We start from the raw sequence: 230,686 nt of genomic DNA, 5'->3' as shown, positions 1-230,686 counted from the left end.
TTGGGGATATGGTAACGATGCCTTCTGGCAGAGTATTTAATTTTGCGGATAATGAAGGAAATTACTTTGCGGTTTTGGAAAGAAAGTGAGCTTCTGACTAATGAAAAAATAAGTGCAAAAACGACTTAGAACATACTTCTTAGTCGTTTTTGTATTGGAATACTTCCTTTTATATTTATTTAACCCTTGAGAGAATTATGTGGTGTCTCCTACTCGATAAAGTACGGGTTTATTTTTGATAACTCTCCATTAAGCCTTCTATACGCTGTTTTACTTCAGGCCAATCCTCTTCTATTACGCTATACATAACCGTATGTCGCACCGTTCCATTAGGTCTAATCATATGATTACGTAAAACCCCTTCTTTTTTAGCACCAATCCGTTCAATAGCTTTTTGAGATTGGCTATTTTCATGACCTGTTTTAAGTTGTACTCGTTGAAACTGTAGTTGATTAAAGCAGTAAGATAGCAGCAAGTATTTACACTCTGTATTGATGTTTGTGCGCCAAAATGACGGATGCAGCCAAGTATGACCGATTTCTAACCGTTTATGTGCAGTGGCAATATCGGAAAATCGCGTAGAGCCAATTATTTCATTTGTTGCTCGCAGCACGATGACAAAAGGGTATTCCGTTCCTGTTTCCCGATTAACTAATGCCTGTTCAATATAGGTCTGTACGTCTTCTTTCGTTTTTAATGTATCCAACATATGCGTCCAAATACGCTCGTCTTGGCAACATGCATATATGCCATCTACATCATTTTTGGTCATTGGTCTTAAAACAACAGCATCTCCGTATAATTGAATAGTTTCCATGAACCATCACTCCTTTATTTCATTACACCTTAACTTTGATATGATTAGAAGTACCAAATTGTATAAAAGCAACCATACCAGGGGAGTGATTTTTATGGAGTTGTCATTCAATGGAGATGACCCGTATTATCTTCAAATATATAGGCAAATTAGAGAAAAAATCATACAGCATCATCTTCTCCTACATACGAAGTTACCTTCAAAACGGCAACTTGCAAGGGATTTAGGTGTTAGTGTGCATACAATTCAGGAAGCATATGCTCAACTAATAGCTGAAGGCTATATCGAAAGTAAAGAGCGATCTGGTTACTTTGTTGCTGCTTATGATTATGAGCGTCTTGTTCCGAAACAACAGCAACTTTATAGTTCACCCCCCGAAATTGCTGAAATCGACATCGACTTTCACTCAGGCCATGTAGCGAAGGATGTTTTTCCTTTTAAGACTTGGAAAAAGCTATTGAGTCGACATATAGGAGATGCCTCATTTACCATAAGTCCTTGGCAAGGTGAATGGCGCCTACGCCAAGAAATTGCTGCCTATGTTCAACAATCTCGTGGTGTATCATGCGCGCCGAAGCAAGTCTTCGTTAGTAGTGGTACACAGACACAATTGCATATGATTTGTCAGTTTTTCCATGAAGCAGCGTCTGTTGCTATTGAAGACCCGGGATTTATTCGTGCTAAAGCGGTTTTTGAACAACAGCGAATACCTTATGAAGCGATTCCTGTAGATGAATTAGGAGTGACTGTTCCGAGGAAATCACATCAGTTTCTCTACACAACGCCAGCACATCAATTTCCACTGGGAATGATTTTACCGATACAACGAAGAATTGAGTTAATTAATTGGGCCCATCAAAACAATGCTTACATCATTGAGGATGATTATGACGGCGAATTTCGCTATAAAGGAAAACCTATACCCTCACTTGCTGAGCTTGATGAAATGAAGAGAGTCATTTATTTTGGTACATTTTCAAAGACACTTATTCCATCTCTTCGTATGAGTTACTTTGTTTTGCCTATCAAGCTTGTAGAGCCATTTGAGCAGAAGTTTGCACTTCAAAAGTCAACGGTTTCTCGAATGGACCAACTTACCCTTGCTGACTTTATGAAGGAAGATTATTGGAGACGACATCTCGATAAAATGCGGACGATTTATCGACAAAAACAGAGGACCATTTTAAAGGCAATTCATCACTATTTATCGCCTGAATATGAAGTCATCGGGGAGAGCTCTGGTCTGCATATCGTTTTAAAGTTACCTGCTGATTTAACGGAAGAAGATGCTATTGAATTAGCGAAAGTAATTCATATTCGTATTTATCCAGTTTCAAATTCTTACGTCAATGTAAAATCAACTAATTTAGTTTTACTCGGATATGGTGGGCTTTCTAATGAGGACATTACTCGTGGAATTCAATTACTTGCAAAGGTTTGGCAGGAAAGATAGTAAGGGGCTATTCTTGTCGTGCATTCGCAACTGTGAGCAAAATGTTTACCAAGCATTCTAGATAGGACAGGTTTAAATAAAGAGCTTCAAGGAAGGTTTGTCAATACGGGAAGACTGTGAGAGGATATAAGCATATAACGAATGGAGGAAATGAAATTATGCCTAATTTACCAAATTGTCCAAAATGTAATTCTGAATATACATACGAAGATGGTAATCTTTTTGTTTGCCCAGAATGTGCCCATGAATGGTCTTTAGGAGCAGAAGCTGAAAATAGTGAGGAAACAAAAGTTTATAAAGACTCAAATGGAAATGTCTTGAACGATGGTGATTCTGTAACAGTCATCAAAGACCTTAAAGTAAAGGGAAGTTCATTAGTCGTTAAAAAAGGTACAAAAGTAAAAGGAATACGGTTAATTGACGAGGACCATGACATTGATTGTAAAATTGATGGTATTGGAGCTATGAAATTAAAAACGGAATTTGTTAAAAAGTTATAAGTTACTTTTCACTTCAAAGTACTTGGCTGTACACATAGAAAAAGCTAGGCTTTCATTGCCTAGCTTTTTTTATCATTTATCACATCTGTTGATTGACTATTTTCTTGCACAAGATACTGGTGAGATAGGCGCAAAATCCTTAATTTGGACTAGTTCGTTTCCGGCTCGCTTTCGGATAAAATAATCACGACAGTTTTACCGAGTCACACCCTTGGGGAGGAATTGCAGTTCGTTCCTCCTAGGTCATCTTGTAGCGATTAGTTACCTGTCGCGTACCTACAACGTTCAAGTGAAAATTGCAGTTGCTTGGAAAATAAGAATAGATGATTTTTCACAGAAGTTATTAGTGCCCGAAGATACAATTTTGGGCACGTTTGCACGTTGTCCAATGCGTTCCTTAATTGCTTTTAGCAAACATCATATGATGCCCTATGGAAAGTGACACTTCTTTAAATTTTTTTTAAAAATCCTATAGAGAGGAATTGAGCAGCCCAAATTGTATCTTTGGCAGCCTTTATCCAGATAAGAAACCACTAATCTTCTGGTCCAAAAAGCTTTAGAACTTCGTGTGAAGCCAATGAAAAAGTTCTTTTTTATAGAAAGAACTAGTTGATTGTAGTGAAGAGCGGCGACTCCAGCGGGAACAGCGCGAGCTGAAGACCCCGCAGGAACGCAGTGACGAGGAGGCTGAAGCCGTGCCCGCGGAAAGCGTCCGCTCGAAACGGAAATCAACGGGATTGAAGGAAATCGTAATTTTTCAGTGCCCTCCTTCGTGTACCTTTGACTTTGGAGAGCGACTGATGAACGACCACCATACTGATTACCGAAAAAGCTCAATAGGGATGCGACGAAGTCGCATCCCTATTGAGCAAGATATCTCGGTACTGGTATAAGAGTCGTTCAATCCAAAGCGATCTAAAAGCAACTGTACTCAGGACGCTTAGTGTTTGAGTAATTTTTATGGCAATTTTTATTTTGTGAAGTTATCGAAATAGCCTTGGATAAAGACGATAGGTGTACCTTTATCTCCGCTTCCTGATGTTAAATCAGATAGAGAGCCAATAAGGTCGGTAAGTTTTCTTGGTGTAGTACCTTGTGCTTCCATTGCTCCTACAAGATCATCGTCTTTATCGGTAATGAATTGTGATATAGCTTTTTTAAGATCATCGCCTCTTAAATCGGCAAAGTTATTGTCGGCAAGATATTTTAATTTTATTTCATTAGGTGTACCGTCAAGCCCTGGTGTGTAAGCTGGTGATACGACTGGATCCGCAAGTTCCCATATTTTACCGACTGGATCTTTAAATGCTCCATCTCCGTAAATCATGACTTCAATATCTTTGCCAGTCTTTTCTTTGAGCATATGCTGTATATTATCAACGACAGGTTGGCAATTACGTGGGAAAAGTTTAACATCATCTTCAGTTGATTTATTTGACCCAAGCAGGCCATAATCTTCGTTATAACCGCTACCATCCATAGATTCAGCTAATATGTCATCGAGGCTATAAACGCTAATGCCACCATTTGCTTTTAATATTTTTTTAGTTCTAAATCTCGTGTGTATATCACAAGTAAGAACATGTTTTGTGTAATCTAAAATCGTTTTTGGACTGTTTGAGAATATAACTTCACATTCAATGCCGTATTCTTCAACTAATGATTTATAGTAATCAATATAATCAATGCCAGTAAAAGCATGTTTATTATAACCAAAATGGCCGCGGAACTGTTCTTCCGTTAAAACATCTGTCCAAGGATTAATTCCTTTTTCATCAAGCATGTCCAGGTCCACAAGGTGATTCCCAACTTCATCAGAAGGATAGCTAAGCATTAATACAACTTTTTTAACGCCTTTTGCAATACCTCGAAGGCAGATTGCAAAACGATTACGACTTAAAATAGGGAATATTACTCCAACAGTTTCTTCTCCAAACTTTGAACTAACATCTTTAGCAATATGATCAATCGTTGCATAATTCCCTTGAGCTCGAGCAACAATGGATTCTGTTATAGAAACAATATCTTTATCATTAAATGTAAAGCCTTCAACTTCGGAAGCTTTTAACACACTTTCTACTACTATATCCTCAATATTATCTCCACGATTTATTATTGGGCAACGGAGACCTCTTGCAACTGTTCCAACTATTCTTTCCAATTGAATCGCTCCTTAATATTACAAAGTATATTTATATTAACTAACTTTCTATCTGTACTATACAACGCATTAATGGTATAAGTAAAATTAATATAACAAATGGTCGGTATAAGGGGTGCTTATATGGTTAGTAAATTAGATTTATATAAAATATTTTGTCAAGTAGGAAAAAGTGAGAGTTTTTCCAAGGCTGCAAAAGATCTTTATATGACGCAACCAGCAGTTAGTCAGGCAATCATGCAGTTGGAAAGGGAATTAGATACACGTCTTTTTTATAGAAGTCCAAAAGGCGTATCTCTGACAAATGAAGGTAGCCTGCTATTTGAATACGCCAATTCGGCTATTAATTTAATTCATGTCGGAGAAGAAAAGATTTTAGAATTTAAAAACTTAACGACAGGTGAATTAAAGATAGGTGTAGGAGATACAATTTCAAGGTATTTTCTACTTCCCTATTTGGAGGCTTTTCACATTAGATATCCAAATATAAAGTTTACGATTGTAAATGGTACGACATTGGAACTCTGTTCGATTTTAAAATCAGGTGGAGTAGATGTTGCTGTTTGTAACTTCCCGATTGACGATCCTACATTAGAACTGAAGCCATGTATTGATATCCAGGATACATTTGTTTATGGGGAAAGGTTTAAGAAAATATTGGCTAAACCCTTAAGCCTACATGAATTAGTAAAGCTTCCATTAATTTTTCTTGAATCGAAATCAAACTCGAGAAAGTATGTAGAGGATTATATGATTTCTAAAGGTATAAAGATTTCACCGGAATTTGAATTAGGTTCACATGACTTATTATTAGAGTTTGCTAAAATAAATTTAGGTATAGCGTGTGTAACAAAAGAGTTTTCTCAAGAGTATTTAAATAAAGGATTGTTATATGAAGTACAACTAAATGAAAAGATACCGACGAGAAGTATAGGCGTATGCTTTTTAAAAAGTGTACCATTATCACGAGCCTCAACAAAATTCGTTGAGATTGTAGAAGGCAAACAGCTGTAAATTACTTTTCACCAATACCCGGTACCCACATTTATTAACGGTTAGATTGGAACTTCTGATATAACGGAAATAGTCCTAATCACGACATCACTCGCTTCTGTTGACCGAGATAATGCAAAAGCTCCATAAAAAGTGCAGTCAAAATCCCCATTAGCATGCCGTTCGAAAGGATTGGGCGTATAAGCTGTGGAATCGTTGTAAAGGCCGTTGCCGGCAATGTCATAATCGATAGTCCTAATAACACCGGTAAAGCGATGCGATAGACTGTAGTGGGTTCGAATGTCAGGCCTTCTATGTTGCGAATTGCTGAGCGGAACAGCTGTAAATAAGCAACAAACAGTACTGTGTTACCAACGCTATGCGGAATTGTTGAGAAAAAGGCACTTAACTGTGGAACCGATCCCAAGAGGATGAATAACATGGATCCTACAAAAAACGGTGCTCTTTCGCGAATTCCAGTTGACTGCAAAAATCCTAATGATGAAGCGTAGGGTGCATACGGGACGAGTCCAAGCACGCCTGAAGCTGTCGACAACATCCCTGTTAGGAAGAAGGAGGCACGGTACTGCTTGGGAGTTGTCTCCTGTTCAAAAACATCTTCTGCCCCTTTCAATGTGGCAATCGTATTCGTGGTGTTTAATAATCCAGTAATGACCACCGTAATGACGATGCCCCACTCAAAAGCCGGTTGCCCCCAAGGAAACCAGGTAAGGAAAGGGGTCGTTTTAATTGTCTCTGTTACTTCCGCAGGAAACAGCAGGGCGGCAGCAATCCATCCGACTGTCATTCCGATGAGCAAATTCAAGCTGCTAATAATTCCTTTTCCTTTTACATGGATAAGGATCGTCAGTGCGGCGAGAGTAAATGAAAAACAGGCGACTTTTACATCTATAGAATCACCTATATTGAGGCCAATCATTCCTTTTAGAAAAATAGTGATGAGCTGATTAGCTAGTAATAGGAGAAAAACAAACATTACGATGGGTGTAAACCATTTCTTTAACACTTCTCCCATACCCAAAATACCGAAAACTGCGACAAGAATGCCCGAAATTATAACCCCAACTGCAATGCTGCCACCAATCGTAGTTAGTTCGAGATTCATCGTACTGGCCGTAGCAGCCAAGCTTAGGATGACGCCCCACCACAGTCCAGATTGACCCTCCATTAATGCTAAACGATGCCCGATAAGCCCTTGCAGCATACAGGCCACTCCTGTGAAGATGAAGGAGCGTTGAATGGCGGATACAATTTCAATGGATTCCAACTGAAAAGCACTGCCGACAGAAATAGGAATGACGACTGTATTGGCAAACATAAAGAACAGCCACTGAAATCCCGCTAGTAAAGTGATAGACGCCCCTACTGACTTAGTTTTCATTCAATCCGCTCCTCTATAAGTAGCTCTTAATTCTTTTATATCTTCAACCAATTTACTGCCAATTGTAGTTGAAAGAATATCGTATACAGGGTACAGTTCCTTTATCCATTCCTGTTTTTCAACATCACTTAGTTCATGAATCTGAATAGATGAGTTACGTTTGATAAGTTCAAGTTGCTCTTCGTTCATTAGTATAGAATGTCGGTCGTTCCAGGCAGTTGTCTCATCCATAGCTTCAAGTAGGATTTGCTGCGTGTTTTTTGTTTGCTGATCCCAGACTTTTTGATCCATCATCACGACGTAACCTAGGTATCCATGATTACTGATCGTCAAATGTTTTTGAACGTTATAGAACTTTTTAGAATGGATATTTGAAATCGTATTCTCTTCGCCATCAACATGTCCGGCTTCGATTAAGTTATAGGTAGAATTAAATGATTCTTGTTGCGCCTTAGCGCCTAATAGATCATATTGAGCTTGAATGACATCACTTTTCATAATCCTGATTTTTTGCCCTTTTAGATCTTGTGGTGTAACAATAGGGCCTTTGTTTGATGTGATTTGTTTAAAACCATTGGACCAATGGGCGAGTCCAATAATGCCATTTTTTTGTAATGAGTTTAGCAGGTGTTCACCGATAGGCCCATGTATTCCTTTGTGAATAGCTTCATGATTAGGGAAGGCGAATGGTAGATCGAGAACACCCCATTCAGGAGAAAGTACTCCAAGTTTTGAGGTGGAGGTAGCTATTATATGTACTTGCCCTTCTTTTAAGGCATTAATATCATCTATATCAGAAAACAAACTTCCGTTTGGGAAGACGACGATCTTTATATGACCATTTGATTTCTCATTAACGAGCTCAGCAAACTTGTCTGCCGCACGTCCTTTCGGCGTATTTTCGGCAACGACATGGCTAAATTTAAAAATGATTTGATCACTGAGTCCTTCCTGATCATCGTCATAAACCAGTTCTTTCTGAGGAAATAGATTATAGTATCCTAAAACAATAGCAATACCAGTACCTAAAAGGAGCATATAAACAAATATGTTTTTCACCGTAAGCCTCCTATTACTTCGTTAGTGTAAGCATACTCAGAAAATTGCGATTCGTAAAGATGAATAGTAGGAAAGGGGAACTGAAAATGAGACAATTGCCTATACGTTGGAAAATTATGACTTTATCTTATGCAGTAGTTATCTTTTCATTGTTGATCGGCGGAATTGTCATCATTGCTAACATTCAACAAAAAGAGGAAAAAGAATTAAGAATCAGATCTATGAATACGGCACGAACTGTAGCTGAACTATCAGATATAAGAAAAGCAGTCCAAGAACCAATAGGGTGGAAAATAGTGAACCCCGTTGTCGATGAAATAAGACTCATTAATAATACGGATTATGTTGTTGTCATGAATATGGATGGAATTCGGTATTCTCATCCTGTAAAGGAAATGCTAGGAAAACCCTCGACAGGTGAGGATGAAAAGCCGGCATTTGCGGAGCATATCTATTTTTCAAAGGCAGAAGGAGAGATTGGTACCGTTATTCGGGCATTTGTACCGATTAAGGATTCAGACTTAAACCAAATCGGTGTTGTCGTCGTTGGCAATAAAATCCCGAGTTTTATTGAAATTATGGGTGATTTAACAAAAGACATTCTTATAATTGTTGTATTAACATTACTATTTGGCTTGATAGGTTCAGCAATGCTTGCTAATCATATTAAAAAACAGATGTTTCAGTTGGAGCCATATGAAATTAAGAGAATGCATGAAGAAAGAACAGCTACTTTTCATTCAATGAATGAAGGCGTTATTGCAATCGACAATAAAGAAATTATTACGATATTTAATGAGAAAGCAAAGATGATATTTAATGTAAAAGGAAATTTTATAGGTCAACCAATTCGCGATGTACTGAAGGACACAAGGCTTCCTGAAATCGTTGAAAGAAATAAGGCGGTATATAATGAGGAGATAAAGGTAAGCGGAAAAGTGATCGTAAGTAATCGTATACCGATTAAAAAGGATAACGAATTAATTGGAGCTGTAGCAATCTTTCAGGATCGTACAGAAGTGACTAAGCTTGCCGAAGAATTAACAGGTGTCAAAAACTTTGTAGAGGCATTGCGGGTTCAAAGCCATGAACATATGAACAAACTTCATACGATAGCTGGTTTAATTCAGCTTGGGAAACCTGAAAAAGCGTTGCAACTTGCTTTTAATACATCGGAAGAACAAGAAAATGTAACAAGTTTTCTGAATGAAAAAATTAAAAATGATGCAGTTGCAGGTCTCCTTTTAAGCAAGGTAAGAAGGGGAAAAGAATTAGGGATAACTGTTGAGGTTGATCAAAATAGTTATTTTGCCGCCTTTCCCAATCAACTAGACCAACATGACTTTGTTGTGTTATTAGGTAATCTACTAGAAAATGCTTTTGGGGCGTTCGAACAAATTGAGACTGAGGATAAAAGAATTGATATTAGTTTTGAACAGTCAGCTTACGTGTGTGCCGTATTGGTTGAGGATAATGGATCTGGCATGAGCGAAGAATACCTACCAAGACTTTATGAAAAAGGATTTACGATGAACAAATCTGAAGGTACCGGTTACGGACTTTTTTTGATAAAACAGATCGTTGATAAAGGGAGAGGCAAAATTGACCTTTCATCCCAACAGGGTGAAGGAACTTCAATCATTATTACCTTCCCAATGGAAGTGGAGGATGAGTTGTATGACGTGTAAAGAAGAAATAAAGGTACTGCTGATTGAAGACGATCCAATGGTTCAAGAAGTAAATAGAGAGTTTATTGAAAGTGTAAAAGGATTCCGAGTAGTGGCCGTCGCTAGTAATGGCGAAGAGGGAATTAGACTTTTGAAAGAATTAAGCCCAGATCTTGTAGTATTAGATATTTATATGCCAAAAAAAGACGGAATCAAGACATTACAAGAGTTCAGAAAACAAAAATTGGAGGCAGATGTGATTGTCGTATCTGCCGCTAAAGACAGCGAAACAATTAAGCTCATGCTTCAAAATGGTGCGATGGATTATATTATTAAGCCATTTAAAATTCAGCGAATCCAGCAGGCATTGGAGAAATATCGAAAATACAGGACAAGCTTGAATGCATCCGAAGTGATCTCACAAGAACAGCTTGATTTACTGATTTACTCCGAGCATTCAAAGAAAATAACAGGCAACAATTTACCAAAAGGTTTGAATGAATTCACCTTAAATGAAATTACGATGTATGTACAGAACCAAGACGGTCCGCGCTCTGCCGAAGAGGTGGCAGGTGCAATCGGAATAGCTAGAGTGACAGCTCGCCGCTATTTAGATTACCTGGAAAAAAGCGGTGGCATTACCCTCGATGTCCAATACGGAGGGGTTGGAAGACCAATAAATCGTTATGTATCCAATCAGCAAAAAAAGTAAGACCAAAAAGACCAAAATAGCCGTTATGACCATAAACTTCTCACACCCTACTGAAAGCGCTATCATTTGTATTAATTAGTAATGATGAAGTATTCAGTTTAAAGGGGGATTAAAGGTGAGAATATTTAAGAATTTAACCGTTCAAGTAGTAATCGCAATTGTGATTGGGGTAGTAGTAGGGCTCGTGTGGCCAAACGTCGGAAAAGAAATGAAGCCACTAGGAGATACTTTTATAAATGCTGTGAAAATGGTCATAGCCCCTATTATATTTTTAACGATTGTACTTGGGATCGCGAAAATGGGAGATATGAAAAAGGTTGGTAAAGTTGGTGGTAAGGCTCTTATTTACTTCGAGGTTGTTACAACATTAGCGCTTGTTATTGGGTTAATCGTTGTTAATCTTGTAAAACCGGGAGCAGGACTCAACTACAATGAACTTGAAAAAGGCGATGTATCAAAATATACTGCTGAAGGTGGACAAAGTATTAACTGGATTGAGTTTGTCACTCAGATTGTTCCTTCTAATATGGTCGATGCGTTTGCAAAAGGCGATATTCTACAAGTGTTATTCTTCTCCATTTTATTTGGTGTAGGCCTTGCCGCTCTTGGCGAGAAGGGCAAATTGGTTATAGAGTTCATGGATAAACTCTCGCTCGTCTTCTTTAAAATTATAGGTTATATCATGAGAGCAGCCCCGATTGGCGCATTTGCAGCGATGGCATATACAATTGGTCATTACGGGCTGACTTCACTGGTACCACTGGGTAAATTAATGATGTCAGTCTATATTACGATGTTTTTATTCATCTTTGTCATATTAAATATCATTTGTAAGATGAATGGATTTAGCTTATGGAATTACCTGAAATTCATCAAGGAAGAAATACTAATCGTCTTAGGTACAAGTTCTTCAGAATCTGTTCTGCCAAGAATGATGGATAAGATGGAGCGTTACGGAGCATCAAAATCTGTTGTTGGCCTCGTAATCCCGACAGGTTATTCCTTTAATCTTGATGGTACATCTATTTATCTTTCAATGGCGGTCGTCTTTTTGGCGCAAGTGTTTGGTGTCGACTTAACACTAGGACAACAAATTACAGTAATATTAATATTAATGTTAACCTCAAAGGGAGCTGCGGGCGTTACAGGCAGCGGATTCATCGTTTTAGCATCAACTTTAGCTGCATTACAAATTATTCCTCTTGAAGGGTTAGCATTGCTTCTTGGAGTGGATCGTTTTATGAGTGAAGGACGTGCGATTGTGAATTTAATCGGAAACGGAATCGCTACAATGGTAGTGGCGAAAAGTGTTAATGAATTTGATACAACGAAACATCTGGAAGCTATTTCCGAAATGAAAGCCACCAAGAAGGCTGGGCAAGTAGCTGTATTGAACTCGACGCTTAAGTAAGGATGGAAAGTGACATTGAGGCGTATAATGCCACAACAGCAAAGAGTATATATGCTGAACAATTGGATACCTAAATAAACTGAGCGAAGGTACCTTATAAGGAGTAGCCGATGCCCTAGGACAGGCGGCGAAGCTGCTTGGCTTAGGGGGAGCCACTGAAAAAGTTCTTTTTTATAGTAAAAACTAGTTGATTGTAGTGAAGAGCGGCGACTCCAGCGGGAACAGCGCGAGCTGAAGACCCCGGAGGAACGCAGTGACGAGGAGGCTGAAGCCGTGCCCGCGGAAAGCGTCCGCTCGGAACGGAAATCAACGGGATTGAAGGAAATCGTACTTTTTCAGTGCCCTCGCTTAGGGCGGGAGGCATCCCCAAGCGCTGTAGCGGATTTAAAGGGAATCTTTATTTCAACTTATCTAGAATAAAAAACTTGGGCATGTTTTCAAAATGTCCAAGTTTTTTTCGGGTGTTTTGATACAATGGGTATAAACAAGTTGGGAGAAATGGCTATGTATGATAAAGAATGCGATCGGTTACTGCGCATTAATACTGTTGGAGTGCGTGAATGGCTGCATCAGTCCTCTCATTATAACCGCTACGAAGCGACACCCTATAAGGCATTGGATGATTTTTTTGAGGTCTATGAATTAAAGAAAACCGACAGATTAGTGGATTTTGGGTGTGGCAAAGGCAGGCTGCCATTTTATATACATAATCGATGTGGTGTTTCGGTTACAGGCATTGAAATGAGCGGGCAACTGTATCAAGAAGCACTTGAAAACCAAGCAAGTTATATGCAAAAAGTCAAACGGTCAAACACGTACATCAGCTTTGAATGCTGTCTGGCAGAGGAATATGAAGTGGAGGCGGAGGATAACCGGTTTTATTTCTTCAATCCGTTTTCAATCCAGATTTTCATGACGGTTATTGCTAACGTTCTACGGTCAGTCGACCAGCACAAGCGATCTGTAGATATTATCCTTTATTATCCGACGAGTGATTATATTGAGTTCCTTGAAACAAGCACTCCTTTTGAGCTGATAAAGGGAGTAAAGGTGTCCAGCATGCATGAAAAAGATCCTAATGAACTTTTTTTGGTGTTTCGACTTGGAGATTAATTGGACAAAAAGTAAAGCCACGTTCCAGGCGGAACGTGGCTTTACTTTTCTCTTATAGATGAAGTATTTCGTTATCTTTAAAAAGCTTTAGGAGAATTCGTTGTTAGTAAGTTGCGAAGATCTTTTAAAGCAGAAACGCCCGATAATGAAATGGAAACTTTCATTTCTTGAAGGATATTCTCCAATACTTTTTCAACGCCTTTTTGTCCATCTACCGCTAATCCGTACACGAATGGCCTGCCAATTAAAACTGCATCAGCCCCTAGTGCAAGCGCTTTGACAACATCTGTGCCCCGACGAACTCCGCTATCTAATAGTACAGGAATTTTGCCTCCTACCGCTTCTACGATTGTTGGTAGGGCATCAATACTAGTAATAACCCCGTCAAGCTGACGTCCGCCGTGGTTTGAAACGATAATGCCATCAATGCCGTTTTGGATAGCAAGCTTTGCATCTTCTGGATGTAAAATCCCTTTTAAGAGGATTGGCAAGGACGTTCTTTTCTTTAACTCCATGACTTTGGCCCAACTTAGTGTAGGGTGGTAAACATTATCCAGTATCCCTTGAATGATGGAGTCAAAATCGTTAGTTGGAATGGAGGACAAAAATACCGGATCTGTTTCATAGTTCGCTTTGCCAAAGCCTAGCTTCAAAGGGGAATATTGATTGCGTACGTCCTCTTCACGCCATCCCATCATCACTGTGTCAACTGTTAAGACAATGGCCTCAAAACCAGCTTCCTCGGCTCTCTTAACCATGCTATAACCAATTTCATCGTTAGTGCTTGACCAGTAGAGCTGAAACCATTTTGGACTGTCGCCAGTAGCTTCTGCAATCTCCTCAATTGAAAAACCAGATACTGTACTTTGAATGAATGGAATGCCAAGCGTGGCTGCTGCTTTAGCGGTAGCAATCTCGCCCTCTTCATGTGCGATTTTTTGCATGCCCACAGGTGCAATTAATAGAGGAAAAGGATATGTATGGCCGAATAATTTTACAGACGTGTCCAATGTAGAAACATCATTTAGAAATCGAGGGACAATGGAAAAATTTGAAAAAGAGGAGACGTTTTTTCGTAGCGTCTCTTCGCCACCCGCCCCGGATTGGATATAGCCGAATGCACCAGCGGGCATCTTTTCTTTTGCAGCCGCTTCTAATTCTTTGAATGAAACCGGAAATGATTCATCAGGTGTGATGTTTTGTAATAGTAAGTCGTTGTTTCTAGTTAAAGTCAAATCGATTCATACCCTTCATAAGGAAATTGGTTTTCTTTTAATAAAAAACACTTGAATCTTTGAAATAAGTTTTACTAGCTGGCCGTTCTTCTAAGAAGTTTTTCATAGAATTAATAATAGTAGTAATCGTATATTCATTTGAAATTAAAGTCAATCGCGATTTATTTTAAATAGTCTAAAAGTACAGGTGGTCTGTGCTACATGAATAAAACAACAATGGGTCACGTCTGTTGATTAACCATTTATTCGAATAAAATACTGGTGAGCAGGGCTTGGAATAATCCATTTTCACTGGATCATTTCCGGTTCGCTTTTGGCGAATTAATCACGACATATTTACCGTGAGGCAAGTGTGGCTAGAAGTGACTCCGTCACTTCTAGCCACACTCTTTTCAGTAATCCTGTTGCGAATAGTTGCCTGTCGCATTCCTACATGTCTAGACGTCCCGGTAATCGTATAGAAGTCATTCTATCCAAAGCAGTCCAAAGTCAACTATACACATAGCGCCCAGTAGGTTATCACGTTACTCACTGGTTACTTTGGTTAATCAACAGACATGACAATGGGTTTTATTTATAAACAATGCATTGCCTTCTCGGCTTCATCCCACGGAACGGAATAGCCTTTTCCTTTGGTCAAGAAAATGGAAGTGGACGAGTATTCGGGATCCGCTTCTTTGTTATAACCGATTTCTTCAATGACTTGTTCCTGGTTATGACAACGGTCATAGCCCCCGAATAACAGGCTAAGCGTCCCTTTACCATGGGTGAATGAAGCAAAGACGGTGCTGTAATTCATAAATGTAGCAACTGGCACACGCCCTTTTACAATAACTTTTTCGCCAATTGTTTCTGGTGCGTCAAAGCTGCCATGTGCTTGTTGAATGTCTGACAGCACTCTTCCCATATTATCCAAGTCCACTTTTATTTTGAAATCGTAGTAGGGTTCGAGCAACGTATTGGGAACTTGTTCTAAACCTTGTCGCAGTGCCCGGAAAGTAGCCTCTCTAAAGTCGCCACCAGATGTGTACTCGTTATGACTTCGGCCTGTCAGTAACGTTACTTTGACATCTGTGAGAGCTGAGCCGGTTAATAACCCATGATGCTCTCGTTCGAATAAATGGCCGCGTACTACGTTTTGGTGACCAATAAGTAAATCGTTTGCATGGCAGACGTTGTCGAACTGTATGCCACTATTCCTTTCGGTTGGTTCAATTAAAAGATGTACTTCCGCGTAATGCCTTAAAGGCTCAAAATGACCATAACCCGTTACGGATGTTTCAATGGTTTCCTTATACAGGATTTTAGGTTCACCGAAGGAGACTTGAATCGAAAAACGCTCGTTAACAATTTGTTGGAGTACTTCGAGCTGGATGACGCCCATAACGTGAACATGAATTTCTTGAAAATGTTCATCCCAGAAGACGCGCAAAGAAGGATCCTCCGCATCGAGTAGGTTAAAACATCGAAGTACTTCTTTCACATGGATGGCAGCGTCAAAAATAACTTTTGACTTAAGGGTAGGCATCATGTCAAAGGTCGCTTTTTCTTTTAGCGCTCCGACACCGTCACCAATGGATGCTTGCGTTAACCCAGTAACGGCGAACAGTTCACCGGCATGAACATGGTCGATTGCTTTGAACTTACTACCGTTATAGACGCGTATCTGTGTCACTTTCTCCGTGAAATCTCCATAATTCACTCCATCCCTGACACTTAGCGTACCGCTTAGTGATTTAAGGAAAGTGACCCTATTCCCACTGTCATCATGGCGGATTTTATAGACCTGTGCAGCGAAATCACTATCATCATCGTAAGAAGTTGTTGTCAATAAATCGAGTTTCTCGAAAAACGCCATGACACCAATGTCCTTGAGTGCAGAACCGCTGGAGAGGGCGAAGATTTTATTGTCGCTAATCATTTTCTTTAATGTTGCAAGCCACAAATCGTTGTCGTAACCTGATTCCAAATAGGTCTCAAGAAGTGCTTCATCACGTTCTGCGATAAATTCAATGAGTTCATCTTCCATAATTCCTTCATTGAAAGAGGATGTAAGGTCACAGATGTCTTCCGATAGATTGGTGCGAATTTCATGGAGTACACTTGCAATGTCGGTTCCTTCACGATCCGTTTTATTGATGAAAAAGAATGTAGGTACCCGATGTTTGTGGAGCATTTGCCACACGGTTTCCGTATGACCTTCCACGCCATCGCTTGCGCTAATGATAATAATGGCATAATCCATTACTTGAATTGCGCGTTCCATTTCAGGAGAAAAATCGACGTGTCCAGGTGTGTCGATAATGTAGTAGGTAGATCCGTTATAGGAAATGGATGCCTGGTCTGCAAAAACCGTAATACCTCTTTCTTTCTCAATTGTATGGCTATCGAGGAAGGCGTCTTTATGGTCCACGCGCCCTCTCTGTTTAATGCTTTTTGTATGATAAAGCAGTTGTTCAGAAAAAGTTGTTTTTCCTGCATCTACATGTGCAAGTATGCCAATTGTTTTATACATGATGTCGCTCCTGTCCATTTCTTGCTACTACCAGTAGTATAGCAAATCTGAATTGGGCGAATCACCTTAAATAGGTGTTATACTGTAAAGACAAACTGAATGTGAAGGAGGAATCAGATTTTGAAATATTCAAGAACGAAAATGGAACAGCTTGTAAAGAATGATAAAGAGCTGTCAAAACGTCTGAAACAGATAATGGCAGAGCTTGACTTAGAGAAGAGTTTTGCGTTAAAAGCGTTGTATCATGCAGATGTAAAAGACGGTGGTACGCATCAGAGGAATTATCAGGAACTGTAAGTACATTAAAAGCGTGGAAAGTCTATTATGACTGCCACGCTTTTTTTGATGCCTTTTTCACTGGATCATTTCCAGTCCGCTTTCGGCGAACTATTCATAACATCTTTACCGATGGGCAAATGTGGCTAGGAATTGCAGTTCATTGCTCCTAGATAATCCTGTCGCATCCCTACACATCAAGACATCTCGGTAATCATATAGAGGTCGTTCAATTCAAAGCAATCCAAAGTAATTGTACAAGAAGCGGCTATATATGTTGAATTAAAGAATCCCATGGAATCTGCTGTGTTGCTCAATAATGAGAGAGCTGTTATTCGGGTTGTGGATTGTAGATCGCTTGGCACTTTGGGGATGCCTCTCGCCCTAAGCCTGGATTAGCGCTTCGCATCCAGTCTTACGGCTTCGGCGACCCCTTTGCCGCGCCTTCGCTAGGTTGTATATTTTCGAGAGAAATGTAATTTTGAGATGTATATGGCGAGATTGTAAGGTGATTACTATTTGAACCTATATAAATTGAAATAAAGAATTCCATTGAACCGCTACGGCGCTAGGAGATGCCTCCCGCCATAAGCCAGATGAGGTATTCTTTAACCTATCTGGAATAATATCTTGGAATTAACTGTATAATTTCTGCAAAGAACGCAGAAATTATACAAACCGAACTCTTCGTTGTTCGGTTGGCTACCCCTGTTAAGGCGCCTTCGCTCAGTATATATACCGGATTCAACATATATAATTATAGTCCAGAAATCCACAATCCAGGTTGCAGATTTCATCCCAGCTAATGAAATGCGCTATCTCAAATAGAACACCCAGCGCAGGCGCGTCTTCGTGGTAGCCGGAGCGATAAGACTGAAAGTGGTCTCCTTTCTGGCTTATCGCGGGAGGCATCCACAAAGCGTCGAAGCGGTATAGGCAGGAATTCTAATTTGCTCTAATTATTAGGGCTTTTTCAGTGGCCTCCCAAAAGCCCTTGTAAAGCGTAAACGCCGTGTTCATTTGTTCAACATATATAGTGTTGGATTCAGTTATTTACTGGTTGGTTTTTCAGCTTAATCTTCTGGTGAACCGATTACTTCGTGTTTGATTTCATCGAATGCTTTTTGGAGGTTATGTGAATAAAGTTTTTTTACCTCTTCGTTTATAGTCGTTGTTTTTCCAATCTGTTCTTCGTAATAAGAAAAGGTTGAAGACAGTGATTGTGATTCGCTTATGATGAGGTTTGTCATTAGGACATGTTTGAATGCATCCAGATAATATTCTTTTGTTCCAAGTTTCATTGGCTAAAATCCCTTTCTTTTATGGAAATAAAAAAGCATCTTCCTAGTTAAACGTAAGGAAGATGCTAGTATGCGTAAATTTGTATGGTCGCTTGTTGCCGTAACGAATGGTTCGTAAACAGAAGTACACTATTGACTGCACAGTGAAATAAGAGGTATTGAGTCCTCTTATGTTTCTTTTGTATTACGTTCTTTCGTACGGCGGCTTTTACAAGAAATTGCTCGATCATAGCCGCACTTAACACCTCCTATCCGCGTAGGGAATTGGTGTGTACTGAAATAGGCAGGTCTCCTGGCTCATGATCATCGCGTTCTTTTCCCTTCCCATTCGTAACGAACAGTGGATTTGAAAAGAGTACTCCCATTTACAGTTGCGGGACAGCGTCGGTTTTTCACCGAACTTCCCTTTTAAGCTTTTATACAAACGTAAAAAAGCACCTAATTTCTACACGTTATTCAGTTGTGCTTTTACTATAACATACATATTGTCTGACTTAACACGATTGCTAAACAAGGGGTTCATTAATGGCCCATTACCGCAAATTTGGACAAGAAAATGTCTATCCCTCTTACTATAATCAAGCTGGGGGGATAGAAAATGAATAAAATAAAAACAACAGATCCATATCGAGTTTATATTTCTACATGCTTCTTATCACAATTATTTTTCACATTTATATTTACGGTGAACTTGTTGTACCATGTGCAAACTGTGAAGCTTGATCCGCTTCAACTTGTGTTAATTGGGACCGTTTTGGAGCTTTCCGTTTTTCTTTTTGAGATTCCAACTGGGGTTGTTTCGGATTTAAAAAGTCGGAAGTTATCTTTAATAATTGGGTATATATTAATAGGAATCGGTTTTTTAATTGAAGGGGTATTTCCCTATTTTGTAACAGTGCTAGTGGCTCAAATTGCATGGGGGATTGGCTATACATTTACTAGCGGCTCTCAGCAAGCCTGGATTGCAGATGAAATAGGGGAGGAACGTGCTTCACTAGCGTTTATAAAAGGGGCAAAGGCAGGTAATCTTGGACAAATTATAGCTATTCCGCTCAGTATTTTAATGGGCTATTTTATGATTAACCTACCAATCATTATCGGCGGGCTATGTATGATTGGATTAGCCGTCTATTTAATGATTTTTATGAAAGAAGAAAACTTCAAACCGTTAGATAAAGAAGGAAGAATATCTACGCTTGGAAGTATGAAGGAGAATGTGGGCAATATTATTTCCTATTCCAAAGCGAGCTTCATCATAAGGATGCTATTTCTCATTTCTTTATTTATTGGGTTTTATAGTGAAGGTTTTGACCGATTATGGATCGCTCATTTTTTGGAGGTCTCAAATATATCTTCGTTAACGAATGAGAAGTTAGTTGTGATAATGGGGGGAATTCAGTTCATTGTCGTGCTTATTTCCTTTGCAGCACTCCATTTGATGAATCGAAGTGCTATCCACCAAAATCTAAGGCAGATTTATGTTGTTCTTTTGGTGGCCAGCTTCTTCATCGTCATTTCATTAATTGGCTTTGCATTCTCAACGTATATGATCAGCTTGCTAATTTTTTATATAATCATTCAAGTGACAAGGCAAGTCATGTATCCATTAGAGGATATTTGGCTTAATAAAATTATTCCTGATTCCTCTGTACGTGCAACATTCTTTTCGGTTAAGGGACAAGTGGACGCCATTGGTCAAATTGGAGGTGGTCCGGTAATTGGGATTGTAGCATCGAGCTTTACGATAAAAATTGCTATCATTGTTAGTGCAATTTTGTTAACTCCTGTATTACTTTTATATAAAGTTGTCTTAAACAAGTCTAGAGAGTGAATCGATCACTCTCTATTTCTTTCTTTGATCGGCAAGTAAATTTCCATATATATTTTTTCATAATCCCAGTCATGACAGTGTTCATCGTAATACTCAAAGTCATAGCATGTTTCATCGACTTCATAAAGAGATTGAGGTAGCCAATCTTCTAAAATATAGAGCCAAGTTCCCTTGATGGAAGAGACAAACTGTTCGACTTCAACAAGTGGAGTCCTAAAAACCGCATAAGTAGCATCTGGAATTTGCAGTTTTGTTAGTCCAGCAGGTAGTTGAACATCTCGATCATAATTTACCGCGAATAAATAAGTAAATCTATCTTCTAATTCGACGCTACTAAGATTGATACAATATTCTCCATGTTTTTTGGGAGACAATGCTTCGTACAGAGTGCTTTCGATTGATTCATCCGGGGAAATTCTTTGGTCCCAAAAGGCAGGTGCATCTCTTGTGTAAAAGACATTTTCGATAACACTCTCAAATGTTTTACCCGCAATAGTAAAAGCTGGTTTCTGAACAATTTTAGGTTGCATAACAATGCCACCTACTTTTTTTTGCCTAAGGCTCAAAAGGTCAATTTTTTGAGGCAATGATAGCGGACAGTGGAGCCTATATAAGCTTGGTGGACTGCCAAAAAATTTCTTGAAAGCCTTTGTAAAGCCAGAATGCGTCTCAAATCCATAATCTAATGCAATTTGAATTATTTTTTCGCCTTTTACTAATTCATATAACGCGTATTGCAGTTTTCTTTTTAAAACATAGTCCATAATTGTATAACCAACATGGTTATTAAAAATCCTATAAAAATGATAAGGAGAATAACCGACCAGTTTAGCTAGTTCCTCAGGTTTAATGTCCTCTTTAATATGGTCTTCCACATAATCGATTACTTGCTGCAATAAAATTAACTGTTGGATATCAATCGCCTGCCTCTTTGCTCTATAAATAGCTATATATGTTGAATTAAAGAATCCCATTGAATCTGTTGTGGTGCTCAATAATGAGAGAGTTTTAATTCGGAGTGTGGATTGTAGAATACTTGGCGCTTTGGGGATGCCTCTCGCCCTGAGCCAGGGCACTGAAAAAGAACAATTTCCTTCAATCCCGTTGATTTCCGTTCCGAGCGGACGCTTTCCGCGGGCACGGCTTCAGCCAATCGAACAGCAAAGAGTTCGATTTGCCGTATTTCTGTGTTCTTTGCAGAAATTAAGGCATTCTTGCCCCGTGCTCCCAACGCTAGCGCTTTTGCTCGCAAAAGCCGTTCTTCGTAACGGCTCTTCCTGCGGGGTCTTCAGCTCGCGCTGTACCCGCCGGAGTCGCCGCTCTTCACTACAATCAACTAGTTCTTACTATAAAAAAGAACTTTTTCAGTGGCTTACCCTGAGCCTGGATTGGCGTTTCGCATCCAGTCTCACGGCTTCGGCGACCCCTTTGCCGCGCCTGCGCTAGGTTGTTCATTATCGAGAGAAATGTCATTTTGAAATGTATATGGCGAGATTGTAAGGTGATTACTAGTTGATACTACTTATATTCAAGAAAGACGTACTCCGGTTTGCAGATTTCATCACAGATAATGTAATGATCTTTCTCACATAGACCATCTAGCGAAGGCGCGACTTCGTGGTAGCCGGAGCGATAAGACTGAAAGAGGTCTTCTTTCTGGCTTATCGCGGGAGGCATCCACAAAGCGTCGAAGCGGTATTAGCAGGATTTCTAATTCATACCAGGTATTAGGACTTTTTTTAGCGTCCTCCCAAAAACCTTTGTAAAGCGCATACGCCGTATTCATTTGTTCAACATATATAATCATCCCTAACAGAGGGAACTGTCCTATAGCAACTCTATCATTTAGAAGGGGAATGTGAATACAATTTTTGGGCTATAGGGACTCTTTTTTATTTTGGTAATACGTTATAAAAATAGGATAATCAAAGTTTGAGAAGTTATTTTACTATGATCCAAGATTTGAATGAAAGTACAACAGGCACATGATGCATCCTTCATTTCTTGTTAATGGTGTATTTGGTTAAGTTAAAAACTAACCAACAGTTACGTTTAGTGTTAAAATTTGGGTAATGGGAAATTGATTGAAAACATAAGAAATAAACTTACTCGATCTTTTATGCACTCTATATGTTGAACAAATGTATACCTGCATAAAGAAAGCGAGGGCATCTTAAAAGGATTTAAACGATGAAAGTGGAAAAGTTTAATTCAATAACTTTGAGGGAGGAAGTTACTTTGAAGAAAATAATCATGTTATTAATAGTAATATTGGTTTTAACAGCTTGTGCAAAAAGGGTTAGCAATGATTACAAATTTAAAGGAGAAAGTGAACACTGGGAAGCCGAATATGTATATAGGGGAACGGAAGTGTGGAAGAAAGATAACGGCGATAGAACGTATTCCAACGAAGATAGCTATCAATTTTTATTGAAATACAAAGGTTCTTTAGAAGAGTTGTCTTCAATAAGGAAACTTGAATACGCTCATAAAACGAATTCTAGTGGCGGGGAAACGACGAAAGAATTTGATGGGCCCCCTGAAGAGCTATTATTTACAGCTAGCGGGGCTTCAGAAGGCGGAACAAAAATAAACGAAGATGAAGTTATACAAGTAAATGTAAAATGGGGTGACCTTGAAGAGTCATTCGAATTGCATAATAAAAGTAAGTAACCTTGTTTGGGTACTTGGTAATTGCATAAAAAAGGGGAAATAGGAGGCTTTGGCGAAAAGAAGTTTTAGAAAGGTATTTGGGTGGAGATTGTGGACTCAAATACGTACATAAAATGAGGTGTGTATATGAAAGATCACGTGATTACGAACATTGTAGAATGTATGGCTTCCAGTGACGAGATTCAACGAATTCAGACGGAGCATCGCCTTAAGCTCGTTGAGTCCTGGGGAATAAAAGAAGGAAGTAGTGTTTTAGAAATCGGTTGTGGACAGGGGGATACGACGGCTGCGTTAGCTTATATCGTCGGAGAACAAGGATTTGTTCACGGGATAGATATTGCATCTCCAGATTACGGAGCCCCGATAACTGTAGGTGATTCTGCTCGTTATTTACAGCGGTCTAAGTTAGGAAAGCAACTTAAAATGGAGTTTAACGTTGATGTTTTATCAGCAGAGGTAGATTTTCCTGAAAAAAGTTTTGACTATATTGTTTTCTCACATTGTTCCTGGTACTTAAAATCATTTGAGGAACTTGAGGGGATTTTAAAGAAGGTTAGAAAATGGGGCAAGACCTTATGTTTTGCTGAATGGGATTCAAGAATTCAAATGATTGAGCAATACCCTCATTTCTTGGCCGTGCTTATTCAATCCCAGTATGAGTGCTTCAAAGAAAGCAGTCTTTCAAATATACGTACCTTATTTACACCAATGGATATAAAGCGTGTTGTCGAAAATGCAGGCTGGACAATTGTAAATGAGCAATCCGTACATTCTCCTAAGCTACAAGATGCGGAATGGGAAATTGCGATGACCGTAGCTGATTACAAAGAGGAGATTAATAACCTTGTTGATCTGCCTGGAAAACTAAAATCACTAATTCAATCTGAAGTGATTTTGTTAGAAGAAGCGCAAAAGAATCATGCGATTAAACCGATGTCAACCTACGTATTTATCGCAGAATAGTGAAGTTGTACGATTGTAAAGTTTTGATTTTTCATTATTTTTCAACACCCCTTATTGTAAACTGTAAGTAGGGAGTGAGAGGGGGAATGAGGGCGTGAAGAAGTACAGTAAAGAGGAGAACAGTTGGATTTTCTATGACTGGGCAAACTCGGCATATTCGATTATTATCACAACTGCGGTGTTTCCGCTTTATTATAAGGCGGTGGCGACGGATGCAGGCGTGAGTATGTCGAATTCAACTGCTTATTTGGGGTATACAGTTGCTATTGCAACGTTCATACTCGCGATGATTGGACCTCTTTTAGGAACGATTGCCGATTATGAAGGATTAAAGAAGAAGTTCTTTCTATTCTTTTTCCTGATGGGGACTGCGGCGACACTTTCATTGGCATTCGTACCGGGCGGTAACTGGTTATGGTTATTGATCATCTATACCATTACAGCCGTTGGTTTTCATGGGGCAAATATATTTTACGATGCATTTTTAGTGGACGTTACACCAGAGGAGCGAATGAACAAGATATCGGCAAGGGGCTTCGGGTTGGGCTATATCGGGAGCACGATTCCATTCATTATCAGTATTGCTATTATTCTTTTGGCTGGTAAAGAGATTATTCCACTTACGACGTCAACCGCAAGTAGGATAGCCTTTGTCATTACAGCGATTTGGTGGTTTGTGTTCACAATTCCGATGGTCAAAAATGTTCATCAAATCCATGGTATTAAGCGTGAACCAAATTTATTGGCAAGCAGTTTCAGACGTCTTGGCGGTACATTTAAAGAAATCCGCAAATACCGGACAGTTTTTTTATTTTTATTGGCTTATTTCTTTTATATAGACGGAGTTGGAACAATTATTTCAATGTCCACGGCTTACGGATCGGATTTAGGGATTAGCGCAGAAAACCTTCTTATTATCTTGTTTGTCACGCAGGTTGTGGCGGCGCCATTCGCAATTCTTTACGGCAAATTGGCGCAGAAGTTTTCCGGGAAAAAGATGTTATACGTGGGAATCTGTGTTTATATCATTGTGTGTATTTATGCGTTTTTCATGAAAACAACGATGGACTTCTGGGTCTTGGCGATGCTTGTTGCAACGTCACAAGGCGGCATTCAAGCATTGAGTCGTTCATATTTTGCAAGGCTTGTACCAAAAGAAAAGTCGAATGAGTTTTTCGGCTTCTATAATATTTTCGGTAAATTTGCGTCCGTCATGGGGCCTTTACTGGTAGCAGTGACTGCCCAAATGACTGGAAGCTCTGCATACGGAGTATTCAGCCTGATAATCCTTTTCATTATCGGAATCATTATTCTCTCACGTGTTCCTGAACCAGATGTGAAGATAACAACGACATAATAAAATTGAAAAGCGTTGCACACATTGTAGGATGTGTGCAACGCTTTTCGATTTATCTCGCATTAACGGGCAGTTAGACCCCCACTTTAAGTCTTCAAGGATGCGAGAAGAGTAAGTGGGGGGATGAAGAAAACCGCCTCTGATTGAAGTTTAACTTTATCTCTCAATCAACTTTATCGATTTTATCGACTTGCAGAATTCTGAAACCGCCTTTTTCAAGTTTTTCGGTTAGTTTATCGATTTCTGCATCAGTCTTTCCACTTTCAAGTGTGATAACTACTCTTCTAGCAAGAACGGAGCCATTATCCAGCGTAAACATGCCTTCAATATTTTCACCGCGTAACGTTTTCGTCAGTTTTTCAATCATACCTTTAGCTTCAGTTGAAGATAGCGTAAGATTGATGCCCCCCGTTTTTAATCCGAAGGCATCTTCCAACACACTTTCAACTCTATTATGCGTTAATATCCCAACGAGTTTCTCGTTTTCTACAACGCTTAAAAAAGGTAGTGACTTAATTTCGATGAGTGCACTTAAAAAAGAGGAACGTTCTGTTATGAATGTATCTTGATGCTTCAACAAATGGTCGATTTTTGAATTCTCATCCCCATTGTCTTCGTACAGATATTCTATCAAGTGAACTTTATAAATCATACCTTTATAGAAGTCTTCGCTGTCAACAACGGGAATACATCTATATCCACTCGCATTGATTTGATCCAGCACTTCTCTCACGGTTTGATCGATCTTCACTGTGGCAACGTCAAGTCGCTCTAAAAGTAGGTCTCTTACATGCATGCTTGTTCCTCCTCGTTATTTCATTTTTGTTATTATCACAATTTTTAGTCTATGATAGTATTTATTATAATCAAGATATAGGAAGTTGTACAATTAATTATACAACAAATCTTGTTAATCCCAGTATACATAGACTCCAAAGGGGTTCCATATTTTTTGCCAATCAATTGCACGAACTTCTAGTATAATAGAAAGAACGCAAAAGAATAAATCGTGAAATGAGTAAAAGGGGTAATAAAAATGGAGAATTTAAGTCTCAGTGCAATGTTAGATGTCATTGGGGAAGTGTTTTCAGATGAAATCTCTATAGTGGTGTCGAATACGGAGGAGTACCTCTATTATCTGCCCAGCAAGCGGGTTGATTTAAAAATTAGGCCGGGGGATCCCGTGAAGGAAGGCACGATCGCACAGAAGGCTATTTCCCAGAAACAAAAAGTGTCGGAGTTCATCAACCGCGATGTGTTTGGTGTCCCTTATCATGGGATGGCGGTTCCGTTTTATCATGACGGGGAACTAGAGGGGTGTGTAACTGCGATTTACCCCGTGTATACGGATGGGAAATCTGTCGTTACCGTAAAGACACATGATGGATGGATTCCTGTTCCTTTCGCAAGCGTAAAATATGTTGAGGTGAAGGATCGGAAAACATATGTGATGGCGGAGGGTTTTTCAGGAACTCATAAAAATACGTTACAAGAGTTTGAATATTTATTGCCGCGAGAGTCATTTGTACGATGCCATCGCTCCTTTATCGTTAATGTTCATCACATCAAGGGAATTTATCCTGATACGCACTCGACTTTTGTCTTGGAAATGGATAATGGAACAAGAATACCAGTTAGCCAATCCTATTCCAGTTACTTTCGTAAACTTTTAGGGTTTTAACTTGATCCGTGCTGCTTTAATCATGTATTTTAGTGCTTCACCGGATAATTCCTTGTCCAACGCCTAATTCCTCATTCATGTAAGTGCTTAAGTTAAAATTAACTAAAAGTTATGAATTGAGGCGTCTATGGATGGAAAATCATATGGATCGAATTAAAAATGTTCAATTGAGAGACGTTGTTGTCTCACCGACAGAGGCGGCGTCTTGGATTGAAGACGGTATGACGCTAGGGTTAAGTGGATTTACACGTGCGGGTGACGCAAAAGCGGTTCCACTGGCATTGGTGAAACGTGCGGAAACGGAAACGTTCAAAGTGAATGTGTTTACGGGCGCATCGTTAGGGTCTGATATCGATAGATTGTTTGCTGAAGCTGATATTATACATAAAAGATTACCATTCCAAGCAGATCCAACGATGCGGAAAAAGATTAATGACGGCGATCTTCTGTTTGTGGATCATCATTTGTCGCATACCGCAGAACTTATTCGTGCTGAAGTTGTCGAGCCAATTGACTTTGCAATTTTGGAAGCGGTTTCAATAACGGAAGACGGAATGATTATTCCAACGACCTCGGTTGGTAACTCATTGACGTTCGCACAACATGCAAAAGCAATTATTATAGAAATTAATATGGCGCAGTCTACGCAATTGGAAGGGCTGCATGATTTATACGATCCGGGTAAACAGGGTGAACGGTCGCCGATTCAGTTAATGAAAGTAGATGACCGGATTGGTACGATTGGCATTCCTATTGACATGAAAAAGGTAAAAGGAATCGTCTTCACTGATCAACTGGATTCTCCTTCTACGATTGTAGCGCCTGATCAAGAAACAGAAATTATGGCAGAGCATTTATTAACGTTCCTTCGTACTGAGATTCAAGCAGGTCGATTAACTGAACGTCTGGCACCATTACAGTCAGGAATTGGATCGGTAGCGAATGCAGTTCTTCACGGAATGATCAACTCAGAGTTCAAGGATTTAGAAGTGTATTCAGAAGTACTGCAGGATTCTGTGTTCGATTTGATTGATGCAGGAAAAGTACGTTTCGCATCTTGTGCTTCAATTACATTATCTGAAGAGAAGATGGATCAAGTCTTTAATAACTTTGAAAAGTATCGAGACAAGCTTATCATGCGTCCGCAGGAAATTTCGAACCATCCGGAGATTATCCGTCGTCTCGGCTTAATATCCATCAATACAGCACTTGAACTCGATATCTACGGCAACGTCAATTCGACGCATGTTTCAGGGGCGAAGATGATGAACGGTATCGGCGGATCAGGTGATTTCGCCCGCAATGCTCGCCTTGCTATTTTCGTTACGAAGTCAACGGCAAAAGGCGGTAACATTTCAAGTATCGTCCCCTTCGTTTCACATGTGGACCATACAGAGCATGACGTAGACATTATCGTGACAGAGCAAGGCTATGCAGATTTACGCGGACTTGCCCCAAGGGAACGTGTGGAACTCATAATCGAACGTTGCGCACACCCGATGTACCGCGAGCAACTTCGCGCGTATTACGAAGAGGCGCTTAAAAGAGGCGGTCATACGCCACATGTCTTGGAAAAAGCATTTTCATGGCATGCAAATTTGGCGAAGAACGGAACAATGCGAGAGCTTGTTGAAGAGTTGGTATAATAAACAAATAGAAAAAGGGTTACCTGATTGAGGTAACCCTTTTTCTGTTTGTATGGTGGGGGTTATTTGATAACATGAAGCTTGCCAATCAATCATATAGCGTACGACCCGAGCATATAAGCTTGCTAACCAATCAAATATCGTGCGACCCGAGCATATAAGTTACTACCCGATCAAATAGCATGCGACCCGAGCATATAAGCTTGCCAACCAATCAAATATCGTGCGACCCGAGCATATAAGCTTGCTAACCAATCATATATCGTGCGATCCGAGCATATAAGCTTGTCAGCCAATCAAATATCGTGCGACCCGAGCATATAGGTTTGCCAACCAATCATATAACGTGCGACCCGAGCATATAAGCTTGCTAACCAATCATATATCGTGCGATCCGAGCATAAAAGCAAGCTACCCAATCATATATCGTGCGACCCGAGCATATAAGCAAGCTAACCAATCATATAGCGTACGACCCGAGCATAATAGCATGAGAGACCGAACCATATCCCCCCCGCGAACGGATCAATTCATCACACTGCTGTTATGCTTTTGCTGCAAGTGCTCTTTCAAATTCCTCTTTCACGCGATGAAGAAGTTCGGCATCCGTTAGCAGCCTATACCCCGTAGACGCAAGTGCTTTCGCTCCTGTAATCAATGCTTGGTTGCCAAGCTCCGATTTTGCAGCTTCCCTGAATTCAACCGTATGGGCAATCAAGTCATCTGGCCCGATTTTAATGTATGGATGTGCAGTCGGAACTACATAGCTAATGTTGCCCGCATCCGTCGAACCTTTGCCTTTCCGTTTTTCGGTATGGACGACTTCGCCAAGTGTTTCAAGTTCCACGTGTAACGTTTCATCCAATACGGAGTTCAGTACGAGGTCTTTCACTTCGTTTTGGAAACGTTCAATTTTAACGGTTGCACCCGTTGCAAGGGCGGCGCCTTCAGCAATATTCCGGACTTTGTCAGAAGTCTCGACTGTTTTCTGCCAAGATTCCGCACGGATGTAAAAACGTGCAGAAGCGTATTCTGGAATAATGTTTGGTGCATCGCCGCCGTGCGTAATGATGCCGTGGATACGGACATCAGAAGGCAGCTGCTGACGTAGGGCGTTAATGCCGTTGAACAGTTGGATGACAGCGTCCAACGCATTGATACCTTGTTCAGGAGAACCTGATGCGTGAGCTGGTTTTCCGTAAAAATGAAAATCGAGTGGGTCCACAGCGAGTGATTCACCTGTTGTAGCTGTCTTTCCAGATGGATGGATCATGAGCGCAACATCTACGTCCTTTAAATAACCGTGTCTAACGAAGCTGCCTTTTGCGCTGCCATTCGGACCGCCTTCTTCAGCTGGTGTGCCTAAAACGACAACGCGGCCGCCCGTTTCAGGAAGCGCTTCGGCAAGTGCAATCCCCGCTGCAACACTTGTTGTTCCAATAATATTATGTCCGCATGCATGTCCTAACCCAGGAAGTGCATCATATTCAGCAAGGTAAGCGATTGTCGGACCTTCTTTTCCACTGTCTTTCACAGCATAAAACGATGTTTCATGACCAGCAACCGCTGTTTTTACTTCAAACCCTGCATCTTCCAACAGCGCAACATGTTTAGCACTTGCATACACTTCTTCGTTTCCGATTTCCGGGTTTGCATGAATTTCCTGACTCGTTTGAATATATAAGTCATGGTTCTGTTCAATTGAATGGAATAATATGTTCGTCTTTTCATTTACAATGCTCATTATGAATGCCCCCAGTTCAATTATTTTTTTAGGTCTTCAAAGACGGTATCAATCTCTTCCTGCGTTAACTTAATAAGATATGATCCGCCTTTTGTATCTTCTTCGATAGCTTTTTCAATATCTTCTTCTTGATATAACTCAACGATGCGTTTGAATGTTTTATTGTTTTTTTCTTTCTCGCTTGCTACGATTAAATTCACATATGGGTAAATACTCTCATCGTCACCTGATTCTCTAAAGAGTGGATCCTCTCCTGGTGAAAATCCTGCTTGTCCAGCAATTCCGTTGTTAATTATCGCGGCAGTCACATCTGGCAATATACGAGCTGTTTGTTGAGCAACCATTGGAATGATTTCTAGGTTCAATGGATTTTCAGTGATTTTTGTCGGATCACCAAACAATCCGAAGTCATCTGAAAGTGAAATTAAATCAGCACTTTCTAGTAGGCGTAGCGCACGTGCTTGGTTTGAAGGGTCATCTGGAATCGCAATTTTGTCGCCTTCTTTGATTTCAGAAATATCCTTGATTTTTTCAGAGTAAACGCCAAGTGGTGCAAACATCGTCGAGCCAATTGGAACAAGTTCATTTTTACTTTCTTTTACATATTGGGATAGGAACGAGAAATGTTGGAATGCATTTAAGTCGATATCGCCTTGTGCAAGTGCATTATTTGGCAATGTGTAATCTGCGAATTCGACAAGTTCGATTTCAATGCCTTCTTTTGCCGCTTTTTCTTTCAGCAATGGCCATTGGACACCATCTGCACCGTTGACACCAATTTTCACTTTGACTGTATCACTATTTCCGCTTTCTTTACCGCCGCAAGCAGCGAGTACAACAGCAGTTAATACTGCTAAACTTACTAACCATAATTTCCTCATTTAATTCGTCTCCTTTTAGTTGAATGATTGTATTTTTTGACCTAGAACAGTGTCTAGCTCGGCTTATGCCTGTCGCGTCTAAGCGGGCATCGTGCACTTTTCCCAGATTACCGACGCATGATTTTTTTAGAAAGTGTATTGCCAAGCCATTGTGCCAATTGCACCATGATGATTAAAATGACGACCGTAACGAGCATGACGCTGCCGTCGAACCGTTGGTAACCGTAAGTCATCGCGACATGTCCAAGACCTCCGCCGCCAACTGTTCCGGCAACTGCCGAGAAATCGATAAGACTGACGGAAACGAAGGTAAGTCCTAAAATAAGTGGACCCAATGCTTCTGGTATCAAAACCGTGAAGATAATCCGAAGAGGGCTTGCACCCATTGCCTGTGCTGCTTCAATAACGCCAGGATCAATGCTGACCAAGTTATTTTCAACAACTCGGGCAATGACGAATGTTGCAACAATTGTCATCGGAAAAATGGCTGCTGCGGTTCCGATGGTTGTCCCGACAACTAATCTTGTCAGTTGTGAAATGGCTACTAAGAAGATGATGAACGGAACAGGCCGAACGATGTTAATGACTATATTTAATATTTGAGAAACAAGTTTGTTTTCCAAGATATTATTTTGCCTAGTGACAAATAATAGCAGGCCAATTGCAATTCCAAAAATGGAACCAAAAACGAGAGTGGCAATTACCATGATCAGTGTTTCGCCGGTTGCTTCTACAATCCGGGGCCAAAATGTAAGCCAATCAACGTTCATCTTTTAGGACCTCCTCTATGTCTACAATTAATTCAAGTTCTTTTAATACACGGCTTACAGCATCCGTTTCTCCTTCAAATGAAACAAGTAGATTGCCAAAAAATCGTTCCTGTAATTCTCGAACTGAACCGTAAACGATGTTGAAATCAACATCATGTTTACGTGTAACTTTTGAAAGAACAGGATCACTTGCAATATCTCCTTTGAAAATAACTCGATATAATTTGGTGCCACCTTTTGATTGCCACTCATTAATCAGTTTTTCTGAAGGTAGATCCTGCTGTACGGATTGGATGAATCGTTGTGTTGTCGAATGTTGAGGATCAGTAAATGTTTCAAAAACATCACCCGTTTCGATTACTTCTCCATTTTCCATGACCGCTACTTTGTCGCAAATTGTTTGAATGACATGCATTTCATGTGTGATAAGGAGGATTGTAATACCCAAATCCTTATTCACCTTTTTCAACAACCGCAGTATATCGGCGGTCGTATCAGGATCTAGTGCAGATGTGGCTTCATCACAGATTAGGATATCTGGTGAAGTGGCGAGTGCTCTGGCTATACCTACGCGTTGTTTTTGCCCTCCTGATAGTTGGTCCGGATAATCTTTAGCTTTATCGGCCAGGCCAACGAAGTCCAATAATTCCTCGACGCGTTCCGCAATTGCTTTTTTTGGCATTCCGCCAAGTTTCAAAGGATACGCGATGTTTCCTGCAACTGTCCGTGAGTTCAGCAAGTTGAAGTTCTGAAAAATCATGCCGATGTTGCGACGTTGCGTCCGTAAATCTTTTGAGGATAATGTACTGACGTCGATGTCTCGTATGAAAACAGAGCCTGAAGTCGGGCGTTCAAGCATATTTACTAACCGTAGCAATGTGCTTTTTCCGGCGCCGCTAAAACCGATGATGCCGAAAATTTCACCTTTTTCAACGAAAAGAGAAACATCTTTTACCGCATGTACCTCACGCTTCCCAAGGGCGAACGTCTTGGATGCATTTTTAAATTCAATCATGTATTGACCCCCTAAGTACTTCGTTAATTCTGTGCGGACAATGGATGCAACTAGCAAAATGACTTGTGACCCCGAGCATCTGGCCGCTGAAGCTAGACAGTTGTAAGAACGAAAAAAATCCCTCTTTTTCTTAAAATAGATAAGAAAAAGAGGGATTCTAATAAAAGAAGCCATCTCGTTCTCATCTTCCAAACGCATACGCGTCTGTAGGAGTTGGCACAGTGTTCATTGGTCATGAACCTGTTGCCGAGATGTCATAGGGCCTGTCCCTCGATCTCTCTGGATAAGAAAGTGATGTAGTGCTATTCGATTGTTGCAAGAATTGAATCTAACTCTAGTGTGCAAATTAGGGAAAGTCAATGAATTTACTAAAGTAAAATAATTCAGACTACTAATAACCAAAAACAATTTAAGGATTCTGATACACTTAAAGTGATAGAGAAAGCGGTGTTAGAATGACAATTTTCATATTTATTAGCATTATACTTTTTGCGTCCATTTTACAGACAAGTACAGGATTTGGTTTTTCGATCATGGCGACACCTTTTCTACTCATGATTTTTAATCCGATGGAGGCCATTCAGATAAACCTAGTTTTGTCGCTTGTTATTTCAAGCGCACTTATTGCTAAAATACGTAAAGATGTGGATACAGATCTATTAAAAAAGTTGATAATCGGGAGCTTATCTGGACTGCCAATTGGTATCATTTTGTTCATTTCGGCGGATATCAACAAATTGAAAACGGGCATAGGCATTGTTCTTCTTTTGCTAACACTGCTACTTGTCCTGAACCTTCGAATTAAGAGAACTAAACGTGGGGACTTTGTTGTTGGCGGATTATCTGGTACATTGACGACAGGAATTGGCATGCCAGGTCCGCCGCTTTTGCTCTACTTTGCAGGAACGGCTATGCAAAAAGAAACATTACGTGCAACGACACTCGCGTTTTATTTATTCATCTATTCCGTTAGTCTACTCATTCAAGTGCTTTTTGTTGGTACAACTAAAGGTATTTGGACCTCAATCGGAATGGCACTACCGCTAGTATTTGCTGGATTGTATCTAGGACAACTACTATTCCGTCATATCAGTCAAAAGACCTTTCGGATCTTCACATATGGTATTTTACTATTTACAGGCGTTTATTTATTAATAAAATGAGAAAGTAATTTATAGAATGGAGATGTTTCTTATGAAAATCGCATTGTTTGGGGCAACGGGGCGTGTGGGTGGGGAAGTCCTAAAATTAGCATTGGTAGAAGGGCATGAAGTGACGGCACTCGTTCGTTCACCTGAGAAATTGGCGCCACATGATAGGTTGACGATTATCCAAGGTGATGTCCGTGATGTTGTAGAAGTTTCGTATGCCATTGCTGGAATGGATGTTGTATTCAGTTCGCTAGGCACAGACCAGACAACAACGTTGACTGAGGCAGTTCCTCATATGATAAGAGCGATGGAGGATACAGGAATTAATCGGCTAGTCACAATTGGGACAGCAGGCATCTTGCAAAGTAAGATTGATCCCGAAAAACTGCGTTATGAAGCTGGAGATACAAATCGCAGGCTAACTTTTGCGGCGGAGGAGCACCATAAAGTGTATGACATGCTGCGTCAATCGGGGCTTGAATGGACAATTGTCTGCCCTACTTATTTACCGGATGGTGTTGCAGTGGGGGACTACAGAACTGAGCGCGACTTGTTGCCAGAGGACGGTAAACAAATATCCGTGGGTGACACAGCTGCTTTTGCTTTCGATGAACTACTGCAAGGTGACAATATCGGTTTTCGTGTAGGAATTTCATATTAATAAACAGAGTAGTACTGTCGTTGACAGTGCTACTTTTGTACAGAAAATAGTTGAAAGAAATTTCAGCATCGGCAGGGACATTAACACCCCTAGCTGGAGACTTGCAGGATCAAATTGAATTTTCTAAAGTTTGATTAAACAAATGAAAGGTTGCCCCATCAGTTTTTCATAACTGACGGGGCAACCTTTTTTTATGGACAAAGAATGGCGACCAATCATAAAGCCATCCAAATCGGTATTTTGTTTCACGTGTAACACTTATAGTCCGACTTAAACTTCCACTTCGCTAGTTAGCGCATGCGTATTCCCCTCGGTATCATTGAAAAACGCCATCCATGTTTCTGTGGAGTCCATTTTTGCGACGACATGTGGTTTGTCGATAAATGAAACTCCTTTTTCTTTCATCTGACTATAGCTTTGTGTGAGGTCATCTACTTGGAAATAAAGGACGGAACTTGCGTTTGTGAATTGTTCCTTTTCGGGAAGACTAAGCATTAAGCGGATACCGTCGCAGTCGAAGAAAGCCATTGTGTCTGTGTTGAATAAAAGCGGCAGTTCGAGTAAATCTTTATAAAATAAAATAGCTCGATTAATATCTTTTGCAGGAATCCCAATTTGGCCGATACTTTTTAAACTTGTCACAAAAATAATCCCCCTATTCAGTAATCTTTTTATTTAGTATAGCATCCCAGTTTTTATCCAACGAAGCGGAGGCAAAAGAAGATGGATATTCTTTATAGTGGTTTGTTAAAAGATAATCATCCGTTTTATATTCGACGACTGCACCTGAAAGACCTTGATGAAATTATACATGTACAGAATGAGGTGGTTTATGTACTTGATAATCCAAGTTCGTTATCTTCATTATCCCAAAAAGAGTACGAATATATTTTGGCTGACGGCGGTAAGATGGTAGGGGTGTTTGCAGATGAACGGCTCGTCGCATTCCGTGCATTACTTGTCCCAGGAGCAGATGAAGAGCATCTTGGTTCAGACGTTGGGCTTGATTCGACGGAATTGGAATCTGTTATTTATCAGGAGATATCGACTGTTTCGCCACGCTATCGTGGCTACCGTCTGCAAAAGATTATGGCAGACGTCTTAATGGAGCAGTTGAAAGTGGCAGACTATAAGTACGTTTGCGCAACGGTTGCTCCGTTTAATATCGCAAGTCTCAAGGACAAGTTTTCACAGCAGATGGAAATTGCCGCGCTGAAAAAGAAATATAACGGGGTGTTGCGTTACGTTTTTGTGAAACATCTTCATAAAGAGGGGGACGAATGGGGAGTGGAGCAATTCATTCCGATGCAAGATACAAAAGCTCAGCAAAAACTGCTTGAAGAAGGATGGCGAGGGACTGGGATTTCAGGAAGTACGGATGGCTGGCTTGTACGGTATTGTAAATAGTTTATCGACTTTCATGACAAGTAGAAAAGGAGCGACTTCACCCAATCGAGTAAAGTCGCATCCTCTTTGATTCACATCAATTTTGAAATGAACATGGTCGCGATTCCGAAATAAATCAAAAGCGATAATATATCATTGATGGTGGTAATAAGCGGACCCGATGCAACTGCAGGATCCACATTGAATTTGTGCAAGACGAGCGGGATGATTGTACCCGCCAGCGTTCCGATAATAAGTGTGATAAGTAAAGAGACGCCAACAACAAGTCCGAGTACAAAACTACCTTGCCAAATATAAGCAATAATTGAAATGACGATGGAACATACAATACCGATAATAATCCCGACTAACAGCTCCCGAAAAATAAGTTTCAGCATTTTTTTCGTATCAAGATCCTCGGATACAAGACCGCGGACAACGACGGCGAGTGATTGTGTTCCAGTATTCCCGGTCATTCCGGCAATCATAGGCATGAAGAAGGCGAGCGCGACAACGGCTTCAAGCGTCGCTTCGAAACGGGATATGATACTTCCAGAAACAAGTCCAATGAACAGCAGTAAAATTAGCCATGGCAAACGTCTTCTGGCAGCAACTAACGGCTTCGTTCTGAAGTCAATCGCTTTTCCGGAGGCCAGTAGCATTTCAATATCTTCATTCGCTTCCCGGACGACAATATCAAGGACGTCATCCACCGTGATGATACCGAGCAGAACACCTTCGTCATCAGTGACAGGCATTGAAACGAAATCGTAACGGCCAATAATCTTAGCAACTTCTTCTTGTTTGGTCATCACACCTACCTTGACGATATTCCGTGACATGATGTCTTCTATTTGAGCTTCGGGTTCTGCGAGCAACAGGTCTCTGTACGATGCGACACCGATAACTTTTTTGTCATCATCTAGAACGTACAGATAGTTTAGATACTCCGCAAGTGCAGCGTAACTCTTTAGTTTCTTTACTGCCCGCTCGACAGAATATGATTTATGAATCCATACGAAGCGGTTCGTCATCGCTCTTCCGGCCGTTTTTGGCGGATAATTCATGATTTGCCGGATGATGTCCATTTCTTCTTGTTTCATTTCGGCAATTAATGCATCGGCTTCTTTTTGGGGAAGTCCCGATAACAGGAAAGCAAGGTCATCATTTTTCATAAGATCCAATATATCCGTGGAGCGGGCAGGACCGATTGTTCGCAAAGCACGGAGCTGATCATCCTGTGATAAATGACGTAATAACCCGGTTAATTCATCTAACGTAAGGAATTCTAAAAATAACGGCCGATGTTTCACTGGTAAATTTTCATATTGGTTTGCAATATCGAAAGGTTTCAATTCCTTCATGATTTCATGGAATGTCTCTCTTTTTCCTTCTTTTAATATATGGATTAGCGCAGTTGCGATTCCATTCTCAGGGTCTTTATGAACCAAAATATACACCTCTCTAAAAAAATGGTGAGAGATGGATCAGAGTGCTGCCGTTTCTCTCTCTATAGCTTTATCCCCTATTTCATTCATCGGAAAACCATATTGTTTGTTTATTCAAAGGAATAATTTACTTAACTGGGTGGGAGGCGAAGATCGATTGAAAAAGAGCCAGCAATTGAAATTGATAAGCGTACTACTAGTAATTGTAATGATTGTCTTGCTGATAAACGGATTAAACGGTAAGGATAACCATACCACCGCTCTGGACAATACGACAGTATCCGTTGCTAAAGTTGATGAACCAGTCGATAAACCAGTTGATAAACCGCAAAAAACGTATGCATTTCATGACATTGACGAAATTTTGAAAGACCCGAGATTACAAGGTGCGACGACTGTGGTAAGTATTCGTGAGGCAGCAACCGGCGAAGTTGTCTATTCCCATCTAGGAGATACGCGAGTCCACCCCGCATCCGTCATGAAATTACTGACAGGCGCTGCGGCACTTGAAACACTTGGAGAAGGGCATACGTTCAAGACTGAGTTGTATATGGATGGGCGAATAGAGAGCGGCGTGCTGCACGGCAATCTCTATTTAAGAGGAAGAGGCGATCCGACACTGACGAAGAACGACCTGAAGGCATTCGTATCCGAATTAAAAGCAAAGGGAATCAGCTCCATCGCAGGAAACGTCTACGGGGATGATACTTGGTACGATGACATTAGACTTTCCCAAGATCTAAACTGGTCTGATGAACCCTACTATACAGGTTCCCAGGTGTCCGCACTGACGTTATCTCCAAATGACGACTATGACGCAGGTACGGTCATTGTCGAAGTGAATCCTGCCAAGAAATCAGGACAGGCGGGACAAGTCGCCATGGTACCAGCAAATAATTACCTGACAGTCGTCAACAAGACTCAAACGGTAGCTAAAAAAGGCAAGAAAAGTATTACGGTTGAAAGGCAACACGGTACAAATACGTTTATCGTATCCGGGACGATTCCAGAAGGCTCAACAAAAACACGCACTTGGGCATCTGTCTGGGAACCGACAAACTACACGATTAGCATCTTCAAAAAAACAATTGAAGAACTAGGCATTACGTTTTCGACAGCTCCGAAAGTCGAGCGCAAAAAAGTGACTAAAGGGGCTACTTTACTGACGTCAAAAAATTCAATGCCACTACATGAATTGTTCATTCCCTTCATGAAATTAAGTAATAACGGACATGCTGAAGTACTAGTTAAAGAGATGGGGCGTACTGTAGGTGGCGAGGGCAGTTGGGATAAGGGGCTTTCAATTATAGAGACAACTCTCTCTACTCTAGGACTTGATACAAAAAATATGCTGCTTCGCGATGGATCAGGTATGTCCCATAAAAACCTTGTCACGGCGAATGAAGTGACAAAACTGCTTTACACAGCACAGACAAAACCATGGTATCCAGCATTTTTGAATGCGCTTCCTGTAGCAGGGAATGGAGAACGGTTTGTTGGAGGAACATTGCGCAATCGTATGACAGGGACTACGGCAGCAGGCAACGTCCAAGCGAAAACGGGCGCATTGAACGGAGTCACCGCGTTGTCTGGTTACGTTACAACGAAAGATGGAGAAATACTTACTTTTTCTATTATGATTAATAACTATTTGAATGACACGACGCCTGAAATACTAGACAAAATCGCTATTACACTTGCGAATTATCAGTCAAAGTGAACAATTTGATATGCAATAAAATGCATATTTCGTGCATATTTATGTTTAGCAGAAAAAGAATAGGGAACGAGATAGAGAGTAAGGTAAAAACCGGAAAAACATCCGGGATGATAAAAAGGGGAGAACTTTTACTATGGGGAAGTTGAAAGTACTATTTCTATTGTTAACTGTTTCGGTGTTCGTGTTATCGGCATGCGGGACAAAGAAGGATGCCGGAGCAGAAAAAAGTGACGGCGATGGAAGCTATGAACTTATGAAAAAAGGGAGTCTGACTTTTGCCGCGAGTGGTGTTTATAAGCCATTTAATTTTGAAGAAAAAGGGAAATTAACTGGTTTTGATATAGAGATTGGTGAGGCAATTGCTGACAAGATGGGGCTAGAGGCGAACCCAGTGACAAATCCCTTTGAAACAATTATGCAGGGGCTAATCGGTAAGAAGTTCGATGCAATCATTGGATCAATGGCCTATACGAAAGAGCGTGCAAAGCAGGTGAACTTTACTGAGCCTTACTATTACTCGGGCGGAATGATTTTTGTATCCGAAGATAATAAGGATATTAAGTCTGAGGATGATTTGAAAGGTAAAAAAATCGGTGTCGTGGCCCAATCTACATATGAAAAACCCGCACAAACCCTTTCGGACAATATCCAGTATTATAGCAGTGATGTAGTTGCACTAAAAGATTTGACAATAGAAGGTCGTCTCGATGCTGTTATCACAGCTGATATCGTAGGCTATGAAGCGATTGATAATGATTTTAAAATTAAGGAAGTCGGAAAGCCGTTATGGGTAGAGCAGCCATCCATCGCTGTACGACCTGACAATGATGCATTAAGGGAAGACATTGACAAAGCGCTGAAAGAAATAATTGAAGATGGTACGTATGATGAAATTTCAAAGAAATGGTTTGATCGAAATCTACTAGACCTTGATCTGGAAGGTGTGGAGCTTTTAGAATGAATGACTCCACAGACTTGACTACAGAAAGAGGGTATAACTAGTGCCAGAGATATTTATAACACTTTATGAGGTATTCATACGAACGTACCCAGGATTTTTAAAAGCTGCACTTATCACGTTGGAAATTACAGCAATTGCACTCGTGTTAGGTACTGCACTAGGTATAGTTTTTGCATTAATGAAGATATCCAAATCAAAAATTTTACAGACAATCGCAAACCTGTATATTACTTTAATCCGGGGGACTCCGCTGATTGTCCAAATCATGTTTCTCTATTACGGAATTACGAATATCGTCGTCCTATCGAATTTCTGGGCCGGTGCAATCGCGCTAGGTATTCATAATGGTGCTTATATCGCGGAAATTTTCCGGGGCGCCATACAGGGAATCGATCGCGGGCAAGAAGAAGCAAGTCTTGCGGTTGGTATGAACCGCCGGCAAGCAATGCGGAGAATTATTTTCCCACAAGCGCTTCGCCGTGCGATTCCACCACTTGGAAACCAGTTCATAATTACCATGAAAGATTCATCACTTGTGTACGTTATTGGTGTTTCAGAAATGTTCGGACTGGCAAACAGGGAAGCCGCAGCATCATTCCAACCATTCGAAACATTCCTAGTCGTCGGGGTTTATTATCTCGTACTTGTACTAATCTTCTCGGCACTGCTGAAATGGTATGAGAAAAAGCTGGATGTTGACAGTATATGAGGAGGAAATTAAATGATTAAAACAAAAAACCTCCACAAGTCATTCGGCGATCTTGACGTGCTGAAAGGAATCGATCTAGATGTGGAGACCGGAGAAGTTGTTGTGCTTATCGGAGTCAGCGGCTCGGGTAAAAGTACGTTGCTTCGCTGTTTGAACTTCCTTGAAATGCCCAATGAAGGTGAAATTATAATTGATGGACGACAAGTCGATCTGAAGAAAGATGACTTGTCGAATGTGCGGGCGGAAGTAGGAATGGTGTTCCAGCATTTTAACCTTTTCCCACATAAGACAGTGCTTGAAAACATCACGGAGGCACCAATCATTGTCAAAAAGATGAAAAAGGAACGCGCAGAGAAAGAGGCGCGTGTAATCTTGGAAAAAGTCGGCTTATCTGATAAAGCAGACGTCTATCCAGGTAAACTATCAGGCGGACAAAAACAGCGTGTCGCTATTGCTCGGGCACTCGCAATGGAACCCAAAGCGCTCTTGTTCGACGAACCGACATCAGCGCTTGACCCGGAACTTGTCGGGGAAGTACTTCAAGTAATGCAGGATCTCGCCAATGAGGGTATGACGATGGTCGTTGTCACCCATGAAATGAAGTTTGCAAAAGAAGTTGCCGACCGAATTGTTATGCTGGACGAAGGCTGTATCATTGAAAATACAGATCCGCACACATTTTTCAACCATTCGACCAACGAACGGACACGCCAATTTTTAGAGATGGTTGACGTATAAGGCAGTGAATAAAAAAGATATCCAACACCGGTGTTAGTAGGTGCGGGATATCTTTTTTATATTAGCGTTTCGGTTCATAATTCAACATCTTGAACATTTCCGACAGTTCCTCGTCGGTCAAGTCACGCCACTGACCATTCGGCAAGTCACCAAGATGGATGTTCATAATGCGCGTACGTTGTAATTTCCGAACATTATAACCAAGTGCGGAACACATGCGACGGATTTGGCGGTTTAAGCCTTGCGTCAATGTCATGTTGAATTTACGCGGTCCTAGTTGTTTTACTTTACATGGTTTTGTTACCGTATCTAAAATCGGGACGCCTGACTCCATCTGTCTGATGAATTCCTTCGTGATTGGTTGGTCGACAGTGACGATATATTCTTTTTCGTGGCCATTTTCTTCGCGCAAGATTTCATTGACGATATCGCCATCGTTTGTCAGAAGAAGAAGTCCATCTGAGTCTTTGTCGAGTCTGCCGATATGGAAAACACGTAGCGGATGATTGACGAAGTCGACGACATTACCTTTAATATGGCGTTCCGTCGTGCTAGTAATGCCAACGGGTTTATTGAGCGCAAGATAAACGAGTTGCTCTTCCGTCTTCACTAGTTTTCCATCAGCATGGACTTCGTCGCCATCTTCGACTTTACTGCCGAGCTCGGCAAGTTGCCCATTAATCGTAATGCGTCCATCTTCTATCCATTTATCCGCGCCACGACGTGAAACAATTCCTGCTTCGCTTAAATACTTATTGATTCTCATGTATGTCATCCTATCTAAGAAAGTTCTTTCTTCTATTGTAGCGCGTCTACGGAAAATGTTCAAAACCATGGAGTTGATATTAGAAGTGCGGAGTTGCCATTAGAATCAAGAGGTTGACATTAGAAGTTCGAAGTTGCCATTAAAACCGAAAAGTTGCAATTAGAATTCGAAATTTGCAATCGGCGCAAAAGAAGATGCCCCGATTTTAAATCAGACGCGAATGAAACAGAAAAGATTGACAACTAACGCGCCTTGTAATACGATGGGAATAACATTTTACCAAAGACGGGCAGAAGGTACCGAGAGCGGTGTCGCCCACGATAGACGAGTTGAGAAGAGCATAGCTGAGAAATTGATGAATAAGAAGAGTAGCACAGGAGCGCGATTGTAGAGAGTCAGTGGGTGGTGAAAACTGATTCGCGGCCGGTGTGAATGGACTTATGAGAGTCTACTTGAATCGTTTTTCAAGTAGGACGTGAGATCCCACGTTACGGGATGTGTCTTATGGGCACGCTAAGTGGAAGCAGCAATGCTTCAATTAGAGGTGGCAACGCGGTCTATTCCGTCCTCTGCAATCGGACTCCTATGTCCTTTTGCAGGGGACTTTTTTCATTGTCTAGACTACAGACACCAGCCCCTCGAGTCGCTTCAGCCCTGTTGATAAAGGCAAAGAACACCTTTATCCTCAGGTCTTCCAGCGCTTGTCGGGGCTAAACGGAGCCTGTAGCTTTTCTAATTCATACCCAAAAAGAGGAGAGTTGAGCTGAGATGAGTAGAGAACAGACGAGTTTACGGACGACAATGAAGAAGTTAAATGGGGATTCATTAACACCCATATTGATTTTCAGAAGAATGCAGGGGCAGCGAAAGTTTTTATTAGAAAGTTCTTCGAAGCATGAGGGATCTGGTCGCTACTCCTTCCTTGGGATGGATCCACTGAAATCTTATAGCGGGCGCGATGGAAAACTTGAAGAACATGTTTATGCTACTGGCAAAAAATATGTACACGAGGGCGATTTGTTTGTGCTGTTGAAACGATTGATGCCGCGAATTACGGATGATATCGATTTTCCTTTCACAGGCGGAGCGGTCGGCTACGTTGGTTACGGAGCGGGTTCCGACAGTGTGACGCGTTCCCATGACGATATGGGATTTCCGGATGTTAATTTTAATATTTACGAAACCATTATTATTTTCGACCATGTGTTGAATGAAGTGACATTGCTGCATACGGAAATTAATCCGGAACAAAGTGCTCCTGATTTGGATGCACTAGCTGAAAGTATGTTGTCCGGACCGGAAAAAGAAGAGTTGGCTTTTGCGCTCTCGGATTATAGCTGTTCTGTCACACAACAACAATTTGAAAATTTGGTACGCGAAGCAAAAGGGTATATCGAGCAAGGAGAGGCTGAGCAAATCGTACTGTCTAGACGTTTAGTGGCAGACTTTAACGGCGATCCATTTTCATTATACCGAAAGCTAAGAAAGCGTAATCCTTCACCTTATATGTATTATATGGAATTCGATGATCACGTCGTTTTAGGTACGTCCCCAGAAAGTATCGTAAGTGTAGCGAATGGCAAAGTGATGACGAATCCAATTGCAGGGACACGCCGACGTGGTGTAGATAAAGCAGAAGATCTAGCACTAGAAAAAGAGTTGTTGGCGGATCCAAAAGAACTAGCGGAGCACGATATGTTGGTTGAGCTTGGACGGAATGATTTGAAGAAAGTATGCCTTCCAGATTCGGTGCAAGTCACAAGTTATATGGAAGTCGTCCGTTACGAGCATGTTATGCACATTGTATCGGAAGCAGAGGGAACATTGTCGCCAGTGCTACATTCATTGGACGCGTTAACGGCATGCCTTCCGGCGGGTACGGTAACAGGTACACCGAAAAAACGAGCAATGGAATTGATTGATGAATTGGAGAAAATGGACCGGGGTATTTACGGCGGGGCAATCGGGTATATCGGTTTCAACGGGAATATGGATTTTGCGTTGACGATTCGCACGATGGTTGTGAAAGGCGGTAAAGCATACGTCCAGGCAGGAGCAGGAATTGTGCAAGCGTCAGATCCGACAGCAGAATTTATGGAAACGGCCAATAAAGCCAAGTCCTTGTTGGAAGTCATTAACTAAATCGATGATGAATTGATTATGAGAAAGAGCAGAGCAGAGGAGAGATTGAGATGAGAAGTTTTGTTAGAAGAGTAGAGTTGGGCGAGCATTTGATGTATGAAGAAATGGTGGAAGCTTCTAAGTTGATGTTTAATGAACAAACCGAGTCGCAGGACATAGTCGATTTCCTTGTGGCATTGTCACGAAAAGAAGAAACGGCCCATGAAGTAGCGGCTCTTGCTTCGGTAATGAAATCGTTCGCACTTCGGGTAAATGTTCCACGGGAAACATTTATGGATAACTGCGGAACAGGCGGAGACGGCTCAAATACGTTCAATATTAGTACGGCATCCGCGTTCGTATTGGCGGGAGCCGGCGCATCTATCGCTAAGCATGGTAATCGGAAAGTTTCGAGTGCCGCGGGAAGTTCCGATGTATTGGAAGCCCTTGGCATTCATATAGACTTCAGCTTAGATGAAACCATCGAACTTCTTCAACAGGAAGGAATCACCTTCTTATATGCGCCAAATGTTCATCCGAAAATGAAACGAATTGGTGCAATCCGGCAGCAAATTGGCAAGTCGACTATCTTTAATCTAGTAGGTCCTTTGACAAATCCAATCCCTTTGAAAACACAGTTCACGGGTATTAACAGACCGGACTTCACGATGGAATACGCATCCGTATTGCGCATGCTTGGCAGAGAGCGGGCAATTGTCGTATCGGGCGCGGGGGGGATGGACGAAGCGTCACTTGCGGGACAAAATGCATTTGTCCTTCTTGATAAAGGCGATTTGATCCCATTTTCGCTGACTGCAGATGATGTGGGGCTTGCATACGCTCCGATTTCAGCCATACGTGGAGGCGACGCAAAGGAAAATGCAGCAACAATTCGGGCAATTTTCAATGGACGACGCGGTCCTCATTTCGATACAGTCGTTTTCAATGCAGGCATCGGATTATTTGCAAATGGGCGAGCAGGGACAATTCAAGAGGGCGTCAAACAGGCGACTGAAAGTATTTTATCTGGCAAAGCATTGCAAAAGCTTAACGCTGTCGTAGCATTCAGTCAGAAAATCGGTGCAAAGGCGGTGGCAAGATGACGATTTTAGACAAGATTTTACACGAGAAACGGCGTGAAGTACAAGACATGTTGGCAGAGCAGGATGTACGACAAGAAGCACGGGCGTCGCGTCCGTCTTTATTCAACAAGCTATATAAAACAGAGCATTTGCAAGTCATCGCGGAAATGAAGCGCGCATCTCCTTCGAAGGGACTTATCGCGGAAGGCGCTGATCCCGTTGCACAGGCAATTTCTTACTATCATGCAGGTGCAGCATGCATCTCTGTATTGACGGATAGTCACTTTTTCAAGGGGTCATTCGAAGACCTAGCAGCTGTAGCGGACAATGTTCCTATCCCGTTGCTATGCAAGGATTTTATCATCCATCCTGTACAGATTGACCGAGCAAAAAGGGCCGGAGCCTCTGTCATCCTGTTGATTGTTGCTGCACTTACTGATGATGAACTCGCTGAATTTCATGCCTACGCGCTGCAATCTGGCTTGGAAGTATTGGTAGAAGTACATGATGAGGCTGAACTGAAACGCGCTATCGCCATCAACGCAAAAATAATTGGTGTAAATAATCGTGATCTCCGCACATTTAAAGTGGATTTAAAGAGAACAGAAGAGATTGCAGCCATTTTTCCGTTCGATGAAGAACGTGTCCTCATCAGCGAAAGTGGTATCTGGGAATCGGAAGATGCGTTATTTGTAGCAGATGCTGGTGCAAGTGCAGTGCTCGTCGGCGAATCGTTGATGCGAAGTGGTGAAGTCGCTACAGCTATCCAATCACTGCAAGTCGCATTACCGAGGGTAGTCCGATGACGAAGGTGAAAATTTGTGGACTAATGGAATCACAACACGTGAAAACGGCAGTCGATGCTGGAGTAGATGCAATCGGCTTTGTCTTTGCTCCAAGCCGACGACAAGTGACAATTGCCAAAGCGCAAGAGTTGGCAAAGAATATTCCACCTGGAGTGCTGAAGATTGGGGTATTTGTTGATGCATCACAAGATGAAATTGAGCAAACCTACCGAGAAGTACCGCTAGATTTTGTTCAATTTCATGGTGATGAAAGTTCAGATTTCATCGAAAAAGTCGGACTTCCTTCCATTAAAGTGTTATCAGTTTACAGTGATGAAGATGCAAAGCGATTTGCTCACTATGAAACAGACTACTTTTTGTTTGATACACCTGGAACGGACTTTAAAGGTGGAAGTGGAAAAACTTTTGATTGGCAACTAATGAAAGATGCTGGTGTACAATCGGACAAAGTTATTCTGGCGGGTGGACTGAACGCGGATAATGTTGCACAAGCAATCAGGATGGTACATCCATATATGGTGGACGTTTCAAGCGGAGTAGAAGTTATGAGAAGAAAAGATGACAAGTTGATTCGCGCATTCATTAAAGCAGTCAAAGATGAGGAGAGATAAGCGATGGTACAAGAATTGGGTGTAACTCAAACTACACAGGCAGGACGATATGGACGATTTGGTGGGCAGTTTGTTCCTGAAACATTAATGACAGCACTTATCGAACTGGAGGCTGCTTATGATAATGCGATTGCCGATCCGGCTTTCACGGACAAAGTAAATTATTACTTAAAGGATTTTGTCGGACGGGAGACGCCGCTGTACTTTGCAGAAAGACTTACTAAAGAAGCGGGCGGTGCGAAGATTTATCTCAAACGGGAAGATTTAAACCATACCGGCGCACATAAAATCAATAATACGGTTGGGCAGGCACTCCTTGCGATGCGTATGGGAAAAAAGAAAATCGTTGCGGAAACCGGAGCAGGTCAACACGGAGTAGCGACAGCAACAGTATGTGCTTTGTTTAATCTCGAATGCGTTATTTACATGGGGAAAGAAGATATTCGCAGGCAGGAATTGAATGTTTTCCGCATGGAGTTACTTGGAGCAAAAGTCGTTTCAGTCGATAAAGGATCAGGTACACTGAAAGATGCAGTCAATGAGGCGCTGCGTTACTGGGTGGCAAATGTGGAAGACACGCATTATATATTAGGATCTGCGCTTGGTCCGCATCCATTCCCGAGAATTGTTCGTGATTTCCAACGTGTAATCGGTGTGGAAACGAGAGGACAAATTATGGAGAAAGAAGGGCGTCTGCCGGATGCAATTGTGGCGTGCATCGGCGGTGGAAGTAATGCAATCGGCATGTTCCATCCTTTTATTGATGATGAAGACGTTGCTTTGTATGGTGTTGAGGCGGCGGGAAGCGGTATTGAAACAGGACTTCATGCAGCTGCAATTGCGGATGGCAAAGAAGGCGTTCTGCATGGGGCGTATATGTATGTATTGCAAGACGATGATGGATTTATCCAGGAGGCGCATTCCATTTCAGCGGGTCTCGATTACCCCGCAGTTGGTCCGGAACATAGCCATTTACATGATATCGGGCGCGTTACATACACGTCTGTCACGGATGCGGGTGCATTGGAAGGATTGCAGTTATTGGCGAAAGTGGAAGGAATCATCCCTGCACTTGAAAGTGCACATGCGGTTCACTATGCAGTCGAACTGGCAGGTACGATGGGTGAGGAAGAAATTCTCGTTATTTGCCTTTCAGGACGTGGCGATAAAGATGTCCAAACCGTACGCGATGCTTTAGGAGGTGGCTTGAATGACTAAGCAAGACTTAAATAACGCGATTACTGATTGTATAACCCGGGGCGATAAAGCATTTGTGCCCTATATAATGGCGGGCGACGGCGGTCTTGAAACGATTAAGAAAAACATATTATTTCTCCAACAAACAGGTGTGACCGCAATCGAACTGGGTATTCCTTTTTCAGATCCGGTCGCAGACGGCCCGGTGATTGAACAAGCGGGAGAACGAGCACTTGCTAAAGGGGTAACACTTCGTAAGGTATTGAAAGAACTCACTTTATTCAAGGATGAAGTCACTGTTCCGCTTGTAATCATGACTTATTTGAATCCGATTTTGAGCTATGGCATTGATCAATTTGCGAAGGATTGCCAGAACAGCGGTATCAGTGGACTTATTGTGCCTGACTTGCCACACGAAGAAAGTGGACTATTGCAGAATTCTCTTGCAAAATCCGAGATTGCACTCATTCCACTAGTCTCGCTAACGAGCCCACCAGAACGGATTAAGAAAATAACAGCGGCAGCTGAAGGCTTTGTGTACGCAGTGACGGTAAACGGTATTACAGGGGTGCGGGATGGATTTGGCGATGATCTTGCTGCCCATTTGGAGCAGCTAAAAGCGGTAAGTCCTGTCCCTGTACTAGCAGGGTTCGGGATTTCAACACCTGAACAAGTCCGGTCAATTGGTGCGCTTGCAGACGGAGTCATTGTTGGAAGTGCGATTGTTGCTGCTTTTCATAGAAATGATTTGACGTCAGTCGAGGCATTAGTAAAAATGTCGAAAAAAGAAATATATATGTTGAACAAATGAATACGGCGTATGCGCTTTATAGGGGCTTTTGGGAGACCACTGAAAAGCCCTAATACTTGGAGTGAATTGGAGTTCCTGCTAATACCGCTTCGACGCTTTGTGGATGCCTCCCGCGATAAGCCAGAAAGAAGACCATTTTCAGTCTTATCGCTCCGGCTACCACGAAGTCGCGCCTTCGCTGGATGGTTTATTTGAGAAAGCACATTTCGTTATCTGTGACGAAACCCGCAACCTGGATTGCGGATTTCTTGACTATAATTATATATGTTGAATCCGGTATATATACTGAGCGAAGGCGCCTTAACAGGGGTAGCCAACCGAACAACGAAGAGTTAGGTTTGTATAATATCTGCGTTCTCTGCAGAAATTATAAAGTTAATGCCAAGAGGTTATTCCAGATTGGTTAAAGAATACCTCATCTGACTTATAGCGGGAGGCATCCCCTAGCGCCGTAGCAGTTCAATGGGATTCATTTATATAGTATCAACTAGTAATCACCTTACAATCTCGCCATATACATCTCAAAATTACATTTTTCTCGAAAATATACAACCTAGCGAAGGCGCGGCAAAGGGGTCGCCGAAGCCGTAAGACTGGATGCGAAGCGCTAATCCAGGCTTACGGTGAAAGGCATCCCCAAAGCGCCAAGCGTTCTACAATCCACATCCCGAATTACAACTCTCTCATTATTGAGTACCACAGCAGATTCAATGGGATTCTTTAATTCAACATTTATAGTTAAGAAAAACGCCCTTCCTTGCGTGAGAAATCACACGAGGAGGGGCGTTTCTTATACAGTGACGTTGCTTTGTCGTATAGTGCTAGAATAGGGTTGTGCAGTTTCTATTTTTAGTCAGCGACTACTTCTGACATTCTTTTTTCAGTTATCCATACAGTCCCAAACTCAACGAGCGGTTTCATCGGAACGACTTTGCAAAGGGCTTGTCCTAACTTGCCGTCGATAGCAATGCCGGGGTTCATTTCCTCGAACGCGGTACCCAATTCGGGGAAAATATCCGAATCGACATCGACCATATCAAAAGTGGCCCAAATTCGTTCACCGTCTTGCATGAGGGCTGCACCTTGAGGAGAGACTGTATATTCAGGAGCTAGGTATTCAGCTAAATGAAGTGCGGTGCATGATTCATAACTGACTCCAATCATAATGACCTTCACATCCGCATTCAACATTTTTCCGAGTGGAGAACTCGTTCCGAATGAATCATCGAGCGGATGTTCACTCATCCAGTCATCTGCGTGTAGTCCCCACGCCATGAACGAATGGGCGGGGTGAGAACTTCGAATTGTTTTTGGATGGCGATGGAAGCAGTCAGCGATTTTCCCCATTCCACGTAGATGGGTTAAGTTCGGGTCATAAGCGGGAATAGATTGACGTATAGGTTCATGCCACGCTTCTGGGACAGGGGGAAGCATCCAGTAAGATGGTTCCGAATTGTCGGCAGACTGCGCGGGCATGATGATTGTCCCGTTTAACGTCACTGTTTCCATCAGCGCTTCGACGACGGCTTGTGCACCACCTGCAATCCATCCCATCAATTTAAGGGATGAATGGACAATAATATGATCACCCGATTTAACACCAAGTAAGTTAAGCTGCTCTTTTAGTGTCTCTTTCGATTGGAATGAATGGGTATCGAGAATCGTTTCAAATTCGGTCATGTGGATCACTCAATTCTATAGATATTTTCGAAAAGCATAGCAAGCAAGAAAGGTTTTGCCAAGTTTTATGAAACCTTTCTTGCGGACGAGCGTACATATATAAAAGGAGATGTGTTCAATGGATGCGAATGTGATTAGACAGGAAGTTGAAACGACATATGAAAAAGTGAAGTCGTTGGCAGGTTGGACGGTGGATAAAAACGTCGTGCTGACAATTACATCGTACTATGTCACATCTGAAAGGGAGTTTGACGCGGAAAGTTTGAGTCGAGTAATGGATGCACTAAAAAGTAAATCCAGCTGGCTTTCTCCGCTACGCGGCAATCTACTTCCGATGATGGCTGCATTTCTAGATAAGCCTGGGACAGATATCGACAAAGAGGTGAATCGTTTATTCGCGAAGCAACAAGTCTTAAAAGGTATAGGCTTCCGCAATACAATCCATTCATATTTGGCTGCCCTCCTGTTGACCAACGATACAGAGCTCTATGAAAACGAGGCGCGTCAAGCTAAAAAACTATATGATGCGATTAAGAAACGGCATTTTTTCCTGACGTCAGACGATGATTACGCATATGCAGTATTGTTAGGGAAAAGGGGCGCTGATCCAATGGAGCATGCGAAGTCGATGCGTGCGTATTATGACTCATTGCGAACCGAGGGATTCCGTTCGGGAAATGAACTACAATGGCTGTCACAAGTGATGACTTACATACAGATCAAGTTTGATCCAAGTCTCATAACCAGGGCTGTGGAAGTACTAAATCATTTCAAGCGCAATACGAAAGTAAGACCTGTGCATTATCCGATGATTGGATTTCTCACAGTATTTGGAATAGATGATATAGAACTGCAGAATATTGTCGAACTTACGCATTCATTGGAGGAATCTAAACCTTTTAAATGGAATCGGGAAATGGCGTTGTCTATTGCGATTGGGTACATTATGCATAAATTGACTGAAAGTGCAGAAGCAGAAAGTGTTAGTCTTGCGACGTCTGTGGAATTGATTATACAAGCACAGCAAGCGGTGATGGCTGCGACGATTGCAGCGATGGTTGCGTCTACGTCAGCAAATTCAGCAAATAATTGATTGTGATTCGCTTAATTCCCATCCAGTTTCGAAGGGCTTTTACATTATGGGGAAAGTGGACTTCTAAAACTCGATTTCAACTCCGTGTACCTCGTCGAAGAACTGGTAACACCTAAAAAGTTTTTAATGATGAACACGTCCTGTTGAATACAAAAAAAGATTTCATTCCAAATCGGAAATGGAATCTTTTTTGCGTTTTATAAATAAAATGACAAATTTTTATTTTTAAAAAGCTAAAAGTATTTCGGGTCAGGAAATGCTTTCAGGTCAACGTTTGTAACCTATTTGTAACCTAATTGTCACACGCGGAGTTTTTTATGTATTTGGTATTCTGGAAAAATAGTGTTGTCATCCATAAATTTGTATAGTATATTGGTGCAAGTGAATCAATATCAGAAAATTTACTATTAATAGTTTGGGAGTTTAAGTAATGTAGGGAGGAAGTTTTCTTGGGAAACCCGGTATTGGAAATTAAAAATCTCCGCACATCGTTTCGAATTAAAGATAACTACTATGCAGCAGTTGATGATGTATCATTGACTGTTGAAAAAAATGAACTGCTAGCCATCGTAGGAGAATCGGGTTGTGGGAAGAGTGCATTTGCTTTTTCAATAATGGGTCTGCATAGTCAAGCAAAAGTGGAAGGGAATATTTACTTTAAGGATCAGAATATAGTGAATATGTCTCCAGCTAAGCTAAATGAATTGCGTGGGAATAAAATGGGGATGATTTTTCAAGACTCGCTTTCCGCATTGAATCCATTAATGACTATTGGCGATCAAATTGATGAGATTATATATATCCATAACAATAAGCTACCGAAAAAGGAACGGAAAGAGAGAGTCATTGATTTGCTGAATAAGGTTGGAATTGTCAATCCAGCATTTACGTACGATCAATACCCCCATGAATTATCAGGTGGAATGAGGCAGCGGGTAGTGATCGCGATGGCGATTGCCAATGAGCCGGAGCTATTGATCGCCGACGAGCCGACGACTGCCCTGGATGTGACCATTCAATCTCAAATACTTGATTTAATAAAAAAGCTCAAAGAAGAGATTCATGCGGGGATTATTTTGATTACCCATGATTTAGCGGTTGTTGCTGAAATGGCGGACCGAGTTGCTGTCATGTACGCAGGTCAAATTGTTGAGATTGCAGATGTTTATACGTTATTCGAAAACCCTTTGCATCCTTATACAAGGTCGTTACTGAACTCAGTTCCGAATTCAAATGAAGAGCAATCTGAACTTCATGTAATTGAGGGAATTGTCCCGTCCTTGCAGAAGTTGGTACGTGACGGTTGTCGGTTTAGTCCTAGAATTCCTTGGGTGGATGAGTCAGCTCATGAGGAGAATCCGGTATTGCACGAAGTAACTCCGGGTCACTTCGTACGCTGTACTTGTTATCGACAGTTTAGCTTCCCTGATAAAAGCAAGGAGGATCAGTACCATGGCGTTTCTTGAAGTAGAAGATTTAAAAGTCCATTTTCCGATTCAAGGTGGCGTATTTGGTAGGACTATTGACCATGTCAGAGCAGTTGATGGTGTCTCATTTTCGATTGAAAAAGGGAAAACATATGGGCTTGTTGGTGAATCTGGGTCCGGTAAAACAACAACTGGACGGGCAATCATCGGTTTAAATAAAATTGCTTCTGGAAAAGTTACTTTTGACGGACAGGACATAACTGATATGAGCCGTTCAAAAGTGGATGCACGTAGGGATATACAGATGATTTTTCAAGATCCCTATTCCACATTGAATCCAAAAAAACGAGTACTTGATATTGTATCCGAACCGCTTCGTAATTACGAAAATCTTTCAAGAAGTGAAGAAAAGAAGCGTGTCGGGGAACTATTAGAGCTTGTCGGTTTAAGTCCAGAAAGTATACATAAATACCCGCATGAATTCTCAGGTGGACAACGCCAACGGATTGGGATTGCTCGGGCAATTGCTCTAAAGCCAAAGCTAATTATTGCCGATGAACCTGTGTCAGCGCTTGATGTTTCCGTTCAAGCACAAGTCTTGAACTTTATGCAGGAGATTCAGAAAGAGTTAGGTCTTACTTATCTTTTTATCAGCCACGATCTTGGAATTATCAAGCATATGTGTGATCGAATTGGGATTATGTATAAAGGACGTTATGTGGAGGAAGGTACTCCGGAAGATATCTTTAAAAATCCACAGCATATTTACTCAAAACGACTGGTTGCTGCAATCCCTGATATTGATCCTAGAAAACGTGAACAACAGGTACAATTCCGCCAAGCGGTAAAAGAAGAATATGAGCAGTCGTACGACAATTATTTCGATGACTTGGGCTTGGCCTATAAATTACAGCCTGTATCGGACACACATTTAGTGGCTTTGCCTGGGAAAGGGTGAATGGTATGTGGAAATTCACTGTACGTCGAATTGGAATAATGATTCCACAAATTGCATTACTCAGTATTTTGATATTTATCATGGCGAAAATGATGCCTGGTGATGCATTAAGTGGTTTGGTCGATCCGAATATTGATCTAGCTACGATGGAAGCGATGAGACAAAGACTAGGCCTAGATAATCCTTGGTATATTCAATACATGGATTGGGTTAAAGCATTGTTTCAAGGAGATTTAGGACAATCCTTCCGCTTTAAAATGCCAGTCACCGAATTAATTTCTCAACGACTTGTTAATACATTTTGGCTGTCTCTAGTTACGTTAATTTTGACTTATTTAATCGCGATTCCTCTTGGCATAACAAGTGGACGGTATAACGATTCATGGGCCGACCGATTAATAACTGGTTATACGTACGTAGGATTCGCGGCTCCTTTATTTATCTTTGCTCTTGTTATGGTTTGGATCTTTGGTTTCCAATTGGGTTGGTTCCCTACTGGTGGTAGTGTAACTCCGGGGCTTAGTCCAGGTTCGTTCGAATATGTACTAAGTAAAATAAATCATTTATTGCTCCCTTCATTATCAATGGCGCTCATCGCAACGGTTTCGACCGTTCAGTATTTGCGAAGTGAGATTATTGATACAAAACAGAAGGAATTTGTGGTGACAGCACGGGCGAAGGGTGCATCTGAGTCAAGGGTCTATAACCGCCATATTTTAAGGAATTCATTGTTGCCAATTGCTGCATTTTTCGGGTATGAAATTACGGGATTAATCGGAGGAACTATTTTTATTGAAAGCATCTTTGGGTATCCAGGAATGGGTCAGCTGTTCCTAGAATCAATTTCACTACGTGACTTCAGTGTGGTGACATCAGTTGTTCTAATATTTGGGATTGCAGCGATTTTAGGTGCATTGCTTTCAGATATTATATTAAGTATTGTTGACCCACGTATTCGTATAAAATAAGAACTCGATAGACTTTGAGGTGGTTTAGGTTGGAAATGAAAAATGTCCATTTACCCGACAGTACACTGGATGCAGATAGAAGCCCATCCGGTTGGAGTATTATCTGGCGCGAAATTGTTCGAGATAAACTAGCTTTTATTTCATTAGTTTTTCTTACACTCATTATGGTATTTGTATATGGTGTATCCCTGTTTTTAGATCAGAAAGAAATTGTGACAGTAGACTTGTTTTCTATTCATAAACCTCCGTCCGCGGAGTTTTGGTTAGGCACAGATTATGGGGGACGAGATGTTTTTGGGCAGCTGATTATCGGGACACGGAATTCACTTTCGATTGGGATTCTTGTAACAGTAATGACAGGCGTCATTGGAATTACTGTTGGCTTAGTTTCAGGTTATTTTGGTGGGAAAATTGATAATATAGCCATGCGGATTGTTGACTTTTTCATGATTTTACCGTTTCTGATGATTGTCATTGTGTTTGTATCAGTTTCGCCTAAATATACCATTTTGACATTTTCCTTGATTATGACAGCCTTTTTGTGGATGGGAAAAGCACGGTTAATCCGGTCGAAAACATTGCAAGAAACAGAACTAGATTATGTGCAGGCTTCGAAGACGCTCGGCTCCTCTAATCTGAAAATTATGTTTACGCAGGTGTTACCGAATTTAAGTTCAATTATTATCGTTTCGATGACATTGAGCTTAGCTGCAAACATTGGTTTGGAATCCGGGCTGTCATTTTTAGGCTTTGGTTTTCCGGAAAGTACGCCAAGCCTTGGGACACTTGTCAGTTATGCAAGAAACCCACAAACTTTGGAGTATAGATGGTGGATCTGGTTACCTGCATCACTGCTGATTTTAGTGCTGATGTTGAGTATAAATAATGTCGGTCAAGCGTTAAAACGTGCGACTGATGCACGGCAAAGAAGAGGATAAGAAGGGGGAGAAATTTATATGGTAGGGAAGAAAAGTCTAAGTAAAGTTCTATTCGCAATGATGCTTGTTCTATTACTTGCGTTAGCCGCTTGTAATAAAGCAGATGACGCGGAACCAGCAGATTCTGGAACTAAGAAAGAAGAAGGTAAGAAGGAAGAGACCAAGAAAGAGGAAGTCGCAGATGATGGACTCTATTCGATCGATGATTTTAGTAAGATTAAAACAAATGAAGGTGAGGCAATCGAAGGGGGTTCATTTACATTCGGACTCGTTTCGGATACAGCCTTTGAAGGAACGTTGAACTGGAACTTCTATTCAGGTGACCCTGATTCACAAGTGCTTGAATGGTTTGACGAACCCTTGTTAACATGGGATTCAAGTTATGTCTATACACAGGATGGTGCTGCAACATATGAATCATCTGAAGATGGAAGAACATTCACGTTTAAGATTCGTGACAATGTAAATTGGCATGATGGTAAGCCAGTTACAGCTGAAGACTGGGCATTTGCACATGAAGTCCTTGGTCATGCTGACTATGATGGTCCGCGTGCAGGAGATGTACTTAACATTGTAGGTATGGATGAATTCCAAGCAGGTACATCGGAAACAATTTCCGGTATTGAAATAGTAAGTGATAAAGAATTAAAAATCACATATAAAGAGGCAACACCATCACTTATTACAGGTGGTATTTGGACATACCCACTTGCTAAGCATATCTTTGGCGATATGCCTGTTAAAGATATCTCATCTTCACCGGAAGTACGTCAGAAACCAATCGGTTTTGGTCCGTTTAAAGTTGACACAATCGTACCTGGTGAATCAGTTACGTTTACTAAAAACGAAGATTATTGGCGCGGGGCACCAAAGCTCGACACAGTTACTTTAAAAGTAATCAATCCAAACGTCGTTGTTCAATCACTTGAAAAAGGTGATGTAGATACAGTAAGTGCTTTCCCAGTACCTCAGTACCCTGATAATGCTGAGATGTCAAACGTCGAATTTTTAGGCGATGTAGATCGCGCGTATTCGTATGTTGGCTTTAAACTTGGTACTTGGGATAAAGAAAAGAAAGTAGTGAAACCTAATCCCGATGCGAAGATGGGGGATGTGAATTTACGTAAAGCTATGTGGCATGCGGTTGATAATAATACGGTAGGTGAGAAGTTCTATCACGGCCTACGTTGGGCTGCAACAACATTGATTCCACCATCACACCCAGAATATCATGATGCTACAAATCCTGGTACACCGTATGACCCTGAAAAAGCGAAACAATTGCTTGAAGAAGCTGGATTTAAAGACGTTGATGGTGATGGTATCCGTGAAGACAAAGAAGGAAAACCATTGGTTATCAATTATGCTTCTATGTCAGGCGATGAGATCGCTGAACCATTGGCACAATATTATATTCAAGCATGGGAAGCTGTTGGCTTGAAAGTAGCACTGTTAGATGGTCGCTTACAAGAATTTAATACATTTTATGAAGGCGTTGGCCAAAATGGAGATGACAATCCTGAAATTGATATTTATTCAGCTGCTTGGGGTGTAGGTATCGACGTAGATCCTAGTGGTCTATACGCTAAAAACGTATTATACAACTTCGCGCGTTGGGAAAATGCAGACAATGAGCGCCTGTTAGCTGAAGGTATCTCTGAAGATGCATTCGACGTTGATAAGCGTAAAGAAATATACAATGAGTGGCAACAACTAATGACAGATGAAGTTCCTGTATTCCCAACATTGTACCGCGCAGCACTAGTTCCAGTTAACAACCGTGTGTTAAACTATTCAATTGGTGATGGAACGGAAATGTATAAGAGTGATATCGCAGTAACGCAAGATAAGCCTATCTCTGCGAAAAAGTAAGTTAAGACGTATATCTGTAACTTGTAGAGGAAAAGAGTCATTTTTCTTCTACAAGTTTTTTTATTGTTAAAAGAAAGTGTGAATACACTTGAAAGTAACCTGAATCTGAACAGGAAAACATGATTGGGTAGCGGAATATGATAAGCTTATAAGGACATTAAAAATAGGTGTATCAGCTTCTTAATGAAAGGAAGTTAGCAATATGAAAATAAGACCACAGCGTCTCCAAAAAGGGGACACAATTGGCATTATTGCACCGTCGAGTCCGCCTAATCAGGAAAACTTAGAGCGCTCACTCGCGTTTCTCGAACAGCTGGGATTGAAATGGAAGTTTGGGAAACATGTCTTGAATGTTCACGGATATCTAGCGGGGACGGACGAAGAACGACTGCAAGATTTGCATGACATGTTTGCGGATCCTACTATTAAAGGAATCATCTGTGCGGGCGGAGGATACGGCTCAGCTCGCTATACGGATAAAATCGATCTGCAGCTTATGAAAGAGAATCCGAAAGTCCTTTGGGGATTCAGTGATATCACATTCCTTCATACAGCGATGGGTCTGTATTCCAACCTTGTCACATTCCATGGCCCGATGCTTGGATCATGTGTTGGGAAAGACACGTTCCACGAATTGTCTGCGAAAATGTTTCAGCAGTTATTTGAGCCCATGGAACTTCATTACACGGAAGCGATTTCACCCCTTGAAACCATTACAGCGGGCGTCGCACAAGGTGAACTTGTTGGTGGGAATCTGTCGTTGCTCGCCAGTGGAATCGGCACTAAGTTTGAAGTGGACACGAAAGGTAAGCTTCTCTTTATAGAAGATGTCGGAGAAGAGCCATACAAAGTCGATGGTCTTCTCAATCAATTGCGCATGGCTGGAAAGCTTAAAGAGGCAGTGGGAATTGTCATAGGCGACTTCTCGGAAGCGGAACCCAAAAAACGAAAAGAAACACTAACTCTTGATGAAGTATTCGCAGATTACACGGCTAATCTTGGAATACCGGTTGTCAAAGGATTCAAAATTGGCCATTGTCAGCCGCACTTTGCCATACCACTTGGTGTCGGTGCAAAGCTCGATGCTGATAACAAGACGCTGACGATATTACCTGGCGTCGAGTGAAACTAGGTACGAAAGCGATTCAATCACATGGAGATTTGCCGCTAAATTGAGGCGGCTCTATGTGTTTGGGCAATAATGCTTTTGGGTATCATATAGGAGAGCGCAACCAAGTAATGAAGCTGAAAATACAAGTATTTATTTGTGATAGTTAAAAGTAAAATTTCCAGTAGAATTGTAAAAAAACAATTCGATTTTCCTATGCCTTTTTAAGTCATTAAGTTGAAAAAAAAGCCATAAACCATTATAATAGTTTAGTCATCGACATTCTTCGACACATTCCGCAAAAGCCCGATTTAGAAGGGCCCCAATCCACTGGACGGTTGTCCAAAATGGCATATTCATGCAAACTAAGTTTAAAAAATTAACAGAGAACATTAATTCAATTAATTTTCTGAATCGTACAAGATTTAGTTTTTTTATTAATTAAAAAAAGAGGTGCTTTGAAATGAAATTATCACCGGTCGAACAGGAAAAATTGCTGCTGCATGTTGCAGGAGAACTGGCAATTAAGCGTAAGGAACGCGGAGTAAAGTTGAATTATCCGGAAGCTATCGCACTAATTTGTCACTACATTATGGAAGGCGCGCGTGACGGAAAGACTGTTGCACAACTGATGAGCGAAGGGAAACAAGTGCTTACGGTTGAGGATGTAATGGAAGGCGTCGGCGATATGATTAGTGATGTGCAGATTGAATGTACATTCCCAGACGGAACAAAACTCGTGACGGTCCACCGTCCAATTCAATAATAGGAGGCTTTAACAATGATTCCAGGAGAAATTAGAACAGCTGAAGGCTTGATTGAAATAAATGCCGGACGCCCCGTGAAAGCGGTACGCGTTGCAAACACTGGCGATCGTCCGATACAAGTCGGATCTCATTTCCATTTCATTGAGGTTAATAAATTTCTTGAATTTGACCGTGAACAGGCGGTAGGAATGCATTTGAATATCCCATCTGGTACTGCTGTACGTTTTGAACCCGGCGAAGAGAAGGAAGTTGAATTAGTTGAGTTCGGTGGAAAACGCCACGTATTCGGACTGAATAATTTGACGGAAGGTTCGACGCATAATAAGCACGAGATTTTAGATAAAGCAGCAGAAGCAGGATTTAAAGGAGCCGAGGATAAATGAAAGTAACACACGAACAATATGCGAAAATGTTCGGCCCGACAGTAGGCGATAAAGTGCGTCTTGCTGATACGGATCTTTGGATTGAAATTGAAAAAGATTATACATCATACGGTGACGAAGGCGTTTTTGGTGGAGGGAAATCACTTCGTGTATCGATGGGGCAAAATGGTAAAAATGTTCGCGCTGAAGGCGTTCTCGATACAGTCATTACCAACGTTATGATTATTGACCATACAGGTATTGTAAAAGCAGATATTGGTATTAAAGATGGCCGTATCATCGGAGTCGGAAAAGCAGGAAATCCGCTTACGATGGATGGTGTAGATCAGGATATGATTATCGGTGTAGGAACGGAAGTCTATGCAGGTGAAGGACTCATCGCAACAGCAGGTGCTGTCGACACGCATATTCATTTCATTAGTCCTCAGCAAGTCGAAACTGCACTTAACGCTGGTACGACTACATTCATCGGTGGTGGGACAGGCCCGGCCGCAGGTTCGAAAGCGACGAGTTTGACGGCGGGCGAGTGGCATCTTCATAGAATGTTACAAGCAGTTGAAGATTTACCAATCAACGTTGGGTTACTTGGAAAAGGGAGCGCATCTACAACGGAACCAATTATTGAACAAGTCCGTGCAGGTGCAATCGGTATGAAAATTCATGAAGACTGGGGTGCGACTCCAGATGCTCTTAATCAGAGTCTTATCGTTGCAGATGAATTCGATATCCAAGTCGCGCTTCACTCCGATACGCTCAATGAAGCTGGATTTGTTGAAAATACGATTGAGGCAATTGACGGGCGTGTTATCCATATTTTCCATACAGAAGGAGCAGGTGGCGGACACGCGCCAGACCAACTGAAATTGGCTGCATACCCAAATATTTTGCCGGCATCGACGAATCCGACAAAACCATTTACGACAAATACAATCGATGAACATTTAGACATGCTAATGGTATGTCACCATTTGAAACACGATGTACCTGAAGATGTAGCATTCGCAGATTCACGTATTCGTCCTGAAACAATCGCTGCAGAAGACATTATGCAAGATCTAGGTATTCTTAGTATTATGTCATCCGATTCACAAGCAATGGGACGTGTAGGTGAAGTTACAATGCGTACGTTCCAAACAGCAAACAAAATGAAAATGCAACGTGGTCCACTTCCGCAAGACGAAGGAAAAGACAATGATAACTTCCGTGTAAAACGTTACATTTCAAAACTAAATATTAACCCAGCGATTGCACACGGAATTAGCCATGAAGTCGGTTCACTCGAAGAAGGGAAACTGGCGGATATTGTCCTTTGGGAGCCTGCATTTTTCGGTGTGAAAGCAGAAGTTGTTATTAAAGGCGGAATTGCTGTTTACGCAATGACTGGTGATCCAAACGCATCTATTCCAACTCCGCAACCGATGATGGGACGCCGTATGTTTGGTTTCCACGGTCAAGCACCACAACACGCGGCAATGACGTTCCTTCCTAAAATTGCAGTAGAAGAAGGCCTACCTGAAAAACTGGGTCTTAAGAAAATGATTGGTACTGTTAAAAACTGCCGTAACATTGGTAAAGCAGACATGAAACATAACAGTGAAACACCAGAAATTGACGTCAATCCAGAAACATATGAAGTGAAAATTGACGGCGTACTTGCTACGTGTGAACCAGTAAGCGTTCTCCCGATGGCACAACGTTACTTCCTGTTTTAATTACTAACTAAATATGTTGAATAAAAGAATCCCGTTGAATCTGTTGTGTCGCTCGATGATAAGGGAGTATTAATTCAGAATGTGGATTGTAGATCGCTTGGCGCTTTGGGGATGCCTTTGCCGCGCTTGCGCTAGAGTGTACATTATTGAGAGAGAGTTGTAATTCGGTAATAGGATGAATTCTAATTCTATCCATTGTATAGGGATTTTTATTACTCACCTTCGCACTGATAGATAATGAAATGCTCATTCTCACATAGATCATCTAGCGCAGGCGCGCCTTCGTGGTAGCCGGAGCGATAAGACTGAAAGTGGTCTTCTTTCCGGCTTATCGCGGGAGGCATCCACAAAGCGTCGAAGCGGTATTAGGAAGAATTCTAAATCTATCCATAGTATAGGAATTCATCATAGGAGGATGCCAAATGCTTATAACTAAAGTCATTGGTAACATTGGAACGGAAGAAGAAATTGCTGGTAAACAGACAGAGTGGATTGAACTTGACTGGGAAGAGTTGAGTAAACGCATTCTACGCAAAGAAACAGATCAAGGTACAGATGTCGCGTTGTCTCTTGAACAACAAGAGCACCACGATGACCACGACCATCATGACCATGACGACCATCATCATCATCATGAACACCAGCCGTTACAATATGGCGATATCTTATTCGAGGATGACTCACGTCGTATTGCCGTTCGCACAAAAATGGAGCCGGTTATCGTGATTAGCCCAAAAAACATGACGGAAATGGGTAAAACGGCTTTCGAACTGGGAAACCGCCACACACCGGCATTAATCGAGGAGAATGAAGTTATCGTGCGTGCAGATCATACGTTGAATAAATTGCTAGATGAAGTGGGTGTCGCATATGAAACAACTGAAAGACGATTCAAACAACCATTCAAATACCGAGGACACTCTCACTGATCTTGCCCTTTTACGATTAATTCAAATTCATGATTCCGCGTTTCCGATTGGGTCCTTTACGCAGACGTATGGCATGGAGACGTATATTCAGGAAGATGTGATCCGGACGAAAGAGGATTTGGTCGCTTATTGTACGTCGTTTCTTTTTCAAAACCTGGTGCGTGGGGATGCGATTTTAATTCAAGAAGCGTATGCTGCGGCTCAGGAACAGGATATCGAGCGACTTCTCTATTTGGAGCAATTATGTGGGGCAATCAAACTTGCGAAGGAATCACGTGAGGCAAGTGTGAAACTTGGAAGGCAGTTTATTAAAACTGTGTCTCCACTCGGAACAGATGATTTCCTTGCGGACTGGAAAGCCCGTATTGATGCAAAAGAGATTAAAGGTCATTACGCCATTCTTTATGGTATTTACAGTGCGACGACAGGCGTCAGTGCGCATCATGCGGTCATGACGTATTTGTTTGCATCGCTTAACGGACTCGTCCAAAATGCGGTCCGTGCTGTGCCATTCGGTCAAACAACTGGTGTCCAAGTAACGTATGAATTGATTGGACATGTGACGGAAGCGGCTAAATTAGTTGCTACGTTGACAGAAGCCGATATTAGTAATAACGCGTTAGGTATTGAACTTGCTTCTATGAAGCATGAGTATTTGTTCTCAAGATTATTTATTTCATGATGGATTGAAAGGAGTTTTTATAAATGAAACCAGTACGTATTGGCATAGGTGGACCGGTTGGATCGGGCAAAACATCGCTCGTCGACCAACTTACACGTGCAATGCACAAAGAATATAATGTAGCGGTCATTACGAACGATATTTACACGCGTGAAGACGCTCAATTTTTAATAAATAGCGGTGTACTTGAAGCGGATCGCATTTTAGGCGTTGAAACGGGAGGTTGCCCACATACGGCTATCCGCGAAGATGCATCTATGAACTTCGCAGCAATTGATGAACTGAAAAGTCGTTTTGAAGACCTCGATATTATCTTCGTGGAAAGCGGCGGAGACAACTTGTCCGCTACATTTAGCCCAGAGCTTGTCGACGGCTATATTTATGTTATCGACGTTGCAGAAGGTCAGGATATTCCGAGAAAAGGCGGACCTGCTTTGACGCGTTCTGATCTTTTATTGATCAATAAAACGGATCTTGCTCCATACGTTGGCGTTGATCTTGAACTAATGGATAGCGACGCAAAAAAAATGCGTAACGGACGTCCATACATTTTTACAGATGTAAGAACACAGAAAAATGTTGACCAAGTCGTTGCTTGGATCAAGCACAATATGCTATTAGAAGGTGCGGGATCCGCTGGTTCAAATGCTTAAGCCGTCTCGCGCCATCCACCACGGAAAACTTGACTTGGAATTTGAGCCAAGAAGAGGCTACACACGGATGCCCCATGTTTTCCAACAGCCTCCATTGAAGGCGAGTCGTGAACTGTACGAAGGGAAAAACCCGACAGCGACTGTCTACATAATGGAGTCCTCTGGAGGCATGGTCGCCGGGGATCGAAATGACATTACAGTGAAGCTTGCTCCAGATAGTAGCGTAAGGTTGGTTCAGCAGTCTGCTTTAAAAATCTATCCATCGTATACCGGAGACACTTGTGTACAGACCATTAACATCGAACTCGGAGAAGGGGCACGCCTTGAATGGATGCCAGAAGTAATTATTCCGTTTGTAGATGCAAAATTCCGAGGTGACACGACACTTCGAATCGCACGCGATGCAACCATATTATGGGGTGAAATCGTTGCCCCAGGACGTGAAAAGCGCGGTGAGATATTTGATTATCAATCGTTCCATACGAATTTCAAAATTTTTGTCGAGGATGAATTAATTGCTTTCGACTCTCTGCATTTCTCACCAAAAGAAACGGCACTTGGTGATATCGGTGTACTAGAAACTGCAATGTATATCGGTTCAATCTGGCTCGTATCGCCGAAAGCCACAGATGTCGACGTCCGCGCAATACAAGAAACATTGCGGGTCGAAGAAGGTTTAAAAGCTGGTATGACAAGGCTTGAAGGAAATGCAATCCATTGTAGATGGCTTGCCGTTGATCAGTGGACGATGCAGGAAGAGATGAAGCGTGTATACGCGTTGTTGGCAGAAATAGTTTAAGAGGACACTCCAATGAGGGGTGTCCTCTTTGGGTTTGAAGTTTTACATCACTTCGATACCCTTTTTTTACTCCATTTTTTTATTAAAAAATCCATCAACCAGGTATAGAGAAACATCGAACCGACTAGGACAACAGCGATGTAAATGTATTGCAAGAAAACTGGAATGTTATACTTCTTTATGAAATCCCCTGAATAAAGCATGATGAAAACCAGCGCTATAAGAAGTACAATCATACCGAGCACATAAATAACCATAGTACTCAGAGGCGTTGTCCGAAGTGTCTTACGGATGGAATCCCTAGATTTTAAAGCTCTTATAAGTAGATATAAAAATAAAACGAGTGATAGATAGTCATTTGCTACAAAGAATAAAATAAGTCCAAGTAATATAATCGACCAGGTGATTTTTTCATAGTATTTATCAATAAATTTCAGCATTAATCTTCCCCCAGTATGTGTATACTATATATACGGAATGATTGATGGAAAAGTTTCCTTTTATCACAAATTGAATATGTTCTACTACAAAGGAGTTTGTCGTATGCAAGAAAAAAGACCAATGGGCCAATCACGAACAATCCAGACGAAGCTAGTACTGCCGCCCGATACCAATCATCTGCAGACAATTTTCGGTGGAAAAGTTCTCGCGTATATAGATGAAATCGCTGATATCACGGCAATGAAACATTCAAAAACAGCGGTTGTAACTGCTTCAATCGATTCAGTCGATTTTGTATCGTCGGCGCGTGTTGGAGATGTACTTGAACTTGAGGCAATTGTCACGTCAACTGGCCGTACATCGATGGAAGTATTTGTATCGGTCCATTCAATGAACCTGCTTACAGGCGAAACAAAACTAACAACCGAATCCTTCCTAACGATGGTTGCCATGGATGAAAATAATAAGCCTACTCCTGTGCCGGGTATTTATCCGGAAACAGAAGCTGAAAAGAGTCTATTTGAAACAGGCCCCGCACGCCGTGAACATCGGAAATTGCGGAGTGAGATGAAACATTAAATAATTTGTTATGGAAAAGCCCACGCAAGTTGTGGGTTTTTTACATTGTGTCGTGTATCATTTCAATGCCATTTCTACTTTTTACATAAAATGTTTCATTGTAAAAACTAGTATAATCTAAATAATTCATGTTTTGTGTATTGACAATCTATTCGGAAGACTGTATTGTACTAATTAACAACTAAATACGTAACTTTCTTATCCAGAGAGGTGTAGGGACTGGCCCGATGATACCTCAGCAACAGACTTGTAAAAGTACTGTGCTAATTCCAGAAGCGTAAGTGTAATGCTTACTGCTTGGAGATGAGAAGAGCAAATAGCGAATTCGCCAAAACCTCTTCTTGAAATTTAGAAGAGGTTTTTTATTTCGTCTAGGCTCCGACCGCCCTTTGATTTTGTTCTTTCTGGAGATTAAAGTTACCTTCAAAAAATGAAGGGAGACTTATTGTGTCAAATGAATTAATCAATGCAATTGCTTTATTAAAAAAGAAAGAATGGGTCGATTTAACACATACTTTCGGGCCTGACTCACCCCGTTTTTCAGCATTTGATGCAGCAGAGTTTACAACATTATTTGATCACGATGATGGATTTTTCGCACAGAGCTTTAAATTTGCGGGACAGTACGGCACACATATTGATGCACCAATTCACTTCGTTCGTGATACAAGATACTTGGATGAATTGGGTTTGAAAGAATTGGTATTACCGCTGGTGGTCATCGATAAATCGAAAGAATCTGATGCAAACCATGATTTTACATTAACTGTCGAAGACATTCTGAAGTTTGAAGCTCAGCACGGGCAAATTGAGGCTGGTACATTTGTGGCATTACGCACAGATTGGGGCAAACGCTGGCCGGATAATGAGGCATTTTGCAATAAAGATGCCGATGGGAATAATCGTATACCGGGTTGGGGCCTTGCTGCTTTGAAGTTTTTATTTGATGAAAGAAAAGTAAAGGCTGTCGGTCATGAAACTTTCGATACGGATTCAGCCATTGATTTTCAAAAGAACCAATCTCTGTTAGGCGAATATTATGTTCTTGAACAAGATACCTACCAAATCGAGCTATTAACAAACTTAGATAAAGTGCCCTCAAAAGGCGCGGTCATTTTTAACATCGTTCCGAAGCCGGAAAAAGCATCGGGATTCCCAGTACGCTCATTCGCGATCCTACCGTAAGAAAAGAAAAAGGGCCCGCTCATTTGCGTTCCTATCGTAAGAAAACAAGAGAATCCGCTCATTCGCGTACTAGCCATAAGAAAAGAAAGAGGATCTGCTCATTTGCACTCCTGACCTAATAAAACCGTAATTTACTCCTAAAACAGAAAGAAGGAATATACCATGACAAATCAATCGACAACACTAACGCAAGCACCATTCAGAGCAGATCATGTTGGAAGTTTACTACGACCAGATAATTTGCATAAAGCGCGCAAAGACTTCAAAGAAGGCGTAGTTACTGCACAACAATTACGAGAAGTAGAAACACAGGAAATTAAACGGGTTGTTGATAAGCAAATTGAAGTTGGTTTGGAACTTGTAACAGACGGTGAATTTAGACGTACGTGGTGGCATTTAGACTTCTTGGAGCATTTGAACGGAATTGAAGGATATGTGCCAGAGACTGGCTACGTATTTGATGGTATTGAAACAGAACGATATAACGTTCGAAACACAGGCAAGATTTCGTTTGACCCTAATCATCCATTCATTCAAGACTTTGTTGAGTTTAATGAAATCGTAGGCGGCCGTGCCGTTGCGAAACAAACGATTCCAAGTCCGAATCAGCTCTTTAATATCGGAATTCGTGATGAAACGATTTACCCTGACATTGAAGAATTTGCCAATGATGTTATTCAAGCATACAAAGATGCTTTGAAAGCATTTTACGAAGCTGGTGTACGCTACTTGCAGTTGGATGATGTTTATATTGCGGGGCTTTCTGCACCGAATATCCCATTTAACGACGGAGCCTATTCAAGAGAACAACTAATCGACTTGGCACTACGCGTCATTAATGGTGTTTTGGAAGATAAACCTGAAGATCTTTTCGTAACAACACACCTATGTCGCGGAAATTACCAATCGACGTGGGCGTTTGAGGGAAGCTACGCACTGATTGCACCCACACTTCTTGCAAAAGAAAAAGTGGATGGCTTCTTCCTTGAATATGATGACGAGCGTTCAGGAGACTTTAAACCGTTGGATCATGTGCCAAACGGCGGAGCGAAGGTTGTCCTTGGTGTTGTTACTTCGAAAAATGGCGAAGTGGAAGACAAGGATGCGGTCATTGCGCGTATTCAAGAAGCTGCACAATACGTGCCACTTGAACAACTATGCTTAAGTCCGCAATGCGGATTCGCTTCAACGCATCACGGCAATAAGCTAACAGAAGAGCAGCAATGGGAAAAGTTGAAATTCATTGTGGACGTGGCAAAGGAAGTTTGGGGTTAAACTGATAAACCGGAACAAGGCTCATATGCTTTGTTCCGGTTTATTTCTTATTCCACTGTAAATGGCACAGCAACGGATAATTCATGCATGGGCTCGCCTGTTGAAATAAATGTTTTCACAAGACGGTATTCACCTGGAATCAGTGTCACGCCGAGCGCGTCGACCGAAAAGGTCTGGCGTGCTTTATTGCCGGCTGACAACACATTTCCAAAGTCTTTGAAGGATGGGTTCTTTAAGAATACGGCATCTGAATACGTAATAATATACCACTTGCCATCTTTATTTACTTCAATATGATAAAATTCGCCCAACTGGTAATCGGATGAGCTGTTATTTCGTACAAGCGTCTTAATGATGGGTGGCGAACCGACGAATGAATCTTCGTCCAATACAAGTGATAAACCTTCTTCTGATGAAAACATTTCCTGGTCAGGCACGGGATCAGGTAGTGTAGAAACTGCGGGTTCTTTTCCGCAGGCGGAGAGGGGGAGTATAAGAACGATTGCAATTAACAGCAGTTTATTCATGATGGAAACACCTCCACTTCTAGCATATACCTTTAAGGGTGGGTAAACCTTGATTGATAGCAATAAATAGCTGTGGATAAGTTAATTCCCATGAAAATTCATTGAGTGTTATCCACATGTGGGTAAAATATAGTGTATAAATGAAACTTCATCCACTTATTTTCGTATAACAGAGAAAGGGGTGGAGTCAATGAGACAGGATATACAAGAACGACAAATGGAATTGACGATGATACGTACTGAGCGCAACCGAGTGAAAAGGCATCTTGAGGGCGCGGAGGTAAAACTTAAAGATGCGATTATACAACGTGATAACTTGCATGAAAAACTGACAAAAGAACAACAGGATGTAGTGAAGCTTGGCAAGTTTTCTTTTATGAATAAGATAAGTGAGTGGACAGGCAAGTGGGATGAAAAAATGGAGAAGGAGATTTCAGAAGCAGCGGATGCGGAGCTCCATTATAATGAAGTAGAAAAAGTAGTGACGGACTTGGAAGCAGAAGCGGTCCGATTACGTGAAGAGATTAAAAATCCAGACTTCGACTATATCGAGGAAGAGTGGGCGGATTTTCTGAAGGAAAAAGAGACGTGGATTCGATTCAATGACACAATTGCGAATGGGACGTTACAAAAAATAGCAGATGATAGAGTAAGACTGCGTTCAATGCTGCGTGAAATTGACGAAGCCTGCGATGCAGGTAACAAGGCAAATCGGGCACTCGATGCGGCGCTGGAGAAGCTTGGGGCGGCAGAAGGATTGTCGGTATGGGATACATTCCTTGGCGGTGGCTTGCTAGTATCGGCTCTTAAATACTCCGAAATTAATAGCTCCGATGATCTTGTCCATCGCGCGCAACGTGCCCTCCGCCATTTTGAGACTGAACTGATGGATGTCCAAAATGCCGCGACTGAATCATTCACGGTGAACAAAAATGACATCTTTACATTTACGGATCTGTTTTTCGATAATATTTTTTCAGACTGGATGGTTCATTCTCGCATTACAGACGCAAAAAGTAAGTTGAACGATGTGCTTCAAGATGTGCGCAAGGTTCAAGACCGACTTGCGAGAAAGCGTGATGAATTGCTGCACGAATTAGAGAGGCTAGATGTACAGGAGCAAGGAATTATTGAAGCGTAATGGATTGTAAAGGTAATAAGGATGATTGGCATGGCAATCGAAGAAACTGTGAGGGCAACGCGTCAAACTGTCATGGCAACCGCAAACTGTGAGGACAACCCGTCAAACTGTCATGGCAACCGCAAACTGTGAGGGCAAAGCGTCAAACTGTCATGGCAAGCGAAGAAACTGTGAGGACAATCCATGGAACAGTCATGGCAAGCGCTAACTGTGAGGGCAAAGCGTCAAACTGTCATGGCAACAGCTAAGCTATAAGTGAAAATCGAAAAGCCACCTCATTCTTGAAACAGCAGGACGCAGCTTATCCATCCTGCTGCGCCATGAAACGAATTTTGAGCAACTTCCGTATTGCTTCATTCAAATTCCAAAAACTCAATCCGGTTGCCAAAAGGATCATGTGTAAAAAAGCGTGATCGCCCTTCGATTGGAAGTTCTTCACTAAACGGATAATTAGCTTCTTCCAACCGTAATTTCAACTGCTCCAGTGCATTCACTGTAAAACCGGGATGCGCTTTTTTCGCAGGCATGAAATCCTGCTGAATACCGATATGCACTTCTTGTGAGCCACAAAGAAACCAGCAACCCCCGCGCCCCTTCAAGTTTTCTGGTTTTGGAATCTCCTCCATACCGAGCAATTCCCCGTAAAACTTCCGTGCTTTATCTTCAGACTCGGGCGGCGCTGCAATTTGGATATGATCAATTCCTGTTAGAAACTTGCTCATTGCTCAACACTCCTCTGAACGTAATACCTTCAGTATAATCTCCATTCAGCTGTTTCACTAATACCATTTTCCGAGACTAGTACATAAGCAATCCTTATCAGCTTGAATGAAAGTGATTGATTTTCCCAATTGGTTAAATAATCGTATACTATAAATGAAGGAAGTGTGGGGAATGGATTACATACTTATATTTTTCATTGGAATGGCTGCGATGACACTTGGAACGCTTGCAGGTGGGGGTGGCCTGATTACGGTCCCGGCTATGTTGCTCATGGGTATCCCAATTCACTCTGTCCTTGGGGCTGGGAAGATTTCAACAACAGTTAGTTCGTTTTCTACTTTTATAACAGTCCTACTGAAAAAGCAGGTTACATTTAAGGAATCATTTTGGATTATACCTATATCACTTTTCGGTGGATTTACAGGTGGTTTCATAGCAACACGCTTGACGGAAAATACAATGTACATTATAGCGGTTATTCTTCTTATCGTTGCTTTTCTTACATCATTCCTTTCTAAAGTAGACTTCTCAGGGGAAGAAAGCTTAAGGCCGACGAAAGTAGCGATTCCGGGTTTACTTGGCATTGGAATGTATGATGGGATGTTTGGACCGGGGCAAGGCACTCTACTACTGTATTTATTCGGTCACTTACGAATTGCGTACATTCGGGCAATTGGCTTTGGTCGTCTTGCAACGTTTTCAAGTGGATTTGGTGCAGCCATCAGCTATATTGCCATGGGTAAGATTATTTGGCCAATTGCCTTTGTACTCATGGCCGGTTCCTTATCGGGCGCACAAATCGGTGTGCGACTTGCTGAAAGGTTGAATCCGGATCACGTTAAAATATTATTGCGCATTATTACGATAGCATTGATCATCCAGCTTATCGTCAATAGTTTTCTTTAACAAAAACACCTCATCCACTAAAAGGAAGAGGTGTTTTTTGAATGGGAGAATTTATCCCAACAAATCCCTTTACAACATCCTTGCATATAGTGTACTATTTAACTAATACACTGGAATGTAGAGGAGGAACGCTGATGAAGCAGTGGAATGGATTGTTGAAAAAAGAATGGATAACGCTGAAGTGGCCGTTACTCGTTAGTGCATTGCTTGGGATTATTGTAATGTCGTTTGTTCCACATCTAATAGCCAACATTTTTGGTCTTGAAGTACATGTTTTTGAAGTGGTGCTTGTTATCTGTTTTATTTGGGCGGGTGCAAGTGTATTAGCACCGGTTATTGCATTGTTTATTATGTTGGAAAGGGAAATAAAACGTCCGGATGTGTGGTTTCATTCGACGGCGTCCATTTTTAAATTGGTTGGAGCGAAAGCATTTTTTGCATCCCTTATTGGTGCTGTGGGATTGTTAATTCCAACACTGGTTCTTGCGGTTCAACACGTATTATTCAGCTCGACAATGGCTACATTTGATGATTTGTTTTTCTTTGGAAGTATTTTTATAGTCATGATTTTTGCAGTTTCGATAATATTCATGAGTATCGGGTTTTTCTTCTGGGTCATAGACCGACTGATGAAACCATATTTAAAGGGATTTTCAATTGTAGCTACGATTATTTTATTCCTTGTTGCTTCTCGGCTATATAGTTTATTTGTCCTCTCCGAACTATATGAGAAACTAATTCTAATAGGCCCTATTGATTTAATGAAAATCAAAAATCCGAAAATTAATGTGGATTTTATTTACCTCGAGCATGCTGAAACTTTTTTTTACACGGGTGAAATTGTATTCGATATTTTCTTCACGTTCATAATGTTCGTCATTGCAGCTGTCCTTTTTGAGAAGAAAGTGAGGTTGTAGACCATATGAAAAAATGGTTAGGATTATTGCGAAAAGAATGGGCGCAAATGAAATGGAGACTTGTTATCTTTGTATTAATCACTAGTGTGATTCAATACTTGGGAGTAAATCGCATAGCTTATGGGTTGCCGGAAGACTTTTACGCTTCAATTCAACCGATGATTGCCCTTTGTTTCATGCTCCATTTGATTATGGCGGTATCGTTATTTTTCGATAGCCTTGGAAAGGAAATGGGGCGTCTAGACATTTGGCTTCATTCCCCAGCATCAATACGGCAGCTTGTTTACGCAAAGTTCTCACTCATTGTCCTAACTGTTGGCTGTTCGCTTTTGTTGTGCGGGACGATTGCAGCTATCTCCAATTACGCGCGCGATGGGGCGGTTCCTCTTGTAGATGATCTGTTTTTATATCTTAGTGTAGGTGTTGTCATTTTGTTGAACGCTATTTATGTAATGGCAATCGTTTTTTTCTTCTGGTCGATATACCAAGTGTTTCGTTCCCATATTGGCTTGTTCTCAATCATCGTGATTATTGCCTTGGTCAACATATGGATCATTGGATGGGGATATGTCTGGTTTACGGAAACACTCCAACTAGTAATGGAAATGGGGCCAATGCATGGCCCGATTAAAACGGTAGATTTCTTAATGTTTAACAATTATATTGTCCCGAGCGGATCGATTTTAACAATCGGCAGTCTTATCCTCTACGGTTTGTTGACGGCACTCTATTTCGTTGCTGGAGCAATGTTGTTTGAAAAGAAAGTGAGGTTGTAATGATGGGCATAGATTTTCTTCCAGACAAACCAATTTATCAGCAGCTCATTGACCTGATTACGGGCGATATTATTCGTGGAACGCTGAATCCTGGGGAGAAATTGCCATCTGTTCGTGATTATGCTGTTGAAGCCGGTGTGAATGCCAATACGATGCAACGCGTCTATAAGGAGCTGGAGCAGATGGAAATCACCGAAACGAAGAGGGGCCAGGGATCTTTTGTGACGGAAGATGAATTGAAGATCGCTATGCTTCGTAATGAAATGAAGGAACAGCTTGTGACGTCATTCATTCAAAGTGTTGAAGCACTGGGTTTTACGACGACTGAAATGCTGCAGCACCTACAAGAACGGGGTGGAAAAGATGATTGAACTGAAGAATATAACGAAAAAGTACGGCCGGAGGAAAGCGCTTGAAGACCTTACGCTTTCCTTGCCGCAAGGAAAAATCATCGGCCTTGTCGGAGAGAATGGTAGTGGAAAAACGACGCTGTTGAAACTGATTTCTGGGTTAGTGACGCCGGATTCGGGAAGGGCAACGTTCAGCGGAAGTCGCATTACGCGCAAAGTGGCAAGCAATATTGCTTATATGCCAGACGCGGATCTATTCTATCCGTATTTTACGGTAGGTCAGCTTATTGAGTTTTATGAATCTCAGTTCGTTGATTTTAATACGGCGAAAGCTAAAGAAATTGCGCAGTTTTTGAATATATCTCTTGATTCGAAAATAAAAAATTTGTCAAAAGGGAACCGCGGACGTGTCAAAATTGCAGTGACTCTTGGGCGTGAAGCTGATTACTATTTGCTAGATGAACCGTTCTCCGGCCTGGATCCGATGGTGCGTGATGATATCGCGAAAGGGCTTATCCGTTTTACTGATCCGGAGCGACAAACCGTCCTTTTGTCGACGCATGAATTAAAAGAAGTGGAACCATTGCTCGATGAAATCGTAGTACTAAGAGGGGGACGAATAATCGCGCACGAAGCGGTTGACGTAATCCGCGATACGTACGGGAAAGATGCCACCTCATGGATGGTGTCACTGTTTAGGGAGGGAAGTTGACATGGAAATGAAACCGATAGTGGAATTGAAGAATTTATCGAAAACGATTGGCAAAAAAAAGATTATCGACAATTTGAGTTTGTCACTGTATCCGGGACAAATTACAGGATTCCTCGGTCCGAACGGGGCTGGGAAAACGACGACGATTCGGATGATGGTTGGGCTAATGGAGGCGACGGGCGGAGATATCATCATCGACGGAAAATTACTTGCTGATGATTTTGAAGAGGGGCTTTCCAAGGTCGGCGTTATCGTTGAAAACCCAGAAATGTATAAGTTCATGTCCGGCTATAAAAACTTATTGCATTTTGCACGTATGCACGATGGCGTTACGAAGGCACGAATCGAAGAAGTTATTAACCAAGTGGGCATGCAGAACCGTATCCATGAAAAGGTCTCGACGTATTCACTCGGGATGAGGCAACGACTGGGGCTTGCGCAGGCACTTTTGCACCGTCCGAAGTTTCTGATCCTGGATGAGCCGACGAACGGACTGGATCCAGCGGGAATTCGCGAGTTCCGGACGTATCTCAAGATGATTGCGGAAGAAGAAGGTGTTTCGGTTTTCGTTTCAAGCCATATGCTGTCGGAAATTGAGCTTATGTGTGACCGGATTGCGGTCATTCAGAATGGCAAACTAATTGATATTCGTGATATGACAGAGGAACAGGAATCGCATTATTACATTGAAGCATTCCCAACGGAAACGGCGGAAAGTATGCTAAAAGCTGAAGGGTTCAATGTGGAAGCGCACAAAGAAGGATTTATCATCAATGCAGAGAAAACACAAATTCCAGGGCTCATCCAGCAGATTGCGGCACATGAGATGCAATTGTTTGCAGTTCAGCCGCACCGCAAGACGCTCGAAGATCAATTCCTAGAAATGACTGGAGGTGGCCAGATTGCTGAAGCTCATACAAAATGAATGGATGAAACTATGGAGTAAAAAAGCAACTTGGATTATGACCGCTCTACTCGTTGTTGCGATTTTAGGAATGTTAGGTCTGACGAAATGGATCGATACGATGTCTAATTACGATGAACCAGATTGGAAAACATCTGTGCAAGGCGAATTGACCATTACAAAAGAGCAGCTCGGAACCACAACACTTGTGGACAGCGAACGGGAACGTCTAGAAGACAAAGAGAAAGTTCTGGAATACCGCCTTGCGAATTCAATAGAACCGCTGACCGGCAATAGTCGGGAAAGTATGATTATGAATTCAGGTGGTATCGGCTCCATCGCTGTTTTACTGACGGTTATTGTTGCTGCGGGCATTGTCGCTTCTGAATTTACGCAAGGAACGATTAAGATGTTATTATCCCGTCCTGTAAAGAGATGGAAAATATTAACGTCGAAGTATGTGACAGTCATCTTGTTCGGTATTCTACTTATGCTCATCGGGTTTATTGTATCTATATTTGGCGCATATCTCTTCTTCCAATCCGGCCAAGGGCAAGAACTTGTTTGGAATGGTAAAGAAGTTGTTGAAGTATCTGTTTGGGGGAAAGGGCTCTATATACTGCTCCTGTCATTCGGAAATGTTTTTGTGACAGCAACGTTTGCATTCATGATTGGTAGCGTCTTCCGTTCCAGCTCACTTGCAATCGGGTTGTCATTATTCATCTACTTTATGGGCTCGACGTTGGTTATGCTGCTGGCAAAATATGAAGTCGTGAAATACATTGTCTTTACGCATATGGATTTGACAATCTATGAAACGGACTTTCGGATTGTAGAAGGCATTACGATGTCGTTTTCACTCGCCGTTCTTGCAGTTTATATCGTGATCTTCCTCATTATCAGTTATACAACATTCATCAAACGCGATATAACCGCGTAACATGCAAAAAAAGCCCTCCGATAATGGAGGGCTTTTTTCATGTACTTATTTATGACTGCTGAATGTACGAATTAGACCTGCGATATTACCAACGAGTACGAATGCAAACAGTGCGAACATGATGTATATGAACCACATTGACTATCACTCCTTTTAGACAATAAATCCTGTTTCCATTATACCACCACTGAGATTGACAGGCAATGTTATCTAGGGCCTAGTGTTGCCAATTGTGGCGGATTGGTTATTGGATTAAATCTGTTCCTGCATGGTGAGTGATCATATTATCTACCTTGACCGAGCATAAAGCGTGGCCTACCGATCATATCCATGCTAAACCAATCATATATTTAGCCAATCGATCATATCTGACTCCAACCGAGCATATCCATGCTAGACCAATCATATATTTATCCAATTGATCATATCCGGCTCCCGCCGAGCATATCCATTGCTAAACCAATCATATATTTAACCAATCGATCATATCTGACTCCAACCGAGCATATCCATGCTAAACCAATCATATATTTAACGAATCGATCATATCCGACTCTAACCGATCATATCCATGCTAGACCAATCATATATTTAACCAATCGATCATATCCGGCTCCAACCGAGCATATCCATGCTAGACCAATCATATATTTAACCAATCGATCATATCCTGCTCCCACCGAGCATATCCATGCTAGACCAATCATATATTTAGCCAATTGATCATATCCGGCTTTAACCGAGCATATCCATCTGCCAACCGATCATAAATAACCTCAAACCGATCAAATGCCTGACAATCTGTTGTTTGGAGGAAGATTTTTTGGCTTTTGATAATTGGAATCGAATAACACTATAATCAAAAAAGGACAATCCCAACGTTGGGATTGTCCTTCTTTTAAATAAATCTTAAAGTGTTTTTCCTTCTTTCAGCAAGTCGCGGATTTCTATGAGTAGCGCTTCTTTAGGGTCCACTTCAGGTAATGCTTCTTCAACTACTGGGTCTTCTTTTCGTTTAAATTTCATCATTAATCGGATTGCCATAAAGATTGCAAATGCGACGATGATAAAGTCGAAAACAGATTGGATGAATACGCCGTACTTGATTTCAGCTTTAAGAAAAGTATAACTGAGTCCGGAGAAATCGACGCCCCCTGAAAGTAGTCCAATTAAAGGTGTAATAATATTTTCTACCAGGGATGACACGATCTTTCCGAATGCTGCCCCGATTACAACTGCAACGGCAAGGTCGATAACATTGCCTTTGAGTGCAAATTCTTTAAAGTCTTTCAACATATGTCTCACTCCTAATCCATTAAACTTTTTCATAGAACGGGCAAGCTGTAAAACGTTAATACCCCCTATGGAAACAGTATAAGTTAGTTCCATAGAACTTTAATATAGATTAACGAAAGTTCCCTAACACATCCTATCATATCGATTACAGATTTACAAAAAGGGATGCTGAGAATGTACCAATCCCTCTTTAACCCTCTTCGCCGTCAAGAGGAAACCAGCGATATACAGTTAAATCTACCTTTCCATCCTCATTAAATTTAATTCCTTCCATCTCGAGTAATCCCCGTTGGTCATACCCTTTGCTTTCCGCATTGGCGGGAGCTGAAATACCGCCTTGCACATTGATGATCCGATGCCAAGGTAACTCATATTTTTTACTCATTGAATGCAATACCCGCACGACTTGTCTAGCACCGCGTGGACTTCCAGCTGCAGCTGCAACTTGGCCGTACGTCATGACATGGCCAGCAGGTATACCTTGGATGATCCTGATGACACGTTCTGTAAATAAATTCATAAACAACAGCCTCCTCGCGTTATTTCATTGTACCAAAATCCGAATGAAACTAATTCCATTAACGTACGTATAGTTACAATAGAAGAGTTCGAAAATGGAAGGGATTGACTTGGATGGACGAATTATTCGCAAAGCGCACAGGTATTGGGTTTGCGTTAAAAGTTGTCGGGCTGGCTGTGATTGCATGGGGCATTATTCAGGGATTTATATTTATCATGACGTTCGGTGGGGTATTTTCGAATGGAATCGGGATAGGTAGTTTTCTATATCCCATTTTCATATATTCTATTTGTGGAATTCTAATCATCGGTTTCGGGGAGGTCATTGATTTATTGCAAAAGATTCATGACCAGAATGACCCGAAAGCGCAGGCGTTACAGTCTAAGGAAGATAACTCGCTCATTGTTGCTAACGCGTCAATCCCTTTATCCATCGCGCAGGAAATAAAAGATTATTATTCGACTAAAAACATCTGGGCCGATTCGATATCGCCTACGAAAACCAGTAATGTTTTCATTATAAAAATAAATGGGCGCACAGAGTACATTGAACTTGGAGGACTTACGCCAAAAATACTTACAGAGGAAGAAACAATCAGGTATTTTGGGTAGATTGTAGTTTGGTTCCTTAAAATATATTGGAATGGGAATTATTTCGCTAATTGTCATAGTTGGCGTTGGTGGTTTTGTAGCATAGTACCGCCTTATGGGGATTTCCCAGGAAATGAATTAAAAAAGGCCAGTCTCTTCAACTGACTAGTCGTGCAGCTTAAATAGACAGCTTCACGTCATTCATCGACGTGAAACGGTCTTCTTAAGTTTGTTCTGAAAATACGCGTACGCTGAAATGGCAATCGTTACCCAAAGTGCACTTACTGCGTATCCTCCAACAATATCGCTTGGATAGTGGACGCCAAGGTAAATACGACTCGTGCCGATCATGATGATCATAATGGCAGTGAATAAAACAAGAACAACACGGCTCGTTGTTGTTTTTACATTACGCCAAGCGATATACGCAATAATTGCGTAAAGAGCGAATGCCATCATCGAATGACCACTCGGAAAACTAAAGCCATTCGCGTCCATTATACGATGGATTTCCGGTCGTTCTCGCTTGAAATAAATTTTGAGCGCGCCGTTTAACAAGACGGTTCCGGCAATCACAGCAATCAGTAGAAACGCCTGATGACGGTAGCGCAGTACAAAGTATAAGACGATAAATCCGATCAAGGCAATTGGAGCAACGACGTAACCTGAACCAATCCACGTAAACACTTTCATAATAGATGTCAGCCATGGTGCTTCCAGTCCTTGGACAAATCCAATAACAGCAGTATCGAAATGTACTATCGATTCATTCCCTACAGCGTCAGCGATATATCCAAAAGCTATACCGAAGAAGATGCAAAGAACAAATGCTACTAGAAGACGAAATGATAGTTCACGCACTGAATGCACTCCTTTCGATTAACTATAATTGTATACTACTTCTAAGTGAAAACGACAAAGAATAATCATGACGGACAAGTTGAAAAGTTTTTATAAAAGTTCAAGAAAGATGCTACACTAGAAAGAACCTATCATTTACCATAAAGGATCGATTATGACACTCATACTTTTAGTAGTTGGCTCGTACATATTGGGAAATGTGCTGACAGGCTCGATTATTAGTAATTTCTTTTTTAAGAAAAATATACGAATAGAAGGAAGCGGAAATCCTGGAGCACGTAATGCCGGGAGGGTGCTTGGCAAAAAAGCATTCGTTGCGACATTCATCGGAGACGCATTGAAGGGGGCACTGGCTATTTTCGTTGCCAAGTGGCTTGGATTCGAAGTGGCCGTAGAACTTTGTGCGCTATTCGCTGTGACTTTAGGACATGTGTATCCACTATTCTTGAAGTTTCGTGGCGGGATGGGAGTATCCACTTTCATAGGCGGTATGCTTGCATTCAATCCACTACTGTTTGCTGTGTTTGTGGGCTTATTCTTCGTATTCTATCCGTTCCTAAAAAGCTTCACATTAGCCGGACTAACTGCGGTCCTATTGATGCCGATTTTAGTACTAGCATTTTCATATGGAATTCCTGTATTCATAGCAGCCTGCTTATTATCGCTACTTCTTTTATTTACACATCGAGCTGACTTGAAGCAGAAACTTATGCCAGAAAAGGGTTGATAGAATGAGTTTTATTTATAAAATTGCAGAAACGGCTTTGGAATTCGAACAGATTCATGAGTTGAATTACCGTACGTTTGCCGAGGAGATTCCGCAGCATGACCAAAACGAATCAAGAAAGCTTGTCGACAAATTTCATGATGAAAATACATATATAATTTGCAAGAAAGATAATCGGGTCGTCGGAATGATCGCGATACGAAGTGAACGTCCATTCTCGCTCGATGGAAAAATTGGTCCAGTCGAACATCACTTACCGTTTCAATCCAAAAACCCTGTAGAAATCAGGCTTCTTGCGATTGAACAGGACTATCGAAATGGCAGGGCATTTCTTGGCCTTACCCAGGCGTTAGTCCAATATTGCCTTAAAGCGGGCTATGATGCTGCGCTCATCTCGGGAACGGTTCGAGAACAGAAATTATATGGACAACTAGGGTTTTTACCATTTGCACAATTGACGGGGACAGCGGAAGCTGCCTTCCAGCCGATGTATTTGACGAAAGAAACATTTAAAGCGGGCGTTGCGGGCAGGATTTCAAAACCACTCGTCAATTTCCTACCAGGTCCTGCAACAATTTCTGAAGACGTAAGAAAGGCTGTGATGGCAGAACCATTCTCACATCGTTCATCTGAATTTGAAAGTGTTTTGCAACGCGTGAAAGATAAGCTGACCGCGCTGACTGGTGCAAAGTACGTTCAACTCCTTCAAGGGACAGGTACGCTTGCGAATGACGTTGTTGCGGCTCAGTTAAGTATGCACAGTGGTAAAGGTCTTATACTTGTGAACGGGGAATTTGGCTTTAGACTCACTGATCATGCCCAGCGTTTTGGAATGGGGTTTGACACAATGGAAATCGAGTGGGGGACCCCTTTCGATGCCGACGAAATTGAAGCTGCATTATGCTCGGGTCGCTACAGTTGGTTATGGGTTGTCCATTGCGAAACGTCGACGGGTGTGCTGAACGATTTGAATTCATTCAAAAAGTTCTGTTCACAATTCGGTATTACACTCGCTGTGGATTGTGTGAGTGCGATTGGGACAACAGCGGTTGATCTCACTGGAGTTGCTTATGCAACAGGTGTCAGTGGCAAAGGACTATTAAGTTATACAGGTCTATCTTTCGTATTTCATAATGAAGAAATCCCCGCAAATGATAACTTGCCGCGCTATTTGGACCTAGGTACTTATGCAGCAGCACGAGGGATTCCGTATACCCAGTCATCCAACTTGGTATCTGCGCTCGACACGGCTTTACTGACATTTGAGCAGCCGGCAGAAGTCTTTGCGGCTATTTCAAACCGTGCGCGTAAAGTCAGGAACGCCGTTGAACAGGCAGGTTTGACAATCTTGGCGTCGGAGAAATATGCTGCAGATGCAATTGTTACGATTGCTTTACCGAAAGGTTTATCCGCAATGCAGCTGGGGGATAACCTGTTTTTGAATGGTTTCAATGTTCATTACGAGAGCGCTTATTTACGCGAAAGAAATTGGCTTCAAATTTCATGTATGAACAATGTAGCGGAAAAAGAGTTAAACAGAATGCTTGAACTGCTCTCTTGGTTAACATCCGTAGATGAGCAAGTGTTTACGACTAACTCTAACGGGAAAACATATTAAATAGAAGGAGCTGAAGATCATGAAAGAATTACGCACTGTTAATGAGTGGTATGACGTATTGGAACAATCGAAAGAGAATCCTTTGTTCGTTTTAAAACATAGTACGACGTGTCCAGTTAGTGCAGCAGCCTACAATGCATTTGAGACATCCGCAGAAGAGGTACCGAAATACTTTCTTAAAGTACAGGAAAGTCGGCCCGTTTCCAATGAAATCGAAAGTAATCTGCACGTTGAACACCAATCGCCCCAACTGTTTTTATTGAAAGATGGACAAGCAGTCTGGCAGGCGACTCATTACTCGATTAGCGGCCCCCAGATTAAAAAAGCAGTGGAGAACTACGGAAATTAATAAGGTGGAACAGGTACTCCATTCGAGGGGTATCTGTTTTTTATTGTCTAGGAAATTATACAATCTCGTCCTGTATGAGGCTTTCCGGGAGAGATTGAGCTGCATCCTTACTATTTGATAGGGTTGAACAAACGCTTGCGCTTATGTTCTTGGAAATTTCCTTATGGCGTGCTAATAAATATGGTAATATAAGAGTTATTAAAATAGTCTATTAAATCATAAGCGAAAGTAGGTTCTTTACATGCGTTTACAATATAAAACAGTGGTCATAACAGGTGGAGCAAATGGAATTGGTGCAGTCGCTGCCAAGCTTTTTGGGAAAAATGGAGCACAGATTGCTATCGTTGATTTTGATAAAAAGGCTGGAGAGGCGAAAGCGCAACAACTGCATGAATTGGGAATCGAGGCCGCTTTCTTCCAGGCGGATGTGTCCGATAGTGAAAATGTCAAAGAGATGGCCACAAAAGTGATTGAACAGTTTGGCAAAGTGGATATCCTCATTAACAATGCTGGTATTACAAAAGATGCGATGATGCTGAAGCTTGAAGTGGATGACTTTAAGCGAGTGATTGACGTGAATTTGACGGGTGTTTTTAATTGTACGCAAGCGTTCCTTCCGACAATGCTTAGCCAAGGGAAAGGGAAAATCATTAATACGTCTTCGATCGCGGGAACGGGTGGCAACGTCGGTCAAACGAATTATGCCGCGGCAAAAGCGGGCGTCATTGGTATGACAAGAACATGGGCGAAGGAGTTCGGTCGACAGGGCATCAATGTAAACGCTGTCGCTCCCGGTTTCATCGAAACAGATATGATTGATACGATTCCAGAAAAGATCTTAGGGCAAATTAAGATGATGACGCCGTATACTCGACTTGGTACGCCAGAAGACGTAGCGAATGCTTATCTGTTTTTAGCTTCCGATGAATCTGATTTTATTAACGGGACCGTCCTAGAAGTAGATGGTGGTATGTTGAAATGAGGGTAAAGAAAAAGAGGTGGGGTGTGAAACCGAACGCTATTTTCAACCTCTCCCTTTTTCTAGCTGCAGCTGCTTTGTCTCTCACCGCAGAAAAAGTGGAGATTGAAGCGCAGCATTTCTACTTCGGCCTTTTCTTATTTTGGTTATTTTCAATATTGTATAATCATTTACAAACCTGGACGAAAACAGGGAAACTAAATATTGAATATGGCATCAGTTATGGCTTGGCATTCGTTCTTTTTGCCGGTCCATATGGTGTATTTCTCTATCAGATCGTATACAGGTCGTCTGTCTATCTACTAAGGAAAATAAAGAATGAAAAACGCTCAGATTCAGTCATTGATACACTGTACAATATTGGGGCGTTCACGTTGTCGAATGTGGCAGGGTATTATTTGTTTTACGCATTCATCCCTTATTTTACCCCGTTCCCATTTGGCTTCTGGTTGCTCATCCTTTTACTCAATGGCATAACGATGTATATATCGGATTTGACGTTATTAACTTTGCTGTACTTGGAAAAAAGTATTCAAACCCGTCAAGCTGCATGGGCGTTCCTAAAGGATCGGAGTATACTTGATCTTTGGAAAACGGGTTTTACAAATGCCTTGCTATTCGTTTTTCTGATAGAAGGACGATGGGAATCACTCATTGCACTGTTCATGCTGAATTACATTGTCAGTCGTTCGTTTGTATTGAAGTCGCAAAATATGCAAGACAAATTGGAGCGCAATCAATTTGAAGAAATGGCATACACAGATTTCCTGACAGGGGCTAGAAATCGGGCGTTCATGGATAAACAAATGGGACAGCCTAAATTGTACGATGCACCATTCGGGGTAGTCGTATGCGATATCGACCAGTTTAAAAAGGTGAATGATACCTTCAATCACGCGGTCGGTGATACCGTAATCATCCATTTTGCAAAGCTGCTGCAGAATCATCTAGAAAAAGATGATTGCCTGTTTCGGACGGGTGGTGAAGAATTCACGCTCTTTATACGCAATCGTAACTATGACGGGGTAAAGGAACTTGTCGAAAGTTTGCGTCTAGAAGTGGAAAGAAGTTTTGTAAAAGCTGAGTTCAAAGGCGAGCCACAACATATCTCATATACTGCTTCGTTCGGCCTTTTCTACAAGCGTTTTACAGATCATACAAGCATCGAAAAGGGCCATACATATGCAGATGACTTATTGTTCGACTCAAAACGGACAGGACGTAATCGTGTGACTGCTGAAGATGGTAGTTAAATAAGGACAATATAAGAAGGGCTTAACCCGGAAATCTAGGTTAAGCCCTTTTTGTATCGAAAACCTATCCTTGTGAATTAATTCACAATAAGTGACACCTGTCATATCGAAAATCATGACAGTTATGTCTTCTGTGAAGTCCGAAAGTTCTTTATCATTAGATTCAAGATAGCGAATCAGAAAAAGAACATAAGATTGAAGGAGGATAATACAACATGTCTAAAGAAAAAACAAAACAGCTACACAAAGACGTTGCCCCTTTTGCTAAGTCAGATAAAAAGAAAAGTATTATGCAGCTTATCAATACTGTTATACCGTTTATAGTCCTATGGTTCTTGGCGTACCAAAGTTTGTCGGTGTCAATTTGGTTAACGCTTGGACTTTGTGTTATTGCAGCAGGATTTGTCATTCGGACATTCATCATCTTCCATGATTGCACGCACGGTTCATTCTTTAAAAACAAAAAAACAAATGATATCGTCGGTACCATTACTGGTGTTCTTACACTGTTTGCTTATGAAAAATGGAAACGTGAACACTCGATTCACCATGCAACAAGCTCGAATCTCGACAAGCGCGGTACAGGTGACATTTGGGTCATGACGGTTGAAGAGTACGTTGAAGCATCAAAATGGCAGCGTTTTGCTTACCGTTTATACCGTAACCCAATCGTAATGTTTGGTTTCGGCCCGCTTTTCCTTGTACTTATCTCAAGCCGTTTCAACCGTAAAGATGCACGTAAGAAAGAGCGTAACAATACGTATTTGACGAACGCAATACTTGTTGCCCTTTACACAGGTATGATTTTACTTATCGGCTGGCAGGCATTCGTTCTTATACAAGGAACAACCATGTTCGTTGCAGGAGCACTAGGTATCTGGTTATTCTACATTCAACATACATTTGAAGACTCGTATTTTGAAGAGGAATCTGAGTGGGATTATGTGAAAGCTGCTATTGATGGCAGTTCATACTACAAGTTACCGCGTGTGTTGCAGTGGGCGACAGGAAACATCGGTTTCCATCATGTCCATCACTTGTCACCACGTGTTCCGAATTACAACTTGGAAATAGCACATGAATCGACACCACCTCTTCACCAAGCAACAACGATTACGATTAAAGAAAGTTTGTCGTCAATCCGTTACCGTTTATATGATCCTGAGAAAAAAAGGTTTATCGCGTTTAAAGACGTGAAGCATATGCTGAAATCAGCAAGTTCTTCAATCGATTTGAAACCGAAACGCACAAGTTTAGACGCAGAATAATACTTGAAACAGCCATCTCTTCAGAGGATGGCTGTTTTTTTCGTCTCACTATTTGGTACAATGGAAAGTATAGACAGGACGGTGAAACAAAGATATGCAAAGTTGGTATAGTATTTTCCCGAAAAACCCTTGGCTTAGTATTTATGCGTGGGCAGTATTTTGTTTTCTGCCATTCTTTTTCATATTCAGATCATCGTCGCCCATTGAAATTTCCATTGGGATTTCATTGTTATTCTTATTTTTCCTGTCGTATCGATTTTCATTCAAATCGAAAAGCGGACTTGTTTATATGTGGATCAGTTTTGAAATTGTGATTAACGTCGTTATGACACTGTTATTCGGCTATGTGTATTTATCCATATTCACTGCGTTTTTCATAGGTAATATTCGCAATCAAGTTGGATTCTTCATAATATACGGGCTACATATTGCCATTACAATCATTGCGATTGTCGCAGGTTTTTTCATCGAACTCGAGTTATTTCTTCCGCAAGTTCATTTCATCCTCATCTCGGTGATTGGTATCGTATTATTGCCATTCAATTTATACAACCGAAATAAGCGTGAAAACTTGGTAGGTCAATTGGAACATGCCAACGAACGGATTTCGGAGTTAATTATAGTGGAGGAGCGGGAACGGATTTCTCGTGATTTACATGATACACTTGGCCAAAAGCTATCATTGATTGGCTTAAAGAGTGATTTAGCTGGCAAGCTCGTGTCTCGTGATCCTAGAGCTGCCGAAAGAGAGTTACAGGATATAAGGCAGACAGCCAGCACAGCGCTGAAGGAAGTTCGGGAGTTAGTGGCGGGCATGCGGGCAACGAAATTGGAAGATGAAGTGATTCGCATTAAGCAGATGTTGAAGGCAGCTGAAATGGAGTACACCATTAAGGGGAATCCATCGTTCACCAACATCCCGGCCATCGTTGAAAGCGTGCTAAGTATGTGTTTGAAAGAAGCCGTGACAAACGTTGTGAAGCATAGTTTTGGCAAAACTTGCTGCGTGTCGTTTGAACAACTACCGAATGAATTTGTCATCAATGTGATAGACGACGGAATCGGCATTACTAGGGGCGGAGAAACGTCACCTGGCAATGGCTTGACTGGCATGCGCGAGCGACTTGAATTTGTTAATGGAAGCCTTCGAGTCGAAGGTGGCGAAGGAACAAAATTATCGATTCGTGTTCCTGCGGTCATACAACATATTATGGAGAGTGATTGATGTGATACGTATTGTCATAGCGGAAGACCAAGGGATGATGCTTGGAGCACTTGGATCATTATTGAATATGGAAGATGATATGGAAGTCGTCGGAAAAGCAAAAAACGGGGAAGAAGCGGTTGCGCTGGTGAAAGAACATCAGCCGGATGTCTGCATCATGGACATTGAAATGCCGGTGATGACAGGGCTTGACGCAGCAGAAGCGCTGCATGATGAACCTTGTAAGATCATTATCCTGACGACATTTGCCAGAACAGGTTACTTCGAACGTGCGAGGAAAGCAGGCGTACGCGGTTATTTATTGAAAGACAGTCCGATTGAAGAGCTTGTCAGTTCAATCCGAACGATAATGGACGGCAGACGGATTTACGCACCAGAACTCGTTGACATTGCCTACGGGGACGGGGATGAGACGGTAAATCCGCTAACGGAGCGTGAAAGCCAAGTGCTCGGACTTATTGCTGAAGGGAAGACCACGAAAGAAATCGCTGGCGAGTTGTATTTGACGCCTGGTACAGTGCGAAATTACATCTCCACGATTTTAGATAAGCTTGGCGTTGGAAACCGGATTGAAGCGATATCCCGGTTTAAGGAGAAGGGCTGGTTTAAGTGAATTGAGTATATAAGAAGACGGTGAGCCGACAGTGATGTCGGTTTTTTGTCGTCTGAAATTGGCGTGGCGGTGATAACGCGCCCCAAGACGGTGATAAACAAGGGCATGGCGGTGATAACACGCCCAAAGACGGTGATAAACCGGGGCGCACCAGCAATAAACCCCATTACGAGTACAACCCAAATATGTTACACTTTTACTAAAGACGGAAAGTTCAAACAAGGGGGAACCGAACATGTTTGGCATTGATTATGCAAGAAAACTCGACGAGAAAGACAGTCTCGCAAAATATAAAGACGAGTTTTATCTACTCGAAAACATCATCTATATGGATGGTAATTCACTCGGATTACTGTCAAAACGAGCGGAGCGAACGCTGCATAATTTACTCGATTCATGGAAAAAACTGGGCATAGACGGCTGGACAGAAGGTGATAATCCGTGGTTCTACCTATCTGAGTCGGTCGGCGAAAAGATGGCGCCACTTGTTGGGGGAACAAAAAGTGAGGTTATTGCAACGGGCTCGACAACGACGAACCTGCATCAGCTTGCCGCGACATTCTACAAACCATCAGGGACTAAAACAAAGATTCTTGCCGATGAACTCAATTTCCCTTCGGACATTTATGCACTAAAAAGCCAGTTAGCACTGAAAGGTTTTAATCCAGACGAACATCTTGACCAGGTGAAAAGCAGGGATGGTCGATTTTTAAATGAAGACGATATCATCGAAGCAATGACAGAAGACATCGCACTCATCGTTCTTCCAGCCGTTTTATACAGAAGTGGGCAAATACTCGATATGGAGAAACTCTCGAAAGCTGCGAATGAAAAAGGTATCCCGATTGGCTTTGATTTATGTCATTCGATTGGTGCGGTTGAACACGCCTTGCATGATTGGGGCGCGGATTTCGCTTTCTGGTGTACATATAAGCATTTGAATGGGGGGCCAGGGTCCGTCGCAGGACTGTTCGTCCATGACAAGCATTTCGGCACAACGCCAGGTTTGGCAGGGTGGTTTGGTTCGAAAAAGGAATCGCAATTCGATATGGATCATACAATGGATCCGGCACTGGACGTCGCTGCCTATCAAATTGGGACGCCTCACGTACTCAGTTTAGCGCCGGTCATTGGTGCGCTGGAATTGTTTGAAGAAGTAGGCATAAAAAAAGTACGTGAAAAGTCACTTCAGCTGACAGACTATATGCTGGCGTTAATTCAACAGGAACTGTCTGACCACGACTTCACAATTGGCAACCCAGTAGACGAATCACGTGGGGGCCATATCTTGCTTGAACATGTCGAGGCTGCACGTATTTGCAAAGCGTTGAAAGAAGATGGTGTCATCCCGGACTTCCGTGCGCCAAATGGTGTTCGACTTGCGCCGGTTGCGTTATACAATTCCTTCGAAGACGTCTGGCATACTGTGCAGAAACTAAAACGGATTATGGATGAAAAACGCTATGAAAAATTTGAGAATAAAAGAGGTGTCGTCGCATGACGGGGAAATGGATTGATATTTCACAACCGCTGCAAAATAATATCGCCGAATGGCCAGGTGACACACCATTTTCATATGAAGTTGCCTACACCAAAGCAGAAACAGGTTCAGTCAATATTGGTAAGTTAACGACAAGTACGCATATGGGAACGCATATCGATGCACCGTTTCACTTCGATAATAACGGATTAAAAGTACTCGATTTACCAATTGATTTATACATCGGACGGGCGCGTGTACTCGATGTTTCAGGAAAAGAGAGTATTGGAAGGGATGATCTAGAGGACCTTGATTTCGGTGGGGCAGAACGGATTTTATTGAAAACTGGCAGCCGTCCTGATCCGAATGTATTTCCGGAAAACTTTACGTATTTGCGTGAAGATATCGGTCCTTTATTGAAAGAGAGAGGGGTTCGGCTCATCGGTATTGACGCGCCATCTGTTGACCCTGAAACAAGCAAAACAGTCAGTAGCCATCATTCCCTCAATGAAAACGGCGTGATGATTTTAGAAAACATCGTCCTCAGCGCAGTGGAACCAGGCGATTATGAACTAATTGCATTACCGCTTCCGCTAAAAGACGGCGACGGTAGCCCAGTTCGTGCCGTATTGCGATCAATGGCAGAGGGGCACACCAATCATGACTGAAAAAGGAATTCACACGGATTTTAGAGATAATATGACCTACAGCGAGTATTTGAATCTCGACAAATTGCTGTCGAGCCAGCAGCGCTTGTCCGGACATCATGATGAGATGCTGTTCATCGTCATTCATCAAGTGAGTGAGTTATGGATGAAACTCATTTTACATGAGCTCAATACAGCCATCGACTTAATCGAAAAAGATGAATTGCCGGAAGCATTCAAAATGCTGGCACGCGTGTCAAAAACACAGACGCAAATTATCCAGGCGTGGGATGTGCTGTCGACATTGACGCCTGCTGAATATATGGAGTTCCGGGACAGTTTAGGCCGTGCATCAGGCTTTCAATCCTACCAAAACAGGCTTATTGAGTTCGCACTTGGTTACAAGCAACCGCATATTTTGAAGATTTACGAGAAAGATCCCGAGCTCGCAAGTGATTTAGAGGCCGCATTCCGTTCACCGGGGATTTACGATGTGGCAATACGTGCGCTGTCACGTGCCGGCTTCGCGATAAACCCAGAACTGCTCGAACGCGATTTCTCAGTTACATACAAAGGGGATACGACAGTTGCGGATGCGTGGCTGGAAGTATACCGCAACGTCGATGATCACTGGAATTTATATCAGCTGGCGGAGAAGCTTGTCGATATCGAAGACAGTCATCAGCAGTGGCGCTTCCGTCATATGAAAACTGTTGAACGGATTATCGGCTTTAAAATGGGGACGGGCGGTTCGTCAGGTGTGAATTATTTGAAGTCTGTCCTTGATCATCAGTTCTTTCCGGAGTTATGGGATGTTCGGACGAAGTTATAATCAAGCAAAGAATGATGATCAAAAAAATAGCCCTAGAAACTCCGCCAACAAATATAGTTGGCGGAGTTTTAGTATTGTATTTATAACAACTTCAAATCAATTTTTCTTGTTCACTAGTTGGAGGCAAGTGTGCCAGCAATAAACCTGTCGAACTGATTGCCCGTCGACAGTAGTTCCCCTCCGCGAACCGCTGTGGTTCATTGCCACAACCTTGAAATATCCAGTAAGCGAACTATGTGCTTGAATTTATGTTTTCCTATCGATGTTTGTGCATGAAATTACCAATCATCGATAGGTGGACTCATTGTTAATTCCATTAATAAGCACCACCATTACTGAGTTGTTATAGTAGCATATTCCGGAAGGACGGGGGTTGTGTGTGCGTTCCAAATTATGGGCAGACGCCTGCAATCAATGATAGAATTAGCGCATTGGATTTAATAATCGGGGATCATGATTACAGTAGAAATGGGGGAATAAACATGCGTTGGATACTAATTATTATCTTGGCAATTGCGGTAGAATTATTTGTACGTTTTCTGACGAGAAATATGGAAGATAAGCAGAAGAGGGAAAAGTTGCTTGCACGTATTTGGTTTGTGTTCGGTGCAGTTTTAATAGTAGTTTGGTTAATTAATCGTTTTTATAAGTAACCCGTGTACTAAAACTTAAGAAATTCTTCATGTTTATACTAGGCGATTCTTCATTATTATCATTCATAATTAAGGTAATGAACTCTTATTACTGCAAAGGTGTGGAAAACATGAAGAAATTAATCTTTATACTAGTGATCATTATATTGAGCGTTACAGTTGTGATGAATAACAAAGAAAAAACCTTGGAGACAGTAGATTTAGCTACTGCTGCAAAAGCGATCATTCTTATCGATGCGGATACGGGTAAAGTAATTTACGAAGAAAATAGTGCAGAACCATTACCAATCGCAAGTATGTCCAAATTAATGACGCAGTATCTCGTGCTGAATGCCGTCAACAGCGGTAATTTAGCATGGGAAAACACATACAAGCCAAGTAAGGCGCTACAACAAATTGCAGGACAATCAGCTGCCGTCAAACTAGGAATAACAGCGGGAAACGTTTATACATTGAAAGAATTGTTTACTGCGATGACGGTCAACTCTGCAAATGACGCGGCGATGGCGCTTGCCGAAATGGTTAGCGGAACGGAAGAAGCGTTTGTGGAATTGATGAATAAACAGGCGAAAAGTTTCGGTCTGAAAGAGACGACTTTCTTCAATGCCAGCGGACTTGACGGCGATTATATTGGCAAAGGGTATGAGCAAACGAATCATGCCTCTGCACGTGACGTGTCAGTAATTGCACAAAAGCTAATTGCCAAGCATCCCGAAGTGCTCGACTATACAAAGTTGCCGAGCTTCAAAACGGGTAATGGCACTACGTTGTGGAGCACCAACTTGATGTTGGCGGGTATGCCTCAAGCATTGGCGGGAATCGATGGATTGAAAACCGGCTTCACAGATCAGGCGGGTTCCTGCTTTGCTAGTACTGGAGTCTTTGATGGACGACGCATTATTTCAGTTGTCATAGATGTTGCAGCAGAGGGCGGAGATACCGCAACTCCTCGATTTGATTTGACGAGAGAGCTGATTGAACGATTTGTGCTGAATTAATAGATATGTGCTTAAAGTGGAATATAAAATAACTAAATATTTGAACACATATAACCTACGTTCTATAATGAAGTGAATACTAAAACAGGAGGCGCTCAAATGGTCGCACTTGTAAGGGAAGAGCCGGAGAAGTATTCAGGTAGGTTATTAGACGTAAGGAATGATCTTGTGTTTAAAGCAATTTTTGCTGAATGCAATATTGACTGAAGAAGTAGAAGAGATTATGTTCCTAAATTCATACCTCGGGGCAGAATATGTGGACGAGAAATATTCGATTTTGGATATTCGGGTTCGAACAACTGAAAATGTAGAAATTGATATCGAGATGCAATTGGAGTATCATAGCGGTTTTGAAAATCGTATGCTGTTGTATTGGGCAAGAATGTATCTTGGACAATTAAAGTCTGGTGAGGCTTATGAAAAACTTAACAAAACAATTCAAATATCTATTACAAATTTCAAGTTCTTGCAAAATGACCATTTTCATAGTACGTTTCATTTAATGGAAAAAGAAAAGCTTATCAAATTTACAGACCACTTAGAAATTCACGTTTTGGAGCTGCCCAAAGTACAGATGACTGAAGAATTGACTGATGAAGATCTATTAACCAAGTGGATGTTATTTCTGTCTGGAGATGATAAAACAAAGGGGGAGGTTGCGATGACTGACATGGGAATCGAAAAGGCCTATGATGAATTGCATCGGATTAGTGAAGATGAAGTAATGCGTGAACGTGCAATAGCACGTGATAAATGGCTATCGGACCAAGCGACGAGAAGGGAGCAAGCTAGGAGGGAAGGTAAAAAGGAAGGTAAAGAGGAAGGTAAAGAGGAAGGTGAAAAAGAAACTGTTCTCAGCATGCATGCAGAAGGGTTTTCAGTTGAAATGATTACGAGGGTTATGAAAATGCCCGAAGAAAAAGTACATGCTATCATCAACCAAATACAATGAAAAAAGTGTAGCCTTACCGATACTCTTGGTAGGGCTGTATTTAATTATTAGAGGTATTCATGAAGGGATACGACGAGGAATATGATTCTAAATCACCTCACATGTTATACTATTCATACAACATTCAAAAAAATGAGGCGATAAAATGATGGAAAAAGCACAAGTAAATGAATGGAAAGAGAAGCTTCCGCTCATCGGACAGATGACAGCACGTGAAGAAGTGCTCTGGCTCAATCCCTTAGTAGAGTCGACATCAACTGGTCTTCAAAAAACAGGCGTGACTGCAGAAAATGTCAAAGACGCATCAGACCGTCTGAAACGTTTCGCGCCATATATCGAGCGTGTCTTCCCGGAAACAAAAGTGTCGAACGGTATTATCGAATCACCGATTACCGCTATTCCAAACATGAAAGAAGCGCTTTCCAATCAATACAAAGCAGCTATTTCAGGTGAACTTCTCCTGAAAGAAGACAACGCACTGCCAATTTCAGGTTCAATCAAAGCGCGCGGTGGCATTTACGAAATCCTAAAACATGCCGAAACACTTGCGATTGAGCACGGATTGATCACAACTGCTGACAACTATACTAAATTTGCAGAGCAGGAATTCCACAACCTGTTCTCGAAACATAAAATCGCTGTCGGATCGACAGGAAACCTGGGCCTAAGCATCGGCATCATGAGCGCCAAGCTCGGTTTCGATGTCACTGTCCATATGTCCGCAGATGCGAAACAATGGAAAAAGGATATGCTGCGCGAAAAAGGCGTCACAGTTGTTGAATACGCCGATGACTACAGTAAAGCTGTTGAAGAAGGGCGTCGCCAAGCGGATGCAGATCCTTCTTGTCATTTTGTTGATGATGAAAACTCACTCGACTTATTTTTAGGCTATGCAGTGGCGGGGGAACGTGTTGCGGCGCAGTTGAAAGCGCGTGGCACAATCGTTAACAAAGACAACCCGCTGTTCGTTTATCTGCCTTGCGGTGTCGGTGGCGGCCCTGGAGGTGTAGCATTTGGAATGAAGCTCGTGTTCGGCGATGCAGTCAGCTGTTTCTTCGCAGAGCCGACGCATTCCCCGTGCATGATGCTTGGTATGATGACTGGTCTTCACGACAAGATTTCAGTTCAAGACTTCGGTCTCGACAATAAAACCGTTGCAGATGGACTCGCAGTTGGTACAGCATCTGGTTTCGTTGGCAAGACAATGGAACCGTTATTATCTGGCTGTTATACGATTGCGGACGAAACGATGTTCAAGTTATTGAAACTGATCGCAGACACAGAAAATATTCGACTCGAGCCGTCCGCACTCGCGGGGATGACTGGTCCAGTACAAGCTATCCATGGAAATGTGAGGGATGCTAATTCAGCAAATGCTACCCATCTTGTCTGGGCAACAGGTGGCAGTATGGTCCCTGAAGCAGAGATGAATTCGTATTATGATATGGGCGGGAAATAATCCCGTTATTTCCCGGGAAATCGACATTAAGTTGGGAAATAATTGCGAATAATAAAAAACCTCACACTTGTGTGAGGTTTTTTGTCTTTATTGGGTACCAACTAGCTCATCTTCTCTTTATGTGAAAATGGACATTGTCCTTGAATCGGTTCAACATCATCCCCAATGAAAAACTGTTTCCATTCGTTGTGCTCTGGATCTCCGAAATGGCTAATATCCGGATGCTTTGGTAACTGATCCCACACTTCCACGCGTTCACGAACTTTTTCCCGCGACATGACCCCGCCTTTTTCCGTCCCTTTCAATCCCTCGAATATGCGACGAGGCTGAAAACCGAGTACCATTGCATTGCCAAGATTCCGCGTCTTCCGTTGCTTGTAGGCCGGTGCATTGCCAAACACAAAAATCGGCTCGCCATGAAAACGGAAATCCCATAGATGATGAGCAGGATCGTGGGGACTATCGGCAGGCCATTCAATTTCATCTACTCCGTGCAAGTACTGCAACATTTCCCAGAACTGCTGCCGATACTCATCCAAAGAACCTTCTGTTTCAAATGGCTCAACAAACACGAATAATCCATGCCGTTTATGTGCGGGGTTGTCGAAAAGCGCCAAAAACGACTTCAACGTTTCGGGCAAATTGGACCAGTCATTCTGTGTCACATACCCATAGCGCAATTCGCCCTTGAGCTCTCCTCCCATACCGAAATAGCAAGGAAACGTCTTATCCGTCACAGTCTCATGGAACGTCCGATATTCCTTTAACAGCCAATTAGGCAGATCACTACGCTCCGTAAAATCCTCTTTTGTCAATAAAAACTTATCTTTCAGAATCATTATTTTCCCTCCATTTATCTCAATCTCTATATATACCCATTCCCCTTAGGCGGGGGACAAAACCACTAAAATGTTTAAATAGAATTTGATGGGGAAGTGTAAAGAAGACAAAAAATAATTGGAGGATCCAGCATGAATTCCCCTATAGAAAATTCAGACACTACAAAATGCAATACAGAGTATGATACGCTACGCCGTGTAATCCTATGCCAGCCTAGGTTTATGGCTATTGAAGAAGTGATTAACGACGTACAGAAAGAATACGAAGATGAAAATATAAATGTTGAATTGGCAATGAAACAACATAAACAATTTGAAGAACTCCTCAAAGAACACGGAGTTGAAGTCATCAAGCTGCCATCATCCAAAAAATTTCCGGAACAAGTCTTCACAAGGGATATCGGATTTACTGTAGGAGATGACATTTTTGTCTCCGAAATGGCAAGCGATATTCGTAAAGGGGAAGAAGAAGCACTCGAGGAATGGCTTGAAGACGAGGATATTTCATTCCAAACCACAACTGATCATGTAGAGGGTGGAGACGTCATCGTCGATCGCGGCACATTGTTTGTTGGCATTAGTAGCCGGACATCCATAGAAGCAGCTGAAAAGTTAAAAGATGATCTTCCAGATTACACGATTATTCCTGTTCCTTTCGATGAAAAATACCTGCATCTAGACTGCGTATTTAACATCCTATCACCTGAAGTAGGACTGATTTTCTCGAAAGCATTTGATCCAAGCATTGTCGATATGCTGACGGCAACATACAAGCTCATTGAGGTTTCCGAAGAAGAACAATTCACAATGGGTACCAATGTCTTGTCAATCGGCGATAAAAAAGTATTCAGCCTGCCTCAAAACAAACAAGTCAATGCACAAATACGTGCGCACGGATTCGAAGTTATTGAAGTCGAATTCGATGAAATCATTAAATCCGGTGGCTCTTTTAGGTGTTGTTCAATGCCAGTCAATAGGGAATAGAACGATTGTGAACCTCGCTGTGAAGTGGGGTTTTTTATTGTTAGGGAATATAAAGGTATTCCTACATAGCCATTGTCTTAATATCAAAAAGAAAGCACCCATCGAGGGTGCTTTCTTGTGCATCAGCTATCAAGCAAATTCCCTTGTGCCGGAATTGGATGTTCTTTCAGCATTCTAGCAAGATGGATCGTATTATAAGCAAGCAATTCAACATGCTTTTTTGTGAAATCATTTGTTTGACCTGCAGCGATATAAGATGGTCCTGGTCCTGCTTCTCCAACCCAATATGTATCGACATTCGGAGGAATGACAAACCCAATATGCGATAACCCATAAAGAATGGAAGCGGCGGCATGCTTTGCTCCGTCTTCGTTACCTGTTACAACAACACCGCCTACTTTATTATAATAAATGGCTTGTCCTTTATCATTTGTCTCTCCGCTACTTCCATACAATCTTTCAATGGCAAGCGTTGCTATACTACTTTTTTCTCCAAGCCAAAGCGGTGTACCAATAATAAGAATATCGGCTTCTTTGACCTTTTCAAATACTTGTGGCCACTCATCGCCATCTCCCATATCAGGACTCATTCCGTAGGAGATCGCGTAATCTGCCAGTCTAACGACCTCTGCCACGATATTTTCATTGTCATAAATTTGGCAGACCTTCTTCGCAAGTGCCTCCGTATTCGATTCCTCCTCCGAACTTTTCAACGACGCATTCAAAATTAGTGCTTTCAACGGGCGCATCAAAATCCTCCTCTGTAATTTTGTCTTCTACTCTATGAGTACCCTGTAGGGCCAATCAAAAACGTCTTGAAGAACAATTCAGAATGGACATGAACGTCCTACCGATTGGGAACAAAAAGGATCATAAACCCACAGCTAAGGGGGATTTTAAATTTTGAGCGACAATAAAAATAGTATGTCAAAGTAGCCAATAATAATTGTCTGTCGAACAGGGCGAAACGGTCAGTCGGCTAACTACCTATCATCATATAGTATGGTAGGGGGGCAATAAGATCATGGAGAGACATAAAAAGTGTAAAAAAGTAGTAAGAATGATTGATTACAAAAACTATAGCCAAAAGATTGTATGCCAGACACCTATAGAAGTTATCCCAACAAATAACTCTGAATTTAGTATCATACCGACTGTGAAAAGATATTTTTATATTCCCGTAGCTAACATTAATGTGACTAACGGGGTAACTATTCCAGCAAATCTATTTTATAACGATGATGGGAGTCCAACGATTGAATTTATGAATTTCAGCCCAAATGGCTATGCTAATTTATACATTAATGCATTAATGCAAGAAGGTGGAATGTATGAAGTGAGTACGAATAGCCTAACGATTAGCCCGGCTAATGCCATAATTTATGCGCGTACGCCCATTATTGTTGAATTGCTGTCATTTTCGACTAAACTAATTTAGTGAAATTAGTTTAGCTTTTTAGATGGACAGCCCTGTCATCTTATCGAATTCTGCATTTACTATACTAAAGACGAAAGGAGGTGAATTAAATGGCGCTTACCCTTATTAATATTAACGTGAACGTTTCAGGTACTTCGACGAGGTTTTTTAATGTATTGGCAGCACCTTTAGTTGTCGAAGATGGTACTACTGTCGCTGCAACTACTTTTTTGGATGACAGTGGAACGGCTGCAACGGCTTTTCCTGTAGTAACAAATGGCTACTATAATTTTTATTTAAATGGTGTGTTACAAGAGGGCGATTCGTATACAATTTCTGCAACAGAATTGACCTTTAATACTGTCACCGGCAGTATTTCTGCTGGAACTCCATTGGTTATAGAAGCAGTAGAGTTAGTAACAGTAACTTAACTGGAATTTTTGGCTATGTGGGACAAGCTTATCGATGGATATGGATACCAATCTATACCCGATTTAAATTCCTCACAGGAAGAAATTCCAATCCTCAAAAAGTAATTTTCCCCGCGAATCTGCCAATTTCAGCTATCAAAAAGAGAAGATATCCGTGATGGGTATCTTCTCTTTTTCTCATGCTATTCCACTTTAGAAAACAAATCATTCAGCGCCTCACTCATCGACGGATGTGTGAAAATGGCATCCCGCAAAAATGTATACGGCAATTTTGCTTCCATCGCAATCCGTACTGTATTGATCATCTCACTGGATTCAGCACAAAATAGCGTGCAACCTAAAATCTCTTTGGTGTCTGGATCTACAAGGGCTTTCAATAATCCGTCCGTTTGTTTCACGATACGGGCACGAGGAATCGCGGCTGCCGGAAGTGTGACCACTTTGTAGGCAATCCCTTTTTCTTTAGCCGTTTTTTCATTCAACCCTACCTGCGATAAAACCGGATCGATGAAAACGGAGTATGGTACGTTGCTTCGGGCTTTCCTCGTGTAGTCACCATCGCCAACTAATTGGTCTTTGATAATACGGAAATCATCTAGTGAAATATAAGTAAACTGTGGTCCACCATTCACATCACCCAATGCCCAAATGTTTTTAGCGTTTGTTTTCAATGAATCGTCAACCATGATTGCCTCTCTATCATTTACTTCTACAGAAGTATTTTCGAGACCTAATCCTGCAATGTTTGGTTTTCTGCCTGTAGCCAGTAAAACTGCATTTCCGTAAGCTTCTGCATGATCAGCGTCACCCGTCTTATAAGAAACAACCACACCACCGTCAAGATTTTCAATTGACTCGACGCTACTGTCTACTACAAAAGTAATATTTTTTGCCTCAAGCACTTTTTTCACTTCTTCTGCGATATCACGATCATCATTCCGTAAAAACTCAGGTGAATGGTCAATAATCGTCACCTCTGAACCAAAGCTCGCATAAATCGAAGCAAACTCCAGACCAATATAACCTCCACCAATGATGACCAACTTTTCAGGAAGTGTATCTAATTGTTGAAGAGTAGTCGAATTATAAATGAAATCAGCCCCCTCTAATCCCTCAATTGGCGGAGTGATAGGGGAAGAACCTGTGTTAATAAAGAACTTATCCGCTGTTAACTCGAATTGTTCATTGGCAGTTTTCACTTGGATCTTATCATCGTCTAAAAAGGAAGCGACTCCTGTAAAGACCGTCACCTTTTCAAGGTCATCTAGCATATGAAAATTCTTATCGCGCAGAAATGAAGTTAAATGATCTTTTTCTTCAATCGCTTCTTTATAAAATTTCATTTTAGGTACTTCTGAGTATTTACTATTATTAGATTGAAAAACGAGTGATTTCGTTGGAATACAAGCAATGTTGATGCACGTTCCACCATACATTTCTGCCGACTTTTCAATCATTGCAACGTTCTGACCCTCTTTCGCCAGCATTGCCGCCAATGTCTTTCCACCTTTACCAAACCCAATAATGACTGCATCAAATTTCTTCATTTTTCACCCTCCTTGTCTATCTATTACCTTGTTAGTGGAAGTGTAAACGGAAGGTTTTTAAGAACTATGAAGAGGATGACTAATGGATGTGCTACTAACAACGGTCCATACACTCGTAGCACCATGGTTGTAATGTAGCTCGGTGTAGGGAAACTAGGACTAAATGGGCTAATTAAATCCCCTAATTGTTAGGTGCTCATTTCTAGAATGTTAATATGAAAGTGGTAATGTATTTCAGACTATATGTTAAAAAAACTTTACTTTAGGAATGAAATATATTACACTCGGTTTATAAGAGGTGATGAAATGTCTTTAACTAATGAAAGAAAGATACGAAACAGAATTGTTGTACTAAGGGCTGAAAGAGGCTTATCACAAAGAGAAGTGGCTGATAAATTGGGGGTGAGCAGGCAAACAATTATTTCTCTAGAAAAAAACAGGTACAATCCATCTTTAAAATTAGCATATGACATCTCACTGATGTTCGGGGTAGATTTACACGAAGTTTTTCAATATGAAGTCGAGGAGGAGTAAGAAATTATGGATATTTTATTTGCTGTGTTTAATCTTGTCTATGTAGTAATTTTCTTTATTGCAATATTTATTTCTTTGAAATTTGAATGGGGTGAAGAATACAAAGACGAACGTGGAAAAAGTATTTCTAATAAATCATACAGTATAGTATTTCCACTATTGCCTCTTGGGTGGCTTTTCCTCGAATTGTATAATCGATTCATCAGCACCCTGGATTACGATGCGTATAAATTGGCAATTTGGTTTTTAGTAACAGGATTATTAATTCTTCAAGCAACTATCCTATCGGTATTAAAAAGAAAGTATTAAGTTAGCTATTTGCTCACACATAATGTATGTGAAAAACTAAGATTTTAAGAAAGGGAGTTGTTGTTTGAATACTCTTGCGTGGATTGGGATGGTAGGAATCGTGATTCTTACACTCTTGCCATTAGTCAAAAAAGAGAACAGAACAAAAGAGGAAATGCGGAAAGCAATAGTAACGGTAGCAATTGTACTCGGCATCATTATCACCGTATTAGTTTTCGGCGTTAATTATTTACTTGCATTGATAGTCGGTTTCTTTGCAATGATTGTGTTCGATAAAAAAACGTATACGAAAAAGCGATTGATTATCTATGGATCAATTATTTTAGTCATAGGAATCGCGGGCTTCGCCATATTGAGAGACAATCCGGAGTATGTCTTAAACCATCTGAAGGACAATCCACGAACGACATCACTGTACTTAGCGGAAAACGGTGTGGCATTAACCACCTACCAATCGGATGTAGTACGGCCGCTGGCAAGTACCGTGAAGATACTGATCGCTGCGGAATACGCTATGCAAATCGATGCAGGCCAGCTGAACAAAGACAGTTCCGTACCGCTTGCGGATTTAAACCGCTACTACTTAAAAAACTCGGATGGTGGGGCTCATGAAGAGTGGTTAAAAGCGATGCAAAGTGAAGACAAAATCAAAAATAACGAAGTGACATTGCATGATGTTGCAAAAGGGATGGCCACCTATAGCTCCAACGCCAACACGGACTACCTAATCGACCTGCTCGGAATATCTGCCATCAATGAGCGGGCAAAAACCCTCGGACTAGCACAGCATGAGGACGTCTATCCGATTGTTAGCGCGCTCTTAATTCCAGATCATATAAAAAGCGAATCGATGGATAAGAAGCAATTGATCAAAAAGCTCGAGGCCATGTCGATGGAAGAGTATCGAACATTAGCTGAAGAACTGAGTGAACAAATGAAAGAGGGAACCATTAAAGTTGGAGATGTAACATATGGTCCGTCTACGGACGTACAAAAAGTGTGGTCAGATCGCTTAATTGGTGCATCCGCGAATGATTACGGGAAATTACTGGCCGCAATTTCGAATGATCAACTCCCGACAACTGCCTCTGAAACCATGAGAGACCTACTCGAATGGCCAATGCAGCTAAACGAGAGCAATCATGACCGTTTTGTCCATCTAGGCTCAAAGGGCGGATCGACTGCATTCATACTGACCGACGCATTGTATGCAGAAGATCACAATGGGGATAAAATCGAAATCGTCCTTATGACAGACGACCTGAACTTCTGGCAAAGTATGCTCATCAAAAAAAACGCAACTTCGTTTGAAACGAAGTTACTTGGAAGTGAAGAATATCGATTGGAAGTTCAAAGGGAACTTATGGGGTTGTAATACAACTGAAAAAGCCATTGTCGTACAAAATGACCCTGAATTCATAAGGGTTGCAGTGAAGTTTCATGCTAGAAATTCAGGGGATGACTTGCAGTTTGGTGTGGATGCTGCGGTCTATCAGTACGTTGGGGAGGTTTTGCAGGGGAATTGAATAGTTAAAGGAAGCATAAAGAGGATGAGCTTTTTAGTTCATCCTTTTTTGAATGAATAAAGTCAAGATAGTCGATACCAAAACAATGTGGTTTAGTATCGACTATTGTAGGGGTTCGAATATGTAGGTAGAAAAGGAGGCATCATTTATGAAACCAAAATCCAGAATAGTAATAAGGAAACGCCAGTCCAAGTGACTCATGATTATGGAGAAGTTGTCGTTAAGAATAGGGTTTTTAATAGAATTGGAGTAGCTTTGTGCAATTTATGCATTAGAATAAGAGAGGTTTTCGTTTGTCTCTACCCTAGAACATGATTTAAATCATATGCTTTCGACTAAAGGTCTGTTGATGGAACTAGGTAATTGGGAAGACGGAATTGAAATTAAGGGATACGAAATTCATGACAGGGAATGTGAAAAAAATGCTCTATGTCTGCAACGAGTATCATGAAATGCATGCAGATGAAACGTGCATATGCCAAGTCTTATATTATTTATTTTTGCTAATGTCCCCAAAATAATAATTGATTATAAAGGGTCCTTTAAAGAAATAATTGACTGGAAAATTTTGAACCCTAGCTGCCGCGCGTGGGGTGTACATGCATATTACAATCAAATTTCATATGTGAAGTCATTGTTTTACAAAGTTCGTCATATATGAGCTTATAATACTTATCTTTGCAAGTATCGTTTCTACTGTGATCGGTTATTATATTCACAATTCTTCACAACAAAACTTAAATGACTTTCTCCCGCCCTTTTTCACGGTTACCGTGTTTGCAGATTGCCAGCGCGATGCTTGTAATAGATAAAAACATTCGCATAGCCAGTCCTTGATTGTTCCTTGCTATCTGGAGTGAATTATTCCTAGTGAGGCCATTCGCTTCATTGTAAAAAATCCCGAGGACACAATCAATAGTAAAGCTATATAATAACAGGTTTGGCTCTTTAAACATTTAGGTAGCGACATACCGAAAAAAGTTTATTGAACCAATAATTCTATACTTATTCATTGCGAGGTTAGTTGGAGTGAATAAGTGGTTTTATGTTTTACGGGAGTCATGTATCCATCAATATTAAAAATGTGTTTTTAGCCTGGATTTATACTCTTTGAACCTCTCGGGGGAAAATGAATAATCTTTGGGACAAAGGTGGTGAATTGTGTATTGAACAGTATTATTAGAAGTTTATGAATTAGCCTGGTATACTCAAATTATAAGGGGTGACTGAAGATGAATGTGATTGATCTATTTGCAGGGGCAGGTGGATTATCAGAAGGATTTCGACAAGAGGGCTATAAAGTTCTAGCTCACGTTGAGATGGATAAGAACGCATGTAATACCTTGAGAACACGCGAAGCATTTTTTTACTTGAAAGAGCAAGATCAGTTAGAGATATATAAGCAATATCTTTTAAAGGAAATTGGAAGAAGTGAATTATACAAAAGTATTCCTAGTAATATATTAAATAAAGTTATAGAGTCAGAAATTAGTAATAAAAGCATTAAAGGTATTTTCGCTAAAATTGATGGATTGTTGGGAAATGAAAAGGTAGATATAATTATAGGTGGCCCTCCATGTCAAGCATATTCAACGGCTGGTATATCAAGGGATCCTAATAAAATGAAGGATGACCCAAGAAATTACTTTTATCGTTACTATATTAGGTTCCTAAAGGAATATAACCCTAAACTTTTTATATTTGAAAATGTAAAAGGTATTCTTACGGCTAAAGGAGGTACTATTTTTGAAAGCTTAAAGAAAAGTTTGAGTAATGCCGGTTATGAAATGGATTATAGGGTTCTGAACGCTAAAAATTTTGGGGTTGCTCAGTCTAGAGAAAGGGTAATAATTATTGGCTGGAGAAGCGATTTTCATTTTAATTATCCGGATTTTTCGAATAGCGTTAAATCGATAAACATAAGAGAACTTTTTAAGGATCTTCCCAAGCTACACGCAGGACAAAAAAAAGAAGGACAAGGACAGTATCTGTCAGTAGCAAAGGGTAATTTAAAAGAAATTAGGGATACAAATTGGGACATCCTTACGTATCATATTGCCAGACCTAATAATCAGAACGACTTGCAAATATACGAGTTAGTTGTTGACACTTGGGATAAAGAGGATAGGGGATTGAAATACAACGAATTACCTAAAGATTTAATAACACACAAAAATAGCGAATCATTTTTGGATCGATATAAAATGGTTCAATATGATTCATGTTCACATACAATTGTCGCTCATATTTCAAAAGATGGTCATTATTACATACATCCAGATAAAAAACAAAATAGATCATTGTCTGTGAGAGAAGCGGCTCGAATTCAATCATTTCCAGACGACTTTTATTTCGAAGATTCTCGTACTGCTGCTTTTAAACAGATAGGAAATGCTGTACCACCACTAATGGCGAAGAAAATTGCAAGGCATTTAAAAGCCCAGATTTTTAATTAATCTGGGCTTTTAATAATTATATTTAGGGTTATATTTCGGTGCATAAGTATTCTAAAAAGAAAACCGAATTACTCCAATTTGTTTGTAGGTCATTTGTGCTTATCTTTTTATCTGACCAGTGAATTGCTAAGTTGATATCATCAATAAATAACCCTAGATCAGTAAGATGTTTTAAAGATCTCTTGTCATGTTTGGTGTGGTTAGATAAATAGAGCTTAAAGTCATCGATTTTCTTCTTGATTGGAATATCTGAGTGACTAGTTTGACTAGTTTTAGAATTGTGGAATTCTCGTTTTATATTATCGTTTTCATCAACTATATAATCTTTGAAATCCTTACTAACTTCAATGAATTTTACTTTAATGAATTCATTCATAGTGACTTCAATAAGACTTCTGTATAAAAATGCTGTGGCGAGGGGGTATTTAATAACGTCAATTGTTATTATTTCATTTATCAAATCAGCCACCTTGGATGATTTTATTTCTTTTTGTATATCGGAATTAAATGATCCAATTCTTTTACTGAACCGATATGTAATATTGCCGCCGGCCCCAGTTGAACCGCCGGCCCCAGTTGAACCACCGGCCCCAGTTGAACCACCGGCCCCAGTTGAACCACCGGCCCCAGTTGAACCACCGGCCCCAGTTGAACCACCGGCCCCAGTTGAACCACCGGTCCCAGTTGAACCACCGGCCCCAGTTGAACCACCGGTCCCAGTTGAACCACCGGCCCCAGTTGAACCACCGGCCCCAGTTGAACCACCGGCCCCAGTTGAACCACCGGTCCCAGTTGAACCACCGGCCCCAGTTGAACCACCGGTCCCAGTTGAACCAACAGCCCCTGATTGTCCACTAGTCTCATTGGATTTGTTGTGTTCTTTAATTTTGTTTATTGACATTTTTCTATCCTGTCCGAATTGGTCGACTATCAATTCGATTAATTCTTTAAAGTATTTCGAAGTATTATTTTTTATGAATCCTTCACGATTGGTTTTTTCTTCTAGATTTACAGAACCCTCTGAATCGAGAATAACATACCCAAAAGTTTGTTTGTTGTCGATGTTATCTCCAGGCTTGGCTAATCTTTTTTGGGCAAGTTTCAACCAATCTTCTTCTCCATGGCCATAAATTTTAAAGTTATTTCGATACACAGATATACCTTGATATGCTTTAAGAAATTCTTCTGTTATTTGCTTTTGTTCGAAGCTATTTACATTTTTATGTTTAGGGTCAAAGTAAAAGTTATATAAAACTATCTTTGTTTTCCCGATATCATTTTGTATTACATGCCCACCGATTTTTTTTTGGATATTTAATTTGTCAGTATTGGAATATAAATTTGCTTCTTTATAAGTGCAGCTAAACTTATATGATAATATCTTACTGCCTATAAACTCTACCTCAGCCCAGAAAGGAGCATTATGTATAACTTTTATCGGCTTAATAAAATCTACTAACTCAATAGTACTTGGGTATATTATATTGAATACACTTTTTTTAAATGGCATGTTTAGGTTTTCTATTTCTTTATTAAATTCTTCAAAGTCGATTGTATTCTTTAATTCTCGAAGTGTAATAGTGGTGCCTGACGATCTTTCGGCAATATTAGTCTGGACTATTTCAATATTAATATTGGTAGTATCAAATTCTTTTTCTAATTTATTTTTGTCTATTACGAATTTATTTTGTAGACCATTTGCATACGTTTCAATTTCAATAATGTCTGCCAATCTAAAGAGACTAAAGCGGCCGATTCCTTTCCCCCCAAGTTGTGCTAAATCTTCAGCTTTATTTTTATTTGCAACAAAAAACCAATATTCCTTGATTTCATTAATGGTCATTCCTTTTCCATTGTCGGAAATAGTGATTTTATTATTACTAACTTCAGAGAAGTCAACTACTATTTTATTAGCTCCGGCATCACTTGCATTTTTTATTTGTTCTGCAATCGCTATACTATCTGTTTCAATAATCTTGCTCCCAAGCGCTTCATAAATGATGCTAGGGTTAAAATTAATGTTAGAAGAAAAAACTTTATTTTGAATAACCATAAAATGCAACCCCCTTTTGTTTAGTTAACTCGAGTATACAAAAATTAATCAGCGAACATAATCATCATCTGAGTTGTTCGTGTTTTTAAATAATAGTCATGGTTATTATAAAGTTAGAACGTAATGCATAAACTCGAAAAGTAAATATGTTCGTTTATTATAGGGCATAAACCTTTGTGATTAACTTCCAGTCGGAAGGAAATTAGTTCATGGATAATGAAAATAGATAAATGATACTAAATTTTTATATTACTGGGAATTAATGAACAACCTTATTATATCAATAGTCGTGCCCGTAGTAAAACGGATGGTAGTTATAAATAGAATTAAGCTTTGTGCTGAGAAGAATTAAGGTGAATTAGGCGTTAAATATAGTGTCGAAGGGGTGAGAGGTGATAGTTGTTATGAGAGATTGTAATAATAAACCTACTCAAACAGACATTGATAAAATCATAGAAAGGTTAAATAAGTTTCTAAAGCTTATGTATAGAGAAAAGGCTAGAACAATATAAAAAACACTAAGAAAATAACCTCATGTAGCTATATTACGGGGAAACGTATCATAAGTAAGCGAGGTTTCCTTATTTGAGAAAAATACTAATGCTGAAAGGACATTAATTTAAATAAAAGACTTGTGGAAAAATTAAGTGTTTGGTTCTAAAAAAATCAGATTTTTTTAGAACCAGCCACCTTACATTTTGAGCTATTCAACGATCCAGGATTTCGCAAGGAAGCATGTTGAAATTATTGAAGAATATGCTGAAGGCGGTATGGATATTTAAATCGGAGAAGTATTTAAGGGGAAATGGAATGGTATTAAGCTTGATGAAAAACACAATAATTATGACATAGATATTATGAAGTATTTAATAGCTAATTTAAATAAAGTACCATTTTAATAAGAGAGTACTAGGGGCTGTTAGATAAGTCCATAAGATAGAAAACAGTCAGAAAAAACTAGTACCTGCGTTATTTGAATTTCAGGTATCTATGCAAGAAATATTCATGAATGAGTAATTTTCACGTTTGTTCATCAAATAGATTCATTTTGTTGACATAAATATCATAATAATTTTTTGTTTTCTACATGGTCATTAACCATCCTTTGAAATCCTTATATTATAAATCCGTTATAACATTTACCGATAGTTTTAGCAAAGAATTAGTCTATTCAAAAGTATTAACTTAGCGAAATATCTAAGATGAAGCCGATTAAATGAACCAATGAACCAATGGATCAACGAACCACGGGGGCTTTATGCAAGTAAGAGACCAGCATACAATTCCAAAACTATTATAAACAGCCATGACTGAACAAACATATAATTATAATAACAGTTAGTTCCCACAAGTACATTTGTGATAAGGAACCGCCTTTTTTGTATAAGCATTGATTAACGTATATGCATGGTATATAAATCAATTTTGCAGGAAAGGAGGATATTCTTATGAAAAATAAAAGCAAAATCATGAGGATCATTCAGCAATTGGATCATCATATTACAGATGATTTTGAGGCGCAGGACCTAGACTAGACTTTACGCAATGGAATTATAGTGCTATGGAGGAAAATATCAATAAAATGATTAAATACGCGTTATGCATGGCAAATGGCGGTGGGGGTAGCGTTGTTTTCGGCGTGGCTGACAAAGTGCGGGGAATGGACAATGTTTTATTTGGGATTCCATTTGAAGTGGATATCGAAGAATTATAAAAAAGGGTATTTGAAAATACGGAACCACACATAATCCCTTCATTTGATGAACTATTTTATAAAGATCATTCGATTCGGCACTTGGTCATGAACGTTTTGCCGGATACACCGTCTTATACAATAACGGGAGGAACAGCAAGCATTCGGCAAGGAATAGAGTGTCTGCCGTACAGGAACAATTCATTGGGATAGTCTTATTTCGGGCTCCATATTTTTTGTTTTTCAGCACTTATAAAAATGAATCTTGGTTCCCTTAACCAAAAGAAAGTTACAAATGATCTTAGACGTTACACAGTACCCGCAAGAGAGTCGAAGAAATGGGCTGAAATCTATTAGGAACAAAGTGCCCTTGAGCGTGTAAATGCCTAACTCAAAGGCTATTTTCTTTTGAATCAGATTTACCATTGTACTGGGAAGAAAGCTAAAGTGCATTTCGACTTGGTTCATATCGCTTACAACGCAAAAATTTCAGGTACCTGTGCAAGGAACTATCGTGAAAGTTTAAACAATCATGAATTTGCATTACAAAGGAACACAACATTATTTAAATTTATTGATATTCCAAAAATCACTGAAAATCCATTGACAGAACATCGAGGAATTCCTGTATTTTTTAGATATTAAATAAGGGGGGGAGTTTTAATAATAAAAAAGACCTAAAAAAAATAGAATCTTCCCGAAAATTAAAGGGAAATCCTATCTCTTTCTTATCAACCAGACATGTATTCTTTTACAACACCTTGAATTTTTGAGATACGATAATCTTGAATGTACCGCATACGTATTTCTTCTTCTGTGGCATCATATAGTTCTCCAATATTAAAAAATTTAGTAGATAATCTAGTTATTATTGCTTCTGAAAGCTTAAGATAGTTGATTTCATGACTTCGTAAAATTTTATATAAAGGAGTTGACTCTCTGATTTCCATTTTAGAACCACAATTTTTACAGAAAGTAAATGACAAATCGTCAGTTACAAAATCACATTTACTATTAGAACATGAGTTTTCATCACTAATTTGTGAAACTCTTGAGAGCAACTGTTTTATGCCGTCAGTATTGTCGGAATAGTTTTGATTATTATCTATGTTAGTGGAGGTGTTATACATTTCTGATGAGTCTCTTAGAACTAAGTCAGCAAATAAAAGAGCAGGGTTTATAGAAATGTAGTATCCGTATTTTCCATGACCAATACTTTTTTTACTTTCATCTACATAAATAAAATTTGAATAAGAAAGAATGTCTAATACATCAAGCAGTTTTTCATATGTTGAGGTTTCTAAATAGAATCCAGAAGAAAGTTTTTTAGATATATTTCTCTTATTGTTATTCCAAATTCTTAGGTTAGGAATAATTATATTTTTTAACACAGATTCTGCTTCACTTATAATAGCTTTATATTTAACCAGTCTATTACTGAGGGTGATAAACTCGTCCCATTTTGAAGTTACTACACGTCTGATTGCATTAACTAAGTCATTTCTCACAATGTTTTTCTTTGAAAAAAGTTTGCTGTTTTCAAGTTCGTCAATAATATGAAAAGCAAATCGTGGATTTCCATTGCTACACATACATATAGTATCAATAATGTCTTTTTGAACACTCAATTTTTCCCAATAGCCTTGATTAAAACTTTGTATTCGTTTTTTTAACACATTTTTTATGAAGTTTAAGTCTTCAGTATTTTGGGGACTCCAAACCATTCGAATTTCTTTTGCATCTTGATTTCTTTCGAAACTTTTTCCATATGTTGTTATTCCAGGATAAACTGCGGCTTTACATGCGATTTTATCTGAACGTAAGGATTTAAAAAATGTGAAAAATTTCTCCTGTTGGCTCGGAGAAAATACGTGGGCGGCCTCATCGAATAGCAAGATTATTCTACTCAAATTGAAATTATCTACTATTTCTAAAATAAATGACTTAAAACTATGCGGATTATCTAAAATACGCACTAATTCATTAGAAGGTGCCTGCCTATTTAAATCTGTATTGCTTTCGATTTCAGCTGTTTCAAGTAAATCTAAGTAGTCATGTAGAATACCTGTATAATAATCGAGAGATAAAATAGTCATTTCTGAGTTCGGGAAAATTCTGGATAATCTAGTGGATAAAAAGTCCATATTTTCAGGCTTTAATTCTATTATTTTTTTGAGAACCTCTATTAGAATTTTTCCCATCGTCCATTGTAAAAAAGGATCTACATCTATACTTGAATCAGAAATTTTAATTCGCTCAATACGAATAGATTCCTCAAAACTAATCCATACTGCCAAAATACTATGTTCTTCGAAAGACTCAGTAGCTTCAATCTCTGCTTTTTTCATAAGCATTGTTTTACCAATACCACGACTACCCAGAAGTAAGTATTGTTCTGTATCTAATAATCGGGCAAGTTTTTTATCATTTGAATCTATGAAATATTCTTTTATCATTGTTTCATTTAAACTTTCTGTGCGGTCAACTATATAGCTACCTAATGAGTCTTTCATTCTTTAACAACTCCAGTCATTTTAGCTAGTGCATTAATTGCATCAACTGAATCGTCATTATATCTATATATATACATTACGCAAATTATCCCAATAGTTTTAGTTAATAAATCTTCATAAACTTTATAAGATTTTTTTTCGTAAGTAATGGCAATATTATTTACTTTTAATAAGCTATTATATCTGCCATGAACGACATCGGACAAAGAAGAATATATACTTTTTAAATATAAGCTTATAGCATCTGTCTTAGTTTCATTAAACTTAATTGTTGAATTGAAACTATTTATATACTTAGTTGTAAAAAAACTATAATCCCTTACTAGAGTGTTAACATATTTATCAGCTTTTGCATTTTCAAATTCAAATAAATAATGTTCAATTTTATGATCAAGATAAAAAAATGTGTTACAGCTTAATTCTAAGATACTTCGTAAATTAACGATGGCGGATCTATAAAATCCAGAGCAAGCTGAACTTATAGATGCGATTAAATCAGAAACAATATCATTCCACATTTTACCTACATTTGGATCCTTCTCTGCAAAAGTTTCCGAAATTTCTAAGATGTTATTTAAGCTATTCAAAATTTTTGATAAGTCATTTCCGGCTATTGTTTGTTTCTGGATATCTAGCTGGGGTGATAATATATGCTTTTCAAATTGAATTTTTGTATATGACAAAACGACACCTACTTTTCAATCTATTATATCTAAACATTCCGTAATAATAACATAGATTGAAATAGTTAAGTAGGAAAACTATTTCAATTATTATAAAAAGAACATTTACATGGATTACGGGGATTCATATCATAAGTAATTGAGGGGAATTTAGTAGCAGGGGAATAAATTTAGAAAGATGTTTTCTATCTAAATGAAGATTATGATATTAGGAGGATAAGATGGGGAATGGGAATCATCGAAATAACATATATAGTTGTGGAAGTAACAAAAAGTATTGAAAATATTGTATGAAGAAATTGAAAAAATTCACTGAATTTTTTCGGAAAAGTAGAGGATTTTAATTTTTATTACTCAACTTTCGCAGGACGAAATCGGCAAATAAGCCTCGGAGTAACTGGGTAAACTAGCGAGCCATTTTATAAGGCGTGGATTAGATATTTGCTTCAATATCTAATATTATTCGAACTTTTATACAGTCCTGTGAATTGCTCGTTGTTGTTTGTTGCACAGGGAGGGATTTTCAATCTTGCAGAAAATTGCCGGCTTGCTTTCGATTTCTACATTTAATTTAAAAGGCAATCCCTACAATACACGACAGCTCGGAGCGTTCATTATTCGAGAATTGTTTCAACCATAAAACAAATAAGGTGCCTGATTCTCAACAAGTAAATATTGTTGGAAACCAGGCACCTTATTTTATTTCACGTAATCTCCAGTGGTATGAACGCCAGATCCATATAGACGGTACTAGACATTATTGATAGTATTAGAAAAGTGAGACTATTATTAAATAATGCTGAATAATGCAGATATGGAGAATATCATGAAGAAATTTGTATGGATTGCTTCCCTAATTTATTGTTTGAATGGGTTTGGTCATATTATTATTGGGACCGTTTTAGAACCTATGGTGGATTCGTATGGGATTCATTACAAGGATGGCGGACAGTTGATTATGAATCAATTTTTAGGTTTTTTAGGTGGAGTAATGATCGCGCCGCTTATCGTCAATCGAATTGGTCGGAGAATGACGATTTTTCTTGCCTTACTCATTTTTGCCCTTTCACAGTTTGTGTTTAGCGTCTTACCCAATTGGAATGTGATGTTAGCTATTGCTCCATTTGGTGGGGCGGGAATAGGGATTGCTGAAACAATTGTTGCTTCCCTTATTATTGGCCATTTAAAGGAAAAGAAAGCTACGACACTTGTTATCGTTGAAATCTTTTTTGGGGTAGGCGCATTGGCGATTCCAGTCATTTCTGCGTTTTTGATTATGACAGGTGTATGGAATTTTTCGTTTACATTTGTAGCCGTGTTTGCTTCGGTCATTATGCTACTCTGGTTATTTCTTTCGTTTGGAGAATTGGATCCGATTTTAAAAAGACAGGTGAAAGCTTTACCTGAAGACGGGAATAAACCTGAGAGAAAGCGTTACTCTAAAAGGCAATTGCCGATTATTGCGACGGGTGCGTTGTTTTTCTTTATGTATGTGGGAACGGAAATGGTTTTGCCAAACTACTTGCCAACAATCTTGAGCAAAACAACGAATTTAGATGCTTCCACGCTGGCTTTAAGCATTACGGTCTTTTGGGCAGCGATGACACTTGGGCGTATCAGTATGACCGGCATTATAGATAGAATAGGCTATAGCAAGCTCTTTATTATTTGCTGTATGGGTCAGTTTTTTACCATATTGATGTTTGCTTATTCAACTTCTGTCATGTTTAGCTTTATCTCGATATTTTTAACGGGTTTATTAATGGGGGGAGTTTTTTCAATTGGTCTCTTGATTATTAATGAAACGTCTAAAGGATTGGAGGAATGGACAACAAGCATACTGATGGCAATGGGGGGATTAGGCGGTGCATTTCTGCCAAGAATTGTTGGCGAACTGATAGATCGTTACCCAATCAGTGTTACCCTATGGTCACTTGTATTATGTACCTTTATTCTAGCGTGTTTAATGGCCGTCATTTTTTACTTTAGAAAAAAGGCAATGGACTTTAAAGGATTGCAACCGATAAAAGCGAGTAATGTTGTATAAACTACAGTGAAGCCTAGGTGCAAGGAAGCACTTGAAGAGATCAGCTCATGATAGTGAAAGTACGCTTAGTAAGCAGGCGACTTTTAAAACTATATGCTGACAAATGCATGATGAAGCCGATTGAATGGATCAATGAACCACGGAGGGCTTTCTGCAAGTATGGAGCCAGCGTGCAATTTTAAAAGGTTTTATAAACAGCAATGACGGAACAAACATATAAATACAATAAGGGGTAGTTCCCACAAGTACATTTGTGATAAGGGACTGCCTTTTTTGTATAAGCATTGGTTAATGTAATTACATGTGATATAGATTAATTTTGCTGGAAAGGAGGATATTCGAGTGAAGAATAAAAGCGAAATCATGAGGATCATTCAGCAATTGGATTATCATATTGCAGATGATTTTGAGGCACAGGACCTAGACTTTAAACAGTGGAATTATAGTGCTGAGGAGGAAAATGTCAATAAAATGATTAAGTATGCCGTTTGTATGGCGAATGGCGGCGGGGGTAGCGTTGTTTTCGGCGTGGCCGACAAAGTGCGGGGAATAGACAATGTTTTAATAGGGATTCCATTTGATGTAGACATAAAGGAATTAGAAAAAAGGGTATTTGAAAATACAGAACCACATATTATTCCTTCATTTGAAGAACTATTTTATAAAGATCATTCGATTCGGCTCCTGGTCATGAACGTTTTGCCGGAAACCCCACCTTATACAACAATGAATGGTACAGCAACCATTCGGCAAGGAAAAGAGTGTCTGCCGTACAGGAACAATTCGTAGGGATAGTCTGATTTTATGAGTAGGTAAAGGGATCCTTATAAATAGTGACGGGGATGAATTGTGTTCCGTTTTAATCACTAATAATACGATAAAAAGAATATAACCCACTATGGTGAGGGGGATTTCATGTTCCTAGATCAACTAAAAAACCAGTTAAATGAAAATCAGCCCCTGTTTATAGGGGAGGAAACAGCTCTTCGTTCAGCGGTTTTAATCCCACTTGTTCAAGTGGATGAAGAATGGCATATCCTTTTCGAAGTACGTTCACTCACCATGAGAAAACACCCAGGTGATATTAGTTTTCCCGGTGGTCGCATCGACTCCACAGACCCATCCAGAGTGGCAGCCGCTTTACGAGAAACGCATGAAGAATTAGGTGTCGACCCAAAAACGGTTACGATTGTAGGGACATTAAGTCCTTATATTGCTTCCTCTTCATTTGTTATCTATCCATTTGTAGCAACCATTGATTACAATCAAATTATTCATTCGTATAACAAAGAAGAAGTTGAAGAGGTATTTACAATACCCGTTAAATGGCTATTGAATTATGAGCCTTATATGCATGTAGTATCCGTTGAACCAGTGCCTTTGCCAAGCTTTCCCTATGAAAAAATAATGAATGGCACACAGTATCAATGGAGAGCCCGTTCAATGGAAGAATGGTTTTTTGATTATGAAAAGTATACAATTTGGGGTTTAACGGCTAGGATTTTGAAACATTTTATAGAAATCATAAAATGAGTGAAACTTGTAATCTTGAAGAAGCGCCGATTATGAAAATTAATAAACCTCACTTAGTACCATAAGTAAATGAGGTTTTATATGACTTGCCTTTGCCCGATAGCTTACTTAAAAGTAAAAGGCTGTTCCACTCAAAAGTGTTGAGTGGAGCAGCCTTTTCATATTAACTTTCATTCTTTGTCGTAAAATCAGGGACGAGCCAATAAATGAGCAATCCAGCGATCGTCGCGTAGGCGATACCATGAGCATATCCAACTCCGATGATAAAGATAACTGCGACAATGACCAAGTTTTTCATATTCGCCAGATTAACTTTTTCCTCAATGATGTGACGGATCCCCATGCCTGCAATCATACCGAATAACAAGATACAGATGCCGCCCATCACGGCAACTGGAATGGATTGGATAGCAGCTCCAACTTTACCGAACAGACCTAGAATAATCGCAATAACAGCAGCACCTTGAATGATTCTACTGGAAAATTGGCGTGTGATGGCTAAAACGCCGAGGTTTTCCGCATAAGTCGTTTGTGCAGGCCCGCCGATGAAACCGGAGACTAATGTTGCAAGACCATTCCCCCATAGGATTCTTGAAAACCCAGGATCCTTTGTTACGTCTTTACCTGTAATCTCTTTTAGTACCATCATATGTCCAAGGTCTTCGATGATGGTAACCAAGGCAATCGGCGCCATCCCCAAGATTACGACCCATGTGAATTCTGGCATTACGAACTGTGGAAGGGCAAACACTGGTGCATTGGCAATGGTACCAAAATCAACTAATCCACGCACCGCAGCATAGACATAACCTACTCCAAGACCAATGAGGAGCGGGAAAAGGCGGATCATCTTAGTACCTGCAAGCGTAGCAAAGATTGCTGCAAGAAGGCTGACGATAGCTACATCCCAATTGACAGCAGCCATGTTGTTCACCGCCGTGCTTGCTAGTGCAAGACCGATGATACTGACTACTGGTCCAACAACAACTGGAGGAATTGCTCTTCGAACTTTTTCAAAACCGACATATGAAATGATAATAGATACAATGGCATAAACAATGGAAACACCGATAAGACCTGCAACGGCCTGACCGGGTGAATTTAACTCTCCTACATACAATGCTAGAGGAGCAATGAAAGCGAAAGATGAACCTAAATAAGTAGGAACTTTTCCTCGTGTAATAAGATGGAAAATTAACGTTCCTACACCACTGGCAACAAGTGCACTCCCTGGATCAAGACCAGTTAGTGCTGGAACTAAAACTGTCGCACCAAACATTGCAAACAAATGCTGTAAGGATAATGGTATAGCTTTCAAAAAACCTTTCAAATGTGTCCCCCCTTTACTAGTGTTAATACATGATATTTCTCCTATTTAATATTTAGAATAAGAATTAAAGAGTAATACTGAATAATATTTTACGCTTACATGGAAAAGTAATTTTCACATCACAAGAACTATCATAAGAAAGAAAAGGATATCACTTATAATTTTATTCAGGAGTGAGACAAATGAATGAGTATATACAGCTTATGATAGATTGGGTTGAAGAACATTTAAACAAAGAGTTTTCACTAGATGAATTGGCTAATTACATGGGTTATTCCCCTTATTACTGTTCTTTTAAATTTCATCAGGCAACAGGGATCAGTATTAGGCGCTATGTTCTTTTAAGAAGGCTATATTTATCTACAGCAGATTTGTCGAGCAATCAGAAGGTAATTGAAATAGCTTTTGAATATGGCTATTCATCTCAAGAGGCTTATAGTAGAGCCTTTAAAAAAGTTTTTGGTGTAACTCCAAGAGAATTTCAACTAAATAAGTTGCCTGTACAGTCATTTGTTAAACTTACTGTCGATCAAAGCGAGGATGGGGATAGCGTGTATATGTCTAGAAAAAGTGAGGTTGAACAGTTACAAAATATGAAGAGAGAACTGTTTGACAAAGACGTACTTAACGTATTGAATGGTCAAGTTATGTATGAAGAGTTTAAAGCAGAAAAACTGATGGGGGATTCTGATTATGTACCATTCAATGAGGCGATGTGTGTACATGCGACGACGGCACAAGTTTTTGACGACGAGTTTATTCAAACAAGAGCATTAGGACATCATGTGTCAGTAGAAAACTACATCAGGAAGGTTATTTACCCCTTCAATACTATTTTTAAGGAGGAGTATAAATATATCGTTCTATGGTTTGGTGAAGACATGTTTTGTCAGATGAATCTTCTTACAATTCTTACTTACTTTGAACAGTACGGATACAAAGGAAAAGTATTCTTAAATAGCTTTAGAGAGGATGAATTTAAAGTCAGCCAAACTGAGCTTCAATTAGGAGATTATGAATCTGTATACAAAGAAGTATTGATAAACCATAGAAAGCCATCGAATGAATTACTCCCAGTAATGTATCAGGCAATAGATATATTTTTAGATATGTTAAAAGAAAATAATGAAGTAGTAAAATATATTTCCAAAAATAAAGATCTTTCAACAGCGGAATTAGTTAATAGGTTATTTGATCTTTTTCCCACAATAGGATACGGAGATTCGCAATATATAGAGCTTATTAATAAAGCTAAGTGAACTTAACTAATTTTTATACAAAAAACATCACTTGGTTACATCACGGAGAACCGTATCAGAAGTAAATGCGGTTTTTTCAGAAAAATAAAAAGCCAAAAATGAACAAGTTATGAATAGAACCTTGCTCATTTTTGGCATTTATAAGGAAGAACAGCATTCGTTACAATAGTAAAGCCTTTCTAATTAAAAATTAAAGGAAAAGTAAATGTAACGAAAGCGGCCCAAAGTACGTAGACCGGCAAATACTTAGTAACCGCATCTTGGATGGTTGAAGGCCCGGTTTTGTTTTGTAGAAAACGCATATAGGAGACCATGATCCAGATTAGATTTCCCCAGATAAGTATGTTTACGCCTAAAACAGCAATTCTGTTGGGTGTAATCCCATAAGAAGAAAGTCTGAACACTATGGCTGACAAAGCCACACTGTCAATGATAAGAGCAAGAATAATTAGGGCGAAGCTTATATAATCAGAAATGGTCTTTTTCTTGTCTGTACCGCTTTCGGTAATGGAAAATATGGTAACGGCCAATACACTAAAGAGTATTCCGTTGAAGACTAGCAGGAAATTGCGATCCAAGAATGGATTTTTTCCGACCCAAATAACCGTTATAAGATAGACCAACAATGTGGCCAGAACAAGAGGACTAAAAATTTTAGCGATATAAGGTGTAATATTCTTAGCAAGTTTAAGATTCATCGATACCAGGTATGTAGCCACAATAGCGAGAGCGGCAGCACCGAATAAAACGATATTTCTAAAATAGAAGTCTTCTATATCCAAACCGACAAAACTAAATAACTGCATGGTTAATGCTGCTAGCAACATTCCGCTAATTGCCATGCTGGCGTAGAGTATGCAAAACCCCAAATTAAATTTAAGATAGGCTAATCTTGTGCTGCCTATACCATATTCATTTCCTATAAATGCAAGCCCAATCAATCCCCATAAGAATATGGGAAGGTGTAAATAAGCAAGGATAATACTGTCATTATGATTTGATGGCAGCATATTAAGATACAACCCAGAGAGTAGGAACATCAATGCAAGGGTGTAAAGAACCTTTTTTGGGGGATTATTTTTGTATACAAAATAAGCTGCAATGAAGGGAAGAACCCCAAAAGCAAGGTTAATTGGGGCAATTGCTTCCTGTTCGACAAAATGGAAAATGATCCTGGTGCTTACCCCCGCCAGAATGGATAAAATGCCCATGAACAAGAAACCTTTCTGAAGCAAGGAAGTTTTTTCTGTATGTGCCGCCTCCTTGAAATTCAATCTTTCATACCAAGCAGCAAGAACCGGCGAATCAGGGTTTTGTTCCCAGGCGTGTGAAAATGACTTTTTAAAAGCTTTGGGGTCTTCTCTAAACATTCTCTCTAGCTCACGGGGATTGGCAATATTTTTACTAATCGAATTGTCGATTTCCACGGTTATACCTCCTCTAATAATTGTCATACTAAGTCCTACTTTCCTCCACAATGCATTTAACCAAACATTAAATGTCTTCGTCACTTTTGTATTCTGAAATATCTCCAGGTGACATTCTAAAGCCTTACGAATCGCCTCTAGAGTTGACAATCGAATGGGTTTTGCCTTTCCGTTTTTCAATATAGCAAGGTTAGCCATTGAATACACCGCATATCGATAAATCATTTTCTGGTTTCATGAAAAGCAATTCACATATATATTGTATGTTTCATTTTAACTCATCATTTATTGTTTATCAATAAATATTTATTAACTTTAGCGATATTATTGTTGTTATAGTATGAATTAGACAAAATGCTAAACATTCCTCATTACAAATAAAACGTATGCAACTATCCTGTCTGTGACTTCCATAATGAATAAGGGCTAAACTGGAATTAAACTTTTGAGGCATAAAAGATGGATTCAAGATAAAATTGAAGGCTATAAAGAAAGTTAGAATAAACGTAAGTATGTAGGTGCACACGGGGAACCGTATCATAAGTAAATGAGGTTATTTATTAACGGAAAAACAAAGGTCGATTTTCTACGTTAATAGAAAATCGACCTTTACAAACCTTATATGGATTTTTCATGTACTATATTATTGTGCTGTTAATCCACCATCGATAATGAATTCTGAACCTGTTGAATAGCTAGACTCATCAGAAGCCAAGAATAGTACCATGTTAGATACTTCTTCTGGTTGTGCTACGCGTTTTAATGGAATATGTTTAGAGAATGCTTCTACAGCTGCTTTTGTATCTTCCTGAACCACCATTGGTGTAGCGATTACGCCTGGGTGTACAGAGTTTACACGAATACCCATTGGCGCTAAGTTGATGGCAGCTGCTTTCGTCATACCACGTACTGCAAATTTTGTATCAGTGTAACCTACAGCACCAGCAACCAAGCCGTTCATAGAAGAAATATTGACGATTGAACCACCGCCAGCTTTTATCATTGAAGCCGCTACAGTCTTCATACCCAAGAATACTGACACTTGGTTAATGTCCACGATACGACGGTATTCTTCTACTGTAATATCAAGCATATTTTTCGCCATTGTAATACCGGCGTTATTTACTAATACGTTTACTGGACCGAAAGTTTCTTCTGTTTTCGCAATAACTGTCGCCCAATCTTCTTCAGATGCTACATTTTGTTTAATGAAAAGTGCATTTTCGCCTAATTCAGCTGCGAATGCATTTCCTTTTTCCTCATTTAAATCTGTTAAAACAACCTTTGCACCGTGCTCAATGAATAATTTTGCATGTGATGCACCCATACCTTGTGCTGCGCCTGTAATAATCGCTACTTTACCTGATAACCGACTCATATAAAATTCCTCCTAGAATAGATTCGCAAAAGGTGATAGTCGACTATCACTTTTATACTTACTAGTAAACAGCTTTCTCATGCGAATGTCAATTCATATGGCCCTAATTTTATGGCTGAATATAGCGTAAAAATACATCCTTCATCATCGCCAGCTGCTTGTCCGAAGTAAGCAATGTCGAAAGATTGGTATCATGCTTTGTTAGGCTTGATTTATAAGTGAATAAGCTGAAATTTTGTACCATTGTCATGATAAATAGATCCAAATCAACATCCGATCTTAACGAACCTTCTCGCTTGCCCTGTTCACTTACTGTTAATAAAATACGAGCTAATTTGCTCCGTACAGCTAAGTATTCAGCATAGTCTTCAGGCGATTCTTCTGCTATTTTTTCATATAAATTAAAGGACTCGAAGTATTTTGCTAAACGCAGTTGTAGATCCTTCGTTATGCCTATATAATACTCCAAAATTTGCTCGGTTTTTTCATATGCCGTCACCGGCTGCTCGACAATCTGCCCAATATCCGTGGCCATTTCATCTGTAATCGCATTCGTCGCCGCAATCATTAAATACTCTTTTTTAGGGAAATAGCGGAATAACGTTGCAATCCCAATGCCAGCAGTAGTCGCAACATCTTGCATTTGTATAGTTTGCACACCTTCTTCCAAAAATAAATCCTTTGCAATTAGGATGATGTTTTGACGACGTTGCTGTTTTTGTTGTTCTCGTTTACTCATTTTCGTCACTCCAACTGTTTTTCATGCATTGATTGTAACATGTTTATTTGGTATCAACTTGTATTCGCATCGGGGTAAATACTAAAATTTAAGAATGATATTTTAAAGAAGTTGATAGGGTAGTGGTTCGATTATTCCCCAATATATTCAATTGAAAATATGTGAGTTTTCGTTAACGCAATAACTTCTTCGATAAATTCTTCTTGAGATTCTTTGAAGTCACTGTTAATCCAATTCAGAATAAGTCCGTAAAATCCAAAGGCAGTATAACGTTTAAAATAATCCAGGGATATTGTAAATGAATTGTTCTTGATAAATTTTTAAAATTGTTTGTGGGAATCTAGTATGCAATCCTGGTAAAGGCTCATCATATTTGATCAGCTCAAAAAAAATCCGGTTTTCATATATGTAAGAATTGATATTAAAAGATGGTGTATTTAGCTTTGTTGTATAAAATTTTTGACCAGGTATATATGGCTTTCCTACTGAATTTTCTAAGCCTTTCAGCATCGATTCAAGTAAGTCTTCTGCCAATTGAATTTTATCTTGATAATGCACATAAAACGTACTGCGATTATATGAGGCTTGATTGAGGCATCTCCAAAGCGCCAAACGTTCTACAATCCACACCCCGAATTACAACTCTCTCATTATCGAGAACCACAGCAGAATCATTTGGATTCTTTAATTGTCAATCTTTACATGGTACGATAAAAAGAATATAACCAACTATGGTGAGGGGGATTTCATGTTCTTAGATAAACTAAAAAACCAGTTAAATGAAAATCAGCCCCTGTTTATAGGGGAGGAAACAGCTCTTCGTTCAGCGGTTTTAATCCCACTAGTTCAAGTGGATGAAGAGTGGCATATCCTTTTCGAAGTACGTTCATTGACCATGAGAAAACAGCCAGGTGATATTAGTTTTCCTGGTGGTCGCATCGACTCCGCAGACCCATCCAGAGTGGCAGCCGCTTTACGAGAAACGCATGAAGAATTAGGTATCGACCCAAAAACGGTTACGATTGTAGGGACGTTAAGCCCTTATATTGCTTCCTCTTCATTTGTTATCTACCCATTTGTAGCAACCATTGATTACAACCAAATTATCCATTCTTATAATAAAGAAGAAGTTGAAGAGGTATTTACAATACCTATCAAATGGCTTTTGAATTATGAGCCTTATATGCATGTAGTATCCGTTGAACCAGTGCCTTTGCCAAGCTTTCCCTATGAAAAAATAATGAATGGTACACAGTATCAATGGAGAGCTCGTTCAATGGAAGAATGGTTTTTCGATTATGAAAAGTATACAATTTGGGGTTTAACGGCTAGGATATTGAAACACTTTATAGGAATTATGAAATAGAGAGGTAATTATCTAGCCTGTATGGATAAAGTGTTTGCCGTTTTTCCTTGCACAGGCACCGACAGCTTAGGTATCCTTCATTTAGGATGAGTTTCAGGTGCCTGGTTCTGATATAATTCGGGATTGCGTTAGTACCTTTCATAACTTTATAAATATAGAATTGCAAAAAGGAATCGGAAACGAGTACAAATTATACTGTATTTCATTCCTACTTCAAGGAGGACTTTATGGGCTTTAAAGACGATTTTAAACGTGAGATGCGTAACATAAAGAAAGACGTAGAAAAAGAAGTACATAAAACCTGGGAGATGGATTATAAAGGGCATCGGATTGAAGTTATAAACCAGATGAAAGAAGAGTTACTTATCATTGATGGTGTAACAGTTGATAGAAATAAACGAAAATCTTTACTTGCTCATATTATCCCGTATTCCAAGTTATCAGGCATACTTGATCTGCAAGATGGCACAAAGCATGTCATTTCCGTTAAACTCGGTGGTTATGTAAAACTTAATTGTATTGTGAAAATAGATAATGAAACGGTTTTAGACGACTCCCTGAAGTTAGACTTTCTTCCGTGGGATAATAAAGAAAAAATTGTTCCCTTTATTCAACAACAAATTCAAACGCACAACAAAATAGTAAATGATCATTTACCAGATGAAGAATATTTGTATGATGAAAATCATCCACGAATGGCTTCAGGTATGTTCGATAATGTTGCAGATGATATACCTACACCATTTTACGTAAAAAAACTACTGAAGCTCTTTGAAGAGCAGCTAAATCACCCTTCTACCAAAACACGAAAAGGTACATATGAAAAAATCATTTTTGACAATATGACCAACTACAGTGATGAATTCATTGAACGATTCAAGCAAGCCCATTTTGACGAATCCCGTGTACAACAAGAGGCATTATGGCTTCTAGAGCATGCAGCACATAGGGAGGTTGTAAAATTTTCAATCACCGTACTTGGATGTACGGATTGTGAAAAATATAAAGAGCTATTATTCACATTGGGTATGCATGAAGAGTTTACACCCTATGTCCTATTTGCATTGAAAAATGGCACAATGCGGGCAAATAACCAGGTTTGGCAACTTGCTCAGTCCGTTTATGGTTGGGGGAAGATTGCGGCTGTTGAACAACTGGAAGCAACGACGCCAGAAATAAAACAATGGTTATTGACAAAGGGCTGCAGAAATAAAATTATGGATGAATATTTAGCCTATAGTTGTGCCGTAAAAGGAGAGCTTGACGTAGCTCTATATGAAGAAACGATTTCGAAAGAGCTATATGATGGAGCAGGTCTTATCATCCAAGCCCTACTTAATGAGCGTGCTCCAGAAAGTATCGAAGATTATCCATATGCAAGCGCAGTTCTTTCACGCTTCGTTTACCATTCACGTACACACTGTAAAACACTTGAGGATTTTTATCCGTTAATGAAAATAAGTGAATTTTTAAATGCCGGTAGTGAAGTTTGGGAAGAACGTTTTAACGATCAGTGGAAACAACAAGAGTACGCTTCCATTCAGCAAGCGATTCAACCTATTATAAATGAACCTAGATGGTCACAGTTTGTAAAAGAAGCACTACAGCAAGAAAACAATATGAAAGTACTTAAAATCGCTCTCTTTTATCAAGTAGACGTTACTCAGAATTTGTTTGATATGCTAGAGAAAGATCCCGAAAACAGTGAACTATATGTAGTGGTTATGGATACAAAAAATCGTAAGTATATCGAAGACATCTGCATATTTGTAGAAACGCATTTATCATTATCAAGTCTCTCAAATGAAGAACAACATTGTCTGCAATGCATTGTTCAAGATTTGTATGGGTATGAAGGAGTGGGATTACCCCTGATTCAAGCTGCTCTTGCATCAGATAATGGGAGTTTGCAATACCATGCACTCAGTGTGCTAGAAAGGTGGTCTCCATCGATTTCCCAACAGCCTGCTTTGCAGAAAAGCATTAAAAATATTGCAATTACGACAAAAGATAAAGAAGACCGCCAGCTAGCAAATAGATTATTGGTAAAATAATAAAATAGATTTATTCAGTATTCCTCGATTTCCTTGACGCTTCTTGCAATTGGTGAATTACTTTCATTCACTGTAATTTAAGGTACCTGGTTCAGATGCAATTCCGAATTGTATTAGTATCGGGTACCTTTTTGAAATTAAGTCCATTTTCATAATTCCTCACTTTTAAGACAAGCTGTATAAAAGGAGAAAGGTGATCAAATGGATATTAATTATGGATTAGGTAGTTCGCAGTATGAATAAACCCTTCGCACCGCAGCTTGTCTATTTTGAGCCTAATGTACTTGAATATCCGCAAAAAGAGCAATTGAACATATAGAAACTGCCCATTCCAACTTTGTATTCCTGTAATACGGTTTCTGAATAAGTAATTTCATCCATTTAGTACCATTCTATTCGTATTAGCGAGACGGAGGAAGGCATGCATTGTTTTTAGGATAAATAAATTCCTTACTTTTATATTGATATAGCCTCTGCCGTGCATACTTTTAGAATATTTCACAATACTAAGTGCGCTGTAACTTATTTTATTTGTAGGAAGGGAAGAGGTATAAATGGCTAAGCGTTCTGAAATAAGTTGGAAGAAGGATAATCCAAACACATTTTTAAGCAACTCTGTTCAAAAGGCGGATCGTGCAGTGAAGCAAGCTATGACGAATCCAGAAGAGATTGCAGTTGAGCATGCTTTCAATTCGATAGCACGCGCTGACAAGGCACGCTTACATGCGGAACAGCAGGATGAGCCGGCAAACTCAGTCCAGCAAAACAAAGAACAGCTAGATTTGATAAAGGGGCAACTAAACGAAGCCGATGGGATTGTGAAAGATCATTAAAATGAGGCAATCACCCCACAGGTTCCGTAAAGCTTTTTGGGGAGAAACATTCCTCGTTTTACGTACCTAGTTTAGTGTATCCCTTCAAATAGGATGAAAAACAGCATGGGATAAATTACGAAAGAAACACTACAGTGACTTGCTGTAGTGTTTCTTTCGTATGAACGGAAATACCTGGCGAATAATTAGGAGTAAGTAGGGGGAGATGGGGTAATTCAGATAATAGAGTAGCTACCGAAACGCTCCATTGTTTCGGAAACAGCTAACCTTTGAAAAACGCAAAGGAGGAATAGACTAAAATGGATAAAATGCAACAGCCGATACCAACACACCCGCCCACACTCGGGCAGTATCTTTTCGACAGTCTAAAAGCGGAGGGTATTACCGAAGTTTTTGGCGTTCCAGGCGATTATAATTTTAGCCTTCTGGATACGTTGGAGCAATATGATGGAATTCGTTTCATAAATGCACGCAACGAGCTGGGGGCGGGATATGCAACTGATGGCTACGGACGACTTCGTGGCTTGTCAGCGTTCATTACAACTTTTGGTGTTGGCGAGATGAGTGCCTGCAATCCTATCGCGGGTGCGAACAGTGAATATGTGCCACTCATACATATCGTCGGAGCTCCCAAATCAATGGATCAGCAGGCGCATAAATTAGCGCACCATTCCCTACTGGACGGCGATTTTGACGTATTCCGGCAAGTGTCTACGCATCTGTGCACCTATACAGCAATCGTGACTCCGGAAAATGCCGAACAGGAGATTTCAGCAGCAATCCGCATAGCTAAACAAAAACGCAAGCCGGTCTATTTGATGGTAGCTATGGATTTGGTCACGAAGCCCATCGTTCAGCGGGGTGTTCCGGAAGTCACTAAAGTCACGACATACAAACCAGCGCTTGAGGCTGCGATTCAGCATATAACGAGATTGTTGAACGGTACGAACAATGTAGTTCTTTTATCGGATATGCTGTCGCTCCGTTATGGACTTAGAGATTCCGTTCACCAGCTGGCGTCGGATTTAAACGTACCGGCTGCTTCGCTTATGATGGGCAAGAGTAGCTTCGACGAACAGCACCCGAATTATATCGGCGTGTATGGCGGAGCATTAGGAAGTGAACAGGTCAGAACAATCGTTGAAAGTGCGGACTGTGTGATTGCGATTGGCATGATTTGGAACGACACGAATTCCGCGAAGGAAACGGCAATGCTTCATCGTCTTCGTCTCATCGACATTCAGCCTGAGTTTGTACGGGTCGGAGAATCCATGTACGAACAGGTGATGGTGGCAGATCTCGTCGCTGCCTTAAACACGTGCGGGTGGACCCAAAGCGGGGCTTTACCTCGAGTTTCCTTCCCTTATGATGAACTATCTGGTGAGCCGGAGCAGCCAATTCGAGCAGCATCTTATTATCCACGCTTCCAGCGGATGTTGAAGGACAAAGACATTGTTGTGGTTGAGACTGGAACCTTTGGGTATGGGATGTCACAAGTGCGACTGCCGGCAGGAGCCGAATATATTAGCCAGCAAGGTTGGCAGAGCATCGGTTATGCAACGCCGGCTGCATTCGGGGCATGCATCGCGGAACCGGACAGACGTGTGCTGCTGTTTACTGGGGAAGGTTCGCTGCAGGTGACGGTTCAAGAAGTCAGTACGATGTTGAATAATGGCTGCCGACCCATTCTGTTCATCCTCAATAACAGCGGCTACACAATTGAAAAATACTTAAATATCAAGACGTCTAACCAGCAGTACAACGAGATTCCAAACTGGCATTATACGCAGCTGGCTGAAGCCTTTGGCGGAAAGGCGTTCACGGTTGAAGTGCGCACAAACCAAGAGTTGGATGAGGCGATTTCCGCAGCGGAGCAAGCGCAAACGAGCCAGCTGTGCATGATTGAAATGATTGTCACTGACTCGATGGATGCACCGGATTATTTAATCCGGCTTCGCAAACATTTAGAAGAACAGGAACGTCTGAAAGAGTAGCTGTATGCTGGTACTTCAAATAAGGAATTGCATTGAGCGCACTTCTCGGAGTGCGCTTTTATGTTTATTAGACTACGAGAACGATACCCGTAACACAACAATGCATAAACCTAAGTAAAAACATGAGGAAATAAGTAATCCCAATTATTTTTCCAATCGATTTACAACTACCGGCAGAAAAACCCCTCAACTGGCACGTCATAATCCATGAAAGCCTCGCTGAATAAAGCCTTGCCGATGAGTTCGCGCAAAACACCTGAATAATAGCCGGGCAGATTCCGAACTTTTTTCCGTTTCGTTGTTTGAACCGAAATACGAAGGGCATGCATGGCTAATTGCTCGAACAGTTCTCCTTTGTCTTCGTGAATGCTGAACTTTAGCATTTGCAGGGACTGTTTCCGGTAGACGCCGTAAAAATTACGTGCTAATTTACTTTCTCCGATTGTTGAAGAAAGAAGAGATTTCATTTTACCGAAAAGTGTAGTTGGCACAATTTCCGAAGGAGACGTTCTTTTAAGGTCTTTAGGTTTTATCGCTTTAGAAAGAGAAGCTTCGGTTTGTAGATTAGCGGGTTCAACCTTACCGCTAGAAGGCTTTTCGTCATTCTCTGGGGTGTTCAATTTCGACTGGTCATTAGTAGGTTTAATGACGTAAATGTTTGCGCCTAGACCGCTCATGACAGGGCGAATATAGTGAATCCTTTCGATGATTTCTAGCTTTTCTAATTTGCGGATGGCGCGTCGTACAGTTGCGTTGGATTTCTTGATAGCCTTTTCGATTGTTTCATGTTTCAAGTGTGCAGCGCCATATTTAACAGAGTAGCGACGAATCATATCAAGAACAGCCCGCTCTGTTTGATTCATGTCATTCCAGTTCGTGAGTACGTGTTGCCTAGTCGCCACGTCTAAATCGTGTTTGTTTGTGAAGTGTGCGTATTCCGTTAGGTAAGTTGTCATAAAGAATATCCCCTTTATTCTTTATATAGAAGGGAATTGAGGTTTAGGGGACAATGTTGTGAAAAAAGTTTTTGTGATTTTATCAGAAGAGCGCAAGCAAATTTAAACTTGTTTGCCTGGACTCATCTATTCAGTCAAAATAGTGAGATCTGGATGTAAATCGTTTTTTACTAAATTGGATTAAAGTCTGCCATCATTGTTGAGCCTTCTACAATCGTAGTGATGTTCATTTGAAAATTATATTCTGAATAGAAAAAAGGACTAAATGGCACATTGGCCATTTAGTCCTTTTATAAGCTCAGCGCTTAGTGGTTTTGCTATTAACCATCTGTGCCGGCATCAGTATCCGTACCTTCGTCAGTATCTACGTCCACATCCGTATCTGCATCGGTATCTGTGCCCTCGTCAGTGTCTACATCCGCATCCGCATCTGTACCATCATCAGTATCTACATCCACATTTGTATCTGTACCGTCATTAGGATCGACATCTTCTACAGGGTTATTAACATCCACGTCGACGTCGTCTTCACCGTCGCCGCACGCTGCAAGCATCCCGACAGACAGGATTGTTGCTGCACCAAGTTTCAACCATTTCTTTTCTCCTGCGAGTTTCAAAGCCATTATAATCTCCTCCAAAATTTTGTCTAGTTGTATAAGTGAAGCATGTCCTTGTTATACCCCTATTTTAATCTCTTAATCATGTGGAAGACGTCGCCGTATCATTCGAAGTTGATTGTGGTTCTACCATCATCAAAAACATTGCTATAATAAGGGAGTGTCAAATGCTGAATCAATGCATTGACGCTCTTTTTAAGTTTATAATGTGAGTTTTACATTCGACATGACAGATTATACTAGTTGGGGAGTTGAAATAGAGATGAATAAGAAGGACATTGCAGCGATTCGCAAGCAATTTAAGTTGGATACGGATTTACTGAAAATCACTGACATTTACAAAGTGTATATTAAGCAGGAGAGCAGTGATTTCTATCATGAGGAAAGTCAGCCATTTGCCCTATTGGACAGAGAGCAACAGGAGTTGTTTCTGACTAACTTTAAAAAAGTGTTAGGTGGAAAACTGGGTTTAAAATTATTTGAGGTGAAGTTTCAAGAGCAAGCGGAGGAGCAAACGGACCATACGCAACGGCTTTTATATGAGGGTCTCCATACGAATGAAGTAGAAGAGTGGAAAACGAATATGGAAAGCATCGCCCGAAAGATGGTGCAAGACGCTCAATATGAAAAGGACGTCGTAGTGACTTTTATTCGCGGTAATTATTATAAACCGACGAAAAGGAATCATGATGAAGAGGAAGTCGCAAAGCAGGATGAAGTGTACAAGAACCCATTCATTCTTTGCAGCATGAATCAGACTGAACTGCCGAAACGGTCACTTATATTTGATTTCAATGAGAAGGAATTTAAGTCGCGTGACATGCTTGATCCGATTATCAATTTAACTTCTCCAATTGGTGGATTTGTGTTCCCTTGCTTTACTGACAATGCGGCAGACGTCAATCACATCTTGTATGCTGCTGGCAAAGCGAATAAGCCAGATTACCACTTCATCGAGAATGTGCTGGACGGCGAAGAGATTATGACTGCAGAGGATGATAAAGCCGTCTTTGAAGAAATCGTAAAAGAAGTGGCTGGTAATGAGATGAATACAAAAACCCTTGCCAGTGTATACGATGAATTAAACAGTATGTTGCTTGTGGAAAACGAGGAAGAAGATGAAAGCCTTTCTACTTTGGATACTAAAGAAGTGGAGCGTGTGCTGAAGGCAAGTGGAGTGAAAGATGTGAGCACGGAAAAAGTGGAAAGGGCATTTCAGAAAGTAATCGAAGACAAAACATATGAAATGAAGGCAAGCCACATCCTTCCAAGTTACGCATCCAAGTCCATCAAGATTGAAACGAAAGTAGCAAATATTGCTATCAGCCCGCAAGACTTGAGATATGTGAGGCAGGTCACTGTTAATGGAAAACGTTGCATATTGATTGAGGTAGAAGAAGACACAATAATTGAAGGGTTTACGCTACTTGAAGAAGAATTGTTGGAGTAGACAAGATAATAACCTCATTTTGATGCGCTATGGTAGCCTTATTATAAGTAGGTGAGGTCTCTTATTTGAGAAAAATACTAATACTACTAGATTTCAGATACCCCTCATTCAAAGGAGTTGTCAATTATGCATATCCGTTGTACGAAGAAACTTTTAGTTGAACTCAAAGTCGAACCTGAATCAGTTACCGAGGACAATCCACTTTTCTCTTGGCATGCAAATTTAATCACGGTTAATCGTAGGAAAGCGGTTGTGTTAGTGAATGATCATAATCGTTATGCCGTTGTGTTGTACGGACTGAAAGCAAAAGACTTTAAAAGGTTCAACGAGATTGCCTTGCGAGGAATCCGCGAAACATTTCAGGCAGAAGGGATATCGGACAAGGTGATTGACCAGTATTTACTTCATACTGGTGAAGTTTCCATGACGAAGACAAAGGATCGGACTTCTGTGGCAAGGATGAATAAGGCTTGTGATAATGTATACTTTTTTGATGAGTTATGGGATGTAGATTCTATTTTCCAGCCGGACATGGGTATCAAGATTAGCCGCATGTTAGTCGGAGACGGAAAGAACAGTTATTTTCTACCGCATGAAGAGATGTATAAGGATCTCAACCTTTTTGCTGGCCAATCAACTTTTGAAGCGAAAGCCGCAGTCCTGAAAGTTACACTTAGGTTCGAAAATCGTCAAGTATGGCGGCGACTTGTGGTCCCTGTAAATAAAACATTTAACCAATTACACCAAATTATACAGACGGCCTTTGGATGGCAAGATTACCATCTTCATGACTTTTTTGTTTATGGTAAGGCGGACAATACCGGGAATCACATCACTGAAGGGCATAATGAAAAAATCCAAAAACCAATCATCAATCTTGTTTGCACCGAAGAGGCTTTTGATTATCCAGGGCAAGTAAACATGAAGCTTGAAAAAGACGTGAAGCTATCGGAATATATTCCTGCATACGAGAAGCTGACATACAATTATGATTTTGGTGATGACTGGAACCATGATATCGAAGTAGAAAGCATTATAGAGAACTATGAGTCCAACTATTCTGTTTGCTTGGAAGGTGAAGGGAATACACCACCAGAAGATGTAGGCGGTGAGTATGGTTATGAAGAATTTCTCAAGATTCTTGCTGATCCCGACCACCCTGAGTACGAGCATATGGTTAAGTGGGGACGGATGCAGCGTTATCAGGAATTTGCTATTGACTCTATAAATAGAGGGTTGAAGGGACTTTAATCGACTAAGGCAGAAGTCTCCTTCCTCAACGCAAAGCGTAGGTGGGAGATGAATGCTTGCCGAATTTATGGAAATGTTGCTTTATAAATTAGAAGTCTGAATGATTTTATCCACTCGATTTACTATCCTATCGCCAATAAAACCCCTCCACTGGCACATGAACCTCCTGAAAAACATCACTAAACAAAACCTTTTCAATAAGTTCATGAAGCACAAGGTACGCTTTTTCTTTGTTATTTTAGCTTCGCGATTCCGTGTCATTGAACGAGTTTTGATGGAGAATTGCGAGTAATTGTTCGGCCATATAATCCGGTGAATATAAGAATTCGCTGTCTATCCAAACAGTAATCATCCCCCAAATTGCGTATGCCTGGTAATTGGCTAACATTTTGATGTTGATATTTGTCTGTAGGGTTCTATTGGATATGTCTTGAAGGACAAGTTGTGATAATTCGTTGCAGACACGGGCTTGTAAACCTGCTAATATATTTGATTTTCCTAGTAATGTGTAAAAATTGGCGTTAGTAGCCACGTGTTCGAATATTTTAATGGCTGAAGCGGTAAGCTTGCTGACTTCGAAAACAGTCAGACTTTCATAAGGTGCACGGTATGATGTGATTAAATCCTTCATGACTTCATCGATTATTTCTTCCAACAGTTCTTCTTTGTCTGGGTAGTGTTTGTAAAATGTTCCCCGATTAAGATCGGCAAGTTGGACAATATCTGTAATTGAAATATGTTTGAAGTCTTTTGTTTGCATTAAGCTTAAAAGCGCGTTTTTTAGTGCTACTTTTGATTTTCGAATTCTTCTATCCACGCTTGGTGGTGTAGTGGACATTAGTAAACCTCCTCATTTTTTTTGATAAACGAACAAAATTCGGATAGATTGTCTAGTAGTCAACAAGTCGATGTTGATTTGCTGATTGAATGGAGTAGCTTGAATTGATTATACTATAATTGAAAGATATTAAACATCTGTTCATTATCGTAATTGTGAAAGCACATTCAGTTAAAAATAGGAGGGAATAAAATGAAACTTCAAGACAAAGTAGCAGTTGTAACAGGAGCCGGTTCAGGCATGGGGAAAGCAATAGCTATGCTCTATGCGCAAGAAGGGGCAAAAGTGGTTGTGTCCGATATTAACGGTGATTCTGCTAATACGGTGGTAGAAGAAATTAAATCAAATGGTGGGGAAGCCATTGGTGTCGTTGCGAATGTTGCTAAAGAAGAGGACATTCAAAATTTAATAGACACAGCTGTCAGCACGTATGGCACGGTTGATGTGTTGGTGAATAATGCGGGTATCATGGACAATTTTGAAGCCGCGGGTGATATTGAAGATGACAAATGGGATCGAATTTTTGCGATAAATACGACGAGTGTTATGCGTTCAACTCGTAAAGTATTGCCAATCTTTTTGGCGAAAGAGCAAGGCGTGATTATTAATATAGCTTCAGCAGGAGGATTATACGGTGCTCGTGCGGGTGCAGCATACACGGCTTCTAAGCATGCCGTTGTTGGCTTTACAAAAAATACGGGCTTTATGTACGCTAAGCAAGGCATTCGTTGTAACGCCATTGCACCGGGGGGAGTAGAAACGAACATCGGAGCTTCGATGACATCCATCAATGCGTTTGGGATGGGACGTATTCAACCGGGACTAGCAATCAATCCACGTACGGGCAAATCTGAAGAGATTGCGAAGGTGGCATTGTTCCTAGCTTCAGACGATTCGAGCTTCGTCAATGGTACGGTCTTAACGGCAGATGCAGGATGGACCGCTTATTAAATAAAATATAGATACCTGGATCTGAAACGACTCTAAACCGTTTCGGATCCAGGTATTTTTATGTCATAAAAATAATATTTAAAAGTAACTATCTATATCACCTGTGAATCCTTTTATTATCAATTAAAAATAGCAACTTGCTTTCAGCAAAACACAAACTGGAGTGGACCGTATTGATCCCCCAAATGTTTTGAAGCATATTGTTGGTTGGTATAATCCAACTACCAAATAGAACTAAATTGAAGGCACCAACGTTCATGAACAACTCCAATTAAAGAACGTTGTTGTAATCTGAATTTTAAGTTATAAACTATTGACAATAGTTGTAATTTTTAATATACTATGGATAAGTTAATGAAAAGTGGTTGAGCCTAGGTGTCCACATTTATTCATTCCGCACAAAGCGGGTGGTTAAATGTGGGCTTTTTTATGCTTCAATCGCAACTACTTACAAAAAAGGGGGATGGAGAAATGACACCATTTTTAGGGGAATTGATTGGTACCATGATTTTAATTATTTTTGGGGCGGGCGTTGTCGGTGGTGTACTTATGAAAAAATCGAAAGCGGAAGGCTCCGGCTGGATTGTCATTACGATTGGATGGGGATTAGCGGTTGCAATGGGTGTCTATGCAGTGGGGAACTTTAGTGGTGCACATCTAAATCCAGCAGTAACGATTGGATTGGCGTCTATCGGAGCGTTTCCGTGGGCGGAAGTGCCAGGCTATATACTTGCACAGATGATTGGGGCTATCATCGGGTCAGTGGTGATTTACTTCCAATACTTACCGCACTGGAAGGAAACGAAAGATCAAGGTGCAAAACTAGCTGTGTTTGCGACGTCACCTGCTATTCGGCATCCGCTGTCAAATTTGACTAGCGAAATGATCGGTACGTTTGTATTACTTTTAGGGCTTCTAATGATTGGAGCGAACGAGTTTACAGAAGGATTGAATCCGTTAATTGTGGGGGCACTTATTGTTGCAATTGGTATGTCACTTGGTGGAACGACTGGTTATGCTATTAACCCAGCACGTGATTTAGGTCCGAGAATTGCACATTTCCTATTACCGATTGCAGGTAAAGGTTCATCTGACTGGGGTTACGCATGGGTACCAATCGTTGGGCCAATCCTTGGAGGTACGTTTGGTGCGCTGTTTTATCAGCAATTTTTTACAGGTGTCAATAGTGTTGCATTTTGGGTTGTTGGAGCAATTGCGTTGGCGGTTCTCTTAGGGGCGCAATTTACACTCCAAAAAGACGTAAAGGTAGTTTTGAAGCAAGAAGTTGCTAAGGGAGCATAAGGATAAAACATAAATTGGGGGAGAACAATTTGACGGGAAAATATATTTTAGCGTTGGATCAAGGGACGACGAGTTCACGTGCCATTTTATTTGATAAAGAAGGCAAGATTTTTCATACATCTCAACAAGAATTCCCGCAGTATTTTCCGAAGTCAGGATGGGTTGAACATAAAGCAGATGAAATATGGAGTTCTATTTTAGCTGTTATCGCTGGTGTGCTGTCTGAGAAAAATATCAGTGTTGATCAAATTGAAGGGATTGGTATCACGAATCAGCGTGAAACGACGGTCGTGTGGGATAGACATACGGGCGAACCGATTTACAATGCAATTGTTTGGCAATCGCGACAAACCGCTGATATATGTGAGGAATTAAAATCACAAGGCCATAGTGACATGTTCCGTGATAAGACTGGCTTGCTCATTGACGCTTATTTTTCTGGAACAAAAGTCAAATGGATTTTGGACAATGTTGAAGGTGCGAGAGAGAAGGCCGAGCTTGGCGATCTGTTATTCGGAACGATTGATACATGGCTTGTTTGGAAGCTATCAGGCGGAAAAGCCCATGTAACTGATTATACGAATGCTTCAAGAACGCTTATGTACAATATTTATAAGCTGGAGTGGGATAAAGAATTGCTTGATATCTTGGGAGTGCCAACATCGATGCTTCCTGAAGTTCGACCTTCTTCCGAAATTTACGCACATACGGACGGGGATCTTTTCTTTGGCCACGAAGCTCCAATTGCGGGCATCGCAGGAGATCAGCAGGCAGCACTGTTTGGTCAGGCATGTTTTGAAAGTGGTATGGTTAAAAACACATACGGCACAGGTTGCTTCATGTTAATGAATACAGGTGAAAAAGCCGTTAAATCTAAACATGGATTACTCACTACCATTGCATGGGGAATTGATGGGAAAGTTGAATACGCACTTGAAGGCAGTATCTTTGTTGCAGGTTCAGCAGTCCAATGGTTACGAGACGGGCTTAGGATGTTTAGGAATTCATCTGAAAGTGAGCAATATGCGAAACGCATAGATTCAACGGAGGGTGTTTATGTTGTTCCTGCGTTTGTTGGACTAGGTGCACCTTACTGGGACAGCGATGTAAGAGGAGCCGTTTTTGGACTGACAAGGGGTACATCGAAAGAACACTTTGTTCGGGCTACTTTGGAATCGCTTGCTTATCAGACGAAAGATGTTTTGGATGCAATGGAAGCGGATTCAGGGATTTCATTGAAAACATTGCGTGTCGACGGCGGCGCAGTAGAAAATGATTTCTTAATGCAATTTCAAAGCGATCTCTTAAATGTCCCAGTTGAACGTCCGGTAATCAACGAAACAACAGCATTGGGCGCAGCTTATTTAGCAGGCTTGGCAGTCGGGTTCTGGAAGGATCGTTCCGAAATTGCGGCACATTGGCAGCTCGATCGTTCATTCCAACCCGAAATGGAGCAAGAAAACCGCGATGAGCTCTATACAGGATGGCAAAAAGCAGTTCAAGCAACAATGGCTTTTAAATGAGTTAAGTAAATAAAAAAGGCTACCGAAGCATCGCATATAGGCGTGCGGCGGTAGCCTTTTTCTTGAATTATATTGGAACTAGGTGCCATACACTGAGAAAAGAAAAAGAAAGTCTCATATTAAACTGCGCTATATATAGTAGACAGTTTAATAAAAAGGAAGTACCGCTTTTATGCAAACTAAGTTATCTTTTAAAAGTCCTATTTAAAAAAGGAACTTTTTTGAGTGCAACGCAAACCGGAATGGCTACACAGATACCTACAATATTTTGAATGAGGTTTCCGGGAATTGAGGCTACCGGTATAATCCAACTACCAAATAGGACGCGTTCACAAATATAATAGACGCCTAACATAACGGGAATCGAACTGATGGTAGCTAGTAGATTGAATGTGAAACTGTTTCCTTCACGACCATTCGACCAGGCAATTTTTCCGACGATATATCCTTGTAAGCCTCGGGCTACAATCGTAAATGGTGCCCATAATGTCCAACCAGATACTAAATCAAATAACCCCATACCAACAGCACCAGCAATTGCTCCTTTTTTAGGACCAAATATGATGGAAATAATGAAAAGCATGCCTGTTCCAAGATGAACCAAACCGCCATTTGGTGATAGAGGTAGTTTGATATTTATTAAGAGAGTTGCAATGAATACGAGTGCAATTAACATTGCCGTTTGAATTAAATCAAAAGTGCTTGATTTTGTGCTCGAATAACTTTTTGTTGTATTCATAGATATGATGTTCTGGTTCTTAGTCTTTTTGTCGGTTTGAACCAAATCAGATGTCTGTGAGTCTGTGTCGGAATAACCTTTTGTTGCGTTCATAGATCATTCCCCTTTTTTAGTAGTACTCTTATTTGTTCATAACCTTATCAAAGTTTTGGTACTTCTAAAAGTATCAATTTACACTAAAGTTTAGGGGTCAGTTTGTGGAAGAGGGATAAATTTTAGCAGGAATAAATAAGGTATATATGTTGAATTAAAGAATCCCATTGAATTTGCTTTGGTGCTCAATAAGGAGAGGGGTTTTAATTCGGGGTGTGGATTGTAGAATGCTTGGCGCTTTGGGGATTCCTTTGCCGCGCCTGCGCTAGGGTGTTCATTATCGAGAGAAATATGATTTCGGGATGTATATGGCGAGATTGTAAGGTGATTACTAGTTGATACTATATAAATTGAAATAAAGAATTCCATTGAACCGCTACGGCGCTAGGGGATGCCTTCGCTCAGTATATATACCGGATTCAACATATATATTTATAGTCAAGAAATCCGCACTCTAGGTTGCAGATTTCATCACAGATAATGAAGTGCGCTATCTCAAATAGACCATCCAGCGAAGACGCGACTTCGTGGTAGCCGGAGCGATAAGACTGAAAGCGGCCTCCTTTCTGGCTTATCGCGGGAGGCATCCACAAAGCGTCGAAGCGGTATTAGTGGGAATCCTAATTCATTTCAAGTACAAGAACTTTTTCAGTGGGCTCCTAAAAGCCCTTGTAAAGCGCATACGCTATTTTCATTTGTTCAACATATAGTTTCAAAATCAATCAACTAAAAACCGTATTTAGATATATCAGGGTGGACCCTGCCGCAAGGGGGAAGTTTCGCTATTTGAGAAAACAGTAATATCCGAAAAAAGCACATCAACGTATAAAGCTGATGTGCTTTTTCGGATATCTTTCATTGATGTAATTGATTGTTACTCTATCTCCATTTGGTCAATGTCCTTTTTTACAACAAACCCCAAATGCCTCCCACATTGTCTATCCTCTCGATAAGAAAAACCATCTGGATCTACATACGTGCAAGTTCGATCAATCACAATCCGCTCAGCTGGAATACCCGCCAACTCACATTGCCTTTTCACGACGAGCTGATTATCGATATGATACTTGTGAGTGTCGTCATTGTAATACATAAAATCATCCGCATAGCCAAGCGCTTTAAATTTTAAATAGACATCTTCGTCGACTTCAAACTTTTCCTGACTTAGCGCCGCACCAATCTGGACGTGAAAATCGCTCGGATTACAGCGTTCAACTTGTGTTAAATGTTCGAACAGTTTCGAAGTGATTTCTTTGACTGTGCCTTGCCATCCAGAATGGATCACGCCGACGAGGCCGTTCACTTCATTGTAAAAAATCACGGGTACACAATCAGCAGTAAAGTTGCACAATACAAGATTGGGCTCATAGGTATACAGGGCGTCTGTGTCCGCAATGGCGGTGTCCGTTCGCTCGGCACCTTGTCCTTTGTCGTTGAGCGTCACACGATAGAAATTGGCGCTGTGTGTTTGAGTGGCACAAACGAAGTCACTCAGTTCGAGTTGTAAGGAAGCGGCTAATCTTTTTCGGTTTTCAATTATATTATCGGTTTTTTTGCAGGCATGGAGCGCCATGTTGTTGTGTTCAAGTTCGGCCCCATCTTTCATGGTCATCCCTGCTATAAATTTGTCATTGTTTACGTAAATCTTTGTTTTCATATCATCACCTAGCTTTACTATACCTTACTATCTATTCAAAAAAAATCATGGCTTTCGATAATGTTGATGAAGAAATTCACGAGAATGTGGTTAGCCATTAACGCACGTCTGTTAATTAATAATATGATCATCTACTGTGCGCTACTTGTATGGTGGTCCTTCATCCGCCCTGCTCCAAATGTAAAAGTACGCGTAGTGCTGAACCTTTTTTTGACGAAAGAATAGCTGGCTTCTTACCTGGGAAAAAGCCGCCAAAGATGCAATTTTGGCGGCTGATGTTTTCTATATGGTTTTTTCTTTTTTTAAGTAAAGAAGTGTCGTTTTCTATAAGGTGTTACATAATTAGGAGCATAATCTTCACTAAAAGTAAGCAAGGAACGCATTTTACAACGTGCAAGAGTGCCCGAAATTGCATCTTCGGGCACTTACACTCCCTATAGAAAGTCATCTATTCTTTTCTTCCCAAGCAACTGTATTATTCACTTAAATAGTGTAGGAACGCGACAGGCGACTATTCGCAATAGTATTACTGAAAAGAGTGTGGCTAGAAATGACGGAGTCACTTCTAGCCACACCAGGACTCCTCAGTAAATCTAACATGAATAGTCAGTCGAAAGCGGGCCGAAAATAGTGCAGTGAAATGAAGGTCTGTTTCCCTTGCACTATCTGGTTATTTCTAAAGGTGAATCTCAGTTAAACCACCTATAAGGGTGACGAGTTCTCATTTAACTCCAAACTGTTCCAGAACCCCTACATTACCGAAAGCTTGTTTGGTATACTCAAGGTAATAAGCTAGAACCCGGAATCCGAAATGAGGGAGGAGGCAGACCAATGAATATAAAATTAAACCGAGAGTTAATTAAAGACAAGTGCGGTACAGTCTCCTTCAAAAGAGGTGAAGCTTTTTATCGGGCTAATAAAGTAACAGTTGAAAATTACGGTCCCGATGGTTGTGAAGCAACGGTTGCAGGAATGGAAGATTTCCATGTCACCATTAAAAAGGATGAAAAAGGTGGTTTACTTACGAAATGTAGCTGTCCTGCACTAGCTTCCTTTCAAATGGATTGTCAGCATATTGCAGCCGTTTTACTATCGATTAATGCACTTCAGCGTCAGGAAATCCCCAATAGACTAAGTGGATTCCAGTCTGATTCATTAACAAATCAAGAACTAACGGAAGGCTTACTGACACTTTTCAATGCCCAACCTAAACGCTCTAGCGGTCATCAGCTTCACTTTGAAAACAGACAAGTGCTTGATGTGGAGTTTACGTGTAAACCCGTTACCTTAGGAGAGGGGCGGCATATGTTTGGAATAAAGGTGAAGATTGGTCCGACTAATGTGCAGAATATCAGGGACTTTCTGAAGCATGTGAAAGACGGACATACTAGCTTACTTTCTACTTCATTCACGTTTGACCCTACTCTTCATTGCTTTCAAAAAGAAACAAATGCTTTGATCCAGCAGCTAATCCAAGTAATTCATGATGAAGATGTATATGTTGATGAATTGCTGGGGAAATCAAGTTATGTCAGCGATCATCATACATTACTGATTCCCCCATCTTCTTGGGACAGGCTATTTCCCATACTTGAGAGAGTCCCGTCGATTAAATTGGAATATGGCGGGAATATGTATACCGGTCTTCGTGTATCGAACGAACCGCTTTCTTTACAGTTTGACTTTGCTGAAGCTGAGGGCAAAGGCTATCAACTGAAGATCAAAGGGTTGAATCAAATGGTTGTGATGAATTCATACAGCTCTGTCTTATCTGAAGGGAAACTAATCCAGCTGAAAAGTGAGGATTGTAAACGTCTCATGGATCTAAAGGAGTTGCTTGATGGTTCAGGAACGAATCAAATTTCGATTCCTCAAGAGCAGGTTAGTTTTTTTCTAGAAAAAGTGGTACCTGGTTTGAAGAAACTAGGCAATGTACAACTATCGGACAGTATGTATCAGCAACTTGTTAAAACACCGCTAATTGCCAAAGTGTACTTGGATCGTGTGAAAAACCGCTTGCTCGTTGGGTTGGAGTTTCATTATGAAAATATTATGATCAATCCATTGGAACCTACTGGGGATATCCCGGCAAGCTCCACTTTTGTGAGGGATATGGATAAGGAAGAAGAGATCTTGCAGTTAATAGAAAAAAGCTTGTTTTCCAAGACAGACGGCGGTTATTTTTTGCACAATGAAGAATTGGAATATGAATTTTTGTATCATGTCGTTCCGAAGCTTAAAACGTTTGCGCAAATATATGCAACTACGGCTGTGAAAAATCGGATATTTAGAGGCAAAGCTCACCCGAAGATTACTGTAAAGATGAAAAAAGAGAGAACCAATTGGCTAGAATTCAAATTTGAGCTCGATGGTATCCCTGAAAAGCATATACGTGAAGTTCTATTGGCTCTAGAAGAAAAACGGAAGTACTATCGATTGGGTAATGGATCCATACTCTCATTGGAGACGAGGGAGTTTGAAGAAATGAACCGCTTCTTGAATGCACTTCCTGAACAGCATGAAGAATTGGAAAGCGGTTTGATATTACCATTCGCTCAAGGTCTTCAGCTTCTTGATTCAGTCGATAATCGTGATGTGTTCACGTTAGAGAAATCGTTCCTGCAATTTTTGGAGAACGTCCAAAATCCAGACAGTTTGGGGTTTGAAGTTCCAAAAAGTTTGGATCCAATATTACGGGACTACCAAAAAGATGGCTACAAATGGATGAAAACACTTGCTCATTACGGATTCGGTGGGATTCTTGCAGATGATATGGGGCTGGGTAAAACAGTGCAAAGCATCACGTTTATTTTATCCGAGCTTCCTAACATCCGTAAAAAGAAGCTCCCGGTTCTTATTGTCTGCCCATCATCTTTGACGTATAACTGGCTAAGTGAAATCATGAAGTTTTCTCCAGAGATTCAAGCTGTTGTGGTAGATGGTAATAAGACAGAGCGGAGCAATTTACAGAAGGATGTAATAGATATGGACGTTCTTATCACTTCCTATCCGTTGTTGCGTAGTGACATCATGTGGTACGAAAAACAGTTCTTCCATACCGTTTATTTTGATGAGGCACAGGCATTTAAAAATCCTGTGACACAAACAGCAAAAGCAGCGCGGAAGATACAGGCAGATAACCGCTTCGCCCTCACTGGTACACCGATAGAGAATTCATTAGAAGAGCTATGGTCCATTTACCGGGTTGTCTTTCCTGAATTATTTCAGGGTCTTAAGGAATTCAGTAATCTGCCAAGGAAAACGATTGCCCGGAGGATTCGTCCATTTTTGCTTCGTAGGTTGAAAAAGGATGTCCTTGCGGAGCTTCCTGAAAAAGTCGAGTGGCTGGAATCGGTGGAGTTGCTACCTGAACAGAAAAAGCTATATGCTGCCTTTTTGGCTAAGCTCAGACATGACACACTGAAACATCTCGACAAGGATACACTCCGAAAAAACCGCATCAAAATTCTGGCTGGTTTGACTCGGTTAAGACAGATTTGCTGTCACCCAGCCTTATTTGTGGATGGCTATAAAGGGAGTTCGGGGAAATTTGAACAGCTAATGCAGATTATAGAGGAATCCAAGCTGTCGGGAAGAAGAGTGTTGATTTTTTCCCAATTCACGAAAATGCTTGGACTTATAGGTAGAGAGTTAGCGAATCAAGAACTGCCTTATTTCTACCTTGATGGACAAACGCCATCAGAGAAACGAGTGGAAATTTGTAATCGATTCAATGCAGGAGATCGTGATTTATTTCTCATTTCCTTGAAAGCAGGCGGTACAGGTCTCAATCTGACGGGAGCAGATACCGTTATTCTATATGATATTTGGTGGAATCCAGCAGTTGAGGAGCAAGCAGCTGACCGTGCACATCGTATTGGCCAGACGAATGTTGTACAAGTCATCAAGCTTGTTGCCCGCGGTACAATCGAAGAAAAAATAAATGAATTGCAAGATAAAAAAAGGCATCTGATCGAAGAAATCATCGATTCTGAGGAGAAAGCGTCGTCTACTTTAACCGAAGAAGACATTCGGGAAATATTGATGTTATAAAGCAAGTTAAGAACAGTGTGAACTGGAAGATTGCGAGGTAGCAATTAGTAGTGTTTACAAGGGGAAAGTCAAGGCCAGTGAAAAAGTACGATTCCCTTCAATCCCGTTGATTTCCGTTCCGAGCGGACGCTTTCCGCGGGCACGGCTTCAGCCTCCTCGTCACTGCGTTCCTGCGGGGTCTTCAGCTCGCGCTGTTCCCGCTGGAGTCGCCGCTCTTCACTACAATCAACTAGTTCTTACTATAAAAAAGAACTTTATCAGTGGCCTTTAGGATATTAAAGAAAAGTAATGGTCGCAAACCCGTTTACTACAAATTAAAAAAGGTATCTGGTTCTGAAACAATTCTAAATCGCTTCAGGACTAGGTACCATTGTTTATACTTCCATTATCTGAAGAACATGGCCAACGGTTACTGAAAATAGTGTGGGTATAAATTCTTGTGTGTCCAAATCCATTGTTTCATCTCTATGATCATATGTTCATAACTTGGTACTTTGAATGAAAAATCCTGTCGGTTATTTATCAATGTTTTATCGGCATTGACGGAATCGCTTGGCAAAATCGTTAACTCATCCGCTTTAAAATTCGCATTGAATTGTTTTAATAAATCAAACTTACTTATACTCTGATTATTAACAAGGTGATATAACCCTGTTAAATCTTCGATTGCAGCCTTTTCCATAGCTTTTGCTAAAGTTAAAGTAGTGACGCCAGTCCAGATGGCTCCTGTAAATCCATTAATGGTTCCTTGTTGTTTCATAAACCAATCAAATAAACCAATTCCATTCCTTTTCATATCCGGACCAATAATTGAATTTCTAAAGGTTAAATTTTTATTATCATTAACTTCGCCCAAAGCTTTCGTTCGATCATAAAAAGTTTCACCATCACGAATGCTATCTTCGGAATAGGGTCCTGATTTACCTGAGAAAACACAATCTGTACTCATATGAATTAATTTAGTGTTGGTGTTTTTTAATTTATCGGCTATAAGGTGTGGTAAGTAACTATTTAGATAGACAGCTCTTGACGGTACTAACTCGCACGCTTCGTTTAAAATACCTATGCAATTGATCACTACGTCATAGTTTTCTTTTACTAGAATTGAATTCAACAAAGAATGATCCATAATATCCCCATTTATGTTCTTACAATAAGGAAATGCTGTTCTTGAAAAGGTAGTAACTTCATGCCCTTTCTCACTTAAAAATAATGAGATGGTGTGACCTGCCATTCCTGTTGCCCCAAGAACTAGGAATTTCATGTTATCCTCCATTCCATTTACGCAGTTCGTCTTTAACGAAATCTAGTTTTAACAACTTTTCTTTTATTTCATCTACTGAAAGGGTCTTTGTATTATTAGAGTTATATTCATCGGTTAACGTAATTTTAGGGGAACCTTCTTCGAGGTATTTCCCATAATTTAGATCTCGGTTATCAGCAGGAATTCTATAGAAGTCTCCCATATCAATTGCTTTGGCTGCTTCTTCTTTCGTAAGAAGTACCTCGTAAATTTTTTCTCCGTGACGAGTACCAATAATATTAACTTCATTTTTAGCATTAAATAATTCAATCAATGCTTGTGCTAAATCTTTTATATAACAAGCGGGTGATTTTTGAACTACGATGTCGCCATTCACTGCATTTGTAAAGGCATATAACACCAATTCGACTGCTTCTTCAAGGCTCATCATAAAACGAGTCATTTTGGAATCAGTAACCGTTAATGGCTTTCCGTTCTTAATTTGTTCTATGAACAATGGTATGACTGATCCACGGGATGCCATCACGTTACCGTAGCGAGTTCCACAAATTAAGGTTTTGTCAGGAGTAACCATTCTAGATTTTGCAATGAATGTTTTCTCCATCATCGCTTTTGAAATCCCCATTGCATTGACAGGGTATGCCGCTTTATCTGTAGAGAGACAAATGATTTTTTTCACACCCGCGTTTATCGCTGCAGTTAATACATTTTCTGTTCCAAGGATATTTGTTTTTACGGCTTCTAAGGGGAAAAATTCGCAAGAGGGAACTTGTTTAAGGGCTGCTGCATGAAAAACGAAGTCTACATTGTACATAGCGTTATTTAAACTGCTACTATCGCGTACATCTCCTATGAAAAATTTAATTTTGTTATTCTGATATAAAATGCGCATATCATCTTGTTTTTTTTCGTCTCTTGAAAATATCCTAATTTCCTTGATATCAGTAGTTAAGAATCTCTCTAATACAGCGTTACCAAATGAACCAGTTCCACCTGTTATTAGTAATATTTTATCTTTAAACATATAGTTATAGGTCAACTCCTTTCATTGGAGAGGCTGTTCCAGAAATAGAACGACATTCATTTCCTTATTTCAGCCCTCTAAGATGCAAATCAGATTCGGAAGTTTCTCTAGGATAGTTATACCAATAGGCAAATAGTCCAGTATATTTACATTTGGGGTTATTATCCATTAACACTCTATTAAAATCCCAATCTCCGGCAAAATCTTTTCTTGTTGTGAACACTGCATCACCTATAAACCTTCTTCGAATAATCTTAAATTGTCCACACCATGTATAAGCGTCGTTTTCGCTTTTCACAAATTGGAGTCCATGTTTCGTTAACATATTGTAGTAATAAATGTCATATTCACCGTCAACTTGTGCTAGTACATCCCGAATCGGAGGTAAATATTGATCATCGCTATCAATGATTGCTACATAATCCCCGGTTGCTTCAGCGATGCATCGATTATACGATTCACTAGCACCTCTATTTTCTTCATGCGTTATTATTTTTAATTGTGGACAAGTTTTTTCATATTCCTTTAGTAGTTCTACTGTTTTATCAGTGGAACCATCGTCGCAAACAATAATTTCATAAGCATATTCTTTCGGAATACTATCCAACATTATCTTAATCCATTCTTCACTATTGTAAGCTGGAGTTAGAAAACTAATTTTCATTCAAAGACCTCATTCCTTTATTGATCAATTAATTAATAACAAGGTAGTAGAAAGCATGCATCATCTACCGTTAAATTTTCCAATTAGCGCAACTCGTAACGAGTTATTGTTGATACCTTGTAAAAAAGAAATCTCATACCTTATGCTTATTAAAAATACGTCTGTCCTCGATTAATATATGCGTGTGATTATTTTAACTTTAGGCCGATGCGTTTTCTGTAGCTAGAAATCGATTATGTATGAGGATGAGTAGCTGTGTTAATAACGTTTTAAGTCGAAATATCCAAAACAAATTCCCCTAGCCAGATGCTCATCTGACTTGGGGAATTTATGTTAGATGCGATAAGTAGAATTCAGTGCATCAGTTAACAGTTCTCTATGGGGAAACTGACAGGCACTGTTTTCAACGCTTTCTTTTGTTTTTCTTACCATCTAAATTTAAAAATTCGCTTTCACGTGCAAACTCAACATCGTCTTTCGGCTTTGTATCGTATTTGAGGGCATTCCGCTGTTTACCTTTGTCTTTGTTTTTGTTTTTATTTTCTTCCGACATGACTTGAACCTCCTTTTGTAGAATGATTTCATCCTAGCTATTGTGTCCAAGGTGCAGAGTTCTATGTAGGAGAATGCAAAATAGGTACCATTCCTTTTTGGATGAATTGCTTGGGTGATGCGATAGACTATCAGAAACTCTATTGGTATTTCCTGTAATCGTATTGATTTCTTTCATTTTTCTCAGTTTCTCTACTATACTAATCATAGGCGTCATGAATGCTAAGAGACAGCATAGTAAAGGGGAATGAGTAAGATTCGAATCAAATGGAAGAGGCTACTTGTTCTTTTTGCTACAGTTTTCTTGCTGATCCAAATCATCGGCAGTTTCTTTTTTTATGAGCTAGCAGTTAAGCGGGGACAGAAAGATTTCTTGCAGAAGAATGCAGATTTGGAAGTGTCCGATAAGGCCATGAACCTCTTTTTGAATGGAGATTGGATAGGTTGGGTCGCGGATCAAAATTTTGAACGACTCACTTTAACGTCACGTGACGGACTGAAACTGTCAGGCTACTATTTGCCGGCATCCAAGCCAACGGATAAATTGGTCATTTTAACGCATGGCTATTTAGGAAACGCGAAGCAAATGGGGCTATTCGGACAGCATTATCATAACGATTTGGATTATAATATTTTCATGCCTGATGCACGAGGGCATGGAAAGAGCGAGGGTAATTATTATGGGTTTGGTTGGCCAGATCGGCTTGATTTGATTGATTGGACACAACTTTTGGTGGAGAAGCTTGGAACTGATATTAAAGTGGCCTATCATGGTTTATCGATGGGGGCGGCGACGGTCTTGATGGCTAGTGGAGAAGAAGAACTTCCAAGCCAGGTCAAAGCCATCATAGCGGACAGTCCCTATGCGTCCGTCTATCAATTATTCCAGTATCAAATGAATCGGATGTTTCATCTGCCGGCATTTCCATTGTTAGATAGCACCAGTGTGTTAACCAAAATCAGGGCAGGTTATTCATTCAGAGAAGCGAGTGCACTAAAAGAGGTGGAGAAGACGAGTGTCCCGATTCTGTATATTCATGGGGAAAGCGATACATTTGTTCCAACAGAATTGACAAAGGATTTGTATCGACATACTTCAAGTGACGCAGAACTCTATCTTGTCCCGAATGCAAACCACGGTGAATCCATTGCATTGGACGAAGACAAATACAATATGAAAATAGATCAGTTTCTTAACCGTTATATTGAATTTAAATAGGTGCCACTGGTTCTAAAACAATTTGAGTTGTTTTCAGAACCGGGCACCTATTTTTTACTAACTACTAGTTAACTGAAAACTTACCATCAACTTCAACCGTCTCATAAATATTAATAAATGCGTCTTCATCATGCTTTCGGACAATCTTTTTAACATGCAGCGTTTCATAACGCGTGACGACCATCATTAAAATGTCTTTCTTCTCTTGAGTATAGCCCCCGTAACCTTCCGTAATCGTAATCCCACGATAGATGGATCCCAGTAACTCATTGCGTATTAAATCACCTTTTGTCGTGACAATCTGCATCGTCAGTTTGACGTGATCTGTGAAGATTGTATCGATCATTTTACCAGTGATATAGATAGACAACAGGGTATATAACGCGATTTCCCAGTCAAAGACAAATCCTGAAAGTAGCACGATTACGCCATTCATCCCCGTGAGGAGAAGGCCGATACTGAAAGAACTTGTACGGGAAACGATAATCGCAATAATATCCAAACCGCCAGAAGTTCCTGAGTATTTGAGGATAAGACCAACGCCCATACCACCAATGCCGCCACCGAAAACCGTTGATAACAGGATATTGTCTGTCACAGCAACGACTGGTATCACGTATAAGAATGCCGAGAGCGACACGACGCAAACGAGTGTGTTAATGGTAATTGTTTTTCCGAGTTTGTAGTAGCCTAAAACAATCAAAGGCAAGTTAAGGACTAGATTTAATAGACCGGTGTTAAATGGGCTGATTAGGCCGAGTAAAATTGCGATTCCGCTAATACCACTACTTAAGATCCCGAAAGGAACGAGAAAGCAGTTAAAAGCAAATGCAATAATGAGTGAACCTAAGACGACAATTAAATTTTTCATAACTAGTAAATCTCCTTCCAGCTTTGGCAAATAAAAAAACTCGACCCTAAATAAGGGACGAGTTTGTGCTCGCGATTATACCCATAACTCCGCAAGTTTCTAAAAACAAACGGCTTTCAGTCAACGTATTCTCATACGTGCTCCAGATAACGGTGGAAAACCGTCAAAGCTTACTAACTTTTCAGCCTTGTATCTCAGAGATGAATTTCGGATAAGGGCTGTTCGTCGACTTTCACTAAGCGCCAACTTAATAGGGAACAGGGACCTTTTCGTACTTTTTCTCGTCATAGACTTTTAGTGTTAGATGTTAATTTAGCAGAGAAAAATTGACGTGTCAATACGTGTTTACCTGCCTTACTATGAATTGAATACCTTTTGCTATCAAACGGTCATGATTATTTAGTGTGCAAAGCCTAACGTGTTGGAGAAGGACTTCACATATCGACAAGAAAACCCAGTTTCGTTCACAGGCAGCCGTATACTAAGTCGGATTTTGTTAATTAATCATACATATAACCCTGCTAGAAAAATCCCTAACGTCTCTTGATAAATTTCATCGAACTGGTCCAAGGGAAGCGGGTTTTTTCCTGAACCCAGTTCAACTGTGAATCCAGGTCTCCGCCATTCCTGAATAAACCAATCCTTATATCCAGCATAGCTTTCAATTGTTTGAACTGATTCGTATCCGCTGACCCTACTGAACTCGTTAACAAGAACTTCAGACTCAGGAGGTTCAAGGTTCTCGTACCCCCAATAAATAACTTCTCCCTGTGTATGAAGAGCGAGTACTCTTGCAAAATCCCGCCTTCTTGTCAGGTCCGCAATTGCAATTGCCTCAGGTTCGGACAAAGGACGCTCACCTCCATAATCTCTTGGACCCGGATTCTTAGGATTACGAGCTCTTTCCCAATCCCAATTGGCAGGAAATTGATCATTCAGATCCACACCCCTTATATTGGCTTTCCAGTCCGAAAAGTCCAAGCTACCATTATTCAATTCAACAACTCTGCTTCGCCATGGCTCATTTGCAGGCGGACCATTTAACACCAAATTAACTCCGTCCGGATTGACCATCGGAACAATGGATAATGTCGTTTGTTGGTAAAGGGGGAATGTGAAAAGACCGCGGATAGTAGTATGGTTCGTTAAGGAAAGCAAATAATCATTTAAAAAGGTCAAAATGATAGGGGTAGTAATCCATTCATTCGCATGAAATGAAGCATTATAATGAACTCGTTTAGTTCCACTACCAACCAAGATTTCTGGTATTTCTCGTTTTAAAACGGAATTTCCGATAGGAGCGGTTTGCAAAAATGGATAAACGGCTAGTAACCTTCTGATATCATTCATCATAATGTCGTAATCAAAATTTTGTTTCCCGTTTATAAGCCTCCAGGTAATCCTCTGAGGAATTTTAATCATCTGTCCAACTTGCAGGCGGTTCGGTGCAAGATTAGGGTTGACAAGAAGAAGTGAATACAAAGGAAGATGTAGTCTTTGTGCGATCAAACATAAAGAATCTCCTGTTTGAATTTTATAATTGGTAGCAACAAATCCAGGGATTTGAATTCGCTGACCTGTCGTAAGTATTTGTGGGTTGATGTTTCGGTTGGAATCGATAATCAGGTGAAGAGGCATCTTGAATACCTGGCTGAAATTCCAAAACGAATCTCCAGGTCTAGCAAATATGTCCATGCATTTCCTCCTCTTAGTTGGAAATACTCAGTAATAAGAGTATGTGAAGTATTGCAATACAATTACATGAAATTACAAAGGGAAATTAAAAATACTATATATGTTGAACAAATGAATATGGCGTATACGCTTTATAAGGGTTTTTGGGAGGTAGTTGAAAAGTCCTGATACTTGGAACAAATTGGAGTTCCCGCTTATACCGCTTCGGCGCTTTGTGGATGCCTCCCGCGATAAGCCAGAAAGGAGACCGCTTTCAGTCTTATCGCTCCGGCTACCACGAAGACGCGCCTACGCTGGATTGTCTATGTGAGAAAGAGCATTTCTTGACTATAATTATATATATTGAATCCGGTATATATACTGAGCGAAGGCGCCTTAACAGGGATAGCAGAAGCCATCCCCTAGCGCTGTAGCGGTTCAATGGGATTCATAAATCTACGTGGAAATGAAAACGATAAACAGGCACTAGGAAAGGTTCCCTAATGCCTGTTTATTTTCTTTAAGCTTTACAGATTTTCATATGAAGTCATCTTATCCATATTACTCGCTACCAGAGCAATGAGTGTGCTCGCCTCTTCTTTTGAAAAGACGAAGCTGCTTTCCTCTTTGTGAAGCTCGTTGCCTTCTGACCAAAAGCGCTTGACCCTTCGAAGAACGCCATCTCCAGTAGCATTGACTACCCCGAATTGATGCGTTATTTCTATTGCATCTTCGATTTGGAAAGCAGTGACTTCAGGTGTTTCCCATTCGACGCTCAGTTCCTCAAACTCTGTATCAGCAATTTCACCAACGTAGTATTCTCCGCTATTGACGGCGTCTAAAACGAACTCCTCGTCAAGATCATCTAGTTCATCATCACTGATGAAATCATGGAAGATATCATGAATAGCGTCAATTATATCCTCAATGTCAGTAAGAATGATTCTGGTTTGCTGTTCGAATTCAAAGTCAAAAGTTTCCACGTAAAACTCTGCGTTATGTGGATCAAAATGAAGGGTACAGAAGTAATCCCTTTCGTCGTCCTCCGTTTCGACAAAAAATTCGATACGAGGATGTTTTGCGCTTTGGTCAATCGACATATGACCGACTTGATCATATTGATCGCAAATTGAATTCAGATGATCATGAAGCTCAGTGGTTACTCTGTTAAACCATTCCATTGACATGCTTTTAACCGCCCCTTTACTTTAATTCTTCATTCAGTTGTATCTTTTCCTAATTCGTGTATTTTATCTAAAGAAAATAAATAAAAAGTGTAAAATGTTCAAATGAAGCAAAAATCATGAAATGGTGCAAATCATATCAACAAAATCACAAGAAATCGTTAGTAATTGGTCGGTCATATAATCAGATGAATACTTGAATTCACGATCGATTCGTTCGATAGTATCGCCCCAGATTGCGCAGGCTTGGTAATTGGCAAACATCATAGAAAGTTTCAGCCGCCAAAATTGCATCTTTGGCGGCTTTTCTCCAGTTAATAAGCCAGCTATTCTTTCATACCAAAGAGCTTCAGCACTCTGTGTACTTATACATTCAGACATCTCGGTAATCGTAATAGAAGTCATTCAATCCGAAGTAATCCAAAAACGCGACTATACAAGTAGTGCTAAGGGGGGAATCAAGTTATTTACTGGTTGATTTGGTTAATCAGCACGTGTGGTAGGTGTTTTTTTATGAAACAATGCATTAGAGTTGCTTAACATATAGATGCAGAATAAAGTAAATAGGTAAGTTGTTGCTGAATAAAAGGAGGAGTTGGGATGCTTTATCTGAATTCAGATCATTTTATGTTGAAACCATTTTTGGCCACTATTCATTGTGAACCGAGCTGGCAATGGAAAAAACGTGATAAACCAATTCCCAACTATGATTTATTTTATGTTTGGGCTGGGGAAGGGACAGTAGTGCTCAATGGTAAGCCCTATAATGTAGAAAAAGGGCATTGCTTTCTTTTTAAACCCGGCGATGAGACAACAGCCACACATAATCCGCAAAATCCCCTCGTGTTAACTTACATTCATTTTGATATAACTGAACCGTTCCAATTGGTACCTTCAGGTCACCGGGTCTTCAAAAATTCCATTACCTTTGAATCGCTTTTAACTCAATATGTTCGATTATTTCTAGTGCAGGCATTTGGTGCAAAAATTGAGGCCCAGCTAATCTTGAAGCAATTGATGATCCATTTATTAAGAGAAGAACGAGGACAAGAAAAACAAATGACTAATACGAGCAATAAATTACTAGAAACGATTCGAGAAATTGCCAATTATATTCAACAAAATCCTGGGTCGCCGCATACGATCAATAGTTTGGCTGAACGTGCAAATCTATCTCAACGGTATTTTTCACAGAATTTTAAACAAGTCATCGGCCATACCGTCAAGTCTTATATTGTCTATTCTCGTATAAAGCGAGCTGAGCATTTATTGCTTTCTACAGGACTCACAGTGACAGAAGTTGCTGATGCTCTAGGATATAACAACATCCATTTTTTCAGTAGACAATTTAAAAAGTACACTGGTAAAAACCCCTCAGAGATACGATAAGCATATTCGGAAATCTACCCATACGTTCAAGAGCCAGGCATTTAGTTGCCTGGCTTTTATGTATTTCATGAACTTTATCTATGAACATAAAAGTGTAAATGTTTGATCAGATAATCTAAATATCTTGGATCCTCTGGCTGATAGTATTGAAAGAGAAAAGGAGTTGAGGAAGATAGCCAATGAGCCAGTAAGTTTTTTTACGAATGTTTATTCAGAGTTGTTGCTTGAGGATTTGCAATACTGGCGAACATAAAAGGGGGAGTATCCAGTACAGTCATGGCGCAAGCATGAACCGCTCTTGAAAGACTTAAGTGCTATTTATTGAGCACGTACGATTATCATTCGTTTCTTATCAAAGTTTCTGGGTTCGGCCTGCTCATGATAGGATCATAGCTCATTGCCTGCCTAAAGCAAATCAACATGTGGCTAAAACATTAACATAGTAACGGTATTGAAAACTGAAAGTGTCCTGGTGCTAGTTCCGCGTCACAAATAAATTAGAAGTATTAAAAAATAGGAGGAGGGAATTTTAGATGGATAACTTATTCTTATTAAATAGTGTCTGGATTATGTTGGGCGCTATTTTAGTCATTTTGATGCAAGGTGGATTTATATTATTGGAAGCGGGCTCGACAAGGATGAAAAATGCCGGTCACATTGCCGGTAAAACTATATTTACATTTGGAATTGCCTCACTTGTTTTTTGGGCAGTTGGTTACGGATTTATATTTGGTGAAAATGGGAACTTTTTTGTAGGGTGGTCTGACTTCTTCTATTCAGGCTATGAAATAGAGGGAAGTACCTATTCGACTGCCGTATTCTTTGTATTTCAGCTTGCATTTGCGGGCATTTCATTAGCAATTGCATTCGGAGGCTTTGCAGAGCGGGCTAAACTTTCCACCTATCTTGTCTTTGCCTTACTGTTCTCAATTATCGTTTATCCGGTAGTAGCCCACTGGATCTGGGGCGATGGATGGTTGGCAGAGCATGGAAAACAGGATTTTGCAGGGTCAACAGTCGTCCATTTAACAGGAGCAATGGCAGCATTGGCAGCTACGATTCTATTGAAGCCAAGAGCTGGAAAGTACAACGTCGATGGGACTGCTAACAACTTGAGCGGACATAACCAGGTTTACACTACTTTAGGTGTCTTGATCTTATGGGTAGGTTGGTTCGGTTTTAACGCTGGAAGTACACTTGGAGTAGAGAATGGATTCTTCGGATTTATTGCCTTAAATACTAGTTTGGCAGCATCAGCGGGAGCGATAAGTGCGTTGCTTATCTCATGGGTTGCTTTAGGGAAATCTGATGTTCCGACAATGTTGAATGGGACATTGGCCGGACTTGTTGCGATTACTGCTTCATGTGCTTTTGTGGAGACATGGGCGTCGGTAATCATTGGCCTTGTTGCCGGAATACTGGTGTTTTATAGTGCTAGATTTTTTGAAAGACGAAAAATAGACGATCCAATTTATGTGCTTTCAGTTCATGGTATTGCAGGCGTATGGGGGACCTTATCAACTGGGTTTTTTGCCTCACCCAGATTGGCAACTGTTGGGCATGAGGGGTTATTCTATGGTGGAGGATTCACTCAACTTGGGGTCCAGTTCATGGGCGTGACCGTATCGGCTGCCTATGCGTTTTGCGTATCCTTCGCAATTTTGTTTGTCATGAAAAAGGTGATGACGGGATTGAGGGTGACGGCAGAACAAGAAACAGTCGGTTTGGACTATAGTGAACATGGAAGCTTCGGATATCCTGAAGCATTATCGATTACAGGGAAACTTGACGAAATGAACACGGTATCTCCGTACGGAATTGAAACGCCTGTTCCTCAACCGATAACATCAAGTTCACTAAAAAAACCACCGAAAAAGGCACTATCAGTCAGTCCTCTTAGCACGCTAAATAAGTAGCCAGGTGATAGTTAAACTGCTTTCTCTTTTGGGAGTTGAACAGGATTACGTAATACCTAGCGTGCAAAGTTTCTTAAATTGCATATTCACAGAGTAGAGGTTAGATATGTAAGTTATATCTAATCTCTATTTCTTTTCTTATTTTAGGAAGTGTTACTTTCTATAGGGGCTTACATGATGTGGAGTATAGGTCTTACTAAAGAACACATTGTACAATCTCCCTCGTTCGTACAAGATCCTATCAACGAAAAAATCAACATTATAAAAGTAGGCAATATAACAGTTTTAAATTTAATAGCAATCACCACCTTATTGTAATAGGAAACAAAATTTCCAGTAAAATGAAAGGGGGAAGAAGGATTTTTCAGTGTTTATCTAATTTTACAGTAACAGAAGAAAGAAATGAATGAATAATTTATTCTTGAATTATGGTAACTTGGTTAGAAAAACAGAATAGTATGCTATAATACATATAACTTTAAAAGAGGAAGGAATGACGTGTGGACAATGAAGTACTAATCTTTTGATTCCGGAAACTGAATTTTTTATTCGAACGGAAAATAGGATTAGTCTGTCCACATTTAAATAAGTTCCTTCCTCTTTGTACGAACAAGAGGCTTTTTAGAGAACTTTGAATTTGGATGAATAATGACTAATCCTTCCGATTTTATGTCGGAGGGATTTTTGTATTCCCTCCGAACTTGGAGGAATGAATATGCTTATTGGAACATTAAATCAAGTATCAGTAGTACATGGTGAAACGGTAATCTTTGATGGAGTGTCTGCGGATATTCCGGAAGGAGCGTGCATTGCGATTGTTGGAGCGAATGGTGCGGGGAAAACGACGCTACTGTCATTACTAGCAGGGGAGAGAGTGCCAACGTCAGGTTCAGTTAATTGGAATGGCAAGTCGCCGTCCATCACCTATTTTAGGCAGGAACAGGAAGACGAAGGGACAATCGATTGGGAACGGGCAGAAACCCATACGTACCGGCGGAAGTGGAAAGTACCGGAGCGTGCTGAATATAGTTCTGCAAGCGGCGGGGAGCGGATGAAGATACGGCTGTCGTCTGCGCTCGCTGAGAAGAGCAGGCTGAACCTTTTGGATGAACCGACGAATCACTTGGACAGTGACAGTCTGGAAGAATTGATCCGGATCATCAATGAGGATGTTGGTACGTATCTGATTGTCTCCCATGATCGGCATTTCATCGACAGGACGGCGGATTTCGTATTCGAAATTGAGCACGGCAAACTGACGGTCTACAAAGGAAACTATACGCAATACCGGAATCTGAAGGACACGAATCGGGAAGTCCAGTTGAAGCATTATGGACAGCAACAGCGAAAGATTGAGCAAGTGGAAGAACAAATCGCCGAGTTGGAAAATTGGTCTGCGAAGGCACATGCGGAATCGACGAAAAAGGGCGGAAGAATGATGGGGGCAAAGGAATACTTCCGGATGAAGGCGAAAAAACGCGATGTCCAAATCCGCTCGAAGCATAAACGGCTAGAAGGGGAATTGGAAAAAGATCGTATTGAGAAGCCTAAAGATGAAATTGGCGTGTCTTTTGACGTCAAAGGTGGGAAGAAAAAAGGGAAGCGAGTCATGGAGTTAAAAGATGTCCGAAAGTTATTCAGCGGGCATGAACTTTTTGCAGACGTCTCGTTTACTGTACAAGCGGGTGAGCGGATTGGTCTTATCGGTCCAAATGGTGCAGGGAAATCGACGCTTTTCCGAATGATACTTGGAGAAGAGAATTATAAAGGAGATCTCTGGAAAACGAACGGCATGACGATTGGTTATTTGAGTCAGACAGCAACGGACTTTCCAAAAGACATGACGATGGCGAATTATTTTCATGTGGATACGTTCCGCGAACAGGGCGTAATCCGTACACATTTGACAAACCTTGGATTTTCAAAGCAACAGTGGGACCTGCCGTTGTCGGACCTCAGTGTGGGAGAGCGGGTGAAGGTTAAATTGATGCAGTTCATTGTTGAAGAAACGGACGTATTGCTGCTGGACGAACCGACGAATCATCTTGATTTACCTTCTAGAGAAGAGCTTGAAAAGACACTGGAGACGTTTCCAGGAACGTTGCTTTTCGCCTCACATGACCGTTATTTCACAGAGCGGATGGCAGACGGGCTGCTTCTATTCGAGCAAGGAACAGTGCGGAAAATACCGCTGACATATGCCGAATGGCAAGAGCGCAGTGCCATAGTGCAACCTGAAAAGACTGCTGATGAACGTTTGCGGCTTGAAACTGAGCTGCAGGCGGTGCTGGGACAGTTGAGTATGATGAAACAAGGGGATAAAAGGTATGCTGACCTCGATAAGGTTTTTAATGAGTTAAGTAGAAAATTAAGGGCATTGAAGTGAATGGAGAACTATAGATGTTGAACAAGTGAATAGGGCGTATACGCTTTACAGGGGCTTTTGGGAGGCCGCTGTAAAGTTCTATTACTTGGAGTGAATTGGAGTTCCTGCTAATACCGCTTCGACGCTTTGTGGATGCCTCCCGCGATAAGCCAGAAAGGAGGCCGCTTTCAGTCTTATCGCTCCGGCTACCACGAAGTCGCGTCTTCGCTGGATGGTCTATGTAGAAAGTGCATTTCATTATCTGGGATGAAATCTGCAAGCTGGAGTATGTCTTTCTTGAATTTAAGTATATACGTTGAATCCGGTATATATATACTGAGCGAAGGCGCCTTAGCAGGGGTAGCCAACCGAACAACGAAGAGTTCGGTTTGTATAATTTCTGCGTTCTTTGCAGAAATTATACAGTTAATACCAAGAGGTTATTCCAGATAGGTTAAAGAATACCTCATCTGGCTTATGGCGGGAGGCATCCCCTAGCGCCGGAGCGGTTCAATGGGATTCATTTATATAGTATCAACTAGTAATCACCTTACAATCTCGCCATATACATCTCGAAATTACATTTCTCTCGATAATGAACACCCTAGCGTAGGCGCGGCGAGAGGCATCCCCAAAGCGCCAAGCGTTCTACAATCCACACCCCGAATTACACCTCTCTCATTATTGAGCGCCACAGCAGGTTCAATGGAATTCTTTAATTCAACATATAATGAAAGTAGTCATTCAAAACAGCGTCTGCCAAAAAGGGACGCTGTTTTTCATTCCATAAAAAAGTTTCAGCATCTAAAGTCGAATACACAAGTTTCTGTAGATAAAACTTTCCGCTAACAAGTAAGAAAAGGTGGTGTCCATTTGGTATAATTTGAGTATAAGTAAAAATGAACGGGGTATGGAAGACCAGTCTTGTCAAAGGGGGAGTAAATTGTGGAACGGTTTCCGGATAGCATTCAATTCTCTTATGAGTGGCGTTCATATCAGAGACGCATACTGAACGAACTGGAAAGTCATCTTGTGAATGGGCATCTTCATCTCGTGGCGCCACCGGGATCTGGAAAAACGGTCCTCGGTCTTGAAGTTATGCTTCGGCTTGATCGACCGACCTTAATTGTTGCGCCGACTGTGGCTATTCGGGCGCAGTGGATGGAGCGGTTCACCGAGCTTTTCCTTGGAGATGAACTACCTACCTGGATGTCGACTAATTTAAAGGAACCTGCATTTGTCACGGTGACGACCTATCAATCGCTACATAGTCTATTCAATAAACGAGAAGAAAAAATAACCGATGACAGTGAAGATCACACTGACGATGAAACGGTAGAAGAATTCATGACGGGAAATGCTGACGATTTGATGCGTAAATTTGATCAGATTGGTTTTGGCACACTAATATTGGATGAAGCCCACCATCTTCGCACATCTTGGTGGAGGACGATGATGGATGTGAAGGAGAGGCTTGGTGAACCTGTTGTCGTTGCGCTAACTGCCACACCGCCTTTCGATGTGAGTGCTGCAGAGTGGCAGCGTTATGTCGCGTTGTGCGGACCGATTGATCTGGAAATATCGGTACCTGAGCTTGTGAAAGCGTCGGAACTTTGTCCACACCAGGATTTTATTCACTATTCAATTCTTGAAGCGGATGAAATGATGCAAATTCTAGAGTTTCGTGACGAAGTGGATAGGTTCATCGAGCAACTGATCGAGGATAAAGAATTTGTGGTGTATCTCGAAAAGCATCCATGGATAGCAGAACCAGAAGCACATGTAGAGCAGATTTTGTCTAGTCCAAGTGTTTTTTCCAGTATGCTTTTGTTCTTGAAAAATAACGGTTCACAAGCATACGCCCATGCCCTGCCTATCATCGGAATGAAAGATGACCAAATGCCGGAGTTGTCGCTTTCTTGGCTTGAAGAGTTGCTTACAGGCTTGCTATTTCAGGTGGATGATAAAGATGTCATTTTAAAGGACATACGAAAACGTTTAACACGAATCGGGGCAGTGGAGCGTCGGAAAGTCGTACTTCTTTCAAATGCGTCCATAAAGAGGGGACTCATACATAGTGCTTCAAAATTAAAGAGTATAGAAGAAATTGTGAAAGCGGAAAAAGCGCTTCTCGGTGAACAGCTCCGCATGGTTATTTTGACAGATTACATTCGAGCTGCGGATATGCCATTAAAAAAGGGGGATGAGCTTCCATTTGCTCGCCTTGGTGTCGTCCCCATATTTGAAGTGCTGCGTAGAAACCTCGGTCCGTACGTTAAACCGGGGATCCTAACTGGATCGATTGTCGTCCTGCCAGTGAGTGCTTGGCCTATATTTGAAGAGGAAGCAAATAACCGCGGGTTGACAGTCGTTGCATCGCCGCTTGAAGTTGATGCGTCCTTTATCCGAATTGAGGTGAGCTCGGCTGATCGGCAACAGATGGTCGCAATAATGACCGAAGTTCTCAAAAGGGGCGGCGTGGATGTACTAACCGGGACGGCCGCGCTCCTTGGTGAAGGATGGGATGCACCTTGCATAAATTCACTTATTTTGGCGTCTAATGTCGGTTCCTTTATGCTGTCAAATCAAATGCGCGGACGTGCGATTCGGACAGATCGAAATGATCAGGCTAAAACATCTTCCATCTGGCATCTGGTCTGTGTGGATCGAAGTGATGCAGGTGGAGGAGCGGACTATGATAATCTAACACGGAGATTTCAATCGCTAATTGGCATAGGAGCAAAGCGAGATATCATTGAAACGGGGATAGCTCGACTGGAGACTGGGGCTCCCCCAGGCACGGTGGAGCGCGTTAATATGTTAAATCATGAAATGGTACAACGTGCGGGCAAACGGGACACTTTTTTCGTCCGTTGGCAAAGAGCCATTGATGGAGGCCGTGAAATGACCGAGGAAATCGTGGCGGATAAACGCTCCTTGCCGCGTCCATATTATTTAGATAACACATTGAGAGGTCTTTTGTGGATCACGGGGTTTATCGCTTTAGAAGCAGTAGTCGATTTCAGCAATCTTTTCCGAAAACTTGGTGCGTTTTCATTCGGAGAAGGAATGGCGATTGCGACAGTGCTCGGCCTCCTTTTTGCAGCACCTTCTTGCTATAAAACGGTGAAGTTGTATAGCAAGCATCCTTCCATTGAAGCGAGTATGAAAGAGATTGCGGAAACTGTCTATGCATCCATGCTTCATGCAGGTGCTGTTACAACACCACTCCATAACAAGATGATCCGAGTGACGCGAGACGGCGGAGGGACATATACATGCTGGCTTGAAGAAGGGACGACGCATGAGAAGACGATCTTCATGACCGCATTGAAGGAATTTCTAGATCCAATTGAAAATCCGCGATACATACTAATACGCAAGGCAGGGAAACTTTGGAAGAGATCTGATTATCACGCTATCCCGCAAGTAATCGGACAAAAGAAAGAATATGTGAGCTTTTTCTTGGAAGAGTGGAAACGCCGGGTTGGAAAGTCAGATTTCATCTACACAAGAACTGTCGAGGGACGTCTTAAACTGCTAGAAGCGCGGATGAAGGCATTATCCAGTTCGTTCGTACCAACAGTAGAACGGACCAGTGGATGGCGGTAAGAAGGCATGTATATGTTGAATTAAAGAATCCCATTGAATCTGTTGTGGTACTCAATGTTGAGAGAGTTGTAATTCGGGGGTCACTGAAAAAGTGCGATTTTCTTCAATGCCGTTGATTTCCGTTCCGAGCGGACGCTTTCCGCGGGCACGGCTTCAGCCTCCTCGTCACTGCGTTCCTGCGGGGTCTTCAGCTCGTGCTGTTCCCGCTGGAGTCGCCGCTCTTCACTACAATCAACTAGTTCTTACTTTAAAAAAGAACTTTTTCAGTTTCCTCTTAATTCGGGGTGTGGATTGTAGAACGCTTGGCGCTGTGGGGATGTCTTTGCCTCGCGAGCGCTAGGGTGTTAATTATCGAGAGAAATGTAATTTTGAGATGTCTATACCGAGATTATAATGTGATTACTAGTTGATACTATTCATAGTCAAGAAAGATGCACTCTAAGTTGCAGATTCCATCACAGATAACGAAATGCGCTTTCTCAAATAGGCCATCCAGCGAAGGCGCGACTTCGTGGTAGCCGGAGCGATAAGACTGAAAGTGATTTCCTTTCTGGCTTATCGCGGGAGGCATTCACAAAGCGTCGAAGCGGTATTGGTAGGAGATCTATTTCATTCCAGTACAAGGGCTTTTTCAATGGCCTCCCAAAAGCCCTTGTAAAGCGCATACGCCATATTCATTTGTTGAACATATTTAGTGTAGTTTTAAGTCGGAGATAGTCGCTAAGAATTAGCTCCAATTGGTGGTAAAGTAAACGAAGAGGTCATGTAAGAAGACTGCAGAATGGAGGCTGTTCATGAAAACGATTACGATTGAAGAGATAGTCAATACGTTTTCCTTGGAAGTGTTAAGCGGACACGACCAATTGCATCGTATTATAAAAAAATCCAAAGTACGTCGTCCAGGATTAGAGTTTATGGATATATTTGATTTTATTGCAAAAGAACATATTCAAATTTTGGGGAAAAACGAAGTTAATTACCTTCATACGCTGACGTTTGAGGAATGTAAGCTTCGGATTGCAAATATTGTTCAATATGCGCCCCCATGTATCATCATTACATCCCAGCAGGAAGAGCCACTGGGCCTGATTCAATACTGTACGGAAGAGAAAATCCCGGTGTTACGTACTCGTGATTCCACGAGTGAATTGAGTGCGAAATTAGATGCGTATGTTGTGAAAGCAATGGCTCCAGAAATTGCAATACACGGCGTTTGCGTCAATGTTTCGGGAATGGGTATTCTACTCCGCGGCAAGTCTGGCGTAGGGAAAAGCGAGACGGCTCATACACTGATTGGTCGGGGACATCGGCTTGTAGCAGATGATGTCGTGGTGTTGAAAAAGCTTAGCCCACAAACCTTGCTCGGCACGCACGACGAAAACAGCAAAGAATTTCTTGCGTTGCGTAGTATTGGTTTGTTAAATGTGGTGCGCCTTTATGGAAGAGCCGCTTTCCAGGATGAAACGCGGATTGCACTGGACATCGAATTAACTAAGTGGAAAGAAAATGACTTGAATAATGAATTAGAGCAGGAAACGAAGTTTGTGGAATACATGGACGTCCAGATTCCGCATATCCAAATTCAACTTCAGCCGGGGCGTGATATCGCAGGTTTGATTGAAGCCGCGGCGAATAACTGGTATTTAAAGCAGCAAGGTTATAGCGCAGTAGAGGAATTCATGAAACGGATTGAGTCAGATACGCCTTAGTATTGAGTAGCAACGTTTGATGGGTTTGGAATAATTAGTAGGAGTACGTAAAAACGTGAAAATGAGTAGAAATTCAAATAGTAACGGGTTCTCTTTTTGGGGGACAAAACAAGTAAATCGCAATCAAAACCACAGACCTATTCGCATTAATGAATAGGTCTTTTTCATTGTCAATAAAGCATGCATTCATATTCAGCATTTGAAATCGCATGATTTTTAGCGCACATATTATCTTTTGAAACAGTTATTGTACAGTAGGTTTACTGTACTGTTTTAATGGCGATGCATTCCTCTCATTATGGATAATAAAGGAATACAGTTCACTTACTTAACTTACAAGATGAAATAGTTGGAAAATGAAACTTTTCTTATGTCTACTATGTATAAGAAGTAGATCCAAAAAAAATAAAAATGGGGGAAATATTATGTATCATAAATCACTAAGGAATTATATTTCAATCATTAGAAAGAAGAACATTAAATTGAAAACTGGAGTCGCCCTATTTATTGTTCTTATTTGTCTTTTAGTTACAGGATGCTCTAAAGCCGAACCACAGGATAAAAATAAAGAGCTCATTCAAGGCTTCCTAGAGTATGAGCTGAATGCTCCTAATGAAGAAGCAATACGTACAATTAACGATCTGGATAAGTGGGTGGAAGAACAGAAAGAGGGTGGACCATTACCATTAGATAGCGAGTATAACACTTATTTAAAGGATACCTATGGACCTTATTTCACGGATAGCGGTTACGATAGATTCGTTTCGACGGGTCATGCATTACTATTTCACGAAGCAGCCAACAAATATGACTATCAAATAACCGTAACTAAAATTGAAGTGGAGCAAAATAAAGACACTCCAACGAATTATAACTTTACGGCTTATATTGATTATGAAAAAAAAGGGAATGAGAAAATTAATGCAGAAATCACGGGTATAGCTATTATACGTGATGAGGGGATAGAGAAAATTACTTACCTTGGTGACAAGGAGATGTTGAGAACACTAACGAAAGGTGATTAAACTACAAAGTCATTTAATGAAATTTCAAAAGGGATTGCCTGACTAACGGATGCACTTAGTTGGAGTAGATAAGTTGTTGTGAAATGTCGCTTACAATTTACCTTTTGGAGTGGGTGCGATTTACGATGTTATTTGTGTGCTTTGTCTCAAAAAGAGAACCCGTTAATTCAAATAGATGTCTACTTTTTTTCGTGTTTTTTATTTTGGTGTATGAAATGGTTGTCATTTTGTCTTATTCGGCCACCTATTATTAGTCAGGTTACTCCTAGATGCAGCTGGGGGCCTGGAGTGTGGCGTAAGCTAATTGGTGATTAATGATACTATTTAACCTGTAAAGGCATGTTAGAGGTGAAACTGAGAAGTCGAAATTGCTTGGTCAACAGCTCGCACGCTTGTAATGAAGGTGGGAACAGATCGAATAACAACTTATAATCACTGGCACTTTCGAAAAGTAAGGGAATGGCTAATGGGTTTTATTTATTAAATATCCATTTTATTGAATGTCAAGCAAGCTCTGCTTCAGCTTGAAGTTTGGAAGGGAAGGGGAAGGAGGGTTTATATTGAACTTAAATAAACGTCCATCTCGACTATTTTTGTGGATGTATACATTACAGTGTACTTGTATACGTTAATGTATACATTTGTAAACATTAATGTGTACAAGTATACAAACGCGTACACAACCAGTAGTGGCGCGTGTATACGTTAATGTGTACAAGTTTACAGCTGGGTACACAATATTACATTTGTGTGTTAAATAGTTGAATTGGATTGACCTGCCAACAAAATTCCAGTACCATTTCAATAGAAAGATAGAATAATTGGGGAGGATGATTTTTATGACAGAAACACGTATTGCAGCAATTGACGTAGGAAACGATTCATTAAAAGCCATTTTCGGTAAATTGGAAGCAGAACTCAATATACCCAATGTAATTGCACAAGATATTGCAGATCGTCCGATTATCGGCATTGAAGAACTAGACAACCAAGAGCCTACTGATGGCATTCATATTCGTTTGCACTCTCCAACATTAAAAGATAACAACGCTATTTACCGTGTTGGGAATCTTGCTACGAAAAGTGGTAATTCAACTGAACTAGATCCAGGTAGCAACAAATCTGAGGAAGATCAAACTTTGGTGATGTTGTTCGCGGCACTTGCAATAGATGCAGCTCGTGATGAGAATAAAGGTATTTTTAAACGTAATAATAATGTAATTGAAGCTACGTATACACTAGGTACAGGACTTCCACTTAGAGAAGTTAAGGAAGGGAAAGACGTTGGTTATCGTTCCCAATTGCTTAGCTCTGTTCACCAAGTAGAATTTTTAGTTACACCTAAATATCAAGGTATAAAAGTAAATATTAAATTTGATGAAGTAAAGGTTTATCCAGAAGGTTTTGCTGCGTTTATCAACCTTGTAATGGATAATAATTTAAACATCATTAATAAAGAATTAATCGATAAACAAATCTTGATACAAGACATCGGTGGATTATCAACGGATGTTGCGGTCATTAGGAATCGTAAAGTTGATGATGATAAGGCGCAAGGCTTTAACTTGGGTGTTTCAGAGTCTCTGGATGCTATTCGAGAAGAAATTTATGTTAGGCATGGCGTAGAGTTGGACAGTCGTCTAGATGTTGTGGACATTATAACGAAGAAAAATAACCGTAATCATATTATGGTAAAAGGAAGCCGGACAAGTGTTCATGACATTGTAGATCGGATTCTCTTGGAGTTAGCGAAAAAGCAATATCGCCATTTACGGAATGTATGGGCAAGAAACTCGCAATCTGAGATCTGCTATTTCATCGGCGGAGGCTCTATTGTCCTTAAAGACTATCTTAAAACGTTAAATAATAGCTTAGATGGTTATAATATCGATTTCTTTGAGGATGAAAAAGAAAGTGTCTGGATGATGGCCAACGCTTATTACAAGTTAATTTCAGACTTTGCGAAAAAAAATCAACAAGTCAAAATTAAAGAAGAAGAAAAGTTAGTTAAAACAAAGTAAGGTGACTATGCATGAATGACGCGGGATTAAAAAGGGGACAGCCCATTACATTTCGTCTCCCATCAGATACATCTGACCACACACTAAAGCAACTGCAAAAGTTAAAAGAAGTCGAAAGAAGAAACTTTTCCAGTAAAATTGCGGAGTTCGTGATAGATGGGGTGAATGACTCACTTTTAAAGCATAGAGAGGCCATAACAATTCCGCTCCCAAAAGGGTTAACTAAAGCGCAACGTGATTGGTTAAAGCACGAACATTCCGAGGCGCTACTAGGGAGTATCGTCTATCAGTTAATGTCCGATCCAATCCGCACAGCTTCTCTCTTTGCATCATTGAACAGCAATGCAATAGATGTAAATGCAGCATTATATTTGCAGGAAGAAACGAGCGCTGCCGTTGAGGTGGAAACAGAACATCAATTGATTAACATAGAGGATGATCTGGATAATTTTGATTGGGAACAGTTAAAGGAGCCAGAAGAAACCTCTGTTGTAGAAGAGGAAGACCCTCTAGCTGACTTCCTTGCCCAGATGAATAAATAATAGTGAGTGCCTGCATAAGAAACCACCATGAATGTTTAAATTTTCATGATGGTCTATTGTACAGGCACTTTTTGTTGTGATTTCTAAGGAATCTAAAACATTGAGATGTTTTCTTTGGAGCATACAAGGGAAAAAGAGTAATAGGGAAGACTACAGCTAGTTTACGAATGGGCTGTATGTCTATTTAGTAAGAAGAATGGGGTGAAGCGGTTATGGAAAAAGTTATTTACATCGTGCGTCATTGCTCCGCAGAAGGACAGGCACCACACGCGGAATTGACTGCTGAAGGGATTTTGCAGGCGGATCAGCTTGTAGCGTTTTTCGAAGATATCGAAGTGGATCGGATTATTACGAGTCCGTTTTCTCGTGCACGTCAGACGGGCTGGCCTATAGCTGAGCGGAAGAAGTTGCATGTAGAGGTGGATAGTCGGCTTATGGAGCGCGTGCTAAGTTCAATGGATTTCGAGGATTGGTTGATAAAGCTGGAAGATACGTTTTTTGACCTTCATCTAAAATATGAGGGTGGGGAATCTTCGAGTGAAGCGATGTCGAGGGTTTGTGATGTTGTGGATGAGCTGGGTGACGGTTCGCGGACAGTGCTTGTGACACACGGGAACTTAATGGCGCTATTATTAAGGTGTTATGATGAGCGATTCGATTTTGGGCAGTGGCAGGCACTGACGAATCCAGACGTGTATGTTATACGGATTAAGGATGGGGACTCAGAAGTGGAAAGAATTTGGGGTTCTGAATAAAAAAACAGGCCGCTGTGATGTCGGCCTATCTAGGTTTTAGTGAATGTTAACCCATTGTAAGATTAGTAATAATGACCACTGCAATAATAACGAGTGCCCCGAAAAGACTGATCCACATGGATTTGTCGGGATTATTCGGTCTGCTGTCTGCTTTATGCATAAACTGCGCCTTCTTTCTGTTTATGTCATTAACTATACTCTTATCGACGATAGAATGGAATAAACTGTTACCACGTGAAACGAGTTTATTATATATATTGAACCTATTTGATGGGGTTTTTTATTTCCATTACTCTATGCTTCTATTGAAAATGGACCAAACATTCCCACAATCTCACACTAGATATGTTACACTTGCTACAAAGCTGAATAGTTTAACAACCACTAGGGGAGCCTTTTTTAGGCTGAGACGTGCATGAATGCGCGGACCCTTGGAACCTGATCCGGATTATACCGGCGTAGGAAAGTGGGTACGCCTTTTACGAATAGTTAAATGGCTAGCCGCTTTCTTACGCCACCGGGAAGCGGCTTTTTAGTATAAATAAAAGGGTGGCGAATCGAATGGTACGTGTGGCATTGACAATTGCGGGGTCGGATAGTGGTGGTGGTGCGGGTATTCAGGCAGACTTGAAGACGTTCCAAGAATTGGGTGTTTTCGGTACGTCGGCACTGACAGCGGTGACAGCGCAAAATACATTTGGAGTGACGGCGATACAGCCGGTTGACACCGCTATTATTAAAGCGCAAATACAGGCAGTTATTGAAGATTTTGATGTTAAAGCGATTAAGACGGGGATGCTCTTTTCGACAGAAATTATCTATGCAGTGGGAGAGGCGTTTCATTGGAGCGGAATTCCACTTGTCATTGATCCGGTAATGATTGCGAAAGGGGGTGCTTCATTGCTAGAAAGACAGGCGGTTGAAGCGTTGAAGACTGTACTTGTACCTCTTGCAGCTATTGTTACACCTAATATTCCAGAAGCAGAAGTGCTTGCAGGAATGGAAATAAAGACGAATGAAGACATAGAACGAGCGGCGAAACATATAATAGCGTTGGGCGCGGGGGCGGTTCTTATTAAAGGGGGCCACCGGAAAGAAGCGCCTTATGCGGAAGATCTGTTCATGGGGGCTGACGGGGAACGGTTCTCGGTTCGCGCACCATGGATTGATACGAAAGATACGCATGGAACAGGGTGTACGTATTCGGCGGCACTGACAGCGTTTTTGGCAAATGGGGAAACGGCAGCGAATGCAGTTGTTTCTGCAAAATGTTTTATACACGCAGCAATTGAAGATGGACTAAAAATTGGTGGCGGCCATGGTCCGACGAATCACTGGGCATATGGACGCCGCGGCAACAAGACAATGGAAGGGGTTGTAGTTTATGGATAAGCAAACAGTTAACTTATATTTCATCATGGGCACAGTGAATTTGGCGGGACGCGACCCGTTACATGTCTTAGAAGAGGCGCTAAAGGGTGGTATAACGAGCTTTCAATTACGTGAAAAAGGGCCTGGTGCATTAACGGGTGAAGAGTTGAAGGCTTTTGCACAGGCGTGTCAGCAATTATGTGAACAATATAGTGTACCTTTCATTGTCAATGATGATATAGGTCTTGCGATTGAAATTGGTGCAGACGGTATTCATATCGGGCAGGAAGACGGATATATTTCGGCAGTGCGTGACAAGGTTGGTCCAGACATGCTAATAGGTGTTTCTACGCATAATGTAACAGAAGCGATTGCGGCAGCTGATGCTGGGGCTGATTATATCGGTCTAGGTCCAGTTTATGAGACACAGACGAAAATGGATACGCAACCGGTTATTGGCATCGAGACAATTAGGGAAGTGGCATCGTTGTTACCTGGTTTACCTATTGTTGCGATTGGTGGAATTTCAGAACGCAGAGCCGGTGCTATCATTAAAGCGGGTGCGTCAGGGGTAGCGGTTATTTCTGCGATTTCTGGAGAAGAAGATCCTGGAGAAGCAGCAAGTCGTTTAAAAGGTGCGGTCCTTCTTTCATTAACAGGTATTGAAATGTAATGTTTAACTGCTCGCGAAATATACCACACTTCCAAGTAAGGGGCGTGGTGTGCGGATGAAAAAGAAACTGTTTGAAATACAAACCGTTTTGCATAAGGCAGATCTAATCTATTTCACATGGAATGATGTCGGCGGAACCTACAAAGTCTATAGAGACGGGCATCATTTGTATGAAGGAACGGTCTCTGAATTTAGTGACGGTGATTTCAAGCATGCGAAACTATATAATTACGTAATCGAACGTGTTGAAGATGGTATTGTAATTGACGTTATTGCATTGCAAACGTCAGCATTTGCTGAACAGAAAAACAAAGAAAGTCCGCTTCAGTCACTTGTCATGACAACGATTGTCGCAAAGACGCAAATTGCATTGTCTTGGGAGGAAATTAAAGATGTCGCTGAATATGATGTCTACCGAAATGGTAAGCATATGACAACGGCGGTCGATAATTCTTACATCGACAGGGATTTTTCGTTGGATGAAATCTATACGTATACGATCGAATCTAAGCGTTCACTTGCGAAGTCGGAAGAACGATTCAACGTCTTTCAGTCGATTGTCTCCACTCTTTTTGGGTTGTTGAATCCAGTTTCGTCGAAGGCAGAAGCGGCGATTGAACGATTTTCGGTGACAAAATCCATTGCCAAACCGAGGGAATTGCTGATACCTGTTCAAGACAGAGTTCGTCTCCCGAATGTAGATAGGTGGGAATTCCGCTACATGACGTTTTTGCAGGATGACTGGGTGTTGAATCCGAATCTATTGTCGCGAAATCGTTATTTTAAAGGGGATGACAGGGGATTCGATTCAAATGGAGCCAGTTATCGGACCCGAGTGGACGTCGAACTGGCATATGACCTTGAACGTTCTCCATTGACGTTTACAAGGGATGTTGGGCCATCGATTGTCTATGATGCTTTTAAGCGCTTTAGGAAACAGGCAACCGCTTCACACGATGGGATTACATTGAAACGGACAAATCACGGGGAAGACGAAGCAGGATTTCATCTCCTGCATGCTGTCGGCAATCCCCTTACAACGGCCCCTGACATTAACTATGAAGTGCGAGCAGTTATGAGGCGGGACGGAACGTTTGATATGACGGGTTACCACGATCAGGCGCCCCATCATGAGATTTACCTGATGCGTGGTGAAGAGAATGAATGGAAACCAATTCACCAAGCGGAAAGTAAGGGGCTCGCGTGGATGTCTGAGGTAATTGCATGGCAGTACTGGCGAATCTCTAATTTTGAATAGTAAACAATGAACTCCTTCCGTTGTCATAAATGGAAGGAGTTCGTTGTTTATCCGGAAAGGAAAAATATGAGTTGCGTAGATAACGAATTATGCATCCCTACTATTCGATAGGATGAACCTTGGTAATAATGAATGTACTGTGACAAGAGGTTATCTCGGATAGCCTCTTTATTTACTTTTAGTGTCTATTATTGAACAAGACAGGCGGTGACTCGTTTCTTACATCTGATTTATACGCTTCAAGCCAACTCGTTGACAAAGAAAACTCTGCTTGATATGATTATCTTGAATTCAAGATAAATAACTTTCTACTAATTCGAGGAGAGAATTGATATGACGAAAAAATCAATGGGCATTCATCACATAACTGCAATCGTCGGACATCCGCAAGAAAACGTCGACTTTTACGCGGGTGTTCTTGGGTTGCGTCTTGTCAAGAAAACCGTCAATTTCGATGATCCGGGGACGTATCATCTTTACTTTGGTAATGGAAACGGTGCACCGGGTACGATCATTACATTTTTCACATGGGCTAATGCTCGCCAAGGAACAATTGGGGATGGCCAAGTCGGTGTTACGTCGTACGTAGTACCGGTCGGGGCAATGACTTTCTGGGAAAACCGTCTTGAGAAATTTAAGATTGCGTTTAGCAGATCAAACCGCTTTGGCGAAACGTATGTATCATTTGATGATCCACACGGTTTGAGAATTGAGATTGTCGAGCGAGAAGATGGGGTAAAGAATGAATGGATGGTTGGTGAAATAACAGCGGATGTCGCTATAAAAGGGTTTGGCGGCGCAACGCTATTATCTACACAACCTGAAAAAACGGCTCATCTTCTTGAACAAGTTATGGGGCTTGAAAAAATCGGTGAAGAAGGCGAATACATCCGGTTTCGCTCAACAGCGGACATCGGCAATATCGTCGATTTGAAAACGACATCATCAGGTCGTGCACAAATGGGTGTCGGCACAGTTCACCATATCGCTTGGCGTGCTGAAGATGATGCGGATCAACTGGACTGGAAATCACTTGTTGAAGAAAACGGTTATGGTGTGACACCAGTGAAAGACAGAAATTATTTCAATGCGATTTACTTCCGAGAACACGGGAATATTTTGTTTGAAATTGCAACGGATGCACCAGGCTTTGCACATGACGAGTCCGTGGAGACGATGGGAGAAAATCTTATGCTTCCAACGCAATATGAGCACAGTCGCGAACAGCTGGAATCTTCTTTGATCCCTTTTGAAGTGCGCGAAATTGATTGATACGAGGAGAGATATGCTATGAAACATATTTATAAACCAGGAAAAGATGCTTCAAAACCGGTGTTACTTTTGCTTCACGGCACAGGAGGCACAGAACAGGATTTACTGGGACTTGCCGACTTAATTGATCCCGATGCTGGCGTACTAAGTGTTCGAGGAAATGTCCTTGAAAACGGCATGCCACGTTTCTTCCGTAGATTGGCGGAAGGGGTATTCGATGAGGAGGATTTAATCTTCCGTACGAAGGAATTGAATGCGTTTCTGGATGAAGCTGCAAAAGAAAATAGTTTTGACAGGTTGAATGTCATTGCGGTTGGTTATTCTAATGGAGCGAACATCGCAGCAAGCCTGCTGTTCCATTATGCAGAGGCTTTGAAAGGCGCCATTCTTCATCACCCGATGGTACCAAGGCGCGGAATCGACTTGCCAGATTTAGCTGGCATTCCGGTGTTCATCACCGCAGGAAAAAATGATCCGATTTGCCCTGCGAAGGAGTCAGAAGATCTCAAGGAATTATTGGCAGGCGCGGGCGCAGCGACGGAAGTTCACTGGGAAATGAATGGTCATTCGCTAACACGTACGGAAGTGGACGCAGCGGCAGAGTGGTACAAAACAACATTTGTGAAATGATAAAAGAAGCGGAGATAAAAAAATGAGTTTTTTAGACAGGTTATTCGGCAAAACAACTACAACAAGTAAAGAGGAGACAGTAAACATGACAAAAACAAAAACAGCAATCGTCTATTACAGTTCAGGAGGTACGAACTACCAATTGGCACAGTGGGCTGCTGAGGCGGCTGAAGCAGCGGGTTCTGAAGTACGACTAATGAAAGTGGCTGAAACAGCTCCCCAAGCTGCAATCGATTCATCTCCGGGCTGGAAAGCGCATGCTGAAGCAACGAAAGATGTTCCTGTTGCAACGGGAGAAGATCTTGAGTGGGCGGACGCGATTATCTTTAGTGTACCGACACGTTTCGGTAACGTACCTGGGCAAATCCAGAGTTTCATCGATACATTAGGTGGTCTTTGGTTCCAAGGCAAGCTCGCTAATAAAGCTGTAAGCGCAATGTCTTCTGCACAAAACCCACATGGCGGTCAGGAAGCAACAATCCTTTCCTTGTACACAACGATGTACCACTGGGGAGCAATTGTTGCGGCACCAGGTTTCACCGACGCAGTTACATTTGCAGCTGGCGGTAACCCGTACGGTACAAGCGTAACTGTCGGACAAGATGGGAAAATAGCGGATGACGAAGCGGCAATTAAAGCGGCAGTTGCTCATCAGGCGGGACGTACAGTAAAAGTTGGAACAGCATTGAAAAGTATGAACGCATAACACGTAATACGAAGAAAGCCGACCTTATGATGGGTCGGCTTTTTCGATTTTTATACATAAGTAGAACGTAGATGACAGGCTAGGTGTATTTTCAAAGAGTCTTCATTGTCGTTTAAGTCGAGTTGCAGTACGTGTTCAATTTTTCGAATGCGCTGGTATAGTGTGTTGATGTGAATATGTAGTTTTTTAGCTGTTTTTGTAGCGGAACGGTTTGATTCAAAATAGGTCAGCAAGGTTTCTTCCAACTCGGACTTTTTTTCATGAGGGTAGGATAGGGGAAGAAAGACCTCATCGATAAATTGTTGGATTTCCCTGGGCGACTGATTTAAAAAGAGCTTGTTTAACCCAATGTTTTCGTAACGAATGATATCCAGTCGATTACGTGAAGTTAGGTAGGTCAGTGTTTTGTTCGCTTCTTCGTAAATCTTTTTAATGGCGTGTAATCCTTTATAAGTCGAGCTAATGCCAGCGCGGAAAGATTGTTGATCCTTCGCATCCCACTCTTCTTTGACGACGTCGAACTTTTGTTGGAAGATCTTAAAGTGGCTGGATTCTGTTATAGAGGCGAAGAAGATGACTCGATTTTGTAACCCATAAATCATTGTTTCAGTCTTGGGTAGTTCGTTTTTTAATTTCAGTACTAGATGGTGAATCTTGATTTCCAGTAGCTGCAAATCTGTGTAATTTGGTATTTCAAAAATCGCCATAAACCAATGAGTGGAGGCGTTTAGGCCGAACTCCTTTGCGAGTGTTTCAAGATGTTCATCGTTCTTTGCGTTTAACAGCGCAAGGAATTGTTCGTGCGTCTTTTTATAAAAGTATTCAGTGACGGTTTGATTTTTGATTAATTCCAAAGCTAATATGGAACTGCCTTGTTCGAGTGCAATTCGGTCTGACTCGGAAATTTCTTCTGTCACGTGAATCAGGAAACACCCAAGAAAAACAGGGCCATTATAAACAGGGTAGATATAATAGGTTTTTACGGAAGGGTGATTCGCTTTGAGGTGGACAGGTTTCCTTCTTGTTAAAAAGATCTTTTTCAGTTCAAATTGATCGAAATTAGGTATTTCATTAGGGTCATGTAAATAGAATTTGTCTTCAATGACGTTGAAAAAGGTAACGGGTGAATTGAGCATTAGGTTGAATTCATGGACGATTGCCTCGAGACCTTTATTCTCCAACGAAATAGTGGTCAATGTTTCATGCACTTTATGCCTTTTTTGAAGTTGAATATTTCGTTCTTCCAGCTGCGCACTTAACTGCGTAATTTTTTCGATTCGATTATTTGCTTCTGTAAAGTACTGTGCATTTTGAATGGCGATAGCGGCTTGTTCAGCAAACGCCTGCAGTAGGAGAAGATCATGTTCATCCAACACTTTTTTTCGATGCCATTGATGGGTAATCATGATGCCAATCCTTTTATCTTCAATGGAAATGGGTACGCAAATAAGTGCTTCTGGGATGTTTGCGGATGAAATAATATGATGAAAGTTCGATTTTGAAACATGGTGATAATCCATTGCCTTGAGTATTTCTTCTTTGGAGTTGAATATCAGTCCTAGCCCATCCTCGAATACAGTCCCTGTAATAGATTCTCCTGGTTTCACTTTGAAATTGTAAATGTTGTCATTAAACCCAAGTGGTGCTTTTACTAGTAGCCGCTCTGTCCCCACGTCGTAAAGCATTAAATACCCTGCATCTGTAGCTGGAATCACTTTGAGTGCATTCCGCATAATTTCCCCCAAAACTTCGTCAAGGTCCAAACTGGAAGTGATTGAACGAATGCTGTCGACTAAAACTGTCAGTTCAACATCTCTTAACTTCCCTTGTAATAAAGGATTAGTTGTCTTATCTGTTTTCATCTCTTTTCTCCTTCCGGTGGTGTAGAGATATCTATATAATTCACTAAAACAGTGTATGAATGCACATTGTTATCACACTAATTCCAGTGTATAGTAATGAACATAAATTGAAAAGAGCAAAAATTCTAATAATGTAAGCGCTTTATTATTTACCCTGCGAATTAGTTGTAATACGAAAATAGTAACCGTTTAAAATTGCCGGTGACAAAACGTAATGAGGAGGAAAGAAGATGGAACAAGTTTTGAAAGTAGCAAACAGCTTCCCAATATGGATTATTGCGGCTCTCGTCATTGGTATTGTTATATTCCAAGCAGTTGTCTTCATCAGGCTTGCTTCAAAAACAGCTCCCTCTGTTGGACTGACAACTTTGGAGGTGAAGTCGGTCGTGCGGACGGGGGCAATCAGTTCGTTAGGGCCTTCTTTTGCAATTATTATCGTCGCGATTTCCTTAATTACTTTCCTTGGAAATCCGGTTACACTCATGCGAATCGGTATCGTCGGATCGGCACCAATCGAAACGGTCGGCGCGAGTCTAGGAGCACAGGCGGCCGGCTCGGAACTGGGTTCGTCGACATTTACTGAACAAGCATTCACGACTGCAGTTTGGGTCATGTGTCTTGGTGGAATGGGCTGGTTATTGGTTACTGCGTTATTCACGAAATCACTGGGTAAGTTTCAAGAGAAAATTTCGAGAAAAAATAGCAATGTTAAACTGTTGAGTATTGTTTCGACTGCAGCAATGATAGGGGCTTTTGGTTATTTTGGTGCAGGGCAAATGATAAAAGGGATCAATGAGACGGTGGTATTTATAGCTGCATTTCTTGTCATGCCGGTTATCATATGGGCTTCTAATAAGTTTAAAATGAATTGGTTAAGAGAATGGTCTCTCGGATTAGTTATTGTTGTGGGGTTATCAATAGGACTGTTACTAACTTAACGAGGAAGGCAGGAGAAACGGTATGACGATTATGAATGAAGCGGAAACTGAAGTGATGACGCAAGGGGATTTACGGACGAAGGAGACAGGTACAACACTCGATTTTGCAACGTTTCATGCCAAATCACATTTTTGGGGACGCTTGACGATTTGGAGCGTTATCGTACTGACGTTGGCTTTGCCTCTCTATCTATCGTTTGGTCTTGGTTTTCATCCGGGATGGTCACCAATACTGTCCGGGTTCCTTGCTTATGCATCGATTATTGCGGTAGTGTGGTTTATTGAACCAATTAGTTATTATCCGATTTTGGGTGTTTCGGGCACTTATCTTGCTTTTTTAACTGGCAATATAGGTAATATGTGTCTGCCAAGTGCATCAATTGCTCAAAGTGTAGTCGGTGCAGAACCTGGGACGAAAAAAGGGGAAGTAACAGCAACGCTCGCTATAGCAGCGGCTTCCATCGTCAATACAGTCATTCTTGTGTTCGCGATTCTTTTCGGTTCATATCTGATTGCATTGTTGCCGGCAACATTGACCGCTAGCTTCCAGTTTGTCCTGCCAGCCATTTTTGGTGGGGTTATTGCTCAATTTGCCATTAAGAAACCGCTATGGGGCATCGTTGGATTGGCTTTTGGACTACTGGTTAACTTGGGCCCGGTACCGGCTTCAATGAAAACGTTTCTTTGTATACTAGGAACAGTCGTTGCTTGTATACTTCTTGAGAAGTTAAAAAACAAAAAGGCAGCAGAATAATAAAGGGGGCTACTAGTTATGAGTCAACGAGTAGAAGAAGTAATTAAGACGAAAAAGGAATTAATGCAACTGCTAGAAAGTCGTAAAGACGAAATGATAGCAATTCGACGCTTTTTACATGAGAATCCGGAACTGTCTTTTAAAGAAGAAAAAACTGCGCAATATATCGCTGACTTTTATAAAGGAAAAGATGTAGAAGTGCAGACGAATGTTGGTAATGGATATGGAATCATCGTAACAATTAAAGGGGATAAGCCCGGTAAGACAATCGGACTTCGTGCTGACTTTGATGCGTTGCCGATTCATGAAGCGACAGATGTTCCGTTCAAATCGAAAAATGACGGCGTGATGCATGCATGTGGACATGACGGGCATACCGCGTACATGTTAATTCTTGCGGATTGTCTCATTCAGATGAAATCATCGATTGCGGGTACAATTAAAATTATTCACCAACATGCGGAGGAAACGCCGCCGGGTGGAGCAAAGAGTATTGTTGAATCAGGTGTGCTAGATGATTTGGATCTAGTTTTTGGGACGCATTTATTCCCTTCGCATTCAACAGGTACGATTGGTTATCGCAGCGGCTTTGCAATGGCGGGGAGAACGTATTTTAAATTGGTGATTCAAGGAAGTGGCGGTCATGGATCATCCCCGCATCAGTCGAACGATCCGATTATTGCAGGTGCTCATTTTGTAACGGCAATCCAGACCATTGTCAGTAGGCGTTTAAATCCGTTTGAAATGGGTGTTGTTACAATCGGTTCATTTGACGGAAAAGGTTCGTTTAATGTTATCAAAGATAGCATAGAGCTTGAAGGTGATGTCCGGTATATGAATGAGGATACCCAGCAGTTAATTTCCCGGGAAATTCATCGCATTGTGAGCGGCATTGAACTGGAGTTTGACGTCAGGTGCGAGTTGACGTATACGGCTGATTATCCGCCGCTTTATAATGACCCAGCGGTGACTGAAGAAGTTGTTTCCATTTTGAAAAAATCAGATGATCCCGATATCAAAGAAGTTGTGGAATTCCCCGTCTTTTCGGGGTCAGAAGACTTTGCGTATTACTTGGAAAAAGTTCCAGGCGTTTTCTTTAATATTGGTTGCAAACCTAAAGGCGTAGAAAGGGCGTTCATGAATCATCACCCAAAATTTGATATTGATGAAGATGCCCTTCTGGTTTCAGCAAAATCTGTTGCTGAAGTAGTTTGTAGTTATTACGATATTGATTAATGAGACGAAAGCCGGCCTATTGAATAGGTCGGTTTTTTGTTTGGAAACTAGTTGATCTTTGGTGAAAGAATGGCCTATTGCATCCGATCATATATGTTGTTAAACGAGCGTAACCCCGGTGAGTCCGATCATATATGTTGTTAACCGAGCATAACCCTGGTGTGACCGATCATATAACAAGTGACCCGATCATAACCCCGGCGCATCCGATCGTATATCAAGTGAACCAATCATAACCCACGCGCGACCGATCATATAACAGGCGAACCGATCATAACCCCCGCGCGTCCGATCATATAACAGGCGAACCGATCATAACCCCGGCGCATCCGATCGTATAACAGACGAACCGATCATAACCCTATGCGTCCGATCATATAACAAGTGACCCGATCATAACCCCGGCGCATCCGATCGTATATCAAGTGAACCAATCCTAACCCACGAGCGTCCGATCATATAACAGGCGAACCGATCATATAACAAGTGACCCGATCATAACCCCGTGCAGCCGATCATATAACAAGTGAACCAAGCATAACCCTCGCGCGTCCGATCATATAACAGGCGAACCGATCATAACCCCGGCGCATCCGATCATATATCAAGTGAACCAAGCATAACCCTCGCGCGTCCGATCATATAACAGACGACCCGATCATAACCCCCATGCATCCGATCATATATCAAGTGACTCGATCATAACCCCGTGCAGCCGATCATATAACAGACGAACCGATCATAACCCCATGCGACCGATCATATAACAAGTGACCCGATTATAACCCCCGCGAGTCCGATCGTATAACAAGCGACCCGATCATAACCCCCGCACACCCGATCATATGCCTTATAAAAACCGAAGTACGTCTAAGCATCTGACCGTACTTTTACAAGATTAGAACAGAAATAAGTAACTTCATCTCAAAAGCCGATCTTTCGAAAAGATCGACTTTTGCAATTAGCTTATTTAACTTTCTCTGGACGCGGCCAGATGAAGTACGAAATAGAAATGACAAAGTCAATCCCGAGCACGAGTGCCCATACTTTCAAAGTAGAGGATAGTGCTTCTGTTCTTGCTGGATCCCCAATGAAATAAATCATTGCGACAAGGAAAGCACCGCCGATAATATAAGCGAGCAGATGCTGCAATGTGCCCTTCATCGAGTGTCGAGCGTATTCAAATCCGGCTTTACGCACCGGTTTTGTGCCCGTTTTTTGAATGTAGTAACGAAACCGTTCATCAGCCCAGCGGATTATGCTTTTGCCGAACGCGATAGAAGACCCGAGATAGATTGCCGCGATGGCGTGTACTTGTGTTGCGGTTGCCCCGTTGTATAGATCAGTTGCTGTGACGATGAGTAATAGTAAATCGATAACTGGTGTCAAAGCAAGGAAGAAAAAACCGAGCTTTTCGCGTTTGAAAATATAGCGGGTGATAAGTCCGAGAGCAATGACGACCCAGAAACCAATTTCGCACGCAACGATTGTCCAAGCAATGAAATTCATAGGAACACCTCTTTTCAATCGAGTTGTAGTGAGTAGATTTATCATAGCACACCGATTATATGACTAACTGCAACAAGATTATCACCACCGCGGAGTATCTTGTCACCGACTCAACTGTGTTTATCACCGGCATGGAGCGTGTTATCACCGACTCAATGGGGTTTATCACCGGCATCGAGCCTATTATCACCGCCAAGCACAAAAAAACGGAAAAGCCAAACCAGCTTTTCCGTTCCTTCAATTAATCACTTATTCAAATAAGCCCATGCATACTGCGCATATAGTTCTGCTCCAGTAACGAGCGCATCTTCATCAATATCGAAGTTGCCGTGGTGATGTGACCACTCCGTATCTTTTTCAGGATTACCACTACCAACAAGTGCAAAACTGCCAGGTGCTTTGTCGAGGAAAAACGAGAAATCTTCGGCACCCATCGTCGGTTTTTCATCATAGACAACGTCTGGACCGAATGCTTCAGCTGCAACTTGTTGAACAAGGTTTGCGCTCTCTTCGTCGTTGACAACGGGTTGTGTTCCACGGATATACTCAACTTCCGCAGTTGCGCCGTACATGTCAGCAACGCTTTTGGCGTATTGTGAAATGCTTGTTTCGATTTGATCGCGGACGTCTTGATTGAACGTACGAACGGTTCCTTCAATCAAAGCATTCTCAGCGATAATGTTGAAACGCGTGCCGACCTCCATTTTACCGACAGTCAGGACCGCTGCTTGCTGCGGGTCAATCGTCCGTGAAACGACAGTCTGGACATTCATAACGAACGAAGAAGCAACAAGTGCCGCGTCGATACAGTCTTGCGGCATGGCACCATGTCCGCCTTTACCTGTGAAGTGGACTTTGAAAATGTCAGCTGCAGCGAATGAGGGGCCTGGTGTACAAGAAACTTTATGCGTCGGCATTTGCGACCAAATGTGGATGCCGAAAACATTGTCGACGCCGTCCATTGCACCTTGATTGACCATCGCTTTTGCGCCTTGCGCAATTTCTTCTGCGGGTTGGAAGAGCAGGCGTACGTTACCCGGCAGTTCATCTTTCACATCGGATAATGCTTTTGCAGCGATTAGCAACATCGATGTGTGTGCATCATGGCCGCATGCATGCATCTTTCCTTCAATCTTGGAAGCATAAGGTACATGCGTGTTTAATTGTTCAACAGAGAGTGCATCCATATCGCCGCGCAGTGCGACTGTTTTGCCGCCCGACGTACCTTTGATTTCAGCAATAACGCCAGTAGGTTCTGTCTTGCGGTAGGGAATACCGAGTTCGTCTAAATAGGCACAAACGAACGCAGTTGTTTTTACTTCTTCGAACGACAGTTCTGGTTCGCTATGTAATTTGCGTCGCAGTGCCGTCAGTTCGTCGCTATAGTTTGTGATAGCATCTTTTATTTTTTGATTGATCATGTTGTTTTAGCCTCCGTTAATCGCTTTACCGCTTCATAGATAATAGTCGTGCCGTCTGCAAGGTGACCTGGATCCGACCATTCTTCCGGACAATGACTTAGCCCGTCTTTGCTTGGGATAAACACCATTCCGCAAGCCGTATAATCTGAAAATACCATTGCATCGTGGCCCGCACCGCTATTAATTGAACAATAAGGAATTTCAAGATGGTCGCTCGCTTCTTTTAATAAAGAGCGGATGCTGCTATCGAGTTCTTTCGGCTCAATGTAGAGTTGCTGTTCAATTGACGTGCGAATACCGTTGCCATCTTGTTGTACAATCAATTCTTCCACTTTGCGAACTGCATTCAGTACATGCTCTTCTTTACCTGAACGAATGTCTACGCTAAAGACAACTTTGTCTGGGATAACATTTGCGCCGTTCGGAAAGACGTTCAACCGACCCGTTGTAATGACAGTTCCTTGACCTTCACCGCTTGCAATACCTGGGAGGGCGGCAATGATGTGCGCCGCGGAAACAAGCGCATCGGAGCGCCGATCCATTGGTGTTGTACCGGCATGTCCAGCTTGGCCTTGTACAGTCACTTCCAATTGAGTCAGTCCAACAATTGCTTCAACGACACCAATTTGAATGTTTGTCTCCTCGAGAATAGGGCCTTGTTCGATGTGCAACTCTAGAAAGGCTTTAATCGTTTTCGGATCTCGTTTTTTCGCATTCGCTGGGTTGACCGAGATATCTGCCATCGCATCTACTGCTAAAACGCCATCTTTATCAGCAAGTGTTTTGAAATCTTCTGCTGTCAATAAACCCATCATCCCACGTGAGCCCATTAGGCCACCGCCAAAACGGGAACCTTCTTCTTCAACAAGCGCAATGATTTCAAGCGGGTAGGCTGGCTTAAGATGGTTCTCTTTGAACAATGCAGCAACTTCTAATCCGACAACAACGCCTGCAGCACCGTCATACGCGCCACCATTCGGTACAGAGTCAAAGTGAGAGCCGACGATAACAGAAGGTGCGTCAGGTAAAGTTCCTTCAAGCTTGCCGAAGATATTGCCGAACCCGTCTTCCGTCACTGTTAGATTGTACTCCGCCATTTTTTCTTTAATATAATTCCGAGCCTGTAAATCTTCTTGGCTATAGGTAAGCCGCGTTACACCCGCACCTGGCGTAGCTGTAAATCGGCTCAACAATTCGATATGTTGTTCAATCCGTTGTTGATTGGCTGTCATATCTAGTCCTCCTAGTAGCATCATTCAAATAATGCGTCAATTGGTTGTGTCACTTAGACAATTCTTACAAGAATCCAACAAAGATGCCTGCGAGGATGACCGAAACTATCGTGACACTTGTAAATCCACCGACGAGCATCGGTGCCATCATTTGCCCAGTCAATGCATCTCTTTCTTTTTCGTCCTCTGTTAAGGAGTTGATGACTTCATTCGTAATAATATAGTCAGCTGGGAATCCGTAAAAGGCGGTCAAGGAAATGGCAAATGCCATATTTTTATTTACTTTTAGCACTTTCCCCATGAAGAACGAGAAGAGGAGCATTCCGATAACGCCTAAAATAATACATACGATGAGTGGATAAATCATTTCAACGATCATAGCAGGTGTTGCTACTTTCAATCCATCGAAAACGAATAACATAAGCGCCATGATAGCCAATCCAAAACCGTTTGCTTTTTGCAACACTTGCGGTTCCAAGAATCCAACGCTGGCAGCGATAATTCCGAACAATAGGCAAATGACGTATGGGCTGATTGAAACGAATGGTGCAAGGAATGTAGACGTGAGGTACGCTAAATAGCCGACGATTGCCAGCCTGAAAAATTTAAAGTAATCGGTATTATATTTTTCTGGTAATTTACTAAACATTTTCAGGTCATTCGGTTCTTCACCAGGAGATGGATGATCGCTCGTTTGGTTGACCGAAAGTTCCCCTTTTCGGTATTTCCCAAGAAGCCTTATCCCTTCTTTTTTCAGAACAAACGACGTAAGGGGGTAACCCGCAAACCCTGCTATAATGTAAATGGCAATTGCGAATACGGACAAACTAATTAGTCCCGCGTCCACAGCACCTTGCGACATGATTAAGGACGATACAATGCCTCCCACGAGAGGTGGAATTGCGATAATAACTGTCTCGAGACCGAACAGAAATGTTCCGATTGCGAAGAGAAGAACGACAACCCCTAGAATTCCTGATAGGGAAATTGTGATTGTTTTCCACTGCTCTTTCAGTTGTTGAAGTGAAAGCAATGTCCCCATATTTGTAATGAGTAAATAAATCAACATGGTAGCAACAGCGGGAGGTACGCCTGCAATCGCAACAATATCAGGCGGGAAAAATGTCCAATATCCAAGTAGGAAGAGGACGGCACTGACGAAAACGGATGGAACCCATGCATTTGTTCGGACGGAAATGGCATCTCCGATATATAAAATAGCAACAACAATAACTAAAGCTAACATTTGAGGCATAGTATTCTTTCCTTTCAGACAATATAGAATTTTAACTAGAATAACATAAAAACGTGTCGAATAATAGTGGATTTTACACATTGCATATAATATATCGCGTTTAATACTAATGAAAGTGCTTACTTGGAGATAATTAGGAATTGGGTTGGATTATAGTTCAATGAATCGGATTACTTGTTTGAAATAATAAAAACCGCCTCCATGCAGAAACGTTAATCTGCATGGAGGCGGTTTTATTCAAAGATAAGAAAGCATACGTTTTCACCTGGAGCAGTGTTCTGGGCTCCAGCGCTTTTCTTAAATCACTATAAAAGGGGCTGTGTCAATTAACTTGTTAGTAACGAATTCTCGATTTTATAGTCTGATTTTACTTCATCTAACCAATTAACGTACTCTGCTTGTACACCTTCTTCTAGTAATAGTCCTTTTATTTCTTCTTTATGATCATCAAATGTTGCAGCTTTTGCTGCTTTCTTATCGGTTACATGAATAATATGATAACCGTGTTCTGTTTTTATAGGGTCGCTAATTGCATCAACTTTCATGGAGAAGGCTGCTTCTTCAAATTCGGCTACCATTTTACCACGTGGGAAAAAGCCTAATTCTCCGCCACTTTCTGCACTCATTGTATCTGTTGAGAATTCTTTTGCAAGTGCTGCGAAATCCTCACCATCTGCAAGTTTCTTCGCAACTTTTTTCGCTGTGGCTTCATCTTCCACTAAAATATGGCTGGCTGCGACTTGTTCTTCCTCGTTAAAGGACTCTTTGTTTTCTTCGAAGTACGCTTTGATGTCCTCGTCAGTTATTTCAATACGTGGCTCAAGTATTTTTCGGATAGATAAATAGTCAATAATATTCTCTTTGAATTCTTTCTCAGTCATTGTATTCTGCTTAAGTGCTGCGTCAAACGCTTCTTGTCCACCTGCATTTTCGATATATATTGCAAGTTCTGCATCTACTTCTTTATCTGAAATAGAGATTTTTTCTTTTTTCAACTCAAGTGCAACGACTTTATCGTCAATCATTGCAGTAAGTGCTTCTTTTCCAGCAGATTGAACGAGAACTTCATATAATTCATCTTTCGTAATTTTTTCATCACCGACAGTTGCAACAGTTTCATCTGCCGCCTTTGAATCTTTTGAGCAGCCTGTTGTGACAGTTAGAATAATTGCGAGTAGACTGACTGCTAACAATGGGAATAACCTTTTTTTACGCATTTTTAAATTCCTCCAATGTTTGATATAACTTCATTCTACAGGAGAAATATGAACAAACTATTACGGGGAATAAAAAAACGAAAAAACAGATTCGTTTTTTCGTTTAGTCTATTTATTCTTGGGTATTACTTTTTTCGGGTACTTGTGATTTCCCCTCATTGTCGTCTTTGTCATGTTCGCGTCGACCTTCAAAATGTTCTCCTTTACCACTACGTGGTCTATCGAAGAAAAAGTCTTTTTCTACCTTAGAAGGGAAGATGTCCAATTCTTCAACTTTGTCGGCGTAATTTGTACGGATTTCATCCATTAGTTCACGTGCGGATTTGTTCGCTGTATCGATGCCGAGTTTTTCAGCAGCATTGAAAATTTCTTTGTCGCGTACTTCTTTCATTAAGTCACGATGATCTTTGTCTTCTGTTTCAATACCCAGTTCTTTTGCTTTTTTTAAAACTTTAGCCTGCCCAACTTCTTTTGCAAGTGCTTTGAAGTCTTTGTCAACAGTGGAGATACCAAGCTCTTTTGCTTCTTTCGTAATTTGTGCTTCGCGAATTTCTTTTGCTAACGTTTCATCGTCCTTGCCAGTTGCATCAATGCCCAACTCTGTAGCTGCTAGTTGAAGTTTCGCATTCCAAATTTCTTTCTGAAGGGCTTTTATTTCTTTACCTTCAGTATCAATGCCTAGTTCTTTCGCGTGTTTTAGCGTCATGGCTTTTTGTACTTCTTCGAAAATTACTTTCGTGTCCTTGCCGTCAGTTTTAATACCAAGTTCTTCTGCCTTCTCAGAAATAAACTTTTTAGCATCTCCTTGATCACCATGTTTATGTTCGAACGAAGGGGAGCTTTTCGTCGTCTCGCTGTCCTCTTTCGCATAGGCAGTTACCGACCCAATTACACCTAGAGTCAATACCGTTGCTAAAACATATTTCATTGCATTATTCTTCATTTATTTTCCTCCTTCATAGATCTGATTAATTTTAGTATGCCCGAAGAGTATGAACGAATTATGACAGGGGTATGAACGAGATATTAAAAAAGCTACTATGCACAATGCATAGCAGCTAAAACAGATTTTTAGTTTTCGTTTTGTACAGGGAACGACAGCGTAAACTTTGTACCTTTTCCTTTTTCGCTTGTTACATCGATTGCGCCGTTATGCATCATGACGAGACTTTTTACAATCGACAAGCCAAGTCCGAATTCGCCGTATGGATTCGTTGTTCTAGATACAATGGCTTTATAAAAACGACTCCAAATTTTCTCGACATCATCAGGATCAATCCCAATTCCTGTATCTTCGATTTCAATGATACAGTTTGTTTTGCTCATATAACCGCGAAGATAGATCCTACCGTTTTCGGTAAACTGGATACTGTTTTTCGTGATATTGATCAATATCTGGGTGAGTCTGTCGTAATCTGCAAACACCACTATATTTGGGTCTACAGCCACAAAAATCTCGTTATTTCGTTCCGCCGCAACGCCATCGAGCTGATCTTTGATGATTTCTACTAGTTCAACGAGCTGGATGTCCTGTTTAAAGAGTGTGACTTGGTTGGAGCGGATTTTTTCGTAATCCAAGTTTTCATTGACCAGACGGATAAGCCGCAATGTTTCATTAGTGGCGAGCTGTAATCCCTTTTCTTTTTCAGATTCAGGAATCATATTATTTTTTAGACCTTCAATCATGCCTCTTATTGTTGTAAGGGGTGTTCGTAATTCATGTGACACATCGGCCATGAATTGGCGGCGTCTGTTTTCGAGATTTTCAATTTCCTCCATTGAGGCATCCAATTTTTCAACCATCTCGTTGAAATCACCCGCAAGTTCACCGATTTCATCAAAATCTGAGGAGGGGATACGTACTGAGTAATCACCTTGTGCGACGGCAGAAGTTGCATCTTGAAGCCGTTTAATACGCCTAACGTGAAAAGTCGACAAAATCCAGCTGAGAAGAAGCGAAATGGTCAGTGCAATGAATGTTGTAATAAGCAAATAAGTATTCATTTGCGAAATAACTTCACGTGAGCCCTTTATGGGTGACGTCAAAAGTATACCGCCGACAAATCGATTGTTTTGGACATAGGGAAGTAGAACAAATGTGACGGCTTCGTTGAATCGTTTGAAATCCTGCTTCACAGTTACAGGTTGACCATTTTTAATATCGTGCCATTCTTTTTCACTCAAACTAATGAGCGGCGTTTTTATGCCTGTCGAGTAAATGATGGCCGAGTTTTCGTCGAATAAACTATATTGAATATCCCGACCATTTAGGACTTGCCCGTAAGACTTTAAGATCTTGTCAGAACTTCGTTGGTCTTGTTGGATGTCTCGTAAAATAGATTGCCCATATGTCTGAAGTTCTTCTGTTTTATTTGCATAGACAAACTGCTCAATATAATGTGAAAATAGTAAGCTTAATAATAAAAAGGCAATGACGATTACGCTGAAGTGACTGACAAGTTGCTGGTATAAGTATTTTACTTTCACTTTGAGTCACCTATGGTTTCGTCGAATCGGTAACCGACACCCCAAACAGTATGGAAAAAAGGTTGTTCATCCGTCGAGACTTTCGTGCGAAGCCGTTTGATATGCACGTCGACAGTTCGGTCATCACCGTAAAAGTCATATCCCCAAACGTTATCCAGCAATTGTTCACGTGAGAAAACTTGTTTCGGATGCTGGACAAAATGGTACAGTAGATCGAATTCTTTTGGAGTCAGGTTTTGTATTCGCACGCCATCGAGCAATACGTCACGTGTGTTAAGGTTAATCTTAAAATGGGCGGTTTCGACGACGCCATCTTGCAGTGGTTTGTCTTTTAGCGTTGAATACCTGCGTGTTACCGCCTTAATGCGAGCCATTAGTGCCAGTGGACTGAAGGGTTTTGTGACATAATCATCTGCACCCATTTCAAGTCCGAGCACTTGGTCTGATTCACCATCTTTTGCGGTTAGCATAATAATGGGCGTAGCAATGTTTGCTAGCCGTAGTTTATGGCAAATCGAAATCCCATCCATGCCAGGCAACATCCAGTCAATAATGATACAATCCCAGCCGCCTTGCTTCGCAATTTCGAAACCTTCCAAACCATTTTTTATGAATGAACCATCGATTTCCTCCTTCAAGAAGAATAGCTCAATCATGGAAGATACACTTTCATTGTCTTCAATTACTAAAATTCTCACTAAAACACACCTCCTGTTGCACTGCCATTCCTTTCAAGGTAAATCGAAAACGAGAAATTAGCAACTGCAAACACCCCTCCCATGGAATGAAGGAGAGGTGTTTGGACGAGTATATTAATTTGCCGTGGATACATTGCTCGTAAGTAAAACGTCAACCGTTTTCAACTCGGAACCGCGATAAATCGTAAATGTTGCTTTGTCACCGACAGCAAGATTCGTGTACAAGAACTTCCGTAGCTCTGTTGAGTTCTTCACTTCAGTACCATTAATCGCTGTTATTATATCTTCTACATCGAGGCCCGCTTTTCCTGCTGCAGATTCAGGATCAATATTTGCAATTACCACGCCAGCTTTAATTTCACTCGGAAGACCTTGCAAATAGGTCCGTGGCACCTGATCAAGATCCGCAAGTCCAATCCCGATATATGGGCGTTCAACTTGTCCATTTGTTGTCATTTCTTCAATTAATGGAATGACTTCGTTACTTGGAATCGCAAAGCCAAGTCCTTCGACACCACTTTCAGAAATTTTTAAGCTGTTAATGCCAATGACTTGTCCTGCTGCATTGAGGAGTGCGCCACCACTGTTCCCGGGGTTAATGGCTGCGTCCGTTTGGATTACATTCATTTCCCATTCGCCCGCAGAAGTCTTCACGTTGATGGATCGATTGACTGCACTCACAATCCCTTGGGTTACTGTACCGGAGAAGTCGAGGCCAAGGGGATTCCCAATGGCGATGACATCGTCTCCTGCACGAAGTTTATCGGAGTCGCCGAATTCTAGGGAAGTGTCTGCATACTTCGCATCGATAGTTAGGACAGCAAGGTCACTTAGTGCATCTTTTCCAACGAGCGTAGCCGTTGTTGTCTCTCCGCTTTCAAGTGAAACCTCAAGCTTTTCTGCGCCTTCGATGACGTGGTTATTCGTCACGATAAATGCTTTGTCACCATCTATTTTATAAATGACACCCGAACCGGAACCGCTCTTGGTACTTTCAGCTTGCTGTGAAAAAGGATTATTCCCTTTTTGGTAATTAACAATCCCGACAATTGCGCCGGAAGACTGTTCTACCATATCGGAAAGTGACGGTATATCTTTAGTGCTTGTTTGCTGTACATTATAGGGAACCGTATCCGTAGTGACAGGTACCACTTCAGCGGAACCGCCTTGTAGTAGATCTGTATTGACTACGACCGCTAACGTTAATACCGAACCAATAACACCTGCTCCTAGTGTTGCTAAAAATCGTTTACCCGATTTGTTTCTATTTTCTGTCTCCATGATAATTCCTCCCGTTTCATCTGATACTCTTTATTCTAGTTGGAAGATATGAACAAACTATTACCAAGAAGTTAACGATTGATGAAGTAGCTGTTTTGAGGGTATAGTTGAATCAATAATATGATTCTAAAGGTGTGAGTGAAGTGCAAAAGTTAATTACTGCGATGGATGTCGCAAAACATGCGGGCGTATCTCAATCGTCTGTGTCTAGAGTTTACTTTGAAGGAGCCACAGTGTCTGCGAAAACAAGGGAAAAGGTGCTAGCTGCCGCGAAAGAATTAGGCTATCGGCCAAATGAGTTGGCGAGGAGTTTAATTACGAATCGAACGAAAATCATTGGTATAGTGATGAAGGGTATTCAAAATCCTTTTTATCCTCAAGTTTTAAAGCAATTTACAACGGCCTTTAAAAGTTTGGGCTATAGCATTATGTTTGTATACACGAATAATGACGAAATACAAAAAGAAGATATCGATACTTTATTTAATTATAATGTTGCAGGTGTCATTATTACAGACGCGTCACTGTCTTTAAATGCTATAGAAGACTTTAAAAGATATAAAATCCCTTTGGTGCTTTTTAACAGAAAAATCGCGAGTAATGATTTTTACTCTGTGTGTTGTAATAATTTAGAGGCAAGTAAGGAAATTGCACAATTTCTTGTTGATAAAGGTAGTTCGGATATCATTTATATTGCAGGGAATCAAAATACATCGACAAGTAAAGAGCGGGAACAAGGTTTCACTGAAGCACTTAAGAAAAATAACATTGCCCTGAAAAGGATTGGATCGGATTATACATATGAGGGCGGATATAAAATTGCCCAGCAAGTGATAAATGAAAATGGAATTCCAGATTCATTTTTTGTGGCGAACGATATCATGGCGTTAGGCGTGTTGGATGCACTTCGTGAAAGTTCGATTGCTATTCCGGAAGCTACGAAAGTAATTGGGTTTGATAATATTGAAATGGCTTCGTGGCCGACGTATAGTCTAACGACTTGGGCACAACCGATTAATGAAATGGTAAATCAAACAGTCAGTTATTTAATGTCGGAAATAGAGGAGTACACAGGTTTCGCTGACAATATAGAGGTAAATGGGATTTTAATCGAGCGTAAAACGACATAAAAAAAGGTTGACTTCCTAGAGTATTTGAAATACTCTTTACCTATAAAGTGCTTTGCATACGTATGCAAGAAAGAAAGAGGAGGAAATAAAATGGTTAAAGTATTGAAAGCTGGTAAATCACAAGAAGAATTGACTAAAAACAATCTTGAAGTATCGAAAATTGTAGCGAATGCTATTCAAGAAATTGAGAATAGAGGAGACGAAGCGGTTCGTGAGTTCTCCGAGAAATTTGATAAATGGTCGCCTGAGGCATTCAGATTAACCGAAGAACAAATTAAAGAAATCGTAGCGCAAGTACCTGCGGAAGTAATCGAAGATATTAAATTTGCTCAAAAGAACATTCGTGAATTTGCAGAAGCGCAATTAGCGTCAATGAACGATGTAGAAGTAGAAAACATTCCAGGCGTTATTTTAGGGCATAAAAATATCCCTGTAAGCAGCGTCGGCTGTTATATTCCTGGTGGACGTTACCCTATGGTTGCTTCTGCTCATATGAGCGTGTTGACGGCAAAAGTTGCTGGTGTCAAGCGTGTAATCGCTTGCACGCCGCCAATTAACGGTGAAATCCCGAATGCAACAATCACGGCAATGTATTTGGCGGGTGCGGACGAAATCTATTTATTAGGTGGAATCCAAGCGATGGCTGCTATGGCGATTGGAACTGAAACGATCCAATCTGTCGATATGATTGTCGGGCCTGGAAACGCTTTCGTGGCAGAAGCAAAAAGACAATTATTTGGTCGCGTAGGAATTGACTTGTTTGCTGGACCTACTGAAACATTAGTTGTTGCGGATGAAACAGCAGATGCTGAAATGATTGCTACGGATATTCTTGGTCAAGGTGAACACGGTCCAACATCTCCGGGTGCCTTAATCACGACTTCGGAAAAACTTGCTTATGAAACTGTAGAAGAAATCGAAAGACAACTTAAAGTGTTACCAACGGCTGACGTTGCACGTGTTTCATGGGATGATTACGGCCAAATCCTGTTAGTGGATAGCATTGAAGAAGCGCTTGTAGAAGCCGACCGACTAGCGTTTGAACACGTTGAAATTCTAACAGCAGATCCGAATTATTTCTTAGAAAACATGACAAATTACGGTTGTCTATTCCTAGGGCCTGAAACGAACGTTGCATACGGCGATAAAGTGATTGGAACGAATCATACATTACCAACAAAAGGTGCAGCTCGTTATACAGGCGGTCTATGGGTAGGTAAGTTTATCAAAACGGTAACGTACCAAAAAGTGACACCTGAAGCGAGTGCTTATATCGGCGAATATGCAGCGCGTCTCTGTCAATTGGAGAACTTTGCAGGTCATGCTGAACAAGCGTTATTACGAGTAAGAAGGTACGGAAAGAAAGCATAATTTCTTTTCTGCAGAGGGGGCAGGCGATTCGATGTTAGGGATGATAGGGTTATTTGGGGGACTAGCATTATTGATTTATTTGACAATGAAGGGCATGAACTTACTAATTGCTGCTCCGCTGTCAGCGCTCGTTGTTGCACTATTAAGTGGCCTTCCATTATTTCCGGGAGTACCGGATGAAGGGATAGCTAACTTTGTAACAAATTATATGGGCGGTTTTTCAAGTTTCATCGGCTCATGGTATTTAATGTTCTTGACTGGAGCAATTTTCGGTAAAGTTATGGAAGATAGCGGTGCGGCAGAAAGTGTTTCGAAATGGATTGTAGGCAAGCTTGGTATGAAACGGGCAGCTCTTGCTGTTGTAATCGCTTGTGCAATCCTGACGTATGGGGGAGTTAGTTTATTCGTCGTTGCATTTTCTGTTTATCCAATGGCCATCAGTTTGTTTAAAGAAGCAAACTTACCAAGAAGATTCATTCCAGCGACATTAGCATTTGGATCTACAACGTTTACCATGACTTCTGCGGGTTCACCAGAAATTCAAAACTGGATTCCAATTAAGTTCCTGGGAACAACTGCGTATGCTGGATGGCAAGTAAGTATAATTGTAGCTGCATTTATGGCGATATTTGGCTATTGGTGGCTGAAAAAAATGATTTCAAAAGCGTTGGCAAAAGGCGAACATTTTGTTGATAGAGAAACGGATCATCATGAGGTGAGGGAGCATTTACCGAGTCCATTGTTAAGTGTAATTCCCTTAGTTGTTGTGTTAATCATCTCATTTATATTCCATAACTCATTGGGGACATCTGCGTTAATCGTTGCTCTTACAAGTGGTGTAATCGCAACGTATTTAATCAACAGAAAGTATTTCTCAAACTTTGGGAAAGCGGTTTCAGAAGGAACAATGGGTGCAGTTATTGCAATTGCCAATACAGCCGCGGTTGTAGGGTTTGGCGGAGTCATAAAAGCAACGCCCGCGTTTGGTGATGCTGTTAGTTTTATGACGGCTATACCAGGCAGTCCTCTCATAGGAGGAGGACTTGCAGTAGCGGTTATTGCAGGTTTAACTGGATCATCATCAGGTGGACAGGCGATTGCTTTACCACTGCTTGCACCTCATTACTTAGATTTGGGTGTCGATCCGGATGCGTTACACCGTGTGGTCGCAATTTCTTCAGGCTCTTTGGATTCATTGCCACAGGGCGGTTATGTTGTAACGACAATTCGTTCAATTGCTGGCGAAACGCATAAAGACGCATATCCTGCGTTTGGCGCATTAACGGTCATAGTACCAATACTCGGCGTCGTGTTAGCTGTCGTATTATTCTCATTAGGCATGTAAGTAATAGATACCCAACAAGCTAATTGTTATAGTTTGTTGGGTATTTTATCATATCGAAAAATGGAGGTAGACCGTTATGGAAAAACTAGCAATCATTGGTTGCGGCACGATGGGACATTCAATTGCGCTATCAGCAGCGTGGGCAGGGATTGAAGTCAAAATCTCTGGTATGAATGAACAAGACTTAGCAACAGCAGACAAAGGGCTTCGCAATAAATTAACAGTAATGGTACACAATGATTTATTTAATGAAGCAATGGCTGAGGAAATTCGTATGCGCATTGAATTTTCAACTTCATTAGAAGAGGTTGTACAAGAGGCAACATTTATAATTGAAGTCATTCCAGAGAATAGTCAAATGAAGCGGGAATTGTATAAAGAGATTGAAGCAATATGTAGTAAAGATACTGTTCTTGCGAGTAATACGTCTGGATTTACGCCAACTTCTTTAGCGGAAGAAATGGAGTACCCGAATCGTTTTATCGTTACACATTTTTGGAATCCGGGACATTTAATCCCCCTTGTCGAAGTGGTTAAAGGGGAGAAAACTGATCAGGTAACGATTGAGCGTGCTATGAATTTATTGAACGAAATGAATAAAAAGCCGATTTTAATAAACAAAGAAGTCCCGGGATTCATCGGGAACCGGCTGCAGTATGCTTTATTCCGCGAGGCACAATCGCTGCTCGATGAAGGTGTTGCGACGAAAGAAGATATCGATGCAGCTGTAATGTATAGCATTGGGAGACGCTTGCCGATAACGGGACCGTTAATGACTGCGGACATGGGAGGCCTTGACGTTTTCTCGGCGATTTCAAATTACTTGTTTGAAGATCTCAGCACTGAAGATAAATCGGGGGCTTACTTATCAAATCTAGTCAATCAAAAGAAATTCGGTGATAAGAGTGGTGAAGGATTCTATATGTGGGATCAAGAAACTTCTGAAACAATCAATGCAGAGCGGGAGAAAACGCTAATTCACTTCCTGAAAAACGATTTAAAAGAGTAGGAGATGCTAATATGAAACCATACTTTTCGGATTTAGAAAACAAAACGGTTATTGTAACGGGCGGGAGTAAGGGGATTGGAAAAGAAATTGCCCGGACATTCGCTGAGCTAAAAGCGAATGTCGTTATCGTAGGCCGAGATGAAAATGCGTTACATAACACGCTAGTGGAATTACACCAATACAATACGAAATGTAAATCGATTCAAGCGGACTTAAAGGATATCAAGCAGGTTCGGGCGATGGTGGATGAGGTAGCGACCCAATTTGGAACGGTAGATGTATTGGTGAACAATGCGGGGGTTAATATCGCTAAACCGGCGATAGAAGTGACGGAAGATGATTGGGATCAAGTGCTCGATACAAATTTAAAATCTACGTTCTTTTGCAGTCAGGAAGCCGCTACTTACATGATTCCACAACGCAGTGGGAGGATCATCAATATCGTATCGCAAATGGCTTTTGTTGGTTATTATAATAGGGCGGCGTATTGTGCAAGTAAAGGTGGAGCGGTTCAACTGACAAAAGCGTTGGCAGTCGAATGGGCGCAAAGCGGAATTAATGTAAATGCTGTTGCTCCGACATTTATTGAAACAGAATTGACGACTAAAATGTTTGAAGATGAAGCATTTAAAAATGATGTAGAAAGTCGAATTCTCTTAGGCAAACTGGCACAACCGGGAGATATTTCGGGAGCGGTTCTTTACTTGGCATCGAACCTATCAAATTTTGTTACAGGTGAAACGATTAAAGTAGATGGTGGATGGACAGCAATCTAAAAGGTAAAGGTGGCAAAGAATATGATGCAAGATCAAGTGTTATTTATAACTGGAGCAGCAAGGGGAATCGGATTCGATATTGCAAAGGCGTTTTCTGATGCTGGTGCTAAAGTTGTTATCTCTGATTTAACGCAACAAGCCGTCGATGAAGCACTTTCCAAAATGGGGAAAAATGTCGAAGGAATTGTCTGTGATGTTACAAAAGAAGAGGACATCAAAAAGGCAATTGAATTTACGGTTGAGAAGTTTGGGCGGATTGATATTCTTGTCAACAATGCGGGGATGCAACATGTATCATTTATCGAAGACTTCCCTACTGAAAAGTTTGAACTGCTTGTAAAAATTATGTTGACGGCACCATTTATAGCCATCAAACATGCACTGCCTCATATGAAGAAACAACAGTTTGGAAGAATTATTAACATGGCTTCTATTAATGGCGTTATTGGATTTGCTGGAAAAGCCGCTTACAACTCTGCAAAACATGGGGTAATTGGTTTAACGAAAGTAGCTGCTCTCGAATCGGCTGCAGATGGAATTACTGTCAATGCGATTTGTCCAGGGTATGTCGATACGCCATTAGTGAGGAACCAGTTTGCTGACCTTGCAAAAACAAGAAATATTGAAGTTGAACAAGTTTTAGAAGAAGTACTATACCCATTAGTTCCTCAAAAAAGACTGCTCGATGTGAAGGAGATAACGGATTTAGCTTTGTATATTGCAAGTGACTCCGCAAAGGGTATGACTGGACAAGCGATTATTTTGGACGGCGGCTACACTGCTCAGTAAAACCATTGTTATATAAAGGGCCTACTCGTAAGTCGATTTATAGACTTACGAGTAGGCCCTTTAATTTACCACGCACGGATAATAAAGTAACTCCCGATGAACATGTCAATCTATGTCGAACGATTATAAAGTCTAGTAGTTGAAATAATCAACATAGTCTGACAGAATAAGAGGACAAGCTTCTTTTTTATTTCAAGTCTGTTGTAAGCGCATACATTAATTGCTTCTGGTAGAGGCGCATACGGAGGAAGTTTGCGACATATAGTGGCATTGTGTGAAAAATTCAACTCACAGGGAGGAATGGAAAAATGGTACAAGCGGTAGAAAATCAGATTTATGCTTTTCCGAATACGGAAGGTGCGAAAGTAAACTTTAAAGAACGCTACGATAACTTTATCGGTGGAAAATGGACAGCTCCGGTTAAAGGGGAATACTTTGATAACGTGACGCCGGTAACGGGGAAAGTATTTACAGAAGTTGCACGCTCGACTGCAGAGGATGTTGAACTTGCGTTGGATGCGGCACATGCTGCAAAAGATGCTTGGGGCAAAACGTCTGTTACGGTACGTGCGAATACGTTACTGAAAATTGCTGATCGCATTGAACAAAACTTAGAAATGCTAGCTGTTGCTGAAACGTGGGATAACGGCAAAGCGGTTCGTGAAACATTGAATGCAGATCTGCCGCTTGCTATCGACCATTTCCGCTATTTTGCTAGTGCAATCCGTGCGCAAGAAGGTGGAGTTAGTCAGATTGACGACGATACTGTAGCGTACCATTTCCATGAGCCAATCGGTGTCGTTGGACAGATTATTCCATGGAACTTCCCTATTCTGATGGCGGTATGGAAACTAGCACCAGCACTTGCTGCAGGAAACTGTGTCGTGCTGAAGCCTGCTGAACAGACCCCGGCATCAATTCTTGTACTTGTAGAATTGATAGAAGATCTATTACCTCCGGGTGTTTTGAATGTCGTGAACGGTTTTGGTCTTGAAGCAGGTAAACCGCTTGCATCGAGCTCACGTATCGGGAAAATTGCATTCACAGGTGAAACGACAACGGGGCGTCTGATTATGCAATACGCTTCACAAAACGCAATCCCTGTCACGCTCGAATTAGGTGGTAAATCACCGAATATCTTCTTCGAAGACATTATGGACGAAGACGATTCGTTCTTGGACAAAGCAGTAGAAGGCTTCGTCATGTTTGCACTGAACCAGGGTGAAGTATGTACATGCCCATCACGTGCATTGATTCAAGAATCCATTTACGATAAATTCATGGACCGCGCAATTGAGCGCGTAAAAGCGATTAAAACTGGAAATCCGCTTGACCCAACTGTCATGATGGGTGCGCAAGCGTCAACTGAACAGTTGGAGAAAATTCTTTCCTATCTAGATATCGGCAAACAGGAAGGTGCGGAATGCCTGATTGGCGGAGAGCAAAATCAGCTTGAAGGCGATTTGAAAGACGGCTACTACGTCAAGCCAACTGTCTTTAAAGGAAATAATAAAATGCGGATTTTCCAGGAAGAAATCTTTGGTCCTGTTGTTTCGGTTACAACGTTCAAAACAAAAGAAGAAGCGCTTGAAATTGCGAACGATACGCTATACGGCTTAGGTTCGGGTGTCTGGACGCGCGACATGAATACGGCATATCGTTTCGGTCGCGGCATCCAAGCGGGGCGGGTCTGGACGAACTGTTATCACATGTACCCAGCGCATGCTGCGTTCGGTGGTTACAAAGCGTCCGGTGTTGGACGTGAAAACCACTTAATGATGTTGAGCCACTATCAACAAACGAAAAACATGCTTGTTAGCTACAGCGAAAACAAACAAGGTTTCTTTTAATTTCATTCAGCGGGGGTTCAAACCCCGCTGAATTGTGGATCTCAGACTAAGAACGCCGCGTCCTGCGGCAACGTCTGAATGACCAACATCCTGTTGGCCCAAAGCCTCCGGCGGATGTCACAGATTTTGAAGGGAGTTAAGGAAGGCAGTCTAAGTTCGCGACTTCCTGTCGCAACGACTGCATGACCTACATCCTGTAGGCCTCAAGCTCAATTCAGAATCCGGACGCAATCACGCCGAGGCGTGATTGATTCGAAAAGGAGGGAGGTAGTGCGGATGACGGAACGCGTACTCGCAACTGACGCTGCACTGGAACTCATTGCGTTTTTGGAAGAGAAACACGGTCCACTCATGTTTCACCAGTCGGGCGGCTGCTGTGATGGCTCATCGCCAATGTGTTATCCGAATGGGGAACTGATTATAGGTGATCAGGATGTCCTACTTGGTACTATTGGTGAAACACCGTTTTATATGCACAAAAACCAATTCGAGTATTGGAGGCATACACAGCTAATCATTGACGTCGTCAACGGTCGCGGCGGCATGTTTTCACTCGAAGGTGTCGAAGGCAAACGCTTTTTGACCAGGTCACGTGCGTTTACGGCTGAGGAAAACAAAGAGCTACAAGTGTAAGTGAATAACAAAAGGGGCCTCGATGAAAAATCGGCAGGCCCTTTTGTCGTTGGTTAAATAAAGCGTTTCCGCTGTTCTGGCGATGGCAACATACACGCATCTTCTTTCTTGCCAAACCATTTATAGCGATTTTTAGCGACGTAGTTATATACGCCGTCACGGATTTTACGTGGTACGAGTATAAATAGGAAGAATAGATGCCATAATCCGTCCAGTTTTTTTGCGATACGGAGCGCTGCTGAAGACTTGGTGAACGCTTTACCGTTTTCAATCAAAACCAAGCTGTCAACGTCTTCCGGGATAGCATATTTTTTCGTGAGTTCCAGTCCTTTTTCGCTTTGTAATGAAGTAAATAGAAAATGATTGGCGGGATCTCGCTTTATAATGAACTGCACACTTGCATCACAAAAATTACAAACACCGTCAAATAAAATAATTCTTTTCATAAAATAACCTCCCGGCGTACTTATCTTCTATAGTATAGCCTGTTAGTGAATCGATAAAACGTGAAAGGTGTTACTATTTACATGTGACAGAATATTTAGTATAATAGTAGTGAAAAGAAATGGAACATGCTATAAACGTTTGGATGTTTTCCACCGCATTTAGCCCCGGCAAAATGATGAGAGGATGATAGACTATGGAACGTTTACCTATTGAGTCGTCAGAAATGGAGCTTAGGACTAATAAGGATTTCATCGACAAATTAAAAATGATTGGCGAAGGTGGCCCTATTTATGAGCAATATGAAATGCTTGAGAAAAGAAGAGAAAAGTCCGATTCCTTCGAGGTTGAAAAAAAACTTCCGCGTGATTACCAATAACTAAACCTCACAGCGATGTGAGGTTTTTCTGTTTTTTTAACGTTCTATATAGGTTGAAATAAAGAGCTTCGATGAGGCGGAACGAAAAGGGCAAGTGCGAAGAATAATGACTATGAATGGTATTCTGGCGAGTTATTCAGTCGGATTGCTGACATTTGTGTTATGGATGAATTTTAATATTGATTATGATAGATCTCTCGTCCATAAAGTAATACTGGCTTTTCTGATTGCCAGTTCTATCAGCCCACTCTTTCTAGTGACTCGAGTGTTTCTATACTACAGAAGAATGCGTAATGCAGGAGTTCAAGACTAAGCGCTATAATCTATATTGAATATACGAATACATGTGGAAACTGGTTGAAGGCACCTTAAAAGGGGCAGCCAACCGAACAATGAAGAGTTCGGTTTGTATAATTTTTGCGTACTTTGCATAAATTATACAGTTTATACCAAGAAGAAATTCTATTATTTCCTGTGTCCGCAATGGGAGGCATCCCCGAGCGCCACAGCGGATTTGAATGGAATCTTTATTTCAATATCTGTAGTTAGTAGATTATCCAATATTCATTAAAGTTCATAGTGTCTATCGCCCGTTTGTCTTCCTTCTTTTCACATCTACTAGAAGGAGGAGGTGATAGTATGATGCAACAAGGTAATTGGCAGCAGCCAAATTGTCATCAAGGGAATATGATGGGTGGCAATCAAGTACGCCCGGTAGTATGTCCGACGCAGTATCGTTGTCACGATCAATTTGTACCGCGTGAAGTTCCTTATATCCATCCGATCGTCAATGTGAATCGGGTGCATAACGTTGAAATTCCACGTCACTATTTCACAGAAACAACACAGAATGTGATGGGGCAAACACTCCCTGCTCGACCAGGTTTCGGTCCAGGAATGGGTGGAATGGGTCCAGGTATGGGACCAGGAATGGGCGGATTCGGTCCGCAAGTTGGCGGTATCGGTAATCGTCCTGGCTGTGGACATCGTCCCGGTTGTGGCTGTGGAAATCGCCGCGGCTGGTGATAGGTCAGATTTATGGTAGAATAAAGCTACCATAATGATATACAGTAGGTGAGTTTGTTGAGAGCTTTTAAATTTGTCATTCCAGTCATGCTGCTCGTTGGAGGGTTTGGCTGGATGAAATTGACGAAAGAATTCCAAGAAGTGCCCGGATTAACGCGCTTGGCTATTATAATTGGTGCGATGATTTTGAGCGGGATCATTTCTTACTTTTTATTTCCAAAAGACGAAGGCGAAAAATCCTAAAGAGAGACCGATAGCGAATTTGCTATCGGTCTTTTGTTTATTTGCTAATACGTCATTTGGGTTAACTTGAGTTAAATATTTGTTGACTCATAATGTGTTATCTATTATTCTGTTAAAGATAACATAAACTTTAGGGGTGTATCAGATCATGACAACAGCTACAGTAAAAACAAAAAGTAAAAGCGCAATGAGTCCGTTAACACTTGTCTACAGTGGAATGTTCGCAGCACTGATGATGATTGGCGCAAATATTACCGCATTTGTACCATTTCTAGTTGTGGGTGGTGTGCCGATTACATTGCAGACATTCTTTGCGATTCTTGCGGGACTTATTCTTGGTAGTCGCAGGGGTGCACTGGCAATGGCAGTCTATATGTTCATCGGGCTTGCGGGGGCGCCTGTATTTGCGAGATTCAGTGGTGGTTTTGGATCAATTATCAGTCCGACATTCGGATTTATCATATCTTACATTTTAGTAGCATTCATCGTGGGGAAAATCGTCGAAAAGAACGGGAAATTACATGGTTATATTATTGCAGCAATCGTTGGAGTGGTTCTAAATTATGTAATCGGAACGAACTGGATGTATTATGCCTATAAGTTCTGGGCTGCGGCACCGGATGCCTTTACATACAAAGTAGCGTGGCTATGGATGGTACCGCCGTTGCCGAAAGATATTATCCTTGCCGTCCTTGCCGGAATCTTTGGACACCGTATGTATAAGGTATTGAAAGTGAGGCGTTAATATGACGAAGTATACTGAGTTAGCTGAACGTGTTCTAGTGGGACATGTCCTGACGGATGAGGAGGCCCTATCGATATTGAGGAGTCCAGAAGAGGACTTGCTGCCACTTTTGCACGCGGCTTATATAATCCGGAAACATTATTATGGGAATAAAGTGAAGCTTAATATGATAATGAATACGAAATCTGGCTTATGCCCGGAAAACTGCGGATATTGTGCACAGTCGATTATTTCAAAAGCGCCAATCGAAAAGTATGCCATGATGAAAAAAGAAGAAATTGTAGCAGGGGCAGCTAGAGCAGCCGAATTGAATGCAGGAACCTACTGTATTGTGGCTAGCGGGAGAGGTCCTGCGAACCGTGAACTCGAAATTGTTATCAATTCCGTGAAGGAAATCAAGTCGAAGTATGAGCATATGACCATTTGTGCATGTCTTGGACTGTTAAAACCGGACCAAGCGTCCCGATTGAAAGATGCTGGCGTCGACCGTTACAATCACAACATCAATACGTCGGAAGCCCACCATGAAAGTATCACAACGTCTCATACATATGAGGACCGCGTAAACACGGTCGAACTTGTGAAGCAGTCGGGTATTTCACCGTGTTCTGGCGTTATCATTGGTATGCGTGAAACGAAACAAGACGTCGTTTCAATGGCACGCAGTTTGTATGTAATGGATGCAGATTCGATTCCGGTGAACTTTTTACATGCCGTGGATGGGACACCCCTTGGCGGGACAGATGAGTTAACACCGCTCTATTGCTTGAGAGTACTATGCTTGTTCAGATTCATTAATCCTACAAAGGAAATCAGGATTTCCGGCGGGCGTGAAGTGAACTTACGCAGTCTTCAGCCGTTAGGGCTATACCCGGCAAACTCGATTTTTATTGGGGATTATTTGACGACAACCGGCCAGAAAAGTGAAAGAGACTATCAAACGCTGAAGGATATGGGATTCGAAATAGACGTAGAACCTTTAGCAAAACAGCCTGTTCCAGTGTGATTGAAAAATGGACATCCCATTTCGACGGGATGTCCATTTTTTTCATTCAGGTGTATCAAATGGTTGCAGAATATCTCTTTTGCCTTTTGTGTGAAAAATAAGTACTTTATCAGTAGGATCGTACTTTTTACCATAAAATGTTTCATCTTTATAAGTATGGATTTCATCGTACGTCTGTGTCATTGCATTGTAGATTTCTTCTTCACCTGAATCAGTTGGTGACCAGTATAAGATTTCAAGTACCGTATTTTCGCCTGTTGCAAGGGAGCGACGATTATAGCCGATGCGCTGTGCATGTGTGAAGTTTTCACGTGAGTAAAATTTAAGTCGTTTTGCAGTATCTGTATCTTCATAATCGACTGGCTCCACTTCAAGGAGAATCGGTTTATTCTTGGATTTTAACATTGTTAATAATTTGCTGCCAAGTCCCATGCCGCGTGATTGTGTTGAAACGAACAAGTAGTCGACGAATATAAACTTCTCGAACTCGACATACATGAGCACATGATGAGGTCCTTCATCCTTCTTATAAACACTTTTCTTGTCAGTTAGTAACGCATCCATATGTTCCTTTGATTTCATCTCTTCAACGGGGAAGTATTCATTTAGCTTCTCATACCAATTCAAAATGTGTTGCCTCCAATGGTTTATTTACCCCGGAGTTTTTTGTTTTGGATCGTGAGACCGAGGAAAAAAGAAGGGTAGTAAAAAATCCTCTATTCTACTGTATACCCATTATTTTAAATAAATAAACTTGCTCGGTTTTAATTAAGTAAATGAAACTATTTCCTAGATTATCCGTATACTTAGCTAACAACAAAAAATCTTACTCAGTGGAAAAGGGTGTATATATGTTTAATTTACTTATATTCTCAATTATTGTGGGCATCGTGTTCAGTCTAGTGATTGTCCCATTTATATTAAGTACTCAAGCGAAGCGTGGTGCGGATGAGGAAGCTGTAAGAACTCCTTTTAATAGAGGAGCTGCGATTGCTACCGTAGCTATATTATCTGCTATAGCCGTATTCGTGTTTTACTATACGACAAACATGGACCGTAACTGGACGTCTCTGTGGATGGTGCTTTTAGTCGTTACTTTGCTAGGTGCTTTGTCGGCAGGTGGCAAAGACCGCAAAGTGAAATTGGTCCTGTTCCTCGGTGCACTTGTTTTTGGGGCATATATACTTAGCGCGCCGCTCTTCAACGCCGACAAGAAATACAAAGCAGTTGAAATGGATCAGCAAGTGGAGATTTCAGCGTTCGATGAAACAAAAACGCCGGCAAGTGTTCCACCGAAGTTTGCACGCAATAAGATGAAGAAAGCATTCGGGCAAGTTCCGAATACGAGTTACTATGAGCTCGGCAGTCTGCAAATTCAAAAAGTTGATGGCAAATTTGTCTACATTGCACCCGTGGAGTTTTCGGGCTTCTTTAAATGGTGGAGTGCTGATACAACGCCTGGCTACTTTACGATGAGTGCAACAGACTCGGCTGATAACCCGAAATTCGTGAAAGCAGAAATGACGTATACACCGTCGTCCTACTTCCACAAACAAGTGGAGCGTCATATACGGATGAAAATGCCGAACCTTATTTTTTACGGGGATGTTCAACTTGAAATTGACGACGATGGAAAACCGTATTATATCCGTTCTTATGGGGAATTCATTTCCGCGCGTAACGGCTTTGATGTAAAAGGGATTGTAATGGTCGATCCTGCTAATGGTGATGTGAAAAAGTATTCGCTTGCAGATATACCTGAATTCATCGACGGGGCTGTTTCACCTGAAGCGGTCAGTTTACAAAATAGTTACTTCGGGAACTATATCCACGGTTTCTGGAATTCAGTCGTTGGGAAGAAAGATGTCAAGTTGCCATCTGATGAAGGAACAGAGGCGAATGTAAGCCCGATTTTTGACGAGAATGGTCATATGTATTACTTCACAGACTTTACAAGTCCAAAAGAAGGTGTCGACTCGATGCTTGGCTATGCGTTGACGGATGGTAAGACAGGAAAAGCAACGTATTATTCAGGTAATCTGGAAGAGTCCTATATGGATTCGCAAGGGGCACTGCAGATTATCGAGAAGAAATTCATTGAAAAGAAATGGTCCGGCGAAATGCCGGTCTTGTATAACTTCTACGGAGAAGCGAGTTGGTTAACGCCGGTGCTCGATTCAAATGGATTCCTGCAAAATTACTTCATTGTATCAGCAGCGAATCCGGAAATATCGGTTTACGGCAATACGCCGAACGAAGCATTGAAATTGTATAAGACAGCTCTTCAGCGCGGAGGTAGCAGTGTAGATGGTAGCTCGAGTGCGGAAGAGGCGAAAGCGGCTGTAACGGTCGTACGTGTATTCAAAGAGCGCGTCGGTGATTTTACACTTGTTTCGTTTTTAGCGGATGATGGACGCAACTTCATCGTCTCTTCGGAAGCTGTGCCACTCTCAATCTATATTCAAGAGGGCGATAAGCTTGTTGTGACATATTTAGAGACGGGTGAACTATTCTTGCCTGTGAAAGAGTTGACGAATGTTAGCGTGGAATAACGGAAATGGAGTGCAAGGCGAATTCGCCTTGCACTCCATTTTTAGTTGCTATATATGTTGAATTAAAGAATCCCATTGAATCTACTGTGGCGCTCAATAAGGAGAGAGTATTAATTGGGGGTGTGGATTGTAGAACGCTTGGCGCTTTGGCGACCCCGTTGCTGCGCCTGCACTAGGGTGTTTATTATCGAGAGAAATGTGGTTTTGAGATGTATATGCCGAGACTATAATGTGATTACTAGTTGATACTACTTATAGTCAAGAAAGACGTACTCCAACTTGCAGATTTCATCACAGATAATGAAATGCTCTTTCTCACATTGACCATCCAGCGAAGGCGCGTCTTCGTGGTAGCCGGAGCGATAAGCCACTGAAAAAGTTCTTTTTTGATAGTAAGAACTAGTTGATTGTAGTGAAGAGCGGCGACTCCGGCGGGAACAGCGCGAGCTGAAGACCCCGCAGGAACGCAGTGACGAGGAGGCTGAAGCCGTGCCCGCGGAAAGCGTCCGCTCGGAACGGAAATCAACGGTATTGAAGGAAATTGTACTTTTTCAGTGCCTTGGCTTATCGCGGGAGGCATCCACAAAGCGTCGAAGCGGTATTGATAGGAGTCCAAGTATTAGACTTTTCAGCGGCCTCCAAAAAGCCCTTGTAAAGCGTATACATCGTATTCCTCTGTTCAACATATATAGAAAACTATAAAGTCTCGTACAGTGGATAACCTGCAAAAGGAGCTATTCCACGTCCGAACTCCTATGCTTCTGAACAGGCGCTTCCGCTTTTGTTTTTTCGTACGGTTAAAACGTATTGTCACATGCCGATACTTGTTAAGTCTGGTGCGTATCGATTGCGGAACATGCGGAATATCATGTACAATCAAGTCAAAGATAGTCAAAGTCAACGGCTTATCCCCCGTATGAAAGAGGTGAGGGTATGAGAAACATTTCCGACATTATTGAAGGATATTTGAAAGCAATAATCGAAGAGGGACAGTGTGGAACCATCGAAATTAAGCGCAATGAAGTCGCTGAAAAGTTCCAGTGTGTCCCGTCTCAAATCAATTACGTTATTAAGACCCGCTTCACGGCGGAGCGTGGTTATGCGGTTGAATCGAAGCGTGGAGGCGGTGGCTACATACGTATTTTCCGCGTTCAGGCGAATTCCCGTAAAGAATTGATAGAACATATTTTAGGCGGTATCCAATCGGGAGCCTCTTATACGATGGCTTTAGATGTCGTTTACAGACTAATTGAAGAAGAAGTCATAACGGAGCGCGAATCAAAGCTCATTCTTGCTGCGGTTGATAGAAGAACTATCCATCAGCCACTTCCAGACCGCGATATCATGCGTGCACGCATTTTACAAGCAATGCTCTTGACGCTTATTTACGAACAGCGTAACTAATCACCAATCCAACTGATATGAGGTGGCTTTCGATGATATGTGAAAATTGTAAAGAACGAACTGCGTCCATTACGATTACGCAAGAAAGTGTAGTCGGATCGCTGGAACGCCATTTATGTGAGAAATGCGCATTTCAATCACAAACATTCCATTTCGACCCCAATCAAGAGCCGTTGTCCATTCAGCAGTTCCTATCTCACTGGTTTAGCGGTTCTGATCCTTTCCAGGCACAACCGCAAACGCGGGGAGAGTCGTTTGAAGGACCCGAATGTCCCTCATGTGGTTTGACGTTTCCGAAGTTCCTCGATATTGGAAAGTTTGGCTGTGCCGACTGTTATGACACATTTCGTGGCAGCTTACCGCAAGTTTTTGGCAAGCTTCACAATGGGCATTCAACTCATACCGGGAAAGTTCCGGTTTCATTTAATGAAATATATGCAGTTAAAAAGAAAATTGAAGAGATCCGAGTGAAGATGAAAGAGGCTGTAGAAGCTGAGCATTTTGAAGAAGCGGCAGCTTTGCGTGATGAAGCGAATACACTAAAGCAACACCTTTCCCTTGGAGGTGAAGAAAACGATGTCGATTGAAAAATTCATGCGTAACGCGGTAACCCCTTGGATGACTGCTTACGGAGAGCACTCAGACATCGTTATGTCGACGCGAATTCGACTCGCGCGCAACTTGACGGGCTATCGTTTTCCTATCGCGTTCACTGAAGAAGAAGCGATGGCGGTAGACAGAGCGGTTACGGGTGTTTTACTTGATACCATGCAAAGTGGCTATTCCTATACTAAGATGTCTGATCTTCCTGCATTGGAACGCCAAGTACTTGTTGAAAAACATCTGATCAGTCCGCAACTCGCAATTCCTGACAGGCATGGCGCAGTTCTTCTATCAGAAGACGAGACCATAAGTGTCATGGTGAATGAGGAAGACCATATCCGCATTCAATGCATCTATCCTGGGTTACAGCTTGAGGATTCCTATAAACAGGCTGATCAGGTTGACGATTACCTTGAAAAAGAACTGCCGTATGCTTTTGATGAAGACTTTGGTTATTTGACAAGCTGTCCATCGAATACGGGAACCGGTATGCGCGCATCTGTGATGATGCATTTACCGGCACTTACAATGACGAAGCAGATTGATCGTATTATCCCTGCTATCTCACGGCTTGGAATCATCGTCCGAGGGAGTTATGGCGAAGGAAGTGAAGCACCTGGCAATGTCTATCAAGTGTCAAATCAGACGACGCTTGGTAAAACGGAGCAAGAGATTCTCGCTGATCTTGGAAACATTGCATCTCGGTTAATTGGGCATGAACGGAAATCGCGGGAATTGTTACTTTCAAAGTCGCGAATTGCGCTTGAGAACAGGCTATTCCGTTCATTGGGTACAATTAGTTATGCGCGACTATTACCGTCAGGCGAGGCAGCACGATGCCTTTCGGACGTCAGACTCGGTATCGATCTTGGCATCATCCAGGACGTTGACATGTCGATTTTGAACGAACTGATGATATTCATGCAGGCAGGTTTCCTACAACAATATGCAAGCACGGAGTTATCGCAAGAAGAACGAGATATATTCAGGGCGAAACTGTTTCGAGAACGACTCAATGTGGAGAAATCCTCTCCTCCGACTGAGATTAATACGGAAGAGTAAGCAGGTATTTTGCACATTGTCTTTTGTTTAGGTATAGTTAGGTCAAAGATAGTCAAAGTCAATTTTGCCAATAAAGGAGTTCCTGCGTGTTCGGTTGAATACGTATAAAAGGGTGGTTGTTTTCTTACCTCTTTCTAGAGAGGAATGAAAACATAAGGTTTACTGCATGGATTGGTGTCTAGACACCAGCCCTAGACCCATATGCAATGGGAGTGACAAATGCATTCCTCCTACCTGTCGAGGCTAAACGGCGCCTTGCGCTTTTCTAGAAAAGGAATTCATTTGAGTAATGTATGGTTTTTTGGGGAATTGATTGTATATATATAGTATAGAAGGAGAGGACTGAATATGATGTTTAATCGATTTACACAGCGTGCACAGAAAGTATTGCAACTTGCCCAAGAAGAGGCAATCCGGATGAAACACGAGTCCATTGGAACAGAACATATTTTACTTGGACTTATTCGTGAAGGCGGAGGTATTGCTGCAAAAGCGCTTGAAGCGATAGGTGTCAACTTTGAAACAATCGTACAAGGTGTAGAAAAACTTGTAGGTGCTGGAACAAAGGATGTCGGTCCAATCGTTCATTACACACCTAGAGCAAAAAAAGTTATTGAATTATCCGTGGATGAGTCACGTAAGCTGGGTCATTCTTATATCGGAACAGAACACATCTTGCTAGCGCTTATCCGTGAAGGAGAAGGGGTTGCGGCGCGTGTCTTAAATAACGCTGGCGTTAGTCTCAACAAAGCGCGTCAACAAGTACTTCAGTTGCTGGGAAGTAATGATAGCTCAGCTACAGGTCAAGGCGTTTCGAATTCTGCTGCAACGCCGACATTGGATAGCTTGGCACGTGATTTAACGGAAGTGGCGCGTGAAGGCTTGCTCGATCCGGTTATCGGACGTAGCAAGGAAATTACACGTGTTATTGAAGTATTAGCACGCCGAACGAAAAACAACCCAGTACTTATCGGAGAACCAGGTGTTGGTAAGACTGCAATCGCAGAAGGACTCGCACAGCAAGTCATTAATAACGAAGTGCCGGAAATTCTCCGTGACAAACGTGTTATGACACTCGATATGGGAACAGTCGTCGCGGGTACGAAATACCGTGGTGAATTCGAAGATCGCATGAAAAAAGTTATGGAAGAGATTCGCCAAGCGGGCAATATCATCCTATTCATCGACGAACTGCATACGCTGATTGGGGCAGGAGGAGCTGAAGGTGCAATCGACGCATCTAATATCCTGAAGCCTTCGCTGGCACGCGGTGAATTGCAATGTATCGGTGCAACGACGCTTGACGAATACCGTAAATATATTGAAAAAGACGCTGCGCTTGAACGACGCTTCCAACCGATCCAAGTCGACGAGCCAACTGTCGATGAAACAATCCAAATTCTCCATGGCTTGCGTGACCGTTACGAAGCGCATCACCGTGTGAAAATTACAGATGAATCAATCGAAGCGGCTGCTAAAATGTCGGATCGTTATATTTCTGACAGATTCCTTCCGGATAAAGCGATTGACTTAATCGACGAAGCGGGTTCAAAAGTACGCCTTCGTTCATACACGACACCGCCTAACTTGAAAGAGCTGGAATTGAAATTAGAAGCAATTCGTTCTGAAAAGAATGCAGCTGTCCAAAGCCAAGAATTCGAAAAAGCGGCATCGTTCCGCGACAAAGAACAAAAGATGAAAGAAGAACTTGAAACAACGAAAACAGATTGGAAAGAAAAGCAGGGTCAAAAAGAATCCGAAGTGACAGTTGAAGATATCGCAGAAGTTGTAGCGATGTGGACTGGAATACCGGTATCTAAAATAGCTGAAACGGAATCTGCAAAACTGCTCAACATGGAAGAAATGCTACACGAACGTGTCATTGGCCAAAGTGAGGCAGTAACTGCTATTTCCCGGGCAATACGACGTGCACGTGCAGGTTTGAAAGATCCGAAACGTCCGATTGGCTCGTTCATTTTCCTTGGACCAACAGGTATCGGGAAAACGGAATTGGCAAGAGCGCTTGCGGAAGTCATGTTTGGCGATGAAGATGCAATGATTCGTGTTGACATGTCCGAGTACATGGAGAAACATTCGACATCGCGTCTAGTCGGTTCACCACCAGGGTATGTCGGCTATGAAGAAGGCGGACAGTTAACAGAAAAAGTTCGTCGCAAACCTTATTCGGTAGTCTTGTTAGATGAAATCGAGAAAGCTCATCCGGATGTCTTTAACATTCTCCTTCAAGTACTGGAAGATGGCAGATTGACGGATTCAAAAGGACGCTTAGTAGACTTCCGAAACACAGTTCTTATCATGACTTCCAATGTAGGAGCACAAGAATTGCGGAAAAATCGTTATGTCGGATTTAATCTGGGAGATGCGGGACGCGATTACGAAGGCATGAAATCAGCGATGCTTGAAGAATTGAAGAAAGCGTTCCGTCCCGAGTTCTTAAATCGTGTGGATGAAATGATTGTCTTCCATGCACTCGAAAAAGAACATTTACGTAAAATCGTCTCGCTTATGTCGAATGAATTGACGAAACGTCTAGGCGAACAAGAGATTGAACTAGAGTTAACAGATGAAGCGAAAACCAAAATCGTTGATGTTGGTTATGATCCGGAATATGGTGCTCGGCCACTACGCCGCGCTATCCAGAAACACATTGAAGACCGTTTGTCTGAAGAACTTCTAAAAGGAACAGTACTGGTAGGTAGTAAAGTACTTGTCGATGTGGTTGATGGAGAGTTTGTCGTCAAGACAGGAATCGACGCTGAACAACCGATAGTTGCGAAAAAAGAAGAAGTACTCGAAAAATAAAGTGTGAACTGGATAGTCCATCCCACCGACAGTTCTTTTCGGTAGGAATGGGCTGTCCTTTTCGTGTTCGGAGGATTCCATGGCAAAAAGAAAATCGAAGTTTCTGTGTAAATCATGTGGTTATGAATCGGCGAAGTGGATGGGCCGGTGCCCGGGTTGCGGGGAATGGAATACAATGGAAGAGGAAGTTGAAGTAGCCGTTCAAAAAGGGCCACGTGGTGCATTTCAGCATACAGAGGGCGTCCGTCAAAAGGCGCTGCCTATCAGTTCAATCGAGATGATAGAAGAACCAAGAATTGGCACAGACTTGGAGGAGTTCAACCGCGTTTTGGGTGGCGGAATTGTCCCTGGCTCACTTATTTTAATCGGTGGAGATCCGGGTATAGGAAAGTCGACACTCCTTCTTCAAGTATCTTCACTGCTAGCGAACAAAGGGCAACGTGTTCTTTACATTTCAGGTGAGGAATCAATTCGACAAACAAAACTACGTGCAGAACGACTTGGCGTGAAATCAGATGAACTTTATATTTATGCAGAAACAGATTTGGGATTAATTCACGATACGATAGCGGATGTGAAACCGACGTTTGTCGTTGTCGACTCCATCCAGACCGTACATCATCCCGAAGTAGCATCAGCACCAGGAAGTGTATCTCAAGTGCGTGAATGTACAGCTCAGCTGATGCGCATTGCTAAAACGCAAAATATTGCTATTTTCCTTGTTGGCCACGTAACGAAAGACGGGCAGATTGCAGGACCGCGGTTACTTGAGCATATGGTGGATACAGTTCTTTATTTTGAAGGGGAGCGGCATCATACTTACCGAATTTTACGCAGTGTGAAAAACCGTTTTGGCTCTACGAATGAAATTGCGATATTTGAAATGTTGCAGTCCGGTTTGAAAGAAGTACTGAATCCGTCCGAGCTATTCCTTCGAGAAAGATCTCAGGGGGGAGCGGGTTCAACGGTTGTTGCATCTATGGAAGGAACCCGGCCGATTCTCGTTGAAATTCAAGCACTTGTCACACCATCTAGTTTTAACTATCCAAAACGTATGGCTACTGGGCTCGATCAAAACCGAGTGTCATTGTTAATGGCTGTACTTGAGAAACGTATGGGGATGCTGTTGCAGGCTCAGGATGCCTATATTAAAGTGGCGGGCGGCGTGAAGTTGGATGAACCGGCAATCGACTTGGCTGTGCTAATGAGCATCGTTTCCAGTTATCGTGACTTGGCGGCTGGTTTGTCTGACTGCTTTATCGGTGAAGTCGGGCTGACGGGTGAAGTACGACGAGTATCGAGAATTGAACAACGTGTGACCGAAGCCGCAAAACTCGGGTTCGAGCGTGCGATTATTCCCGCTTCAAATATTGGCGGTTGGGAATATCCGAAAGGCATTCGCGTAATAGGCGTAGAAACAGTCAGTGATGCACTGAAAATTGCTTTTAAAGATTGAGTAGAAGACGGGGCTGTAATTGTGGCAGTCCTGTCACTTTTATACTGTAAAGATGCAGTAAATGAGAAACTTTCACATGTTGGAGGGAGTCCTAACAGAATAGAAGGAAATATCACACTTACCTGACCTTATAAAGGCGGTTTGAAGCGGAAACATGTATAATTAAAAAATAAAGGAGGTGGTTCATATGTTGAAAAAGGTAGTTCAAGTTTCATTTTTGCTTATCGGTGGAACACTGGGTGTATTATTTTTACCGCATTTATTTAAATTATTTTCTTTTACTACGAGCCCATGGATTAATAATCCATACGTGTCTGCAATCCTAGGAGCAATATTGCTCTTTTTAATCAGCCTTTTCCTAACAGAACCAATTGTTAATTTCATTAAATGGATGGAAGAAAGGTTATTGAAAGCACCGGTTTTTGATCTGATATTCGGTACAATCGGTCTTGTTGTCGGTTTGAGTGTCGCGTTCCTAGTCAGTTTTGGAGTGAGCAGTATCCAGATACCGATTATAACGTCTGTCCTTCCAATCCTGTTGTCGATTATTCTTGGCTATTTAGGTTTTCAAGTCGGGTTTAAGAAACGGGAGGAAATAATTCACACGGTGCAATCTACAAAAAGCGGTGGACTCAAAAAGAAAGAAGTGGAGGATACATCTACTCAGACTAAAGGTAAGCTTTACAAGATATTGGACACAAGTGTTATTATAGATGGTCGGATTGCTGATATTTCGGCAACCGGTTTTCTTGAAGGAGTGCTTGTTGTACCGCAGTTTGTGTTGACTGAATTACAACATATTGCGGATTCCTCAGACACGTTGAAACGGACGAAAGGCAGACGCGGGCTAGACGTTCTGAAGCGTATGCAAACTGATGATGGTCCGAATATCTTAATCACAGATGAAGATTTTGCTGGCGTTCCTGAAGTCGATATGAAGCTCGTCCATCTAGCGAAAAAGATGGGTGGACTCGTTGTGACAAATGATTTTAATTTGAATAAAGTAGCGGATTTACACGGTGTCTCCGTGCTAAACATCAATGACCTTGCAAATGCGGTGAAGCCGGTTGTTATTCCTGGTGAGGATATGCATGTTGTTATTGTTAAAGATGGTAAAGAACATAACCAAGGCGTCGCTTATTTGGATGATGGCACAATGATTGTTGTTGAAGATGGGAAATTCCACGTTGGCAATGCAATCGACGTTGTCGTAACAAGTGTATTGCAGACATCGGCAGGACGAATGATTTTTGCGAAACTTAAAAACGGTAAGATTTCAAAGGTGAATTAAGTAGTTTTTAATCATGAAAAGAAAAGGAAGAGAAGTCTTGAACTATACAGTTATGATGCCAGCAGCTGGGAGTGGTCAGCGAATGGGCGCCGGCTACAATAAACTTTTTTTGAAATTAGATGACAAACCGATTCTTATCCATACACTTGAAGTATTCGAGGGGGATCCAGCGTGTGACGGGGTCATCCTTGCGGTAAAACCGGACGAACGTATGCAAATCGAGTCAATGCTTGAACAGTTTGCGATTACGAAAGTGGTAGCAATGGTCGACGGTGGCGGAGAGCGACAGGATAGCGTGGCTGCATGTATGAAAGCGCATGGCAAGGGCGGCATTGTCCTTGTCCATGATGCTGCAAGGCCGTTCATTCGTCGAACAGTCATTACTGAGCTTGTAAAAGTGGCTGACGAGCACGGTGCAGCAATTGTAGGTGTGCGGGCAAAAGATACGATGAAATATGCAGAGGGTGGCATTGTCGAGCAGACGGTGGATCGTGGTAGGTTATGGATCATCCAGACGCCCCAGGCATTTCGCTATGCATTGCTGAAAGAAGCGTCTGACGAAGCGCAGGCGAAAGGATTTCTCGGTACGGATGAATCGATGTTGGTCGAACGTTTTGGAGAATCCGTACGAATCGTTGAAGGTACGTATGACAATGTGAAGATGACCACTCAGGAAGATCTACTGTTCGGAGAGATTTTATTGAGAAGAAAGAAAGTATAAGTTTTCAACCTGGACAGGCGCTTAGGCTTTTCATGTCTAGCTCCAGCGCCTAGGAGCTCGGGTCATAAGCCGGTCCAGCTATGTGGCAAAGAACGCCACGTCGCTGGTCCGTCTTATGCCTGTCGCTCCTGAACAGGCGCTTACGCTTTTCTTATAGAAAAATAGGAGGTTTTTTGATGATTCGGATAGGACAAGGTTTTGATGTGCATAAATTTGAAGAGGGTCGCCCACTTATCATTGGTGGTATAACGATACCGCATGACAGGGGGCTGACAGGGCATTCTGATGCGGATGTGCTTTTACATACTATTACTGATGCAGCACTTGGAGCAATCGCTGAAGGGGACATCGGCCGTCATTTCCCAGATACAAGTGCTGAATTTAAAGATGCTGATTCTGCGGTGCTATTAGAAAATATTTGGGCTCTTGTAGAAGGGAAAGGCTATAAACTTGGCAATATCGATTGCACGATTATCGCGCAAAAGCCGAAGATGTCACCCTATATTGAAGTAATTCGTAAACGTATAGCTGAGCTATTGAAAGCGGATATTTCACAAGTGAATGTTAAAGCGACGACAACGGAACAATTAGGCTTCACTGGAAGAGAAGAAGGAATTGCTTCTATGGCGACGATTCTGCTCATTAAGGCGTAACACCTTTTAAACAGGCCTGGCAAGTGGTAAAATAGCAAACAGTAGTAAAATCAGATTGGAGAGAATTCATATGACTTCAGAAGTACGCGTACGTTACGCGCCAAGTCCAACCGGCCATTTACATATTGGGGGGGCACGGACAGCGCTTTTTAATTATCTTTTTGCACGTAACCACGGTGGGAAATTCATTGTTCGAATCGAGGATACAGATACTGAGCGTAATATCGAAGCGGGAGAACTTTCTCAACTTGAAAACTTAAAATGGCTTGGCATCGATTACGATGAATCAGTCGACATTGGTGGTCCATACGGTCCCTATCGCCAAATGGAACGTCTAGACCTTTATACAAAATATGGTCAAGAGATGTTGGAAAGCGGTCATGCTTATAAATGTTTCTGTACATCAGACGAACTAGAAGCAGAGCGCGAAACGCAGAAGGCTGCTGGAATTGCGGCACCAATGTACGGTGGTAAATGCCGGAATTTAAGTGCAGAAGAAGCGGCAGCAAAAGAAGCTGCTGGACTTACACATACTATTCGCATGCGTGTACCAGAAAACGTAACGTATAAAGTGGAAGACTTAGTTCGTGGAACCGTATCATTCGAATCTAAAGACGTCGGCGACTGGGTTCTTGTAAAAGCGAATGGCATCCCGACTTATAACTTTGCGGTTGTTATCGATGATCATTTGATGAAAATCAGCCATGTATTCCGCGGTGAAGAACATTTGACGAATACACCAAAACAATTGATGATTTTTGACGTCTTTGGCTGGCAGTCTCCGCAATACGGCCACATGACACTCATCGTCAACGAAGACCGTAAAAAACTTTCGAAACGTGATGAATCGATCATTCAATTCATCTCTCAATATAAAGATCTTGGGTATCTACCTGAAGCAATGTTCAACTTCTTTGCGCTGCTTGGCTGGTCGCCGGGTGGAGAAGAGGAGATTTTCACGCACGAAGAACTTATCAAGATGTTCGACGTAAGCCGTCTATCTAAATCCCCTTCCATGTTCGATAAACAAAAACTGACATGGACGAACAATCAATACGTGAAAAAGATGAATCTTGAAGAAGTAATTGATTTTGCATTGCCACATCTGCAAGATGCCGGTCTCATCAATAAAGAAATGACTGAGTCAGAAGCTGCGTGGGCACATGATTTAATCGCTCTTTATCAGGATCAGTTAAGCTTTGGCGCGGAAATTGTTGAATTATCTGCCCAGTTTTTCGATCACGATATTGAATATGATGAAGAATCCCAAGCTGTACTCGCTGGGGAGCAAGTGCCTGAGGTAATGGCTGCATTCAAAGAAAAGCTAGAAGCATTAGAAACATTCGATGCTGCATCTATTAAAGACGCGATTAAAGCAGTCCAAAAGGAAACGGGCCATAAAGGGAAAAACTTATTTATGCCGATTCGTGTTGTAACAACTGGTCAAATGCATGGACCTGAATTACAGGCATCTATTGCATTGATTGGGAAAGAAAAAACAATTGAACGAGTCGCTAAATACGCAAAACAATAACGTTGACTTTCATCGTTTGAAATGTAAAATGAAAGTTAATAACTAAACCGTAGAAAAGGATAAGTACACATTGCAAGCTCTTCAGAGAGGATCATCATCGGCTGTAAATGATCTGTGCCTCTGTAATGTGGAAATGCCCCTTTGAGTGCCGTGCCGAAAGTGTAAGTAGGCCGGACGCACCGCCAGCGTTATAGGCGTCAAGCGGGAAGGCCAACACCTTCCAAGCGGAGTGGAACCGCGCATTCAATGCGTCTCTGTCATTTATTTGACGGGGACGTATTTTTTTTATGAGAAAAGAGGAAGGCAGTCTAAAATCGCGACGTCCTGTCGCAACGACTGCATGACCAGCTTCATGCTGGCCTTGGCAACAAAGAGGGATGTAGTTCAATCCCTCTCCACTGCATGACCTACATCCTGTAGGCCCGTGACAGGAATAAGATGGACCTGCGAAGCGGAGCACTATACCGCGTAGTAGAGCTGGCTTATGACCCGAGCATTTGGCCGCTGGAGTTAGACACAGAAATTATAGGGGGGAACGAGTTGTTTCAGAGAATGAAAGAAGACGTTCGATGTATATTTGAACAGGACCCGGCAGCACGTACTGTTTTTGAAGTTGTTCTAACTTACTCAGGTTTACACGCATTATGGTCTCATCGTATTGCACATGCTTTATATAAACGGAAGTTGTTGTTTTTGGCACGGCTCGTTTCGCAAATTAGCCGATTTTTCACAGGTATTGAAATTCATCCTGGTGCAAAAATCGGGCGTAGGTTTTTCATAGATCATGGAATGGGTGTTGTAATTGGGGAAACATGTGAAATCGGCAACGACGTCACTATTTACCAAGGCGTGACTCTTGGTGGTACAGGTAAAGAAAGCGGCAAGCGGCATCCGACACTTCATGATAATGTACTTGTTGCATCGGGTGCTAAAGTGCTCGGTTCCATAACGATTGGTGAAGGCAGTAAAGTAGGAGCGGGTTCAGTTGTCCTGAAAGACGTCCCGCCGGAATCGACGGTTGTAGGTATCCCTGGGAAAGTCGTCATTTCGAACGGTGTTAGAGTGAAGAGTAAACATGATCACCGTGACATGCCGGATCCTGTGGCAGATAGATGCCAGACGCTTGAAGATGAAATTAGTGAATTGAAAAATAGGATCGAACATTTAAATGTTTCCAAAGTAAAGGAAGGAGATTTATCATGACAATTCAAATTTACAATACGCTGACACGCAAAAAAGAGCCTTTCATTCCATTGGAAGAGGGCAAAGTAAAAATGTACGTTTGCGGTCCCACTGTTTACAACTACATTCATATCGGAAATGCGCGTCCGGTTATCGCTTTTGATACAGTGCGACGCTACCTTGAATATCGAGGGTATGATGTAACATACGTTTCGAATTTCACGGACGTTGACGACAAGATTATTAAAGCGGCTAATGAACTAGGGGAAGAGGTCGGCGAGCTAACAGACCGCTTCATCGCTGCTTACTTTGAAGACGTTTCAGCGCTCGGTTGCGGTAAGGCTGACGTACATCCGCGTGTGACGGATCATATCGAAGACATCGTCAAATTCGTGAAAGTACTAATCGATAAAGGTTTCGCTTATGAATCGCAAGGGGATGTCTACTATCGTACGCAGAAATTTGAAGGCTACGGAAAGTTGTCCCACCAATCGACGGATGAGTTGAAGGTCGGTGCACGTATCGAAGAGGGCATCAAGAAAGAAAATCCACTGGACTTTGCCTTATGGAAAGCTGCTAAGGCTGGCGAAATTTCATGGGAAAGTCCATGGGGATTGGGCCGTCCGGGCTGGCATATCGAATGTTCTGTTATGGCAAGAGAACACCTTGGCGATACAATAGATATTCACGCAGGTGGCCAAGATTTAACGTTCCCACATCATGAAAACGAAATTGCACAATCCGAAGCGATGACAGGCAAACAATTTGCGCGCTATTGGATGCACAATGGTTACATTAATATCGACAACGAAAAAATGTCTAAATCACTTGGCAATTTTGTTCTTGTGAATGATATTAGGAAGCAGATTGATCCGAAAGTACTTCGCTTCTTTATATTGTCAGTTCAATACAGACACCCAGTCAATTTCTCGCAAGATCTTGTTGTCAGTGCAGAGAATGGACTTGCGCGTATCCGTACAGCGTACAATAATTTGAAGCACCGACTTGCGACGTCTGCGGATCTCGGCGATCAGAAAGATATCTGGATTCATAAAGTGGATGAAATCAAGAACGACTTTGAAGTGGCAATGGATGATGACTTTAACACAGCAAACGCTATAGCATCGGTATTCGAATTAGCGAAACTGGCAAACGTCTATTTAGTAGAAAAAAATACACAATCCGATGTGCTAGAGCATTTCATCCGCACATTTGACGGACTACTGACGGTTCTTGGATTGCCGATGGACGAAGAAACAGGACTGTTGGATGAAGATGTCGAAGCGTTAATCGAAGAACGACTCGAAGCGCGCCGAAACAAAGACTTCAAGCGTTCGGATGAAATTCGTGATGAATTGAAAGCGCAAGGTATCATTCTAGAAGATACAGCACAAGGCATGCGCTGGAAAAGAGGATGAGCAACGTATATAACTTACGTGATATAGATGTGAAACAAATAAAAGCACTGGCTCTTGCCTACATGGGCGACGCGGTGTACGAACAGGCGATACGGGAGCACCTTTTGCGTTCAGGGCGTGTAAAACCGAATGTGCTGCACAGAGAAGCCACGCATTATGTCTCCGCGAAATCACAGGCAGCTACACTCAAGATGATGCAGGTATCAGGCTTTCTGACGGAAGAAGAAGAGGCGGTCATGAGACGTGGCCGTAATGCGAAGTCTGGTTCAGTCCCTAAAAATACGGATGTCGTAACGTACAATTACAGTTCAGGCTTTGAAGCGGTCATCGGTTATTCACACTTATTAGGAAGAACAGAACGCGTGCAAGAAATAATCAGTGAGGCAATTCGATTTATTGAAATGCCGAAGGAGGAAGAGTCAAAATGAATGAACATGAAAACGAAAATGAAGTTGAATCTGAATTAATCGGCGGGAAAAATCCAATTGTAGAAGCACTGCGCTCGGGTAGGGAATTAAATAAGATATGGGTTGCTGAAGGACTTAATATGAAAAGCATCGGTGAAATCCTATCGTTGGCAAAAAAAGCAGGAATTATCGTGCAGGCGGTTCCGAAACAAAAGTTGGATGGTTTGCTTGATGTAAATCACCAAGGGATTGTCGCTTCGGTTGCGGCTTACGAATATGCGGAACTCGAAGATCTATTTACTGTTGCAACTGAGCGTGGGGAAGATCCATTGTTCCTTATTCTTGATGAACTTGAAGATCCTCATAATCTGGGCTCCATATTACGGACAGCTGACGCGTCGGGTGTTCACGGAGTCATTATACCAAAACGCCGTGCTGTCGGGTTGACGGGTGTTGTTGCAAAGTCATCCACTGGTGCAATCGAACATATCCCTGTCGTGCGTGTGAACAATCTTTCGCAAACGGTGGAGGACCTGAAAAAACGTGGTGTTTGGATTGCGGGGACAGATGCTGCTAAATCGGTGGATTACAGACTAATGGATGCGACTCTTCCGCTTGCTATCATTATTGGAAGTGAAGGGAAAGGAATGTCGCGTATTTTGAAAGAGAAATGCGATTTCCTCTATCATTTACCGATGGTTGGGCATGTTACATCATTGAACGCGTCTGTAGCAGCCTCCCTTCTTATGTACGAGGTACTGCGCAAGCGTCAACCGCATACTTCTGGCAGATGACAACAGATATACTCCTAGTCGATGGTTACAATATCATCGGAGCATGGGAGGAACTGGGCGGGATGAAGCGGAAAAAGCTCGCGGATGCACGTGACCGTTTGATCGAAAGAATGGCAGAGTACAAGGCGCATACAGGGTGGCGGGTCATTATTATTTTTGATGCGCATCTTGTGCCAGGTATTGAAAAAAAGAAACGGCATCACAATGTCGAGATTGTCTTTACTCGGGAAAAAGAAACAGCTGATGAAAGAATTGAAAAGCTCGTCTCTGAATTGAAGGGGAGACGGGTACAAATTCATGTAGCTACATCAGATTTGACAGAACAATGGGTCATTTTTGCGCATGGTGCACTCCGAAAGTCAGCTCGTGAGCTAGAACTTGAAGTAAATAAAATCGATGATCTCATTACGGCAAAAGTGAAGGCAATCCAAGGGCAGCGGCCGCTTTCGAAGATTCCTTTAACTGACGAAGTTGCTGAAATATTTGAAAAATGGCGGCGTGGAATGAAATGAACGGTTGACGTAAAAATTTCCCATACGGTATACTTGTTATATAATAGTGATAACGAACCGGGGTGATCCAGGTGGTGGAGAAAACATACGTTGAAGGCAGCATATCGGATTTCACCGGATTATCCGACGGGGAAATCATAGCAATCATCCACGAAGGTAACACGGATGCGCTTAATTTCCTTATTAGGAAGTACCAATCTTTTGTTAGATTGAAAGCGCGCTCATACTTTCTTATCGGTGGAGACCGGGAAGATATCATTCAAGAAGGTATGATCGGCCTATACAAAGCAATTCGTGATTTTAAAGAGGATCGATTGAGTTCATTCAAGGCGTTTGCGGAACTTTGCATCACGCGGCAGATTATCACGGCTATTAAAACTGCGACAAGGCAGAAGCATATCCCGCTTAATACGTCGGTGTCATTGGACAAGCCGGTATTTGACGAAGAGTCCGATCGCACATTGCTCGACGTAATAGCCGGGCCAGTATTGGATGATCCTGAAGGCCTCATGATTCACAGGGAAGATTTTGTTCAAATGGAAGATGAAATGAACAAAGTACTAAGTGGTCTTGAGAAGCAAGTACTGGCACTGTACTTAGATGGCCAGTCTTATCAAGAAATTTCCGAGGAGCTAAACAGGCAAGTTAAGTCTGTAGACAATGCGCTTCAGAGGATAAAACGTAAACTCGAGCGGTATATGCAAGTTGATACAGTGCGGTAGACGTCCATTTCCCTTGTATTGACATCATGAATGGTAGATGGTACCCTTTAGCAAGACTATGAGAAGATGTTCAAGAAGTCAGGGGACATAAGGTTGCAGCACTATTTATCAGCTTTTATCTCTGCTCCTAGCGCATTTTAACATGCGTTACCTCGACTCTTTTCGGATTTAGAACATTGAGTCGTAAGGGGTGAGGGAATGTCTAAAAAAATTATTTTAAGTTGCGATACATGCGGATCACGAAACTATTCCGTGCCGGCACGGAAAGATAAGCCGACAGAACGTTTGTCGATTAAAAAGTTTTGCAGGCATTGCAATGCACATACATTGCATAGGCAAACGGCATGAAGCGGTTAGTTAGGAAGCAGGATCATACTTATATTCGGAGGTTTACGGTATAATGAGCAAGTTAACTGGTTTTTTCAAAGACGTTGGCTCGGAAATGAGAAAAGTCAGCTGGCCGAGACGTAAAGAATTAACGCGTTACACAATTGTTGTTCTTTCGACAGTCGTTTTCATGGCAGTCTACTTCGGACTTGTTGACCTTGGCATTTCACGAGTGTTGGAATGGTACATTGCGTTATAATAAAAGCACTATAAATATTCCCCTTGAAAAATATCCCGTCTGACAGTATGAACGGGATTTTTCAATTGCCTAAACTCCAGCGTCTCTTTAATCCAGGCGCTTGCGTTTTTATTTAATTGTAGGGAAAAAGGAGGGACGGACGTTTAGTCCTCGTCACTATGGATATGGAAAAAAATTGGTACGTCGTTCATACGTACTCCGGTTATGAGAATAAGGTGAAAGCCAATCTGGAAAAACGTGTTGAAACGATGGGTATGTCTGACAAGATATTCCGAGTTGTCATCCCGGAAGAAGAAGAAACGGATTTCAAAGATGGTAAAAAACGCACGGTCCTGAAAAAGACGTTCCCAGGTTATGTTCTTGTGGAAATTATTATGACGGACGATTCCTGGTATGTTGTACGTAACACACCGGGCGTGACGGGTTTCATCGGTTCGTCAGGCGGCGGCGCAAAACCGACACCGCTACTTCCTGAAGAAGTCGAATTCATCCTCAAACAAATGGGTGTTAAAGAGCGTAAAGTTGAAATTGACTTCGCGCTTGGCGAAATGGTTGAAGTACTTGAAGGGCCATTTGCGAACTTCCAAGGTAAAGTGGAAGAAATTGATGAAGATAAAGGTAAAGTGAAAGTATCTGTCGATATGTTCGGCCGAGAGACAAATATGGAACTCGACTTCGAACAAGTACAAAAAATATAAACGTTTACCACTTGCGTATATCGTGAAATAGTGGTATCATTTCAAAGGTCAGACTGTAAACAAATGGTCTGGACGAACTATCAAATTCTACCGACGTAAGTCGGCAGGCACATATGAGTGGGAGGGGCAACCCTATTACCACATCACGGACTTAAGGAGGTGTGTCTCGTGGCTAAAAAAGTCATTAAGGTTGTTAAATTGCAAATTCCTGCAGGGAAAGCGAATCCGGCTCCACCAGTTGGACCGGCGTTAGGACAAGCAGGTGTGAACATCATGGGATTCTGTAAAGAATTCAATGCGCGTACTGCAGATCAAGCAGGTCTTATTATTCCTGTTGAAATCTCTGTATTCGAAGACCGTTCATTTACTTTTATTACAAAAACTCCACCGGCAGCAGTTTTGCTGAAGGTTGCAGCTAATCTTACAAAAGGTTCAGGTGAACCGAATAAAAAGAAAGTTGCTACTGTGAAACGTGATAAAGTTCGCGAAATAGCAGAACAAAAGATGGAAGATTTAAACGCGGCGTCAGTTGAAGCGGCGATGGCAATGGTTGAAGGTACTGCTCGCAGTATGGGAATCACGATCGAAGACTGATCTTGATTTTATAAATCAATAGTTGTTTGTAGTGGGGGTTGCGCTTGTTCTCCGGAGCGCGCAACCCTTATTCGTGGGAGGTTTAACCCGTTAAAACCACAATCGAGGAGGAAATATTAAATGGCTAAAAAAGGTAAAAAGTTCACAGAAGCTGCAAAGCTAGTTGAACACATGAAAGCATACGGCGCTACTGAAGCGATCGAACTTGCGAAAAAAACAAGCACAGTTAATTTCGACGCAACTGTCGAAGTTGCATTCCGTCTTGGAATCGACACTCGTAAAAATGACCAACAAATCCGTGGGGCAGTAGTACTTCCAAACGGTACTGGTAAAACTCAACGCGTTCTCGTTTTTGCTAAAGGCGAAAAACTTAAAGAAGCTGAAGCTGCTGGTGCAGACTATGCAGGCGATGCTGAATATATCGCTAAAATTCAATCAGGTTGGTTTGACTTTGACGTTATCGTTGCAACTCCTGACATGATGGGTGAAGTAGGGAAAATTGGTCGTGTTCTTGGACCAAAAGGACTTATGCCTAACCCGAAAACAGGTACAGTAACATTTGACGTAGCGAAAGCTGTAGCAGAAATCAAAGCAGGTAAAGTTGAATACCGTGCGGACAAAGCTGGAATCATCCACGCTCCAATCGGAAAAGTTTCATTCGACGATGCTAAACTTGCGGAAAACTTCGCAACTGTTTTTGAAACTGTTCTTAAAGCGAAACCAGCTACTGCAAAAGGAACATACATGAAGTCGGTTAACATTACGACGACAATGGGTCCTTCTGTAAAAGTTGATCCTTCAAGCGTAGCAGTAAATAAATAATATTGACAAACAGATAATCTTTTGATAAGATGATTTTTGTTGTGAATATAACCATTTGTACCGTAGACAGCAGGAGCGCATGCCGCTTAAATATTCCTGCCGAGGACAAGACGCTCTTTTTCTTTTAAAAGATGACGACTTTTCAGCCCTCAGTCTACTTAGGTAGATTGAGGGCTTTTCATACCGGTATAAGTGACCCAAACTTTTTAGGAGGTGTCCAAATGAGCACAGTATTAGAAGCTAAACAAGCAGTAGTTGGTGAAATTACTGATAAGTTGAAATCAGCAGCATCTGTTGTTGTTGTCGACTACCGTGGTCTGACTGTAGGTCAAGTTACGGAACTTCGTAAACAACTTCGTGAAGCAGGTATCGACTTCAAAGTTTATAAAAACTCGATGTCACGCCGTGCTGCTGAAGCTGCAGGACTTGAAGGGTTGAACGAACATCTAACAGGCCCTAATGCGATTGCATTTTCAAACGAAGACGTTGTTGCTCCTGCAAAAATCCTTAACGATTTTGCAAAGAAAAACGATAAGCTTGAAATTAAAGCTGGCGTAATCGAAGGTCTACTTGCATCAGAAGCAGACATTAAAGCATTGGCGGAACTTCCGTCACGCGAAGGTCTACTATCTATGCTTCTCAGCGTACTTCAAGCTCCAATGCGCAACTTTGCGCTTGCAACAAAAGCAGTTGCAGAGCAAAAAGAAGAACAAGGCGCTTAATAAAGCAGCCTGAAATACCACTTGCGGGTTAAGCCCGACAAAAAAAGAATATTAGGAGGAAATTATAATGACTAAAGAAAACATCCTTGAAGCGATCAAAGAAATGACAGTACTTGAACTAAACGACCTTGTAAAAGCAATCGAAGAAGAGTTTGGCGTAACTGCTGCTGCACCTGTTGCAATGGCTGGTGCTGGTGCTGCTGCTGAAGAAGAGCAAACTGAATTCGAAGTAATTCTTACTGCTGCTGGACAAGAAAAAATCAAAGTTATCAAAGCAGTTCGCGAAATTACAGGCCTTGGCTTGAAAGAAGCGAAAGCAGTTGTTGATGAAGCTCCAAAAGCAATCAAAGAAGGCGTAACTAAAGATGAAGCTGAAGAAATCAAAGCGAAGCTTGAAGCTGTAGGCGCAAGCGTCGAAGTTAAGTAATTTTTGAATAATGAAGAAAAGCTTGTCGGATTTGGGCAAGCTTTTCTTCGTTTTTTTATCTGAACTTGTGACAAGCAGGTCATCGAATCGATAGTGTACGTAAGCTATCTTATTTTTTTGCGTTTCAAGTCTCTATACGAGGGGGAAGACTGGTATGTCTGAACATTACTACTCGGAAAATCCGAAAGTGAAGAGTGATCCAAAAGAATGGTCTGCAGAGTTACGCGGAAAAACATTTCGATTTAAAACGGATGCTGGCGTGTTTAGTAAAGGTGAAGTGGATTTCGGTTCGCAACTTTTAGCTGAGGCTTTTGTCTTGCCGGAAACGGAAGGTTTAATTCTTGATATTGGTTGTGGGTATGGTCCAATTGGTTTATCGATTGCCGCATCTTTTCCGGAACGGAGCGTTCACATGGTCGACGTGAATGAACGTGCACTCGCTCTTGCTGCGCATAATGCAAAACAAAACGGCATTTCAAATGCAGAGATTTATCCAAGTGATGCATTATCCGATGTCACGGCAGAGGGGTTTGCTGCAATTTTGACGAATCCGCCTATCCGTGCAGGAAAAGAGACGGTATTCAAATTTTACGAAGGCGCTTTTTCGAAACTTAAAGTTGGCGGTGAGTTGTGGATCGTCATTCAAAAGAAACAGGGTGCACCTTCGACGATAGATTGTTTAACAGGGCTATTCGGCAATGTTGAGACAGTCGTTAAGAAGAAGGGGTATTATATTTTAAGAGTCGAAAAAAATTGACTCGATAGTATTGATATGGTAATGTTATAAAATGCATAAATTATTATAGTGCGGTCGTATGCCCTTTTGCATGAATAATGGAAATGAAAGGCATACTGACAATGTATAAAAGATGGTAAAACCGAAAATGAGCTCTTGCCAGAACTCGTTTTCTTTTTGTTTTTTCGATATCATACACTATTTTTGTGGTTTCGCAAAGAACTAATATTGTTTTATAAGGGGTGAAAGAGTTGACAGGTCATTTAGTTCAGTATGGTCAACACCGTCAGCGGAGAAGTTTCGCACGGATCAGCGAAGTGCTCGATCTGCCGAATCTGATTGAAATCCAGACGGCATCTTATGAGTGGTTCTTAGAAGAAGGACTGCTGGATATGTTCCGCGATATTTCTCCGATTCAAGACTTTACGGGAAATCTATCGTTGGAGTTCATCGATTATACTCTTGGGGATCCTAAATACCCTGTAGAGGAATCGAAAGAGCGTGATGTAACGTTTGCAGCGCCGCTACGTGTAAAAGTTCGTCTCCACAATAAAGAGACGGAAGAAGTAAAAGAGCAAGATGTCTTTATGGGTGATTTCCCGCTCATGACAGAAAATGGTACATTTGTTATTAATGGTGCGGAGAGGGTAATTGTCTCCCAGCTCGTCCGGTCCCCAAGTGTTTATTACAGTGATAAAACGGACAAAAACGGTAAACGTGGTTTCGGTGCAACTGTTATTCCGAATCGCGGTGCTTGGCTCGAGTATGAAACAGATGCAAAAGATGTTGTTCACGTCCGTATTGATCGGACACGTAAGTTGCCAGTTACAGTACTCCTTCGTGCACTCGGATTCTCATCCGACCAGGAAATCATTGATTTAATCGGTGATAATGAGTATTTGCGCAACACACTTGAAAAGGACAACACTGAAAGCTCTGAAAAAGCATTGCTTGAGATATACGAACGTCTTCGTCCAGGTGAGCCACCAACACTAGATAGCGCGAAGAACCTTTTGTTCTCACGATTTTTTGATGCAAAACGGTATGATTTAGCGAATGTAGGTCGCTATAAGATGAATAAGAAGCTTCATGCACAAAATCGCTTGTTCAACCAGGTTGTCGCTGAAACACTTGTCGACCCTGAAACTGGTGAAATTCTGCTTGAAAAAGACCAACTCATCGATCGCCGTGCATTGGACCGTCTTCTTCCGCATTTGGAAAAAGGAATCGGTTTCGAAGAGATCACTCATGCAAGTGGAGTTCTTGACGAAAAAATAACAATCCAGTCCATCAAAATTTATTCTCCGAAAAGTGAAGAAAAACAAGTAATCAACGTAATATCGAACGCGTATGTCGATGATTCTATCAAGCATGTAACGCCGGCAGATATCGTTGCTTCAATTAGTTATTTCTTCAACCTTCTTCATGGTGTGGGTAACACGGATGATATCGATCATCTCGGTAACCGTCGACTACGTTCAGTGGGTGAACTTCTTCAAAACCAGTTCCGTATCGGGCTTTCTCGTATGGAACGTGTCGTAAAAGAACGTATGTCCATTAATGATACGCAGTCAATCGTACCGCAACAGCTGATTAATATCCGCCCCGTTATCGCATCTATTAAAGAGTTCTTTGGTAGTTCTCAACTTTCTCAGTTCATGGATCAGACGAATCCGCTTGCCGAATTAACACATAAACGCAGGCTGTCTGCACTTGGACCTGGTGGTTTGACAAGGGAACGTGCAGGAATGGAAGTACGTGACGTGCATTACTCCCATTACGGACGTATGTGTCCAATTGAAACACCAGAGGGACCGAATATCGGACTGATTAACTCACTCTCTACGTTTGCGAAAGTGAATAAGTTCGGATTTATTGAAACGCCATATCGAAAAGTTGATCCTATCTCTGGTAAGGTCACTTCTAGAATCGATTACTTGACTGCGGATGTAGAAGATAATTACGTCGTAGCACAAGCAAACGCAATACTTGCAGAAGATGGTTCTTTTGTTAGTGAGGGAGTCGTCGGTCGTTTCCAAGGGGATAACACTGTCTTTAAACGCGAACAAATTGACTACATGGACGTTTCGCCTAAACAAGTAGTTTCTGCGGCAACAGCATGTATTCCATTCCTTGAGAATGATGACTCGAACCGTGCCCTTATGGGAGCGAACATGCAACGTCAAGCAGTCCCTCTTCTCAATCCGGAATCACCTTTCGTAGGAACTGGTATGGAACACATATCAGCACGCGATTCAGGTGCAGCTGTACTTGCGAAGTTTGATGGAATTGTCGAACATGTCGAGGCTAGAGAAATTCGTGTTCGTCGTATTGAAACAGTTGATGGAAAAGAAGTAAAAGGCGATCTTACAATATATCGTCTTGAAAACTTTATCCGTTCGAACCAAGGGACATGTTATAACCAACGTCCAATTTGTAGTGTAGGGGATCGCGTTAAACCTCTTGATATTCTTGCAGATGGTCCTTCAATGGAGCAAGGAGAGCTAGCGCTTGGTCGTAACGTTCTGATGGCATTTATGACATGGGACGGCTACAACTATGAAGATGCGATAATCATGAGCGAACGTCTTGTGAAAGATGATGTCTATACTTCGGTCCATATCGAAGAATACGAATCTGAAGCGAGAGATACGAAACTTGGTCCTGAAGAAATTACGCGCGACATTCCGAACGTTGGTGAAGATTCGCTTCGTAACTTGGACGACCGTGGAATCATTCGTATCGGAGCCGAAGTTCGTGATGGTGATATTCTTGTTGGGAAAGTGACTCCGAAAGGCGTAACTGAACTGACTGCTGAAGAAAGACTTTTACATGCTATTTTCGGTGAAAAAGCACGTGAAGTCCGTGATACATCCCTCAAAGTACCGCATGGCGCGGGTGGGATCGTTCTAGACGTGAAAGTATTTAATCGTGAAGATGGCGATGAATTGCCACCGGGTGTGAACCAATTGGTCCGCGCATACATCGTTCAAAAACGGAAAATTTCCGTTGGGGACAAAATGGCTGGACGTCACGGAAACAAAGGGGTTATTTCCCGCATCTTACCTGAAGCGGATATGCCTTATTTGCCGGACGGCACACCAATTGACCTCATGCTTAACCCGCTTGGTGTTCCATCACGTATGAACATCGGACAGGTTCTTGAAATGCACCTTGGTATGGCATCTCGTACCCTTGGCATCCATATGGCGTCTCCTGTATTTGATGGGGCGAACGAACGGGATGTTTGGGAAACGATGGAAGAAGCCGGGATGGATCGTGACGGAAAAACTATTCTGTATGACGGTCGTTCAGGTGAAGCTTTCGATAACCGTGTATCAGTCGGTGTCATGTATATTATCAAACTGGCCCACATGGTCGACGATAAACTTCACGCCCGTTCAACAGGACCATACTCACTCGTCACACAGCAACCACTGGGCGGTAAAGCTCAGTTCGGTGGACAACGTTTCGGTGAGATGGAAGTGTGGGCACTTGAAGCCTATGGGGCAGCTTATACGCTTCAAGAGATTCTGACTGTGAAGTCGGATGACGTCGTAGGACGCGTGAAGACGTACGAAGCGATTGTTAAAGGTGAAAGTGTTCCACAACCAGGTGTTCCAGAATCCTTTAAAGTTCTTATAAAAGAACTTCAAAGTCTTGGTTTGGATGTTAAGATGCTATCGATTGATTTTGAAGAAATCGAGTTACGCGATCTTGATGAAGACGATGATATGCAACCAACAGATGCTTTGAATCTTATAAAAGAAAATCAGCCTGTTTGATTAGCCTAGTGAATGATATAAATGAATCTAAGGGGAAATTAACGTTTTCCCCTTTATCTTTTGAATATAAAGTGTGCGCTTGCTCGGAAAAGCCAATTGCAGCGATAAGACTAGAGGGAGGTAGGCTCCTTGATAGATGTAAACAATTTTGAGTATATGAAAATAGGGCTTGCTTCATCTGATAAGATCCGTTCATGGTCATATGGTGAAGTGAAAAAGCCGGAAACAATTAACTACCGAACATTGAAGCCCGAAAAAGATGGTCTGTTCTGTGAACGTATTTTTGGACCTACAAAAGATTGGGAATGTCATTGCGGAAAGTATAAACGCGTTCGTTATAAAGGCGTCGTTTGTGACCGTTGTGGAGTAGAAGTGACGCGTCAAAAAGTCCGCCGTGAACGTATGGGACATATTGAACTAGCAGCTCCAGTTACACATATTTGGTACTTCAAAGGAATTCCAAGCCGAATGGGTCTTATCCTTGATATGACACCACGTGCTCTGGAGGAAATTATCTATTTCGCGTCTTATGTAGTCGTTGACCCTGCGGATACTCCGCTTGAAAGAAAGCAACTTCTTTCTGAACGGGAATACCGTATCTACCGCGAAAAGTATGGTTCTAAATTCCAAGCGCTCATGGGCGCTGAAGCGATTGAACGTCTTCTTGCAGCTATCGATCTTGAAAAAGAGATGGAGTTCTTGAAAGAAGAATTGAAAACAGTTCAAGGGCAACGTCGTACGCGTGCAATCAGGCGTCTAGAGGTTGTTGAAGCTTTCCGTAACTCAGGCAATAAGCCTGAATGGATGGTTCTTGAAGTGTTACCAGTCATCCCGCCGGAGCTTCGCCCGATGGTACAACTTGATGGTGGACGATTTGCAACATCCGACTTGAACGACCTGTACCGAAGGGTCATCAACCGGAACAACAGATTGAAACGCCTATTAGATTTAGGAGCACCAGGAATCATTGTTCAGAATGAGAAGCGGATGCTGCAAGAAGCAGTCGATGCGCTCATCGATAATGGTCGTCGTGGCCGTCCGGTTACAGGACCTGGTAACCGTCCATTGAAATCCCTTTCTCATATGTTGAAAGGTAAGCAAGGACGTTTCCGTCAAAACTTACTAGGAAAACGTGTTGACTATTCTGGTCGTTCCGTTATCGTCGTAGGACCTAACCTGAAAATGTATCAGTGTGGTCTGCCGAAAGAAATGGCGATTGAACTGTTTAAACCGTTTGTTATGAAAGAACTCGTTGAACGAGGTCTTGCGCACAACATTAAGAGTGCCAAACGTAAAATTGAACGCCTCCATTCAGAAGTGTGGGACGTTCTTGAAGAAGTCATCAAGGAGCATCCGGTCTTATTGAACCGTGCCCCGACTCTTCACCGACTTGGTATTCAAGCATTCGAACCAATCCTTGTAGAAGGACGTGCGATTACGCTTCACCCACTGGTTTGTACAGCTTA

General features: G+C 41.3%; 209 protein-coding genes, 2 pseudogenes, 4 riboswitches and 3 other annotated features (2 of these 218 cut by a window edge). Of the genes and pseudogenes, 149 read left to right on the top strand and 62 right to left on the bottom strand.

All coding sequences use genetic code 11. The features are described 5' to 3' along the window. Window positions 1–89 carry the 3' end of a VOC family protein gene (locus MKZ26_RS14485; protein WP_340766616.1) on the top strand. Its footprint begins 292 nt before the window's first position, so 89 of the gene's 381 nt are visible here — the last part of the coding sequence; the start codon falls outside the window, past its left edge; its stop codon occupies window positions 87–89. Window positions 90–229: 140 nt separating this feature from the next. On the opposite strand, the gene MKZ26_RS14480 is transcribed toward MKZ26_RS14485, so the two are convergent. Continuing rightward, complete coding sequence (locus MKZ26_RS14480; protein ID WP_340766615.1) at window positions 230–817, bottom strand: GNAT family N-acetyltransferase; 588 nt, start codon at window positions 815–817, stop codon at window positions 230–232. A gap of 94 nt (window positions 818–911) precedes the next feature. On the opposite strand from MKZ26_RS14480, the gene pdxR reads away from it, so the two are divergent. Together pdxR and MKZ26_RS14470 are read left to right on the top strand one after the other, a co-directional pair. Then, window positions 912–2,270, top strand: a complete 1,359-nt coding sequence (gene pdxR, locus MKZ26_RS14475) for a MocR-like pyridoxine biosynthesis transcription factor PdxR (protein ID WP_340766614.1) — start codon at window positions 912–914, stop codon at window positions 2,268–2,270. Between the two features lie 158 nt (window positions 2,271–2,428). Then, complete coding sequence (locus tag MKZ26_RS14470; RefSeq protein ID WP_067204173.1) at window positions 2,429–2,770, top strand: zinc ribbon domain-containing protein YjdM; 342 nt, start codon at window positions 2,429–2,431, stop codon at window positions 2,768–2,770. A 970-nt stretch (window positions 2,771–3,740) separates the two neighbouring features. On the opposite strand, the gene MKZ26_RS14465 is transcribed toward MKZ26_RS14470, so the two are convergent. Further along, window positions 3,741–4,931 (bottom strand): coenzyme F420-0:L-glutamate ligase, encoded by a 1,191-nt coding sequence (locus tag MKZ26_RS14465; protein WP_340766613.1) that lies wholly within the window; start codon window positions 4,929–4,931, stop codon window positions 3,741–3,743. Window positions 4,932–5,054: 123 nt separating this feature from the next. On the opposite strand from MKZ26_RS14465, the gene MKZ26_RS14460 reads away from it, so the two are divergent. Continuing rightward, window positions 5,055–5,945: a LysR family transcriptional regulator gene (locus MKZ26_RS14460; RefSeq protein ID WP_067204177.1), complete on the top strand. Its 891-nt coding sequence runs from the start codon at window positions 5,055–5,057 to the stop codon at window positions 5,943–5,945. Between the two features lie 79 nt (window positions 5,946–6,024). On the opposite strand, the gene MKZ26_RS14455 is transcribed toward MKZ26_RS14460, so the two are convergent. Further along, window positions 6,025–7,326, bottom strand: a complete 1,302-nt coding sequence (locus MKZ26_RS14455; protein WP_340766612.1) for a uracil/xanthine transporter — start codon at window positions 7,324–7,326, stop codon at window positions 6,025–6,027. Then, the gene (locus MKZ26_RS14450; protein WP_340766611.1) at window positions 7,327–8,385 is read right to left on the bottom strand and encodes a DctP family TRAP transporter solute-binding subunit; all 1,059 of its coding nucleotides are present in this window, start codon (window positions 8,383–8,385) and stop codon (window positions 7,327–7,329) included. It abuts the gene before it with no gap. An 86-nt stretch (window positions 8,386–8,471) separates the two neighbouring features. Here MKZ26_RS14450 and MKZ26_RS14445 point away from each other — a divergent pair, with 86 nt between their 5' ends. The 4 genes from MKZ26_RS14445 (at window position 8,472) to MKZ26_RS14430 (ending at window position 13,288) form a co-directional block, all read left to right on the top strand. Next, on the top strand, window positions 8,472–10,073 hold the full coding sequence (locus MKZ26_RS14445) for an ATP-binding protein (RefSeq protein WP_445683425.1): 1,602 nt from the start codon (window positions 8,472–8,474) through the stop codon (window positions 10,071–10,073). Then, on the top strand, window positions 10,063–10,764 hold the full coding sequence (locus MKZ26_RS14440) for a response regulator (protein ID WP_338654348.1): 702 nt from the start codon (window positions 10,063–10,065) through the stop codon (window positions 10,762–10,764). Before MKZ26_RS14445 ends, MKZ26_RS14440 begins: the two co-directional genes overlap by 11 nt. A 115-nt stretch (window positions 10,765–10,879) precedes the next feature. After that, window positions 10,880–12,175: a C4-dicarboxylate transporter DctP gene (gene dctP, locus MKZ26_RS14435; RefSeq protein ID WP_067204191.1), complete on the top strand. Its 1,296-nt coding sequence runs from the start codon at window positions 10,880–10,882 to the stop codon at window positions 12,173–12,175. Window positions 12,176–12,679: 504 nt separating this feature from the next. After that, window positions 12,680–13,288, top strand: coding sequence for a class I SAM-dependent methyltransferase (locus MKZ26_RS14430; protein WP_338654347.1), 609 nt, complete (start codon window positions 12,680–12,682; stop codon window positions 13,286–13,288). Between the two features lie 77 nt (window positions 13,289–13,365). Here MKZ26_RS14430 and MKZ26_RS14425 read toward each other — a convergent pair whose 3' ends face one another. Together MKZ26_RS14425 and MKZ26_RS14420 are read right to left on the bottom strand one after the other, a co-directional pair. After that, entirely contained in the window at window positions 13,366–14,523 is a 1,158-nt protein-coding gene (locus tag MKZ26_RS14425) for an alpha-hydroxy-acid oxidizing protein (RefSeq protein WP_340766610.1), read from the bottom strand. Window positions 14,524–15,097: 574 nt separating this feature from the next. Beyond that, window positions 15,098–17,038, bottom strand: a complete 1,941-nt coding sequence (locus tag MKZ26_RS14420; RefSeq protein WP_340766609.1) for a translation factor GTPase family protein — start codon at window positions 17,036–17,038, stop codon at window positions 15,098–15,100. A gap of 120 nt (window positions 17,039–17,158) precedes the next feature. On the opposite strand from MKZ26_RS14420, the gene MKZ26_RS14415 reads away from it, so the two are divergent. Next, window positions 17,159–17,335, top strand: coding sequence for a hypothetical protein (locus MKZ26_RS14415; protein WP_187046304.1), 177 nt, complete (start codon window positions 17,159–17,161; stop codon window positions 17,333–17,335). 1,052 nt (window positions 17,336–18,387) lie between these two features. Here the strand turns inward: MKZ26_RS14415 and MKZ26_RS14410 are convergent. Beyond that, on the bottom strand, window positions 18,388–18,615 hold the full coding sequence (locus MKZ26_RS14410; protein ID WP_340766608.1) for a hypothetical protein: 228 nt from the start codon (window positions 18,613–18,615) through the stop codon (window positions 18,388–18,390). Between the two features lie 265 nt (window positions 18,616–18,880). After that, window positions 18,881–19,072, bottom strand: a riboswitch (cobalamin riboswitch). 141 nt (window positions 19,073–19,213) lie between these two features. Between MKZ26_RS14410 and MKZ26_RS14405 the strand changes: the two genes are divergently transcribed. Further along, window positions 19,214–20,446 (top strand): MFS transporter, encoded by a 1,233-nt coding sequence (locus tag MKZ26_RS14405; RefSeq protein ID WP_340766607.1) that lies wholly within the window; start codon window positions 19,214–19,216, stop codon window positions 20,444–20,446. Between the two features lie 5 nt (window positions 20,447–20,451). Here the strand turns inward: MKZ26_RS14405 and MKZ26_RS14400 are convergent, their stop codons facing one another. Continuing rightward, window positions 20,452–21,441: an AraC family transcriptional regulator gene (locus MKZ26_RS14400; protein ID WP_340766606.1), complete on the bottom strand. Its 990-nt coding sequence runs from the start codon at window positions 21,439–21,441 to the stop codon at window positions 20,452–20,454. 1,195 nt (window positions 21,442–22,636) lie between these two features. Between MKZ26_RS14400 and MKZ26_RS14395 the strand changes: the two genes are divergently transcribed. The 3 genes from MKZ26_RS14395 (at window position 22,637) to MKZ26_RS14385 (ending at window position 25,439) form a co-directional block, all read left to right on the top strand. Next, the gene (locus tag MKZ26_RS14395; protein WP_340766605.1) at window positions 22,637–23,119 is read left to right on the top strand and encodes a hypothetical protein; all 483 of its coding nucleotides are present in this window, start codon (window positions 22,637–22,639) and stop codon (window positions 23,117–23,119) included. 126 nt (window positions 23,120–23,245) lie between these two features. Beyond that, window positions 23,246–24,082, top strand: coding sequence for a class I SAM-dependent methyltransferase (locus MKZ26_RS14390; protein WP_340766604.1), 837 nt, complete (start codon window positions 23,246–23,248; stop codon window positions 24,080–24,082). A gap of 94 nt (window positions 24,083–24,176) precedes the next feature. Further along, window positions 24,177–25,439 carry an MFS transporter gene (locus tag MKZ26_RS14385; protein ID WP_340766603.1) on the top strand — a complete coding sequence of 421 codons (1,263 nt, stop codon included), beginning with the start codon at window positions 24,177–24,179 and terminating at the stop codon, window positions 25,437–25,439. 163 nt (window positions 25,440–25,602) lie between these two features. On the opposite strand, the gene MKZ26_RS14380 is transcribed toward MKZ26_RS14385, so the two are convergent. Next, the gene (locus MKZ26_RS14380; protein WP_338654330.1) at window positions 25,603–26,235 is read right to left on the bottom strand and encodes a CBS domain-containing protein; all 633 of its coding nucleotides are present in this window, start codon (window positions 26,233–26,235) and stop codon (window positions 25,603–25,605) included. Between the two features lie 240 nt (window positions 26,236–26,475). On the opposite strand from MKZ26_RS14380, the gene MKZ26_RS14375 reads away from it, so the two are divergent. Next, a complete protein-coding gene (locus MKZ26_RS14375) occupies window positions 26,476–27,120 on the top strand; it encodes a LytTR family DNA-binding domain-containing protein (RefSeq protein WP_340766602.1) in 645 nt (214 codons plus the stop codon). A 131-nt stretch (window positions 27,121–27,251) separates the two neighbouring features. After that, entirely contained in the window at window positions 27,252–28,766 is a 1,515-nt protein-coding gene (locus MKZ26_RS14370; protein ID WP_340766601.1) for an acetyl-CoA hydrolase/transferase family protein, read from the top strand. Window positions 28,767–29,310: 544 nt separating this feature from the next. Here MKZ26_RS14370 and MKZ26_RS14365 read toward each other — a convergent pair. The 4 genes from MKZ26_RS14365 to MKZ26_RS14350 all read right to left on the bottom strand — a co-directional run bounded on the left by MKZ26_RS14365 (window position 29,311) and on the right by MKZ26_RS14350 (window position 33,176). Further along, the gene (locus tag MKZ26_RS14365; protein ID WP_340766600.1) at window positions 29,311–30,510 is read right to left on the bottom strand and encodes a M20 family metallopeptidase; all 1,200 of its coding nucleotides are present in this window, start codon (window positions 30,508–30,510) and stop codon (window positions 29,311–29,313) included. A 20-nt stretch (window positions 30,511–30,530) separates the two neighbouring features. Then, window positions 30,531–31,391, bottom strand: coding sequence for a MetQ/NlpA family ABC transporter substrate-binding protein (locus MKZ26_RS14360; protein ID WP_340766599.1), 861 nt, complete (start codon window positions 31,389–31,391; stop codon window positions 30,531–30,533). Window positions 31,392–31,498: 107 nt separating this feature from the next. Next, a complete protein-coding gene (locus MKZ26_RS14355; protein ID WP_067204226.1) occupies window positions 31,499–32,161 on the bottom strand; it encodes a methionine ABC transporter permease in 663 nt (220 codons plus the stop codon). Next, window positions 32,151–33,176 carry a methionine ABC transporter ATP-binding protein gene (locus MKZ26_RS14350; RefSeq protein ID WP_340766598.1) on the bottom strand — a complete coding sequence of 342 codons (1,026 nt, stop codon included), beginning with the start codon at window positions 33,174–33,176 and terminating at the stop codon, window positions 32,151–32,153. The genes MKZ26_RS14355 and MKZ26_RS14350 overlap by 11 nt, the downstream gene beginning before the upstream one ends. Window positions 33,177–33,354: 178 nt before the next feature. Further along, a riboswitch (SAM riboswitch) is annotated at window positions 33,355–33,466 on the bottom strand. 165 nt (window positions 33,467–33,631) lie between these two features. On the opposite strand from MKZ26_RS14350, the gene MKZ26_RS14345 reads away from it, so the two are divergent. Further along, window positions 33,632–34,339, top strand: coding sequence for a sulfite exporter TauE/SafE family protein (locus tag MKZ26_RS14345; protein WP_338654321.1), 708 nt, complete (start codon window positions 33,632–33,634; stop codon window positions 34,337–34,339). 31 nt (window positions 34,340–34,370) lie between these two features. Further along, complete coding sequence (locus MKZ26_RS14340) at window positions 34,371–34,988, top strand: NAD(P)-dependent oxidoreductase (RefSeq protein WP_340766597.1); 618 nt, start codon at window positions 34,371–34,373, stop codon at window positions 34,986–34,988. Between the two features lie 270 nt (window positions 34,989–35,258). On the opposite strand, the gene MKZ26_RS14335 is transcribed toward MKZ26_RS14340, so the two are convergent. Continuing rightward, window positions 35,259–35,630 carry a VOC family protein gene (locus MKZ26_RS14335; RefSeq protein WP_445683424.1) on the bottom strand — a complete coding sequence of 124 codons (372 nt, stop codon included), beginning with the start codon at window positions 35,628–35,630 and terminating at the stop codon, window positions 35,259–35,261. A gap of 81 nt (window positions 35,631–35,711) precedes the next feature. On the opposite strand from MKZ26_RS14335, the gene MKZ26_RS14330 reads away from it, so the two are divergent. Further along, window positions 35,712–36,395, top strand: coding sequence for a GNAT family N-acetyltransferase (locus MKZ26_RS14330; RefSeq protein WP_340766596.1), 684 nt, complete (start codon window positions 35,712–35,714; stop codon window positions 36,393–36,395). 71 nt (window positions 36,396–36,466) lie between these two features. Here MKZ26_RS14330 and mgtE read toward each other — a convergent pair whose 3' ends face one another. After that, window positions 36,467–37,825, bottom strand: a complete 1,359-nt coding sequence (gene mgtE / locus MKZ26_RS14325) for a magnesium transporter (protein ID WP_156475934.1) — start codon at window positions 37,823–37,825, stop codon at window positions 36,467–36,469. A 154-nt stretch (window positions 37,826–37,979) separates the two neighbouring features. On the opposite strand from mgtE, the gene dacB reads away from it, so the two are divergent. The 4 genes from dacB to MKZ26_RS14305 all read left to right on the top strand — a co-directional run bounded on the left by dacB (window position 37,980) and on the right by MKZ26_RS14305 (window position 41,950). Beyond that, window positions 37,980–39,542 carry a D-alanyl-D-alanine carboxypeptidase/D-alanyl-D-alanine endopeptidase gene (gene dacB, locus MKZ26_RS14320; protein ID WP_340766595.1) on the top strand — a complete coding sequence of 521 codons (1,563 nt, stop codon included), beginning with the start codon at window positions 37,980–37,982 and terminating at the stop codon, window positions 39,540–39,542. 133 nt (window positions 39,543–39,675) lie between these two features. Next, on the top strand, window positions 39,676–40,503 hold the full coding sequence (locus MKZ26_RS14315) for a transporter substrate-binding domain-containing protein (RefSeq protein ID WP_338654315.1): 828 nt from the start codon (window positions 39,676–39,678) through the stop codon (window positions 40,501–40,503). 40 nt (window positions 40,504–40,543) lie between these two features. Further along, window positions 40,544–41,212, top strand: coding sequence for an amino acid ABC transporter permease (locus MKZ26_RS14310; RefSeq protein WP_067204259.1), 669 nt, complete (start codon window positions 40,544–40,546; stop codon window positions 41,210–41,212). 12 nt (window positions 41,213–41,224) lie between these two features. Beyond that, window positions 41,225–41,950 carry an amino acid ABC transporter ATP-binding protein gene (locus MKZ26_RS14305; protein WP_067204261.1) on the top strand — a complete coding sequence of 242 codons (726 nt, stop codon included), beginning with the start codon at window positions 41,225–41,227 and terminating at the stop codon, window positions 41,948–41,950. Window positions 41,951–42,011: 61 nt separating this feature from the next. Here the strand turns inward: MKZ26_RS14305 and rluF are convergent, their stop codons facing one another. After that, on the bottom strand, window positions 42,012–42,716 hold the full coding sequence (gene rluF / locus MKZ26_RS14300) for a 23S rRNA pseudouridine(2604) synthase RluF (RefSeq protein WP_067204263.1): 705 nt from the start codon (window positions 42,714–42,716) through the stop codon (window positions 42,012–42,014). A gap of 346 nt (window positions 42,717–43,062) precedes the next feature. Continuing rightward, window positions 43,063–43,289, top strand: a binding site (T-box leader). A gap of 195 nt (window positions 43,290–43,484) precedes the next feature. On the opposite strand from rluF, the gene MKZ26_RS14295 reads away from it, so the two are divergent. Genes MKZ26_RS14295 through trpA form a run of 6 tightly spaced genes read left to right on the top strand, consistent with a single transcriptional unit; the run spans window position 43,485 to window position 49,344 of the window. Further along, entirely contained in the window at window positions 43,485–44,858 is a 1,374-nt protein-coding gene (locus MKZ26_RS14295; protein ID WP_340766594.1) for an anthranilate synthase component I family protein, read from the top strand. Between the two features lie 50 nt (window positions 44,859–44,908). Continuing rightward, window positions 44,909–45,940, top strand: a complete 1,032-nt coding sequence (trpD, locus tag MKZ26_RS14290) for an anthranilate phosphoribosyltransferase (RefSeq protein WP_340766593.1) — start codon at window positions 44,909–44,911, stop codon at window positions 45,938–45,940. After that, window positions 45,937–46,725, top strand: coding sequence for an indole-3-glycerol phosphate synthase TrpC (trpC, locus tag MKZ26_RS14285; protein ID WP_340766592.1), 789 nt, complete (start codon window positions 45,937–45,939; stop codon window positions 46,723–46,725). The genes trpD and trpC overlap by 4 nt, the downstream gene beginning before the upstream one ends. Next, complete coding sequence (locus tag MKZ26_RS14280; RefSeq protein ID WP_340741167.1) at window positions 46,722–47,336, top strand: phosphoribosylanthranilate isomerase; 615 nt, start codon at window positions 46,722–46,724, stop codon at window positions 47,334–47,336. Before trpC ends, MKZ26_RS14280 begins: the two co-directional genes overlap by 4 nt. 3 nt (window positions 47,337–47,339) lie before the next feature. Further along, window positions 47,340–48,554 (top strand): tryptophan synthase subunit beta, encoded by a 1,215-nt coding sequence (gene trpB / locus MKZ26_RS14275; protein ID WP_340766591.1) that lies wholly within the window; start codon window positions 47,340–47,342, stop codon window positions 48,552–48,554. Then, window positions 48,547–49,344 (top strand): tryptophan synthase subunit alpha, encoded by a 798-nt coding sequence (gene trpA, locus MKZ26_RS14270; RefSeq protein ID WP_340766590.1) that lies wholly within the window; start codon window positions 48,547–48,549, stop codon window positions 49,342–49,344. The genes trpB and trpA overlap by 8 nt, the downstream gene beginning before the upstream one ends. An 849-nt stretch (window positions 49,345–50,193) precedes the next feature. Here trpA and MKZ26_RS14265 read toward each other — a convergent pair. Beyond that, the gene (locus tag MKZ26_RS14265; protein ID WP_340766589.1) at window positions 50,194–51,024 is read right to left on the bottom strand and encodes an aminoglycoside N(3)-acetyltransferase; all 831 of its coding nucleotides are present in this window, start codon (window positions 51,022–51,024) and stop codon (window positions 50,194–50,196) included. 118 nt (window positions 51,025–51,142) lie between these two features. Between MKZ26_RS14265 and MKZ26_RS14260 the strand changes: the two genes are divergently transcribed. From MKZ26_RS14260 to MKZ26_RS14195, 14 genes are all read left to right on the top strand, one after another. Next, a complete protein-coding gene (locus MKZ26_RS14260; RefSeq protein ID WP_187046330.1) occupies window positions 51,143–52,117 on the top strand; it encodes a DUF4003 family protein in 975 nt (324 codons plus the stop codon). 449 nt (window positions 52,118–52,566) lie between these two features. Beyond that, on the top strand, window positions 52,567–53,583 hold the full coding sequence (locus MKZ26_RS14255; protein WP_340766587.1) for an ABC transporter ATP-binding protein: 1,017 nt from the start codon (window positions 52,567–52,569) through the stop codon (window positions 53,581–53,583). Further along, the gene (locus MKZ26_RS14250) at window positions 53,570–54,502 is read left to right on the top strand and encodes an ABC transporter ATP-binding protein (protein WP_340766586.1); all 933 of its coding nucleotides are present in this window, start codon (window positions 53,570–53,572) and stop codon (window positions 54,500–54,502) included. Before MKZ26_RS14255 ends, MKZ26_RS14250 begins: the two co-directional genes overlap by 14 nt. Window positions 54,503–54,507: 5 nt before the next feature. Beyond that, window positions 54,508–55,470, top strand: coding sequence for an oligopeptide ABC transporter permease (opp4B, locus tag MKZ26_RS14245; RefSeq protein ID WP_340766585.1), 963 nt, complete (start codon window positions 54,508–54,510; stop codon window positions 55,468–55,470). A 35-nt stretch (window positions 55,471–55,505) separates the two neighbouring features. Continuing rightward, on the top strand, window positions 55,506–56,408 hold the full coding sequence (locus MKZ26_RS14240; RefSeq protein ID WP_340742563.1) for an ABC transporter permease: 903 nt from the start codon (window positions 55,506–55,508) through the stop codon (window positions 56,406–56,408). Between the two features lie 18 nt (window positions 56,409–56,426). Next, window positions 56,427–58,280 carry an oligopeptide ABC transporter substrate-binding protein gene (gene opp4A, locus MKZ26_RS14235; protein WP_340766584.1) on the top strand — a complete coding sequence of 618 codons (1,854 nt, stop codon included), beginning with the start codon at window positions 56,427–56,429 and terminating at the stop codon, window positions 58,278–58,280. 202 nt (window positions 58,281–58,482) lie between these two features. Beyond that, window positions 58,483–59,406 (top strand): S66 peptidase family protein, encoded by a 924-nt coding sequence (locus tag MKZ26_RS14230; RefSeq protein ID WP_340766583.1) that lies wholly within the window; start codon window positions 58,483–58,485, stop codon window positions 59,404–59,406. 445 nt (window positions 59,407–59,851) lie between these two features. Next, window positions 59,852–60,154, top strand: coding sequence for an urease subunit gamma (gene ureA / locus MKZ26_RS14225; protein WP_067204300.1), 303 nt, complete (start codon window positions 59,852–59,854; stop codon window positions 60,152–60,154). A gap of 15 nt (window positions 60,155–60,169) precedes the next feature. After that, window positions 60,170–60,538 (top strand): urease subunit beta, encoded by a 369-nt coding sequence (locus tag MKZ26_RS14220; RefSeq protein ID WP_067204303.1) that lies wholly within the window; start codon window positions 60,170–60,172, stop codon window positions 60,536–60,538. Beyond that, window positions 60,535–62,250, top strand: coding sequence for an urease subunit alpha (gene ureC / locus MKZ26_RS14215; protein WP_067204306.1), 1,716 nt, complete (start codon window positions 60,535–60,537; stop codon window positions 62,248–62,250). Before MKZ26_RS14220 ends, ureC begins: the two co-directional genes overlap by 4 nt. A gap of 422 nt (window positions 62,251–62,672) precedes the next feature. After that, window positions 62,673–63,179 (top strand): urease accessory protein UreE, encoded by a 507-nt coding sequence (locus MKZ26_RS14210; RefSeq protein WP_340766582.1) that lies wholly within the window; start codon window positions 62,673–62,675, stop codon window positions 63,177–63,179. Beyond that, entirely contained in the window at window positions 63,121–63,861 is a 741-nt protein-coding gene (locus MKZ26_RS14205; RefSeq protein WP_231885750.1) for an urease accessory protein UreF, read from the top strand. The genes MKZ26_RS14210 and MKZ26_RS14205 overlap by 59 nt, the downstream gene beginning before the upstream one ends. Before the next feature lie 23 nt (window positions 63,862–63,884). Then, window positions 63,885–64,514, top strand: coding sequence for an urease accessory protein UreG (gene ureG / locus MKZ26_RS14200; RefSeq protein WP_067204312.1), 630 nt, complete (start codon window positions 63,885–63,887; stop codon window positions 64,512–64,514). A 67-nt stretch (window positions 64,515–64,581) separates the two neighbouring features. Continuing rightward, window positions 64,582–65,313: an urease accessory protein UreD gene (locus MKZ26_RS14195; protein ID WP_340766581.1), complete on the top strand. Its 732-nt coding sequence runs from the start codon at window positions 64,582–64,584 to the stop codon at window positions 65,311–65,313. Window positions 65,314–65,360: 47 nt separating this feature from the next. Here MKZ26_RS14195 and MKZ26_RS14190 read toward each other — a convergent pair whose 3' ends face one another. Beyond that, on the bottom strand, window positions 65,361–65,753 hold the full coding sequence (locus tag MKZ26_RS14190) for a hypothetical protein (protein WP_340766580.1): 393 nt from the start codon (window positions 65,751–65,753) through the stop codon (window positions 65,361–65,363). 103 nt (window positions 65,754–65,856) lie between these two features. Here MKZ26_RS14190 and MKZ26_RS14185 point away from each other — a divergent pair, with 103 nt between their 5' ends. The 3 genes from MKZ26_RS14185 (at window position 65,857) to MKZ26_RS14175 (ending at window position 68,793) form a co-directional block, all read left to right on the top strand. Next, window positions 65,857–66,333, top strand: a complete 477-nt coding sequence (locus tag MKZ26_RS14185) for an acyl-CoA thioesterase (protein ID WP_067204320.1) — start codon at window positions 65,857–65,859, stop codon at window positions 66,331–66,333. A gap of 195 nt (window positions 66,334–66,528) precedes the next feature. Continuing rightward, a riboswitch (SAM riboswitch) is annotated at window positions 66,529–66,643 on the top strand. Window positions 66,644–66,780: 137 nt separating this feature from the next. Next, a complete protein-coding gene (locus MKZ26_RS14180) occupies window positions 66,781–67,518 on the top strand; it encodes a cyclase family protein (RefSeq protein WP_340766579.1) in 738 nt (245 codons plus the stop codon). Between the two features lie 162 nt (window positions 67,519–67,680). After that, window positions 67,681–68,793 carry a 5-methyltetrahydropteroyltriglutamate--homocysteine S-methyltransferase gene (locus MKZ26_RS14175; protein ID WP_338654278.1) on the top strand — a complete coding sequence of 371 codons (1,113 nt, stop codon included), beginning with the start codon at window positions 67,681–67,683 and terminating at the stop codon, window positions 68,791–68,793. A gap of 47 nt (window positions 68,794–68,840) precedes the next feature. Here the strand turns inward: MKZ26_RS14175 and MKZ26_RS14170 are convergent, their stop codons facing one another. Then, on the bottom strand, window positions 68,841–69,320 hold the full coding sequence (locus tag MKZ26_RS14170; RefSeq protein WP_340766578.1) for an immunoglobulin-like domain-containing protein: 480 nt from the start codon (window positions 69,318–69,320) through the stop codon (window positions 68,841–68,843). 190 nt (window positions 69,321–69,510) lie between these two features. Between MKZ26_RS14170 and MKZ26_RS14165 the strand changes: the two genes are divergently transcribed. Next, window positions 69,511–70,461 (top strand): hypothetical protein, encoded by a 951-nt coding sequence (locus MKZ26_RS14165; RefSeq protein ID WP_340766577.1) that lies wholly within the window; start codon window positions 69,511–69,513, stop codon window positions 70,459–70,461. Between the two features lie 353 nt (window positions 70,462–70,814). Here the strand turns inward: MKZ26_RS14165 and MKZ26_RS14160 are convergent, their stop codons facing one another. Then, window positions 70,815–71,183, bottom strand: coding sequence for a VOC family protein (locus MKZ26_RS14160; protein ID WP_067204336.1), 369 nt, complete (start codon window positions 71,181–71,183; stop codon window positions 70,815–70,817). Between the two features lie 172 nt (window positions 71,184–71,355). Between MKZ26_RS14160 and MKZ26_RS14155 the strand changes: the two genes are divergently transcribed. The 7 genes from MKZ26_RS14155 (at window position 71,356) to MKZ26_RS14125 (ending at window position 76,689) form a co-directional block, all read left to right on the top strand. Then, entirely contained in the window at window positions 71,356–72,090 is a 735-nt protein-coding gene (locus tag MKZ26_RS14155) for a sulfite exporter TauE/SafE family protein (RefSeq protein WP_340766576.1), read from the top strand. Between the two features lie 134 nt (window positions 72,091–72,224). Then, window positions 72,225–73,007, top strand: a complete 783-nt coding sequence (locus tag MKZ26_RS14150) for a hypothetical protein (protein WP_340766575.1) — start codon at window positions 72,225–72,227, stop codon at window positions 73,005–73,007. Between the two features lie 5 nt (window positions 73,008–73,012). Beyond that, window positions 73,013–73,783, top strand: coding sequence for a hypothetical protein (locus tag MKZ26_RS14145; protein WP_338654268.1), 771 nt, complete (start codon window positions 73,013–73,015; stop codon window positions 73,781–73,783). Window positions 73,784–73,785: 2 nt separating this feature from the next. Further along, complete coding sequence (locus MKZ26_RS14140) at window positions 73,786–74,154, top strand: GntR family transcriptional regulator (RefSeq protein ID WP_187047744.1); 369 nt, start codon at window positions 73,786–73,788, stop codon at window positions 74,152–74,154. Next, window positions 74,147–74,845 (top strand): ABC transporter ATP-binding protein, encoded by a 699-nt coding sequence (locus MKZ26_RS14135; protein WP_340766574.1) that lies wholly within the window; start codon window positions 74,147–74,149, stop codon window positions 74,843–74,845. The genes MKZ26_RS14140 and MKZ26_RS14135 overlap by 8 nt, the downstream gene beginning before the upstream one ends. A 1-nt stretch (window position 74,846) precedes the next feature. Next, entirely contained in the window at window positions 74,847–75,770 is a 924-nt protein-coding gene (locus MKZ26_RS14130; RefSeq protein WP_340766573.1) for an ABC transporter ATP-binding protein, read from the top strand. Continuing rightward, on the top strand, window positions 75,748–76,689 hold the full coding sequence (locus MKZ26_RS14125; RefSeq protein WP_340766572.1) for an ABC transporter permease: 942 nt from the start codon (window positions 75,748–75,750) through the stop codon (window positions 76,687–76,689). The genes MKZ26_RS14130 and MKZ26_RS14125 overlap by 23 nt, the downstream gene beginning before the upstream one ends. Before the next feature lie 563 nt (window positions 76,690–77,252). Here the strand turns inward: MKZ26_RS14125 and MKZ26_RS14120 are convergent. The 3 genes from MKZ26_RS14120 to MKZ26_RS14110 all read right to left on the bottom strand — a co-directional run bounded on the left by MKZ26_RS14120 (window position 77,253) and on the right by MKZ26_RS14110 (window position 78,505). Next, window positions 77,253–77,408 carry a hypothetical protein gene (locus MKZ26_RS14120; RefSeq protein ID WP_340766571.1) on the bottom strand — a complete coding sequence of 52 codons (156 nt, stop codon included), beginning with the start codon at window positions 77,406–77,408 and terminating at the stop codon, window positions 77,253–77,255. A 190-nt stretch (window positions 77,409–77,598) separates the two neighbouring features. Then, entirely contained in the window at window positions 77,599–77,985 is a 387-nt protein-coding gene (gene mscL / locus MKZ26_RS14115) for a large-conductance mechanosensitive channel protein MscL (protein ID WP_187046348.1), read from the bottom strand. A 190-nt stretch (window positions 77,986–78,175) separates the two neighbouring features. Continuing rightward, on the bottom strand, window positions 78,176–78,505 hold the full coding sequence (locus tag MKZ26_RS14110) for an MGMT family protein (protein WP_340741184.1): 330 nt from the start codon (window positions 78,503–78,505) through the stop codon (window positions 78,176–78,178). Between the two features lie 113 nt (window positions 78,506–78,618). On the opposite strand from MKZ26_RS14110, the gene MKZ26_RS14105 reads away from it, so the two are divergent. Then, a complete protein-coding gene (locus MKZ26_RS14105; protein ID WP_340766570.1) occupies window positions 78,619–79,116 on the top strand; it encodes a hypothetical protein in 498 nt (165 codons plus the stop codon). A gap of 180 nt (window positions 79,117–79,296) precedes the next feature. On the opposite strand, the gene MKZ26_RS14100 is transcribed toward MKZ26_RS14105, so the two are convergent. Beyond that, complete coding sequence (locus tag MKZ26_RS14100; RefSeq protein ID WP_340766569.1) at window positions 79,297–79,956, bottom strand: phosphatase PAP2 family protein; 660 nt, start codon at window positions 79,954–79,956, stop codon at window positions 79,297–79,299. A 154-nt stretch (window positions 79,957–80,110) separates the two neighbouring features. Between MKZ26_RS14100 and MKZ26_RS14095 the strand changes: the two genes are divergently transcribed. The 15 genes from MKZ26_RS14095 (at window position 80,111) to MKZ26_RS14025 (ending at window position 95,009) form a co-directional block, all read left to right on the top strand. Beyond that, window positions 80,111–80,683, top strand: coding sequence for a glycerol-3-phosphate acyltransferase (locus tag MKZ26_RS14095; RefSeq protein ID WP_340766568.1), 573 nt, complete (start codon window positions 80,111–80,113; stop codon window positions 80,681–80,683). A 4-nt stretch (window positions 80,684–80,687) separates the two neighbouring features. Further along, the gene (locus tag MKZ26_RS14090; protein WP_340766567.1) at window positions 80,688–82,301 is read left to right on the top strand and encodes an aminotransferase class V-fold PLP-dependent enzyme; all 1,614 of its coding nucleotides are present in this window, start codon (window positions 80,688–80,690) and stop codon (window positions 82,299–82,301) included. Window positions 82,302–82,320: 19 nt separating this feature from the next. Next, on the top strand, window positions 82,321–82,650 hold the full coding sequence (gene ytxJ, locus MKZ26_RS14085) for a bacillithiol system redox-active protein YtxJ (RefSeq protein ID WP_067204374.1): 330 nt from the start codon (window positions 82,321–82,323) through the stop codon (window positions 82,648–82,650). A gap of 241 nt (window positions 82,651–82,891) precedes the next feature. After that, entirely contained in the window at window positions 82,892–83,632 is a 741-nt protein-coding gene (fabG, locus tag MKZ26_RS14080) for a 3-oxoacyl-ACP reductase FabG (RefSeq protein WP_067204377.1), read from the top strand. After that, window positions 83,629–84,882, top strand: coding sequence for a GGDEF domain-containing protein (locus MKZ26_RS14075; RefSeq protein ID WP_340766566.1), 1,254 nt, complete (start codon window positions 83,629–83,631; stop codon window positions 84,880–84,882). The genes fabG and MKZ26_RS14075 overlap by 4 nt, the downstream gene beginning before the upstream one ends. Before the next feature lie 215 nt (window positions 84,883–85,097). After that, window positions 85,098–86,150 (top strand): fatty acid desaturase, encoded by a 1,053-nt coding sequence (locus tag MKZ26_RS14070; RefSeq protein WP_067204381.1) that lies wholly within the window; start codon window positions 85,098–85,100, stop codon window positions 86,148–86,150. A 94-nt stretch (window positions 86,151–86,244) separates the two neighbouring features. Beyond that, window positions 86,245–87,375, top strand: coding sequence for a sensor histidine kinase (locus tag MKZ26_RS14065; protein WP_187046357.1), 1,131 nt, complete (start codon window positions 86,245–86,247; stop codon window positions 87,373–87,375). Between the two features lies 1 nt (window position 87,376). After that, the gene (locus MKZ26_RS14060; RefSeq protein WP_067204387.1) at window positions 87,377–87,988 is read left to right on the top strand and encodes a response regulator transcription factor; all 612 of its coding nucleotides are present in this window, start codon (window positions 87,377–87,379) and stop codon (window positions 87,986–87,988) included. Between the two features lie 235 nt (window positions 87,989–88,223). After that, window positions 88,224–89,489 (top strand): kynureninase, encoded by a 1,266-nt coding sequence (gene kynU / locus MKZ26_RS14055; protein ID WP_340766565.1) that lies wholly within the window; start codon window positions 88,224–88,226, stop codon window positions 89,487–89,489. Further along, window positions 89,486–90,136 carry an arylformamidase gene (kynB, locus tag MKZ26_RS14050; RefSeq protein ID WP_340766564.1) on the top strand — a complete coding sequence of 217 codons (651 nt, stop codon included), beginning with the start codon at window positions 89,486–89,488 and terminating at the stop codon, window positions 90,134–90,136. The genes kynU and kynB overlap by 4 nt, the downstream gene beginning before the upstream one ends. Then, window positions 90,129–90,947, top strand: coding sequence for a tryptophan 2,3-dioxygenase (kynA, locus tag MKZ26_RS14045; RefSeq protein ID WP_340766563.1), 819 nt, complete (start codon window positions 90,129–90,131; stop codon window positions 90,945–90,947). Before kynB ends, kynA begins: the two co-directional genes overlap by 8 nt. Window positions 90,948–91,429: 482 nt before the next feature. Further along, window positions 91,430–91,600, top strand: coding sequence for a hypothetical protein (locus tag MKZ26_RS14040; RefSeq protein WP_340766562.1), 171 nt, complete (start codon window positions 91,430–91,432; stop codon window positions 91,598–91,600). A 110-nt stretch (window positions 91,601–91,710) separates the two neighbouring features. Beyond that, window positions 91,711–92,598, top strand: a complete 888-nt coding sequence (locus tag MKZ26_RS14035; RefSeq protein WP_340766561.1) for a D-alanyl-D-alanine carboxypeptidase family protein — start codon at window positions 91,711–91,713, stop codon at window positions 92,596–92,598. 199 nt (window positions 92,599–92,797) lie between these two features. Continuing rightward, a complete protein-coding gene (locus MKZ26_RS14030; protein WP_340766560.1) occupies window positions 92,798–93,550 on the top strand; it encodes an Rpn family recombination-promoting nuclease/putative transposase in 753 nt (250 codons plus the stop codon). Window positions 93,551–93,698: 148 nt separating this feature from the next. After that, a complete protein-coding gene (locus MKZ26_RS14025) occupies window positions 93,699–95,009 on the top strand; it encodes a D-serine ammonia-lyase (RefSeq protein ID WP_340767660.1) in 1,311 nt (436 codons plus the stop codon). 101 nt (window positions 95,010–95,110) lie between these two features. On the opposite strand, the gene MKZ26_RS14020 is transcribed toward MKZ26_RS14025, so the two are convergent. Then, window positions 95,111–95,848, bottom strand: a complete 738-nt coding sequence (locus MKZ26_RS14020) for a YqcI/YcgG family protein (protein ID WP_340766559.1) — start codon at window positions 95,846–95,848, stop codon at window positions 95,111–95,113. Window positions 95,849–95,980: 132 nt separating this feature from the next. Here MKZ26_RS14020 and MKZ26_RS14015 point away from each other — a divergent pair, with 132 nt between their 5' ends. Next, complete coding sequence (locus MKZ26_RS14015) at window positions 95,981–96,832, top strand: dimethylarginine dimethylaminohydrolase family protein (protein WP_338654227.1); 852 nt, start codon at window positions 95,981–95,983, stop codon at window positions 96,830–96,832. A 122-nt stretch (window positions 96,833–96,954) separates the two neighbouring features. On the opposite strand, the gene MKZ26_RS14010 is transcribed toward MKZ26_RS14015, so the two are convergent. Then, a complete protein-coding gene (locus MKZ26_RS14010) occupies window positions 96,955–97,581 on the bottom strand; it encodes a flavodoxin family protein (RefSeq protein WP_067204408.1) in 627 nt (208 codons plus the stop codon). 275 nt (window positions 97,582–97,856) lie between these two features. On the opposite strand from MKZ26_RS14010, the gene MKZ26_RS14005 reads away from it, so the two are divergent. Together MKZ26_RS14005 and MKZ26_RS14000 are read left to right on the top strand one after the other, a co-directional pair. Beyond that, window positions 97,857–98,270, top strand: coding sequence for a DUF4183 domain-containing protein (locus MKZ26_RS14005; protein ID WP_340766558.1), 414 nt, complete (start codon window positions 97,857–97,859; stop codon window positions 98,268–98,270). 89 nt (window positions 98,271–98,359) lie between these two features. Then, window positions 98,360–98,680 (top strand): DUF4183 domain-containing protein, encoded by a 321-nt coding sequence (locus MKZ26_RS14000; protein ID WP_067204413.1) that lies wholly within the window; start codon window positions 98,360–98,362, stop codon window positions 98,678–98,680. A gap of 182 nt (window positions 98,681–98,862) precedes the next feature. Here MKZ26_RS14000 and MKZ26_RS13995 read toward each other — a convergent pair whose 3' ends face one another. Continuing rightward, window positions 98,863–100,227, bottom strand: a complete 1,365-nt coding sequence (locus MKZ26_RS13995; RefSeq protein WP_340766557.1) for an FAD-dependent oxidoreductase — start codon at window positions 100,225–100,227, stop codon at window positions 98,863–98,865. A gap of 306 nt (window positions 100,228–100,533) precedes the next feature. Between MKZ26_RS13995 and MKZ26_RS13990 the strand changes: the two genes are divergently transcribed. From MKZ26_RS13990 to MKZ26_RS13975, 4 genes are all read left to right on the top strand, one after another. Beyond that, window positions 100,534–100,761 carry a helix-turn-helix transcriptional regulator gene (locus MKZ26_RS13990; RefSeq protein ID WP_340766556.1) on the top strand — a complete coding sequence of 76 codons (228 nt, stop codon included), beginning with the start codon at window positions 100,534–100,536 and terminating at the stop codon, window positions 100,759–100,761. Between the two features lie 6 nt (window positions 100,762–100,767). Continuing rightward, window positions 100,768–101,070: a hypothetical protein gene (locus MKZ26_RS13985; RefSeq protein ID WP_340766555.1), complete on the top strand. Its 303-nt coding sequence runs from the start codon at window positions 100,768–100,770 to the stop codon at window positions 101,068–101,070. Between the two features lie 64 nt (window positions 101,071–101,134). Further along, on the top strand, window positions 101,135–102,445 hold the full coding sequence (locus MKZ26_RS13980; protein ID WP_340766554.1) for a serine hydrolase: 1,311 nt from the start codon (window positions 101,135–101,137) through the stop codon (window positions 102,443–102,445). Window positions 102,446–103,828: 1,383 nt separating this feature from the next. Then, on the top strand, window positions 103,829–105,052 hold the full coding sequence (locus MKZ26_RS13975; protein ID WP_340766553.1) for a DNA cytosine methyltransferase: 1,224 nt from the start codon (window positions 103,829–103,831) through the stop codon (window positions 105,050–105,052). A 28-nt stretch (window positions 105,053–105,080) separates the two neighbouring features. Here the strand turns inward: MKZ26_RS13975 and MKZ26_RS13970 are convergent, their stop codons facing one another. Beyond that, complete coding sequence (locus MKZ26_RS13970; protein WP_340766552.1) at window positions 105,081–107,105, bottom strand: ATP-binding protein; 2,025 nt, start codon at window positions 107,103–107,105, stop codon at window positions 105,081–105,083. 1,543 nt (window positions 107,106–108,648) lie between these two features. Between MKZ26_RS13970 and MKZ26_RS13965 the strand changes: the two are divergent. Beyond that, window positions 108,649–108,819, top strand: a pseudogene (locus MKZ26_RS13965) (RNA-binding domain-containing protein); the annotation flags it as partial. Between the two features lie 710 nt (window positions 108,820–109,529). Here MKZ26_RS13965 and MKZ26_RS13960 read toward each other — a convergent pair. Together MKZ26_RS13960 and MKZ26_RS13955 are read right to left on the bottom strand one after the other, a co-directional pair. Continuing rightward, window positions 109,530–111,311 (bottom strand): ORC-CDC6 family AAA ATPase, encoded by a 1,782-nt coding sequence (locus MKZ26_RS13960; protein ID WP_340766551.1) that lies wholly within the window; start codon window positions 111,309–111,311, stop codon window positions 109,530–109,532. Next, the gene (locus MKZ26_RS13955) at window positions 111,308–111,994 is read right to left on the bottom strand and encodes a hypothetical protein (protein ID WP_340766550.1); all 687 of its coding nucleotides are present in this window, start codon (window positions 111,992–111,994) and stop codon (window positions 111,308–111,310) included. Before MKZ26_RS13955 ends, MKZ26_RS13960 begins: the two co-directional genes overlap by 4 nt. Window positions 111,995–112,820: 826 nt before the next feature. Between MKZ26_RS13955 and MKZ26_RS13950 the strand changes: the two genes are divergently transcribed. From MKZ26_RS13950 to MKZ26_RS13940, 3 genes are all read left to right on the top strand, one after another. Beyond that, on the top strand, window positions 112,821–114,041 hold the full coding sequence (locus MKZ26_RS13950) for an MFS transporter (RefSeq protein ID WP_340766549.1): 1,221 nt from the start codon (window positions 112,821–112,823) through the stop codon (window positions 114,039–114,041). Between the two features lie 342 nt (window positions 114,042–114,383). Further along, entirely contained in the window at window positions 114,384–114,830 is a 447-nt protein-coding gene (locus tag MKZ26_RS13945) for an ATP-binding protein (protein WP_340766548.1), read from the top strand. A 126-nt stretch (window positions 114,831–114,956) separates the two neighbouring features. Further along, the gene (locus MKZ26_RS13940) at window positions 114,957–115,574 is read left to right on the top strand and encodes an NUDIX hydrolase (protein ID WP_340766547.1); all 618 of its coding nucleotides are present in this window, start codon (window positions 114,957–114,959) and stop codon (window positions 115,572–115,574) included. A 163-nt stretch (window positions 115,575–115,737) separates the two neighbouring features. On the opposite strand, the gene MKZ26_RS13935 is transcribed toward MKZ26_RS13940, so the two are convergent. Continuing rightward, window positions 115,738–116,904 carry a solute carrier family 23 protein gene (locus tag MKZ26_RS13935; protein ID WP_082786452.1) on the bottom strand — a complete coding sequence of 389 codons (1,167 nt, stop codon included), beginning with the start codon at window positions 116,902–116,904 and terminating at the stop codon, window positions 115,738–115,740. Between the two features lie 182 nt (window positions 116,905–117,086). Between MKZ26_RS13935 and MKZ26_RS13930 the strand changes: the two genes are divergently transcribed. Further along, window positions 117,087–118,163 (top strand): helix-turn-helix transcriptional regulator, encoded by a 1,077-nt coding sequence (locus MKZ26_RS13930; RefSeq protein WP_340766546.1) that lies wholly within the window; start codon window positions 117,087–117,089, stop codon window positions 118,161–118,163. Between the two features lie 179 nt (window positions 118,164–118,342). Here MKZ26_RS13930 and MKZ26_RS13925 read toward each other — a convergent pair whose 3' ends face one another. The 6 genes and pseudogenes from MKZ26_RS13925 to MKZ26_RS13900 form a co-directional block, all read right to left on the bottom strand. Further along, on the bottom strand, window positions 118,343–119,590 hold the full coding sequence (locus MKZ26_RS13925; protein WP_340766545.1) for a DUF4153 domain-containing protein: 1,248 nt from the start codon (window positions 119,588–119,590) through the stop codon (window positions 118,343–118,345). 67 nt (window positions 119,591–119,657) lie between these two features. Further along, window positions 119,658–119,815: pseudogene (locus tag MKZ26_RS13920) on the bottom strand (helix-turn-helix domain-containing protein). A gap of 418 nt (window positions 119,816–120,233) precedes the next feature. Beyond that, on the bottom strand, window positions 120,234–120,968 hold the full coding sequence (locus MKZ26_RS13915) for a glucose 1-dehydrogenase (protein WP_340766544.1): 735 nt from the start codon (window positions 120,966–120,968) through the stop codon (window positions 120,234–120,236). A gap of 109 nt (window positions 120,969–121,077) precedes the next feature. Then, complete coding sequence (locus MKZ26_RS13910) at window positions 121,078–121,707, bottom strand: TetR/AcrR family transcriptional regulator (RefSeq protein ID WP_340766543.1); 630 nt, start codon at window positions 121,705–121,707, stop codon at window positions 121,078–121,080. 131 nt (window positions 121,708–121,838) lie between these two features. Beyond that, on the bottom strand, window positions 121,839–121,946 hold the full coding sequence (locus MKZ26_RS13905) for a hypothetical protein (RefSeq protein WP_340767659.1): 108 nt from the start codon (window positions 121,944–121,946) through the stop codon (window positions 121,839–121,841). A gap of 34 nt (window positions 121,947–121,980) precedes the next feature. Beyond that, window positions 121,981–122,337, bottom strand: coding sequence for a hypothetical protein (locus MKZ26_RS13900; RefSeq protein WP_340766542.1), 357 nt, complete (start codon window positions 122,335–122,337; stop codon window positions 121,981–121,983). A gap of 118 nt (window positions 122,338–122,455) precedes the next feature. On the opposite strand from MKZ26_RS13900, the gene MKZ26_RS13895 reads away from it, so the two are divergent. The 4 genes from MKZ26_RS13895 to MKZ26_RS13880 all read left to right on the top strand — a co-directional run bounded on the left by MKZ26_RS13895 (window position 122,456) and on the right by MKZ26_RS13880 (window position 127,954). Next, window positions 122,456–123,073 carry an NUDIX hydrolase gene (locus tag MKZ26_RS13895; RefSeq protein ID WP_340766541.1) on the top strand — a complete coding sequence of 206 codons (618 nt, stop codon included), beginning with the start codon at window positions 122,456–122,458 and terminating at the stop codon, window positions 123,071–123,073. Window positions 123,074–123,300: 227 nt separating this feature from the next. After that, window positions 123,301–125,127, top strand: coding sequence for a hypothetical protein (locus tag MKZ26_RS13890; RefSeq protein ID WP_340766540.1), 1,827 nt, complete (start codon window positions 123,301–123,303; stop codon window positions 125,125–125,127). Window positions 125,128–125,681: 554 nt separating this feature from the next. Further along, a complete protein-coding gene (locus MKZ26_RS13885; protein ID WP_340766539.1) occupies window positions 125,682–125,960 on the top strand; it encodes a hypothetical protein in 279 nt (92 codons plus the stop codon). 299 nt (window positions 125,961–126,259) lie between these two features. Then, on the top strand, window positions 126,260–127,954 hold the full coding sequence (locus tag MKZ26_RS13880; RefSeq protein WP_340766538.1) for an alpha-keto acid decarboxylase family protein: 1,695 nt from the start codon (window positions 126,260–126,262) through the stop codon (window positions 127,952–127,954). 167 nt (window positions 127,955–128,121) lie between these two features. On the opposite strand, the gene MKZ26_RS13875 is transcribed toward MKZ26_RS13880, so the two are convergent. Both MKZ26_RS13875 and MKZ26_RS13870 read right to left on the bottom strand, forming a co-directional pair. Further along, complete coding sequence (locus tag MKZ26_RS13875; protein ID WP_340766537.1) at window positions 128,122–128,910, bottom strand: helix-turn-helix domain-containing protein; 789 nt, start codon at window positions 128,908–128,910, stop codon at window positions 128,122–128,124. A gap of 320 nt (window positions 128,911–129,230) precedes the next feature. After that, window positions 129,231–129,533, bottom strand: a complete 303-nt coding sequence (locus MKZ26_RS13870) for a hypothetical protein (protein ID WP_340766536.1) — start codon at window positions 129,531–129,533, stop codon at window positions 129,231–129,233. A 256-nt stretch (window positions 129,534–129,789) separates the two neighbouring features. Here MKZ26_RS13870 and MKZ26_RS13865 point away from each other — a divergent pair, with 256 nt between their 5' ends. Beyond that, entirely contained in the window at window positions 129,790–130,977 is a 1,188-nt protein-coding gene (locus tag MKZ26_RS13865; protein WP_340741207.1) for a DUF4317 domain-containing protein, read from the top strand. A 126-nt stretch (window positions 130,978–131,103) separates the two neighbouring features. After that, the gene (locus MKZ26_RS13860; protein ID WP_340766535.1) at window positions 131,104–132,228 is read left to right on the top strand and encodes a plasmid pRiA4b ORF-3 family protein; all 1,125 of its coding nucleotides are present in this window, start codon (window positions 131,104–131,106) and stop codon (window positions 132,226–132,228) included. Between the two features lie 238 nt (window positions 132,229–132,466). On the opposite strand, the gene MKZ26_RS13855 is transcribed toward MKZ26_RS13860, so the two are convergent. Continuing rightward, window positions 132,467–133,066, bottom strand: coding sequence for a TetR/AcrR family transcriptional regulator (locus tag MKZ26_RS13855; protein WP_340766534.1), 600 nt, complete (start codon window positions 133,064–133,066; stop codon window positions 132,467–132,469). A gap of 192 nt (window positions 133,067–133,258) precedes the next feature. Here MKZ26_RS13855 and MKZ26_RS13850 point away from each other — a divergent pair, with 192 nt between their 5' ends. The 3 genes from MKZ26_RS13850 (at window position 133,259) to glpK (ending at window position 136,842) form a co-directional block, all read left to right on the top strand. Beyond that, window positions 133,259–134,017: an SDR family oxidoreductase gene (locus MKZ26_RS13850; RefSeq protein WP_187046407.1), complete on the top strand. Its 759-nt coding sequence runs from the start codon at window positions 133,259–133,261 to the stop codon at window positions 134,015–134,017. Window positions 134,018–134,488: 471 nt separating this feature from the next. Continuing rightward, entirely contained in the window at window positions 134,489–135,319 is an 831-nt protein-coding gene (locus MKZ26_RS13845; protein WP_340766533.1) for an MIP/aquaporin family protein, read from the top strand. A gap of 29 nt (window positions 135,320–135,348) precedes the next feature. Then, entirely contained in the window at window positions 135,349–136,842 is a 1,494-nt protein-coding gene (gene glpK / locus MKZ26_RS13840) for a glycerol kinase GlpK (protein ID WP_340766532.1), read from the top strand. 184 nt (window positions 136,843–137,026) lie between these two features. On the opposite strand, the gene MKZ26_RS13835 is transcribed toward glpK, so the two are convergent. Continuing rightward, window positions 137,027–137,581 carry an ECF transporter S component gene (locus tag MKZ26_RS13835; protein WP_340767658.1) on the bottom strand — a complete coding sequence of 185 codons (555 nt, stop codon included), beginning with the start codon at window positions 137,579–137,581 and terminating at the stop codon, window positions 137,027–137,029. A gap of 967 nt (window positions 137,582–138,548) precedes the next feature. Further along, window positions 138,549–139,331, bottom strand: a complete 783-nt coding sequence (gene pgeF, locus MKZ26_RS13830) for a peptidoglycan editing factor PgeF (RefSeq protein ID WP_340766531.1) — start codon at window positions 139,329–139,331, stop codon at window positions 138,549–138,551. A gap of 831 nt (window positions 139,332–140,162) precedes the next feature. Between pgeF and MKZ26_RS13825 the strand changes: the two genes are divergently transcribed. Next, window positions 140,163–143,384, top strand: a complete 3,222-nt coding sequence (locus tag MKZ26_RS13825) for a DEAD/DEAH box helicase (RefSeq protein ID WP_340766530.1) — start codon at window positions 140,163–140,165, stop codon at window positions 143,382–143,384. 409 nt (window positions 143,385–143,793) lie between these two features. Here MKZ26_RS13825 and MKZ26_RS13820 read toward each other — a convergent pair whose 3' ends face one another. From MKZ26_RS13820 to MKZ26_RS13805, 4 genes are all read right to left on the bottom strand, one after another. Next, a complete protein-coding gene (locus tag MKZ26_RS13820) occupies window positions 143,794–144,648 on the bottom strand; it encodes an SDR family oxidoreductase (protein ID WP_340766529.1) in 855 nt (284 codons plus the stop codon). 1 nt (window position 144,649) lies between these two features. After that, window positions 144,650–145,672, bottom strand: a complete 1,023-nt coding sequence (locus MKZ26_RS13815; RefSeq protein ID WP_067204520.1) for a polysaccharide biosynthesis protein — start codon at window positions 145,670–145,672, stop codon at window positions 144,650–144,652. A 64-nt stretch (window positions 145,673–145,736) separates the two neighbouring features. Continuing rightward, window positions 145,737–146,336 carry a glycosyltransferase family 2 protein gene (locus MKZ26_RS13810; protein WP_340766528.1) on the bottom strand — a complete coding sequence of 200 codons (600 nt, stop codon included), beginning with the start codon at window positions 146,334–146,336 and terminating at the stop codon, window positions 145,737–145,739. A 403-nt stretch (window positions 146,337–146,739) separates the two neighbouring features. Beyond that, window positions 146,740–146,889 (bottom strand): hypothetical protein, encoded by a 150-nt coding sequence (locus tag MKZ26_RS13805; RefSeq protein WP_187046415.1) that lies wholly within the window; start codon window positions 146,887–146,889, stop codon window positions 146,740–146,742. A gap of 246 nt (window positions 146,890–147,135) precedes the next feature. On the opposite strand from MKZ26_RS13805, the gene MKZ26_RS13800 reads away from it, so the two are divergent. Then, the gene (locus MKZ26_RS13800; protein ID WP_340766527.1) at window positions 147,136–148,107 is read left to right on the top strand and encodes an alpha/beta hydrolase; all 972 of its coding nucleotides are present in this window, start codon (window positions 147,136–147,138) and stop codon (window positions 148,105–148,107) included. A gap of 64 nt (window positions 148,108–148,171) precedes the next feature. Here the strand turns inward: MKZ26_RS13800 and MKZ26_RS13795 are convergent, their stop codons facing one another. From MKZ26_RS13795 to MKZ26_RS13780, 4 genes are all read right to left on the bottom strand, one after another. Then, window positions 148,172–148,978: a YitT family protein gene (locus tag MKZ26_RS13795; protein ID WP_067204532.1), complete on the bottom strand. Its 807-nt coding sequence runs from the start codon at window positions 148,976–148,978 to the stop codon at window positions 148,172–148,174. Window positions 148,979–149,482: 504 nt separating this feature from the next. Continuing rightward, complete coding sequence (locus MKZ26_RS13790) at window positions 149,483–150,673, bottom strand: M14 family metallopeptidase (RefSeq protein WP_340766526.1); 1,191 nt, start codon at window positions 150,671–150,673, stop codon at window positions 149,483–149,485. Window positions 150,674–151,179: 506 nt separating this feature from the next. Continuing rightward, on the bottom strand, window positions 151,180–151,839 hold the full coding sequence (locus MKZ26_RS13785) for a hypothetical protein (RefSeq protein ID WP_340766525.1): 660 nt from the start codon (window positions 151,837–151,839) through the stop codon (window positions 151,180–151,182). 114 nt (window positions 151,840–151,953) lie between these two features. Then, window positions 151,954–152,241, bottom strand: a complete 288-nt coding sequence (locus tag MKZ26_RS13780; RefSeq protein WP_340766524.1) for a hypothetical protein — start codon at window positions 152,239–152,241, stop codon at window positions 151,954–151,956. A 195-nt stretch (window positions 152,242–152,436) separates the two neighbouring features. Between MKZ26_RS13780 and MKZ26_RS13775 the strand changes: the two genes are divergently transcribed. From MKZ26_RS13775 to wrbA, 15 genes are all read left to right on the top strand, one after another. After that, window positions 152,437–153,225, top strand: coding sequence for an AraC family transcriptional regulator (locus MKZ26_RS13775; protein ID WP_340766523.1), 789 nt, complete (start codon window positions 152,437–152,439; stop codon window positions 153,223–153,225). Between the two features lie 533 nt (window positions 153,226–153,758). Next, entirely contained in the window at window positions 153,759–155,141 is a 1,383-nt protein-coding gene (locus tag MKZ26_RS13770) for an ammonium transporter (RefSeq protein ID WP_340766522.1), read from the top strand. 715 nt (window positions 155,142–155,856) lie between these two features. Next, window positions 155,857–157,527: a ribosomal protection-like ABC-F family protein gene (gene abc-f, locus MKZ26_RS13765; RefSeq protein WP_340766521.1), complete on the top strand. Its 1,671-nt coding sequence runs from the start codon at window positions 155,857–155,859 to the stop codon at window positions 157,525–157,527. 924 nt (window positions 157,528–158,451) lie between these two features. Beyond that, window positions 158,452–161,118 carry a DEAD/DEAH box helicase family protein gene (locus tag MKZ26_RS13760; RefSeq protein ID WP_340766520.1) on the top strand — a complete coding sequence of 889 codons (2,667 nt, stop codon included), beginning with the start codon at window positions 158,452–158,454 and terminating at the stop codon, window positions 161,116–161,118. Window positions 161,119–161,912: 794 nt separating this feature from the next. Then, the gene (hprK, locus tag MKZ26_RS13755) at window positions 161,913–162,827 is read left to right on the top strand and encodes an HPr(Ser) kinase/phosphatase (RefSeq protein WP_187046423.1); all 915 of its coding nucleotides are present in this window, start codon (window positions 161,913–161,915) and stop codon (window positions 162,825–162,827) included. 425 nt (window positions 162,828–163,252) lie between these two features. Next, on the top strand, window positions 163,253–163,852 hold the full coding sequence (locus tag MKZ26_RS13750; RefSeq protein ID WP_340766519.1) for a hypothetical protein: 600 nt from the start codon (window positions 163,253–163,255) through the stop codon (window positions 163,850–163,852). A gap of 839 nt (window positions 163,853–164,691) precedes the next feature. Beyond that, a complete protein-coding gene (locus MKZ26_RS13745; protein WP_067204556.1) occupies window positions 164,692–165,873 on the top strand; it encodes a ParM/StbA family protein in 1,182 nt (393 codons plus the stop codon). Between the two features lie 11 nt (window positions 165,874–165,884). Next, entirely contained in the window at window positions 165,885–166,415 is a 531-nt protein-coding gene (locus MKZ26_RS13740; RefSeq protein ID WP_187046424.1) for a hypothetical protein, read from the top strand. Window positions 166,416–166,627: 212 nt separating this feature from the next. After that, on the top strand, window positions 166,628–167,170 hold the full coding sequence (locus MKZ26_RS13735; RefSeq protein ID WP_340766518.1) for a histidine phosphatase family protein: 543 nt from the start codon (window positions 166,628–166,630) through the stop codon (window positions 167,168–167,170). 376 nt (window positions 167,171–167,546) lie between these two features. After that, a riboswitch (TPP riboswitch) is annotated at window positions 167,547–167,652 on the top strand. Window positions 167,653–167,731: 79 nt separating this feature from the next. Further along, entirely contained in the window at window positions 167,732–168,562 is an 831-nt protein-coding gene (gene thiD / locus MKZ26_RS13730) for a bifunctional hydroxymethylpyrimidine kinase/phosphomethylpyrimidine kinase (RefSeq protein ID WP_067204574.1), read from the top strand. Further along, window positions 168,555–169,214: a thiamine phosphate synthase gene (thiE, locus tag MKZ26_RS13725; RefSeq protein WP_067204577.1), complete on the top strand. Its 660-nt coding sequence runs from the start codon at window positions 168,555–168,557 to the stop codon at window positions 169,212–169,214. Before thiD ends, thiE begins: the two co-directional genes overlap by 8 nt. Window positions 169,215–169,269: 55 nt before the next feature. Beyond that, window positions 169,270–170,472, top strand: a complete 1,203-nt coding sequence (locus MKZ26_RS13720; RefSeq protein ID WP_340766517.1) for a DUF3238 domain-containing protein — start codon at window positions 169,270–169,272, stop codon at window positions 170,470–170,472. 333 nt (window positions 170,473–170,805) lie between these two features. Next, window positions 170,806–171,744, top strand: a complete 939-nt coding sequence (locus MKZ26_RS13715; protein ID WP_340766516.1) for a ring-cleaving dioxygenase — start codon at window positions 170,806–170,808, stop codon at window positions 171,742–171,744. An 18-nt stretch (window positions 171,745–171,762) separates the two neighbouring features. Then, window positions 171,763–172,374, top strand: coding sequence for an alpha/beta hydrolase (locus MKZ26_RS13710; RefSeq protein WP_340766515.1), 612 nt, complete (start codon window positions 171,763–171,765; stop codon window positions 172,372–172,374). 22 nt (window positions 172,375–172,396) lie between these two features. Further along, window positions 172,397–173,080 (top strand): NAD(P)H:quinone oxidoreductase, encoded by a 684-nt coding sequence (gene wrbA, locus MKZ26_RS13705; RefSeq protein ID WP_340766514.1) that lies wholly within the window; start codon window positions 172,397–172,399, stop codon window positions 173,078–173,080. 50 nt (window positions 173,081–173,130) lie between these two features. On the opposite strand, the gene MKZ26_RS13700 is transcribed toward wrbA, so the two are convergent. Further along, a complete protein-coding gene (locus MKZ26_RS13700) occupies window positions 173,131–174,942 on the bottom strand; it encodes a helix-turn-helix domain-containing protein (protein ID WP_340766513.1) in 1,812 nt (603 codons plus the stop codon). A gap of 230 nt (window positions 174,943–175,172) precedes the next feature. Here MKZ26_RS13700 and MKZ26_RS13695 point away from each other — a divergent pair, with 230 nt between their 5' ends. From MKZ26_RS13695 to MKZ26_RS13685, 3 genes are read left to right on the top strand one after another with little or no spacing between them, the layout of a single operon-like run. After that, window positions 175,173–175,880 (top strand): DUF5058 family protein, encoded by a 708-nt coding sequence (locus tag MKZ26_RS13695; protein WP_340766512.1) that lies wholly within the window; start codon window positions 175,173–175,175, stop codon window positions 175,878–175,880. Window positions 175,881–175,902: 22 nt separating this feature from the next. Next, window positions 175,903–176,634: a small-conductance mechanosensitive channel gene (locus MKZ26_RS13690; protein ID WP_340766511.1), complete on the top strand. Its 732-nt coding sequence runs from the start codon at window positions 175,903–175,905 to the stop codon at window positions 176,632–176,634. An 18-nt stretch (window positions 176,635–176,652) separates the two neighbouring features. After that, on the top strand, window positions 176,653–177,870 hold the full coding sequence (locus tag MKZ26_RS13685) for a M20 family metallopeptidase (RefSeq protein ID WP_340766510.1): 1,218 nt from the start codon (window positions 176,653–176,655) through the stop codon (window positions 177,868–177,870). A 966-nt stretch (window positions 177,871–178,836) separates the two neighbouring features. Here the strand turns inward: MKZ26_RS13685 and MKZ26_RS13680 are convergent. From MKZ26_RS13680 to MKZ26_RS13640, 9 genes are all read right to left on the bottom strand, one after another. Beyond that, entirely contained in the window at window positions 178,837–179,379 is a 543-nt protein-coding gene (locus tag MKZ26_RS13680; RefSeq protein ID WP_340766509.1) for a hypothetical protein, read from the bottom strand. A gap of 245 nt (window positions 179,380–179,624) precedes the next feature. After that, window positions 179,625–180,800, bottom strand: a complete 1,176-nt coding sequence (locus MKZ26_RS13675; RefSeq protein WP_340766508.1) for a M20 metallopeptidase family protein — start codon at window positions 180,798–180,800, stop codon at window positions 179,625–179,627. Further along, entirely contained in the window at window positions 180,797–182,032 is a 1,236-nt protein-coding gene (locus MKZ26_RS13670) for a Zn-dependent hydrolase (protein WP_340766507.1), read from the bottom strand. The genes MKZ26_RS13675 and MKZ26_RS13670 overlap by 4 nt, the downstream gene beginning before the upstream one ends. A 64-nt stretch (window positions 182,033–182,096) precedes the next feature. Further along, on the bottom strand, window positions 182,097–183,287 hold the full coding sequence (locus MKZ26_RS13665; protein WP_340766506.1) for a hypothetical protein: 1,191 nt from the start codon (window positions 183,285–183,287) through the stop codon (window positions 182,097–182,099). Window positions 183,288–183,613: 326 nt separating this feature from the next. After that, window positions 183,614–184,504 carry a peptidylprolyl isomerase gene (locus MKZ26_RS13660; protein ID WP_340766505.1) on the bottom strand — a complete coding sequence of 297 codons (891 nt, stop codon included), beginning with the start codon at window positions 184,502–184,504 and terminating at the stop codon, window positions 183,614–183,616. Window positions 184,505–184,616: 112 nt separating this feature from the next. Continuing rightward, complete coding sequence (locus MKZ26_RS13655; protein ID WP_340766504.1) at window positions 184,617–185,447, bottom strand: hypothetical protein; 831 nt, start codon at window positions 185,445–185,447, stop codon at window positions 184,617–184,619. A gap of 128 nt (window positions 185,448–185,575) precedes the next feature. Then, entirely contained in the window at window positions 185,576–186,991 is a 1,416-nt protein-coding gene (locus MKZ26_RS13650; RefSeq protein ID WP_340766503.1) for a sensor histidine kinase, read from the bottom strand. Continuing rightward, window positions 186,988–187,689, bottom strand: a complete 702-nt coding sequence (locus MKZ26_RS13645) for a response regulator transcription factor (RefSeq protein ID WP_187046440.1) — start codon at window positions 187,687–187,689, stop codon at window positions 186,988–186,990. Before MKZ26_RS13645 ends, MKZ26_RS13650 begins: the two co-directional genes overlap by 4 nt. A gap of 114 nt (window positions 187,690–187,803) precedes the next feature. After that, window positions 187,804–188,970, bottom strand: coding sequence for a S1C family serine protease (locus MKZ26_RS13640; protein ID WP_340766502.1), 1,167 nt, complete (start codon window positions 188,968–188,970; stop codon window positions 187,804–187,806). 143 nt (window positions 188,971–189,113) lie between these two features. Between MKZ26_RS13640 and MKZ26_RS13635 the strand changes: the two genes are divergently transcribed. The 8 genes from MKZ26_RS13635 to MKZ26_RS13600 all read left to right on the top strand — a co-directional run bounded on the left by MKZ26_RS13635 (window position 189,114) and on the right by MKZ26_RS13600 (window position 197,873). Beyond that, entirely contained in the window at window positions 189,114–190,100 is a 987-nt protein-coding gene (locus tag MKZ26_RS13635) for a LacI family DNA-binding transcriptional regulator (RefSeq protein ID WP_340766501.1), read from the top strand. 90 nt (window positions 190,101–190,190) lie between these two features. Next, entirely contained in the window at window positions 190,191–191,471 is a 1,281-nt protein-coding gene (hisD, locus tag MKZ26_RS13630; protein ID WP_340766500.1) for a histidinol dehydrogenase, read from the top strand. Between the two features lie 31 nt (window positions 191,472–191,502). Continuing rightward, window positions 191,503–192,816, top strand: coding sequence for a GntP family permease (locus tag MKZ26_RS13625; protein WP_340766499.1), 1,314 nt, complete (start codon window positions 191,503–191,505; stop codon window positions 192,814–192,816). Window positions 192,817–192,892: 76 nt separating this feature from the next. Continuing rightward, a complete protein-coding gene (locus tag MKZ26_RS13620; protein ID WP_340766498.1) occupies window positions 192,893–193,825 on the top strand; it encodes a 3-hydroxyacyl-CoA dehydrogenase family protein in 933 nt (310 codons plus the stop codon). 11 nt (window positions 193,826–193,836) lie between these two features. Beyond that, window positions 193,837–194,601 carry an SDR family NAD(P)-dependent oxidoreductase gene (locus tag MKZ26_RS13615; RefSeq protein ID WP_187046445.1) on the top strand — a complete coding sequence of 255 codons (765 nt, stop codon included), beginning with the start codon at window positions 193,837–193,839 and terminating at the stop codon, window positions 194,599–194,601. Window positions 194,602–194,622: 21 nt separating this feature from the next. Next, window positions 194,623–195,390, top strand: a complete 768-nt coding sequence (locus MKZ26_RS13610) for a 3-hydroxybutyrate dehydrogenase (protein ID WP_340766497.1) — start codon at window positions 194,623–194,625, stop codon at window positions 195,388–195,390. A 308-nt stretch (window positions 195,391–195,698) separates the two neighbouring features. Beyond that, complete coding sequence (gene adh, locus MKZ26_RS13605; RefSeq protein ID WP_067204639.1) at window positions 195,699–197,240, top strand: aldehyde dehydrogenase; 1,542 nt, start codon at window positions 195,699–195,701, stop codon at window positions 197,238–197,240. Window positions 197,241–197,516: 276 nt separating this feature from the next. Beyond that, on the top strand, window positions 197,517–197,873 hold the full coding sequence (locus MKZ26_RS13600; protein ID WP_067204642.1) for a DUF779 domain-containing protein: 357 nt from the start codon (window positions 197,517–197,519) through the stop codon (window positions 197,871–197,873). A 53-nt stretch (window positions 197,874–197,926) separates the two neighbouring features. On the opposite strand, the gene MKZ26_RS13595 is transcribed toward MKZ26_RS13600, so the two are convergent. Next, the gene (locus MKZ26_RS13595) at window positions 197,927–198,319 is read right to left on the bottom strand and encodes a thiol-disulfide oxidoreductase DCC family protein (RefSeq protein WP_187046448.1); all 393 of its coding nucleotides are present in this window, start codon (window positions 198,317–198,319) and stop codon (window positions 197,927–197,929) included. Window positions 198,320–198,513: 194 nt separating this feature from the next. Here MKZ26_RS13595 and MKZ26_RS13590 point away from each other — a divergent pair, with 194 nt between their 5' ends. From MKZ26_RS13590 to bioB, 5 genes are all read left to right on the top strand, one after another. Beyond that, complete coding sequence (locus MKZ26_RS13590) at window positions 198,514–198,696, top strand: hypothetical protein (protein WP_340766496.1); 183 nt, start codon at window positions 198,514–198,516, stop codon at window positions 198,694–198,696. Window positions 198,697–199,335: 639 nt separating this feature from the next. Beyond that, the gene (locus MKZ26_RS13585; protein ID WP_067204654.1) at window positions 199,336–199,722 is read left to right on the top strand and encodes a hypothetical protein; all 387 of its coding nucleotides are present in this window, start codon (window positions 199,336–199,338) and stop codon (window positions 199,720–199,722) included. A 57-nt stretch (window positions 199,723–199,779) separates the two neighbouring features. Then, complete coding sequence (locus MKZ26_RS13580; protein ID WP_156475936.1) at window positions 199,780–199,965, top strand: histidine kinase; 186 nt, start codon at window positions 199,780–199,782, stop codon at window positions 199,963–199,965. A gap of 148 nt (window positions 199,966–200,113) precedes the next feature. Beyond that, window positions 200,114–200,710 (top strand): biotin transporter BioY, encoded by a 597-nt coding sequence (locus MKZ26_RS13575; protein ID WP_340766495.1) that lies wholly within the window; start codon window positions 200,114–200,116, stop codon window positions 200,708–200,710. 1 nt (window position 200,711) lies between these two features. Next, window positions 200,712–201,716 carry a biotin synthase BioB gene (bioB, locus tag MKZ26_RS13570; protein WP_340766494.1) on the top strand — a complete coding sequence of 335 codons (1,005 nt, stop codon included), beginning with the start codon at window positions 200,712–200,714 and terminating at the stop codon, window positions 201,714–201,716. Window positions 201,717–201,758: 42 nt separating this feature from the next. On the opposite strand, the gene MKZ26_RS13565 is transcribed toward bioB, so the two are convergent. Further along, window positions 201,759–202,343, bottom strand: a complete 585-nt coding sequence (locus tag MKZ26_RS13565) for a GNAT family N-acetyltransferase (protein ID WP_067204662.1) — start codon at window positions 202,341–202,343, stop codon at window positions 201,759–201,761. 224 nt (window positions 202,344–202,567) lie between these two features. Here MKZ26_RS13565 and MKZ26_RS13560 point away from each other — a divergent pair, with 224 nt between their 5' ends. The 26 genes from MKZ26_RS13560 to rpoC all read left to right on the top strand — a co-directional run. Further along, complete coding sequence (locus tag MKZ26_RS13560; protein ID WP_340766493.1) at window positions 202,568–204,268, top strand: hypothetical protein; 1,701 nt, start codon at window positions 202,568–202,570, stop codon at window positions 204,266–204,268. Between the two features lie 933 nt (window positions 204,269–205,201). Next, window positions 205,202–205,672: a CtsR family transcriptional regulator gene (locus MKZ26_RS13555; protein WP_067204668.1), complete on the top strand. Its 471-nt coding sequence runs from the start codon at window positions 205,202–205,204 to the stop codon at window positions 205,670–205,672. Window positions 205,673–205,704: 32 nt separating this feature from the next. Next, complete coding sequence (locus tag MKZ26_RS13550; protein ID WP_067204672.1) at window positions 205,705–206,259, top strand: UvrB/UvrC motif-containing protein; 555 nt, start codon at window positions 205,705–205,707, stop codon at window positions 206,257–206,259. Beyond that, window positions 206,249–207,337, top strand: coding sequence for a protein arginine kinase (locus MKZ26_RS13545; RefSeq protein ID WP_340766492.1), 1,089 nt, complete (start codon window positions 206,249–206,251; stop codon window positions 207,335–207,337). Before MKZ26_RS13550 ends, MKZ26_RS13545 begins: the two co-directional genes overlap by 11 nt. 348 nt (window positions 207,338–207,685) lie before the next feature. Beyond that, window positions 207,686–210,160 (top strand): ATP-dependent Clp protease ATP-binding subunit, encoded by a 2,475-nt coding sequence (locus tag MKZ26_RS13540; protein ID WP_340766491.1) that lies wholly within the window; start codon window positions 207,686–207,688, stop codon window positions 210,158–210,160. A 79-nt stretch (window positions 210,161–210,239) separates the two neighbouring features. Then, on the top strand, window positions 210,240–211,616 hold the full coding sequence (gene radA / locus MKZ26_RS13535) for a DNA repair protein RadA (protein ID WP_340766490.1): 1,377 nt from the start codon (window positions 210,240–210,242) through the stop codon (window positions 211,614–211,616). A gap of 187 nt (window positions 211,617–211,803) precedes the next feature. After that, the gene (locus MKZ26_RS13530; RefSeq protein WP_067204683.1) at window positions 211,804–212,907 is read left to right on the top strand and encodes a PIN/TRAM domain-containing protein; all 1,104 of its coding nucleotides are present in this window, start codon (window positions 211,804–211,806) and stop codon (window positions 212,905–212,907) included. Between the two features lie 37 nt (window positions 212,908–212,944). Next, window positions 212,945–213,628: a 2-C-methyl-D-erythritol 4-phosphate cytidylyltransferase gene (gene ispD / locus MKZ26_RS13525; RefSeq protein ID WP_340767657.1), complete on the top strand. Its 684-nt coding sequence runs from the start codon at window positions 212,945–212,947 to the stop codon at window positions 213,626–213,628. Window positions 213,629–213,804: 176 nt separating this feature from the next. Beyond that, window positions 213,805–214,281 (top strand): 2-C-methyl-D-erythritol 2,4-cyclodiphosphate synthase, encoded by a 477-nt coding sequence (gene ispF / locus MKZ26_RS13520; RefSeq protein WP_340766489.1) that lies wholly within the window; start codon window positions 213,805–213,807, stop codon window positions 214,279–214,281. Window positions 214,282–214,351: 70 nt separating this feature from the next. Continuing rightward, window positions 214,352–215,815, top strand: a complete 1,464-nt coding sequence (gene gltX, locus MKZ26_RS13515; RefSeq protein WP_340766488.1) for a glutamate--tRNA ligase — start codon at window positions 214,352–214,354, stop codon at window positions 215,813–215,815. A gap of 41 nt (window positions 215,816–215,856) precedes the next feature. Then, window positions 215,857–216,074, top strand: a binding site (T-box leader). A 281-nt stretch (window positions 216,075–216,355) separates the two neighbouring features. Continuing rightward, window positions 216,356–217,018 carry a serine O-acetyltransferase gene (gene cysE, locus MKZ26_RS13510; protein ID WP_340766487.1) on the top strand — a complete coding sequence of 221 codons (663 nt, stop codon included), beginning with the start codon at window positions 216,356–216,358 and terminating at the stop codon, window positions 217,016–217,018. Next, window positions 217,015–218,415: a cysteine--tRNA ligase gene (cysS, locus tag MKZ26_RS13505; protein WP_340766486.1), complete on the top strand. Its 1,401-nt coding sequence runs from the start codon at window positions 217,015–217,017 to the stop codon at window positions 218,413–218,415. The genes cysE and cysS overlap by 4 nt, the downstream gene beginning before the upstream one ends. Beyond that, window positions 218,412–218,843 (top strand): Mini-ribonuclease 3, encoded by a 432-nt coding sequence (locus tag MKZ26_RS13500; protein ID WP_340766485.1) that lies wholly within the window; start codon window positions 218,412–218,414, stop codon window positions 218,841–218,843. The genes cysS and MKZ26_RS13500 overlap by 4 nt, the downstream gene beginning before the upstream one ends. Then, window positions 218,840–219,616, top strand: a complete 777-nt coding sequence (rlmB, locus tag MKZ26_RS13495) for a 23S rRNA (guanosine(2251)-2'-O)-methyltransferase RlmB (RefSeq protein ID WP_067204702.1) — start codon at window positions 218,840–218,842, stop codon at window positions 219,614–219,616. Before MKZ26_RS13500 ends, rlmB begins: the two co-directional genes overlap by 4 nt. Beyond that, a complete protein-coding gene (locus tag MKZ26_RS13490) occupies window positions 219,613–220,128 on the top strand; it encodes an NYN domain-containing protein (protein WP_067204704.1) in 516 nt (171 codons plus the stop codon). Before rlmB ends, MKZ26_RS13490 begins: the two co-directional genes overlap by 4 nt. A gap of 74 nt (window positions 220,129–220,202) precedes the next feature. Then, window positions 220,203–220,850, top strand: coding sequence for an RNA polymerase sporulation sigma factor SigH (gene sigH / locus MKZ26_RS13485; protein WP_187047753.1), 648 nt, complete (start codon window positions 220,203–220,205; stop codon window positions 220,848–220,850). Between the two features lie 198 nt (window positions 220,851–221,048). After that, window positions 221,049–221,198 (top strand): 50S ribosomal protein L33, encoded by a 150-nt coding sequence (gene rpmG / locus MKZ26_RS13480; protein WP_082786457.1) that lies wholly within the window; start codon window positions 221,049–221,051, stop codon window positions 221,196–221,198. Window positions 221,199–221,250: 52 nt separating this feature from the next. Then, the gene (secE, locus tag MKZ26_RS13475; RefSeq protein WP_067204707.1) at window positions 221,251–221,436 is read left to right on the top strand and encodes a preprotein translocase subunit SecE; all 186 of its coding nucleotides are present in this window, start codon (window positions 221,251–221,253) and stop codon (window positions 221,434–221,436) included. Window positions 221,437–221,600: 164 nt separating this feature from the next. After that, a complete protein-coding gene (nusG, locus tag MKZ26_RS13470; RefSeq protein WP_187046454.1) occupies window positions 221,601–222,134 on the top strand; it encodes a transcription termination/antitermination protein NusG in 534 nt (177 codons plus the stop codon). Window positions 222,135–222,302: 168 nt separating this feature from the next. Next, window positions 222,303–222,728, top strand: coding sequence for a 50S ribosomal protein L11 (rplK, locus tag MKZ26_RS13465; RefSeq protein ID WP_067204710.1), 426 nt, complete (start codon window positions 222,303–222,305; stop codon window positions 222,726–222,728). 120 nt (window positions 222,729–222,848) lie between these two features. Continuing rightward, entirely contained in the window at window positions 222,849–223,550 is a 702-nt protein-coding gene (rplA, locus tag MKZ26_RS13460) for a 50S ribosomal protein L1 (RefSeq protein ID WP_067204712.1), read from the top strand. Window positions 223,551–223,592: 42 nt separating this feature from the next. Next, window positions 223,593–223,740: a sequence feature (ribosomal protein L10 leader region), on the top strand. Between the two features lie 31 nt (window positions 223,741–223,771). Beyond that, window positions 223,772–224,272, top strand: coding sequence for a 50S ribosomal protein L10 (gene rplJ, locus MKZ26_RS13455; RefSeq protein WP_067204715.1), 501 nt, complete (start codon window positions 223,772–223,774; stop codon window positions 224,270–224,272). A 67-nt stretch (window positions 224,273–224,339) separates the two neighbouring features. Further along, window positions 224,340–224,699 (top strand): 50S ribosomal protein L7/L12, encoded by a 360-nt coding sequence (gene rplL, locus MKZ26_RS13450; protein ID WP_067204716.1) that lies wholly within the window; start codon window positions 224,340–224,342, stop codon window positions 224,697–224,699. A 154-nt stretch (window positions 224,700–224,853) separates the two neighbouring features. Next, window positions 224,854–225,456 carry a class I SAM-dependent methyltransferase gene (locus tag MKZ26_RS13445; protein ID WP_067204719.1) on the top strand — a complete coding sequence of 201 codons (603 nt, stop codon included), beginning with the start codon at window positions 224,854–224,856 and terminating at the stop codon, window positions 225,454–225,456. A gap of 230 nt (window positions 225,457–225,686) precedes the next feature. Beyond that, the gene (rpoB, locus tag MKZ26_RS13440; protein ID WP_340766484.1) at window positions 225,687–229,220 is read left to right on the top strand and encodes a DNA-directed RNA polymerase subunit beta; all 3,534 of its coding nucleotides are present in this window, start codon (window positions 225,687–225,689) and stop codon (window positions 229,218–229,220) included. Between the two features lie 129 nt (window positions 229,221–229,349). Beyond that, window positions 229,350–230,686 carry the 5' portion of a DNA-directed RNA polymerase subunit beta' gene (gene rpoC, locus MKZ26_RS13435; RefSeq protein WP_067204724.1) on the top strand. It continues 2,251 nt past the right edge of the window, so only the first 1,337 of its 3,588 coding nucleotides appear in the window; its start codon is at window positions 229,350–229,352; the stop codon falls past the right edge of the window.

Source organism: Sporosarcina sp. FSL K6-6792 (assembly GCF_038004885.1).
In the GTDB taxonomy this organism is placed as follows: domain Bacteria; phylum Bacillota; class Bacilli; order Bacillales_A; family Planococcaceae; genus Sporosarcina; species Sporosarcina psychrophila.
The sequence above is the reverse complement of the archived record's forward strand: the minus strand, read 5'-3'. Positions and strand labels throughout refer to the sequence as shown.

Excerpts from the sequence above, each read along its gene's own strand:
- MKZ26_RS13810 (WP_340766528.1), bottom strand. The coding sequence starts at position 146,336 with ATGAAAATTAGTTTTCTAACTCCAGCTTACAATAGTGAAGAATGGATT.
- MKZ26_RS13960 (WP_340766551.1), bottom strand. The coding sequence starts at position 111,311 with ATGAAAGACTCATTAGGTAGCTATATAGTTGACCGCACAGAAAGTTTA.
- rluF (WP_067204263.1), bottom strand. The coding sequence starts at position 42,716 with ATGAGAATCAATAAGTATTTAAGCGAAGCAGGAATTGTTTCACGTCGT.
- MKZ26_RS14095 (WP_340766568.1), top strand. The coding sequence starts at position 80,111 with ATGACACTCATACTTTTAGTAGTTGGCTCGTACATATTGGGAAATGTG.
- MKZ26_RS14210 (WP_340766582.1), top strand. The coding sequence starts at position 62,673 with ATGCTTATAACTAAAGTCATTGGTAACATTGGAACGGAAGAAGAAATT.
- MKZ26_RS13930 (WP_340766546.1), top strand. The coding sequence starts at position 117,087 with ATGAATGAGTATATACAGCTTATGATAGATTGGGTTGAAGAACATTTA.
- MKZ26_RS13545 (WP_340766492.1), top strand. The coding sequence starts at position 206,249 with ATGTCGATTGAAAAATTCATGCGTAACGCGGTAACCCCTTGGATGACT.
- rplJ (WP_067204715.1), top strand. The coding sequence starts at position 223,772 with ATGAGCACAGTATTAGAAGCTAAACAAGCAGTAGTTGGTGAAATTACT.
- MKZ26_RS14340 (WP_340766597.1), top strand. The coding sequence starts at position 34,371 with ATGAAAATCGCATTGTTTGGGGCAACGGGGCGTGTGGGTGGGGAAGTC.
- rlmB (WP_067204702.1), top strand. The coding sequence starts at position 218,840 with ATGAATGAACATGAAAACGAAAATGAAGTTGAATCTGAATTAATCGGC.
- rplL (WP_067204716.1), top strand. The coding sequence starts at position 224,340 with ATGACTAAAGAAAACATCCTTGAAGCGATCAAAGAAATGACAGTACTT.
- ispF (WP_340766489.1), top strand. The coding sequence starts at position 213,805 with ATGATTCGGATAGGACAAGGTTTTGATGTGCATAAATTTGAAGAGGGT.
- MKZ26_RS13815 (WP_067204520.1), bottom strand. The coding sequence starts at position 145,672 with ATGTTTAAAGATAAAATATTACTAATAACAGGTGGAACTGGTTCATTT.
- MKZ26_RS13595 (WP_187046448.1), bottom strand. The coding sequence starts at position 198,319 with ATGAAAAGAATTATTTTATTTGACGGTGTTTGTAATTTTTGTGATGCA.
- MKZ26_RS13665 (WP_340766506.1), bottom strand. The coding sequence starts at position 183,287 with ATGCCTCAAATGTTAGCTTTAGTTATTGTTGTTGCTATTTTATATATC.
- thiD (WP_067204574.1), top strand. The coding sequence starts at position 167,732 with ATGGTACGTGTGGCATTGACAATTGCGGGGTCGGATAGTGGTGGTGGT.
- MKZ26_RS14260 (WP_187046330.1), top strand. The coding sequence starts at position 51,143 with ATGGATGCGAATGTGATTAGACAGGAAGTTGAAACGACATATGAAAAA.
- MKZ26_RS13600 (WP_067204642.1), top strand. The coding sequence starts at position 197,517 with ATGACGGAACGCGTACTCGCAACTGACGCTGCACTGGAACTCATTGCG.
- MKZ26_RS13860 (WP_340766535.1), top strand. The coding sequence starts at position 131,104 with ATGCATATCCGTTGTACGAAGAAACTTTTAGTTGAACTCAAAGTCGAA.
- MKZ26_RS13875 (WP_340766537.1), bottom strand. The coding sequence starts at position 128,910 with ATGACAACTTACCTAACGGAATACGCACACTTCACAAACAAACACGAT.
- MKZ26_RS14480 (WP_340766615.1), bottom strand. The coding sequence starts at position 817 with ATGGAAACTATTCAATTATACGGAGATGCTGTTGTTTTAAGACCAATG.
- nusG (WP_187046454.1), top strand. The coding sequence starts at position 221,601 with ATGGAAAAAAATTGGTACGTCGTTCATACGTACTCCGGTTATGAGAAT.
- MKZ26_RS13660 (WP_340766505.1), bottom strand. The coding sequence starts at position 184,504 with ATGCGTAAAAAAAGGTTATTCCCATTGTTAGCAGTCAGTCTACTCGCA.
- MKZ26_RS13770 (WP_340766522.1), top strand. The coding sequence starts at position 153,759 with ATGGATAACTTATTCTTATTAAATAGTGTCTGGATTATGTTGGGCGCT.
- MKZ26_RS14295 (WP_340766594.1), top strand. The coding sequence starts at position 43,485 with ATGAGTAGAGAACAGACGAGTTTACGGACGACAATGAAGAAGTTAAAT.
- MKZ26_RS13950 (WP_340766549.1), top strand. The coding sequence starts at position 112,821 with ATGAAGAAATTTGTATGGATTGCTTCCCTAATTTATTGTTTGAATGGG.
- MKZ26_RS13800 (WP_340766527.1), top strand. The coding sequence starts at position 147,136 with ATGAGTAAGATTCGAATCAAATGGAAGAGGCTACTTGTTCTTTTTGCT.
- MKZ26_RS14305 (WP_067204261.1), top strand. The coding sequence starts at position 41,225 with ATGATTAAAACAAAAAACCTCCACAAGTCATTCGGCGATCTTGACGTG.
- hisD (WP_340766500.1), top strand. The coding sequence starts at position 190,191 with ATGGTTAAAGTATTGAAAGCTGGTAAATCACAAGAAGAATTGACTAAA.
- MKZ26_RS14280 (WP_340741167.1), top strand. The coding sequence starts at position 46,722 with ATGACGAAGGTGAAAATTTGTGGACTAATGGAATCACAACACGTGAAA.
- MKZ26_RS13575 (WP_340766495.1), top strand. The coding sequence starts at position 200,114 with ATGACAACAGCTACAGTAAAAACAAAAAGTAAAAGCGCAATGAGTCCG.
- MKZ26_RS13990 (WP_340766556.1), top strand. The coding sequence starts at position 100,534 with ATGTCTTTAACTAATGAAAGAAAGATACGAAACAGAATTGTTGTACTA.
- MKZ26_RS13670 (WP_340766507.1), bottom strand. The coding sequence starts at position 182,032 with ATGACAGCCAATCAACAACGGATTGAACAACATATCGAATTGTTGAGC.
- ureA (WP_067204300.1), top strand. The coding sequence starts at position 59,852 with ATGAAATTATCACCGGTCGAACAGGAAAAATTGCTGCTGCATGTTGCA.
- MKZ26_RS13915 (WP_340766544.1), bottom strand. The coding sequence starts at position 120,968 with ATGAGTCGGTTATCAGGTAAAGTAGCGATTATTACAGGCGCAGCACAA.
- hprK (WP_187046423.1), top strand. The coding sequence starts at position 161,913 with ATGAAAACGATTACGATTGAAGAGATAGTCAATACGTTTTCCTTGGAA.
- MKZ26_RS14025 (WP_340767660.1), top strand. The coding sequence starts at position 93,699 with ATGGAAAAAGCACAAGTAAATGAATGGAAAGAGAAGCTTCCGCTCATC.
- ureC (WP_067204306.1), top strand. The coding sequence starts at position 60,535 with ATGAAAGTAACACACGAACAATATGCGAAAATGTTCGGCCCGACAGTA.
- MKZ26_RS13970 (WP_340766552.1), bottom strand. The coding sequence starts at position 107,105 with ATGGTTATTCAAAATAAAGTTTTTTCTTCTAACATTAATTTTAACCCT.
- MKZ26_RS13865 (WP_340741207.1), top strand. The coding sequence starts at position 129,790 with ATGAATAAGAAGGACATTGCAGCGATTCGCAAGCAATTTAAGTTGGAT.
- MKZ26_RS14220 (WP_067204303.1), top strand. The coding sequence starts at position 60,170 with ATGATTCCAGGAGAAATTAGAACAGCTGAAGGCTTGATTGAAATAAAT.
- MKZ26_RS13745 (WP_067204556.1), top strand. The coding sequence starts at position 164,692 with ATGACAGAAACACGTATTGCAGCAATTGACGTAGGAAACGATTCATTA.
- MKZ26_RS13740 (WP_187046424.1), top strand. The coding sequence starts at position 165,885 with ATGAATGACGCGGGATTAAAAAGGGGACAGCCCATTACATTTCGTCTC.
- MKZ26_RS13655 (WP_340766504.1), bottom strand. The coding sequence starts at position 185,447 with ATGAAGAATAATGCAATGAAATATGTTTTAGCAACGGTATTGACTCTA.
- MKZ26_RS13835 (WP_340767658.1), bottom strand. The coding sequence starts at position 137,581 with ATGAATACAACAAAAAGTTATTCGAGCACAAAATCAAGCACTTTTGAT.
- MKZ26_RS13885 (WP_340766539.1), top strand. The coding sequence starts at position 125,682 with ATGGCTAAGCGTTCTGAAATAAGTTGGAAGAAGGATAATCCAAACACA.
- MKZ26_RS13560 (WP_340766493.1), top strand. The coding sequence starts at position 202,568 with ATGTTTAATTTACTTATATTCTCAATTATTGTGGGCATCGTGTTCAGT.
- trpC (WP_340766592.1), top strand. The coding sequence starts at position 45,937 with ATGACGATTTTAGACAAGATTTTACACGAGAAACGGCGTGAAGTACAA.
- MKZ26_RS13695 (WP_340766512.1), top strand. The coding sequence starts at position 175,173 with ATGGAACAAGTTTTGAAAGTAGCAAACAGCTTCCCAATATGGATTATT.
- MKZ26_RS14380 (WP_338654330.1), bottom strand. The coding sequence starts at position 26,235 with ATGCATGTAAGAGACCTACTTTTAGAGCGACTTGACGTTGCCACAGTG.
- MKZ26_RS14140 (WP_187047744.1), top strand. The coding sequence starts at position 73,786 with ATGGGCATAGATTTTCTTCCAGACAAACCAATTTATCAGCAGCTCATT.
- MKZ26_RS14190 (WP_340766580.1), bottom strand. The coding sequence starts at position 65,753 with ATGCTGAAATTTATTGATAAATACTATGAAAAAATCACCTGGTCGATT.
- opp4A (WP_340766584.1), top strand. The coding sequence starts at position 56,427 with ATGGTAGGGAAGAAAAGTCTAAGTAAAGTTCTATTCGCAATGATGCTT.
- MKZ26_RS14005 (WP_340766558.1), top strand. The coding sequence starts at position 97,857 with ATGGAGAGACATAAAAAGTGTAAAAAAGTAGTAAGAATGATTGATTAC.
- MKZ26_RS14330 (WP_340766596.1), top strand. The coding sequence starts at position 35,712 with ATGGATATTCTTTATAGTGGTTTGTTAAAAGATAATCATCCGTTTTAT.
- MKZ26_RS13445 (WP_067204719.1), top strand. The coding sequence starts at position 224,854 with ATGTCTGAACATTACTACTCGGAAAATCCGAAAGTGAAGAGTGATCCA.
- MKZ26_RS14370 (WP_340766601.1), top strand. The coding sequence starts at position 27,252 with ATGGAAAATCATATGGATCGAATTAAAAATGTTCAATTGAGAGACGTT.
- MKZ26_RS13845 (WP_340766533.1), top strand. The coding sequence starts at position 134,489 with ATGACACCATTTTTAGGGGAATTGATTGGTACCATGATTTTAATTATT.
- MKZ26_RS14355 (WP_067204226.1), bottom strand. The coding sequence starts at position 32,161 with ATGAACGTTGATTGGCTTACATTTTGGCCCCGGATTGTAGAAGCAACC.
- trpB (WP_340766591.1), top strand. The coding sequence starts at position 47,340 with ATGGTACAAGAATTGGGTGTAACTCAAACTACACAGGCAGGACGATAT.
- MKZ26_RS14240 (WP_340742563.1), top strand. The coding sequence starts at position 55,506 with ATGAAAAATGTCCATTTACCCGACAGTACACTGGATGCAGATAGAAGC.
- MKZ26_RS14185 (WP_067204320.1), top strand. The coding sequence starts at position 65,857 with ATGCAAGAAAAAAGACCAATGGGCCAATCACGAACAATCCAGACGAAG.
- MKZ26_RS13985 (WP_340766555.1), top strand. The coding sequence starts at position 100,768 with ATGGATATTTTATTTGCTGTGTTTAATCTTGTCTATGTAGTAATTTTC.
- MKZ26_RS14365 (WP_340766600.1), bottom strand. The coding sequence starts at position 30,510 with ATGAGCATTGTAAATGAAAAGACGAACATATTATTCCATTCAATTGAA.
- MKZ26_RS14105 (WP_340766570.1), top strand. The coding sequence starts at position 78,619 with ATGGACGAATTATTCGCAAAGCGCACAGGTATTGGGTTTGCGTTAAAA.
- MKZ26_RS13795 (WP_067204532.1), bottom strand. The coding sequence starts at position 148,978 with ATGAAAAATTTAATTGTCGTCTTAGGTTCACTCATTATTGCATTTGCT.
- abc-f (WP_340766521.1), top strand. The coding sequence starts at position 155,857 with ATGCTTATTGGAACATTAAATCAAGTATCAGTAGTACATGGTGAAACG.
- MKZ26_RS13585 (WP_067204654.1), top strand. The coding sequence starts at position 199,336 with ATGATGCAACAAGGTAATTGGCAGCAGCCAAATTGTCATCAAGGGAAT.
- MKZ26_RS14205 (WP_231885750.1), top strand. The coding sequence starts at position 63,121 with ATGAAACAACTGAAAGACGATTCAAACAACCATTCAAATACCGAGGAC.
- MKZ26_RS14020 (WP_340766559.1), bottom strand. The coding sequence starts at position 95,848 with ATGATTCTGAAAGATAAGTTTTTATTGACAAAAGAGGATTTTACGGAG.
- gltX (WP_340766488.1), top strand. The coding sequence starts at position 214,352 with ATGACTTCAGAAGTACGCGTACGTTACGCGCCAAGTCCAACCGGCCAT.
- MKZ26_RS13700 (WP_340766513.1), bottom strand. The coding sequence starts at position 174,942 with ATGAAAACAGATAAGACAACTAATCCTTTATTACAAGGGAAGTTAAGA.
- MKZ26_RS14135 (WP_340766574.1), top strand. The coding sequence starts at position 74,147 with ATGATTGAACTGAAGAATATAACGAAAAAGTACGGCCGGAGGAAAGCG.
- MKZ26_RS14230 (WP_340766583.1), top strand. The coding sequence starts at position 58,483 with ATGAAAATAAGACCACAGCGTCTCCAAAAAGGGGACACAATTGGCATT.
- MKZ26_RS13720 (WP_340766517.1), top strand. The coding sequence starts at position 169,270 with ATGAAAAAGAAACTGTTTGAAATACAAACCGTTTTGCATAAGGCAGAT.
- MKZ26_RS14445 (WP_445683425.1), top strand. The coding sequence starts at position 8,472 with ATGAGACAATTGCCTATACGTTGGAAAATTATGACTTTATCTTATGCA.
- MKZ26_RS14070 (WP_067204381.1), top strand. The coding sequence starts at position 85,098 with ATGTCTAAAGAAAAAACAAAACAGCTACACAAAGACGTTGCCCCTTTT.
- cysS (WP_340766486.1), top strand. The coding sequence starts at position 217,015 with ATGACAATTCAAATTTACAATACGCTGACACGCAAAAAAGAGCCTTTC.
- MKZ26_RS14075 (WP_340766566.1), top strand. The coding sequence starts at position 83,629 with ATGAGGGTAAAGAAAAAGAGGTGGGGTGTGAAACCGAACGCTATTTTC.
- MKZ26_RS14130 (WP_340766573.1), top strand. The coding sequence starts at position 74,847 with ATGGAAATGAAACCGATAGTGGAATTGAAGAATTTATCGAAAACGATT.
- MKZ26_RS14265 (WP_340766589.1), bottom strand. The coding sequence starts at position 51,024 with ATGACCGAATTTGAAACGATTCTCGATACCCATTCATTCCAATCGAAA.
- ureG (WP_067204312.1), top strand. The coding sequence starts at position 63,885 with ATGAAACCAGTACGTATTGGCATAGGTGGACCGGTTGGATCGGGCAAA.
- fabG (WP_067204377.1), top strand. The coding sequence starts at position 82,892 with ATGCGTTTACAATATAAAACAGTGGTCATAACAGGTGGAGCAAATGGA.
- MKZ26_RS13975 (WP_340766553.1), top strand. The coding sequence starts at position 103,829 with ATGAATGTGATTGATCTATTTGCAGGGGCAGGTGGATTATCAGAAGGA.
- MKZ26_RS13870 (WP_340766536.1), bottom strand. The coding sequence starts at position 129,533 with ATGGCTTTGAAACTCGCAGGAGAAAAGAAATGGTTGAAACTTGGTGCA.
- pdxR (WP_340766614.1), top strand. The coding sequence starts at position 912 with ATGGAGTTGTCATTCAATGGAGATGACCCGTATTATCTTCAAATATAT.
- MKZ26_RS13825 (WP_340766530.1), top strand. The coding sequence starts at position 140,163 with ATGAATATAAAATTAAACCGAGAGTTAATTAAAGACAAGTGCGGTACA.
- MKZ26_RS13610 (WP_340766497.1), top strand. The coding sequence starts at position 194,623 with ATGATGCAAGATCAAGTGTTATTTATAACTGGAGCAGCAAGGGGAATC.
- MKZ26_RS14155 (WP_340766576.1), top strand. The coding sequence starts at position 71,356 with ATGGATTACATACTTATATTTTTCATTGGAATGGCTGCGATGACACTT.
- MKZ26_RS14350 (WP_340766598.1), bottom strand. The coding sequence starts at position 33,176 with ATGATTGAATTTAAAAATGCATCCAAGACGTTCGCCCTTGGGAAGCGT.
- kynB (WP_340766564.1), top strand. The coding sequence starts at position 89,486 with ATGACGGGGAAATGGATTGATATTTCACAACCGCTGCAAAATAATATC.
- wrbA (WP_340766514.1), top strand. The coding sequence starts at position 172,397 with ATGAGTTTTTTAGACAGGTTATTCGGCAAAACAACTACAACAAGTAAA.
- MKZ26_RS14430 (WP_338654347.1), top strand. The coding sequence starts at position 12,680 with ATGTATGATAAAGAATGCGATCGGTTACTGCGCATTAATACTGTTGGA.
- MKZ26_RS13995 (WP_340766557.1), bottom strand. The coding sequence starts at position 100,227 with ATGAAGAAATTTGATGCAGTCATTATTGGGTTTGGTAAAGGTGGAAAG.
- MKZ26_RS13685 (WP_340766510.1), top strand. The coding sequence starts at position 176,653 with ATGAGTCAACGAGTAGAAGAAGTAATTAAGACGAAAAAGGAATTAATG.
- MKZ26_RS14035 (WP_340766561.1), top strand. The coding sequence starts at position 91,711 with ATGAAGAAATTAATCTTTATACTAGTGATCATTATATTGAGCGTTACA.
- MKZ26_RS14065 (WP_187046357.1), top strand. The coding sequence starts at position 86,245 with ATGCAAAGTTGGTATAGTATTTTCCCGAAAAACCCTTGGCTTAGTATT.
- MKZ26_RS13715 (WP_340766516.1), top strand. The coding sequence starts at position 170,806 with ATGACGAAAAAATCAATGGGCATTCATCACATAACTGCAATCGTCGGA.
- MKZ26_RS14345 (WP_338654321.1), top strand. The coding sequence starts at position 33,632 with ATGACAATTTTCATATTTATTAGCATTATACTTTTTGCGTCCATTTTA.
- MKZ26_RS13690 (WP_340766511.1), top strand. The coding sequence starts at position 175,903 with ATGACGATTATGAATGAAGCGGAAACTGAAGTGATGACGCAAGGGGAT.
- mscL (WP_187046348.1), bottom strand. The coding sequence starts at position 77,985 with ATGTTGAAAGACTTTAAAGAATTTGCACTCAAAGGCAATGTTATCGAC.
- MKZ26_RS13615 (WP_187046445.1), top strand. The coding sequence starts at position 193,837 with ATGAAACCATACTTTTCGGATTTAGAAAACAAAACGGTTATTGTAACG.
- trpA (WP_340766590.1), top strand. The coding sequence starts at position 48,547 with ATGACTAAGCAAGACTTAAATAACGCGATTACTGATTGTATAACCCGG.
- MKZ26_RS13530 (WP_067204683.1), top strand. The coding sequence starts at position 211,804 with ATGTTGAAAAAGGTAGTTCAAGTTTCATTTTTGCTTATCGGTGGAACA.
- MKZ26_RS14170 (WP_340766578.1), bottom strand. The coding sequence starts at position 69,320 with ATGAATAAACTGCTGTTAATTGCAATCGTTCTTATACTCCCCCTCTCC.
- MKZ26_RS13880 (WP_340766538.1), top strand. The coding sequence starts at position 126,260 with ATGGATAAAATGCAACAGCCGATACCAACACACCCGCCCACACTCGGG.
- MKZ26_RS13735 (WP_340766518.1), top strand. The coding sequence starts at position 166,628 with ATGGAAAAAGTTATTTACATCGTGCGTCATTGCTCCGCAGAAGGACAG.
- MKZ26_RS14470 (WP_067204173.1), top strand. The coding sequence starts at position 2,429 with ATGCCTAATTTACCAAATTGTCCAAAATGTAATTCTGAATATACATAC.
- MKZ26_RS14090 (WP_340766567.1), top strand. The coding sequence starts at position 80,688 with ATGAGTTTTATTTATAAAATTGCAGAAACGGCTTTGGAATTCGAACAG.
- kynA (WP_340766563.1), top strand. The coding sequence starts at position 90,129 with ATGACTGAAAAAGGAATTCACACGGATTTTAGAGATAATATGACCTAC.
- MKZ26_RS14195 (WP_340766581.1), top strand. The coding sequence starts at position 64,582 with ATGCCCCATGTTTTCCAACAGCCTCCATTGAAGGCGAGTCGTGAACTG.
- MKZ26_RS13820 (WP_340766529.1), bottom strand. The coding sequence starts at position 144,648 with ATGAAATTCCTAGTTCTTGGGGCAACAGGAATGGCAGGTCACACCATC.
- MKZ26_RS14165 (WP_340766577.1), top strand. The coding sequence starts at position 69,511 with ATGAGACAGGATATACAAGAACGACAAATGGAATTGACGATGATACGT.
- MKZ26_RS14410 (WP_340766608.1), bottom strand. The coding sequence starts at position 18,615 with ATGAAACTTGGAACAAAAGAATATTATCTGGATGCATTCAAACATGTC.
- MKZ26_RS13805 (WP_187046415.1), bottom strand. The coding sequence starts at position 146,889 with ATGTCGGAAGAAAATAAAAACAAAAACAAAGACAAAGGTAAACAGCGG.
- MKZ26_RS13490 (WP_067204704.1), top strand. The coding sequence starts at position 219,613 with ATGACAACAGATATACTCCTAGTCGATGGTTACAATATCATCGGAGCA.
- MKZ26_RS13555 (WP_067204668.1), top strand. The coding sequence starts at position 205,202 with ATGAGAAACATTTCCGACATTATTGAAGGATATTTGAAAGCAATAATC.
- MKZ26_RS13640 (WP_340766502.1), bottom strand. The coding sequence starts at position 188,970 with ATGGAGACAGAAAATAGAAACAAATCGGGTAAACGATTTTTAGCAACA.
- MKZ26_RS13540 (WP_340766491.1), top strand. The coding sequence starts at position 207,686 with ATGATGTTTAATCGATTTACACAGCGTGCACAGAAAGTATTGCAACTT.
- MKZ26_RS14250 (WP_340766586.1), top strand. The coding sequence starts at position 53,570 with ATGGCGTTTCTTGAAGTAGAAGATTTAAAAGTCCATTTTCCGATTCAA.
- MKZ26_RS13910 (WP_340766543.1), bottom strand. The coding sequence starts at position 121,707 with ATGAGTAAACGAGAACAACAAAAACAGCAACGTCGTCAAAACATCATC.
- secE (WP_067204707.1), top strand. The coding sequence starts at position 221,251 with ATGAGCAAGTTAACTGGTTTTTTCAAAGACGTTGGCTCGGAAATGAGA.
- MKZ26_RS13790 (WP_340766526.1), bottom strand. The coding sequence starts at position 150,673 with ATGGACATATTTGCTAGACCTGGAGATTCGTTTTGGAATTTCAGCCAG.
- MKZ26_RS14440 (WP_338654348.1), top strand. The coding sequence starts at position 10,063 with ATGACGTGTAAAGAAGAAATAAAGGTACTGCTGATTGAAGACGATCCA.
- MKZ26_RS13855 (WP_340766534.1), bottom strand. The coding sequence starts at position 133,066 with ATGTCCACTACACCACCAAGCGTGGATAGAAGAATTCGAAAATCAAAA.
- opp4B (WP_340766585.1), top strand. The coding sequence starts at position 54,508 with ATGTGGAAATTCACTGTACGTCGAATTGGAATAATGATTCCACAAATT.
- rplA (WP_067204712.1), top strand. The coding sequence starts at position 222,849 with ATGGCTAAAAAAGGTAAAAAGTTCACAGAAGCTGCAAAGCTAGTTGAA.
- MKZ26_RS13620 (WP_340766498.1), top strand. The coding sequence starts at position 192,893 with ATGGAAAAACTAGCAATCATTGGTTGCGGCACGATGGGACATTCAATT.
- MKZ26_RS14110 (WP_340741184.1), bottom strand. The coding sequence starts at position 78,505 with ATGAATTTATTTACAGAACGTGTCATCAGGATCATCCAAGGTATACCT.
- MKZ26_RS14000 (WP_067204413.1), top strand. The coding sequence starts at position 98,360 with ATGGCGCTTACCCTTATTAATATTAACGTGAACGTTTCAGGTACTTCG.
- MKZ26_RS14145 (WP_338654268.1), top strand. The coding sequence starts at position 73,013 with ATGAAAAAATGGTTAGGATTATTGCGAAAAGAATGGGCGCAAATGAAA.
- MKZ26_RS14455 (WP_340766612.1), bottom strand. The coding sequence starts at position 7,326 with ATGAAAACTAAGTCAGTAGGGGCGTCTATCACTTTACTAGCGGGATTT.
- MKZ26_RS13850 (WP_187046407.1), top strand. The coding sequence starts at position 133,259 with ATGAAACTTCAAGACAAAGTAGCAGTTGTAACAGGAGCCGGTTCAGGC.
- MKZ26_RS13895 (WP_340766541.1), top strand. The coding sequence starts at position 122,456 with ATGTTCTTAGATAAACTAAAAAACCAGTTAAATGAAAATCAGCCCCTG.
- pgeF (WP_340766531.1), bottom strand. The coding sequence starts at position 139,331 with ATGAAAACAAAGATTTACGTAAACAATGACAAATTTATAGCAGGGATG.
- MKZ26_RS13550 (WP_067204672.1), top strand. The coding sequence starts at position 205,705 with ATGATATGTGAAAATTGTAAAGAACGAACTGCGTCCATTACGATTACG.
- trpD (WP_340766593.1), top strand. The coding sequence starts at position 44,909 with ATGAGAAGTTTTGTTAGAAGAGTAGAGTTGGGCGAGCATTTGATGTAT.
- MKZ26_RS14375 (WP_340766602.1), top strand. The coding sequence starts at position 26,476 with ATGGAGAATTTAAGTCTCAGTGCAATGTTAGATGTCATTGGGGAAGTG.
- MKZ26_RS14315 (WP_338654315.1), top strand. The coding sequence starts at position 39,676 with ATGGGGAAGTTGAAAGTACTATTTCTATTGTTAACTGTTTCGGTGTTC.
- MKZ26_RS13625 (WP_340766499.1), top strand. The coding sequence starts at position 191,503 with ATGTTAGGGATGATAGGGTTATTTGGGGGACTAGCATTATTGATTTAT.
- ytxJ (WP_067204374.1), top strand. The coding sequence starts at position 82,321 with ATGAAAGAATTACGCACTGTTAATGAGTGGTATGACGTATTGGAACAA.
- bioB (WP_340766494.1), top strand. The coding sequence starts at position 200,712 with ATGACGAAGTATACTGAGTTAGCTGAACGTGTTCTAGTGGGACATGTC.
- MKZ26_RS14405 (WP_340766607.1), top strand. The coding sequence starts at position 19,214 with ATGAATAAAATAAAAACAACAGATCCATATCGAGTTTATATTTCTACA.
- MKZ26_RS13675 (WP_340766508.1), bottom strand. The coding sequence starts at position 180,800 with ATGATCAATCAAAAAATAAAAGATGCTATCACAAACTATAGCGACGAA.
- MKZ26_RS13940 (WP_340766547.1), top strand. The coding sequence starts at position 114,957 with ATGTTCCTAGATCAACTAAAAAACCAGTTAAATGAAAATCAGCCCCTG.
- MKZ26_RS13750 (WP_340766519.1), top strand. The coding sequence starts at position 163,253 with ATGTATCATAAATCACTAAGGAATTATATTTCAATCATTAGAAAGAAG.
- MKZ26_RS14460 (WP_067204177.1), top strand. The coding sequence starts at position 5,055 with ATGGTTAGTAAATTAGATTTATATAAAATATTTTGTCAAGTAGGAAAA.
- MKZ26_RS14150 (WP_340766575.1), top strand. The coding sequence starts at position 72,225 with ATGAAGCAGTGGAATGGATTGTTGAAAAAAGAATGGATAACGCTGAAG.
- MKZ26_RS14015 (WP_338654227.1), top strand. The coding sequence starts at position 95,981 with ATGAATTCCCCTATAGAAAATTCAGACACTACAAAATGCAATACAGAG.
- MKZ26_RS13780 (WP_340766524.1), bottom strand. The coding sequence starts at position 152,241 with ATGACTTCTATTACGATTACCGAGATGTCTGAATGTATAAGTACACAG.
- MKZ26_RS13785 (WP_340766525.1), bottom strand. The coding sequence starts at position 151,839 with ATGTCAATGGAATGGTTTAACAGAGTAACCACTGAGCTTCATGATCAT.
- MKZ26_RS14420 (WP_340766609.1), bottom strand. The coding sequence starts at position 17,038 with ATGTATAAAACAATTGGCATACTTGCACATGTAGATGCAGGAAAAACA.
- radA (WP_340766490.1), top strand. The coding sequence starts at position 210,240 with ATGGCAAAAAGAAAATCGAAGTTTCTGTGTAAATCATGTGGTTATGAA.
- MKZ26_RS14040 (WP_340766562.1), top strand. The coding sequence starts at position 91,430 with ATGCGTTGGATACTAATTATTATCTTGGCAATTGCGGTAGAATTATTT.
- kynU (WP_340766565.1), top strand. The coding sequence starts at position 88,224 with ATGTTTGGCATTGATTATGCAAGAAAACTCGACGAGAAAGACAGTCTC.
- MKZ26_RS13775 (WP_340766523.1), top strand. The coding sequence starts at position 152,437 with ATGCTTTATCTGAATTCAGATCATTTTATGTTGAAACCATTTTTGGCC.
- MKZ26_RS14390 (WP_340766604.1), top strand. The coding sequence starts at position 23,246 with ATGAAAGATCACGTGATTACGAACATTGTAGAATGTATGGCTTCCAGT.
- adh (WP_067204639.1), top strand. The coding sequence starts at position 195,699 with ATGGTACAAGCGGTAGAAAATCAGATTTATGCTTTTCCGAATACGGAA.
- MKZ26_RS14010 (WP_067204408.1), bottom strand. The coding sequence starts at position 97,581 with ATGCGCCCGTTGAAAGCACTAATTTTGAATGCGTCGTTGAAAAGTTCG.
- MKZ26_RS14395 (WP_340766605.1), top strand. The coding sequence starts at position 22,637 with ATGAAAGTGGAAAAGTTTAATTCAATAACTTTGAGGGAGGAAGTTACT.
- MKZ26_RS13500 (WP_340766485.1), top strand. The coding sequence starts at position 218,412 with ATGAGCAACGTATATAACTTACGTGATATAGATGTGAAACAAATAAAA.
- MKZ26_RS14360 (WP_340766599.1), bottom strand. The coding sequence starts at position 31,391 with ATGAGGAAATTATGGTTAGTAAGTTTAGCAGTATTAACTGCTGTTGTA.
- MKZ26_RS13710 (WP_340766515.1), top strand. The coding sequence starts at position 171,763 with ATGAAACATATTTATAAACCAGGAAAAGATGCTTCAAAACCGGTGTTA.
- MKZ26_RS14160 (WP_067204336.1), bottom strand. The coding sequence starts at position 71,183 with ATGAGCAAGTTTCTAACAGGAATTGATCATATCCAAATTGCAGCGCCG.
- rpmG (WP_082786457.1), top strand. The coding sequence starts at position 221,049 with ATGTCTAAAAAAATTATTTTAAGTTGCGATACATGCGGATCACGAAAC.
- thiE (WP_067204577.1), top strand. The coding sequence starts at position 168,555 with ATGGATAAGCAAACAGTTAACTTATATTTCATCATGGGCACAGTGAAT.
- MKZ26_RS14175 (WP_338654278.1), top strand. The coding sequence starts at position 67,681 with ATGACAAATCAATCGACAACACTAACGCAAGCACCATTCAGAGCAGAT.
- MKZ26_RS13890 (WP_340766540.1), top strand. The coding sequence starts at position 123,301 with ATGGGCTTTAAAGACGATTTTAAACGTGAGATGCGTAACATAAAGAAA.
- MKZ26_RS13590 (WP_340766496.1), top strand. The coding sequence starts at position 198,514 with ATGGAACGTTTACCTATTGAGTCGTCAGAAATGGAGCTTAGGACTAAT.
- MKZ26_RS13680 (WP_340766509.1), bottom strand. The coding sequence starts at position 179,379 with ATGAATTTCATTGCTTGGACAATCGTTGCGTGCGAAATTGGTTTCTGG.